General features: G+C 70.1%; 224 protein-coding genes, 5 tRNA genes, 1 other RNA gene and 2 pseudogenes (2 of these 232 only partly in view). 79 read left to right on the top strand and 153 right to left on the bottom strand.

Annotated elements, in window-relative coordinates; translation table 11 throughout:
* Positions 1–390, bottom strand: the 5' portion of a protein-coding gene (dacB, locus tag LWP59_RS36385; RefSeq protein WP_191334883.1) for a D-alanyl-D-alanine carboxypeptidase/D-alanyl-D-alanine endopeptidase. The gene continues 1,776 nt to the left of window position 1, outside the view; the window shows 390 of its 2,166 coding nt (coding positions 1–390); its start codon is at positions 388–390; its stop codon lies beyond the left edge, outside the window.
* A gap of 154 nt (positions 391–544) precedes the next feature.
* Here dacB and LWP59_RS36390 point away from each other — a divergent pair, with 154 nt between their 5' ends.
* Entirely contained in the window at positions 545–1,060 is a 516-nt protein-coding gene (locus LWP59_RS36390; RefSeq protein WP_144644223.1) for an inorganic diphosphatase, read from the top strand.
* Positions 1,061–1,119: 59 nt separating this feature from the next.
* On the opposite strand, the gene LWP59_RS36395 is transcribed toward LWP59_RS36390, so the two are convergent.
* From LWP59_RS36395 to LWP59_RS36410, 4 genes are all read right to left on the bottom strand, one after another.
* Positions 1,120–2,388: a serine hydroxymethyltransferase gene (locus tag LWP59_RS36395; protein ID WP_144644225.1), complete on the bottom strand. Its 1,269-nt coding sequence runs from the start codon at positions 2,386–2,388 to the stop codon at positions 1,120–1,122.
* Positions 2,389–2,495: 107 nt separating this feature from the next.
* Positions 2,496–3,017: a gamma carbonic anhydrase family protein gene (locus LWP59_RS36400; protein ID WP_144644227.1), complete on the bottom strand. Its 522-nt coding sequence runs from the start codon at positions 3,015–3,017 to the stop codon at positions 2,496–2,498.
* Between the two features lie 9 nt (positions 3,018–3,026).
* A complete protein-coding gene (locus LWP59_RS36405) occupies positions 3,027–3,608 on the bottom strand; it encodes a TetR/AcrR family transcriptional regulator (RefSeq protein ID WP_144644269.1) in 582 nt (193 codons plus the stop codon).
* Positions 3,609–3,802: 194 nt separating this feature from the next.
* Positions 3,803–3,876: transfer RNA gene (locus tag LWP59_RS36410), tRNA-Thr, on the bottom strand.
* A gap of 116 nt (positions 3,877–3,992) precedes the next feature.
* On the opposite strand from LWP59_RS36410, the gene LWP59_RS36415 reads away from it, so the two are divergent.
* Positions 3,993–5,633, top strand: coding sequence for a hypothetical protein (locus LWP59_RS36415; protein WP_186383563.1), 1,641 nt, complete (start codon positions 3,993–3,995; stop codon positions 5,631–5,633).
* Positions 5,634–5,765: 132 nt separating this feature from the next.
* On the opposite strand, the gene LWP59_RS36420 is transcribed toward LWP59_RS36415, so the two are convergent.
* The 5 genes from LWP59_RS36420 to topA all read right to left on the bottom strand — a co-directional run bounded on the left by LWP59_RS36420 (position 5,766) and on the right by topA (position 13,522).
* Positions 5,766–6,956 carry a DNA polymerase III subunit delta' gene (locus LWP59_RS36420; RefSeq protein WP_186383566.1) on the bottom strand — a complete coding sequence of 397 codons (1,191 nt, stop codon included), beginning with the start codon at positions 6,954–6,956 and terminating at the stop codon, positions 5,766–5,768.
* Positions 6,957–7,005: 49 nt separating this feature from the next.
* Positions 7,006–9,075, bottom strand: coding sequence for a bifunctional MFS transporter/dTMP kinase (locus tag LWP59_RS36425; RefSeq protein ID WP_186383564.1), 2,070 nt, complete (start codon positions 9,073–9,075; stop codon positions 7,006–7,008).
* A 183-nt stretch (positions 9,076–9,258) separates the two neighbouring features.
* Entirely contained in the window at positions 9,259–9,780 is a 522-nt protein-coding gene (locus LWP59_RS36430) for a hypothetical protein (protein ID WP_144644233.1), read from the bottom strand.
* Positions 9,781–9,909: 129 nt separating this feature from the next.
* Positions 9,910–10,695 (bottom strand): ESX secretion-associated protein EspG, encoded by a 786-nt coding sequence (locus LWP59_RS36435; RefSeq protein ID WP_144644235.1) that lies wholly within the window; start codon positions 10,693–10,695, stop codon positions 9,910–9,912.
* Between the two features lie 55 nt (positions 10,696–10,750).
* Complete coding sequence (gene topA / locus LWP59_RS36440) at positions 10,751–13,522, bottom strand: type I DNA topoisomerase (protein ID WP_144644237.1); 2,772 nt, start codon at positions 13,520–13,522, stop codon at positions 10,751–10,753.
* A 229-nt stretch (positions 13,523–13,751) separates the two neighbouring features.
* On the opposite strand from topA, the gene LWP59_RS36445 reads away from it, so the two are divergent.
* Positions 13,752–14,582, top strand: coding sequence for a trypsin-like serine peptidase (locus tag LWP59_RS36445; RefSeq protein WP_144644239.1), 831 nt, complete (start codon positions 13,752–13,754; stop codon positions 14,580–14,582).
* Here LWP59_RS36445 and LWP59_RS36450 read toward each other — a convergent pair.
* Positions 14,560–15,150, bottom strand: coding sequence for a hypothetical protein (locus tag LWP59_RS36450; RefSeq protein ID WP_144644241.1), 591 nt, complete (start codon positions 15,148–15,150; stop codon positions 14,560–14,562). The genes LWP59_RS36445 and LWP59_RS36450 overlap by 23 nt on opposite strands.
* 108 nt (positions 15,151–15,258) lie before the next feature.
* On the opposite strand from LWP59_RS36450, the gene LWP59_RS36455 reads away from it, so the two are divergent.
* Positions 15,259–15,642, top strand: a complete 384-nt coding sequence (locus LWP59_RS36455; protein WP_229858406.1) for a TipAS antibiotic-recognition domain-containing protein — start codon at positions 15,259–15,261, stop codon at positions 15,640–15,642.
* Here the strand turns inward: LWP59_RS36455 and LWP59_RS36460 are convergent.
* Together LWP59_RS36460 and LWP59_RS36465 are read right to left on the bottom strand one after the other, a co-directional pair.
* On the bottom strand, positions 15,632–16,228 hold the full coding sequence (locus tag LWP59_RS36460) for a hypothetical protein (RefSeq protein WP_144644245.1): 597 nt from the start codon (positions 16,226–16,228) through the stop codon (positions 15,632–15,634). The two genes, LWP59_RS36455 and LWP59_RS36460, sit on opposite strands and share 11 nt — an antisense overlap.
* 135 nt (positions 16,229–16,363) lie before the next feature.
* On the bottom strand, positions 16,364–18,655 hold the full coding sequence (locus tag LWP59_RS36465) for a sodium-translocating pyrophosphatase (protein ID WP_144644247.1): 2,292 nt from the start codon (positions 18,653–18,655) through the stop codon (positions 16,364–16,366).
* Positions 18,656–18,895: 240 nt separating this feature from the next.
* Here LWP59_RS36465 and LWP59_RS36470 point away from each other — a divergent pair, with 240 nt between their 5' ends.
* The gene (locus tag LWP59_RS36470; RefSeq protein ID WP_186383565.1) at positions 18,896–21,712 is read left to right on the top strand and encodes a DEAD/DEAH box helicase; all 2,817 of its coding nucleotides are present in this window, start codon (positions 18,896–18,898) and stop codon (positions 21,710–21,712) included.
* On the opposite strand, the gene LWP59_RS36475 is transcribed toward LWP59_RS36470, so the two are convergent.
* From LWP59_RS36475 to ssd, 8 genes are all read right to left on the bottom strand, one after another.
* Positions 21,679–22,305, bottom strand: a complete 627-nt coding sequence (locus tag LWP59_RS36475) for a bifunctional DNA primase/polymerase (protein WP_144644250.1) — start codon at positions 22,303–22,305, stop codon at positions 21,679–21,681. The genes LWP59_RS36470 and LWP59_RS36475 overlap by 34 nt on opposite strands.
* A 348-nt stretch (positions 22,306–22,653) precedes the next feature.
* On the bottom strand, positions 22,654–22,995 hold the full coding sequence (locus tag LWP59_RS36480) for an Rv3654c family TadE-like protein (protein WP_144644253.1): 342 nt from the start codon (positions 22,993–22,995) through the stop codon (positions 22,654–22,656).
* On the bottom strand, positions 22,982–23,347 hold the full coding sequence (locus tag LWP59_RS36485) for a TadE family type IV pilus minor pilin (RefSeq protein ID WP_144644256.1): 366 nt from the start codon (positions 23,345–23,347) through the stop codon (positions 22,982–22,984). Before LWP59_RS36485 ends, LWP59_RS36480 begins: the two co-directional genes overlap by 14 nt.
* Positions 23,347–23,574: a DUF4244 domain-containing protein gene (locus LWP59_RS36490; protein WP_144644259.1), complete on the bottom strand. Its 228-nt coding sequence runs from the start codon at positions 23,572–23,574 to the stop codon at positions 23,347–23,349. Before LWP59_RS36490 ends, LWP59_RS36485 begins: the two co-directional genes overlap by 1 nt.
* Before the next feature lie 33 nt (positions 23,575–23,607).
* Positions 23,608–24,192: a type II secretion system F family protein gene (locus LWP59_RS36495; RefSeq protein WP_144644260.1), complete on the bottom strand. Its 585-nt coding sequence runs from the start codon at positions 24,190–24,192 to the stop codon at positions 23,608–23,610.
* Complete coding sequence (locus LWP59_RS36500) at positions 24,189–24,956, bottom strand: type II secretion system F family protein (protein WP_144644263.1); 768 nt, start codon at positions 24,954–24,956, stop codon at positions 24,189–24,191. The genes LWP59_RS36495 and LWP59_RS36500 overlap by 4 nt, the downstream gene beginning before the upstream one ends.
* Positions 24,953–26,143 (bottom strand): TadA family conjugal transfer-associated ATPase, encoded by a 1,191-nt coding sequence (locus tag LWP59_RS36505; protein ID WP_144644266.1) that lies wholly within the window; start codon positions 26,141–26,143, stop codon positions 24,953–24,955. The genes LWP59_RS36500 and LWP59_RS36505 overlap by 4 nt, the downstream gene beginning before the upstream one ends.
* A gap of 979 nt (positions 26,144–27,122) precedes the next feature.
* The gene (ssd, locus tag LWP59_RS36510; RefSeq protein WP_191334884.1) at positions 27,123–28,199 is read right to left on the bottom strand and encodes a septum site-determining protein Ssd; all 1,077 of its coding nucleotides are present in this window, start codon (positions 28,197–28,199) and stop codon (positions 27,123–27,125) included.
* A gap of 425 nt (positions 28,200–28,624) precedes the next feature.
* Between ssd and LWP59_RS36515 the strand changes: the two genes are divergently transcribed.
* The 6 genes from LWP59_RS36515 (at position 28,625) to LWP59_RS36540 (ending at position 36,979) form a co-directional block, all read left to right on the top strand.
* Positions 28,625–29,455, top strand: coding sequence for an HAD family hydrolase (locus LWP59_RS36515; protein WP_144645893.1), 831 nt, complete (start codon positions 28,625–28,627; stop codon positions 29,453–29,455).
* Positions 29,456–29,980: 525 nt separating this feature from the next.
* The gene (locus LWP59_RS36520; RefSeq protein ID WP_229858407.1) at positions 29,981–31,789 is read left to right on the top strand and encodes a glycoside hydrolase family 3 protein; all 1,809 of its coding nucleotides are present in this window, start codon (positions 29,981–29,983) and stop codon (positions 31,787–31,789) included.
* Positions 31,786–33,027 carry an exo-beta-N-acetylmuramidase NamZ family protein gene (locus LWP59_RS36525; protein WP_144645891.1) on the top strand — a complete coding sequence of 414 codons (1,242 nt, stop codon included), beginning with the start codon at positions 31,786–31,788 and terminating at the stop codon, positions 33,025–33,027. Before LWP59_RS36520 ends, LWP59_RS36525 begins: the two co-directional genes overlap by 4 nt.
* Before the next feature lie 7 nt (positions 33,028–33,034).
* Entirely contained in the window at positions 33,035–34,783 is a 1,749-nt protein-coding gene (locus tag LWP59_RS36530) for a serine hydrolase domain-containing protein (protein WP_144645889.1), read from the top strand.
* A 253-nt stretch (positions 34,784–35,036) separates the two neighbouring features.
* Positions 35,037–36,029: a MurR/RpiR family transcriptional regulator gene (locus LWP59_RS36535; RefSeq protein WP_229858412.1), complete on the top strand. Its 993-nt coding sequence runs from the start codon at positions 35,037–35,039 to the stop codon at positions 36,027–36,029.
* A gap of 20 nt (positions 36,030–36,049) precedes the next feature.
* Entirely contained in the window at positions 36,050–36,979 is a 930-nt protein-coding gene (locus tag LWP59_RS36540; protein WP_144645898.1) for an N-acetylmuramic acid 6-phosphate etherase, read from the top strand.
* A 30-nt stretch (positions 36,980–37,009) separates the two neighbouring features.
* Here LWP59_RS36540 and LWP59_RS36545 read toward each other — a convergent pair whose 3' ends face one another.
* Together LWP59_RS36545 and LWP59_RS36550 are read right to left on the bottom strand one after the other, a co-directional pair.
* Positions 37,010–37,735 carry a Fic family protein gene (locus tag LWP59_RS36545; RefSeq protein WP_144645885.1) on the bottom strand — a complete coding sequence of 242 codons (726 nt, stop codon included), beginning with the start codon at positions 37,733–37,735 and terminating at the stop codon, positions 37,010–37,012.
* On the bottom strand, positions 37,732–38,226 hold the full coding sequence (locus LWP59_RS36550; protein WP_144645883.1) for a phosphoribosyltransferase: 495 nt from the start codon (positions 38,224–38,226) through the stop codon (positions 37,732–37,734). Before LWP59_RS36550 ends, LWP59_RS36545 begins: the two co-directional genes overlap by 4 nt.
* 248 nt (positions 38,227–38,474) lie before the next feature.
* On the opposite strand from LWP59_RS36550, the gene acs reads away from it, so the two are divergent.
* Entirely contained in the window at positions 38,475–40,445 is a 1,971-nt protein-coding gene (gene acs, locus LWP59_RS36555) for an acetate--CoA ligase (protein WP_233921958.1), read from the top strand.
* A gap of 63 nt (positions 40,446–40,508) precedes the next feature.
* Here acs and LWP59_RS36560 read toward each other — a convergent pair whose 3' ends face one another.
* Positions 40,509–41,282 (bottom strand): choice-of-anchor P family protein, encoded by a 774-nt coding sequence (locus LWP59_RS36560; RefSeq protein WP_144645741.1) that lies wholly within the window; start codon positions 41,280–41,282, stop codon positions 40,509–40,511.
* Positions 41,283–41,329: 47 nt separating this feature from the next.
* Positions 41,330–42,127 (bottom strand): L,D-transpeptidase, encoded by a 798-nt coding sequence (locus LWP59_RS36565; RefSeq protein ID WP_144645743.1) that lies wholly within the window; start codon positions 42,125–42,127, stop codon positions 41,330–41,332.
* Between the two features lie 434 nt (positions 42,128–42,561).
* Between LWP59_RS36565 and LWP59_RS36570 the strand changes: the two genes are divergently transcribed.
* Complete coding sequence (locus LWP59_RS36570; RefSeq protein WP_144645745.1) at positions 42,562–42,999, top strand: DUF6319 family protein; 438 nt, start codon at positions 42,562–42,564, stop codon at positions 42,997–42,999.
* Between the two features lie 410 nt (positions 43,000–43,409).
* Complete coding sequence (locus LWP59_RS36575; protein WP_144645747.1) at positions 43,410–44,138, top strand: VIT1/CCC1 transporter family protein; 729 nt, start codon at positions 43,410–43,412, stop codon at positions 44,136–44,138.
* A gap of 54 nt (positions 44,139–44,192) precedes the next feature.
* On the opposite strand, the gene LWP59_RS36580 is transcribed toward LWP59_RS36575, so the two are convergent.
* Positions 44,193–45,650: a peptide MFS transporter gene (locus LWP59_RS36580; protein ID WP_144645748.1), complete on the bottom strand. Its 1,458-nt coding sequence runs from the start codon at positions 45,648–45,650 to the stop codon at positions 44,193–44,195.
* Between the two features lie 127 nt (positions 45,651–45,777).
* Between LWP59_RS36580 and nhaA the strand changes: the two genes are divergently transcribed.
* Genes nhaA through LWP59_RS36595 form a run of 3 tightly spaced genes read left to right on the top strand, consistent with a single transcriptional unit; the run spans position 45,778 to position 48,469 of the window.
* Positions 45,778–46,989, top strand: coding sequence for a Na+/H+ antiporter NhaA (gene nhaA / locus LWP59_RS36585; protein ID WP_373299703.1), 1,212 nt, complete (start codon positions 45,778–45,780; stop codon positions 46,987–46,989).
* A gap of 38 nt (positions 46,990–47,027) precedes the next feature.
* Positions 47,028–47,513 (top strand): phage holin family protein, encoded by a 486-nt coding sequence (locus tag LWP59_RS36590; protein ID WP_144645752.1) that lies wholly within the window; start codon positions 47,028–47,030, stop codon positions 47,511–47,513.
* Between the two features lie 14 nt (positions 47,514–47,527).
* Entirely contained in the window at positions 47,528–48,469 is a 942-nt protein-coding gene (locus LWP59_RS36595) for an alpha/beta fold hydrolase (RefSeq protein ID WP_144645754.1), read from the top strand.
* A 6-nt stretch (positions 48,470–48,475) separates the two neighbouring features.
* Here the strand turns inward: LWP59_RS36595 and LWP59_RS36600 are convergent, their stop codons facing one another.
* From LWP59_RS36600 to nth, 4 genes are read right to left on the bottom strand one after another with little or no spacing between them, the layout of a single operon-like run.
* Positions 48,476–49,672, bottom strand: coding sequence for a MarP family serine protease (locus LWP59_RS36600; RefSeq protein ID WP_144645756.1), 1,197 nt, complete (start codon positions 49,670–49,672; stop codon positions 48,476–48,478).
* On the bottom strand, positions 49,669–50,352 hold the full coding sequence (locus tag LWP59_RS36605) for an NUDIX hydrolase (RefSeq protein WP_144645758.1): 684 nt from the start codon (positions 50,350–50,352) through the stop codon (positions 49,669–49,671). Before LWP59_RS36605 ends, LWP59_RS36600 begins: the two co-directional genes overlap by 4 nt.
* Positions 50,349–50,939 carry a TlpA family protein disulfide reductase gene (locus LWP59_RS36610; protein WP_144645760.1) on the bottom strand — a complete coding sequence of 197 codons (591 nt, stop codon included), beginning with the start codon at positions 50,937–50,939 and terminating at the stop codon, positions 50,349–50,351. The genes LWP59_RS36605 and LWP59_RS36610 overlap by 4 nt, the downstream gene beginning before the upstream one ends.
* Positions 50,936–51,619 carry an endonuclease III gene (nth, locus tag LWP59_RS36615; protein WP_144645764.1) on the bottom strand — a complete coding sequence of 228 codons (684 nt, stop codon included), beginning with the start codon at positions 51,617–51,619 and terminating at the stop codon, positions 50,936–50,938. The genes LWP59_RS36610 and nth overlap by 4 nt, the downstream gene beginning before the upstream one ends.
* A gap of 183 nt (positions 51,620–51,802) precedes the next feature.
* Between nth and LWP59_RS36620 the strand changes: the two genes are divergently transcribed.
* From LWP59_RS36620 to LWP59_RS36630, 3 genes are all read left to right on the top strand, one after another.
* On the top strand, positions 51,803–52,054 hold the full coding sequence (locus tag LWP59_RS36620) for a hypothetical protein (protein WP_144645762.1): 252 nt from the start codon (positions 51,803–51,805) through the stop codon (positions 52,052–52,054).
* A 211-nt stretch (positions 52,055–52,265) separates the two neighbouring features.
* Positions 52,266–52,940, top strand: coding sequence for a Crp/Fnr family transcriptional regulator (locus tag LWP59_RS36625; RefSeq protein WP_091508361.1), 675 nt, complete (start codon positions 52,266–52,268; stop codon positions 52,938–52,940).
* Positions 52,941–53,454: 514 nt separating this feature from the next.
* The gene (locus LWP59_RS36630) at positions 53,455–54,681 is read left to right on the top strand and encodes an MFS transporter (protein ID WP_144645679.1); all 1,227 of its coding nucleotides are present in this window, start codon (positions 53,455–53,457) and stop codon (positions 54,679–54,681) included.
* On the opposite strand, the gene LWP59_RS36635 is transcribed toward LWP59_RS36630, so the two are convergent.
* From LWP59_RS36635 to LWP59_RS36660, 6 genes are read right to left on the bottom strand one after another with little or no spacing between them, the layout of a single operon-like run.
* Positions 54,678–55,436: an MBL fold metallo-hydrolase gene (locus LWP59_RS36635; RefSeq protein WP_144645677.1), complete on the bottom strand. Its 759-nt coding sequence runs from the start codon at positions 55,434–55,436 to the stop codon at positions 54,678–54,680. The two genes, LWP59_RS36630 and LWP59_RS36635, sit on opposite strands and share 4 nt — an antisense overlap.
* The gene (locus LWP59_RS36640) at positions 55,433–56,236 is read right to left on the bottom strand and encodes an NUDIX hydrolase (RefSeq protein ID WP_373299702.1); all 804 of its coding nucleotides are present in this window, start codon (positions 56,234–56,236) and stop codon (positions 55,433–55,435) included. The genes LWP59_RS36635 and LWP59_RS36640 overlap by 4 nt, the downstream gene beginning before the upstream one ends.
* A 21-nt stretch (positions 56,237–56,257) precedes the next feature.
* Positions 56,258–57,394: a hypothetical protein gene (locus LWP59_RS36645; protein WP_144645675.1), complete on the bottom strand. Its 1,137-nt coding sequence runs from the start codon at positions 57,392–57,394 to the stop codon at positions 56,258–56,260.
* A 36-nt stretch (positions 57,395–57,430) separates the two neighbouring features.
* On the bottom strand, positions 57,431–58,051 hold the full coding sequence (locus LWP59_RS36650; RefSeq protein WP_144645673.1) for a hypothetical protein: 621 nt from the start codon (positions 58,049–58,051) through the stop codon (positions 57,431–57,433).
* Position 58,052: 1 nt separating this feature from the next.
* On the bottom strand, positions 58,053–58,505 hold the full coding sequence (locus LWP59_RS36655) for a RidA family protein (protein WP_144645671.1): 453 nt from the start codon (positions 58,503–58,505) through the stop codon (positions 58,053–58,055).
* Positions 58,502–58,657, bottom strand: a complete 156-nt coding sequence (locus LWP59_RS36660; RefSeq protein ID WP_144645669.1) for a DUF4177 domain-containing protein — start codon at positions 58,655–58,657, stop codon at positions 58,502–58,504. Before LWP59_RS36660 ends, LWP59_RS36655 begins: the two co-directional genes overlap by 4 nt.
* A 162-nt stretch (positions 58,658–58,819) precedes the next feature.
* Here LWP59_RS36660 and LWP59_RS36665 point away from each other — a divergent pair, with 162 nt between their 5' ends.
* Positions 58,820–59,824 (top strand): ArsA family ATPase, encoded by a 1,005-nt coding sequence (locus LWP59_RS36665; protein ID WP_144645667.1) that lies wholly within the window; start codon positions 58,820–58,822, stop codon positions 59,822–59,824.
* On the top strand, positions 59,824–60,939 hold the full coding sequence (locus tag LWP59_RS36670) for an ArsA family ATPase (RefSeq protein WP_144645665.1): 1,116 nt from the start codon (positions 59,824–59,826) through the stop codon (positions 60,937–60,939). Before LWP59_RS36665 ends, LWP59_RS36670 begins: the two co-directional genes overlap by 1 nt.
* Positions 60,940–60,976: 37 nt before the next feature.
* Here LWP59_RS36670 and LWP59_RS36675 read toward each other — a convergent pair whose 3' ends face one another.
* Entirely contained in the window at positions 60,977–61,264 is a 288-nt protein-coding gene (locus tag LWP59_RS36675; protein WP_144645663.1) for a WhiB family transcriptional regulator, read from the bottom strand.
* A 215-nt stretch (positions 61,265–61,479) separates the two neighbouring features.
* On the opposite strand from LWP59_RS36675, the gene LWP59_RS36680 reads away from it, so the two are divergent.
* From LWP59_RS36680 to LWP59_RS36690, 3 genes are all read left to right on the top strand, one after another.
* Positions 61,480–63,642, top strand: a complete 2,163-nt coding sequence (locus tag LWP59_RS36680; RefSeq protein ID WP_144645661.1) for a transglycosylase domain-containing protein — start codon at positions 61,480–61,482, stop codon at positions 63,640–63,642.
* A gap of 43 nt (positions 63,643–63,685) precedes the next feature.
* Positions 63,686–64,633, top strand: coding sequence for a metallophosphoesterase (locus tag LWP59_RS36685; RefSeq protein WP_144645659.1), 948 nt, complete (start codon positions 63,686–63,688; stop codon positions 64,631–64,633).
* A gap of 31 nt (positions 64,634–64,664) precedes the next feature.
* Positions 64,665–64,738, top strand: a tRNA-Pro gene (locus LWP59_RS36690).
* A 307-nt stretch (positions 64,739–65,045) separates the two neighbouring features.
* Here LWP59_RS36690 and LWP59_RS36695 read toward each other — a convergent pair.
* Positions 65,046–65,792 carry a class I SAM-dependent methyltransferase gene (locus LWP59_RS36695; protein ID WP_144645657.1) on the bottom strand — a complete coding sequence of 249 codons (747 nt, stop codon included), beginning with the start codon at positions 65,790–65,792 and terminating at the stop codon, positions 65,046–65,048.
* A gap of 38 nt (positions 65,793–65,830) precedes the next feature.
* Between LWP59_RS36695 and LWP59_RS36700 the strand changes: the two genes are divergently transcribed.
* The 3 genes from LWP59_RS36700 (at position 65,831) to LWP59_RS36710 (ending at position 69,684) form a co-directional block, all read left to right on the top strand.
* A complete protein-coding gene (locus LWP59_RS36700) occupies positions 65,831–67,666 on the top strand; it encodes a prolyl oligopeptidase family serine peptidase (RefSeq protein WP_191334841.1) in 1,836 nt (611 codons plus the stop codon).
* A gap of 98 nt (positions 67,667–67,764) precedes the next feature.
* Complete coding sequence (locus LWP59_RS36705) at positions 67,765–68,382, top strand: response regulator transcription factor (RefSeq protein ID WP_373299704.1); 618 nt, start codon at positions 67,765–67,767, stop codon at positions 68,380–68,382.
* Complete coding sequence (locus tag LWP59_RS36710; protein ID WP_144645196.1) at positions 68,383–69,684, top strand: sensor histidine kinase; 1,302 nt, start codon at positions 68,383–68,385, stop codon at positions 69,682–69,684.
* Here LWP59_RS36710 and LWP59_RS36715 read toward each other — a convergent pair.
* The 5 genes from LWP59_RS36715 to LWP59_RS36735 form a co-directional block, all read right to left on the bottom strand.
* Positions 69,659–70,105: a hypothetical protein gene (locus tag LWP59_RS36715; protein WP_144645194.1), complete on the bottom strand. Its 447-nt coding sequence runs from the start codon at positions 70,103–70,105 to the stop codon at positions 69,659–69,661. The genes LWP59_RS36710 and LWP59_RS36715 overlap by 26 nt on opposite strands.
* 40 nt (positions 70,106–70,145) lie before the next feature.
* Complete coding sequence (locus LWP59_RS36720) at positions 70,146–71,537, bottom strand: glutamate decarboxylase (RefSeq protein WP_144645192.1); 1,392 nt, start codon at positions 71,535–71,537, stop codon at positions 70,146–70,148.
* Between the two features lie 120 nt (positions 71,538–71,657).
* The gene (gene dps, locus LWP59_RS36725; RefSeq protein ID WP_144645190.1) at positions 71,658–72,134 is read right to left on the bottom strand and encodes a DNA starvation/stationary phase protection protein Dps; all 477 of its coding nucleotides are present in this window, start codon (positions 72,132–72,134) and stop codon (positions 71,658–71,660) included.
* 22 nt (positions 72,135–72,156) lie between these two features.
* Positions 72,157–72,582 (bottom strand): organic hydroperoxide resistance protein, encoded by a 426-nt coding sequence (locus LWP59_RS36730; protein ID WP_144645188.1) that lies wholly within the window; start codon positions 72,580–72,582, stop codon positions 72,157–72,159.
* A gap of 132 nt (positions 72,583–72,714) precedes the next feature.
* Positions 72,715–73,263, bottom strand: coding sequence for an NADPH-dependent FMN reductase (locus tag LWP59_RS36735; RefSeq protein WP_144645208.1), 549 nt, complete (start codon positions 73,261–73,263; stop codon positions 72,715–72,717).
* A 127-nt stretch (positions 73,264–73,390) separates the two neighbouring features.
* Here LWP59_RS36735 and LWP59_RS36740 point away from each other — a divergent pair, with 127 nt between their 5' ends.
* The gene (locus LWP59_RS36740; RefSeq protein WP_144645186.1) at positions 73,391–74,443 is read left to right on the top strand and encodes an alpha/beta hydrolase; all 1,053 of its coding nucleotides are present in this window, start codon (positions 73,391–73,393) and stop codon (positions 74,441–74,443) included.
* A 56-nt stretch (positions 74,444–74,499) separates the two neighbouring features.
* Here the strand turns inward: LWP59_RS36740 and LWP59_RS36745 are convergent, their stop codons facing one another.
* Positions 74,500–75,027 carry a hypothetical protein gene (locus LWP59_RS36745; RefSeq protein ID WP_144645184.1) on the bottom strand — a complete coding sequence of 176 codons (528 nt, stop codon included), beginning with the start codon at positions 75,025–75,027 and terminating at the stop codon, positions 74,500–74,502.
* A 340-nt stretch (positions 75,028–75,367) separates the two neighbouring features.
* Positions 75,368–75,499 (bottom strand): annotated as a pseudogene (locus LWP59_RS41320) (catalase-related domain-containing protein); the annotation flags it as partial.
* 87 nt (positions 75,500–75,586) lie between these two features.
* Here LWP59_RS41320 and LWP59_RS36755 point away from each other — a divergent pair.
* Positions 75,587–76,771, top strand: a complete 1,185-nt coding sequence (locus tag LWP59_RS36755; protein ID WP_229857886.1) for an MFS transporter — start codon at positions 75,587–75,589, stop codon at positions 76,769–76,771.
* Positions 76,772–76,828: 57 nt separating this feature from the next.
* Here the strand turns inward: LWP59_RS36755 and LWP59_RS36760 are convergent, their stop codons facing one another.
* The 5 genes from LWP59_RS36760 to LWP59_RS36780 form a co-directional block, all read right to left on the bottom strand.
* Positions 76,829–77,182: a hypothetical protein gene (locus LWP59_RS36760; RefSeq protein WP_144645182.1), complete on the bottom strand. Its 354-nt coding sequence runs from the start codon at positions 77,180–77,182 to the stop codon at positions 76,829–76,831.
* A gap of 9 nt (positions 77,183–77,191) precedes the next feature.
* The gene (locus LWP59_RS36765) at positions 77,192–78,058 is read right to left on the bottom strand and encodes an SAM-dependent methyltransferase (RefSeq protein ID WP_144645180.1); all 867 of its coding nucleotides are present in this window, start codon (positions 78,056–78,058) and stop codon (positions 77,192–77,194) included.
* 78 nt (positions 78,059–78,136) lie between these two features.
* On the bottom strand, positions 78,137–80,479 hold the full coding sequence (locus LWP59_RS36770; protein ID WP_229857889.1) for an SdrD B-like domain-containing protein: 2,343 nt from the start codon (positions 80,477–80,479) through the stop codon (positions 78,137–78,139).
* A gap of 117 nt (positions 80,480–80,596) precedes the next feature.
* Entirely contained in the window at positions 80,597–81,634 is a 1,038-nt protein-coding gene (locus LWP59_RS36775) for an aspartate-semialdehyde dehydrogenase (RefSeq protein ID WP_144645178.1), read from the bottom strand.
* On the bottom strand, positions 81,634–82,896 hold the full coding sequence (locus LWP59_RS36780; protein WP_144645177.1) for an aspartate kinase: 1,263 nt from the start codon (positions 82,894–82,896) through the stop codon (positions 81,634–81,636). Before LWP59_RS36780 ends, LWP59_RS36775 begins: the two co-directional genes overlap by 1 nt.
* Before the next feature lie 320 nt (positions 82,897–83,216).
* Here LWP59_RS36780 and LWP59_RS36785 point away from each other — a divergent pair, with 320 nt between their 5' ends.
* Genes LWP59_RS36785 through LWP59_RS36800 form a run of 4 tightly spaced genes read left to right on the top strand, consistent with a single transcriptional unit; the run spans position 83,217 to position 84,748 of the window.
* Complete coding sequence (locus tag LWP59_RS36785) at positions 83,217–83,417, top strand: hypothetical protein (RefSeq protein WP_144645175.1); 201 nt, start codon at positions 83,217–83,219, stop codon at positions 83,415–83,417.
* A 5-nt stretch (positions 83,418–83,422) separates the two neighbouring features.
* Positions 83,423–83,776: a PASTA domain-containing protein gene (locus LWP59_RS36790; protein ID WP_229857890.1), complete on the top strand. Its 354-nt coding sequence runs from the start codon at positions 83,423–83,425 to the stop codon at positions 83,774–83,776.
* A gap of 22 nt (positions 83,777–83,798) precedes the next feature.
* Positions 83,799–84,389 (top strand): nitroreductase family protein, encoded by a 591-nt coding sequence (locus LWP59_RS36795; protein ID WP_144645171.1) that lies wholly within the window; start codon positions 83,799–83,801, stop codon positions 84,387–84,389.
* A 17-nt stretch (positions 84,390–84,406) separates the two neighbouring features.
* Positions 84,407–84,748 (top strand): zinc-binding dehydrogenase, encoded by a 342-nt coding sequence (locus LWP59_RS36800; RefSeq protein WP_186383605.1) that lies wholly within the window; start codon positions 84,407–84,409, stop codon positions 84,746–84,748.
* On the opposite strand, the gene LWP59_RS36805 is transcribed toward LWP59_RS36800, so the two are convergent.
* Positions 84,745–85,131 (bottom strand): hypothetical protein, encoded by a 387-nt coding sequence (locus LWP59_RS36805; RefSeq protein ID WP_144645169.1) that lies wholly within the window; start codon positions 85,129–85,131, stop codon positions 84,745–84,747. The two genes, LWP59_RS36800 and LWP59_RS36805, sit on opposite strands and share 4 nt — an antisense overlap.
* Positions 85,132–85,354: 223 nt before the next feature.
* On the opposite strand from LWP59_RS36805, the gene leuA reads away from it, so the two are divergent.
* A complete protein-coding gene (leuA, locus tag LWP59_RS36810; RefSeq protein WP_191334842.1) occupies positions 85,355–87,133 on the top strand; it encodes a 2-isopropylmalate synthase in 1,779 nt (592 codons plus the stop codon).
* Here leuA and LWP59_RS36815 read toward each other — a convergent pair.
* Complete coding sequence (locus tag LWP59_RS36815; protein WP_144637884.1) at positions 87,114–88,052, bottom strand: LysR family transcriptional regulator; 939 nt, start codon at positions 88,050–88,052, stop codon at positions 87,114–87,116. The two genes, leuA and LWP59_RS36815, sit on opposite strands and share 20 nt — an antisense overlap.
* Positions 88,053–88,129: 77 nt before the next feature.
* On the opposite strand from LWP59_RS36815, the gene LWP59_RS36820 reads away from it, so the two are divergent.
* Positions 88,130–89,044, top strand: a complete 915-nt coding sequence (locus tag LWP59_RS36820; protein ID WP_144637882.1) for an EamA family transporter — start codon at positions 88,130–88,132, stop codon at positions 89,042–89,044.
* Here the strand turns inward: LWP59_RS36820 and LWP59_RS36825 are convergent.
* The 9 genes from LWP59_RS36825 to LWP59_RS36865 form a co-directional block, all read right to left on the bottom strand.
* The gene (locus LWP59_RS36825; RefSeq protein ID WP_144637880.1) at positions 88,993–89,646 is read right to left on the bottom strand and encodes a DedA family protein; all 654 of its coding nucleotides are present in this window, start codon (positions 89,644–89,646) and stop codon (positions 88,993–88,995) included. The two genes, LWP59_RS36820 and LWP59_RS36825, sit on opposite strands and share 52 nt — an antisense overlap.
* A gap of 49 nt (positions 89,647–89,695) precedes the next feature.
* The gene (locus LWP59_RS36830; RefSeq protein ID WP_144637878.1) at positions 89,696–90,796 is read right to left on the bottom strand and encodes an ABC transporter ATP-binding protein; all 1,101 of its coding nucleotides are present in this window, start codon (positions 90,794–90,796) and stop codon (positions 89,696–89,698) included.
* Positions 90,793–91,788 carry an ABC transporter ATP-binding protein gene (locus LWP59_RS36835; protein ID WP_144637876.1) on the bottom strand — a complete coding sequence of 332 codons (996 nt, stop codon included), beginning with the start codon at positions 91,786–91,788 and terminating at the stop codon, positions 90,793–90,795. Before LWP59_RS36835 ends, LWP59_RS36830 begins: the two co-directional genes overlap by 4 nt.
* A 2-nt stretch (positions 91,789–91,790) precedes the next feature.
* Positions 91,791–92,720: an ABC transporter permease gene (locus tag LWP59_RS36840; RefSeq protein WP_144637874.1), complete on the bottom strand. Its 930-nt coding sequence runs from the start codon at positions 92,718–92,720 to the stop codon at positions 91,791–91,793.
* Positions 92,717–93,721, bottom strand: a complete 1,005-nt coding sequence (locus LWP59_RS36845) for an ABC transporter permease (protein ID WP_144637872.1) — start codon at positions 93,719–93,721, stop codon at positions 92,717–92,719. The genes LWP59_RS36840 and LWP59_RS36845 overlap by 4 nt, the downstream gene beginning before the upstream one ends.
* Before the next feature lie 89 nt (positions 93,722–93,810).
* Positions 93,811–95,475 carry an ABC transporter substrate-binding protein gene (locus LWP59_RS36850; RefSeq protein WP_186383215.1) on the bottom strand — a complete coding sequence of 555 codons (1,665 nt, stop codon included), beginning with the start codon at positions 95,473–95,475 and terminating at the stop codon, positions 93,811–93,813.
* A gap of 108 nt (positions 95,476–95,583) precedes the next feature.
* Positions 95,584–96,189, bottom strand: a complete 606-nt coding sequence (locus LWP59_RS36855) for a uridine kinase family protein (RefSeq protein ID WP_229857892.1) — start codon at positions 96,187–96,189, stop codon at positions 95,584–95,586.
* Positions 96,161–96,757 carry a recombination mediator RecR gene (recR, locus tag LWP59_RS36860; RefSeq protein WP_144637870.1) on the bottom strand — a complete coding sequence of 199 codons (597 nt, stop codon included), beginning with the start codon at positions 96,755–96,757 and terminating at the stop codon, positions 96,161–96,163. The genes LWP59_RS36855 and recR overlap by 29 nt, the downstream gene beginning before the upstream one ends.
* Before the next feature lie 12 nt (positions 96,758–96,769).
* On the bottom strand, positions 96,770–97,138 hold the full coding sequence (locus tag LWP59_RS36865; protein ID WP_144637868.1) for a YbaB/EbfC family nucleoid-associated protein: 369 nt from the start codon (positions 97,136–97,138) through the stop codon (positions 96,770–96,772).
* 244 nt (positions 97,139–97,382) lie between these two features.
* Here LWP59_RS36865 and LWP59_RS36870 point away from each other — a divergent pair, with 244 nt between their 5' ends.
* Positions 97,383–98,096, top strand: coding sequence for an N-acetylmuramoyl-L-alanine amidase (locus LWP59_RS36870; RefSeq protein ID WP_308431754.1), 714 nt, complete (start codon positions 97,383–97,385; stop codon positions 98,094–98,096).
* A 2-nt stretch (positions 98,097–98,098) separates the two neighbouring features.
* Here the strand turns inward: LWP59_RS36870 and LWP59_RS36875 are convergent, their stop codons facing one another.
* From LWP59_RS36875 to LWP59_RS36900, 6 genes are all read right to left on the bottom strand, one after another.
* Entirely contained in the window at positions 98,099–100,129 is a 2,031-nt protein-coding gene (locus LWP59_RS36875) for a DNA polymerase III subunit gamma and tau (protein WP_144637864.1), read from the bottom strand.
* Positions 100,130–100,387: 258 nt separating this feature from the next.
* Positions 100,388–100,486: signal recognition particle sRNA small type (gene ffs / locus LWP59_RS36880), an RNA gene on the bottom strand.
* Between the two features lie 10 nt (positions 100,487–100,496).
* Complete coding sequence (locus LWP59_RS36885; protein WP_144637862.1) at positions 100,497–102,371, bottom strand: ArnT family glycosyltransferase; 1,875 nt, start codon at positions 102,369–102,371, stop codon at positions 100,497–100,499.
* A gap of 13 nt (positions 102,372–102,384) precedes the next feature.
* Positions 102,385–103,620 carry a bifunctional glycosyltransferase family 2/GtrA family protein gene (locus LWP59_RS36890; protein WP_144637860.1) on the bottom strand — a complete coding sequence of 412 codons (1,236 nt, stop codon included), beginning with the start codon at positions 103,618–103,620 and terminating at the stop codon, positions 102,385–102,387.
* Positions 103,621–103,723: 103 nt separating this feature from the next.
* Positions 103,724–105,244: a HAMP domain-containing sensor histidine kinase gene (locus tag LWP59_RS36895; protein ID WP_144637858.1), complete on the bottom strand. Its 1,521-nt coding sequence runs from the start codon at positions 105,242–105,244 to the stop codon at positions 103,724–103,726.
* Positions 105,222–105,965: a response regulator transcription factor gene (locus tag LWP59_RS36900; RefSeq protein ID WP_144637856.1), complete on the bottom strand. Its 744-nt coding sequence runs from the start codon at positions 105,963–105,965 to the stop codon at positions 105,222–105,224. The genes LWP59_RS36895 and LWP59_RS36900 overlap by 23 nt, the downstream gene beginning before the upstream one ends.
* Positions 105,966–106,145: 180 nt before the next feature.
* Here LWP59_RS36900 and LWP59_RS36905 point away from each other — a divergent pair, with 180 nt between their 5' ends.
* Positions 106,146–106,766: a hypothetical protein gene (locus LWP59_RS36905; RefSeq protein ID WP_144637855.1), complete on the top strand. Its 621-nt coding sequence runs from the start codon at positions 106,146–106,148 to the stop codon at positions 106,764–106,766.
* 126 nt (positions 106,767–106,892) lie between these two features.
* Here LWP59_RS36905 and LWP59_RS36910 read toward each other — a convergent pair whose 3' ends face one another.
* The gene (locus LWP59_RS36910) at positions 106,893–107,144 is read right to left on the bottom strand and encodes a DUF397 domain-containing protein (RefSeq protein ID WP_144637852.1); all 252 of its coding nucleotides are present in this window, start codon (positions 107,142–107,144) and stop codon (positions 106,893–106,895) included.
* Between the two features lie 223 nt (positions 107,145–107,367).
* Between LWP59_RS36910 and LWP59_RS36915 the strand changes: the two genes are divergently transcribed.
* Positions 107,368–107,799 (top strand): hypothetical protein, encoded by a 432-nt coding sequence (locus tag LWP59_RS36915; RefSeq protein ID WP_229857895.1) that lies wholly within the window; start codon positions 107,368–107,370, stop codon positions 107,797–107,799.
* Positions 107,796–107,972, top strand: coding sequence for a hypothetical protein (locus LWP59_RS36920; protein WP_186383213.1), 177 nt, complete (start codon positions 107,796–107,798; stop codon positions 107,970–107,972). The genes LWP59_RS36915 and LWP59_RS36920 overlap by 4 nt, the downstream gene beginning before the upstream one ends.
* Positions 107,973–107,976: 4 nt before the next feature.
* Here the strand turns inward: LWP59_RS36920 and LWP59_RS36925 are convergent, their stop codons facing one another.
* Positions 107,977–108,840, bottom strand: coding sequence for a helix-turn-helix domain-containing protein (locus LWP59_RS36925; protein ID WP_144637850.1), 864 nt, complete (start codon positions 108,838–108,840; stop codon positions 107,977–107,979).
* Positions 108,841–109,047: 207 nt separating this feature from the next.
* Here LWP59_RS36925 and gndA point away from each other — a divergent pair, with 207 nt between their 5' ends.
* A complete protein-coding gene (gene gndA / locus LWP59_RS36930; RefSeq protein WP_144637848.1) occupies positions 109,048–110,487 on the top strand; it encodes an NADP-dependent phosphogluconate dehydrogenase in 1,440 nt (479 codons plus the stop codon).
* 34 nt (positions 110,488–110,521) lie between these two features.
* Here the strand turns inward: gndA and LWP59_RS36935 are convergent, their stop codons facing one another.
* From LWP59_RS36935 to LWP59_RS36955, 5 genes are all read right to left on the bottom strand, one after another.
* Positions 110,522–111,241 (bottom strand): Clp protease N-terminal domain-containing protein, encoded by a 720-nt coding sequence (locus tag LWP59_RS36935; RefSeq protein WP_144637846.1) that lies wholly within the window; start codon positions 111,239–111,241, stop codon positions 110,522–110,524.
* Between the two features lie 51 nt (positions 111,242–111,292).
* Entirely contained in the window at positions 111,293–112,471 is a 1,179-nt protein-coding gene (pobA, locus tag LWP59_RS36940; RefSeq protein ID WP_144637844.1) for a 4-hydroxybenzoate 3-monooxygenase, read from the bottom strand.
* Between the two features lie 77 nt (positions 112,472–112,548).
* Complete coding sequence (locus LWP59_RS36945) at positions 112,549–113,328, bottom strand: IclR family transcriptional regulator (protein WP_144637842.1); 780 nt, start codon at positions 113,326–113,328, stop codon at positions 112,549–112,551.
* Between the two features lie 60 nt (positions 113,329–113,388).
* Positions 113,389–114,510, bottom strand: coding sequence for a 5-methyltetrahydropteroyltriglutamate--homocysteine S-methyltransferase (locus tag LWP59_RS36950; protein ID WP_144637841.1), 1,122 nt, complete (start codon positions 114,508–114,510; stop codon positions 113,389–113,391).
* Between the two features lie 187 nt (positions 114,511–114,697).
* Complete coding sequence (locus LWP59_RS36955) at positions 114,698–115,855, bottom strand: beta-ketoacyl synthase N-terminal-like domain-containing protein (RefSeq protein ID WP_144637839.1); 1,158 nt, start codon at positions 115,853–115,855, stop codon at positions 114,698–114,700.
* 192 nt (positions 115,856–116,047) lie between these two features.
* On the opposite strand from LWP59_RS36955, the gene LWP59_RS36960 reads away from it, so the two are divergent.
* Positions 116,048–118,780: a sensor domain-containing protein gene (locus tag LWP59_RS36960; RefSeq protein ID WP_144637837.1), complete on the top strand. Its 2,733-nt coding sequence runs from the start codon at positions 116,048–116,050 to the stop codon at positions 118,778–118,780.
* A gap of 103 nt (positions 118,781–118,883) precedes the next feature.
* Here LWP59_RS36960 and LWP59_RS36965 read toward each other — a convergent pair whose 3' ends face one another.
* On the bottom strand, positions 118,884–119,498 hold the full coding sequence (locus LWP59_RS36965) for a TetR/AcrR family transcriptional regulator (protein ID WP_144637835.1): 615 nt from the start codon (positions 119,496–119,498) through the stop codon (positions 118,884–118,886).
* A gap of 117 nt (positions 119,499–119,615) precedes the next feature.
* Positions 119,616–120,632, bottom strand: a complete 1,017-nt coding sequence (locus LWP59_RS36970; protein WP_144637833.1) for a GlxA family transcriptional regulator — start codon at positions 120,630–120,632, stop codon at positions 119,616–119,618.
* A gap of 43 nt (positions 120,633–120,675) precedes the next feature.
* Here LWP59_RS36970 and LWP59_RS36975 point away from each other — a divergent pair, with 43 nt between their 5' ends.
* From LWP59_RS36975 to LWP59_RS36985, 3 genes are all read left to right on the top strand, one after another.
* Complete coding sequence (locus LWP59_RS36975; RefSeq protein ID WP_144637831.1) at positions 120,676–121,455, top strand: NAD(P)H-dependent oxidoreductase; 780 nt, start codon at positions 120,676–120,678, stop codon at positions 121,453–121,455.
* A gap of 240 nt (positions 121,456–121,695) precedes the next feature.
* Entirely contained in the window at positions 121,696–122,271 is a 576-nt protein-coding gene (locus tag LWP59_RS36980) for a hypothetical protein (RefSeq protein WP_144637829.1), read from the top strand.
* Between the two features lies 1 nt (position 122,272).
* Positions 122,273–122,689 (top strand): hypothetical protein, encoded by a 417-nt coding sequence (locus LWP59_RS36985; protein WP_144637827.1) that lies wholly within the window; start codon positions 122,273–122,275, stop codon positions 122,687–122,689.
* 99 nt (positions 122,690–122,788) lie between these two features.
* On the opposite strand, the gene LWP59_RS41325 is transcribed toward LWP59_RS36985, so the two are convergent.
* From LWP59_RS41325 to LWP59_RS37025, 7 genes are all read right to left on the bottom strand, one after another.
* Positions 122,789–123,490, bottom strand: coding sequence for a Clp protease N-terminal domain-containing protein (locus LWP59_RS41325; RefSeq protein WP_144637825.1), 702 nt, complete (start codon positions 123,488–123,490; stop codon positions 122,789–122,791).
* On the bottom strand, positions 123,487–123,708 hold the full coding sequence (locus LWP59_RS37000) for a helix-turn-helix domain-containing protein (protein WP_144637823.1): 222 nt from the start codon (positions 123,706–123,708) through the stop codon (positions 123,487–123,489). Before LWP59_RS37000 ends, LWP59_RS41325 begins: the two co-directional genes overlap by 4 nt.
* A 210-nt stretch (positions 123,709–123,918) precedes the next feature.
* Positions 123,919–124,119, bottom strand: coding sequence for a hypothetical protein (locus LWP59_RS37005; protein WP_144637821.1), 201 nt, complete (start codon positions 124,117–124,119; stop codon positions 123,919–123,921).
* A 600-nt stretch (positions 124,120–124,719) separates the two neighbouring features.
* On the bottom strand, positions 124,720–124,983 hold the full coding sequence (locus LWP59_RS37010) for a nucleoside/nucleotide kinase family protein (protein ID WP_222425523.1): 264 nt from the start codon (positions 124,981–124,983) through the stop codon (positions 124,720–124,722).
* 74 nt (positions 124,984–125,057) lie between these two features.
* Positions 125,058–126,410, bottom strand: a complete 1,353-nt coding sequence (locus LWP59_RS37015) for an FtsK/SpoIIIE domain-containing protein (protein WP_144637819.1) — start codon at positions 126,408–126,410, stop codon at positions 125,058–125,060.
* A gap of 521 nt (positions 126,411–126,931) precedes the next feature.
* Entirely contained in the window at positions 126,932–127,222 is a 291-nt protein-coding gene (locus LWP59_RS37020; RefSeq protein WP_144637817.1) for a winged helix-turn-helix domain-containing protein, read from the bottom strand.
* Between the two features lie 11 nt (positions 127,223–127,233).
* Entirely contained in the window at positions 127,234–127,695 is a 462-nt protein-coding gene (locus LWP59_RS37025; RefSeq protein WP_144637815.1) for a hypothetical protein, read from the bottom strand.
* Between the two features lie 149 nt (positions 127,696–127,844).
* Here LWP59_RS37025 and LWP59_RS37030 point away from each other — a divergent pair, with 149 nt between their 5' ends.
* The 4 genes from LWP59_RS37030 (at position 127,845) to LWP59_RS37045 (ending at position 131,439) form a co-directional block, all read left to right on the top strand.
* On the top strand, positions 127,845–128,672 hold the full coding sequence (locus LWP59_RS37030) for a sigma-70 RNA polymerase sigma factor region 4 domain-containing protein (protein ID WP_144637813.1): 828 nt from the start codon (positions 127,845–127,847) through the stop codon (positions 128,670–128,672).
* 4 nt (positions 128,673–128,676) lie between these two features.
* Positions 128,677–129,471 carry a hypothetical protein gene (locus LWP59_RS37035; protein ID WP_229857898.1) on the top strand — a complete coding sequence of 265 codons (795 nt, stop codon included), beginning with the start codon at positions 128,677–128,679 and terminating at the stop codon, positions 129,469–129,471.
* A 184-nt stretch (positions 129,472–129,655) separates the two neighbouring features.
* Complete coding sequence (locus LWP59_RS37040) at positions 129,656–130,720, top strand: TIR domain-containing protein (protein WP_186383212.1); 1,065 nt, start codon at positions 129,656–129,658, stop codon at positions 130,718–130,720.
* A 227-nt stretch (positions 130,721–130,947) separates the two neighbouring features.
* Complete coding sequence (locus LWP59_RS37045) at positions 130,948–131,439, top strand: hypothetical protein (RefSeq protein ID WP_144637809.1); 492 nt, start codon at positions 130,948–130,950, stop codon at positions 131,437–131,439.
* A gap of 376 nt (positions 131,440–131,815) precedes the next feature.
* Here LWP59_RS37045 and LWP59_RS37050 read toward each other — a convergent pair.
* The 4 genes from LWP59_RS37050 to LWP59_RS37065 all read right to left on the bottom strand — a co-directional run bounded on the left by LWP59_RS37050 (position 131,816) and on the right by LWP59_RS37065 (position 132,612).
* Positions 131,816–131,889 (bottom strand) — tRNA-Phe (locus tag LWP59_RS37050).
* Positions 131,890–131,919: 30 nt separating this feature from the next.
* Positions 131,920–131,993, bottom strand: a tRNA-Asp gene (locus LWP59_RS37055).
* Between the two features lie 13 nt (positions 131,994–132,006).
* A tRNA-Glu gene (locus LWP59_RS37060) sits at positions 132,007–132,079 on the bottom strand.
* A gap of 281 nt (positions 132,080–132,360) precedes the next feature.
* The gene (locus LWP59_RS37065; protein WP_144637807.1) at positions 132,361–132,612 is read right to left on the bottom strand and encodes a hypothetical protein; all 252 of its coding nucleotides are present in this window, start codon (positions 132,610–132,612) and stop codon (positions 132,361–132,363) included.
* A 637-nt stretch (positions 132,613–133,249) separates the two neighbouring features.
* On the opposite strand from LWP59_RS37065, the gene LWP59_RS37070 reads away from it, so the two are divergent.
* Complete coding sequence (locus tag LWP59_RS37070) at positions 133,250–133,663, top strand: hypothetical protein (protein ID WP_144637805.1); 414 nt, start codon at positions 133,250–133,252, stop codon at positions 133,661–133,663.
* A 184-nt stretch (positions 133,664–133,847) separates the two neighbouring features.
* Here the strand turns inward: LWP59_RS37070 and LWP59_RS37075 are convergent, their stop codons facing one another.
* Positions 133,848–134,051, bottom strand: a complete 204-nt coding sequence (locus tag LWP59_RS37075; RefSeq protein WP_027941311.1) for a cold-shock protein — start codon at positions 134,049–134,051, stop codon at positions 133,848–133,850.
* A gap of 343 nt (positions 134,052–134,394) precedes the next feature.
* Here LWP59_RS37075 and LWP59_RS37080 point away from each other — a divergent pair, with 343 nt between their 5' ends.
* Entirely contained in the window at positions 134,395–135,657 is a 1,263-nt protein-coding gene (locus tag LWP59_RS37080; RefSeq protein WP_144637889.1) for a L,D-transpeptidase, read from the top strand.
* Between the two features lie 3 nt (positions 135,658–135,660).
* Here the strand turns inward: LWP59_RS37080 and LWP59_RS37085 are convergent, their stop codons facing one another.
* A complete protein-coding gene (locus LWP59_RS37085) occupies positions 135,661–135,828 on the bottom strand; it encodes a hypothetical protein (RefSeq protein WP_186383211.1) in 168 nt (55 codons plus the stop codon).
* Positions 135,829–136,173: 345 nt separating this feature from the next.
* Entirely contained in the window at positions 136,174–137,463 is a 1,290-nt protein-coding gene (locus LWP59_RS37090) for an MFS transporter (protein WP_229857903.1), read from the bottom strand.
* Between the two features lie 233 nt (positions 137,464–137,696).
* Here LWP59_RS37090 and LWP59_RS37095 point away from each other — a divergent pair, with 233 nt between their 5' ends.
* Positions 137,697–138,269, top strand: coding sequence for a PaaI family thioesterase (locus LWP59_RS37095; RefSeq protein ID WP_144637803.1), 573 nt, complete (start codon positions 137,697–137,699; stop codon positions 138,267–138,269).
* Between the two features lie 33 nt (positions 138,270–138,302).
* On the opposite strand, the gene LWP59_RS37100 is transcribed toward LWP59_RS37095, so the two are convergent.
* The 10 genes from LWP59_RS37100 to LWP59_RS37145 all read right to left on the bottom strand — a co-directional run bounded on the left by LWP59_RS37100 (position 138,303) and on the right by LWP59_RS37145 (position 150,498).
* Positions 138,303–140,687, bottom strand: a complete 2,385-nt coding sequence (locus LWP59_RS37100) for a serine/threonine-protein kinase (RefSeq protein WP_144637801.1) — start codon at positions 140,685–140,687, stop codon at positions 138,303–138,305.
* Positions 140,688–140,694: 7 nt separating this feature from the next.
* Positions 140,695–141,651: a glutamate ABC transporter substrate-binding protein gene (locus tag LWP59_RS37105; RefSeq protein ID WP_144637799.1), complete on the bottom strand. Its 957-nt coding sequence runs from the start codon at positions 141,649–141,651 to the stop codon at positions 140,695–140,697.
* Complete coding sequence (locus LWP59_RS37110; protein WP_144637797.1) at positions 141,648–143,045, bottom strand: hypothetical protein; 1,398 nt, start codon at positions 143,043–143,045, stop codon at positions 141,648–141,650. Before LWP59_RS37110 ends, LWP59_RS37105 begins: the two co-directional genes overlap by 4 nt.
* A 207-nt stretch (positions 143,046–143,252) precedes the next feature.
* Positions 143,253–144,332 (bottom strand): acetoin dehydrogenase dihydrolipoyllysine-residue acetyltransferase subunit, encoded by a 1,080-nt coding sequence (locus LWP59_RS37115; protein WP_144637795.1) that lies wholly within the window; start codon positions 144,330–144,332, stop codon positions 143,253–143,255.
* On the bottom strand, positions 144,332–145,345 hold the full coding sequence (locus LWP59_RS37120) for an alpha-ketoacid dehydrogenase subunit beta (protein WP_144637793.1): 1,014 nt from the start codon (positions 145,343–145,345) through the stop codon (positions 144,332–144,334). Before LWP59_RS37120 ends, LWP59_RS37115 begins: the two co-directional genes overlap by 1 nt.
* A gap of 10 nt (positions 145,346–145,355) precedes the next feature.
* Entirely contained in the window at positions 145,356–146,351 is a 996-nt protein-coding gene (locus LWP59_RS37125) for a thiamine pyrophosphate-dependent dehydrogenase E1 component subunit alpha (RefSeq protein ID WP_144637791.1), read from the bottom strand.
* Positions 146,311–147,360, bottom strand: a complete 1,050-nt coding sequence (locus tag LWP59_RS40540; protein ID WP_144637789.1) for an ATP-NAD kinase family protein — start codon at positions 147,358–147,360, stop codon at positions 146,311–146,313. The genes LWP59_RS37125 and LWP59_RS40540 overlap by 41 nt, the downstream gene beginning before the upstream one ends.
* Positions 147,361–147,459: 99 nt before the next feature.
* A complete protein-coding gene (locus tag LWP59_RS37135) occupies positions 147,460–147,663 on the bottom strand; it encodes a cold-shock protein (protein ID WP_144637787.1) in 204 nt (67 codons plus the stop codon).
* Positions 147,664–147,826: 163 nt separating this feature from the next.
* Entirely contained in the window at positions 147,827–148,717 is an 891-nt protein-coding gene (locus LWP59_RS37140) for an acyl-CoA desaturase (protein ID WP_229857906.1), read from the bottom strand.
* A gap of 164 nt (positions 148,718–148,881) precedes the next feature.
* On the bottom strand, positions 148,882–150,498 hold the full coding sequence (locus tag LWP59_RS37145) for a thiamine pyrophosphate-binding protein (RefSeq protein WP_144637783.1): 1,617 nt from the start codon (positions 150,496–150,498) through the stop codon (positions 148,882–148,884).
* Between the two features lie 130 nt (positions 150,499–150,628).
* On the opposite strand from LWP59_RS37145, the gene LWP59_RS37150 reads away from it, so the two are divergent.
* Both LWP59_RS37150 and LWP59_RS37155 read left to right on the top strand, forming a co-directional pair.
* Entirely contained in the window at positions 150,629–151,900 is a 1,272-nt protein-coding gene (locus LWP59_RS37150) for a hydroxyacid-oxoacid transhydrogenase (protein ID WP_229857908.1), read from the top strand.
* On the top strand, positions 151,894–152,325 hold the full coding sequence (locus tag LWP59_RS37155) for an acyl-CoA thioesterase (RefSeq protein ID WP_144637781.1): 432 nt from the start codon (positions 151,894–151,896) through the stop codon (positions 152,323–152,325). The genes LWP59_RS37150 and LWP59_RS37155 overlap by 7 nt, the downstream gene beginning before the upstream one ends.
* Here LWP59_RS37155 and LWP59_RS37160 read toward each other — a convergent pair.
* From LWP59_RS37160 to lanKC, 4 genes are all read right to left on the bottom strand, one after another.
* A complete protein-coding gene (locus tag LWP59_RS37160; protein WP_144637779.1) occupies positions 152,291–153,979 on the bottom strand; it encodes an ABC transporter ATP-binding protein in 1,689 nt (562 codons plus the stop codon). The two genes, LWP59_RS37155 and LWP59_RS37160, sit on opposite strands and share 35 nt — an antisense overlap.
* Complete coding sequence (locus LWP59_RS37165) at positions 153,976–155,589, bottom strand: ABC transporter transmembrane domain-containing protein (RefSeq protein WP_144637777.1); 1,614 nt, start codon at positions 155,587–155,589, stop codon at positions 153,976–153,978. Before LWP59_RS37165 ends, LWP59_RS37160 begins: the two co-directional genes overlap by 4 nt.
* Before the next feature lie 102 nt (positions 155,590–155,691).
* Positions 155,692–155,847, bottom strand: a complete 156-nt coding sequence (locus LWP59_RS37170; protein ID WP_144637775.1) for a SapB/AmfS family lanthipeptide — start codon at positions 155,845–155,847, stop codon at positions 155,692–155,694.
* A gap of 18 nt (positions 155,848–155,865) precedes the next feature.
* Positions 155,866–158,406, bottom strand: a complete 2,541-nt coding sequence (gene lanKC, locus LWP59_RS37175) for a class III lanthionine synthetase LanKC (RefSeq protein WP_144637773.1) — start codon at positions 158,404–158,406, stop codon at positions 155,866–155,868.
* A 242-nt stretch (positions 158,407–158,648) separates the two neighbouring features.
* Between lanKC and LWP59_RS37180 the strand changes: the two genes are divergently transcribed.
* From LWP59_RS37180 to LWP59_RS37210, 7 genes are all read left to right on the top strand, one after another.
* On the top strand, positions 158,649–159,014 hold the full coding sequence (locus tag LWP59_RS37180; protein ID WP_144637771.1) for a hypothetical protein: 366 nt from the start codon (positions 158,649–158,651) through the stop codon (positions 159,012–159,014).
* Positions 159,007–159,414, top strand: coding sequence for a hypothetical protein (locus LWP59_RS37185; RefSeq protein WP_144637769.1), 408 nt, complete (start codon positions 159,007–159,009; stop codon positions 159,412–159,414). The genes LWP59_RS37180 and LWP59_RS37185 overlap by 8 nt, the downstream gene beginning before the upstream one ends.
* A gap of 92 nt (positions 159,415–159,506) precedes the next feature.
* The gene (locus LWP59_RS37190; protein ID WP_144637767.1) at positions 159,507–160,121 is read left to right on the top strand and encodes a hypothetical protein; all 615 of its coding nucleotides are present in this window, start codon (positions 159,507–159,509) and stop codon (positions 160,119–160,121) included.
* Positions 160,122–160,537: 416 nt separating this feature from the next.
* Entirely contained in the window at positions 160,538–160,975 is a 438-nt protein-coding gene (locus LWP59_RS37195; RefSeq protein ID WP_101436252.1) for a PadR family transcriptional regulator, read from the top strand.
* Between the two features lie 303 nt (positions 160,976–161,278).
* Entirely contained in the window at positions 161,279–162,526 is a 1,248-nt protein-coding gene (locus LWP59_RS37200; RefSeq protein ID WP_143271382.1) for a hypothetical protein, read from the top strand.
* A 37-nt stretch (positions 162,527–162,563) separates the two neighbouring features.
* On the top strand, positions 162,564–162,794 hold the full coding sequence (locus tag LWP59_RS37205; RefSeq protein ID WP_101440864.1) for a CHC2 zinc finger domain-containing protein: 231 nt from the start codon (positions 162,564–162,566) through the stop codon (positions 162,792–162,794).
* Between the two features lie 286 nt (positions 162,795–163,080).
* Positions 163,081–163,920 (top strand): hypothetical protein, encoded by an 840-nt coding sequence (locus tag LWP59_RS37210; RefSeq protein ID WP_233921959.1) that lies wholly within the window; start codon positions 163,081–163,083, stop codon positions 163,918–163,920.
* Here LWP59_RS37210 and LWP59_RS37215 read toward each other — a convergent pair.
* The 6 genes from LWP59_RS37215 to LWP59_RS40545 form a co-directional block, all read right to left on the bottom strand.
* Positions 163,906–164,709, bottom strand: coding sequence for a cupin domain-containing protein (locus tag LWP59_RS37215; protein WP_229857911.1), 804 nt, complete (start codon positions 164,707–164,709; stop codon positions 163,906–163,908). The genes LWP59_RS37210 and LWP59_RS37215 overlap by 15 nt on opposite strands.
* Positions 164,678–165,082, bottom strand: coding sequence for a hypothetical protein (locus LWP59_RS37220; protein ID WP_229857913.1), 405 nt, complete (start codon positions 165,080–165,082; stop codon positions 164,678–164,680). Before LWP59_RS37220 ends, LWP59_RS37215 begins: the two co-directional genes overlap by 32 nt.
* Positions 165,083–165,098: 16 nt before the next feature.
* Positions 165,099–165,248 carry a hypothetical protein gene (locus tag LWP59_RS37225; protein WP_167441923.1) on the bottom strand — a complete coding sequence of 50 codons (150 nt, stop codon included), beginning with the start codon at positions 165,246–165,248 and terminating at the stop codon, positions 165,099–165,101.
* Between the two features lie 188 nt (positions 165,249–165,436).
* Positions 165,437–166,177, bottom strand: a complete 741-nt coding sequence (locus tag LWP59_RS37230) for a class I SAM-dependent methyltransferase (RefSeq protein WP_101436254.1) — start codon at positions 166,175–166,177, stop codon at positions 165,437–165,439.
* Positions 166,174–167,736 (bottom strand): asparagine synthase-related protein, encoded by a 1,563-nt coding sequence (locus LWP59_RS37235; RefSeq protein ID WP_101436255.1) that lies wholly within the window; start codon positions 167,734–167,736, stop codon positions 166,174–166,176. Before LWP59_RS37235 ends, LWP59_RS37230 begins: the two co-directional genes overlap by 4 nt.
* Positions 167,737–167,812: 76 nt before the next feature.
* Positions 167,813–167,938, bottom strand: coding sequence for a hypothetical protein (locus tag LWP59_RS40545; RefSeq protein ID WP_267903761.1), 126 nt, complete (start codon positions 167,936–167,938; stop codon positions 167,813–167,815).
* Between the two features lie 210 nt (positions 167,939–168,148).
* Between LWP59_RS40545 and LWP59_RS37240 the strand changes: the two genes are divergently transcribed.
* Complete coding sequence (locus tag LWP59_RS37240) at positions 168,149–169,627, top strand: helix-turn-helix domain-containing protein (RefSeq protein WP_101436256.1); 1,479 nt, start codon at positions 168,149–168,151, stop codon at positions 169,625–169,627.
* A gap of 133 nt (positions 169,628–169,760) precedes the next feature.
* On the opposite strand, the gene LWP59_RS37245 is transcribed toward LWP59_RS37240, so the two are convergent.
* From LWP59_RS37245 to LWP59_RS37265, 5 genes are all read right to left on the bottom strand, one after another.
* Positions 169,761–171,239, bottom strand: a complete 1,479-nt coding sequence (locus LWP59_RS37245) for a tyrosine-type recombinase/integrase (RefSeq protein WP_101436257.1) — start codon at positions 171,237–171,239, stop codon at positions 169,761–169,763.
* A gap of 84 nt (positions 171,240–171,323) precedes the next feature.
* On the bottom strand, positions 171,324–171,599 hold the full coding sequence (locus LWP59_RS37250) for a helix-turn-helix domain-containing protein (protein WP_101436258.1): 276 nt from the start codon (positions 171,597–171,599) through the stop codon (positions 171,324–171,326).
* Positions 171,600–171,775: 176 nt separating this feature from the next.
* Positions 171,776–172,600 (bottom strand): adenine nucleotide alpha hydrolase family protein, encoded by an 825-nt coding sequence (locus LWP59_RS37255; RefSeq protein WP_229857915.1) that lies wholly within the window; start codon positions 172,598–172,600, stop codon positions 171,776–171,778.
* Positions 172,601–172,773: 173 nt separating this feature from the next.
* Positions 172,774–173,310, bottom strand: a complete 537-nt coding sequence (locus LWP59_RS37260; RefSeq protein WP_158242473.1) for a recombinase family protein — start codon at positions 173,308–173,310, stop codon at positions 172,774–172,776.
* Positions 173,311–173,566: 256 nt separating this feature from the next.
* Positions 173,567–174,061: a hypothetical protein gene (locus LWP59_RS37265; RefSeq protein ID WP_143271384.1), complete on the bottom strand. Its 495-nt coding sequence runs from the start codon at positions 174,059–174,061 to the stop codon at positions 173,567–173,569.
* A gap of 500 nt (positions 174,062–174,561) precedes the next feature.
* Between LWP59_RS37265 and LWP59_RS37270 the strand changes: the two genes are divergently transcribed.
* Positions 174,562–175,767: an IS110 family RNA-guided transposase gene (locus tag LWP59_RS37270; RefSeq protein ID WP_037361642.1), complete on the top strand. Its 1,206-nt coding sequence runs from the start codon at positions 174,562–174,564 to the stop codon at positions 175,765–175,767.
* Positions 175,768–175,896: 129 nt separating this feature from the next.
* Positions 175,897–176,094 carry a hypothetical protein gene (locus tag LWP59_RS37275; RefSeq protein WP_167441924.1) on the top strand — a complete coding sequence of 66 codons (198 nt, stop codon included), beginning with the start codon at positions 175,897–175,899 and terminating at the stop codon, positions 176,092–176,094.
* A 159-nt stretch (positions 176,095–176,253) separates the two neighbouring features.
* Here LWP59_RS37275 and LWP59_RS37280 read toward each other — a convergent pair.
* The 3 genes and pseudogenes from LWP59_RS37280 to LWP59_RS37290 form a co-directional block, all read right to left on the bottom strand.
* Positions 176,254–176,733 (bottom strand): annotated as a pseudogene (locus tag LWP59_RS37280) (DNA cytosine methyltransferase); the annotation flags it as partial.
* A 141-nt stretch (positions 176,734–176,874) separates the two neighbouring features.
* On the bottom strand, positions 176,875–178,014 hold the full coding sequence (locus LWP59_RS37285; protein ID WP_183127682.1) for a TRM11 family SAM-dependent methyltransferase: 1,140 nt from the start codon (positions 178,012–178,014) through the stop codon (positions 176,875–176,877).
* A gap of 68 nt (positions 178,015–178,082) precedes the next feature.
* On the bottom strand, positions 178,083–178,895 hold the full coding sequence (locus LWP59_RS37290; RefSeq protein ID WP_229857917.1) for a hypothetical protein: 813 nt from the start codon (positions 178,893–178,895) through the stop codon (positions 178,083–178,085).
* Between LWP59_RS37290 and LWP59_RS37295 the strand changes: the two genes are divergently transcribed.
* The 6 genes from LWP59_RS37295 (at position 178,888) to LWP59_RS37320 (ending at position 186,994) form a co-directional block, all read left to right on the top strand.
* Positions 178,888–179,076, top strand: a complete 189-nt coding sequence (locus LWP59_RS37295) for a hypothetical protein (RefSeq protein ID WP_101436261.1) — start codon at positions 178,888–178,890, stop codon at positions 179,074–179,076. The genes LWP59_RS37290 and LWP59_RS37295 overlap by 8 nt on opposite strands.
* Positions 179,077–179,719: 643 nt before the next feature.
* Positions 179,720–180,802: a hypothetical protein gene (locus LWP59_RS37300; RefSeq protein WP_101436262.1), complete on the top strand. Its 1,083-nt coding sequence runs from the start codon at positions 179,720–179,722 to the stop codon at positions 180,800–180,802.
* Positions 180,803–181,020: 218 nt separating this feature from the next.
* Positions 181,021–181,341 carry an Mbov_0395 family pilin-like conjugal transfer protein gene (locus LWP59_RS37305; protein WP_101440869.1) on the top strand — a complete coding sequence of 107 codons (321 nt, stop codon included), beginning with the start codon at positions 181,021–181,023 and terminating at the stop codon, positions 181,339–181,341.
* Between the two features lie 531 nt (positions 181,342–181,872).
* Entirely contained in the window at positions 181,873–183,789 is a 1,917-nt protein-coding gene (locus tag LWP59_RS37310) for a hypothetical protein (protein ID WP_144637765.1), read from the top strand.
* 12 nt (positions 183,790–183,801) lie between these two features.
* Positions 183,802–185,121 carry a PrgI family protein gene (locus tag LWP59_RS37315; RefSeq protein WP_183127684.1) on the top strand — a complete coding sequence of 440 codons (1,320 nt, stop codon included), beginning with the start codon at positions 183,802–183,804 and terminating at the stop codon, positions 185,119–185,121.
* A 7-nt stretch (positions 185,122–185,128) separates the two neighbouring features.
* Positions 185,129–186,994: a VirB4 family type IV secretion system protein gene (locus tag LWP59_RS37320; RefSeq protein ID WP_144644217.1), complete on the top strand. Its 1,866-nt coding sequence runs from the start codon at positions 185,129–185,131 to the stop codon at positions 186,992–186,994.
* 28 nt (positions 186,995–187,022) lie between these two features.
* Here the strand turns inward: LWP59_RS37320 and LWP59_RS37325 are convergent, their stop codons facing one another.
* Genes LWP59_RS37325 through LWP59_RS37335 form a run of 3 tightly spaced genes read right to left on the bottom strand, consistent with a single transcriptional unit; the run spans position 187,023 to position 190,061 of the window.
* Positions 187,023–188,798, bottom strand: coding sequence for a hypothetical protein (locus tag LWP59_RS37325; RefSeq protein ID WP_101434544.1), 1,776 nt, complete (start codon positions 188,796–188,798; stop codon positions 187,023–187,025).
* Positions 188,795–189,106 carry a helix-turn-helix domain-containing protein gene (locus tag LWP59_RS37330; RefSeq protein WP_101434545.1) on the bottom strand — a complete coding sequence of 104 codons (312 nt, stop codon included), beginning with the start codon at positions 189,104–189,106 and terminating at the stop codon, positions 188,795–188,797. The genes LWP59_RS37325 and LWP59_RS37330 overlap by 4 nt, the downstream gene beginning before the upstream one ends.
* A 4-nt stretch (positions 189,107–189,110) precedes the next feature.
* A complete protein-coding gene (locus LWP59_RS37335; RefSeq protein WP_233921960.1) occupies positions 189,111–190,061 on the bottom strand; it encodes a tyrosine-type recombinase/integrase in 951 nt (316 codons plus the stop codon).
* A 242-nt stretch (positions 190,062–190,303) separates the two neighbouring features.
* On the opposite strand from LWP59_RS37335, the gene LWP59_RS37340 reads away from it, so the two are divergent.
* From LWP59_RS37340 to LWP59_RS37355, 4 genes are all read left to right on the top strand, one after another.
* Positions 190,304–190,555, top strand: a complete 252-nt coding sequence (locus tag LWP59_RS37340; RefSeq protein WP_101436263.1) for a hypothetical protein — start codon at positions 190,304–190,306, stop codon at positions 190,553–190,555.
* Positions 190,556–190,619: 64 nt separating this feature from the next.
* Entirely contained in the window at positions 190,620–193,217 is a 2,598-nt protein-coding gene (locus tag LWP59_RS37345; RefSeq protein WP_101436264.1) for a type IV secretory system conjugative DNA transfer family protein, read from the top strand.
* A gap of 133 nt (positions 193,218–193,350) precedes the next feature.
* Complete coding sequence (locus LWP59_RS37350; RefSeq protein WP_101440870.1) at positions 193,351–194,451, top strand: replication-relaxation family protein; 1,101 nt, start codon at positions 193,351–193,353, stop codon at positions 194,449–194,451.
* An 84-nt stretch (positions 194,452–194,535) separates the two neighbouring features.
* Positions 194,536–195,516 carry a C40 family peptidase gene (locus LWP59_RS37355; protein ID WP_101436265.1) on the top strand — a complete coding sequence of 327 codons (981 nt, stop codon included), beginning with the start codon at positions 194,536–194,538 and terminating at the stop codon, positions 195,514–195,516.
* Positions 195,517–195,593: 77 nt separating this feature from the next.
* Here the strand turns inward: LWP59_RS37355 and LWP59_RS37360 are convergent, their stop codons facing one another.
* From LWP59_RS37360 to LWP59_RS37370, 3 genes are all read right to left on the bottom strand, one after another.
* A complete protein-coding gene (locus LWP59_RS37360) occupies positions 195,594–196,448 on the bottom strand; it encodes a hypothetical protein (protein ID WP_101436266.1) in 855 nt (284 codons plus the stop codon).
* A 27-nt stretch (positions 196,449–196,475) separates the two neighbouring features.
* On the bottom strand, positions 196,476–197,591 hold the full coding sequence (locus LWP59_RS37365; RefSeq protein ID WP_233921961.1) for a hypothetical protein: 1,116 nt from the start codon (positions 197,589–197,591) through the stop codon (positions 196,476–196,478).
* 122 nt (positions 197,592–197,713) lie between these two features.
* Positions 197,714–198,298 carry a hypothetical protein gene (locus LWP59_RS37370; RefSeq protein ID WP_101436268.1) on the bottom strand — a complete coding sequence of 195 codons (585 nt, stop codon included), beginning with the start codon at positions 198,296–198,298 and terminating at the stop codon, positions 197,714–197,716.
* 231 nt (positions 198,299–198,529) lie between these two features.
* On the opposite strand from LWP59_RS37370, the gene LWP59_RS37375 reads away from it, so the two are divergent.
* Positions 198,530–199,552 (top strand): hypothetical protein, encoded by a 1,023-nt coding sequence (locus LWP59_RS37375; RefSeq protein WP_229857918.1) that lies wholly within the window; start codon positions 198,530–198,532, stop codon positions 199,550–199,552.
* 291 nt (positions 199,553–199,843) lie between these two features.
* Here the strand turns inward: LWP59_RS37375 and LWP59_RS37380 are convergent, their stop codons facing one another.
* From LWP59_RS37380 to LWP59_RS37485, 22 genes are all read right to left on the bottom strand, one after another.
* Positions 199,844–201,106: a DUF2075 domain-containing protein gene (locus LWP59_RS37380; protein WP_101436270.1), complete on the bottom strand. Its 1,263-nt coding sequence runs from the start codon at positions 201,104–201,106 to the stop codon at positions 199,844–199,846.
* Between the two features lie 51 nt (positions 201,107–201,157).
* Positions 201,158–201,853 carry a hypothetical protein gene (locus LWP59_RS37385; protein WP_101436271.1) on the bottom strand — a complete coding sequence of 232 codons (696 nt, stop codon included), beginning with the start codon at positions 201,851–201,853 and terminating at the stop codon, positions 201,158–201,160.
* The gene (locus LWP59_RS37390) at positions 201,850–202,686 is read right to left on the bottom strand and encodes a hypothetical protein (protein WP_101436272.1); all 837 of its coding nucleotides are present in this window, start codon (positions 202,684–202,686) and stop codon (positions 201,850–201,852) included. Before LWP59_RS37390 ends, LWP59_RS37385 begins: the two co-directional genes overlap by 4 nt.
* A complete protein-coding gene (locus LWP59_RS37395; protein ID WP_101436273.1) occupies positions 202,683–203,024 on the bottom strand; it encodes a hypothetical protein in 342 nt (113 codons plus the stop codon). The genes LWP59_RS37390 and LWP59_RS37395 overlap by 4 nt, the downstream gene beginning before the upstream one ends.
* A complete protein-coding gene (locus LWP59_RS37400) occupies positions 203,021–203,380 on the bottom strand; it encodes a hypothetical protein (RefSeq protein ID WP_101436274.1) in 360 nt (119 codons plus the stop codon). Before LWP59_RS37400 ends, LWP59_RS37395 begins: the two co-directional genes overlap by 4 nt.
* A 37-nt stretch (positions 203,381–203,417) precedes the next feature.
* Positions 203,418–204,233 (bottom strand): hypothetical protein, encoded by an 816-nt coding sequence (locus tag LWP59_RS37405; protein WP_101436275.1) that lies wholly within the window; start codon positions 204,231–204,233, stop codon positions 203,418–203,420.
* Complete coding sequence (locus tag LWP59_RS37410; RefSeq protein ID WP_101436276.1) at positions 204,230–204,718, bottom strand: hypothetical protein; 489 nt, start codon at positions 204,716–204,718, stop codon at positions 204,230–204,232. The genes LWP59_RS37405 and LWP59_RS37410 overlap by 4 nt, the downstream gene beginning before the upstream one ends.
* A gap of 160 nt (positions 204,719–204,878) precedes the next feature.
* Positions 204,879–205,466 carry a hypothetical protein gene (locus tag LWP59_RS37415; protein ID WP_186383562.1) on the bottom strand — a complete coding sequence of 196 codons (588 nt, stop codon included), beginning with the start codon at positions 205,464–205,466 and terminating at the stop codon, positions 204,879–204,881.
* A gap of 39 nt (positions 205,467–205,505) precedes the next feature.
* On the bottom strand, positions 205,506–205,973 hold the full coding sequence (locus LWP59_RS37420; RefSeq protein ID WP_101436277.1) for a hypothetical protein: 468 nt from the start codon (positions 205,971–205,973) through the stop codon (positions 205,506–205,508).
* Positions 205,970–206,686 carry a hypothetical protein gene (locus tag LWP59_RS37425; RefSeq protein ID WP_101436278.1) on the bottom strand — a complete coding sequence of 239 codons (717 nt, stop codon included), beginning with the start codon at positions 206,684–206,686 and terminating at the stop codon, positions 205,970–205,972. Before LWP59_RS37425 ends, LWP59_RS37420 begins: the two co-directional genes overlap by 4 nt.
* Positions 206,687–206,697: 11 nt before the next feature.
* Positions 206,698–206,934, bottom strand: a complete 237-nt coding sequence (locus tag LWP59_RS37430; protein WP_144644219.1) for a hypothetical protein — start codon at positions 206,932–206,934, stop codon at positions 206,698–206,700.
* A gap of 51 nt (positions 206,935–206,985) precedes the next feature.
* The gene (locus LWP59_RS37435; protein WP_101436280.1) at positions 206,986–207,498 is read right to left on the bottom strand and encodes a hypothetical protein; all 513 of its coding nucleotides are present in this window, start codon (positions 207,496–207,498) and stop codon (positions 206,986–206,988) included.
* 42 nt (positions 207,499–207,540) lie between these two features.
* A complete protein-coding gene (locus LWP59_RS37440) occupies positions 207,541–208,344 on the bottom strand; it encodes a hypothetical protein (RefSeq protein WP_101436281.1) in 804 nt (267 codons plus the stop codon).
* Between the two features lie 46 nt (positions 208,345–208,390).
* Positions 208,391–208,630: a hypothetical protein gene (locus LWP59_RS37445; protein ID WP_101436282.1), complete on the bottom strand. Its 240-nt coding sequence runs from the start codon at positions 208,628–208,630 to the stop codon at positions 208,391–208,393.
* Between the two features lie 56 nt (positions 208,631–208,686).
* Complete coding sequence (locus LWP59_RS37450) at positions 208,687–209,004, bottom strand: hypothetical protein (RefSeq protein ID WP_101436283.1); 318 nt, start codon at positions 209,002–209,004, stop codon at positions 208,687–208,689.
* A gap of 81 nt (positions 209,005–209,085) precedes the next feature.
* Entirely contained in the window at positions 209,086–210,852 is a 1,767-nt protein-coding gene (locus LWP59_RS37455; RefSeq protein WP_101436284.1) for a VWA domain-containing protein, read from the bottom strand.
* A 47-nt stretch (positions 210,853–210,899) separates the two neighbouring features.
* Complete coding sequence (locus tag LWP59_RS37460) at positions 210,900–212,063, bottom strand: AAA family ATPase (protein ID WP_101436285.1); 1,164 nt, start codon at positions 212,061–212,063, stop codon at positions 210,900–210,902.
* A gap of 294 nt (positions 212,064–212,357) precedes the next feature.
* Positions 212,358–212,681 carry a hypothetical protein gene (locus LWP59_RS37465; protein WP_167441926.1) on the bottom strand — a complete coding sequence of 108 codons (324 nt, stop codon included), beginning with the start codon at positions 212,679–212,681 and terminating at the stop codon, positions 212,358–212,360.
* 43 nt (positions 212,682–212,724) lie between these two features.
* The gene (locus LWP59_RS37470) at positions 212,725–212,889 is read right to left on the bottom strand and encodes a hypothetical protein (RefSeq protein WP_167441927.1); all 165 of its coding nucleotides are present in this window, start codon (positions 212,887–212,889) and stop codon (positions 212,725–212,727) included.
* Positions 212,890–213,828: 939 nt separating this feature from the next.
* Positions 213,829–216,813, bottom strand: a complete 2,985-nt coding sequence (locus LWP59_RS37475) for a BTAD domain-containing putative transcriptional regulator (RefSeq protein ID WP_229857919.1) — start codon at positions 216,811–216,813, stop codon at positions 213,829–213,831.
* Between the two features lie 35 nt (positions 216,814–216,848).
* Positions 216,849–217,283 (bottom strand): hypothetical protein, encoded by a 435-nt coding sequence (locus LWP59_RS37480; protein ID WP_101436288.1) that lies wholly within the window; start codon positions 217,281–217,283, stop codon positions 216,849–216,851.
* Between the two features lie 33 nt (positions 217,284–217,316).
* Complete coding sequence (locus LWP59_RS37485; RefSeq protein WP_101436289.1) at positions 217,317–217,706, bottom strand: hypothetical protein; 390 nt, start codon at positions 217,704–217,706, stop codon at positions 217,317–217,319.
* 75 nt (positions 217,707–217,781) lie between these two features.
* Between LWP59_RS37485 and LWP59_RS37490 the strand changes: the two genes are divergently transcribed.
* Positions 217,782–218,312 (top strand): hypothetical protein, encoded by a 531-nt coding sequence (locus tag LWP59_RS37490; RefSeq protein ID WP_143271387.1) that lies wholly within the window; start codon positions 217,782–217,784, stop codon positions 218,310–218,312.
* A gap of 8 nt (positions 218,313–218,320) precedes the next feature.
* On the opposite strand, the gene LWP59_RS37495 is transcribed toward LWP59_RS37490, so the two are convergent.
* Genes LWP59_RS37495 through LWP59_RS37510 form a run of 4 tightly spaced genes read right to left on the bottom strand, consistent with a single transcriptional unit; the run spans position 218,321 to position 220,455 of the window.
* On the bottom strand, positions 218,321–218,791 hold the full coding sequence (locus LWP59_RS37495) for a TadE/TadG family type IV pilus assembly protein (protein WP_101436291.1): 471 nt from the start codon (positions 218,789–218,791) through the stop codon (positions 218,321–218,323).
* Positions 218,788–219,768, bottom strand: a complete 981-nt coding sequence (locus LWP59_RS37500) for a hypothetical protein (RefSeq protein WP_183126913.1) — start codon at positions 219,766–219,768, stop codon at positions 218,788–218,790. The genes LWP59_RS37495 and LWP59_RS37500 overlap by 4 nt, the downstream gene beginning before the upstream one ends.
* Before the next feature lie 49 nt (positions 219,769–219,817).
* Positions 219,818–220,258, bottom strand: a complete 441-nt coding sequence (locus LWP59_RS37505; protein ID WP_101436292.1) for a TadE/TadG family type IV pilus assembly protein — start codon at positions 220,256–220,258, stop codon at positions 219,818–219,820.
* Between the two features lie 2 nt (positions 220,259–220,260).
* Positions 220,261–220,455, bottom strand: a complete 195-nt coding sequence (locus tag LWP59_RS37510) for a hypothetical protein (protein WP_101436293.1) — start codon at positions 220,453–220,455, stop codon at positions 220,261–220,263.
* A gap of 87 nt (positions 220,456–220,542) precedes the next feature.
* Between LWP59_RS37510 and LWP59_RS37515 the strand changes: the two genes are divergently transcribed.
* The 3 genes from LWP59_RS37515 to LWP59_RS37525 all read left to right on the top strand — a co-directional run bounded on the left by LWP59_RS37515 (position 220,543) and on the right by LWP59_RS37525 (position 223,770).
* On the top strand, positions 220,543–221,772 hold the full coding sequence (locus LWP59_RS37515) for a tyrosine-type recombinase/integrase (protein WP_229857921.1): 1,230 nt from the start codon (positions 220,543–220,545) through the stop codon (positions 221,770–221,772).
* 4 nt (positions 221,773–221,776) lie between these two features.
* Entirely contained in the window at positions 221,777–222,100 is a 324-nt protein-coding gene (locus tag LWP59_RS37520; protein ID WP_144641523.1) for a helix-turn-helix domain-containing protein, read from the top strand.
* A 365-nt stretch (positions 222,101–222,465) separates the two neighbouring features.
* Positions 222,466–223,770: a site-specific integrase gene (locus LWP59_RS37525; protein WP_112277133.1), complete on the top strand. Its 1,305-nt coding sequence runs from the start codon at positions 222,466–222,468 to the stop codon at positions 223,768–223,770.
* Between the two features lie 103 nt (positions 223,771–223,873).
* Here LWP59_RS37525 and LWP59_RS37530 read toward each other — a convergent pair whose 3' ends face one another.
* The 3 genes in view from LWP59_RS37530 to LWP59_RS37540 are tightly spaced (each overlapping or abutting the next) and all read right to left on the bottom strand, a layout consistent with a single transcriptional unit that may run on beyond the window.
* Positions 223,874–224,767: a type II secretion system F family protein gene (locus LWP59_RS37530; RefSeq protein WP_101436294.1), complete on the bottom strand. Its 894-nt coding sequence runs from the start codon at positions 224,765–224,767 to the stop codon at positions 223,874–223,876.
* Entirely contained in the window at positions 224,764–225,696 is a 933-nt protein-coding gene (locus tag LWP59_RS37535; protein WP_101440872.1) for a type II secretion system F family protein, read from the bottom strand. Before LWP59_RS37535 ends, LWP59_RS37530 begins: the two co-directional genes overlap by 4 nt.
* Positions 225,693–225,911: the final stretch of a CpaF family protein gene (locus LWP59_RS37540; protein WP_101436295.1), read on the bottom strand. It continues 1,161 nt past the right edge of the window; 219 of the gene's 1,380 nt are visible here — the last part of the coding sequence; its start codon lies beyond the right edge, outside the window — the gene reads right to left on this strand; it ends in the stop codon at positions 225,693–225,695. Before LWP59_RS37540 ends, LWP59_RS37535 begins: the two co-directional genes overlap by 4 nt.

Here is a 225,911-nt window from a genome sequence, read left to right on the forward strand (position 1 = left end):
GCGCTGCTGCGCACGCGGCGGCAGCTGGATCGCGGGCAGGAAGGCGGTGCGTTCCTGGTCACTCTCCGGCTGCTCCTGCTTCGGCGGCGCAGCCTTCGGAGCTTCGGGCTTCGACTCCTCGGCTCTCGGCGCTTCGGGGTTCGGAGCTTCGGCCTTCGGCTCCTGAGGCTCCGCCGACTCCTGGGGCTCCGCCTGCTCCTTCGGCCGCTCGACCCACAGGGTCGGCTGCTCGGGCAGGGAGACCTCGGGCAACGGCAGGTGCGCGGTCGCACCGCTGTCCTGTTCCGCGTCGGCGGCCGGCTCGTCGGTCGCGCCGTCGGCGCCCTCGGCGGTCTCCGGCGTGTCGGAATCGTCCGACGGCCAAGCCGGCTCATCTTCGTGCGTCGGCACGCACCCTCCTCATCGCGTCGGCGCACCAGTGACCAAACTAATGCGACATGCAGTGCACTCCCCAACGGCGCGTGGTCCACACTAGTGAAGACAAGTTAGCGAAATCGTGAGCCGCCAGGGGCGGCCCGAAAAGACGAGTTCAGCGAGGATCGCCGTGGAGTTCGACGCCACCATCGAAATCCCCAAAGGGGAGCGCAACAAGTACGAAGTGGACCACAAGACGGGGCGCATCCGGCTGGACCGGACCCTGTTCACGGCCACCCAGTACCCGGCCGACTACGGGTTCATCGACGAAACCCTCGGTCAGGACGGCGACCCGCTCGACGTGCTGGTGCTGGTGCAGGAGCCGACCTTCCCCGGCTGCCTGATCCGCTGCCGCGCGATCGGCATGTTCCGGATGACCGACGAGAAGGGCCCGGACGACAAGGTCCTCGCGGTCCCGTCGGACGACCCGCGCCTCGAGCACCTGCGCGACATCCACCACCTCAACGAGTTCCACAAGCTCGAGATCGAGCACTTCTTCCAGGTCTACAAGGACCTGGAGCCTGCCAAGAGCGTCGAGGGGTCGAACTGGGTGGGCCGCACCGAGGCCGAGGCCGAGATCAAGCGCTCCTACGAGCGCGAAGCCGACCGGCTGGCCAAGGAGGCCGCCGACAACGGCACGCACTGACCCGGGCCCGAAAACGGCCGGCTCCCCAGCGCGGGGAGCCGGCCGGCCGTTTTCGCGTCTCAGGCGCGGTAGCCGGGGATCGGGTACGCGCCCAGCAGGTCACGCACCTCGCCCGCGATCTTGCCCAGCGCTGCCTCGTCCTCCGCGGCGGCGGCCGCGACCGTGCGGTCGATCCACTCGGCGATCTGCGGCTGGTGCTCCGGGGTCAGGCCGCGGGTGGTGATCGCGGCGGTGCCCAGCCGGATGCCGGACGGGTCGAACGGCTTGCGCGGGTCGAACGGCACCGTGTTGTAGTTCAGCTCGATGCCGGCGCGGTCCAGGGCCTGCGCCGCGGGCTTGCCGCCGATCTGCTTGTTGGTCAGGTCGACCAGCAGCAGGTGGTTGTCGGTGCCGCCGGACACCAGGTCGAACCCGCGCTCGATCAGGGCGTCGGCCAGCGCCTTCGCGTTGGCGACGATCGCGTGGGCGTAGTCGCGGAACTCGGGCTTCGCCGCCTCGCCGAGCGCGACGGCGATCGCCGCGGTGGTGTGGTTGTGCGGGCCGCCCTGCAGGCCGGGGAACACCGCCTTGTCGACGGCCTTCGCGTGGTCGGCGTCGGACATGATCATCGCGCCGCGCGGGCCACGCAGCGTCTTGTGCGTGGTGGTGGTGATGACCTGCGCGTGCCCGACCGGCGACGGGTGCGCGCCACCGGCGATCAGGCCCGCGATGTGCGCGATGTCGGCGACCAGCACCGCGTCGACCTCGCGGGCGATCTCGGCGAAGGCCGGGAAGTCGATGGTGCGCGGGATCGCGGTGCCGCCGGCGAAGATCAGCTTCGGCCGGTGCTCGCGGGCCAGGTCACGCACCTGGTCCAGGTCGACCCGGCCGGTCTCCTTGCGCACGCCGTAGCGGACCGCGTTGAACCACTTGCCGGTCGCGGAGACGCTCCAGCCGTGCGTGAGGTGACCGCCGTCGGGCAGCGCCATGCCCAGCACGGTGTCGCCCGGCTTCGCGAAGGCGAGGTACACGGCGAGGTTCGCCGGGGAGCCGGAGTAGGGCTGCACGTTCGCGTGGTCGACGGCGAACAGCGACTTCGCCCGCTCGATGGCCAGCTGCTCGACCTGGTCGATGTACTGCTGGCCCTCGTAGTAGCGCTTGCCCGCGTAGCCCTCGGAGTACTTGTTCGTCAGCACGGTGCCGGTGGCTTCCAGCACGGCCTGCGAGACGTAGTTCTCCGACGCGATGAGGCGGATCTTCTCGGCCTGGCGCCGCGCCTCGTCCTCGACGAGCCCGGCGATCTCGGGGTCGGTGGCAGAAAGGGTCGGAATCGGTGGCTGGTGCGTCATGTTCCTACTCCTGACACTGGCCACACCCAGGCGCGCGGTGCCGGCCTCGTCGGTCGCTTCCCGGTGGTGCTCCACCTCTACGGCGCCAGTCGCTGTACCCGCCCAGCCTAGTCGACAGGGGCGGCGCCGTCGGCGTGCCGCCGGGCGAGCTGCTGGTAGACGGCCGCGTTGTGCTCGACCCAGGCGCGGGCGGAGTCGGTCAGCGGCACGAACTTCTTCGCCGGGCTGCCCATCGCGATGTGCTCGGCGGGCACCTCGGTGTTCGGGGTCACGGTCGCGCCGGCCGCGACGAGCGCCCGCTCCCCGATGACGGCCTTGTCCAGCACGGTCGACCCGTTGCCGATCAGCGCCTGTTCGCCGACGGTGCAGTCGTGCACCAGGCACAGGTGCCCCACGGTGGCGTTGCGGCCCACCTCACAAACGCCTTCGTTGACGTGCAGCACCGAGTTGTCCTGGATGTTCGCGCCCTCGCGGATGATGATCTTGCCGAAGTCCGCGCGGACGACCGCGCCGTACCAGATCGAGACGTCCTTTTCGATGACGACGTCACCGATGAGGGTCGCTGTGGGGGCGACCCAGGCGTCGGGGTGCACGGTCGGGCTGACGCCCTCGAAGGAGAACAGAGGCATGGCCGCACCTTATGCCAGGCACAGCAGCTCGATCTCCTCGCGCAGGGTCGCGAACGGGCGGCGCCGGACGCTCTGCTGCACGATGGCGCCGAGCAGGTACGACTGCAGGGCCCGCGCGCGGGCGCGCGGGTCGTCGATCCGCAGGTCGCCGAGCAGGTCGGTCAGCAGTTCGATCACCGAGCGGAGCATGACCTCGGCGGCCTGGACGTGCTCGGTGCGGCCGACCGCCACCCAGTACTCGAACCAGACGAAGGCGGCGTTGGGGTTGTCGGCGAACGTCTCGAGGTAGGCCTCGAGCACCGCCCACAACCGCTCCGCCGGATCGTCGTACTTGGCGGCCACCTTGTCGAGCTCGCCGAGGAAGTCGGTGACGAGCGCGGCCATCGCCCGGTCGATGAGCAGGTCGATGTCCGAGAAGTAGTAGTGGATGGCACTCTTGGTGAGCGGCCCGGCGTCGGCGATCGCGCGGGCGGTGCAGCCGGCGAGCCCGTCGCGGGCGAGCACCCGGCGCGCGGCGTCGACGATCTGCTCCTGCTTGGCGAGCTGGTTGGGCGAGAGCCGGTCGCGCCGGCCCGGCGGCATGACGGTCATCGTCCCCTCCAGTGGTCCGGACACGCAGCCTACCTTTCAGGACGCGTGTCCCGACCGGCGGTGGACCACTGTGGACAGTGCGGTTCCGTCGTGCCTGTTCCGGAGGTCGCACTGGTCACGCCTGCGGGAATGGTGCGCCGCCGAAACGCAACCAGGCCCGCCCCGGAAGCCGGGACGGGCCTGGTCATCGCCTGAGCCGCCTAGGGGAATCGAACCCCTGACCTGCTCATTACGAGTGAGCCGCTCTGGCCGACTGAGCTAAGGCGGCGATGCACGTACAAGTGTAGCGGCATGGCGCACGTCACTTCCGGCCCCCGCCCTCGTTAGTCTCTCCGACGCCGGTCGCAGCTGCCCGGCCCCGCCCCTTTTGTGGAGGACTCCCGCATGCGCCGACGCCTGCCTCGCACGCTGGCTCTGCCGGTGACCGCAGCCTTGCTCGTGCTCTCGGCCACACCGGCGATGGCGGACAGCACCATCCCGACCACGCCGATCCCCCAGCCCGCGAACCCGTCACAGCCGCCGATCTCGGCGCCGCAGGGCCCACAGCCGCTGGGCCACGCGGTCGGCGACGCGGCCGCGGCCCTCGGGGTGCTGCGGCTGCTCCCCGACACGGTGGACACCAGCACGATCCTGCCGGGCTACAGCCAGTCGCTGCCCAAGCAGTCGGTGCTGGAAGCCGGCATGGGCCTGTCCAGCGCACAGGCGAACTCGGAGTCCTACCTCAGCTACGAGCGGGCGATCGCGCAGTCGTCCCCGCTCGGGCTGGCCGTGGCGGGCAACGCGCCGCAGGCACCCGGCAGCCTCGTGCAGACCGCGCTGCCGGACAACGAGAAGGGCCTCAGCGGCGGGTTCAACGCGCCGCGGAACCCGCTGCTCAACGTCGGCGTGCTGAACGGCAATGTGCACGCCCGCTGGAGCGACACGCTCGGGCCGTGCGTCGGCACGATCGCGGACGCGAGCACCTCGATCGCGAGCCTGTCGCTGCTGAACGTCCTGCCGTCGATGCCCAACCTGCCGCTCAGCGGGCTGAGCAACCTGCCGGCGCTGGCCCAGGGCTTCGACGCGACGAAGGGGCTGCAGTCCCTTGGCGGGCTGCTGTCCGGGGGCGGGCAGACCGCGGCCGACGGCACGGGCTCGCTGCTGAGCCTGCCGAACACCCTGTCGTCGCGGTCGGTGATGCAGCTGGTGGACCTGCCGAACTCGAAGAACAAGGCCGTGCAGTCGGTGTCGACGCTGCAGGCGGCGGACGTCGAGATCCTCAAGGGCACGCCGCTCGCGCTGACGCTGAAGGTGGTCAGCCAGCCGACGCTGAAGGTCACCTCGACGGGTGACAAGGCGACTTCGAAGGTCGAGTACACCGCGCCGGTGATCACCATTCAGCGCGGTGACCAGGTGCTGTACACCCTCGACGCCACGCACCCCACCAAGGACATCCCGATCGGGTTGCCGCTGTCGGGCCTGTCCGACCAGGTCGGCCCCGTCGAGGACCTGCCCGTGGTCGGCGGCCTGGTGGCCACGACGAGCAAGGGTCTGCAGCAGGTCGCGGACAACGGGAACACGGTGCTGGACCTGGGTGTCCTGCGGCTGAGCATCGGCGAGCTGAACCAGAACGCGCAGCAGCTGAGCACGCCGTTCGCGGGCTACCAGCTGGGCGCGTCCGCCCGGATGCTCGACCTGCAGGTGCTGCCGACGAACGCGCTGAAGTCCCTGCTGCCGACCGGCTCGGCGGCGTCGCTGCCGTCGTCGCTGGCGCAGCTTTCGCTGGGTGAGCAGATCGGGCGCGCGTACACCCCGACGGGTGGCGTCGTCTGCGGCAGCACCAACCCGGTGGCGCCTGCCAAACCGGCGCCGGGCGTGCCCGCGAAGCTGGCCTACACGGCGGGCGCGTACTCGGCGGTGCCGCTGTTCTGGACCGGCACGGCGATGCTGCTGCTGGGCGTGGTCCTGGTGGCCGCGATCCCGAACCGCCGCCGCAAGGCCGCGATGGTCAAGCCGTCGCCCTCGCCGCGACCGCGCTCGGACTGACTCCTCGCCGTGCCACGGCTCGCAAGGGCCGTGGCACGGCGGTCAGCCGCGCCACCGCGGTCAACCACGGCACTGCGGTTCGGCCGCAGCACGACGGCCGGCCACGGCATGCAGTCAGCCACGGCACGACGGTCAGCCGTGACGCAGGGCCGTGACCATCGCTTCCACGGCGATGCGTGGTTTGACGTTCCACAGGATCGCCTCACGGCAGGCCAGGACCGCTTCGAGCCGCCCGAGCGTCGACTCGGGCGTCCAGCTCCGCGCGGCCTCGACGGCGTCGGCGGCGTGGTCCGGGTGAGCCAGCACCGCCTTCGCGCCGCTGGCCGTGACCAGCACGTCCCGGTAGAACGCCGCCAGGTCGACCAGCGCCAGGTCCAGCGTGTCGCGCTGGGTGCGGGTCGCCCGGGACTTCTGGCGCTTCTCGAGCGCCCGCACCGCCGCCTCGGCCGCACGCTTCGCGCCCCCGACGCCCTTGCCCGTCGCGTCGCCGCCCATGGCGTTGCGCAGCTCGGTCTTCTCCGACTCGTCGCGCGCCTTGCTCTCCTCGCTCGCGTCACCCTCGGCGGCGGCGATCAGCTCGTCGGCACAGGCGAACACGTCCGCCGGGCGACGCAGGCCGAGCGGGATGCGCAGCACGGTCTCCCGGCGCTTGCGCGACTGCTCGTCGGTCGCCAGGCGGCGCGCCCGGCCGACGTGCCCGCCGCACACCGAGGCCGACCACTGCGCCAGCTCCGGTTCCACCCCGTCCCGCTCCACCAGCACCTGCGCGATCGCCTCGGGCGGCGGGGTGCGGAGGTTGACCAGCCGGCAGCGCGACCGGATGGTCACCGAGACGTCCTCGGGATGGTCCGACGGTGCGCACAACAGGAACACCGTCCGGTCCGGCGGCTCCTCGACGGCCTTGAGCAGGGCGTTCGACGCGCCCTCGGTCAGCCGGTCGGCGTCCTCGATGATGACGACCTGCCACCGGCCGGAGGTCGGCCGGCGCGCGGCCATCTGCACGAGCGCCCGCATCTCGCCGACCGAGATCGACAGTCCTTCCGGCACGATCAGCCGCACGTCGGCGTGTGTGCCGTGCAGTGCGGTGCGGCAGCCCGTGCACTCGCCACAGCCCATGCCGAGGGTGCATTCGAGCGCCGCCGCGAAGGTCCGCGCCGCGACCGACCGGCCGGAGCCCGGCGGGCCGGTGAGCAGCCAGGCGTGCGTCATGGCTCCCGCGGGCACCGGCTCGCCGTCGACGATCTTCGTCGCGGCGTTCGCGGCTGCGGAGAGCACCTCGACCGCGGGCTCCTGCCCGACTAGCTGGGACCAGACCGAACCCACTGAGCCTCCACTGCCACTAGCCGCCTCGACCGCGAACCAGTGTTCCGCATCAGGCGTCGACGATTTCCAACGGTGCGAGCCCCGAGCGGCGCCCCACGAGGACGGCCCGGACCGCGGTCTGCACGCGTTCGGCGACCTCGTCCTCGGTGCCGTCGCCGTCGACGACGACATAGTGGTCCGGGTCCGCGGCGGCCATCTCGCTGAGCAGGCTCTGCACGCGCCACTGGTCCTTGATCGAGATCGGCCCCGACGGGGCTTCGCCCGGGTTGGCGTCCAGCAGCACCGTCACGTCCGGGCGAAGCCTGCCGGTCGCCCAGTCCGCGAGTCCCTCCAGCTCCTTGGCGTCCAGGCCCGCGATCGCCGACAGGTGCGCCAGCGGCGAGTCGACGAAGCGCTCCATCACCACGATCGACCCGTCGTCCAGCGCCGGCTGTACATCGCGCTCCACGATGTCCGCCCGTACCGCGGCCGCGGCCAGCGCCTGCGCCCGCGCGCCGGACAACGACGCCCCGCTGACCAGCTGCGCCAGACGCTTGTCGTCCAGTGCCGGGTCGGCCGCGAGCACGACCGGGCGCGGCCCGGCCGAACGCAGCCAGCTCGCCAGCTTGGCCGCCTGGTTCGCGGTGTCCGCCACCGTCGTGCCCTCCAGCGCGATGAGCAGGCCGTTCACCCGGCGCGGGCGGCGGCGGATCACGTTGCGCAGATCGGACATGATCGTCTCGGCGCGGCGCGAGTCCATCTGCCGGTAGGAGATCACGCCGACGATCGCGGCCAGGATCCCGCCGCCGAGCATCACGGGGCGGGTGCCGTCGATGATGATCGGGCTGCCCCACACCTGCACCGTGCGCGGCTTTGTCAGACCGATCAGCAGCGGCACGATCGCGGTCGAACCGAACACGATGATCTTCATCATCGACTGGTAGATCGCGTTGATCCGGCCGCGGATGGCGTCGTCCACCTGCGAGCCGATGATCGTGACACCGGTCAGGAACGCCGCACCGGCGCAGGCGCCGACGATCGCGACCGCGACCAGCGACACCGCGAGGTGCGGCGACAGGGCGACCAGGATCAGCGCCAGCCCGGCCAGCACGATCGAGATCCCGAACAAGCGGTCGTGCGGCAGCCGCCGCGCCAGCTTCGGCGCGCCGCCCATCCCGGTGGCCAGCCCGACGAACACCGCGACCAGCAGCAGGCCCCAGGCGGCATCCCCGGCGAGCAGGCTCGACGAGTACGGCTTGGCCGAGCCGACCACCGCACCACCGGCCGCGAACGCGCCGGCCGCGCCGATCAGCAGGCCGCGCACCAGCGGCGTGCTGCGGACGAACCGCGCGCCGTCCCGGACCAGGGTCATCAGCCCGCCCGTGGACTCGCCGGACGGCTTGGGCGCCGCCGCGACCGGGGCGTGCACGTTCCGCTTCGACAGCTCGGGGATCCGCGTGATGATCATGGTCGCGCTGGTCAGGTACAGCAGTCCGATCAGCACGATGACGATCTTGGCGAAGCCGAGGTCGCCGAACACCGTCGGCGACAGGTGCAGCGTCGGCCCGATTCCGGTGATGACCGTGTAGATACCGCCCGCGGACAGCACGGCCAGGCCGTAGGTCATCACCATGCCGAGCTGGTTCGCCGTCTCGACCTGGTCCGGCCTGCGCAGCAGGTTCGGCACGGCCGCGTCCTTCGACGGGATCCACATCATCGCGCTGGCGCTGGCCAGGAAGTTGGCGATGTAGAGCCACCAGCCGGTGCCGACGAACGCGATCGACATGACGAACCCGCAACGCAGCAGGTCGGCCACGAACATGATCTTGCGCCGGTCGAACCGGTCGGCGAGCAGGCCGCCCAGCGGTGCGAAGATCAACCCCGGCAACAGTGCGGACAGCAGCACGCCCGTGAACGCGAAGTTCTGGGCGGTGTAGTTCTGTGTCAGCTTCGTCGCCAGGCTCGTGACCCCGAGGATGGTTAGCCAGTCGGCCACGCTGCACAGGTACGTGACACCCCAGAGCCTGCGGAACGGCCGGATCGCCAGCACTCTGCGAGCACGGTAGATCGTGGACCCGTCGCGACCGGCCGGCGCCTCCGCGTCGGCCTTTGTCTGCACGCCCTCGCTGATCCGACCCACCCCACTCGGTTCCCGTGGTGCCGGTGAATCCCCTGGGCTGTGCCACCGTGTCACCGGACCGGTGTCGTCAGGGTAGCTCCGTCGGGTGGGGCGCGACCGCTTCGGGCCGACTGTAGGCACGTGGGGCACCTGATCGTTTCGAAGCGCCTCGAGCCCGTAGCGGAGGGTGATCGACGGGCGCCGTCAGCTGAACAGGCCGGTGATGCCGCTGATCAGGCTCGAGAGGAACTCGATCGCGACGACGGCGAACACGATCATGAGCAGGACCGCCACGATCATGGCCGTCGAACCGCTGGAGGGCCGGACCCGCCGGACGTTGCCCGACTGGGGCAGGCCGAGCCGCGGCATGCGCAGCTGCGGCCGCTTGACCGAGCGCAGGCTCGGCCGGGTGCGCTGCCGCGGGAGCGGGAGCATCCCGAGCGGCGGTGCGGGCGCGATCGGCTGCGCCGGCGCACCGGGCGGCGTCGTCTGGAAGTGCACGTCGCCGAACTCGGCACCAGGGCGCTGCCCCTCGGCCGTCGCCGCGTCGACCAGATCGCGCACCACCGCCGGGTCGGGCCGCACCGGGGACGCGACCCTGGTCAGCTTGAAGTCTTCGTGCTCGTCCTCGTCGTTCAGCGAGCCGGACAACGCGTCGCCGAACGTCACCGGCGGCAGCGCGCTCTGCGTACCGTCGCCGAACTCGGCGTCGTCCTTGGCAGGCATGACCTCTCCCTGTCCTCGGTTGGCCTACGCACCTGTGTCCCTCGCAAGCTTCCCGTCCAGGGTAATGGTCACTCCGCCGAAGGCACTGGCCCATCCGGGTAACGGCGAGATCACGCAGCGCGAGGAGGGTCAGCCACATGCCGGCTCCAGGTGGGCCTGCACGGACTGCCGGATCCAGTGCCCGACGTGCTGCCCGGTCGCCGGCGAGTGGAACAACACCCAGTTGCCGTCCTCGTCGATCGCGGTGATCACCAGGTAGCGCCCGAGGTCGGTGTCGAACAGCACGACCGCGCCACGCGGGTGCTCGGCGATGATCTTGTCGCTGATCGTGAGGTCGAACATCATGGTGGCGAGCCTCGGCCGCGCGGCAAGCTCCCGGAGCTGCGCGACCTGCCCCGCGTGCTCCGGCGCCACCCGGCCGAGCGGGTCCGCGGCAATCCGGAGAAGCTCGCCCGGGCCGGGCCTCGCCTCGGGCAACCGCTCGACCACCCGGTCCGCCAGCCGCCGCGCGCCGCCCGAACCGAGCTGCACCCGGCCACCGACGTACTCCACCACCGAACCCGTTTCGTGGTCGGCGAAGAAGTGCAGCCGCAGCGGTTCGAGGCTGTCCGCGAGCACGCCCGTCACCGCGCCGCGGACCTGGCCGCGGCGCAGCGACCGGAACAGCGCCACCGCCTTGGGCGTCAGCACACCATCGCGGGACAGGCCCAGTGACCCGAGCGCGGCGTGCCACCGCGTCTGCCGCTCGGCCTCCTCCACGATGCCCGCCGCGGGCGGGCCCATCGGCAGTTCCGGATTGCCGTCCGGGTCGTAGTAGGTCAGCACGGACAGGCGACGGGGCACGGCCCACGCCAGGGGGCGGACGATCTCGTCGACCAGCTCGAAGACCGTCGGAGTCGGAGTCTCATCGCTCATGGCGAGGAGTATGCCGCCGACCACCGACAGTTTTCGTCGAACGCCTGTTCGGCCGCTACTTCTTCGCGGTTGCCTTCTTGCGGGCCGGAGCCTTGCGCTTGGGCGCCGGCCCCTTCGCCCGCTTCTCGGCCAGCAGCTCGGCCGCCCGCTCCGCGGTCAGCTCCTCGATGCTGTCGCCCTTGCGCAGGGTCGCGTTGAACTCCCCGTCGGTCACGTACGGGCCGAACCGGCCGTCCTTGACCACCATCGGCTTGCCCGACACCGGGTCGTCGCCCAGCTCCTTGAGCGGCGGCTTCGCCGCGCCCTGCCGGCCACGCCGCTTCGGCTCCGAATAGATCTTCAGCGCCTCTTCCAGCGTGATCGTGAACAGCTGGTCCTCGGTCTCGAGCGACCGCGAGTCCGTGCCCTTCTTCAGGTACGGGCCGTAGCGGCCGTTCTGCGCGGTGATCTCGTCGCCGGACTCGGGGTCCTTGCCGACCACCCGCGGCAGTGACAGCAGCTTCAGCGCGTCCTCGAGCGTGACGGTCTCGACCGACATCGACTTGAACAGCGAACCGGTCCGCGGCTTCGGCTTCTTCGCCTTGCTGCTCTTCTTGGCTTCGGCAGGCTCCTCGGGCTCCGGCAGCACCTCGGTGACATAGGGCCCGAACCGGCCCTCCTTCGCCACGATCTCGTGCCCGCTCACCGGGTCGGTGCCCAGGGGACGGCCCTCCTGCGGCGTCGCGAACAGCTTCTCCGCGATCTCGGCGGTCAGCTCGTCGGGCGGCAGGTCCTCGGGCAGGTTCGCCCGCTGGGACTTGTCAGCGGTGTCTTCACCGGCTCGCGCGGTGTTTCGTTCCAAGTACGGCCCATAGCGGCCGACCCGCACGTAGACCGTGCGGCCTTCCTCGTCCTGGAACAGCGGGATCGAGTTGATCTCGCGGGCGTCGATGTCCTCGACACCCGTGCCGACCAGCTTCTTCAGCCCGCCCAGCCGGCCGATCGAGCCGTCCACGCCCATGTCGCCACCGAAGTAGAACTTCGACAGCCAGCGGGTGCGCTGCTCGTCACCGGAGGCGATGCGGTCGAGCTCGTCCTCCATCGCCGCGGTGAAGTGGTAGTCCACCAGCCGCTCGAAATGCCGCTCCAGCAAGCCGATCACCGCGAACGCCACCCACGACGGGACCAGCGCGGAACCCTTCTTCCACACGTAGCCGCGGTCCTGGATGGTGTTGATGATCGACGCGTACGTCGACGGGCGGCCGATGCCCAGCTCCTCCAGCTTGCTGACCAGGCTGGGCTCGCTGTAGCGCGGCGGCGGCGAGGTGGTGTGGCCGTCCGGGGTCAGCTCCGCGGCCGTCAGCGCCTGGTCCTTGGTCAGCTGCGGCAGGCGGCTCTGCTTGTCGTCGGCCTCGCCGCCGCTCTCGGTGTCGACCGCCTCGACGTAGGCCTTGAGGAAGCCGGGGAACGTGATCGTGCGCCCGGAAGCGGAGAACACGCACTCCTCGCCGGTGCTCGCCGTACCGGCGATCCGGACCGACATCGTGGTGCCCTTGGCGTCGTTCATCTGGGAGGCGATGGTGCGCTGCCAGATCATCTCGTAGAGCCGGAACTCGTCGGCCTGCAGTTCGCCCGCGACCTGGCCCGGGGTGCGGAACACCTCACCGGCAGGGCGGATCGCCTCGTGCGCCTCCTGCGAGTTCTTCACCTTGCGGGTGTACTGCCGCGGGCTCGGCGAGACGTACTCCGAGCCGTACAGGTCCGTCGCCTGGTTGCGGGCGGCGTTGATCGCCGTCTCCGACAGCTGGGTCGAGTCCGTACGCATATAGGTGATGTAGCCGTTCTCGTACAGCCGCTGCGCGATGCGCATCGTCCGCTCGGAGGAGAACCGCAGCTTGCGGCCGGCCTCCTGCTGCAGCGTCGAGGTCATGAACGGCGCGTAGGGACGCCGCGTGTACGGCTTCTCCTCGACGCTGGTGACCTTGAAGTCCCGGCCCCGCAGCGCCTCCGCCAGCCGCGTCGCGTCGGCCTCGCCGAGCACGCGGACGTCCTTCGCGGATGCCTTGAGCTGTCCGTCCGGACCGAAGTCCCTGCCGGTGGCCAGGCGGGCCCCCTCGACGGAGAGCATCCGCGCCGGGAAACTGCGCGGGGTCGCGTCGGCGCCCGCGTCCATCGTCGCGGCGATGTCCCAGTACGAGGCCGAGGTGAAGCGCATCCGCTCCCGCTCGCGCTCCACGATGATCCGGGTCGCCACGGACTGCACGCGGCCCGCCGACAGCTTCGGCATGACCTTCTTCCACAGCACCGGCGAGACCTCGTAGCCGTAGAGCCGGTCGAGGATGCGACGGGTCTCCTGCGCGTCGACGAGGTCGGCGTCGAGGTCACGGGTGTCGGCCGCGGCGGCACGGATGGCCTGCTCGGTGACCTCGTGGAACACCATGCGGCGCACCGGCACCTTGGGCTTGAGGGTCTCCAGCAGGTGCCAGGCGATCGCCTCGCCCTCGCGGTCGGGGTCGGTGGCGAGGTAGAGCTCGTCGGCGTCCTTGAGCAGGCTCTTGAGCTCGGTGACCTTGCTCTTCTTGTCCGGGCTGACGACGTAGAGCGGTTCGAAGTCGTGGTCGACGTTCACCCCGAGCCGCGCCCACGCCTCGCCCTTGTACTTGGCAGGCACGTCCGCCGCGCCGCGAGGCAGGTCGCGGATGTGCCCGACCGAGGACTCGACCACGTAGCCGCTGCCGAGATAGGGAGCGATCTTGCGAGCCTTGGTGGGCGACTCGACGATCACGAGCCGTCGACGGCCGGCGCCGTTCGTCGCCTCGGCGTCGTTCTTCTTCGTCCGTGTTGCCACGCTGTCCGCTCTCCGCTCATTCCCGTCGCCGTCCCGCGACGCTGTTCAACCAGCCAGTGTGCACGCTGCGGGCCGGTTGTGTCCGCCCAGGTGGCGCAACACGCCGTCCTTCGTGTGTCATGCGCATCGGCGCCGACCCGGACAGCGTTTCCTTTCCACACCTAGCACGTGACGGGCGCCACGCGCTTTGCGGGGTCTCTTGGTGACTGTTCGACTACGCTCCGGCGTCATGGTCCGCCGTTGCCTTTTCGTCCTGTCCGTGCTGGTCCTCGCCCTCGGCGCGGTGCCGGCCTCGGCCGCTCCCGCCGCCGGATACACCGGGATCGTCAAGCTGAGCAACTGCTCGGGTGCTCTCGTCCGAATGCCCGGCGCCCGCGACACCGACCCCGCGCTGGTGCTCACGAACGGGCACTGCGACGAAGCGGGCATGCCGGGCCCCGGCGAGGTGGTGCTCGACCGCCCGGCCCGCCGCTCGATGTCGTTGCTCGCCGCCGACGGCCACGAGCTCGGCACCCTGAACTCGACCAAGATCGTGTACGCCACGATGACCGACACCGACGTCGCGCTGTACCAGCTCGACTCGAGCTACCGGCAGATCTCGTCGCGGTTGGGTGGAAACCCACTCACCGTCGCCGCGTCCCCCGCGGACGTCGGCACCCCGGTCAGCGTGATCTCCGGCTACTTCCGGCGAACCTGGACCTGCTCCATCGAGCGGGTGCTGTACTCGCTGCGGGAGGCGGACTGGACCTGGAAGAACTCGATCCGCTACACCCCCGAGTGCGCCACGATCCACGGCACATCCGGTTCCCCGGTCGTCGACGCCGGCACCGGCGAGGTCGTCGGGGTCAACAACACGGGCAACGACGACGGTTATTCCTGCACCCTCGACAACCCCTGCGAAGTGGACGAGCAGGGCGTCGTCACCGTGCTGAAGGGCCGCTCGTACGGGCAGCAGACGTACCTGCTCGCGGCATGCGTGCGGTCGAGCGAGATCCAGCTGGACCGGCTGGGGTGCGAACTGCCCAAACCCGCCGCGCTCACGCTGCCGTCAGCGGCCTGACCTGCGGCCACACCGATATGGCGGCGGGGGGTGGCGCGCCGATCAGCTCCTCCAGGGTGGCGAGCCTGCGCCGGCCGGTCACCCGCACCGCGGGACCGCCGGCGCGTGGCCCGACGAACCGCGCGGGCAGGCCGAGCTGGCGGCAGGCGTCCGCCAGCAGCGTGTGCGTCCCGGGCGCCTGCTCGTCGACGGCGAGCAGGTAGTGGTTGCCGTTCGGCTGACCGGGCGCGAGCGCCCACAGCCGCAGCGCCCCACCGGTCAGCCGGAAGCCTGTTGGTAATTCCTTCACATCTCCCGTCCCCCAGGCGCGGGCGAGGTGGATCAGGTCGACACGGAAGGCCGTGCGCACGAGCAGCCCGGTCTCGTCCCGCAGCACGTCCGCATGCACCCCGCGCCGGGCGAACTCCGCGGTCAGCGCCTGCGCGCGCCAGGCCTCGCCGACCTCGACGGACAGCCGGGCGGCCGTCCGGCCGAAGGCCACGACCTGCCCCGGGCCGCACAGGACCCCGGCCAGGTCGGCGAGTTCCGGCCCACTCGCCTCCGCGGAGAAGAACGAGATCTGATCCACAGCGTGCAGGGTAGAACACCAGTTCGATTATGCGCGAGCCCCATGCGGAAAAAGCTTGAAGTTGACGCGACGTCAACCTCTACGGTCCGTTTCAAGGCGGGAGGCGAGATGGCGGAGGGGGCACTGTCGATCGCACAGGTCGCGCGGCTCGCGAAGGTGACTTCGCGGACCTGCGGCACTACGACGGCATCGGCCTGCTGCCACCGGCCTACACCGACGACAGCGGGAGGCGCTTCTACCGGCGCGAGCACCTCGGAGCTGGCGAAGGCACGGGTGCCGGTGGACGACGAGCGGGTGCTGGACGCGGTCGCCGGGCACTACGAGTGGATCAAGAACCACTGGACGCCCAACGCGGAGTCCCACGCCGGGCTTGGGCGCGTGTACGCCGAGGACGAGCGGTTCCGCGAGCAGTACGAGGCCGTGCATCCGGGCTTCGCCGACTATCTGCGGGACGCGCTCGCCGCCTTCGCCGCGGCCCGGCTCAGCGAGTAGTGCGAACGGTCAGCTGCTGGCAGACCGGGGCGTGCGCCACGGCGGTCCGCAGGTCGGGGACGGCGTCGAAGCCGGCCAGCAGGTCGAGCTTCGACACCTCGGCCAGCGGGGCGCTGGCCTCGCCGAGCGTCTGCTGGTCGATCGTGGGGTCGTTGCTCGCCGCGTCGAGGCGTTGTTTCGCCGCGGCGGCGCGGGTGCGCACGCCGGTCAGCTCCGTGACGGTGCCGGCCCGCACCGAGTCGCCCTCGGGCACGGGCGAGGCCGGCAGGGCGCGCAGGCCCCGCACTGCGTTGTCCAGCCCGCCGATCATGGACCCCAGCAGGTCGCTGGAGGTCTGCACGGCACGACGCGGGGTGCTCGGGTCGACCGTCGGCATCGTGGCGAGACCGTCGACGAGCGAGCCGACCGCGATGCAGTAGTCGTTCGCCCAGCGCGTGGTCGCGTCCTGACGCTGGACCTCGACCTGGGAGAGCCCAGGGCCACCGGGCTGGATCGCGTCCTGCTGCACGGGCGGACGGCCGCATCCGGCCAGCCCGACGCACAGACCCGTGAGTATCGCCAGGAAACCCAATTTCCCGGGTCGCACGCGAACACCTCCCGACTACGCGATCGGCTTCCGACGGTACCGACCTGGTTGCACCCTGCAAATCCTGCCCCCACCCCACCGGGACGACAACGGGCCCGCCACACTCACGCGCGGCGGGCCCGTTGCGGTTCGAACTCAGGCGGTTTTCGCAGGTTCCTGCGTCTCCGCCGGGGTGTCGGAGATGACCGTGCTGCGCCGCTTCGAGATCACGACGGCCACCACGATGATCACCAACGCGACCAGGCTGATCGCGAGCCGCACGCCGAACGAGGCGTCCGGGCCCACCGAGAACTGCACGATGGCGGGCGCGATCAGCACCGAGACCAGGTTCATCACCTTGATCAGCGGGTTGATCGCCGGTCCTGCGGTGTCCTTGAAGGGGTCACCGACCGTGTCGCCGATCACAGTGGCCGCGTGGGCCTCGGAGCCCTTGCCACCGTGGTTGCCGTCCTCGACGAGCTTCTTCGCGTTGTCCCAGGCGCCACCGGAGTTGGCGAGGAAGATCGCCATCAGGGTGCCGGTCGCGATCGCGCCGGCCAGGTACCCGGCCAGCGCACCGGTGCCGAGGCCGAAGCCCACGGCGATCGGGGCGAACACCGCGAGCAGACCCGGCGTCGCCAGCTCCCGCAGCGAGTCGCGGGTCACGATGTCGACCACCCGGCCGTACTCGGGACGGGTCGTGCCCTCCATGATCCCGGCGATCTCGCGGAACTGGCGGCGCACCTCGTACACCACAGCGCCCGCCGCGCGGGACACCGCGTTGACGGCCAGACCGGAGAACATGAACACCACGGCCGCGCCGATCATGACGCCGACGAGGGTGTTCGGGCTGACGATCGTGTCGATGAACGACTTCACGCCGTCGGCGGTCGTGCCGATGGTGCTCAGCGCCTTGGTGATCGAGTCCTGGTACGACCCGAACAGCGCCGTGGCGGCGAGCACCGCGGTCGCGATCGCGATGCCCTTGGTGATCGCCTTGGTGGTGTTGCCGACCGCGTCGAGCTCGGTCAGCGTCTGCGCGGCGGCCTCGTCGACGTCGCCGGACATCTCCGCGATGCCCTGCGCGTTGTCCGAGACCGGGCCGAAGGTGTCCATCGCGACGATGACGCCGACGGTGGTGAGCAGGCCGGTGCCGGCCAGCGCGACGGCGAACAGCGCGATCGCGCCACCGAGCAGGTAGGCGCCGAACACGGCGGCGCCGATCACGAGCGCGGTGTACACCGCCGACTCGAAGCCCACCGAGATGCCCGACAGGATGACCGTCGCCGCACCGGTTTCCGAGGTCTTGCCGACGTTCTTCACCGGACCGTGCTCGGTGCCGGTGTAGTAGCCCGTGAGCTTCAGGATGAGGCCGGCCAGCACGATGCCGATGATGACCGCGACCGTGGCGATGACCGCCGGGTTGCCGTCGTTGGCGTACTGCTCGCCGAAGGCGGCGAACGAGCCGGGCAGGAACACGAACGCGGCGATCGCGCACAGCACCGCGGAGATGACCGCGGAGATGTAGAACGAGCGGTTGATCGTGACCAGGCCGCTCTCGTTCGACCGGGCCCTGGTGATGTAGACACCGATCACCGCGGTGATCACGCCGATGGCCGGCACGATCAGCGGGAAGATCAGGCCGGACGCGCCGAAGGCGGAGCTGCCCAGGATCAGCGCGGCGACCAGGGTCACCGCGTAGGACTCGAACAGGTCCGCGGCCATGCCGGCGCAGTCACCCACGTTGTCGCCGACGTTGTCGGCGATGGTGGCCGCGTTGCGCGGGTCGTCCTCGGGGATGTTCTGCTCGACCTTGCCGACCAGGTCGGCGCCCACGTCGGCGGCCTTGGTGAAGATACCGCCTCCGACACGCATGAACATCGCGATCAGCGCGGCACCGAAGCCGAAGCCTTCGAGCACCTTCGGCGCCTGCCCGGCGTAGGCGAGCACGACGACCGCGGCACCGAACAGGCCGAGGCCGACGGTGCCCATGCCGACCGCGCCGCCGGTGCGGAACGCGATGCGCATGGCCTTCTCGCGCCCGCCGGACTCCCGGGAGGCCGCCGCGACGCGCAGGTTCGCCCGCGTCGCGAGCCACATGCCCAGGTAGCCGATGGTGAACGAGAACACCGCACCGATGAGGAAGAAGACCGAGCGGCCGATGCGCTCGCTCCAGTCGTCCGCCGGTAGCGCGAAGAGCAGCAGGAACACCACCACGCCGAAGATCGACAGGGTGTTGCGCTGCCGCTTGAGGTAAGCGGCCGCCCCTTCCTGCACTGCCTTGGCGATGTCCTGCATCTTGGCGGTGCCCTGGCCGGCGGCCAGCACCTCCTTGAGCAGGAAGTAGCCGATGACGAGTGCGATCAGGGCGACCACGGCGACCACGGCGGCAATGCCGTAGTCACCTCCGGAGAGCTCAAGGCCCTCCGCGAGGAATTGCCGGGACATCCGTCCTCCTGGAAAACGTCGCCTTCAACCAAAGACGGCTTCACTGTGGACCAGCGATGCCGGCGTTGGCATGGGATGTGCACCACAAGTGGTGTCGGTTTGCCGGAGTGTATTGGTAGCGGTTCTGCCGCGGTCAGGGCGTCCCGCTACGATTACGCTCAGTGTATGTGAGTCTGCTCACGGTGTTCGCCGGATAGCCGCTTTCGGGAGGCTGTCGTACATGTGTGCGATCCTGGATCGGTGGCAGAGATCGAGCGGGCTCGGCGGCTGCTGCGCCGGGTCACGGCCGGCATCCCGGAGTCCGCGAACCCGGTGACACACGTGGCCGAGCAGCCCGCGCGGCCCGCCCGCTGCGCGGAATGGCCTTCCTGGGCGGACGACGGCGTGGTCTCGGCACTGCGCAAGTCCGGTGTGGAAGAGCCCTGGACACACCAGATCGAGGCGGCCTCGCTCGCGCACTCGGGGCGCAACGTCGTCGTCTCGACGGGCACGGCGTCCGGCAAGTCCTTGGCCTACCAGCTGCCGGTGCTGTCGGACCTGGTCGAGGACGGGCGGGCGTGCGCGCTGTACCTGTCGCCGACCAAGGCGCTCGGCGCCGATCAGCTGCGTTCGGTGTCCTCTTTGGACATCGACGGGGTGCGTGCGGCCTCGTACGACGGGGATACGCCGATGGCGGAGCGAGACTGGGTGCGCGCGCACGCCCGGTGGGTCTTCACGAATCCCGACATGCTGCACCGCGGGATCCTGGCCTCGCACGCGCGCTGGTCGCGGCTGTTCCGGAAGCTCGCGTACGTGGTCGTCGACGAATGTCACGGCTACCGCGGGGTTTTCGGCTCGCACGTGGCTCTGTTGTTGCGGCGCCTGCAGCGGGTCGCGCAGTACTACGGGTCTTCGCCGGTGTTCGTGCTGGCGTCGGCGACGACGGCTTCGCCCGCCGAGTTCGCGTCGCGGCTCATCGGCCAGGACTGCGCGGCGGTGGTCGACGACACGTCCCCACGCGGTGCGCGGACGGTCGCGTTGTGGGAACCGCCGCTGCTGGAGGACTTCTCGGGAGAGAACGGCGCGCCGGTGCGCCGCTCGGCGGGCGCGGAGGCGGGCCGGATCCTGGCGGAACTGGTCATCGAGGGCGCGCGCACGCTGGCTTTCGTGCGCTCGCGGCGGGGGGCGGAGCTGACCGCGCTGGGCGCCCGCCGCCTTCTGTCCGAAGTGGACACCGAGCTGGCCGGCAAGGTCGCGGCGTACCGGGCGGGGTTCCTGCCCGAGGAGCGCAGGAAGCTGGAGCGCGCGCTGCTGTCCGGTGAGCTACTGGGTGTGGCGACGACGAACGCGCTGGAGCTCGGGGTGGACATCGCCGGGCTGGATTCCGTTGTGCTGGCGGGATATCCGGGCACGCTGGCGTCGTTCTGGCAGCAGGCAGGCCGCGCGGGCCGGTCGGGTGACGACGCGCTGGTGGTGTTCGTGGCGCGGGACGATCCGCTGGACACGTATCTGGTGCACCACCCCGCGGCGATCCTCGACCGGCCGGTGGAGACCGCGGTGCTGGACCCGGCCAACCCGTACGTACTGGCGCCGCAGCTGGCGTGCGCCGCGGCGGAGCTGCCGCTGACGACGAAGGAGCTGGACACCTTCGGCGGCGAGGCGGCGCGCGAGGTGCTGGACATGCTGGTCGCGGACAAGCTCCTGCGGCGGCGGCCGAGTGGCTGGTACTGGACGTCGAAGGACCGTCCGCAGTACGAGGTCGACATCCGCGGGTCGGGCGGGGACCAGATCGCGGTGGTCGAAGCGGACACGTCGAGGTTGCTGGGGACGGTCGACCCGGGCTCGGCGTGCACGACGGTCCACCCGGGGGCGGTGTACCTGCACCAGGGGTCGTCGTACGTGGTGGACGAGCTGGATCTGGAGGCCGGGGTCGCGCTGGTGCATGCGGAGGATCCGGACTGGACGACGTCGGCCCGCGAGGTCGCGGACATCAGCGTGCTGGCCGTGCACGAGCGGCTCGACTACGGCGGGGTGACGGTGTGCCTCGGCGACGTGGCGGTGACGTCGCAGGTGGTGGGCTACCTGCGTCGTCGCCCCTCGGGGCAGATTCTCGACCAGGTGCCGCTTGACCTGCCGGAGCAGAAACTCGAGACGCGTGCCGTCTGGTACACCATCGCGGACGAGCTGCTGGTGGATGCGTCGGTGGGTGCGGCCGCCGCGGCGGGGCCTCGTCGTGGCGCCCCGGTGGCGACCAACGGGCACGCGGCTGTGAGCGCGCACGCCGCGCCCGGCGGGCACGGTGGAGCGCCCGGTGGGAACGGTGGGGCCGAAGGCGTCGAGGCGGGCGAGAGCCCTGCGGGAACGGGAGCCGGCGCGAGTGGGGCGGGGCCGGCCGAGGAGCGGGTGGGGAGCGGAAGTGTCGGCCGGGACCAGGACCGGGTGCAGGCCGGAGGTGTCGGCCTGGGCGAGCCGGGCTCGACCGCCGAGGACCGGGTGGGGAGCGGAAGTGTCGGCCCGGACGAAGACCGGATGCAGACCGGAAGTGTCGGCCCAGGCGAGCCGGGCTCGACCGCCGAGAACGTGGTGGGGACCGGGGAGTTCTCGGGGACCGAGGAGAGAGGTGGCAGGACGCCGGGGGGCGCTGGGCTGGAGCCCGCGCGCATCCCCGGCGCCCTGCATGCCGCCGAGCACGCGGCGATCGGCCTGCTACCGCTGTTCGCTACGTGCGACCGCTGGGACATCGGCGGGGTGTCGACCGCTTTGCACGCTGACACCGGGGAGGCGACGGTGTTCGTGCATGATGGCCATCCCGGAGGCGCGGGATTTGCCGATCGCGGTTTTGCCGCTCTGGTCCCTTGGCTGGCCGCTACGCGGGAGGCCATTGTCTCCTGCGAGTGCCCGGCGGGTTGCCCGTCCTGTGTGCAGTCACCGAAGTGCGGGAACGGTAACGATCCACTGGACAAGGCAGGGGCGGTGGCCGTACTGGATACCGTGCTCGGGGCGGTGCGTCATCACGGCGGCCGGCACGACCACGTCGTTGTTCCTCAGGCCGCGACGGACGCCACGACCAGCTGCTGAGCCCGTTCCAAGCTGTCGGCCTGGTCGAGCGCACGGGCGAGGACCGCGTGCACCGCATCGGCTTCCGGCAACCGCCAGCCCCACACATCGGGCTTGACCCGCCAGTGCACCACGCCGTGCTGGAACGGGGTGGGCGGCAGCGGAACCCAGCTGCCCACCCCGTGCCAGCGGACCTCACCGCTGGTCGCCAGCCGCTCGGGCAGGGTGTCGGCCACGGTGGTGAGGAACAGCCAGCGGCCGTCCGGCGTCGCGACGATCGGCGCGGGGTGCCCGGTGGCACGAAGCAGGCGCGCGGCGCGCTTGCCCAGTTCGACGTCGACCTCGACGGCGTCGACGACCTTGCCGGTGGCGACCAGCAGGCTGTAGGGGTGGCCGTTCCACCACTCCGCGACCTCGTTGGGGTGTGCCCCGAGCCGGTCGGCCCAGTCGTGGTGCACCGGGACCGGGCCCGACCAGGCCTCGTCACCGGAGTCCGCCGCCGGAGAGGTACCGGGCAGCACCGGCCAACCGTGCCAGGCGAGTCCGATCGCCTCCGCACGCAGCTCGATGCGGAACGCGCCCCGCCAGCTATCCGACCAATCCGTGTCCAACATCTGTAAACAACTCCTCGTTCGCTCCACCGCCCGCGGTGGCTTCTGATCTCAATAAACGGCAACTTGCAGAGTGCCGGTAGTGGGCGGTCGACAACCGGGCGTTACGGAACGACGAGCGAGCGTTGCAACACCGCCCGCGCTGAACACCGTTTGTCGATCACCGTGCGGTGGACAGCGCACCGGACGCCCATCGCCCGATCGTGATCAACGGCACAGTTTCCTCTTTGCTCACAACAGATTCGGGTCGTAAAAACCTCAATCACTGCCCGATCGGACCTACCGCTCGCCGCGCGAGGACGACCGCCCATCCGCTGTAGGCGGTATGTAGTTCGGCGCGCGAACTGCCGTTCATCGTGCGACCGGTCCGGCTCGGGCGTGCGCCGAAGCGACGCCGAGACCGCCCGGCGCATCGGCCTGCACTTCGACGAGCGCGTCCCAGTCCTCGAAACGGCAGCTGACCAGCCGTACCGACATCTCGTCCACCACCGCCCGTGCCCGCGCACACGCGCTCTCGATGCCCTCGTCGGCCCGGCCGGCGGCGGCGAGCGCCGCGAGGTCGGCCGCGTCGGCGGCCCTGTGCCGGGTCACGATGACCGAGCCGAGCGCGAACACCAGTGCCGCGACGACCAGCAGAGCGGCGAGGGCACCCGCGGTCCACACCGTGGCCGAGCCCCGATCATCCCGGAGCATCGGAGACTCCCGGCTCGAGCAGCGCGTAAGCGTGTCCGTGCAGGTGGACCCCGGGCAGCAGGCTGCCGACCGGTTCAGCGGTCACGTCCGTCGTGACCTCGTCACCCGTCACGGCGACCTGCAGTCGAGCACCGGGCACGATCTGGGCCACGGCCTGCTCGGCGAGCGGCCGGTCGCCGCGAGCGATCAGCCGGGCCGCTTCCCGCGCCGCGTCCGCGCATCGGAGCTGCCCGGTCATCGCGACGACCCCGGCGAGGACCAGGCCGAACACGAGGGTCAACGCGCTGAGGGCGATCGCCGCCTCGACCGTGACGGCACCACTGTCGGCCTCGGCCCTCGCCGGCGGGGACATCAGACCGGCACCGACAGGGCGTGCTGGATCATCGAGGTCAGCCAGGAGATGACCGAGTCGCCGGTGACGATGCTGTAGAGCGCCGCGGCGAGCGCGGCTGCCGCCACGGTGCCGACCGCGTACTCGGCGGTGGTCATCCCGTCGTCGGCGACGACCACCGGTCGCAACCAGCGGTGCCACCACCGGACCTTGCGGCGGGCGTGACGGCCGGTTGTCTGCCAGAACATGGGCTTTCCTTTCGAAGGTTCCTTTGTGGACGTTCAGAAGACGGTCAGCCGCCCCGCCAGCCCGATCACGACCGGCACCACTCCCAGGCACAGGAAGGCGGGCAGGAAGCAGAGGGCGAGCGGTCCGGCGATGAGCACTCCGGCGCGTTGGGCCTTGGCCTCGGCTTTGTCCGCCATCGACGTCCGCAGCTGCACGGCCAGCTCCTCGGCAACCGCTGCCAGCGCGCTTCCCGAGCGCGCCGTGCGCTGGGCCGCTCTGGCGAGCTCGGCGGTGCCAGGACCGGCCCGCGCCGGCGCCCAGGCCTCCGCCGGGCCCGCCCCCAGGGAGAGCAGTCCGGCCGTCGCCCGCAGCGCATCGGCCTCAGGTCCGACCAGGCCGTCGGTGACCGCGGAGATCGCGGCCGGCACCGGTAGCCCGGCACGAAGACAGGCGGCGAACAGGTCCCAGGTGGCGGCGAGGCTGAACTCCTCGGACTTCGCTCTCGGCCGGAGCCGGACGGGCAACCTGAACGGCGGCCTTGCTGGGAGGAAGAGGTGGTCGAGCCGGGCACGTGCCGCAGCCTGACCGGGCAGAACCAGCAGGGCCAGGCCGGCGAGCGCCGTGCTCGCGCCGGTCATCGGAGGACTCCCAGTCTGGTGAGACGAGCGGTCCACGCGACCCCGGCGAGGATCAGCCCGGCGCCGAGCACGAACAGGATGTGACCTGCCGGGGTGTCGATCAGGACGCGGAGGGGCCGGGCTCCGACGGCTTCGCCGAGCAGGACACCGATCCCGGGGAGGAACGCCAGCACCGCGGCGCTCGCTCGAGGACCGGCCATGCTCGCGTCGGCTCCGGTGATGAAGCGGGTGGTAGCCACCACATCGCGGCGAACGGCGTCAAGCAGGTCGGCGAGTGGAAGGCCGTGCCGGCGGCTGAGAGCCCAGGCCCTCGCCACCTGCCCTTGTGGTCCGGCGCCATGGGGAAGCTCGACGCCGAATCGGGCCGAGGTCGCCAGCGCTCGCATCGCTGCGGCGGCTTCCGGCGGCGCATCGGTGGCCGCGGCCTCGGCGGCGGTCGCGGGTGGCGCACCGCTGCGCAGCTCGGCCACTGTCGTCCGGAGTGCTTCCGTCAGAGCTGTGGCGGCGGTCAGCTCGGCCTTCATGCGCTTCCTCGACTGACGCTGACGCCATACGGCGAACGTCAGGACGGCCACGGACATGGCTCCCGTCGGCCCCAGCAGGGCGATCGCCGGTAGCGCGGCCAACGGCAGTAGCCATCGAGGATTGAGTCGTGGTCTTTGCCGAGGTTCGCCGGGGATGAGTGCGCAGACGCGGCCGGCGGCGGTTTTGGCTGTGGGCCAGACGAGCAGGGCGGCTGCCGCACAGAGCAGGACGAGTGTCATCGCCGGACCACCCCCTGCGCCGTTGGTAGGTGTACCCCTCGCGCCTCGAGTAGTGCTGTGAGCAGGGGACGCCGTTTGGTCCAGGCGCCGTTGGACCAGACCGGGACAACGCGGACGTCGCCGGTTTCCGTGCGGGTCAGGGTCGCCGCCTCGGCCAGCTGACGTGCGCCTCCTGTGCCGCGGCGCATGTGCAGTACGACCTGAACCGCTGCGGCCAGTTGGCTGTGGAGTGCGGCGCGGGAGAGGCCACCGAGGGCGGCCAAGGCTTCGAGCCGGGCCGGGACCTCCGCCGGGGAGTTCGCGTGGAGGGTGCAGGCGCCTCCGTCGTGGCCGGTGTTCAACGCGTTCAGCAACTGGCAGACCTCGGCTCCACGCACCTCGCCGACCACGAGGCGGTCCGGGCGCATTCGCAGCGCTTGTCGGACCAGGTCCCGCAACGTGACCTCCCCGGCGCCCTCGACGTTCGGCGGGCGGGCGATGAGGCGGACGAACTGTGGGTGCGCGGGTTGCAGTTCACCGGCGTCCTCGACGCAGACGATGCGTTCGGCGGGGTCGACCGCGCCAAGCATCGCGGCCAGCAGCGTGCTCTTGCCGGCCCCGGTGCCTCCCGTGACGAGGAACGCGAGTCGTGCGGCGACGACGGCTTGGATCAGCCCGGCGCCCTCGGCGTCGAACGTGCCGAGTTCGCCGAGTGCGGTGAGGCCGTGCGCTGCCGGGCGGAGCACACGGAGCGAAATGCACGTGCCGTCGGCGGCGATCGGGGGCAGTACCGCATGCAGTCGCACCCGTCCGTGCGGACCGGCGCCGGGCAGCCAGCCGTCCACATAGGGCTGTGCGTCGTCGAGCCGGCGACCCGCCGCGAGCGCCAGTCGCTGTGCGAGCCGGCGGACCGCCTCGTCGTCGGTGAAGCGGATGTCCGTGCGGCGCAAGCCTTTTGGGCCGTCGACCCAGACGTCGGCAGGACCGGCGACGAGGATGTCAGTGGTGTCGGGCTCCGCCAAGAGCGGCTCGAGTGGGCCCACGCCGGTGAACTCGTGACGCAGGGAGCGCAGCGCTTCGAGGACTTCGAGGTGGTCCACGGGACCGCCCGCCTCGGCTCGCACGGCGTCGGCAAGGGCGGCGGGGTCCGTGGCGGGACCGATGCCCGCCAGGCGGAGGCGGACTCGTTCCAGGAGTTCGGCGTTCATGTGGCGGCCTCGGGAGTCGGGGGGTGGTGGCGTGGGGTGCTTTCGTTCCTGGTGGCGTGGAGGGTTGGCGCGGGTGGATCGGCTGCGAAGTGGTTGGTAGGCAAAGGAAGGGACGGTGGGGTGAGTGCGGTGGGCGCCTCGGCGAGTGACTCGTTGGGTGGCGGGTTGGTGGGGTGGGCGGCGGTGCGGGAGGGGGCGGAGGGCGGTGCATCGGACGGCGACGCGTTCGAGGGTGGGGGGTTGAAGGCTGAGTGGTTGGAGGGTGACGCGGCGGAAAGTGGCGCGCAGGAAGGCGGGCGGTTCGAGGCTGAGTGGTCGGCGGGGGATGCAGCGGAGGGTGGCGCGTCCAAGGGCGACGCGGCGGAAGGTGACGTAGCGGAAGGCGGGCGGTTGGAAGGCAGGCAACTGGAGGGCGATGTAGCGCGGGGTGGCGCAGCGGAAGGCGATTCGGCGGCGGGGGATGCAGCGGGGAGTTGCGCCGTCGTGGATGAGGTGTGCGTGGACCGAGGCGGGCAGGTGGTGGGAGGAGTGGGCGCCACGGGAGGGGTGGGCGGAGGTGCCGCCGGACGAGTGGGCGGAGGCGCTGCGGAACGAGCAGGCAGGAATGCCGCAGGGCGGGTCGGCGGAAGTGCCGCGAGATGAGCAGGTAGAAGCGCCGCGGAACGAGTGGACGGGAATGCCGCGGGAGGAGCAGACAGAAGCGCCGCGGAAAGGGTGGGAGGAAGCGCCGCGGAATGAGTGGACAGGAGCGCCGCGGGATGAATCGGCGGAGGCGCCGCGAGACGGGTGGGCGGAAGCGCCGCGGGAAGGGTGGGCAGAAGCGCCTCGGGACGGGTGGGCAGAAGCGCCGCGGGAGCAGCGGGCAGGAGTGCCATGGGAGGAGCAGACAGAAGCGCCGCGGGAGGGGTGGGTGAGGGACGGAGAGGCGGGGCCGGTGGAGGCACGGGCTTGAGGGGCGCCCGTGTCAACGGAGGGGTGGTCATGCGGCCGCCTCGGTCAGGTGGGTGCTCGCGCGGAGTTCGGCGAGGACCGTTCGGGCGGCGGTGATCAGGGGGCCGCGGGGGCGGGGGGCGAACTCGCCGTTTTCGATGTGTCTGTCCAGGTGGCGCTCCGGGGCCATCGACGTCAGGAGCGGGACCCGGGCCGCTACGGCGGCGTCTTCCGGGGCGAGGTCGCATGGGGCGGGGCCCCGGACAACGAGCTTCGCCCTGTCGGCGCGGTCGAACAGGCCCTTCACGACGCGGCGGACGGAGGCACAGGCCCGTAGCTCGGCGGGCATGACCACCACGATGAGATCCGCGCGCGCCACGATGGGGCGGGTGCGGGCGTCGACGTGCCGGGGCAGGTCGCAGACGACGACCTTGCCCGCACGACGACCGGCGTCCACAACGGACGCAAGGGCATCGGCTGTGGGGCCGTCGCCGTCACGGTCGCATGAGACGAAGGGCAAGCGGCCGCGGGGATGGGCGTGTTCGGGCAACGCGTCGCGCAGGGCTTTCATCGAGATGCGACCGCCATCCAGTTGCAGGCTCGGCCAGCGCGCGCCGTCGGTGGATTCCGCGCCCAGCAACAGGTCCAGCCCACCGCCCAGCGGGTCGCAGTCGACCAGGAGTGCGCCGTCCTCGCCTGCGGCCAACCCCAGCGCCGCGGCGAACACCGAGGCACCGGCACCGCCACGACCACCGATCACCCCGATGACGCAGCCGCCGGGCACGATGGGGCCTTCGGCGATGTCAGCGAGGGCACCGATGAGCGCCGACTCCGCGTCCGGAAGGGACAGCACCTGCCGCACCCCCGCGGCGAAGGCGCGCTCCCAGGTCGACGGCGTCGGCGTGCCCTTCGTGACCATGAGGACGTCCCGGCGGAGCGGCAGTTCGACCGCGCCTTCGATGACCTCCTCGTCGATCAGCACCAGCGGCGCACGCGCCCAGGAACGCCCGGCCGAGACCAGGTCCGGGGCGCGTTCGACCTCGCACCCCACGGCTGCGGCGAGCCGCAGGATCTCGTCCAGCAGCGTCTCGTCGGACATGATCACGAGCGGGCGTTCGTCGGTCATCTCAACCCCCGGAAACGGTTGGCAGGAGGAATTTCGGGCTGCACCAACCGTCGCGTGGGCGCCTCGGGGCGGACAAGAAGGAGTTGCCGGAGCTGTGGACAACTGGGGTGTTGTGGACAACTGCAACTCGCAGCCGCAGACAATTCCGCGGGCAAGGAGGCCGGGAAAGGAGGCGACCCCCGCCAGGGGGAGGGACGGGGGCCGCCAGCGGTTCAGCCCCGGGGGGTCGGGCTGAACCAGGCCGGTGAGAACCGGACGACCTCACTCTAACGCCGTGATCGGCGGTTCCACCCGGCTTCGGCCACCCACAATTCGATAACGTCACCAGCAATCGTTTTCCAAGAGCGGTAACGAATTTTCCCGCGCCGCGGCGCGCGTGTGGTCGCCTGGCGGGCCCGCGGGCCGGAAGCTTCTATCCTGAGCAGGTGGCAGAACCGATCAGCTCACCGGCGAGCGCAGCGCGCGTCGCGGCCTTCTTCGATCTCGACAAGACGATCATCGCGTCGTCCAGTGCGCTCGCGTTCAGCAAACCGCTGCTGCGCCAGGGCCTGATCAGCAGGCGGGCGGCGCTCAAGAGCGCCTACGCCCAGCTCGTCTTCTCCCTCTCCGGCGCCGACGAGGACCGCACCGAGCGGATGCGCGCCGAGATCTCCGCGCTCTGCACGGGCTGGGACGTCGCCCAGGTCCGCGCGATCGTCAACGAGACCCTGCACGACATCGTCGACCCGCTCGTCTACGCCGAGGCGGCCGAGCTGATCGCCTCGCACAAGGCGCAGGGCCACGACGTCGTCGTGCTGTCGGCCGCGGGCGAGGAGGTCGTCACGCCGATCGCGGCGATGCTCGGCGCCACCCGCAGCGTCGCCACGCGGATGGAGGTTGTGGACGGGCGTTATTCCGGGCAAGTGGATTTCTATTGCTACGGCGAGCAGAAGGCCGTCGCCGCCAAGCAGCTGGCCGCCGACCACGGCTACGACCTCGCGAGCTGCTTCGCCTACACCGACTCGAGCACCGACATACCGATGCTCGAGGTCGTCGGAAACCCCTTCGCGGTCAACCCGGACCGGGCGCTGCGCCGGCTCGCCGTCGAGCGGCAGTGGCCGGTTCTGATCTTCAGCAACCCCGTTTCACTGCGCAGCCGCATCCCCGCTCCCTCCCCCACGGCTCTCGCCGTCGGCGTCGGCATCGGCGCGATGGCCGCAGCAGGCGTGACCTGGTACGGACTGGCCCGGCGCAAGCGCGGTGACCAGCAAGCGTAGTCGCTCAACGTGGCCTCATCACCGGATCGAGTCTCTGTACCGGTGCACCCGATAGACCCCTTGAAGTGACGGCGGTCACTGGGCTACAAAGTGAGTGCGGACATCTTGTCGGCCAGGGAACGGGACGAGGATAAGCCCCGATCCACCCCGAGAGATCTCCGTGCGCGGACCTCCAGGCACCCACGCGCAGCGAGCCGCGGGAGGCTTGTCGTCAAGGGACTGCGTACCGGGACGCCGGACGCCGAGTCCAGGTAGGTACGACACGAGTTGCACGCTTGGTCACCTGAGCGGTCCGCGCGGGCGGGCGCCGCCGGTTCTTGCCGGCGGCGCCCGCGCACGTTCGGGGGGTGGTTCCCCGATGCAGTCGTTCCGACGCCGCCGCACCGCACGAACGCCGCGTCGGGGAACCCGCGCGAATCCGACCAATGGTCGTTGACCTGCCTCCTGGCGAGTGAGTAGCTTCCCGATACCGACTGCTTCCGGTGGAAATATTTCCTCCGCGGCCGGTGCTGGAGGGAGGCGTTCGTGATCCGGAGGAACCATGCGCTCGCCGCGTCCGTTGCCGGACTGCTCGTCGTGACCGGACTGAGCGCCGCCGGAGCGGCGAACGCGCAACCGGCGATTCCGGGTGCGAACCGACAGGCCGTCGCCTGGGCAGCCCAGGCCCTGCGCGGCATGAGCCTCGAGGAGAAGGTCGGCCAGCTGTTCGTCGCCGACGTCTGGGGCAAGGCCGCGGACCAGGCCGACCCGGGCAACCGGACCAAGTACGGAGTGGACACGCCGGCCGAGGTCGTCGAGCGCTACCACCCCGGCGGCGTCATCTACTTCAACAACGCGGGCACGGACAACGTCGATGACCCGGCTCAGGTCGCGAAGCTGTCGAACGGCCTGCAGCGGGCCGCGCTCGGCTCGGGCGCGCACCTGCCGCTGATCGTGTCGACCGACCAGGAGGGCGGGCGGGTCACCCGGATCTCCGCGCCCGCGACCGAGTACCCGGCGAGCATGGCCGTCGGCGCCGGGCGCAGCGCCGAGGACGCGCGGCAGCTCGCCACGATCAACGCCGGCGAGCTGCGGGCGATGGGCATCAACCAGGACTTCGCCCCGGACGCCGACGTCAACTCCAACCCGCTCAACCCGATCATCGGCTCGCGCTCGTTCTCCGCCGATCCCGCGTTGACCAGCCGGCTGGTCGCCGCCGAGGTGGACGGCTACCAGAACTCGGGGCCTGCGACGGAGACGGTCTCCTCCGCGGCCAAGCACTTCCCCGGCCACGGTGACGCCGCGACGGACAGCCACACCGGGCTGCCGGTGATCAGCCGGACCGAACAGCAGTGGCGCGCGATCGACCTGCCGCCGTTCCAGGCCGCGATCAAGGCCGGGATCGACGTGATCATGACCGCGCACATCACCGTGCCCAGCCTCGACCCCTCCGGCGAGCCGGCCACCCTGTCGAAGTCGATCATGACCGGCATCCTGCGCCACGAGCTCGGCTACAACGGCGTCGTCGTCACCGACTCGCTGCAGATGGCGGGCGTGCGGCAGCTGCATCCGGACTCGGAGATCCCCGTGCTCGCACTCGAAGCGGGCGTGGACCAGATGCTCATGCCGCCGGACCTCGGGGTCGCGATCGACGGCGTCCTCGACGCGGTGAAGAGCGGCCGCCTGACCGAACAACGCATCGACCAGAGCGTGCTGCGCATCCTCGAGCTGAAGTTCAAGCGGGGCATCCTGGCCCGGCCGCTGGTCAACGAGCAGGCGGTGCGGCGAACGGTCGGGACACCCGCACATCTGGACCTGATCCAGCAGCTGACCGACCGCACGACGACGGTCCTGCGCAACGACGCAGGCCTGCTGCCGCTGAAGAACCCCGGCAAGATCCTGGTGACGGGCTGGGACAACCCGGCCTATCCCGGCTATCCGGCCGAACCAGTGGCCACGCTCGCGAAACAGCTCGGCGGGACGGCGGTGTCCACCGGCGCGAGCCCGACGGCGGCGCAGATCAGCAGTGCGGTGAGCTCGGCGCAGCAGGCAGGCACGGTCGTCGTGCTGACGAACGGGCTGCGGACGTCCACCGCCCAGCAGGATCTGGTGAACGGCCTCCTCGCGACGGGTAAGCCGGTCGTGGCGGTCACCATCCAAGAGCCCTATGACCCGGGGTACGCGGACGTCCCGACGTGGGTCGCGACGTACGACTGGCGGGACGTGACGATGAAATCCCTCGCGAAGGTCCTGCTCGGGCAGATCTCGCCGCAGGGCAAGCTGCCGGTGTCGATCCCCGCGGGCGACGACACGAACAAGATCCGCTACCCCTTCGGCACGGGACTGACCTGGTGAGCGTCAACCGTCGCGGCTTCCTCGCGGCCGGCGCGCTCGCGACCCCGCTGCTCGCCGGCGGCTCCGGAATCGCCCAGGCCACAACGCAAGGCGTCGTCGTCCCCGCAGCCGACCAGCTGGCCGCGCAGGGCTGGCGCAAGCTCGCCGGGCGCAAGGTCGGCGTGCTGTCGAACCCCACCGGGGTGCTCGCGAACCTCGACCACATCGTCGACTCGATGGTCGCCGCGGGCGTGAAACCCGTCGCGGCCTTCGGGCCGGAGCACGGTTTTCGCGGCAGCGCGCAGGCCGGTGGGTCCGAAGGGGACTACACCGATCCCCGGACCGGAATTCCGGTCTACGACGCCTACGGCGCCACCACCGACAGTCTCGCCGGGATGCTCACCAAGGCCGGAGTGGACACGGTCGTCTTCGACATCGCCGACGTCGGAGCACGGTTCTACACCTACATCTGGTCGCTCTACACGGCGATGGCCGCGACGGCGAAGGTCGGTGCGTCCTTCGTCGTGCTCGACCGGCCCAACCCGGTCGGCGGCAGGGCCTTCGGCCCGATGCTCGACCCCGCCTACGCGTCCGGCGTCGGGCTGAAGCCGATCGTCCAGCAGCACGGCATGACCGTCGGCGAGCTCGCCCGGTTCTTCGCCGGGGAGTTCCTCGCGCCCACCCAGCTCGACCTCGACATCGTGCAGGTCCGTGGCTGGCGGCGGGACATGTTCTTCGCGCAGACCGGCCTGAAGTGGACGCCCCCGAGTCCGAACATGCCGACGCCGGACACGGCGCTGGTCTATCCCGGGTTGTGCCTGTTCGAAGGCACGGTGTTCGCCGAAGGCCGCGGCACGACCCGTCCGTTCGAGATCATCGGCGCACCGGGCGCGGACTGGCGCTGGCGGGAAGCGCTTTCAGCGCTCGCACTGGCGGGCGTCGAGTTCCGCGAGACCTACTTCGTGCCGACGTTCAGCAAGTTCGTCAACCAGACCTGCGGGGGCGTCGAGCTCACCGTCACCGACTCGAACTCCTTCGACGCGATCCGCACGGCGGTGGCGATGCTGGTGACCGCCAAGCGCCTGCACCCCGACCTGTTCGCGTGGCGGCCCGATCTCGCGATCGACAAGCTGTCCGGGTCCGACCGGCTGCGCAAGATGGTCGACGCGGGCGCGGGCGTGGACGAAATCGTCGGATCGTGGCAAGCCGAACTGGCGGGTTTCGCCGCCCGCCGCCGCCCGTACTTGCTCTACTGGTGAGGTCGTCATGCGTATCGGCAAACTCGTGGTCGCGCTCCTCGTCGCGGCCCTGACCCTGCCAGGAGCGAGCGCCATCGCCGAGGTGCACCAGCAGCCGTGGGCGGGCCGGTTCGACCGGCCGCAGCACGGCTTCGCGCCCGCGAACACCGTGCTGCGCGAAGGCAGTCCCAGCGACGCCGGCCTCGACGCGGCCCCGATCCGGGCGGCCGAGCAGTTCCTGACGAGCTGGGCGCAGAACGATCCGGCGACCGGGCATCCGCACTTCTCCGGCGCCGTCGGCCTGCTCGCGCACGACGGCGTGATCGTGGACCGGTACGCGACCGGCCAGGCGCTGCGGTACGCCGACGCCGCGGGCACCGAGCTGCCCGCGGACCAGCAGGTGCCGATGCGCGCGGACACGATCTTCGACATGGCCTCGATCACCAAGCTGTTCACCTCGATCGCGGTCATGCAGCTGGTCGAAGCCGGTCAGGTGGACCTGACCGCGCCGGTCGCGCGGTACCTGCCGGAGTTCGCCACGAACGGCAAGCAGGACGTCACCGTCGAGCAGCTGCTGACGCACACGTCCGGTCTCGACGCCGATCCCACGCCGTCGTTGTGGCAGGGCTATGCCGACATCCCGGCACGGCGCAAGGCGGTGCTCGACAGCCCGCTGGTGCACCAGCCGGGCACGGCCTACCTGTACTCGGACATCAACCTGATGACGCTCGGCTTCCTGGTCGAGCAGCTCACGGGTGCCCCGCTGGACCAGGTCGTGCGCGAGCGCATCACGCAGCCGCTGGGCATGACCGACACCGGCTACAACCCGCCGGCGAGCAAGCTCGGGCGGACCGCCGCGACCGAGTACGAGGCGGACCCGCCGCGCGGGCTGGTCCGCGGCCAGGTCCACGACGAGAACGCCTGGGCGCTCGGCGGCGTGTCGGGGCACGCGGGCATCTTCTCGACCGCCGGGGACATGGCCGTGCTCGCCCAGACGATCCTCGACGGGGGCAGCTACCACGGGGCGCGGATCCTGCGGCCGGACACGGTGCAGCAGATGCTGACCGACTACAACCAGGCGTTCCCCGGCAACGACCACGGGCTCGGGTTCGAGCTGGACCAGATGTTCTACATGGGCGCGCTGTCCTCGCCGGTGACAGCGGGGCACACCGGGTTCACCGGGACCACGCTGGTGATCGACCCGGAGTCACGCTCGATCGCGATCCTGCTGACGAACCGGGTCCATCCGAGTCGGAACTGGGGCTCGATCAACCTCGCCAGGGAAACCTGGGCGACCTCGCTGGCCCGCGCGATGGCGGTGCTGCCGGTGCGCGGGCCCGACGCCTGGTTCAGCGGGATCGGCAATCTCAGCACCGCGACGCTGACGACTCCGGCGTTACATCCGACGGGTGCGACGCGCGTCGAATTCGACGCGTTCGTCGACACGGAGGCCACCGATCCGCTCGTTCTGGAGTCCAGCACGGACGGGATTACCTGGCAGCCGGTGCCGTTACAGGCCTCCGGGCCGGGCGCTCCGGCGGGCACGGTGACGGCGTTGAGCGGACACGGCCATCGCTCCTGGTGGCGGGTGGCGGCACAATTACCGGCGGCCGGTCAGGTGATTCTTCGCTGGCGGTACACGACCGACACCTCGTACACCGGGCGGGGCGTGTCGGTGGACGGTGTACGAGTAACCAGCACCAACGGCATCCTGTTGGACGGTGAACGCCTTTCACCCTCACTCTCCGCAGTTGGATGGGCGCGCAAATCACGATGAATGGCATACACGTTTCACGCATCCAGCGGCATAGCATGCGGCCGGGGACTCCCTAGCACCGGTCGAACGCCGAGGGCTACCGACGATCGTTGGCTGTTTCGGGAACCACAGCAAGTTGCCAAGTCGTTAACAAGTAGACGTTAACAACTTTGACCTGGTTGGCGACTTTCTGGGCAACTGAGTCAGCGCAGCTCGGACGTGCAGGGCGGACGAGTTGCGATCATCCCGAAGGATGTGGGTAGCCTTGTCGCAAATGCCTACGGTTAGTAACTTTCCCACGGCAACAGATACCGATTCCGTAACTGCTCCGGCACCGACGGAATCCGTTCCGGCCGTCAGAGAGTCCGATGCCAGCCCACTGGTGCGGATTCGCTCGCTGCTGCCCGGATTGGCGCGGGCGGAACAGCGCGTAGCCAAGGTCGTGCTCGACGACCCGTCGTCCGTCGCCCGGCGCAGCATCACCGAGGTGGCACTCTCCGCGAACACCAGCGAGACGACCGTCACCCGGTTCTGCAAGGCCGTCGGTGTTGGCGGCTACCCGCAGTTACGGATCGCGCTCGCCGCGGACACCGCACGGACCGAGGCGCGGTCCAGCCGCAACCTCGGCGGCGAGATCGGCCTGGACGACGACCTGGCCGCCGTCGTGGGCAAGGTGAGCTTCGCCGACGCCCGCGCGGTCGAGGAAACCGCCGACCAGCTCGACGTCGCGACGCTGGAGCGCGTGATCGCCCTGCTCGCCCAGGCCGGCCGGACCGACGTCTACGGCGTCGGCGCCAGCGCCTTCGTCGCCGCCGACCTGCAGCAGAAGCTGCACCGCATCGGCCGCATCTGCTTCTCCTGGTCCGACACGCACATCATGCTCACCTCGGCCGCCGTGCTCGGCCCCGGCGACGTCGCCATCGGCGTCTCGCACACCGGCGCGACGACGGACACCGTCGAGGCGCTGCGGGTCGCGCGTGAGCACGGCGCCAGCACGGTCGCGCTGACGAACTTCCCGCGCTCCCCGATCACCGAGGTCGCCGACCACGTGATCACCACGGCGGCGCGCGAGACCACCTTCCGGTCGGGCGCGACGGCGAGCCGGATCGCGCAGCTGACGGTCATCGACTGCCTGTTCATCGGCGTGGCCCAGCGCCACATGGAGTCGGCTTCCCAGGCGCTGGACGCCACCCGGGAGGCGGTCGGCACGCACCGGCTCGGGGTGCGGCCGGATGGCAGGAGGCGTCCCCGAGAAACCGGTAAGTGAGCGGAACTGAAATGAGGCGCATGATGGCGGTGCCGAGTCAGGTAGTGCACGTCGATTCCCCGACCGAGCAACGAAACCCCCGGACGACCGACATCGACCGCTTGCCGACCCTCGGCATCCTCGGCGTGATCAACGCGGAGGACCGCCGGGTGCCCGAAGCCGTCGGCGACGTGCTGCCCGAGATCGCCGCCGCGGTGGACTACGCGGTGGAGGCGCTGCGGGACGGGCACCGGGTGCACTACGTCGGCGCAGGCACCTCCGGGCGTCTGGCCGTCCTCGACGCCGCCGAACTCGTGCCGACCTACAACGTGCCCGACGACTGGTTCGTGGCACACCACGCGGGCGGCGCACAGGCGTTGCAGAAGGCCGTCGAGAACGCGGAGGACGACGCCAAGGGCGGCGCGGCTGAGCTTTCGGCCGCGGTCGAGCCGGGCGACTTCGTCCTCGGCCTGACCGCGTCCGGGCGCACTCCGTACGTCCTCGGCGCACTGCTCGCCGCGAGCCGCAAGGGCGCGCACACTGGTCTCATCTCGGGCAATCCGCGCGCGATGCGGCCGGCCGGGGTTGACGTGCTCATCGCCGTCGACACCGGGCCGGAGGTCATCGCCGGGTCCACCCGGATGAAGGCGGGCACCGCGCAGAAGACGATCCTCACGGCGTTCTCGACAGCCACGATGATCAAGCTCGGCCGCACCTACTCCAACCTGATGGTCAGCATGCGCGCCACGAACGCGAAGCTGCGCGGGCGGACGCTGCGCATCCTCAGTGAGGCGACCGGCGCGACCGACCAGGAGTGCGCCGACGCGCTCGCCGAGGCCGACGGTGACCTCAAGGTGGCGCTGGTGCACCTGCTGTGCGGAGTGGACGCACACACCGCGGCGGCCATGCTCGCGGCGAACGGTGGGCACGTGCGGGACGCCGTGAACGCCTGCGCGGCCTGCTCGGCGTAGCAGCACGCGCCGGCTGGCGGGGGTGGGCCGTCAGCCGGCAGCTTCGGCGATGCCGCGCGCTTCCCGCGCGCCCTTCTCCATCGCGTCGCAGCAGAACAGCAGCCAGCTGCGCACGCCTTCCGGTTCGCCCGTGGCGAAAGCCTCGGCGACCTCGCGGTACTGCGCGATCCGGCGCAGGCTGGCGACCTCGGGGACGGTCAGCGACTTCGGGTCCGTTCCCGTGGCGACCATCGTCAGCCGGGCTGCCGCCCGCGCCACGACTCCGTCAGCGGAGCCGAAGGGGCGCAGGGACAGCAACTCGCCGTGCACGACGGCGGCCTGCAACGGGCCCGGGACGGACGTCGCACCGGTGACCAGCTGCGCCAGCAGCTCCAGGCGGGCGCCGGTTCCGTTGCGGGGGCGGCCCAACGCGTCGGCGTCCGCGACCAGGTCGGCCGCGGCCAGGACGTGCATGCGGGCGAGGGCCTGCGCCGGGGCGCGACGCCAGGTCGGCAACAGGGACTCCAGCGATTCCGCGACGCGCAGTGCGCCGGCGAGCACGGGGTCCTTGACCGCGGCGTCGGCCGGGATCTCGGGGTCCGCGCCGTCGATCGCCGCCGAGGCGCGGGCGGCACGGACGGAGGCTTCGGCTGCGGTCGCCGAGCCGCCGCGCAGGTTGGCCGGATGGCGGTGCACCGCGAAGACCGCGTCCTGTGCGGACTTCACCGCGGCGGCGACGCCATCGAGTTCGAGCAGCGGGGCGAGCGGATCAGTCATGCGTCCAGCACCTGTCCCGCTCGCTGGACCACCGGCGGCTGGGCCGACCAGGCGAAGTTGATCCACTTGTCGGTCCGCCGCCACACGTATTCGCACGAGACCTTCGAGTGCGGCTTCTCGTAGACCACCGCGCACCGCACTTCGGCCACGTGCTCGGCGCAGAAGTCCCGCACCAGCTTCAGGGTGGCACCGGTGTCGGCGACGTCGTCCGCGACGAGCACCTTCGCACCCGCGAGGTCCACCGCGTTGGGCACCGGCGGCAGCACCACCGGCAGGTCGAGACGCTGGTCCACGCCCGTGTAGAACTCCACGTTCATCACGTGCAGGTTCTTCACGTCGAGCGCGTAGCCCAGCGCACCGGCGACGAACAGGCCGCCACGCGCGATGGACAGGATCAGGTCGGGCTCGTACCCGCTGTCCGCGATCATCCGCGCCAGCTCCCTGCTGGCCGAACCGAACAACTCCCAGGTGAGCTCTTCCCGCTCAGCCATTCGCCCTCCTCCGGACCACCGAGTACCGCGAGCATATGTGGCGCGGAAGTGGCCTCGTCCAGTACTCCGAAAGCAGCAGTCGGAAGAGGCCACTCGCCTGTCCGGGCGTGCAAGGATGAAAAAGAATCAGTACATAAGGACCAGGTCGCGAGGCCAGTGTGGCTACGCCCTTTCGCGCTGCGTACAAACGTCGCTACCGTGCTTGCGGCGTATGCCACAGATTCAGAAACTTCAGGAGGCCGTGCACCATGACCGAGCAGTCCCCCGGGTTGTCCAATCTGCTCACCGAGAACCGGACATTCCCGCCGAGCGCCGAATTCGCCCGCCAGGCGAACGCGACCGCTGAGTGGTACGAGCGGGCTGACTCCGATCGTGAGGCGTTTTGGGCGGAGCAGGCGGAGCGGTTGTCGTGGGATACGAAGTGGTCGCGGGTGGTGGATTGGTCGGGTGCGCCGTTCGCGAAGTGGTTCGTGGGTGGCAAGTTGAATGTGGCTTATAACTGTGTGGATCGGCATGTGGAGGCCGGGCACGGGGAGCAGGTCGCGATCCATTGGGTGGGTGAGCCCGGGGATACCCGCGATATCACCTATGGCGAGTTGAAGGACGAGGTGTCCCGGGCGGCGAATGCGTTGTTGTCGTTGGGGGTGGGTGCGGGGGATCGGGTGGCGATCCAGTTGCAGATGATCCCGGAGGCGATCATCGCGATGTTGGCGTGTGCCCGGATCGGTGCGTTGCATTCGGTGGTGTTCGGCGGGTTTTCCCCGACGGCGTTGCGTTCGCGGGTGGATGACGCCGAGGCGAAGGTGGTGATCACCTCGGATGGGCAGTACCGGCGGGGGAAGGCCGCCCCGATGAAGGCCAACGTCGATGAGGCCCTGGAGGGGGCGGCGTCGGTGCAGAAGGTGGTGGTGGTGCGCCGCACCGGCCAGGAGGTGCCGATGGCCGAGGGCCGGGATGTGTGGTGGCACGAGCTGGTGGGGGCGGCCTCGAGTGAGCACACGCCGGAGGCGTTCGACGCGGAGCACCCGTTGTTCATCCTCTACACCAGTGGTACCACCGGGAAACCGAAGGGGATCCTGCACACCTCGGGTGGTTATCTGACCCAGACGGCCTATACCCATCACGTGGTGTTCGATCACAAGCCGGGTCAGGACGTGTACTGGTGCACCGCGGATATCGGGTGGGTGACGGGGCATTCCTACATCGTGTACGGGCCGTTGGCCAACCGGGTGACGCAGGTGGTGTACGAGGGCACCCCGAACACCCCGCACGAGGGGCGGCACTGGGAGATCATCCAGAACTACAAGGTGTCGATCTACTACACCGCCCCCACCCTGATCCGCACGTTCATGAAGTGGGGCGATGACATCCCCGCCAAGTACGACCTCTCCAGCCTGCGGGTGCTGGGCAGCGTCGGGGAGCCGATCAACCCGGAGGCGTGGATGTGGTACCGCGAACACATCGGCGCGGGCAAGGCCCCGGTCGTGGACACCTGGTGGCAGACCGAGACCGGGGCGATCATGATCTCCCCGCTGCCCGGGGTGACCGCGACCAAACCGGGCTCGGCGCAGACCGCGTTGCCGGGGATCTCCGCGATCGTGGTCGACGACGCCGGGAAGGAGGTGCCCCCGGGCGGGGGCGGCTATCTGGTGCTGGACAAGCCGTGGCCCTCGATGCTGCGCGGGATCTGGGGCGATGAGGAACGGTTCAAGGAAACCTACTGGTCGCGTTTCGCCGAGGCGGGCTACTACTTCGCCGGGGACGGCGCGAAATACGACAACGACGGCGACATCTGGCTGCTCGGGCGGGTGGATGACGTGATGAACGTGTCCGGGCACCGCATCTCCACCACCGAGGTCGAGTCCGCGCTGGTGTCACACCCCACCGTCGCCGAAGCCGCCGTGGTCGGTGCCTCCGACGACACCACCGGCCAGGGCATCGTCGCGTTCGTCATCCTGCGCGGCAACGCCGTCGACGGCGGTGAGGAAGCCGTGCAGGAACTGCGCAACCACGTCGCCAAGGAAATCGGGCCCATCGCCAAACCCCGCCAGATCATGGTCGTGCCCGAACTACCCAAAACCCGCTCCGGCAAAATCATGCGCCGCCTCCTGCGCGACGTCGCCGAAAACCGCCAGATCGGCGACGTCACCACCCTCGCCGACTCCAGCGTCATGGACCTCATCTCGTCCGGGCTGAAGTCGGGCAAGGGCGAGGAATAACGGCCTGACCGACGGAAAAGGCCCACCTTCCAGCCGGAAGGTGGGCCTCTTCGCCGGATGGACTCAGCCGGTCACGTCGAGGTGGGCCTTGACCGGGGTCGGCGTCGGGGCCTTGCCGTTGGGCAGGGGCTTGTCGCCGGCCGGGGCCGAATTGCCGTTGGACGGCGAGGCGCTCGGCTTGCTCGGCTTCGTCGGCTTGCTCGTCGTCGGCTGCGACGTCGGGGTGTCGCCGCCCCCGTTGTCGTCATCGCCGGGCGCGCAGGTGGCCGACGCGAGGTCGATCTTCTGGATGCCGTCGACGTTGATCGACACGGCGGTCACGGTGACGGACCCGTCCTTGTGCGTGACCTGCTTGTTCAGCTCGACCGACAGCACGCCGGGCACCTTGACCGCGGTGTTCGGCGGCACCGCGACGTCCAGCTTGACGTCACCGATCTTCGCCTTGGCCAGCGAGGACGACGCCTTGCCGTTGCCGCACTGCGCCTCGACCGCGGACGCGGTCAGCAGCGGCCTGCCCACGCCGAGGCCCACCTTCAGGTCGGCGATGCTGGCGCGGGCGGAGCCGGCACCGGCCTGGGCGTTGAGCAGGCGCAGGTCGACCAGATTGGCCGGCAGCTGCAGCCTGGCGACGGACTCCTGCGAGTAGCCGTCCGAATCGTCGACCAAGGGGGTCGGCTTGATCGTGAGCAGGCCGGACGCGGAGATCGCGAACGCGGAGTTCACGTCCGAACCGCCGGTGTGCGTCGTCGCGCCCGCGGTGGGAGCGAGAACGGTGCCCGCTACGAGCAGGGCCGACAACGCGCCGATGCCTCCGGCAACGGCCTTCTTCCTGGACAACTTATGGTCACCTTTCTCCAGAATTGATTTTCGGGGTGCCCGGCGGCTCATGTGATGTTCACGATGGTGCCGAGCGGCAATTTCACGAGCTGGTCCAGAGCGTCCTGCGGAACACGAATGCAGCCGTCGCTGTTCGCCTTTCCGACGAAACTGTCGTTCGGCCACGTGTGCAGTCCGACGGTGCCCGGTCCGCCGCCGAAGGTCTCGAGCGAATCGGAGTGATAGCTCAACGGCAGCACAATGGGGCTGTAGGTGTTCTTGGTCTCTTCGATCGAGGCGATGATGTAGGCGCGACCCGCCGGCGTCGGGTGTTCCGGCTTCCCGGTTCCGATCGTCCACGAGCCGGTGGCCTTGCCGTTCTCCAGGATCTGGAGTTTGAAGGTCGCGCGATCGACGGTGATGGCGTAGTCGTTCTGCGCCGTTTCCGCCGCACCATCGGGCACGTGCACCCAGCCCGCGGAGGCGTTCGGCCTCGTCGGCAGGAGCACCTCGGCCCACTCGGCCTGCTCGCCCACCACGGGCACCCAGGTCGGGGAGCCCATCTGGATGCTGGGCAGCTTCGCGATCGGCTTTCCGCCGACGGCGTCGTAGACGACCAGATCGCTGCTCGGGTGCAGCACCTTGCCCGCCGTCGCGCCGGCGCCCGCCTGCGGGTCGGTCGGCGCACCGGTGACGGTGCCGAAGGTGCTCGCCTCGGGCAACTGCGTCAGGTCCTCCTGGCTCACCGCGACCGGCGTGACATCCGAAGAATCATTTCCGGAACACGCGCCGGTCAGCAGTGCCAGCGCCGAAACGGCGGCGACCACAAACGACTTCCGGGCGCGCGAAAGCGCACTTTTCTGCATCTACCAATCCTCAGGACTGCGAACACGAAATCACCGGGCCGTGCCTCCCCGAGGACACGCGACAGCACAGGTGCGGCTGGCACCCAATTGCTATCAGCACTCGTTCCGGTGATCAACTATCGGGGTAACGCGGGCCGAGTCCGGGACCTGCGGAGATGTCGCATTTCCCGAGTTCGGCGAAAAGCAGGGGATACACCCGATCGGGTACACATGTGTAACGCAGGCGATCACGTCCACTCGGTCAGGCGATCCGGCTTGCTCACCCTGTTGGGTGATGGCGGACACCATAGCGACTCTGGGCAAACGGCGCATCCCGGGTAGGTCGTTCGCTGCCGACAAGGCACAATCGGGCAGCACGACCCGGTGTTCCCAAAGTCGAACACGTGTTCTAGGATCTTGGCGTCGTACCCCACGAAGAGGGAGACCGCACCCGCATGAGCTTGGACACCACCACCGCCCCGCAGGAGCAGGCGACCGACGAGGAGGCCGCCGAGACCGGCGCCGCCCCTGTCGCGGAGAAGGCGGCCGATGCCGCCACGGCTCCGGCCGAAGAGGACGCGAAGCCCAAGCGTGGCCGTCCGAAGGGCGCTGCCGCCCGCAAGACCCGCACCGTCGAGCTCACGCTCACCGTCACCGGCTCCGCCGATGGCGACTGGCAGGCGGAGCTGAAGCACGGCAGCACCTGGGTCGCCCGCGGCCTGGCGATCTCGGCTGCGGCAGTCTCCCGCGCGGCCAAGGAGCTGCACGGCGACCTGTCGACCCCGATCGACGAGGTCATCAACGAGGCCCGCGAACAGCAGAAGGCCAAGGTCGCCCAGCTCGAGGCCGAACTGGAGCAGGCGAAGCAGGCGCTCGCCGAGCTCGACGCCTGACCTTCCCCAACGGCAGGACGGCTGGACGGCGCCGGCCCGGGCGATCAAGTCCGGGCGGCCGGAAGGCCGGGGTAGGCCCCGAGGTGGCTGCAAGAAGGCCGCTCAGCCCGAGGGCAGGGCGATCGCGGCCCAGCCGCGCAAGCCCGGGCGGGCGGCTGAAGAACCCGGCCGGGCAACGAGACTCGCCGGGGATGGATGTCCACTCGATCAGGCATCCGTCCCCGGCGTTCTGTTTTTGTCCCCCTCAAGCTGTACCGCGTCGTCGACCAGCAGGACGTGCGCGAAGGGCCGACCGGCCAGACTCGCCGGCGAATTGCCGCGGGAATTGACTTAGGATAGCCGAAACTAACTGAGGCGAGCCTTTTCCGGGCACTCAAACAATAACATTCATCCTGTGTTTCAATAATGGGGTGACGGAAACACAGGACGCCACTTCGGCACACTCCCACGAGCCGCACCACGAGGGCCTCGGCAACAGGCTGAACTGGCTGCGCGCCGGCGTTCTCGGGGCCAACGACGGGATCGTGTCGGTGGCGGGCATCGTCGTCGGTGTCGCGGGCGCGACCACCGACCGCACCGCGGTGCTGATCGCCGGAATTGCCGGGCTGGTCGCGGGCGCCCTTTCCATGGCAGGCGGTGAATACGTCTCGGTCAGCACCCAGCGCGACACCGAACGCGCGATGTTGCGGCTGGAAAAGGAAGAACTGGCGACCATGCCGGAGGCCGAGGAACAGGAACTGGCCGAAATCTACGAGGACAAGGGGCTCTCCCCGGAGCTCGCGGCCCAGGTGGCCCGTGAGCTGACCGAGAAGGACGCGCTGCAGGCCCACGCCGAGGTCGAGCTCGGCATCGACCCCGACGAGCTCACCAGCCCCTGGCAGGCGGCCGGGGCGTCGCTGCTCTCGTTCTCGATCGGCGCACTGCTGCCGCTGCTCGCGATCGCGCTGCCGCCACTGTCGTGGCGGGTTTGGGCGTGCGTCATCGCCGTCGTCGCCGGGCTGTTCCTCACCGGTTACGTCAGCGCCCGTCTCGGCAACGCGCGGGCGCGCCGAGCGGTCCTGCGCAACGTCGGGGTCGGGCTGCTGACGATGCTCGTCACCTACTACGTCGGCGCGTTGTTCGACGTCGCCGCGCACTGACCCGGCGCGCTTGGTCCACGGCACGAGAGCATCCTCGCCGGCCGCGTCAGGAGCTCACCGCACCCCGGACATCAGCTTGCGCACGAACGGGCTGATCAGCGCCAGCAGCACACCGATCACGACGGCGACCGCGCCGAGGATCCCGAAGTACGGCGCCTCGTTGTCGGGGCTGTAGTACTCCGCCAGCGAGCCGGACAGCGCGGTGCCCAGCGAGACCGACAGGAAGAACAGCGCGACCATCTGCGTGCGGAACGCCTCGGGCGCGAGCTTCGTCGACAGCGACAGGCCGACCGGCGAGAGCATCAGCTCCGCGAGCGTGAACACGAGCAGGATGCCGACCAGGCCAAGCAGCGGCGCGCTGTTCGGCCCGCCCCCCGCCATCGGCAGGAACAGCAGGAACGCGACACCCATGATGCCGGTGCCGAGCGCGAACTTGATGGGCGTCGACGGCTGGCGCTGCGCGAGCTTGGTCCACACCAGCGCGAACACCGGCGCGAGCACGATGATGAAGACCGGGTTGATCGACTGCACCCAGGACACGGGCATCTCCCAGCCGAACAGGTTCCGGTCCAGCCGCTTGTCCGAGTAGACCTCGACGACGGTGAACTGCTGCTGGTAGAGCGCCCAGAACGCGGCACTGGCGATGAACATCGGGATGAACGAGAGCACCCGCTTGCGCTCCACCGCCGTGACCTTGCGACTGGCCAGAATGACCGCGAAGTAGATCACCGCCGCGATGGCGACGATCCACACGACGACGTCGGAGAGGTTCGCCGCGGTCACCACGCCGGTCAGCAGCGCGACCACGACGGCGGCGACCACCACGGCGAGCACACCCGCGGCATGCGGCCGGTTCGCGGCCGGCAGCGGGTTCGGCACCTCGCGCGCCGAGGCAGGCAGGTTCCGGCGGCCCAGGGTGTACTGGACCAGGCCGAGAGCCATCCCGACGGCGGCGAGCCCGAACCCGAGGTGGAAGCCGACGGTGCTCTGCGCGAGTCCGGTGAGCAGCGGCCCGACGAACGCGCCGAGGTTGATGCCCATGTAGAACAGGCTGAACCCGCCGTCGCGCCGCTCGTCGTGCTCCCCGTAGAGGGTGCCGACGACCGAGGTCGCGTTGCCCTTGAGCCCGCCGCTGCCGAGCGCGACGCACACGAGGCCGACGCCGACCCCGGTGTAGCCGGGCAGCAGCGCGAGCGCGATGTGCCCGATCATGATCAGCACGGCGCTGTAGAACAGGGTGCGCTCGGCGCCGAGCAGCCGGTCGGCGACCCAGGCGCCGACGATCGTCGACAGGTAGACGAGCCCGCCGTAGGCACCCACGATGCTGGTGGCGGTGGCCTCCGGCATCGCGAGCCCGCCCTGGGCGACGGAGTAGTACAGGTAGATGGGCAGGATGCCCAGCATCCCGTAGTAGGAGAAGCGCTCCCACATCTCGACGCCGAACAGGTTCGCGAGCCCGAGTGGGTGCCCGAAGAACCTGGTGTCCGGTTTGCCCTCGGTGGAGGTGGCCATCGCCGACGCGTCCTTTGTGGTCTAGACATTGTTGGCGATTCACATACTAAAACGCTCGTACTGTTGCCCCGCAGGTGGCAGGTAGAGTGCCAGGAGGTGCGCCGGGAAGTCTGGTCGGCAAGACTCGATCGACCGACCCCGGGAGCCGTTCGTGCCGAAACCTCGCGTCGTCCAGGAATTCGCCCGCTACCTGCGGACCGAGACCACCGGCGGGATCATCCTGCTCGCCACGACGGCGGTCGCCCTGCTGTGGGCCAACTCACCGCTGGGTGACGCCTACCGCGCCCTCCGTGACTTCCACCTCGGCCCGCACTTCCTGCACCTTGACCTGTCGGTCGGCGACTGGGCGAAGGACGGGCTGCTCGCGTTGTTCTTCTTCGTCGCGGGACTGGAGCTCAAGCGCGAGCTCGTCATCGGCGAGCTGTCCCGGTTCAAGCAGGCGGTACTGCCGATCGTCGCCGCGCTCGGCGGGATGGTCGTGCCCGCGTTGCTCGCGCTCGGCGTCGCGTGGGGGACGCCGGGGATCGACCGCGCCTGGGCCATCCCGGTGGCGACGGACATCGCGTTCGCACTCGGTGTGCTGGCGCTGACCGGCTCGAACCTGCCCAGCAGCGCGCGGGTGTTCCTGCTCTCGCTCGCGGTGGTCGACGACCTGGGGGCGATCGTGCTGATCGCCGTGCTGTTCACCACCGGTTTCAACCTCGTGGCGGCGGCCGTCGCCGTGGTCGCGCTCGCCCTCTACGCCTGGCTACAGCATCGGCGCGTGCGCACACCCTGGCTGTACGTCCCGCTCGCCGTCGTCGTGTGGTGCAGCGTGCACACGACCGGCATACACGCGACGATCGCCGGGGTGGCCCTGGGTCTGCTGACCCGGGTCCGCCCCGACCCGGGCGAGGAGGAGGCGCCGGCGCTCCGGCTCGAGCACCGGCTGCAGCCGTGGTCGGCCGCGGTGGCGGTGCCGGTGTTCGCACTGTTCGCCGCCGGCATCGAGATCGACGGCCGGTCGCTGGCCGAGGTCTTCACCACCGCGCTCCCGCTCGCGGTGCTCGCCGGTCTCGTCGTCGGCAAGGCGGTGGGCATTCTCGGCGCGTCCGCGCTGGCCGTCTCGCTGGGGATCGCCGAACGCCCGCAGGGCACCGGCTGGCGCGACCTGGCCGCGTTGTCGCTGCTCGGCGGGGTCGGGTTCACGGTGAGCCTGTTGATCTCCGAGCTCGCGCTGCCCGGCGCGGCCGGCGATCGCGCCAAGGCCGCGGTGCTGGTGGCCTCGGCGATCGCGTCGCTCGGCGCGGCCGTATTGCTGCTCCGGCGCAACAAAGTACACGGCGCGCGGGAGGACTGACCGAGCCTCGCCGGCCGACACATGGCACGATGACCCCCGTGAGCAGCCAGGAGCACGAACACAACGGCCCAGACGGCCTCGGGGCCGTGCCCTACATCCCCTTGTCGAGCGACGACGGCGCCGACGCGACGAACGGTCAGTCCATCGGCAGCCTCGTCAGCCAGGCCACGCAGCACCTCTCGACACTGGTGCGCGCCGAGGTCGAGCTGGCCAAGTCGGAGGTCGCGGGCGAGGTCAAGAAGGGCATCAAGGGCAGCGTCTTCTTCGTCATCGCCGGCGTGGTCGCGCTCTACAGCTCGTTCTTCTTCTTTTTCTTCCTCGGCGAGCTGCTCTCGGAGTGGCTCAAACGCTGGGCCGCGTTCCTCATCGTGTTCGGCCTGATGCTGCTGGTCGCCGGGTTCTTCGGCTTCCTCGGGTTCCGCAAGCTCAAGAAGCTGCGCGCACCCGAACGCACGATCACCAGCGTCAAGGACACCGCCGCGGCGCTCAAGCCCCGGCGGGAGGCCGTCCCCGAGCACGGCTGAGCACTCCCGACCCCGTGCAGCCGCCCGATCCGTCGACCGTCCGGATTGACGGCCCGTGGACGCACCACGACGTGTCCGCCAACGGCATCCGGCTGCACGTCGCCGAGGCCGGCAGCGGGCCGATGGTCCTGCTGCTGCACGGGTTCGCCGAGTTCTGGTGGGCGTGGCGGCACCAGCTGGTGTCCCTCGCCGACGCCGGGTTCCGGGTGGTCGCCGCGGACCTGCGCGGCTACGGCGACTCGGACAAGCCGCCGCGCGGCTACGACGCGTGGACCCTCGCCGGTGACGTCGTCGGCCTGGTCCGCGCGCTCGGCGAACGCCGGGCGCACCTCGTCGGGCACGCGTGGGGCGGCATGCTCGCCTGGACGGCGGCCGCACTGCACCCGCGGCTGGTCACGTCCGTGAGCGTGCTCGGCGGCGCGCATCCCCTGGCCTTCCGGGCGGGCGTGGGCGGCACCGCGCTACGGCGCAAGCAGCGCAGCCAGACCCGCGCGATGGGACACCTGTTCCGCTTCCAGGTGCCGATCGCGCCCGAGCGCAGGCTGGTCGCCAACGACGGGGCGTTCGTGGAACAGCTCGTCCGCGCCTGGTCCGGTCCGCAGTGGACCCACGCGGAGGACTTCGCCGAGACCGTGCGCACCTTCCGGCAGGCGATGCTCATCCCCGGCGTCGCGCACAGCGCGCTGGAGTACTACCGCTGGGCGTTCCGCGCCCAGTTCCGCGGCGAAGGCCGCCGTTTCACGAGCGCCGTCGGCACCCGGGTGAGCGTGCCCGTGCTGCAGATCCACGGCGAAGCCGATCGGTGCGTGCTCATCGAGACCGCGCGCGAGTCCGCGCCGTGGCAGGGCCCGTACTCCCGGTTCGAATCGCTCGCCGACGTGGGGCACTTTCCGCATCTGGAAGACCCGGCGCGGACCGACAAGGCGCTGCTCGGGTTCCTGACCAGCCGCTCGTAGGCGGGCTCAGGCGGCGCAGGAACCGGTGCTGACCCGTGCGCTCAGCGCCGGCGCCTCCTCGATCACCGAGCTGACCTGCTTGGTGGTGAGGGTGAACCCGGTGTCGGCGTCCTCGACCGAGGCACCGAACACGACGCCGACCACCTCGCCCGACGGCGTCACCAGCGGGCCACCGGAGTTGCCGCTGCGGACCTGCGCACGCACCGTGAACACGTCCCGTCGCACGGTGCGCGAGTCGTAGATGTCCGGGCCCTGCAGGGTGATCTCGTTGCGGATGCGGCCCGCCGTCGCGGTGTACGGGCCGTCGAGCGGGTAGCCGAGCACGATCGTGCTGTCACCCGCCCGTCCCGAGGTCGGCGAGATGGTCAGCGGGGTGGCCTGCAGCCGCGGCACGGCCAGCACCGCGATGTCGACCTCGGGGTCGAAGTACACGACGCGCGCGGGCAGCCTGCCCTGCGACGTCTCGACCGCCGTCTCGTCCGTGCCGGCCACCACGTGCGCGTTCGTCATCACGCGCTGCGGCGCGATCACGAACCCACTGCCCTCCAGCGCCCGCGAGCACGACGACGCGGTGCCGCGGATCTTCAGCACGCTGCCACGCAACTGCTGCACGACCGTGCTGCTCTGCAGGCTCGTGTCCGGCGGCGCGGTCTCGTTGATCTGCGTCTTCTGGAACGGATCCACAATGGAGGGGAAGCCGGAGACGTCGAGCAGTTTGCGCAGGTCCGCGGGCAGCCCCTCGGCCGCCGCGGGCATCGCCTTGTCGACCGCGCCGAGCACGGCCGAGTTGTTGATCGCCTTGGCCAGCCCGGGCAGCGCGGCGACGCCGGTGAGCGGCACCGCGATCAGCCAGGCCACGACGAACACCACGACGCCCTGCACGATCGCGCCCAGGGTCTGGTCGATGCCGCTGAGCTTGTCGGTGTTGATCCGGCTCTTGACCGCGTGCTTGATCCGGCGCCCGACCCACACCCCGAGCGTCTCGCCGAGCGCGACCAGGAACACCACGGTCGCGACGGCGAAGGCGACCTTGGCCGCGGGGTTGGCGAACAGGTCGACCACCAGCGGCGCGACGCGGATGCCCAGCACCGCCCCGCCGACCACGCCGACCAGCGCGGGCAGCGCGATCACGGCCCCCTGGCGCGCGCCGGAGATGGCGGCGAGCAGCGCCAGCACGACCACGAGGACGTCGACCCAGTTCATCGTGTCTCCCATTCGTGCTCGCGCAGTGCCGCCTCGAGGTCGCGGACGTCGCCGCGGTCCCAGTCGCGCTCCCATCCGCCCAGGGAGAGCAGCACCGAAAGCAGCCCGGCGGTGAAGCCCCAGACGAACATGCCGTCCACGGCGAACGCCGGTCCCTTGTAGTCGGTGCCTGGACGCCGTACCTGGAAGCGGTTGCCCGGATCGGCCAGGTCGCTCAGCGCCACTCTCGCCACCGCCGCGGTCTCGCCCGCGTCGACGGCGTGCACCGGCGAGGGAGTCTGCCAGTGCGCGAGCACCGGTGTCACGGCGAACCGCGAAACCGGCACGAACAACTCGGGCAACACGGCCACCGGGCGCACTCCGGCCGGGTCGACGCCTGTCTCTTCTTCCGCTTCGCGCAAAGCCGTGCCGACCACGCCGTCGTCACCGTCCTCGGCGCCGCCGCCGGGAAAGGCGACCTGGCCGGCGTGCGAGCCGAGCGTGTCGGCTCGACGCAGCAGCAGCACGTCCGGGCCACTCGGACCTTCGCCCATGAGGATGAGCACGGCCGCGGAGCGGGAGTAGGAGTTCTGCGGCGGGGAGAACCGCGTAAACGCACTCGAGTCGAGCTCGCCGCTGATCTCGACCAGCGGGCGCAGCCAGGCGGGGACGGAGCCCGCGTCGACGAGCGGACCGTTCACGAACCACTCTCCACGGCTGTGCGCACGGCGTCAGGGTTGCCGAAGACAGGTGGGTTCCGGATGAAATGCACCTGTCCGTCCGGCGTGACCAGGTAGGACGCGGGCAGCGCGGACACCTTGAGCGCGGAGCGTGCCGGGCCGGTGCCGCCTTCGCCGTCGAAGACGCTCGGCAGGTGCACGCCGAGCTTCGTCAGCAGGGCGAGGCCGTCGGCCTGCGAGCTGGCGGCCTGCACGAGGAGGACCTGCGCGGCACCCGGTTGCCTGGCGTAGGCGGCCAGCACCGGCAGCTCCGTCTTGCAGGGCTCGCACCAGGTCGCCCAGACGTTGACCAGGGTGGTGTGACCGGCCAGCGCGGTCCCGAGGTCGAGCTGCGCGCCGTCGCCGAGGCACTGCGAGGTGACGCCCTCGAGCTGCGCGACCTCGCCGGTGCCGCGGGGACACGGTGCCAGCGCGGCCGCGGCGCGGGGCGCCGACAGGTCGGGCGCGGCGGTGTTCTGCGTCGGCGCGTCGTCCCGGGGCAGGACCGCGATGATCACGCCGATGATCAGCACACCCACGGCCAGTGCCCATTTCGTCGCGGTGGTCACCGGTGTTCCACCATCGCCAGGATGTGGTCGCGTTCCGGGCCCTTGACCAGCTTCGCCGCCTCGTCGAACTCGGTCGGGCCGGCGCCGAACGACGGGCAGTCCTTCGCCAGCGGGCAGGCGCCACAGGCGGGTTTGCGGGCGTGGCAGACGCGACGGCCGTGGAAGATCACCCGGTGCGAGAGCATCGTCCAGTCCTTGCGCGGGATCAGCTCGCCGATGGCGTGCTCGACCTTGACCGGGTCCTCTTCGGACGTCCAGCCCCAGCGGCGCACGAGCCGCCCGAAGTGGGTGTCGACGGTGATGCCGGGGAGGTCGAAGGCGTTGCCGAGCACGACGTTCGCGGTCTTGCGGCCGACGCCGGGCAGGGTGACCAGCTCGTCGAGCTTGTTCGGCACCTCACCGCCGTAGCGCTCCACCAGCGCGGCGCCCAGGCCGAGGATCGAGTTCGCCTTCGCCCGGAAGAACCCGGTCGGGCGCAGCAGCTCCTCCAGCTCCGCGCGGTCGGCGGCGGCGTAGTCGGCGGCCGTCTTGTACCGGGCGAACACGGCGGGCGTGACCTCGTTCACCCGGACGTCGGTGGTCTGCGCGGAAAGCACCACCGCGACCAGCAGTTCGAGCGGGTTGGTGAAGTCGAGCTCGGCGCGCGCGTCGGGAAACTCCTCGGCGAGGCAACGCAGCATGCGGCGCGCGCGTCTCACCAGAGCAAGCCGGCTTTCCCCTTCACCCTTCCGGGGTGCGTAACGAACAGCGGGTGGCACCCCGATAGCCTACGGAAGGCACCACGGGTCCTTCCCGGTGGCCGATATGCCGTAGCAGAGGCCTGGCGCAGGAACCGAGCCAACACAAGCGAGGATCTGAAGTCGATGACCGTCTGGTTCGTAGTAGCCGTGCCCCTCGTGATGATGTTCTTCGCCCTGGCCATGGAGCGCGTCGAGAGCCGCCTCAAGCACGTCGCCGTGCAGGAGGAAGAGGTCGAGGAGTTCCTCGAGCAGGCCCGGCCGAACGAGGTCAGGGCGCTCTACGGGCACGGGATCGGGCGCGCGCTGGAGCTGTTCCGGCTGCGCAGGCTCGGTGGCAGGGCGGCCAAACTGAGGTCGCGGCGGGCCCGCGGCTGAGCCCCTACTGCCACCACCCTCGGGCAAGGACTTTACTGGCGGGTTAGGCTGCCTCTTCGGACGAGATCGTTACGCCCTTTCGTGGGCGTCTACAGCCTGCCCAGCGGCGAGCCGTGCAGCGATCTCGCCCGAACGGCCTAGACTGCACGCAAGTGATCGGCGACACGTCCCCGCCCGGGGACGGAAGTCGCCACCGACGAGGAGGCACGAGGTGGACGAGACCCTGGCCCGGGCGGGCATCTTCCAGGGGGTGGAACCGGCCGCGGCCGAGGCGCTCGCGCAGACCTTGGAGACCGTTGAGTTCCCCCGGGGTCACGTGATCTTCACCGAGGGCGAGCCGGGCGACAAGCTGTACATCATCCTGTCCGGCAAGGTCAAGATCGGTCGCAAGTCCCCGGACGGCAGGGAGAACCTGCTGTGGATCGCCGGGCCGTCGGACATGTTCGGCGAGCTGTCGATCTTCGACCCGGGGCCGCGCACGTCGAGTGCCACCACGGTGACCGAGGTCCGTGCGGTGACGATGGACAGGCCGTCCCTGCGCAAGTGGATCTCGACCCGGCCGGAGATCGCCGAGCAGCTGCTGCGGGTGATCGCCCGCCGGCTGCGCCGGACGAACAACATGGTCGCGGAGCTGATCTTCACGGACGTGCCGGGCCGGGTGGCGCGGGCGCTGCTGCAGCTGGCGCAGCGGTTCGGCAGCCAGGAGGCGGGCATCCTGCGGGTCACGCACGACCTCACCCAGGAGGAGATCGCGCAGTACGTGGGTGCGAGCCGCGAGACCGTCAACAAGGCGCTCGCCGACTTCGCCCACCGCGGTTGGCTCCGCCTGGAAGGCAAGTCCGTCCTGATCCTCGACCCAGAACGCCTAGCCCGCCGCGCCCGCTAACCCCGACACCAACGCGGCCACCTCCGCCCGCCCCCAACAACGGTGACCCGGCGAACCCCCCGGCACCGCGCCGGGGGGTCCAGGGGGGCGAAGCCCTCCCTGGCGGGGGTCTGGGGGTTCGACCCCCAGGACAAGACACCGGAGTGCTCCGGCGAACGCGTCAGCGCGAGCAGGGGCACTCCTAAACGAAGGGCCGGGCGCCACCCCCGACGTGGCGCACCGGCCCTTCGCTGTGCGCGGGCCATCCCCCGACGGACCGCGCTCCCCGCCCTCCGGAATTTAGGCCCCGACCCGAGCCCGGAGGGAGTTTTTCTGTTGTGTCAACCATGCCACGGCCCCCACCCCGAAATTCAAGGCCGTTCACCCCCAAGGACGCCACCGTGGCCGGTTCGTTGCGCTGGACCCGGAAAAATCCGCGCACCGTTATCCAACCGAGACATCGGCGCCCGAACGGTGAGCGAAGTCGCCCCAAATAATTGGTACCGGCGTACCAGAGTGCGGCATACTGATACCCATGTCCCAATCCGTCTCTCTCGCCGACTACCGCGCCGCCCTCACCACGCCCGGCTCGGGCCGCCCGCTGGCGGCCTCGCTGCTGGCGCGCCTGCCGATCGCGATGATCGGCCTGTCGGCGCTGCTCTACGTGCAGCAGGAGACCGGATCCTTCGCCACCGCGGGTCTCGTCTCGGCGGGCTCGCTGGTCGGCGTGTCGGTCGGCTCGATCATCCAGGGCCGGCTGATCGACCGCCTCGGCCCGACGCGCCCACTGCTCATCGTGGTCGCCTTCTTCGCGGTCGCGATGGCCGCCCTGGCCTTCGCCATCGAGGCGCACGCCGCGACGCCCGTGCTCGTGCTGCTCGGCGGCGGCATCGGCATCACCGAGCCGATGGTCGGCTCCGCTTCGCGTGCGCTGTGGGGGCGGCTCGTCGCCGCGGACTCCGCGAAGAACGCCGCCTTCTCCTACGAGGCGATCAGCATGGAGGTGTTCTTCATCCTCGGCCCCGGGCTGGCCGGACTGCTGGTCGCGGCGCCGTGGCCGGGCACCGGCATGATCGCGGGCGGCGTCTGCATGATCGTCGGCGCGACGCTGTTCGCGCTCAGCCCCGCCGTCCGCGCCTGGGGTCCGGCGCCGACCGCGCACCGGCCGCTGCTCGGCGCGCTCGCCGGGCCCGGCATGCGCACGCTGGCGCTCGCCGCGCTCGGCTTCGGCGTGGTCATCGGCTTCGTCGAGGTCGCCGTGCCCGCGGCGGCGACGGAGGCCGGGCAGCCCGCCCTGAGCGGTGTCCTGCTGTCGGCCTGGTCGGTCAGCTCGGTCGCGTTCGGCATCGCCTACAGCCTGCGCCCCTGGCCGCGCCGGATGTCGCTGCGGCTGCCCGCGCTGCTCGCCGCGTTCGGCCTGCTCGTGGCGCTGCTCGCATGGCCGTCGACCCTGTGGGGCCTGGCGCTGGCCATGCTCCTGGCCGGGGCGGTGATCACCCCGCAGTCCGCGACGCATTCGGCCGCGATCGAGCTCGTCGCCCCCGAGGGCACCGCGGCGGAGGCGTTCGGCTGGGTACTCACGGCTGTCACGCTCGGGCTGGCGTTCGGGCAGTCCGTGAGCGGTTACCTGGTGGAGCACGCCGGCCCGGCGGCGTCGTTCCTCGCGGCCAGCGCTGCCGCACTGGTGATCGCCGTGCTGGTCTGGCTGCTGCGCGCCACCGTGCGCCGGCCCGAGCCTGCCCGCGAAGCCGCCCTGGTCTAGCCGCGCAGGTACTCCAGCTGCGCACGGACGCTGTGCTCGGCGGGAGCCCACAGCGCCTGGTCGACGTCCGCGTAGACGTGTTCGACGATCTGGCGCGGGGTGGCGTTCTCGCCGAGCACCTCCAGTGCCGCGCGCACCTGGTCCAGCCGCTGCTCACGGTGGTCGAGGTACTCCTGAGCGGTCGTCTTCAGCTCGGCGAGCTCCGGCCCGTGCCCGGGCAGCCCGCTCAGTCCCGCGGGCAGTTCGAGCAACCGCCGCAGCGAACGCAGGTACGCCCCGAGATCGGCCAGGACCGTGGTGCCGCGACCGAGGATCGTGTCGCCGGTCAGCACGTGGTCGCCGAACCGGAAGCAGACCGAGTCCTCGGTGTGCCCCGGCGTGTGCAGGACCTCCAGCTCGAGCCCGGCGGCCGAGATCGTTTCACCGTCGACAAAGGACTCAACGCCGCCGCACAGTGCCGGGTCGAACGCACGCACCGGCGCCCCTACCCGCTCGGCCAGCCAGGGTCCGCCCTCGCTGTGGTCGGCGTGGTGGTGGGTGAGCAGGATCAACGCGACCCGCCCGGCCTCGGCGAGCTTCGGCAGGTGGTCCAGGTCGTGATACCCGGGGTCGACGATGACGCACTCGTCGGCGCCGGGCGCCCGCAGCACCCAGCTGTTGGTGCCCTCCAGCGTCATCGAGGACGGGTTGTTCTCCAGCAGCACCGAGGCGACCGGCGACACCTGCCGGAACTCGCCGTACGCGGGATGCGTCATTCGTCCCCCATGATCACGCGGATGTGGTCGCCGTCGCGGATGATCGTCGGGAGGATCGTCTTGATCTTCCGATCCACCGCGAGCACCTCGTCCGTGGAGCTGAACCGGGTGAGCTCGCTCAACGTGTGCCAGGTGGGCGGCATGAGAGTGCTGCGCCCGGCCTCGGCGTCGGCGAGGGCGTCCTGCGGGCGCTGCCAGGCCGATGACTCGGCCTCGGTGGTCTCGCCGTCGGCGTGCTGCCCGGAAGGCAGTACGGCGACGTAGAAGCGGGCGTCGTACCGGCGCTTCTCCTGAACGGGGGTGATCCAGTGGGCCCAGGGCCGCAACAGGTCCGCACGCAGGGTCAGCCCGGCGTCGGCCAGGAAGGCCGCGAGCGAGAGTTCGCGCGACTCGAGCGCCTGCCGCGCTTCGGCGTAGCGGGCCGCGTCGGCGACCACGGCGTCCTCGGTACCGGCCAGGAGCACGCCGGACTCCTCGAACGTCTCCCGCACCGCCGCGCACACCAGCGCGCGGGCGACCGGTTCCGTCCCGCCGAACCACGCCGCCCAGTCCGCCGCCGGCGGACCGGCCCAGCTCACCGAGGCGTCCGCGTCCCGCTTGTCGACCCCGCCGCCGGGGAAGACCGTCATCCCCGCGGCGAAGGCCATCGCGGCCACCCGCCGCTGCAGGAAGACCTCCATGCCCTGCTCGGTGTCGCGGAGCAGGATCACGGTGGCGGCGTCCCGCGGCACGGCGGGGTTCTCCGGCGGCGTGTCGGTGAAAGATATGCCGTCCGGCAGTTCAAAACTAAGTTGAGGCACGCTAAGGAACTTACGCGGCGGTCAGGCCCCGGAAAACCCGTCGACCCAGCGCGGGTTGTCCTCGCCGCCCGAACCGTTGGTCCGGACCTTCGACGCCTCCGACCGCTCCCGCTCGGCCAGCTCGGCATGGAGCTCACGGAGCAGCTGGCGGTCGCGCTCGGACAGCTGCGGGTCGTTGAGGTCCAGCTCCGGGATCTCGACGACCTCACCGGGCCCGATGATCGCGGACGCGATCGCCCTGCCCTTCTCCGGGTCCTCGGCCAGCGCCGCCCGCAGCTGGGCGACCTCGGCCGAGCTGAGGTCCGTGGTGGCCTCCACCCGTGCCTCCGGCGGCTCCTCGCGAGGGCCGAACTTGTGCCCGGGCCCCTTCGGCGGCTCGGGGACGGGTGCCGCGGCCGGGGCCGGTTCGGGTTCCTCGTCCTTCGCGTCGGCGGCGACGTGCCGGCCCGACTTCTCCTGGGCGACGGCCGAGGCCTTCGCCGGAGCCGGCCTGCTCGGCCGGTCGGCCGTCGTGGAACCACTGGCCAGCCACACGGCGACGGCCGAGTCGAAGGCCTGGTCGTGATAGCGGGTGCGGTCGGCGCCGGGACCCGAGACCTCGACGACCGACCGGATGCCCGCGCGGCGCAGTGCCGCGTCGACCCGGTAGGCGGCCGCGGGCGGGTTGCCCTCGGGGCCGATCTCGACCAGCACCACCCGCTGCGGCAGCGGACCGGGCACGCTGCCGGCGGGTGTGTTGCGCCACACCGCGTGCACCGAGCGCAGGTCCGGCAGCACCTGCAGGGTGCGGTCCAGCGCGTCCGCGATCCCGCGTTCGGGCTGGTTGTCCCCGGTGAAGTGGTGCAGCACGCCGTTGTCGGCCTCGGCGTCGTTGACCGTCAGGTGGTCGGCGAGCGTCGCGTCGGAACGGCTCAGCTCGAGCACCAGCCCGAGCTCATGCTGCTCGGACTCGCGCACCGGCAGCCTGCCCGCGATCAACGCGCCCGTGGTCAGCTCGGCGGCCTCGTCCAGCCGCGCTCGCGCGGTCAGCTCACGTGCTTCGGAAAGCGCACTGTCGTCCAGCCGTCCGGCCAGCGCGAGCAGCAGGTTGTGCAGCCGCAACGGAACCGCGAACCCGTCGGTTCCCAGTCCTGCGGCGTCACTGTGGACCTCCACGATTCTCCTCCCAGCAGCCCGCCCGAGGCGAGCGAGCCGTTACGCAGCGGCGAGGCGGTGCCCGGTGTCCACTGCTCCGGTACAGACCAGCTCGGAACTCGCCAGCGCGGCACGGTGGTACGCGGGGAGGTCGAACCGCGGCGGCATGACCTCGACGCTGGGCTCCTCGTCGCCCAGCACCCGCAGGACCCGCTGCAGCTCACCGGTCAGCCTCGGCAGCCCGGCCACGGCGGTGATCAACAACACCCGCTTCGGCTCGCCACCGTCGCCGTGCCGCCAACTCTCCCGCACCTCACCCACGTCCGGCCGGCCCCGCAACGTTGCGTGCACCAACGCGGACACTGAGTCTACGGAGTTCACCCAATCGGGTGCACTCCCCGTGAATGTGTACCTGTTCTCGGGAGTCTCGTCCACCCCAAGGGTGGAACTAACCTGGTGCCAGTCGGCGCCGTGCGGCACCAGCCCGGCGACCAGCAGGCGATACTCCGGTTGGTCCAGGTCGATATTGTGCTTTAGCAAAGTCCTGGGCAGGGTCCGCGCGAGCGTCGTCATCGCGCCCTCGCCCAGCCAGTCGCGGTAGCGCCACAGCAGCTGGTCCGGCATCCGGCCGGCCAGGCGCAGGAGCAGCTCGTGACAAGCGGCTTCGATGTCCGGATCCATGTCAGACCTCCACGATCAGTTCCACCTCGACCGGCGACCCCAGCGGTAGCTCGGCCACCCCCACCGCCGAGCGCGCGTGCGCGCCCGCTTCCCCGAAGATCTCGCCCAGCACCTCGGATGCACCGTTGATCACGGCGGGCTGCCCGGTGAACCCCTCGGTGGAGGCCACGAACCCGACGACCTTGACCACCCGGGTGACCGAGTCGACGCCCACCAGCGCGTGCACGGCGGCGAGCGCGTTCAGCACGCAGGTGCGCGCGTGCCGCTTCGCCTCCTCGGGGCTCACCTCGCCGCCGACCTTGCCGGTCGCGGCCAGCTTGCCCTCGACGAAGGGCAGCTGCCCGGAGGTGAAGACCTGGGAACCGCTGCGGACCGCCGGCACGTACGCGGCGACCGGCGCCGCGACCGAGGGCAGCTCGATGCCCAGCTCGGTGAGCCGGTCCGACCAGGTCACGCCTTCACCCGCTTGAGGTAGGCGACGTGCTGCTCGCCGCTGGGGTTCGGCAGCACGGTCACCAGTTCCCAGCCGTCCTCGCCCCACTGGTCCAGGATCTGCTTGGTCGCGTGGATCAACAGCGGAACCGTGGCATACTCCCACTTGGTCATGCGGACAATGTAGCCGCGACGCGGAGCGTCACCGTTGAGGGTGGCGGTGGGCTGGCAGGGGCGCGTAACGACCCGATCAAGGGGCGACCGGCCCACCCGACGAGTCTCACTTTGCGTCACCGAGGCCCGACACTCCCGTCCTGGGTGAATTACGCTGCGAACGTGAGCACACCCTTGGCCGGCTGGACCGACGAGCTCGCCCGCGCCCGGCTGCACTTCGTGTCCGGCAAGGGCGGCACCGGAAAGACGACGCTCGCGGCCGCGCTGGGGCTCGCACTCGCCCGCAACGGCCGCCGCGTGCTCCTGATCGAAGTGGAGGGCAGGCAGGGCTTCGCCCAGCTCTTCGACACCGAGCCGCTGCCCTACGCCGAGCAGCGCGTCGCGTCCGCGCCCGGCGGCGGGGAGCTGCGCGCGCTGCACATCGACGTCGAGGCCGCGCTGCTCGAGTACTTCGAGATGTTCTACAACCTGGGCTTCGCGGGCCGGACCCTGCGCCGGATGGGGGCGATCGAGTTCGCCACCACGCTGGCGCCGGGCCTGCGTGACGTACTCCTCACCGGGAAGATCAAGGAGTGCGTGGGGCGGACCGAGTCCGACGGCCGGCACACCTACGACGCCGTCGTGGTCGACGCGCCGCCGACCGGCCGGGTGGTCAAGTTCCTCGACGTCACCAAGGCCCTGACCGATCTCGCGCGCACCGGCCCGATCCGCGCACAGGCCGACGGCGTCGTGCGGCTGCTGCACTCGGGGGAGACCGCCGTGCACCTGGTCACGCTGCTGGAGGAGATGCCGGTGCGGGAGACCGTCGATGCCGTTGCCGAGCTCGACGGCGCCGACCTGCGGCCCGGCGCGGTGTTCGTCAACAGGGTGCGCCCGCCGCGGCTGCCCGCACGATCGCTGAGCGCGGCGGCGGACGGCCGGGTCGACGCCTCCCGGGTCCGCACGGGGCTCGCCGCGGCCGGGCTGGAGCTGCCGGACGCCACGCTGGAGGCGCTGGTGGCCGAGACCGTGGAGCACGCGATCGGGATCGCCGCCGAGCAGCGCGCCCGCGAACAGCTCGCGGAGGCCGACCTGCCGACGCTGGAGGTGCCCGACCTCACCCACGGGGTGGACGTCGCGGCCCTCTACGACATCGCCGAGACCCTCCTCGAGCAGGGAGTGCGCTGATGCTCGACGTGGACAAGCTGATCGACGCCCCGGAGACGCGGGTGATCGTCTGCTGCGGCTCGGGCGGGGTCGGCAAGACCACCACCGCCGCGGCGCTCGCGCTGCGCGCGGCCGAACGCGGCCGCCAGACGGTCGTGCTCACCATCGACCCCGCGCGCCGGCTCGCCCAGGCGCTCGGGCTGCGCGAGCTGGGCAACCATCCACGTCAGGTGCAGGTCGAGGGATTCGACCCGAAGGGCGAGCTGTGGGCGATGATGCTCGACATGCGCCGCACCTTCGACGACATGGTGCGCGCGCACGCGGGGCCCGACCGGGCCGAGCAACTGCTCGCGAACCCCTTCTACCAGACCATTTCCACGTCGTTCTCCGGCACGCAGGAGTACATGGCGATGGAGAAGCTCGGCCAGCTCGCGGCCACCGGCGACTGGGACCTGATCGTCGTGGACACCCCGCCGAGCCGCTCCGCGCTCGACTTCCTCGACGCGCCGACGCGGCTGTCCAGCGCGCTGGACGGGCGGATGATCCGGCTGCTGACCGCGCCCGCGAAGGCAGGCGGCTGGGGCCTGCGCAAGGTCGTCTCCGCCGGGTTCACGATGTTCGCCAAGGCCGTGTCGACGATCATCGGCGGGCAGCTGCTCGCCGATGCGTCCGCGTTCATGCAGGCCTTCGACACGATGTTCGGCGGGTTTCGCGAGCGGGCTCGCAAGACCGCGGAACTGCTGCGCTCACAGGGCACCGCGTTCCTCGTCGTCGCGGCGCCCGAGCCCGACGCGCTGCGCGAGGCCAGCTACTTCGTGGACCGGCTTTCGGCCGAGTCCATGCCGTTGTCGGGCATGGTCGCCAACCGCACGCACCCTGTGCTCGCGAAGCTGTCGGCGACCGCCGCCAGCTCGGCCGCCGAACGCGTCGAGTCGAGCGCGCCGCTGGCCACCGCGGTGCTGCGGCTGCACGCCGACCGGGTCGCGCTCGGCGAACGCGAGGAGCGGCTGCTCGCCCGGTTCACCAGGGCCCACCCGGAGGTGCCGATCGTGCGCGTGCCCGCGCTGCCCAGCGACGTGCATGACGTAGCCGGCCTCCGTGACATCGGAGACCGGCTCGCCACACCCAGCGACTAGGACCAGGCCCTCTCCCCGACGGACGCGCTACGCCCGGCTAGCCTGCCCGCACGAAATCCCGCTTCGCCGATTCCAGCAGCTCCGACCACGACGTGACGTCCGGACGGCGGCGCAGCAGGGCCCGCCGCTCGCGTTCGGTCATGCCGCCCCAGATGCCGAAGCTGATCCGGCTGTCCAGCGCCTCGGCGAGGCATTCGGTGCGCACGGGACAGCCCATGCACACGACCTTCGCCCGGTTCTGCTCCGCCCCCCGGACGAACAGCTCGTCCGGATCGGTGTCGCGGCAGAGCGCGTCGGTTCGCCAGCTCCGCTCATTCGAATCCATACCCCCAGCTCCTCACCCTCGGCTCACGTCGGTGGAACACCCCGGCGCTCCCCTGGCGCCATACGTGAGACGTTGACGGACTGTAGGGCCAATCGGTTCCGCTCGCCAAGATCCCGCGGATAATTCGTTACCGGAACACCTCGCATCGGAGCAGCCGACGTGATATCGACCCGCAGGTCGGCGAGGTCACCCCGGAACCCACTATCCTCACATTCGTGCGGAAAACGGATGGTCTGTTCAAGCTGCTCGGCCTGTGCCTGCTCGCGGGAATCCTCGTCGCCGGGGTCCTCTTCCCGATCGCCGGCGCCGCCGGGGTCGCCTCGAACAAGGCCAGCGAAACGGTCGACAGCATGTCCGCCGAGCTGGCGAACGTGCCGCCACCGCTGGTCACCACGATCACCGACTCGGCGGGCAACCCGATCGCCACGCTCTACGACCAGTACCGCATTCCCACCGCGCCGTCGCAGATCAACGACGCCATGAAATGGGCGCTGGTCTCGGTCGAGGACCGCCGGTTCTACGACCACCACGGGGTGGACTGGAAGGGCACGATCCGGGCCGCGCTGAGCAACAGCACCGGTGGCGACACCCAGGGTGCCTCGACCCTGACGCAGCAGTACGTCAAGAACTACCTGATCAACGTCATCTACCGGGGCGACGAGGTCGGGCAGAAGAAGGCGCAGGAGCAGTCGGTCGCGCGCAAGCTCAAGGAAGCGCGGATCGCGATCCAGCTCGAGACCAAGATGGACAAGAGCCAGATCCTCGCCAGCTACCTCAACGTCGTCGAGTTCTCGCGCAAGATCTACGGCGTCGGCGCGGCCGCGCAGACCTACTTCCACACCACCGCGGACAAACTGACCGTGCCGCAGGCCGCGCTGTTGGCCGGCATGGTGAACAACCCGCCGTTCTACGACCCGTGGAGCCACCCCGAGCGCGCGACGGACCGGCGCAACCTGGTGCTCGACCGCATGGTGGAGAACCAGAAGCTCGCTCCCGAGGACGCCGCGAGGTTCAAGACCGAGCCGCTGGGCGTGTCGCCGGACGGCCCGTCCAAGCCGGCCGCGAACTGCACCGGCGCCGGGCCGGAGAACGGGTTCTTCTGCCAGTACGTGCAGGACTACCTGCTGACCAACGGCATGACGAAGGACGACCTGTACACCGGCGGATACACCATCCGCACGACGATGGACCAGAACGCCAACCACCAGGCCAAGATCTCGGCCGAGCAGCAGGTCGACAAGACGCAGAAGAACGTCGCGAACACGTTGTCGCTGGTGCGGCCGGGCAAGAACCGGCACGAGGTGGTCGCGCTCGCGGCGAACCGTGACTACGGCACGGACGCGAGCAAGGGGCAGACGACGTACGCACTGCCATCGGATGTGTCCAATGTGACCGGTGCGGGGTCGAGCTACAAGATCTTCACCACTGCGGCCGCGCTGGAACAGCACAAGACCGGGATCTACGCGACCATCCAAACGCCACAGACGTACGCGTCGAAGGTCTTCATCAGCGGCGAGAAACCGGGCTGTCCACAGGTCGGGCGCGGTACGTGGGCGTACTGCCTGCAGAACTACGGCGAAAGCTCGTACGGGCCGTCGATGACGCTGCAGCAGGCGCTCGCGACCTCGCCGAACACGGGGTTCGTGATCCTGGAGGAGCAGGCCGGGATGGGCGCCGTGCTCGACATGGCGCGGCGGCTGGGCATGCGCAACACGATGAACTCCAACGCGGCCAACGGCGGCGCGATCGACCCGGGCAACTCCAACCCCGCCTTCAAGATGACGCAGCAGCAGTACTTCGGCCCCGGTGGCGTCGCACAGGCCGGGCTCGGCGCGTTCACGCTCGGCGTGAGCCCGACGAACGGCCTGGAGCTGGCGAACGTCGCCGCGACGATCATGAGTGGCGGCGTCTGGTGCCCGCCGACGCCGATCGGCGGGGTGAACGACCGCGACGGCAGGCCGGTGAAGATCAAGGAAGCCCGGTGCGAGCAGGCCGTGCCGGAGGGGCTGGCCAACACCCTCGCGGTCGGGATGAGCAAGGACGCCACGGACGGCACCTCGCGGGCGGCCGCACAGGCGGTCGGCTGGAACCGGCCGATGATCGGCAAGACCGGGACCACGCAGAACAGCGGTTCGGCGGCGTTCGTCGGGGCGGTGCCGCAGATGGCCGGCGTGGCGATGGTCTTCCGCCCGGACAGCCCGATCGGCGGCCTCATCGACGGCGGGCCCGGCAAGGTCACGGCGACCAGGGGCGCCACGGACGGCAACATGTTCGGCGGCAAGACCCCGGCCCGAACCTGGTTCGGCGCGATGACGCAGATCATGAACGGGCAACCGGTCATCGGGCTGCCCCCTTCGGACCCCGCGTACGAGCACTGAGCGGAGCCGTATCCTCGATGGTGTGGGTACCGACGGTGACAGGATGAGCGCGGCACGTCTGGCCGCCGGGACCGTGGCACTCGGTGCGGCGACGCTCGGGTACGCGGTGGGCATCGAGCGGCGGCACTGGACGTTGCGCAAGGCCGAGCTGCCCGTGCTCGCCCCCGGCGCGAAGCCGATCCGGCTGCTGCACATCTCCGACCTGCACATGATGCCCGGCCAAAAGTCCAAGCAGCGCTGGGTCGCGGCACTCGCCGAGCTCGAGCCGGACCTCGTCGTCAACACCGGGGACAACCTCGCCCACCCGCAGGCCGTCCCCTCGGTGCTGCGCGCACTCGGCACGCTGCTCGACCGGCCGGGCATGTTCGTCTTCGGCAGCAACGACTACTACGCGCCGAAGCCCAAGAACCCCGCCCGCTACCTGATGCCGCGCGGCAAGAAGAAGCGCGTCCACGGCAGGCACCTGCCGTGGCGCGACCTGCGCGCGGCCTTCGTCGAACACGGCTGGCAGGACCTCACCCACGCCCGGCGGACCGTCAAGGCGGCCGGGCAGCCGGTGTTCGCCGCCGGGCTCGACGACCCGCACCTGCGCCGCGACCGCTACGGCGAGATCGCCGGCCCCGGCGATCCGGACGCCGTCCTGCGCCTCGGCGTCACCCACTCGCCTGAGCCACGCGTCCTGGACCCCTTCGCCACGGACGGGTACGACCTCGTCCTGGCCGGGCACACCCACGGTGGTCAGCTGCGCATCCCGGGCATCGGCGCACTGGTGACCAACTGCGAACTCGACCGCTCCCGCGCCCGCGGCGTCTCCCGCTGGGGCGCGCACATGTGGCTGCACGTTTCGGCCGGTCTGGGCACTTCGCCGTACGCCCCCGCCCGCTTCGCCTGCCCTCCGGAGGCGAGCCTGCTGACCCTGGTACCCCGCGACGGAGGCGACCGGGCAACGACGGAACAGACCCGCCGGAAAGCCGGTAGCCCCATCCGCTAAACTTCTCCCCGACCCGTTAATTGCAGTACCTCGGGGTGTGGCGCAGCTTGGTAGCGTGCCTCGTTCGGGTCGAGGAGGTCGTGGGTTCGAATCCCGCCACCCCGACGGAAGATCTGGGAGAGCCCTGCTCGCGGAAAACGTGAGCGGGGCTCTTCCTTTGTCACGCTGGGGGTCGGACCCCCAGACCCCCGCCAGGGGAGCGCTCCGCCCCCCTGGACCCCCCTGCGGGCTCGCCTTCGGCATCGCGTTTGGCGCGCGGTGCCGGAAAGTGGGGAGGGTCACCATTGTGAGGGTGAGACGGGTGCATGAGCCTGGGGGCCCAGCCGTGGGTTTCCCTTCTCCCTGCCATCCCTTGAGGCGGCCATCCCGCCGTAAGACACTCGAGGAGAAGGGGGACCCCACCTGGGACCCCTCACTTCACCGCCAGTAGTTCCAGCCAGCATTGGGCGAAGGAGCCGTCGCCGGAGTGGGACCAGGCCCACGCCGAGCGGGCGGCGGAAGCGAGCTGGTCCCGGTCGGCGCTCGACGCGGACAGGGCCGCGTCCAAGCGGGACTCGACATACCGGGCCAGCTCGCGGTACGGCATGTCCGGGCGGAAGCGGGCGTGGGTCTGGACCTCCCGGAATCCCGCCTGCTCCACCAGCCCGGCGATGTGCTTCCCGGCGAAGGGATCCCCACCGGCGCGGCGGCGGAGCAGGTAGTGCCCCCGCAGTGCGGCGACCACGTTGACCGTCTTCGGTTGCAGGCGCGCCCTGCTCCAGTCCGATGTGGACAGAGCGAGCGTGCCACCGGGTCTCAGCACCCGGCTGAGCTCCTGCAACGCCGCCGCCGGACGGCTCAGGTGCTCGAAGAGTGCGTGCGCGAAGACCAGGTCGACACTTTCCGACAGCACGGGCAGCCCGTACACCGACCCCGCTACGAAGTCCACTGTGGACCCCACGGGAAGCTGCCGGGCCTCGGGGTCCACGCCGAGGACCCGCCCCGCGCCCACGACCGGCACGAACCCGCGCGTGATGGTGCCGGGGCCGCAGCCCACGTCCAGCACCCGCATGCCCGGTTTGAGCGTCCGCAGCACGAATCCCGCCCGGTCGCCCGCCGTCCTCGCGGACATCATCGACAGTGCGTCGTCGGCGAACCCGGGCGCGTATCCCTCCAGCACACGCCCACCGTACGGGCAGCACCTGGCAGGATCGAGGGGTGACCACTCAGCACCCGCCCGCCGTCATCCCCGACCGCCTCTTCGACGACGACGAGGCCGAGGCCCGCTGGCGCGCCCGGTTCCGCGCACCCCGCGTGTCGGTGCCGGACTGGGCCGTCGACGCACCGGACAAGAACCTCTACGTCTCCAACGCCAGCGGCGTCTGGGAGGTCTACGCGTGGGACCGCGCGACCGGCGAGCACCGCCAGGTCACCGACCGTCCCAACGGCACCCTCAGCGCCACCACCTCGCCGGACGGCACGTCCATCTGGTGGTTCAACGACACCGACGGCGACGAGTTCGGCTCCTGGGTGCGCGAGCCGTTCAACGGCGGCGAAGCCGAACAAGCGCTGCCGGATGTGCACGACGGCTATCCCGCGGGCCTCGAGATCGGGCACCGGGTGACCGCGGTGGGCGTCTCCACCGACGACGGCAGCGAGCTGTTCCTGCACGCCGAGGGCAAGACGGAGCGCTTCTACGCGAGCAAGGACGACGCGGGCGTCGCCGCGCTGTCGCGCGACGAGCGACTGATCGCCATCTCACACTCCGAGCACGGCGACTCGCGCCACCCCGCGGTCCGGGTGCTCGCCGCCGACGGGTTCGCGACGGTGGCGGAGAAGTGGGACGGCGAGGGCAAGGGCCTGACCCCGCTGGAGTTCTCCCCGGTGGCCGGTGACGCGCGGCTGCTCGTCCTGCACGAGCGCCGGGGCCGTGAGGAGCTGCTGCTCTGGGACGTCGAGCGGGACACCGAGACGGAGCTGTCGCTCGACCTGCCCGGCGAGGTGGCCGCCGGCTGGTACCCGAAGGCCGACGCGCTCCTGGTCGTGCATTTCCACGAGGGTCGCAGCTCCTTGTACCGCTACGACCTCTCGACCGCCGAGTTGTCCTCTTTGGACACCCCGAAGGGCCGGATCGGCGGTGCGAGCGTCCGGCCGGACGGCACCGTCGAGTACTCCTGGTCGAGCGCCGCGCGACCGCCGGTGATCCGCGCACGAGCGGCCGACGGCACCGACTCCGTCCTGCTGACCCCGCCCGGCGACCCCGCCCCCGGTTCGGCGCCCGTGGTGGACGCCTTCGTCGAGGGGCCGGGCGGCCGGGTGCACGCGCTGGTCGCGCGGCCGGTCGACGCACCGGAGGGGCCGGTCCCGACGGTGTTCACGCTGCACGGGGGCCCGCACGCGGCCGACGAGGACCGGTTCTCGGCCTATCGCGCGGTCTGGCTGGACGCCGGGTTCGCCGTCGTCGAGGTCAACTACCGAGGCTCGACCGGCTACGGCTCCGCGTGGCGGGACGCCATCGAGGGGCGGCCCGGCCTGACGGAACTCGAGGACGTCGCCGCGGTGTACGACTGGGCCGTCGAGAGTGGCCTCGCCGACCCCGCCAAATGCGTGGTGTCGGGCGCGTCCTGGGGCGGCTATCTGACCCTGCTCGCGATCGGCACCCAGCCGCAGCGCTGGGCGGCGGCGGTGGCGAGTGTGCCGGTGGCCGACTACGTCGCGGCCTACGAGGACGAGATGGAGCAGCTGCGCTCCTTCGACCGCGCTCTCTTCGGCGGTTCCCCCGATTCCATACCGGCTGTGTACAACGAGTGTTCACCCATCACCTATGTCGAGGCCGTGCGGGCGCCGGTGCTCGTGCTGGCGGGCGACAACGATCCGCGCTGCCCGATCCGCCAGATCGAGAACTACCTCGATCGCCTGGCAGCGCGCGAGATTCCGTACGAGTTCTACCGGTACGACGCCGGCCACGGCTCGCTCGTGATCGCCGAGACGATCAAGCAGACGGCGGCGGAGGTGCACTTCGCGCTGCGCGTGCTCGGGCTGAAGAACAGCTGAAGATTCCGGGTGTGGACAACCCGCACACGCCCATCATGGAACGCGTGGGCGCACCGCGGGTACTGATCGTCGAGGACGCCGAGGCCATCCGGGCCTCGGTGGAGTCGGCGCTGCACGACGCCGGGTACAAGGTTCTCGGCAGGGCGGACGGCCGGAGCTTCGAGCAGGATCTCGCGCGGTTCCGGCCGGATCTCGTCGTGCTCGACGTGATGCTGCCGGGCCGCGACGGGTTCACCCTGCTCCCGGTGCTGCGCCGGTCCTCGACGGCGGGTGTGGTGATGCTGACCGCACGCGATGCCGTGTCCGACCGGTTGCGCGGCCTCTCCGGTGGCGCGGACGACTACGTGGTGAAGCCGTTCGTGCTCGCCGAGCTGGTCGCCCGGGTGCAGGCCGTGCTGCGGCGGCTCGGCCGCGCGCCGTCGACGGTGCAGGTCGGCGACCTCGTGCTCGACCCCGAGTCCGGCGTCGTCGTACGCGGAACCGAGAAGGTCGAGCTGACCTCCACCGAACTCAAGCTGCTCGACTACCTCGCGGCGCAGCGCGGGCGGGTGGTCAGCAAGACGCAGATCCTGGCTGCGGTCTGGGGTTACGAGGACTACGACCCGAACATCGTCGAGGTGCACGTCAGCGCCCTGCGCCGCAAGCTCGAGGCGCACGGCCCACGGCTGCTGCACACCGTGCGCGGGCTCGGCTACGTGCTGCGGGCGGAGGAATAGGTGCGGACGGTCTCGCTGCGACGCCGGGTCACCCTCACCGCGCTGGCGGTGCTCGCCGTGGTGCTGGCCGGCGTCCTGCTCACCCTGCAGCTGCTGTTCTCGGTCGCCACGAACCGGACCGTGAACGCGATCCTGGCCGACCGTGTGCAGCTCGCGCAGCAGCTCGCCGCGCAGAAGGTCGGCGCCGCGGAGCTGATCCAGCGGGTCGACGCGCGGTCGGTGCGCGCACAGCTCGTGCTGCCGGACGGGGAGACCTTCGGCAGCCTGAACCTGCGAGCCGCGAACGAGCCGGGCGTCCGGCGCGTGCGGCTGGACTCGGGGCCGCTCAAGGGCGCGCGGTTGACGCTGGAGGCGGACGCGGGCCTGCTGTCGGGGGCGCGGGCCACGCTGTTCCGACTGTCGGCGCTCGCGGGCGTCGTGGCGCTGCTCGTAACCGCCGTGGCGCTCGTGTTCGGCGTCCGGTTCGCCCTGTCTCCCCTGGACGCCATGACCAGGCTGACGCGTTCGATCGCACGCGGCGGCCGCGGGCGGCGGTTGTCGCCGTCGCAACCCGACACCGAACTCGGACGGACGGCCCAGGCCTTCGACGAGATGCTCGACGCGCTCGAAGGCTCCGAGCAACGGACGAAACGGTTCGTCGCCGACGCCGCCCACGAGCTGCGGACGCCCGTCGCCGGACTTCAGGCCGTCGCGGACGCGATGCTGCAGCAACGTCCCGACGCGCCACCCGAGGAACGGGAACGCCTGCAACTGCTGCTCGGGCGGGAGGCACGGCGGGCGGGCAAGCTCGTCGACGACCTGCTCGACCTGGCCCGCATCGACGCCGGGATCGAGCTGCAGCGGCAGCCGGCCGACGTGCGTGCCATGGCCGCGACGCAGGTCGACCGGGCGCGGCTGCAGCATCCGGATCGCACCGTCGAGCTGACCGGCGACGAGGTCGTCGCTGAGGTGGATCCGGACCGGGTCGCGCAGATCGTCGCGAACCTCGTCGACAACGCCTGCCAGGCGACACCGCCGGGCGGCCGGGTCTCGGTGACCGTGGCGCGGAGCGGCGACGCCGTGGAGATCGTCGTCGCCGACACCGGTCCCGGGGTGTCGCCCGCCGACCAGGAGCGGATCTTCGACCGGCTGGTGCGGCTGGACGACGCCCGGGACCGGCGCGCCGGCGGCTCCGGGCTCGGCCTGCCGATCGCCCGCGGTTTCGCCCGTGCCCACGGCGGGGACCTGAGCTACCTGCCCGGCTCGCCGGGCGCCCGGTTCCGGCTGGTGCTGCCTCTTACTTCGGCGCTCCCGCGTCGGTGATGCGGGTCGCGGTGGCCGTGGCGCCTGCCTTCGTCGCCACGACGAACACCCGGTCGTTCACCGCGACCTGGCCGATCGCCGACGCCTGCTTGGCCTTCCGGACCTTCGTGGTGCCCCCGACGGTGTAGGTGGCGGTGAACCCGTCGTTGCTCCTGACCGTGACGGCGGTCGGGCTCACCGACTGGACCTGACCGCGCTGCAGGTCGACCACCTGGTGTTTCTTGCCGTTCAGCGTGACTTCGCCGTGCCCGACGCGGCCGAGCAGAGCCTTCCCGTGCTTGGCGGCCGACGCGGCCGCCGGTGCCGGCGACGACGGCGGTGCGGGCGTGCTGCTGTCCGCGAGCGCGATACCGCCGCCCGCGCCACCGAGCACCACCACTGCCGCGCCGACACCGGCCAGGATCTTGGTTCTCTTCAGCATGCCTCCAGCGTGCACAGCGGAGCTGAAGGTGCGCTGAAGCTCAGTGGTGGAACGCCGTGCTGGTCGCCGCGTCGTGCGCGGGCCTGTCCTGGCGCTCCAGTTCGGGCAGCGCACGGGTGAGGTCGTCGACCAGCAGGGCCGCCAGGTCGTGGGTGAAACCGTTGCGGCACACCACGCGCAGCACCGCCAGGTCCGTCCGGTTCGCGGGGAACGTGTAGGCCGGCACGAGCCAGCCCCGCTCCCGCAGCCGGCGCGACACGTCGAACACGTCGAACGACGTCACCTCCGGCTTCGTGGTGAACGCGAAGACCGGCAGCTCGTCGCCCCGGGTCAGCAGCCGGAACGGGCCGAGCTCCTCGATCCGCTCGGCCAGCGTCGTCGCCACGTCGCGCGAAGCCTGCTGCACCGCGCGGAAGCCCGCGCGACCGAGCCGGACGAACGTGTAGTACTGGGCGGCGACCTCGGCGCCGGGCCGCGAGAAGTTGAGCGCGAAGGTCGGCATCTCGCCGCCGAGGTAGTTGACGTTGAACACCAGCTCCTGCGGGAGCGCGTCGTGGTCGCGCCACAGCACCCAGCCGACGCCCGGGTAGACCAGTCCGTACTTGTGGCCCGAGGTGTTGATCGACGCGACGCGCGGCAGCCGGAAGTCCCACTCGAGCTCCGGGTCCAGGAACGGCGCGATCATCGCGCCCGACGCGCCGTCCACGTGGACCGGGATGTCCCAGCCCGTGCGTTCCTGCAGCTCGTCGAGCGCGGCCGCGATCTGCGCGACCGGCTCGTAGCTGCCGTCGAACGTGGACCCGAGGATCGCGACGACGCCGATGGTGTTCTCGTCGCAGTGAGCCACCGCCTCCTCCGCGCTCAGGTGGAACCGGTCGCCCTCCATCGGCACGAACCGCGGCTCGACCTCCCAGTACTCGCAGAACTTCTCCCAGCACACCTGGACGTTCACGCCCATCACCAGGTTCGGCCGTCCACCGCGGCCGAGCTTCGACCAGCGCCGCTTGAACGCCATCCCGGCGAGCATGCAGGCCTCCGACGAGCCGGTCGTCGAGCAGCCGATGATGGCGGCCGGGTCCGGCGCGTGCCACAGGTCGGCGAGGATGTTCACGCAGCGCCGCTCCAGCTCGGCGGTCTGCGGGTACTCGTCCTTGTCGATCATGTTCTTGTCGACGCACTCGGCCATCAGCTCGCGTGCCTGCGGCTCCATCCACGTCGTGACGAACGTGGCGAGGTTGAGCCGCGCGTTGCCGTCCAGGAGCAGTTCGTCGCGGACGAGCTGCAGGGCGGTGTCGGCGGGGAGTGCCTCGTCGTCGAGCCGGTGGTGCGGCAGGGTGATCGTCGCCGCCAATGCCGGATTCATCCCGTCCAGCAGCGGATTGCTACCGCCGCGGCGGTTGGGGCGGTTCGTCTTCCCGGAATGCAGGACCATTCTCGGAAGGTAGCCCGTGTGCCGCCGGATAGCCGCCCGCACACGAAATAGCCCCGCCGGTGTCGTCCGGAAACGACCCGGTGGGGCTGTTCGTCCGCCGGGATCCCCCCGGCGACGGGCTCAGGCCTGCTGGGCCTGCCACATCCAGTGCGCCTCTTCCAGCGCGCGGGTGATCTCGATCAGCAGGTCCTGGGTGACCAGGTCACTCTTGTCGGTCTCGTCGATCCGCTTGCGCAGCCGCGCGATCTCCTCGGCGAGGATGTCGACGATCGCGGCGATGGTCGACTCGACGCTCTGCCAGTTGTCGGGGTACTCCGGCAGCCCGGAGCTCTCGACGACCGTCTTCGCCTTGCCGTTGGGCGAGACACCGATCGCGTTCGCGCGCTCGGCGACCTCGTCGACGTAGTTCCTCGCGGTCGTCACCAGCTCGTCGAGCTGCAGGTGCGCGCTGCGGAAGTTCGAGCCCACCACGTTCCAGTGGGCCTGCTTGGCGATCAGCGACAGGTCGACCAGGTCGACCAGCGTGGCCTGCAGGATGTTGCCGGTGACTTCCTTGTCGCTCTCCGGCAGCGGGCTCTTGATCGGAGAGTTGGCCATGACGGGATTCCTTCCTCTCACCTCAGGAGGTCTTGGCGGTTACCTCGACCTCGATGTTGCCTCGGGTCGCGCGCGAGTACGGGCACAGCTGGTGTGCCTGCGCGACCAGCTCGTTGGCCTGCCCCTGTTCCAGGCCGGGCAGGGTGGCCTCCAGCTTGACCGCCAGCCCGAAGACGTCGCCGTCCTTGCCGATCGTGACCTCCGCGGTCACGGTGGAGTCGGGCAGCTTGACCTTCGCCTGGCGGGCGGCCGCCTGCAACGCGCTGTGGAAGCAGGCCGAATAGCCGGCCGCGAACAGCTGCTCGGGGTTGGTGCGCTCGCCACCGGGACCCCCCATCTCCTTCGGCACCGCGAGCTGCTCGTCGATCACGCCGTCGGACGAGGTGACCTCGCCGTTGCGGCCATCACCTCGGGCGGTCGCGACCGCCGTGTACAACGCGTCCACCATGGTCGTCCGTACCTCCAGTTCCTGGGGAGCTTCAGCCTCCCACCAGGAACGACATCCCGCACGGGCCGAGCGTTTCCCGGGCTCGTTCCTTCTCACGGGGAGGAATACCCAGCCCGAGGTCGCGGCAACCGTTCAGCCGCGACGGGTGCGCGCGAACTCCGTCACATGCTGCCCGATCAGGCGAAGCGTGTTGACAGTCTTCTCGTCGGAAGCTCCACCAGCCTCGTCGAACTTGACCTCGGCGGAGTTGACCGCGCCGCCGAGCGGGGTGGGCCAGCCACGCAGGGCGTGCGTGATCGTGCGCAGCTGGTCGAGCGTGGTGACCGCGGCCTGCCAGCCGTAGGCGACCGCGACCAGGCCGATCCCGCGGCCGTCGAGGTACGGGCGGGTGTCCGGGCGCAGGTCCTCGAGGTAGTCGAGGGCGTTCTTGATCAGACCCGAGAGGGCGCCGTGGTAACCCGGCGACACGATGATCAGCCCGTCCGCCCGGCGGACGGCGTCGATCAGGCGTTCGGCCTCCGGGGTGCGCTCGGGGATACCCGCGTCGTAGAACGGCAGCACCAGGTCCGCCCCGGTGATCGCCTGGGTCTGCGCGCCCGCCTCTTGCGCGCCCGCGAGCGCGATGCGCAGCGCGCGTTCGGACTGGGAGCCGGCGCGCAGGGAACCGCCCACGCCGACGATGTTGATCACCGAGGAGGAAGTCACGCTTCGAGGCTAACCCCTCCACTTGGCTGGAGGACCAGGATTTGGGACGGAGGTCCGGGTCACAGCTGGCCAGATCACCTACTCGTCGGTAACCTGACAAACCATGGCGAACCCCCTCCTGCCCCGCGTCGAAGCAGCCGCGGCCCGGCTGATCTACGCGCTTCCCCGGCCGATCCGGCGGCTGATCGCAGGCAAGCCCATCCGGCTCGACGGGCAGGAGCTCGCGCTCGACGCGCAGCTGTTGCTGCGGCTGCAGCAGGTGGGGAAGTCGTCGATGTCCCAGGACACCCCGGAGCTGGCGCGCGCGATGCTCGCCGAGTCCCAGCATCTGGTCAGCGGCAAGCCCATCGAGCCGGTCTCGACCCGTGAGCTGACCATCCCCGACGACAACGACGGCATCCCCGCGACGCTGTACACGCCGGACGGCCTGCCGGAGGACTCCGGGCTGCTGGTCTTCTACCACGGCGGCGGCTGGGTGATCGGCACCCGCGCGAGCCACGACAACACGGCCCGCTTCCTCGCGCGGTACGCCGGTGTCCGGGTGCTCTCGATCGAGTACCGCCTCGCGCCCGAGCACCCGTTCCCCGCGGCGGCGGACGACGCCGTGGCCGCGTTCGACTACGCCTACGCGAAGGCGAAGGACCTCGGCGCCGACCCCGAGCGCATCGCCGTCGGCGGGGACAGCGCGGGCGGCAACCTCGCCGCCGTCGCCGCTCAGGTCACCACCCGGCGAGGTGGTCCGGCCCCGGCGTTCCAGCTGCTGCTCTACCCCGGCGTGGACGCCTCGGTGCGCCGCCGTTCGCGGGAGTTGTTCGGCAGCGGCTTCTTCCTGACCGACACCGACATGACGTGGTTCATCGACCACTACGCGCCGACGGGCGTCGACCGCACCGATCCGCGCCTTTCCCCGTTGCTGGCGAAGGATTTCTCCGGCCTGCCGCCCGCGTACATCGCGACCGCCGGGTTCGATCCGCTGCGCGACGAAGGCGAGGCGTACGGCGAGAAACTGCGGGAGGCCGGGGTGCCGGTCGCGGCGAGCCGCCAGTCGGACCTGATTCACGGCTACGTCAATTTCCTCGGCGTCGGTACCCGTTTCCGGGAAGCGGCCGCGGAAGCCGCGGGCGCCTTGCGGCTCGGCCTCGCCGGGATCAACTGACAGCCGGGGCCCGGCGTGTTTGCCACGCCGGGCCCCGGGCCCCCTATTCGTGCGGTCTAGACACCCGGGACCGGTGCCGCGGGCACCGGCAGCGCGGGCACCGGGAGCGCGGGCACGCCGCCCGGCAGCAGTGACAGCAGCAGGCTGGTCACCGTGACGAGCAGGTTCTTCACGAGGTTGCCCACCATGTCCAGCGGCGCCGGCAGGTCGGGCAGCGACGGCACCGGCGGCAGCTGACGGGCCGTCTGCGCCTGCGCCGGGTCGGCCAGGATGCGGCTGCCCTCCGTGGACAGGCCGTTCGCGTCCGCGGCCTGCTGCTGGGCGTCGGCCTGGATGGAGTACTTCTGGCCCGCGGCGAGGTCGCCGAGGACCGGGCTGAGCTGGTCGAGCGAACGCTGGGTGCCCGGCACGTCGGCGGCGTAGGCGGACTTGGTCAGTTGGTCCCGCAGCTGCAGGACCTGCTGGCCCGCCGCCTCGGTGCTCGAAGTGCCCTTGCCGTCGGCTGACGCGACCCCGGCCCCACTCACCGCGAGCACGCTTCCCGCCACCGCGATCGCGAGGATCCGGGCGAACTTGCCTTTCATTGACTACCTCCTGGCCTCTGTGGACCTAACGGGGTTAATGGGTACCTGCCGTGTCGATCACTCACCAGTCGACCACTCGTCAGGGATGTTTAGTCACCCTTACGTGCCGGATTCGATTCCGGGACCGCACTCCGATCGGGCACTCGCGGGCTTCGCCCGTTGATCATGAAAGCCGGGAACGGGGATCGCGCTGCGTGCTCGCCTCACCCGCATGCACCTCAAACTCACCCGAAGCGCTGTATTCGGCGCTGGAACCCGCTGATCACTCCGGAGTGATCATGAGGCGACCGACCCCTTCGGGGTTCACACCGCACACGTTGGTCGCAGACGCGCTCGATCACGGCTGGGACACGTTGTTGCCCACGTGCCCGATGATGTTCTGCGCGAGCCGCTCACGCTGCTCGTCGCTCAGCACCTTGCGCACGAGCGTGCCGGCCTGGCCGAAGTCGTCGTCCTCCGCGTGCGGCTTGTACAGGCCGGCGGCCTTGAGCCGGTCCTGTCAGGAGCCGGACCAGGCCGAGGAGCCGGCCTCGAAAAGAAGTTGCACGGTCGTGCCACTATGAGGCACGTGCAGTCGTACCGCCGCGTGCTGGCCCTTCCCCGCGTCCCGGCGACGATGCTGCTGATGTTCCTCACCCGGCTGCCGATGACGGCGATGGGCCTCACGCTGACCCTGCACGTCGTCACCGACCTCGGCCGCGGCTACGGCGCGGCCGGTCTCGTCGGCACCGCGGCGACGCTCGGCAGTGCGCTCGGCGCGCCCCTGGTCGGCAGGCTGATCGATCGCCACGGCCTGCGCCCGGTCGTCGCCACCTGCGGCACCGCGTCCACGGCGTACTGGGTCAGCGCGCCGCATCTGTCGTACGTGGCGCTGGTCGCGGTCGCGCTGCCCGCGGGCATGCTGGCGGTCCCGGCGAGCTCGATCTCCCGGCAGGTGCTGACCGCGCTCGTCCCGGTCGCGCTGCGGCGCTCGGCGTACTCGCTGGACACGATCTCGCTCGAATCGTCGTTCATGATCGGCCCGGCCGCCGGGATCGCGGTCGCCACCCAGGTGTCCGCGTCGGTCGCGCTCACCGGCATCGGCGTCTGCTTCGCGCTCACGACCGTCGCGCTGTGCTGGTTCAACCCGCCGATCCGGCGGCTGGACGAGGTGGTGACGGGCAGCAGGCCGCCACTGCGCGACTGGCTCGGCCGGCGCCTGGTCGCGACCCTGTTCGTCGGCGGCGGCGCCCTGTTCTGCCTGGCCGGCACCGAACTCGCGACGCTCGCCGCGCTGCGGGTGACCGGCGAAGTCGGCTGGACGGGCGTGGTGATCGCGGTGATGTGCGTGGCCTCGGCGGCCGGCGGGATCATCCACGGCGCGGTCCGGCGGTCGCTTTCGCAGCCGACGCTGATGCTGCTGCTGACCCTGCTGGTGATCCCGGTGGGCCTGTTCGGGCAGTCGTGGTGGTTGCTGGCGATCGCGCTCGTGCCGATGAACGTGGCGTGCGCGCCCACGCTCGCGGCCACGGCCGAGGAGGTCAGCGCGCTGGCGCCGGCGCGGGTCCGCGGCGAGGCGATGGGCCTGCTGGACTCGGCGACCCGGCTGGGGATGGCCACCGGCAGCCCGGCGGTCGGTTTCGCGATCGACCACTCCTCGCCGGGACTGGGGTTCGTGGCCGCCGGGCTCGGTGGCCTGGTGGTCGCCGCGGTCGGGCTCGGCCTGCGGCTGAGGGTGCGCCTGCCGAAACCGGTGAACGCCTGATCCCTCCGGGTGCCGAGTCCATTGTGGACGACAGCAGACGCCTTCTGGGGAACCCGGCTAGAGGCAGGCAGCACGCAGGGCGCTCAGGTTCGCCGCGTTGCGCTGCGCCCAGTCGTTCACATCACTCAAGCCCTCGACCTTGCGTTGCTCCAGCGCGATGTAGGAATCGGCGATGGTGAACAGGTTCTGCTTGAGATCCTGGTCCGACACCTGGTTCGCCAGCTGACGGAGCCGGTCCGCCTTCTGCTGCGCCTGGGCCGCGAGCTGCGCCGGGTCGAGGTTCGGGTTGAGGTTGGTCAGGCCCAGTGCCTCGGCGCACGCGCTCGCCTGACTCGCCGTCGAATCGACCTGGTCACAGCCCGCCAGCAGCAGTCCGAGCCCGGCGACCGCGAGCACGCGTACGAGTTTCATGCACCCAAGCTACCCAAGCCGCCCGGTCAGGTACCGGCCGTTCGCCCCGAACATCGACGTCACGTTGTCCGTCAGCTGCCTGCCGTAGCGTTCGGCCAGGTCCGCGCCCGAGACATCGCCGACCGCCCAGCCCAGCTCGGCCAGCTGTTCGGCCGGGTCCCCGTGCGGGTCGTCGGGCAGCAGGGCCGCGAAGTCGAAGCCGAACTCCTTCAGCATGTTCTCCACCGCCGGGTCCTCCAGCGCCGCCTTCGGATCGTGGACGTACTCGATCGCCACCGTGCTCTCCAGCGCCGACAGCGAATGGACCGTGTCCAGCAACCGCGTCGCGGCGTCCCGCGCCAGATACGGCAGCAGGCCCTCGACGAGCCACGCGGTGGGCTGCTCCGGGTCGAACCCCTTGTCCAACAAGGCGTTCGCCCAGTCGTCGCGTAGGTCCACGGCCACCGTCCGGCGCTCGCACCGAGGCTGTGCGCCCTGCTCGGCCAGCACCTCGTCCTTGAACTCCAGCACCCGCGGCTGGTCCACCTCGAACAGCGTCGTCTCGTCCGGCCAGTCCAGCCGGAAGGCACGGCTGTCCAGCCCGGCCGCCAGGATGACCACCTGGCGCACGCCTGCCGTCGACGCTTCCGCGAGGTACTCGTCGAAGAACCTCGACCGCAGCCCCAGGAACAGCGACATCCGCTCCCACAGGGCGTCCTCGCGCGGCAGCTCGCCGGCGCGCGTGGGCAGTGGCATCGGCGCCTGCGCGGCCCGGACGAAGGCCGCCGCGTACGGATCTTCGACCAGCGGCTCGGCCCGGCTGCTCTCGACCGCGCGAGCAGCCGCGACGGCGAGCGCCGTGATCCCGACTCCCGACACGATGTCCCAGTCCCGCATGCGGCCCCCTTCAACGCTGAGTGATCAAGGTCTACCAGCGCGTGTACCCGTCAGGCAACCGTTTGCAACATGCCGGGACTACTGGTCGACGGTTTTCCACCAGCGCAGCGTGAATCCCGCGCCGGCCAGCACGATGACGGCCGTGAACGCGACCCAGCCGAACGGGAAGCCCCCGCCCCCGGTGTCGGACTCGCTCGCGGCGGGCGCGACGGCCGGGGTCGCGGTGACCAGGCCGACCTTCACCGACAGGTCCTCCCGCGGCTTCGGCCCCACGGTCATCGGCGGGGTGCACCCGTTGTCCACTCCCGGCACGCGGAACGCCGCGAACCCCGGCGGCAGGTGCGTGAGGTCGAAGCAGACCTGGTACGAGCCGTCCGGCAGGTCGTCGAGCAGGTAGCCGCCGTCCGGGCCGGTGCGGGTGGCGGCGACGACGCGGCCCGTCGCGTCCTTCATCGTGACCTCGATGCCCGCCGCACCCGGCTCATCCGGGTCGGGCTCGCCGTTGCCGTTGCGGTCGAACCAGACAAGGTCGCCGACCCGGTTGCGCGCGGCGACCACTCCGGCGTCCAAAGTGGACTCATCACGGTGCCCGACGCCCACCGTCACCGGCGGTGTGCACGAGCCGGCGAGGTCGACGTCGGAGTCCTTGGTCGCGTCGCCGACGCGCGGTTTGGACCACTGACCACCCGCGTAGGCGGGCGGGAATCCCTTGGGGTCGAAGCAGACCTGGTAGGCGCCGTCGGGGATGCCCTTGAACGAGTACGCGCCGTCGGCGCCGGTGGTGGTCGTGGCCGCGTCGCCGCCCCCCGCCTTGACCAGCCGCACCGGCACCCCGGCGATACCCGTCTCCACGGGGTCCTGCAGGCCGTTGCGGTTGCTGTCGAACCACACCCGGTCGCCAAGCTCGTTGACCGGGGCGGCGAGGCCGGCGCTGAGCGAGGTGTCCTCCCGCTTGCCGAGCCCGATGGTCACGGTGCGGGTGCAGCCGGTCGCGGGGTTGGCGGCGGAGTCGTTGACGTACTTCGCGGGCGTGTAGTCGGCGACCGCGGCCGGCAGGTTGCCGAGGTCGAAGCACACCTGGTACGAGCCGTCGGGCACGTCGTCGAAGACGTAGCCGCCGTCCGGGCCGGTGGTGGTGAGCGCCAGCTGGCTGCCGTCGTCGCCGCGCAGCTTCACCGGCACCCCGCCGATACCGGGCTCGTTCGGGTCCGGCACGCCGTCGGCGTTGAGATCCGACCAGACCCGCGCGGCGATCCGGTTCACCGGCGGCGCCAGCCCGGCGTCGAGGGTGCGGTCCTGCACGTGGTCGGCCTTCAGCTCCGTCGGCGCCGTGCAGCCGGTGGTGGGGTCGGGCGCCGAGTCCTGACCGGGGTTGCCCGCCCTGGGCTTGGTCAGCTTGTAGTCGGCGTACTGCGCGGGCAGTTTTCCCGCGTCGAAGCAGACCTTGTACGTGCCGTCCGGCAGGTGTGAGAACGCGTACTGCCCGTGCGGGCCGGTGGTGGTCGCGACGACGACGGCGCCGTCGGCATCCTGCAGCGACACCGGCACCCCCGCCACGCCGGGCTCGCCCGGGTCCTGCAGGCCGTTGCGGTTGACGTCCGCCCACACCAGGTCGCCGACCTCGTTGAGCCCGCCCACGACCCCGCCGTCCACGGTGTCGTCGACCGAACCGGCCGGGCCCACGGTCACCCGTGCCGTGCCCGAGCCGGGGTCCACGTTGGAGTCGATCTCGGGCGTCACGCTCGCGAGCGGCGTGGTCCAGCGCAGCCCCGCGACCGGCGGCGAGCCCGGCAGGCCCGCGGTGTCCACCCCGGAGTAGTCGAACTTGAGCGTGTAGCAGGTGTTCGGCGTCACGCCGTCGCCCGGGCCGAACAGGTACCGGCCACCGGCGTCGGTGGTCTTCTCCGCCAGGGGCGCGCCGTTCCCGTCGCAGGGCAGCAGTTGTACCCGGACGCCCGGCAGCGGCGGCTCGTCGCCGTCCTGCACGCCGTCTCCGTCGGTGTCGAACCAGACGCGGTCACCCAGCTGGACGTCGCCGGCGCCACCGCCGACCGCCATCGTGAGGTTCGCGGCCTTGCCGCCGGACACGTCGACGAACTCGGTCAGCCCGGCGAAGCCCGGCGCCTGCGCCGCCGGTTCGAGCCCGCTCATCGTCGGCGGGATCGACGCGTCGACCCGGTACCGGCCGCCGGCGAGCGCGGTGGTCACGATGGTGACCGTGCCGTCGGGCCCGGTGGTGCCGCTCGCGCTCGCGCCCGACGGGTCCGTGGCGACGACGAGGATGCCGCCCACCCCGGCGCCGTTCTGGTCCGGGCGCACCACCCGAACCGTCAGCGGCCCGTCGGCACTGTCGGCGGTCGCCAGCGTGGGGAGCGCGCTCACCACGAGCAGCGCCACCACAGCGACGATCACGTGCCTCACGAACAGCTCCCGACATCACCCTGCTGAAACACTGCGCCCACACTAAAAGCGGGGAGAGTCGATCACTGGGAGATGCCGCCTCCCGAAAGAGTGAAAAGCTGTAACGCTACGCGACCGTCAGCCCTGGGCGATGATCTCCGCGATCTGCACGGCGTTGAGCGCGGCGCCCTTGCGCAGGTTGTCGTTCGAGATGAACAGCGCCAGGCCCCGCCCCCCGGGCACGCCGGGGTCCGTCCGGATGCGGCCGACGTAGCTCGGGTCGCGGCCCGCCGCCTGCAGCGGAGTGGGCACGTCGGACAGCTCGACGCCCGGAGCGTTCGCGAGCACCTCGGTGGCCCGCTCGACCGAGATCGGCTCGCTGAACTCGGCGTTCACCGAGATCGAGTGCCCCGAGAACACCGGCACCCGCACGCAGGTGCCGGACACCAGCAGACCGGGGATGTCGAGGATCTTGCGGCTCTCGTTGCGCAGCTTCTGTTCCTCGTCCGTCTCGAACGAGCCGTCGTCCACAACGGACCCGGCCATCGGGAGCACGTTGAACGCAATGGGGGCGACGTACTTGGCCGGCGCCGGGAAGGTGAGCGCGGAACCGTCGTGGGTCAGCTCGGCCGCGCGCGAGGCGACCGCGTTCGTCTGCGCCGCCAGCTCCTCCACGCCGGCCAGCCCGCTGCCCGAGACCGCCTGGTAGGTGCTCGCGATCAGGCGCACCAGGCCCGCTTCGTCGTGCAACGGCTTGAGCACCGGCATCGCGGCCATCGTGGTGCAGTTCGGGTTGGCGACGATGCCCTTGCGCGCGTCCTTGATCGCCTGCGGGTTGACCTCGCTGACGACGAGCGGGACTTCGGGATCCAGCCGCCAGGCGGACGAGTTGTCGATGACCGTCACACCCGCCTCGGCGAACCGCGGCGCCTGCGCCCTGGAGGTCGAGCCGCCCGCGGAGAACAGCGCGATGTCCAAACCGGACGGATCGGCGGTCGCCGCGTCCTCGACCTCGATCTCGGTGTCCCGCCAGGGAAGCTTCGTGCCCGCCGACCGGGACGAGGCGAAGAACCGCAGCTCGCTCAGCGGGAAGTCCCGCTCCGCCAGCAGCTTCCGCATCACGCCACCGACCTGCCCGGTGGCGCCGACCACGCCTACTCGCAAACCGCCTGCCATCACCGGCCACTCCCCGCGTAGACGACGGCTTCTTCGTCGCCGCCGAGTTCGAATGCGTCGTGGATCGCGCGCACGGCCTCGTCCAGCTGCGCGTCGCGGATGAGCACGGAGATCCGGATCTCCGAGGTGTTGATGATCTCGATGTTGACGCCGGCCTTGGCCAGCGCCTCGCAGAACGTCGCCGTGACACCGGGGTGCGAGCGCATGCCCGCGCCGACCAGCGAGACCTTGCCGACCTGGTCGTCGTAGAGCACCGAGTTGAACTCGAGCTCCGGCTTGAGCTTCTCCAGCTCGCCGACCGCCTTGGGGCCGTTGGCCTTGGACAGCGTGAAGGTGATGTCGGTGCGGCCCGCGGTGTTGGACACGTTCTGCAGCACCATGTCGATGTCGATCTCGGCGGTGGCGATGACCCGGAAGATCCGCGCCGCGGCGCCGGCGTGGTCGGGCACGCCGGTCACCGTGATCTTCGCCTCCGACCGGTCGTGCGCCACACCGGTGATCAACGCTTGTTCCACGGGGATCTCCTCAATCGAACCGGTCACCGTCGTACCCGGCTTGTCACTGTAGGAAGAACGGACGCGGATCGGTACTCCATATCGGCGGGCGTACTCGACGGACCGCAGGTGCAGGATCTTCGAACCGCTCGCGGCCAGCTCGAGCATCTCCTCGTACGGCACGGTGTCGAGCTTCTTCGCGTCCGGCACGATCCGCGGGTCGGCGGTGTACACACCGTCCACATCGGAATAGATCTCGCACACGTCGGCGCTCAGCGCGGCGGCGAGCGCCACCGCTGTGGTGTCCGAACCGCCGCGGCCGAGCGTGGTGATGTCCTTGGTGTCCTGCGCGACGCCCTGGAACCCGGCGACCAGCGCGATGTAGCCCTGCTCGAGCGCCTCGGTGACGCGGCTGGGCGTGACGTCGATGATCCGCGCGTTGCCGTGCACCGCGGTGGTCACGACCCCGGCCTGCGAGCCGGTGAACGACCACGCTTCGGCACCGTGCGCGGAGATCGCCATGGCCACCAGTGCGTTCGAGATGCGCTCGCCCGCGGTGAGCAGCATGTCCATCTCGCGCTCCGGGGGCACGGGGTTGACCTGCTGGGCGAGGTCGAGCAGCTCGTCGGTGGTGTCGCCCATCGCCGAGCAGACGACCACCACGTCGTTGCCCGCCTTCTTGGTGGCCACGATCCGCTCGGCCACGCGCTTGATCCGATCAGCGCTCTCCAACGACGAACCGCCGTACTTCTGGACCACGAGCGCCACTTGTCTCGGACCTCCTAGGTGCGCTTTTCGGAAAAGCCTACCGGGATGAGCGTATTCGGCTACCCGCCTGTGTGGCGGCGACCACTTTCGTCACATTCAGTAACCGTATTCGGGGGAAATCTTCCGGTGCACCGAGAGGCGAACGAGTGGATTTTCGCGTTCCGCTGCCGCACCCGACCCGGTCCAGCAGGGAAAACGGCACGGTGTGATTGTTCTCGCGATTCGGCGCCGATCCCGGGTCGTCGAACTTTCGCGGCCGCTCGACCGTTCTCGGCGTGTGGAAGGACGCGATCTGGCGGACAATTTTCCCGGGAGGGTCCATGGACGTCGCGACCCGCCGGGTGTTCCGCCGGGTGGTGTGCCCGGTGTGCGGTGAGCGCCGGACGGAGATGCGCGTCTTCGGCGCCTCTCGTGAGGACGAATGGGGGCGGCCCAAGCGGTGCCGGAAGATCCGGCGCGAGCTGCGCTCGCAGGCGGACGCGTGGCGGCCGGCCCCCACCTGCGACCGATGCGCGAGGTGAGCACCGTGTGGAAGCTCGTTCCGGTGGTACTGCTGGTCTTCGTCGCCGCCTGCGCACCCGGTCCCGGCACGCCACCGGCCACCACTCCCGCGAGCACGGCTTCGTCGACGACGGCTCCCGCCACGACAGCCGAGCTGATCACGGTGCCCGACGTCTCGGGGCTGAACCACCAGGACGCGCAGAACCGGATGCAGGCCGCCGGGTTGTACAACCTGCGCGAGGTCGACGGCACCGGCCAGGGCCGCGCGCTGGTCCTGGACCGCAACTGGGTGCAGGTCGCACAGGATCCGCCCGCCGGGTCCAAGGTGCCGAAGGACACGGTGATCACCCTGACCGCGATCAAGTACACCGACCGCTGATCATGTGGAAGCATTCGCCCCGATGCGGAAACCAGCGGACAGCAGCGCGCCCCTCGCGGATCTGATCACCGAACGGTGGAGCCCCCGCGCGCTCGACGAGACCGGCGAAGTCACCTGGGACCAGCTGCGGGCCCTGCTCGAAGCGGCGCGCTGGGCGCCGTCGTTCGGCAACACCCAGCCCGCGCGCTATCTCGTCGGCAGACGCGGGGACGAGACCTTCCGGCGCATCCTCGGCGCGCTGACCCCGCGCAACCAGTCGTGGGCGCACCGGGCCGGTGCGCTGCTGGTCGCGGTGATGGTCACGCGCAACGAGAAGGGCGAGATCCCGTACGCCGAGTACGGGCTCGGGCTGGCCGGGCAGAACCTGGTGCTGCAGGCGGTCGCCGAAGGGCTGGTCGCCCATCAGATGGCCGGCTTCGACCCGGACACCGTGCGGCGCGAGTTCGCCGTTCCCGAGGAGGCCGTGCCGCGGGTCGCCATCGCCGTCGGCGTGCAGGCGGCACCGGAGGTGTTCGACGACGAACGCGACGCCGAGCGCGAGCGCGCACCCCGCCGTCGCATCGCACTCGGCGAGTTCGCCTACACCGGCGCCTGGGGTCAGGCCGCCTTCTGAGTCGTGCCCTCGATGACGTGGCAGCTGACGTCGGCGCCGAACGCGTCCGCGAAGCTGCGCCGCAGGTAGGGCATGGCGTGGTTCCAGCCTTCGACCGGACTGCCCGGCCCGTAGCACCACCCGCTTGCATGCGCACCCTTCGCTTCCACGAGTACGAAGCACCCCTCGACGTCCTGCGACTCGAAGACACCGAAGGCGCGATCCACAACGACGTGCTCGGCGAATACGCGCAGCTGGCGGCCGAGGGGCGCTTCTCGGTACCGGTGGCGCGCACGTTCCCGCTGGAGGACTGGCAGACGGCTGCGGCGCCGAGTCAGTCGGGACAGGCGCGCGGCAAGCTCGTCCTGCGGATCGGCTAGTTCGAAGCGGCGAAGATGCGGCGGATGAGCTTCGCGACGATGGCAGAGACGATCAGCCAGAACAGCGCCGCGATGCCGTAGTTCACCAGCACGCGCAACTTCGCGTCGTTCGGCTCGAAGAGATCCTTGAAGCCGATCGAGAGGCTGTCCGCCCAGCCGCGGACCCAGGACACGATCCCGTTGGCCGGGTTCGCGGAGCCGACCGTGAAGATCACGTGCAGCACGAGGATGACGGCGAAGACCAGGCCCACCCAGCGGACCACACCCGCGACGAGCCCCACGCCGGAGTCCTTGATGCGGTGCCAGTCCACGTCGGACCCACGCTTCGGCCGCGACTCCTCGTCGGCGACGTCGTTGTCACTTCTCTCGGCGTGCTCGGCCATGCCGGAAGTGTGACACGTCCCGCGAGCGATTGCTACTCACAAGTAACGGCAAGGTCGCGTACCCCATTTCCGTCATCAACTCCTCGCGGCTAAAGTGGAGTTCGTGGCTAGTGCTCTCCTGCTTCGCTGCCGCGACGGGGCCTGATCCGACCGGCCCCCCGTCGCGGGGCTTCGTGACGCCGCCGGTCGCCCGATTCGAAACCCGGCAGGAGAACACCCCGGTATGACCACCCCTGAGTCCACCAGCCTGAGCCGCATCCGCAAGCCCTCCCGGCCCGCCCCGGCCGACCAGCCCGCCTGGAACCCGCAACGCGGCACCGCGATGCCCGTGCACCGGTACAAGCCCTGGTACCAGCTGGTCGAGGACATCGACGTACCCGACCGCACCTGGCCGGACAAGCGCATCGACCGCGCCCCGCTGTGGTGCGCCGTCGACCTGCGCGACGGCAACCAGGCCCTGATCGACCCGATGTCGCCCGCCCGCAAGCGCAAGTTCTTCGATCTGCTCGTGCGCATGGGTTACAAGGAGATCGAGGTCGGCTTCCCGGCCGCGAGCCAGACCGACTTCGACTTCGTCCGCGAGATCGTCGAAGAGAACGCGATTCCCGAGGACGTCCGCATCCAGGTGCTGACGCAGTGCCGCCCCGAGCTGATCGAGCGGACCTTCCGGGCGTTGGAAGGCGCGCCGCAGGCGATCGTGCACATCTACAACTCGACCTCGATCCTGCAGCGGCGCGTGGTGTTCCGCGAGGAGCGCGAGGGCATCAAGAAGATCGCCCTGCAGGCCGCGGAGCTGGTCGGCGAGTACGCCTCGAAGTACTCCGACACCGACTTCCGGTTCCAGTACTCGCCCGAGTCCTACACCGGCACCGAGCTGTCCTACGCCGCCGAGGTGTGCAACGCGGTCACCGACATCTGGCAGCCCACGCCGTCGCGGCCGGTGATCCTGAACCTGCCCTCGACGGTCGAGATGGCCACGCCGAACGTGTACGCCGACTCCATCGAGTGGATGGGCCGCAACCTCGACCGGCGCGACTCGGTGATCCTGTCGCTGCACCCGCACAACGACCGCGGCACCGCGGTGGCCGCCGCCGAGCTGGGCTACCAGGCCGGCGCCGACCGCATCGAGGGCTGCCTGTTCGGCAACGGCGAGCGCACCGGCAACGTCGACCTCGTCGCGCTGGGCATGAACCTGTTCAGCCAGGGCATCGACCCGCAGATCGACTTCTCCGACATCGACCAGGTCAAGCGCACGGTCGAGTACTGCAACCAGCTGCCGGTGCCCGAGCGCAGCCCGTGGGGCGGCGACCTGGTGTTCACCGCGTTCTCCGGCAGCCACCAGGACGCGATCAACAAGGGCCTCGACGCGCTGCGCCGCGCCGCCGAGAAGGAGGGCGTACCGGTCGACGAGTACCCGTGGGAGGTGCCGTACCTGCCGATCGACCCGAAGGACGTCGGCCGCACGTACGAGGCCGTCATCCGGGTCAACTCGCAGTCCGGCAAGGGCGGCGTCGCCTACATCATGAGGACCGAGCACCAGCTCGACCTGCCGCGCCGACTCCAGATCGAGTTCTCGCAGGTCATCCAGCGGCACACGGACACCGAGGGCGGCGAGGTCGCCCCGGCGACCATGTGGAACGCGTTCTCGGCCGAGTACCTGGAGGCCGAGTCCCCGCTGCAGCTGGTCAGCCAGCACGTCACCGCGAACGGCGACTACCACCTGGTCGCGACCGTCCGGGTGGACGGCGAGGAGCAGGAGATCACGGGCAACGGCAACGGCCCGATCGCCGCGTTCTTCGACGCGCTGTCGACCGTCGGGTACGACCTGCGGCTCATGGACTACAGCGAGCACACCCTCTCCCCGGGCGACGACGCGAAGGCTGCCTCGTACATCGAGTGCGCCGTCGGCGACAAGGTCTACTGGGGTGTCGGCATCGACCCGTCGATCGTGACGGCGTCGCTGCGGGCGGTCGTCTCGGCCGTCAACCGCTCCCACCGCTGACCTCGCGCGGATCGGCCTCTCGCACCTGCGCGGTGCGGGAGGCCGATTCCGCGTGCAGGGCTTCGAGCACGGTGGTCACGGCCGGGCGTGCCGCGGCGCCGGTCCGCATGACCGCTTCGATGTGCCGCGCCGCCCGCAGGCCCGCGAGCGGCCGGCTGAGCACCGCCGGCGACATCGTGTAGCGGGGCAGCAGCGCGATCCCGTGCCCGGCGGCGACCAGGGCCTCGATGACCCGGAAATCGTTGACACGGTGCACCGGCCGTGGCCGGACGCCGGTGCGCACGGCCAGCGAGCGGAGCACGTCGTCCACCGGGAAACCGACGTTCACCCCGATCCAGCTTTCCCCGGCCAGCGCGGTGAGCTCCACCCTGTCCTGGCCCGCGAGCCGGTGCCCCGGCGGCAGTGCGACGTCAAGCGGTTCCCGCAGCAGGTGCACGACGCCGAGCCGGTCGGCGGGAAACGGGTCGGCCTGCTCGTCGCGGTGGGTCACCACGATGTCGAAGTCGGCGATCAGCGACGGCACCTCCGGCGGCGTCATGTCGACGTCCCGCACCTCGACGTCGAGCGCCGGAAACTCGGCCAGCCGGTGCAGCAGGCCCGGCAGCAGCATGAGCGCCGCCGACGGGAAGATCGCCAGCCGCACCCGCCCGCGCGGCTCGCTCCGATAGGTGTCGAGCTCGGCCTCGGCCCGGCCCAGTGCGGCGAGCACCTCGTCCGCCCGTGCGACCAACGCGCGGCCGGCGTCGGTGAGCCGCAGCCCCCGGCCCGCTGGTTCGGTCAGCGCCAACCCCACCTCGGCCTGCAATGCGCGCAGCTGCTGCGAAACGGCCGAGGGCGTGCAATGCAGGGCACGTGCGGCGGATGTCACGCTGCCCCGGTCGGCGAACTCGCGCAGTACCCGTAACCTGCCGATATCCACGATTTTGAAGCGTAACTGAAAAGTTCGTGAAATTAATCTCGATGGTCCTACAAAGTTGGCTGGCGGAAGCTGGAGAGGTGTCTCCCCGCGACCGGCTTCTCGCCCTGTTCGTCGCCGTCCTGTGGGGCTGCAACTTCCTCGCGGTCCACTACACGCTCGGCCATTTCCCGCCGCTGTTCGCGGGCGCGCTGCGCTTCCTCGTGATCGCCGTTCCGACGATCCTGTTCGTCCCACGGCCCAAGGTGAAGCTGCGCTGGCTGCTCGGGTTCGGCCTCGGCTTCGGCACCGGGCAGTTCGCGCTCCTGTTCATCGCGATGAACATCGGGATGCCCACCGGACTGGCCTCGCTGGTGCTGCAGGCGTCGGCGCCGTTCACCGTCGTGCTCGGCAGTGTCTTCCTGCGCGAACGGCTTTCGCCGCGGCAGCTGACCGGCATCGTGCTCGCGGTCGCCGGGATGCTCGTGATCGCCTGGCACCAGGCCGAGCACGCCGTGTTGCTGCCCGTCGTGCTGACCCTGCTCGCGGCGCTGAGCTGGGGCATCGGCAACGTGTTCGCCCGGCAGGCCCGGCCGGACAACGGGTTGCACTTCACCCTGTGGATGTCGGTCGTGCCGCCGATCCCGATGTTCGTGCTCTCGCTGATCTTCGAAGGCCCGGGCGCGCAGTGGCACTCGCTCGCCACGCTCGACACCACGAACGGCTGGATCGGCCTCGGCGGCTTCACCTACGTCGTGGTGCTGGGCACGCTCGTCGGCTCGGGCATCTGGACGACGCTGATGCGGCGCAACCCGGCCGGCATCGTCGCGCCGTTCTCCCTGCTGGTGCCGGTGGTCGGCATGTCGGCGTCGTTCGTGCTGCTGCACGAGGTGCCGCAACTGGTCGAGATACTGGCCGGACTGGTGATCGTCGGCGGCGTGCTGCTGGGCTCGCTGCCCCGGCGTCAGCGCTCGACGGCCGCGGTCTCCGAGGGGTTGGCCGCCTCCTCGTCGTGATGGCGACGGCCCATCCGCTTCTTGAGCACCAGGCTGATGATCACGCCGGCCACCACCGCGACGGCGAGCGCGACGTAGGAGAACCGCGAAAGCCACTTCTCCGCGACGACACCGAGCGAGTACACCAGCGCCGTCGTGCCACCCGCCCAGGCGATGCCGCCCAGGGCGTTCGCCGCCAGGAACTTCCAGTAGTGCATGTGCAGCGAACCCGCGAGCGGCCCGCACAGGATGCGCAGCAGCGCCACGAACCGGCCGAAGAACACCGCCCACACCCCGCGGCGGGCGAAGATCCGTTCGGCGTTGCGCACGTGTTCGGGCCCAAAGTGCTTGGGGAACTTCCGGCCGGCCCAGTCGAACAGCCGCCTGCCGCCCTTGCGGCCGATCAGGTAGCCGATGCTGTCGCCGACGATCGCGCCCGCGCTGCCGACGATCCCGACGAGCCACGGGTTCAGCCCGGCGTGGGTCGACGACAGCAGCGCGGCGCTCACCAGCACGATTTCACCGGGAAGAGGGATGCCGAGGCTCTCGAACCCGATCACGGCGGCGACCGCGATGTACACCAGGAGCGGTGGAATCGTCTCCAGCCACTGGTCGATGTGCATCCTTCGGGTCCCCTCCTCGGCCGTCCTCAGGCCCGCCAGGGTACCCGGATCACGGCTCCAGCATCTCCGCAACCGAAGCGGCGTGCGGGACCGACGGCCCTGCGCCCGCGTCGACCTCGACCAGTTCCGCCTGCACCTCGTGCGGGGTGATCCGGCCGGCCTGGATGTCCTCGGCCCAGTGGCAGGCCACCCGGTGACCGGTGCCGATCTCGCGCAGCCGGGGGCGGTCGGTGTCGCACCGGGTCTCCTGCCGCCACGGGCACCGGGTGTGGAAGCGGCAGCCCGACGGCGGCGCGGCGGGCGAGGGCAGGTCCCCGGCGAGCAGGATCTGCTCGCGGGTGTCCTCGACCTCCGGGTCCGGCACCGGGATCGCCGAGAGCAGCGCCTTGGTGTACGGGTGCAGCGGCTCGGCGTAGAGGGTCTCGGAGTCGGTCTCCTCCACCAGCGAGCCCAGGTACATCACGCCGATCCGGTCGGAGATGTGCCGGACGACGGCGAGGTCGTGCGCGATCACCAGGTACGTCAGCCCGAGCCGTTCCTGCAGCTCCTCCAGCAGGTTGATCACCTGCGCCTGCACGGAGACGTCGAGTGCGGACACCGGTTCGTCGGCGACGATCAGGTCCGGCTCCACGGCGAGCGCCCGCGCGATGCCGATGCGCTGGCGCTGCCCGCCCGAGAACTCGTGCGGGTACTTGCGCAGCGAGCTCTCCGCCAGCCCGACCGCGTTGAGCAGCTCCCGCAACCGCTTGCGCGTGCTCTCCCTGCCCTTGTCCAGCCCGTGCGCACGCATGCCCTCGATCAGGATGGACTCGACGGACTGGCGCGGGTCGAGGCTGGAGAGCGGGTCCTGGAAGACCATCTGCATCCGCCGCCGCATCTTCCGCAGCGACTCGCCCTTGAGCTCCGAGAGGTCCGTCCCGTCGAACACGACCCGGCCGCCGGTCGGCTCGACGAGCCGCAGCAGCCCGCGGCCCAGCGTCGTCTTGCCGCAGCCGGACTCGCCGACGAGGCCGTAGGTCTCGCCGCGCCGGATCTCCAGGTCCACCCCGTCGACCGCGTAGACGTGACCCACCGTCCGGTCCAGCACGAGCCCGCGCTTGATCGGGAAGTGCACCTCGATGCCTTCCACCTTCACCAACGGCTCGCTCACCGGTGCACCCCCTGCCGCATCGCACTCACGCCGACGGGGTTGTGGCAGCGCAGCATCCCGCCGTTGTCCGCCACCAGCTCCGGCGTCACCTCGCGGCAGCGGTCCAGCGCGTTCGGGCACCGCGGCGCGAACGCGCACGCGTGCTCCCACGGGATGTTGTCGGCCACAGAACCCTTGATCGGCAACAGTTTCTCGCCCCGCGGCGCGTCCAGCCGCGGAATCGACTCCAGCAGTCCATGCGTATACGGATGCCGCGCCGCCGCGAACAAGGCGTGCCGCTCGGCCCGTTCCACCACCCGGCCGCCGTACATGACGTTGACCTCGTCGCACAGCCCGGCCACCACGCCGAGGTCGTGCGTGATCATGATCAGCGCCGTGCCGGTGTCGCGCACCAGTTCCGAGAGCAGCGCGAGGATCTGCGCCTGGATCGTCACGTCGAGCGCGGTGGTCGGCTCGTCCGCGATGAGCAGCCGCGGCTCGCACGCCAGCGCGATCGCGATCAGCGCGCGCTGGCGCATCCCGCCGGAAAGCTGGTGCGGGTACTCGGAGAGCCGTCGCATCGGGTCCGGGATGCCGACCCGGCCGAGCAGGTCCTTCGCCTCGCCGCGCGCCTGCTTGCGGTTCATCCCGCGGTGGCGTTCCAGCACCTCGGTGATCTGCAGGCCGATCGGGATGACCGGGTTCAGCGAGGACAGCGGGTCCTGGAACACCATGCCGAGGTCGCGGCCACGCTTGTCGCGCAGCTGCCTGTCCGTGCACGTCAGCAGGTCGGTGCCCTCGAAGCGCACCGAGCCGTGCACCTCCGCGCCACGCTTGGGCAGCAGTCCCATGATCGCCAGCGCGGTCACCGACTTGCCGCTGCCCGACTCGCCGACCAGGCCGACAGTTCGGCCCGGTTCGACGTCGAAGCTGACGCCGTCCACCGCGGTGAACGGGCGGACACCCTTGCGTTTGAAGGTGACCGTGAGGTCTCGAATCTCCAGCAGTGCCACTACTACCGCCTGTTCTTCGGGTCGAGCGCCTCGCGCAACGACTCGCCGAGCAGCGTGAAGCCCAGCGCCACGATGATGATCGCGATGGCCGGGTAGAACGCCAGCTCCGGCTTCACGTCCAGCAGCCCCTGCGACTTGCCCAGCATCAGGCCCCACTCCGCGCGGGTCCAGTCGGAGTCGCCGAGGCCGAGGAAGGACAGCGCCGCCGCGTCGATGATCGAGGTCGCGAGCGTCAGGGTGGCCTGCACGATCACCGGCCCGACCGAGTTCGGCAGCATGTGCCGGAACACGATCGTCCGGCGCCGCACGCCCAGCGCTGTGGCGGCGAGTACGTGGTCGCTGGAGCGCTGGGCCAGCATCGCGCCGCGCAGGAGGCGGGCGAAGATCGGCACGCTCACCACCGCGACCGCGATGATCACCGTCCACTGTGTACCGTGCGAGAACAGTGCGGCGATCGAGATGGCCAGCAGCAGCGAGGGAATCGCCAGCAGGATGTCGGTGAACCGCATCAGCAGCGTGTCCACCCAGCCGCCGAGCGCGCCGGCCAGCCCGCCGATGAGCATGCCGACGGCCACGCCGATGAGCGTGGCGGCGACACCGACGATGAGCGTCTGCTGCGAACCCACGAGCAGCCGCGAGAAGAAGTCGTAGCCGTTCTGGTCGCTGCCGAGCAGGAACCCCGGCATCGGCCCGGGGATGGAGTCGGGCCGCAGGTTGTTCTTCAGCGCGTCGTACGGGATGTGCGGGTCCTTGGGCGCCAGGAACGGCGACAGGATCGCCAGCAGCACGAAGAGGATCGTGATCACCGCGCCGACGATCGCGATGGGGCTGCGCGACATCCGCTTGAACGCGTCCGCCGCCAGGCTCGTCCCGCCCGAGGACGCGAGGTCGTCGATGCGGTCCTTCTTGCGCTTCAACAGGTTCGTGGTCATCGCACCCGCACCCTCGGGTCGATGATCGCGTACGAGATGTCCACCAGGAGGTTGACCAGCACGTACACCAGCGCGGCCAGCAACAGCAATCCCTGCAGCCGTGGGTAGTCACGCCGTTCGATGCCCTGCGCCAGCAGGTAGCCCAGGCCGGGGATGTTGAACACCTTCTCCGTCAGGACCGCGCCCGCCAGCAGCAGACCGGTCTGCAGGCCGATCGTGGTGGACACCGGCAGCAGCGCGTTGCGCAGGATGTGCCGGCGCCGGATCACCGGCGTGGTCAGGCCTTTGGACTCGGCGGTGCGCACGAAGTCCTCCTGCTGGACGTCCAGCACGGACGCCCTGGTGATGCGCACGATCACCGCGAACGGGATGCTCGCGAGCGCGATCGCCGGCAGGATCAGGTGCTTGACCGCGTCCCAGAACGCGTCGAACTCGCCGGTCAGCAGCCCGTCGAGGGTGAAGAAGCCGGTGATGTGCGTGGCGTCGATCGTCACGTCCTGGCGCCCGGACGGCGGCAGGATCCCCAGCTTCTGCGCGAAGACGTACTTCAGCAGCACACCGAAGAAGAACACCGGCACCGCGACGCCGATCAGCGTCGTGAGCACCGTGGCGTTGTCGAGCAGCCGCCCGTGGAAGCGCGCCGCGACGTACCCGAGCGGGATGCCGAACGCGATGGCCAGCACGAGCGCGAAGAAGGACAGCTCGATCGTCGCCGGGAACGAGCGGCCGACCTCGGCCAGTACCGAGTCACCGCTGATCAGCGAACTGCCGAAGTTGCCGGTGACGACCCGGCCGAGGAACTTGAAGTACTGGATGAAGATCGGCTGGTCCAGCCCCAGCAGGTGGTTGAGATCGGCCAGTTTCTGCGGCGTCGCCTTGTCCCCGAGCAGTGCGCCGGCCGGTCCGCCGGGCAGCAGGCGCAGCCAGGCGAACACCAGGATCGACAGCACGAGCAGGGTAGGCACGGCTTGCAGCAGCCGGCGAATGATGAATCGCAGCATGTGGTGGGTGCCCTAACGAGGTTCCTACTGCCGGAAAGCGCCCGCGCCCCGGGATCACCGCGGCGGGGCACTTTCCGGCAGAAGCGCCGTCAGCCCTTCGTGACCGTGTAGAAGCGCTCGTCGGTCAACGGGGTCGGGATCAGGTTGTGGATGGTGCTCTTGACCACGATCGCCGGCGGCGAGGAGGTCAGCGGCACCGCGGGCACGTACTGCGAGATCGCCACGCTGGCCTGCTCGTAGGCGGCCTTCTTGGCCTCCGGCGTCACCTGCGCGTCGGCGTTGGACAGCGCGGTGAAGACCGTCGGGTCGTTGAACCCGAACTCCGCCTTCTGCCTGCCGAAGAACGTGCCGACGAAGTTGCCGGCGTCGGCGTAGTCACCGGTCCAGCCCAGCAGGTGGATGTCCTGCTTGCCCGCCTTCTGCACGTCGTCCTTGTACCCACCGTTCCACGGCTCCTGGACGATGTTGACGTTGATGCCGACGGCCTTGAGGTCGTCCGCGATCGCGCCGCCGATGTCCACCGGGTTCGGCATGTAGGGCCGGGTGACCTCGGTGGGCACGTAGAAGTTCAGCGTCAGCCCGGTCGCCCCGGCCTGCTGCAGCAGCGTCTTGGCCTGGCTCGGGTCGTAGCTGTGCTTCTCCACCGCGTCGGTGTAGCCGGGCACGTTGTTCGGCAGGAACTGCGTCTGCGCGTACGCCCCGCTGGGCAGCTTGTTCTTCGCCAGCTGGTCCTTGTTGATCGCGTACTCGATCGCCTTGCGGACCCGGACGTCACCCAGCTTCGGGTTGTTCTTCTGGTTGATGCCCAGGTACAGGATGTTGAACGCGGGGCGGATCAGCACCTGGTTGCCGGCGTCCTTGAGCGAGGCGTAGTCGGCCGGGCTCGGGAAGTCGTAGCCGTCGATGGTGCCGGCGGCCAGCTCCTGCTTGCGGGCGTTCTCGTCCTCGATGATCTTGAAGATCAGCTTCGCGGTCTTGGCCTTGTCACCCCAGTAGTCGTCGTTGCGGACCAGGGTGATCGTCTTGTTCGTCTTGTCGTAGCTCTCGAACTTGTACGGACCGGTGCCGGTGGGGTGGTCGTTCGCGTACTCGGGGTAGGTGAACGAGTCGCCGCTCTGGGTCACGTTGTCGGCGTTGTACTTCTTCAGCGCGTCGGGGCTGGAGATCGACAGCGAGGTCAGGCCGAAGGCGTCCGGGAAGGCGCCCTTCGCCTTGTTCAGGTTGAGGACGGCGGTGTAGTCGTCCTTGGCCTGGCAGGACTTGTAGACGGGGTCGCCGGTGGCGTCACCCTCGTTCTTCGCGAAGCCCTCGAAGACGTCGCCGTAGTAGATCATCTGGCTCTGGGCGGCGGCGCCCTTCATGTTGTACCAGCGGTCGAAGTTGAAGCAGACCGCCGCGGCGTTGAAGGGGGTGCCGTCGTGGAACTTGACGCCCTGGCGCAACGTGAAGGTCCAGGTCTTGCCGTCGGGGCTGGGCGTCCACGCGGTGGCCAGGTCGCCCACGAGCTGGGTGGTGCCGGGCTTGTAGGTCACCAGGGTGTCGAACATCTGGCGCGCGGGACGGAAGCTCTCGCCGTCGTCGTTGAAGATGGGGTCGAAGTTCTTCGGCGCGCCCGCGGCGCCGAACACGAACGTGTCGTTGGCGCCACCGCCCGAACCGCGTTCGGAGGCGCAGGCCGACATGGCCACGGCGAGCGCGCCGACAAGCCCGATCAGGGCGAGTCGGCGCAGACGAGCCACCCGCTGAGGGAGCATGTGAACTCCTAGTAGAAGTTGCAGTTTGTGATCGCCGACCCTAGCCGGAAGTGGGCGAAATGCTTAACCACGGGAGGTTACGATCGCGCTACGTAAAATGTGAAACACTTACACGCTGGGGGTTTGTGGTGGCTCTGCGTAGAAGATGTGCCCGCTTTGTCCCACTTGCTCTACCCCGAACGGGTGAATCAGGCCGTCGACCCTGAACCAGCCGTGCTCGAACGCCTGCCACCTCTGGAGCTGCCCGCGGGAGTTCTCACCGTCCCGCTGAACGGCACGTTCGAGACGTTCCGTGGGGTCTGGGCCACCGATCCAGCACAGCGCCGACAGGCGTGGGCGCACCGACGCCCGGCCCGCCGACACGCCTTCGAGGATCAGCACGCGGGGTGGGGCGAGGGTGACCCGCTCGCCGGGCTCGGGGTGGCCGCTGGTCCAGTCCAGCTTCACGTAGTGCCCCGGCTCGCCCCTGGCGAACGGTTCGAGCACGCCCTCGGCCAGGCGGGGCCACCAGGCGACCGGGTCGTCCCAGGTGGCGAAGAAGTCCGTGCTGATCAGCGCGGCGCCGGGCAGCCTTTCCCGCAGCCGCCTGGCGAACGTGGACTTGCCCGCGCCGGACGGGCCGTCCACCGCGACCAGCCGGACCCGGCCCAGCCGCGGTGGCGCCGCGAGCACCGCCCGGGCGAGGTCAGAGAGCGCGGCGTCCGGAGAGGGCACGGCCCAGGGTCAGCTCGTCGGCGAACTCCAGGTCCCCGCCCATGGGCAGGCCGGAGGCCAGCCGGGTGACGGCCAGACCGGGGAAGTCGCGCAGCATCCGCACCAGGTACGTCGCGGTCGCCTCGCCCTCCGTGTTCGGGTCGGTGGCGATGATCACCTCGGTGACCTCCTCGCCACCGATCCTGGCCAGCAGCTCGCGGATGCGCAGCTGGTCGGGGCCGATGCCGGACAACGGGTCGAGCGCCCCGCCCAGCACGTGGTAGCGGCCCTTGAACTCACGGGTGCGCTCGACCGCGAGCACGTCCTTGGGCTCCTCGACCACGCAGATCTTGGAGGTGTCGCGGCGGGCGTCGCGGCAGATGCGGCACTGCTGCTGTTCGGAGACGTTGCCGCAGATCTCGCAGAACTGGACGCCCTCGCGAACCTTGCCGAGCACGTCCTGCAGCCGCGCGATGTCGGCGGGATCTGTCGCGAGCAGGTGGAACGCGATGCGCTGTGCGCTCTTCGGCCCGATGCCGGGCAGGTGGCCCAGCTCGTCGATCAGGTCCTGGACCACACCTTCGTACAACTGCGGGGCCTTCTAGCCGAGACCGGGCAGGCCGAGGCCGCCGAGGTCGGGCATGCCGCCACCGCCGCCGAGCGCGCCGGCCACCGGGCCGAGCTTCTCCTCGGTGAGCTTCTGCGCGTTCTTGCTGGCGTCCCGCACCGCGGCGACGACCAGGTCGGCGAGCGTCTCGGTGTCCTCGGGGTCGACGACCTTCGGGTCGATGGTGAGGCTCTTGAGCTCCATACCGCCGGTGACGGTCGCGGTGACCAGTCCGCCGCCTGCGCTGCCGGTGACCTCGCTGCGCGCGAGCTCTTCCTGTGCGGCGACGAGCTGCTGCTGCATCTGCTGCGCCTGCTGGAGGATCGCCTGCATGTCGGGCATTCCACCACCGGGTTGGACCATGATTGGGGTTTCCCATCCTCGAGGGACTTGCACGTGCTGCCCAGCCTAGCCGCGCGCGGCCGCCCCGGTGAGGGCGGTGGTGGCCGGATCGCGGAGCGTGACGCGACGGTGGTTGGGCGGAGGCCGGCCATGGGAGTGTGCGACGGTGTGCGCCATGCGGTGGCGTTCGTGCACGGGATTGCTGGCGGGATCGGTGCTGTTGGCCGCGTGTTCCGGCGGCGTGTCACCGGTGGCGGGATCGGCGATGCCCGCGCCCGCTTCCTCCGCTGCGCCGTCCTCGACGGCGGCTGCTCCGTCGCCGACAGCTCCCGCAGCGCTCGTCGTGCTGGACCCGGGGCACAACGGGGGCAACGCGAGCCACTCGAGCGAGATCAACAAGCCGGTCCCGGCCGGCCGTGGCGAGACCAAGCCCTGCAACACGACCGGGACCTCGACGAACGGCGGTTATCCCGAACACGCCTTCAACTGGGATGTCGCCCACCGCGTGGGCGCCATCTTGTCCACGCATCGCATCCAGGTCGTATACAGCAGGGATGACGACACGGGCGTCGGACCGTGTGTGGACGAAAGGGCGGCGCGGGGCAACGAGTCCGGAGCGGCCGCGGTCGTGTCCATCCACGCGGACGGCTCGGACTCGTCCCGCGCACGCGGGTTCCACGTGTCGTACTCGAACCCGCCGCTGAACGCCGCGCAGGGCCGGCCCTCGATCACCCTCGCCGACGACCTGCGCGACGCCCTGCGCACCGGCGGCTTCCCGACGTCGAACTACCTGGGGACCGACGGCATCTACCCGCGCGACGATCTCGCCGGCCTGAACCTGTCGACCCGGCCGGCCGCGCTCGTCGAGTGCGGCAACATGCGCAATTCGGCGGAGGCCGCCACGATGACCTCCCCCGCCGGACGCCAGCGCTACGCGGACGCCATCGCTGCGGCGATCCTCCGGTACCTGAGTCGCTGACCTCAGTCGAGGGGGCGCGCGCCGAGGTGTTCGGCCAGGAGCTTGTGCGCCGCCTCGTCGGGGTCGATCGCCGGGGCGGCGGCCATGGCCACCGAGTCGGCGAGTGCGGACTCCTCGGCGAGCATCGCGGCCTCGTCGTCGTCCGGCTCGGGCGGCAGGGGGATGTCGGGCTCGGTCGTCGCCGGCTGCGGCTTGGGCGGCGACGCGGGCTGAGCGGCAGCAGCAGCAGCCGTCGGCCGCTGGAACGTGCGCTGCTGTTGCTGCGGCGGCTGGGACGGGCTCGGCTGCGGGCGCGGGCCGGAGCCGTTGGGGCGCGCCGACCCACCGCCACCACCGCCGCCGTGCACGCACCGCACCTGCCACGTGCCGCCCAGCACCTCGTGCAGCGCGGCCGCGATGAAGTCGGCGTTGCGTGGCTCGGAAAGCCTGCGCGCCAGGGGTTCCGCGGTGTGCGACAGCACGACCAGCGAACCCTCGACGCTCTGCACCGTCGCGTGCGTGAGCATCGCCTCGGTGCTGCGGCTCGTCTTGCGGATCGCGGCGAGCAGGTCCGGCCAGATCCGGCGGATAGCCGTCGCGTCGACCCCGCCGGGCGAGGCCGGGGCGGGTGCCTGCACCGGTTCGTCTTGTGCCGCAACGGGTTCTGGCGCCGCGACCGGCTCGGGCTCTGGCGCCGGGGCCTCGGGTGCCGGCCGGGCGGGCTCCGCAGTGGGCTCGGGTGCCGGCCGGGCTGGTTCCGCCACAGGACGGGCGGGCTCGGCCGCCGGGCGCGCGGTCTCGGCCGGACGCTGTGAAGGCCGCTGGTACCGATCCGCCGCCGCGGCTGGCGCAGGTGCTCCGGCAGCCGCAGGCACCTCACCGGCCGGAGCGGCGACGGTGGCCCGGCGCTCGAGGCGTTCCAGCCGTTGCAGCACCGCCGCTTCACTGTCCGAAGCGGACGGCAGCAGCATCCGTGCGCACAGCAGCTCGAGCAGCAGCCTCGGCGCCGTGGCGCCGCGCATCTCCAACAGTCCATTGTGGACGATCTCGGCGTACCGGGTCAGCGTGGCGAGCCCGACGCGCTCGGCCTGCGCCGCCATCCGGGACAGCTCGTCCTCGGGCGCGGACACCAGCCCTCGCGCGGCCGCGTCGGGCACGGACCGCACGAGCACCAGGTCCCGCAACCGGTCGAGCAGGTCGGAGGCGAAGCGCCGGGGGTCGTGGCCCGCTTCGGTCAGTCGCTCGACCGTGCTGAACACGGCCGCCGAGTCCTCGACCGCGAGTCCGTCGATCATGTCGTCGATCAGTGCGACGTCGGTGACCCCGAGCAGCGACACCGCGCGCTGGTAGGTCACGCCCTCGGGGCCGGCGCCGGCCAGCAGCTGGTCGAGCACCGACTGGGTGTCGCGCGCGGAGCCACCACCGGCGCGGATCACCAGCGGGTACACCGCGGGGTCGACGTGCATGCCCTCGGCCGCGACGTTGCGTTCCAGCAGGTCGCGCATCGAGCTGGGCGGGATGAGGCGGAACGGGTAGTGGTGCGTGCGCGAGCGGATCGTCGGCAGCACCTTGTCCGGCTCGGTGGTGGCGAAGATGAAGATCAGGTGTTCCGGCGGCTCTTCCACGATCTTGAGCAGGGCGTTGAAGCCCTGCGTGGTGACCATGTGCGCCTCGTCGATGATGAACACCCGGTACCGCGACTCGGCGGGCGCGTAGAACGCCCTGTCGCGTAGCTCGCGTGCGTCGTCGACGCCACCGTGACTGGCCGCGTCGAGCTCAGTGACGTCGATGCTGCCGGAGCCCTCCGGCGCGAGCGCGCGGCAGGAGTCGCATTTGCCGCACGGGTCGGGGGTGGGGCCTTCGACGCAGTTGAGCGAGCGCGCCATGATCCGCGCGCTGGACGTCTTGCCGCAGCCGCGTGGCCCGGAGAACAGGTAGGCGTGGTTGATGCGGCCGGCCGAGAGCGCCGTGCGCAGCGGTTCGGTGACGTGCTCCTGCCCGACGACCTCGGCGAAGGTCGCCGGACGATATTTCCGGTAAAGAGCCAAAGCCACGACGCGAGACTACCGCCCGACAGCCGAGCCCCGAATCGGCCCGCGCAACCACCCGCACCAAGGCGAGGACCCCGCCGCCACCCCACACAGATCGCGACCCGCCCGATTGCTGGTCACCACAGATCGCGCCTCGCGATGCTGGTCCCCACCCGACGCACCCACGCCCGCCAAGGCGAGGAGCTCGCACCGTGGGGGTCTGGGGGCGCGGCCCCCAGAAACAACTCGGAGTGCGGGCCCGCAGGGAGGGGCCGCCAGGCCCCGAACAAGGGGACCCCCGCACCCGTCAGAGCCTGCTTATCCTTGCTGCCTTCCGGCCCTGGGGAGGTTCACAGGATGGACGCCGCGGGGGTCCGTTGCCCAGTGTAGGTCAAGACGCGGACAGGGGTTTCGTCAGGTCGTAGACCGTGCTGCTGCCCACCGTCGTGGAGTGGAAGTTCTGCTCCACCCAGGTCGCGATCGAGCCGCCGCCGCCCCGGCCGCCGAAGCCGCCCATGCCGCCGGAGACGTAGTACGTGATGTCCCCGTCCGCGACGTACTGCTGGAACTGCGCGAGGGTGGGCGCCGGGTCGCTGCCGTCGAACCCGCCGATGGCCATGACCGACTTGTCGGAGTTGAGGGCGAGGCCCGCGGCCGACTGGGAGCCGTTGGTCGCGGCGGCCCATTTCGTGGTGGTGCCCTTGAGCAGCGCGATGACCTGGCTGTCGGACTGGCCACCGCCACCGAAACCACCGCCGCCGAACCCACCACCGCCGAAGCCGGCCGCCTCGGCAGGCCCGGACGCCGGGATGGACCCGGTGTGCGGGACGCTCGCGGTGACCACGGCGTACGCCGTCGTGCCGAGCATGCCGGTGACCAGCGCGCCGACGCCGAGCACGATCCCGGCGTCGCGCAACCGGTCGGCGCCGAACAGCAGGCCGGCGACGACGACGGCCGTCAGCACGAGGATCACGTACCGCAGCCACGACTGCCACGACGGGACGCGGTCGAGCAGGATGAAGTTCCAGACGCCGGTGGCCGCGATCATCAGCGCGAGCGCAACGCGGGCGGGGAAGTTGTGCCGCCCGCGCCACAGCTCGATCCCGCCGATGCCGATCAGGCCGGCGATGCCGGGGGCGAGTGCGACCGTGTAGTACGGGTGGATCGTGCCGCTCATGTAGCTGAAGACCAGCGTGGTGACGACCGTCCAGCCGCCCCACAGCAGCAGCCCGGCGCGGGTCCGGTCGGTGCGCGGGAAGAACCGGGTGAACCACAGCCCGGCGACGAGCGCGATCAGCGCGGCGGGCAGCAGCCAGGAGATCTCCGAGCCGAACGAGGACCCGAACATCCGGGTCAGTCCGGTGTCACCGCCGAACATGCCGCCGCCACCACCGCCACCACCGGTGCGGTTGCCGTCGCCGCCGAAGATCCGGCCGAGGCCGTTGTAGCCGAAGGCGAGTTCCAGCGCGCTGTTGTCGGTGGAACCGCCGATGTACGGCCTGCTCGACGCGGGCCACAGCGCGACCACGGCGACGTACCAGCCCGCGGACACCACGACGGCCAGCCCGGCGGCGAGCACCTGCAGGATCCGTTTGCCCAGCCCTGTCGGCGCGGCGACGAGGTAGACCAGCGCGAACGCCGGCAGCACCAGGAACGCCTGCAGCATCTTGGCGATGAAGCCGAACCCGATCGCGACCCCGGCGAGCACGAGCCACCAGGTGCCCGCCTTCTCCAGCGCACGGACGGTGCACCAGGCGCCGAGGGTCATCAGCAGCACCAGCAGCGCATCCGGGTTGTTGAACTTGAACATCACGGCCGCGACGGGGGTCAGCGCGAGCACCGAACCGGCGAGCAACCCGGCCGCGGGACCGGTGGTGCGCCGCACGGCCAGGTACAGCAGGCCGACGGAACCCACGCCACACAGGGCGTTCGGCGCCAGCATGCTCCAGCTGGAGAAGCCGAAGACGCGGCCGGACAGGGCCATCAGCCACATCGCGGCCGGCGGCTTGTCGACGGTGATGATGTTGCCCGGGTCGAGCGACCCGAAGAAGAGCGCCTCCCAGTTCTTGGTCCCGGCCTGTACCGCCATGGCGTAGAAGTCGTTGGCGTAGCCGGACGCGCTCAGGTTCCACAGGTACAGCGCGGCGGTCGCGAGCAACAGCACGGCCACGCAGGGGCGGACCCATCGTGGCCGGTCCCCGGCGCGAGTGGCTGCGACGGGGCCGGCGCCGGCGATCCGGGGCGGGGCGGCGGACGCAGTCGTCATCGGTGAGATTCTCCTATCGGTTCTTGCGGAAGACCCAGTTGCGGAAGAGCAGGAAGCGCAGCACGGTGGCGGCGAGGTTGGCCAGCACCAGCACGGCGAGTTCGGCGAAGCGGCCCGGCTCGCCGCCGGAGTGCAGCAGCGCCAGGGAGCCGCTGGTGAGCGCCAGCCCGAGGCCGAAGACGATCAGCCCCTCGAACTGGTGCCGCCCGGCGCCACCGGAGCCGCGGACGCCGAAGGTGAAGCGCCGGTTGGCCGCGGTGTTGGCGATCGCGGTGAGCAGCAGCGCGACGAGGTTGGCCACCTGCGCCCCCATCCCGCCCCGCAGCAGCACGAACAGCACGAGGTAGGCCAGGGTGCTGCCGACGCCGATCGCCGCGAACCGCACCAGCTGGGTGGCGAGCTTCGGCGGCACACCGGGGGTGGACACTCCGATCGGCTCCCGTCCGAGTTGGGCGCGGATCTCGCTGATGGGAAGGGATCCCCTCGCGAACGCGCGGATCATGCGGGCGACGCCCCTGAGGTCGGCGGTGGCCGTGGCGAGGATGTTGACCGAGGAGTCGGGGTCGTCGATCCAGTCCACCGGCACCTCGTGCGTGCGCAGGCCGGCCCGCTGGGCCAGCACCAGCAGTTCGGTGTCGAAGAACCAGCCGGTGTCCTCGACCAGCGGCAGCAGTTGCTTGGCGACGTCGGCGCGGATGGCCTTGAACCCGCACTGCGCGTCGGAGAACCTGGCGGCGAGCGTGCCGCGCAGGATCAGGTTGTAGCAGCGGGAGATGATCTCCCGCTTCGGACCGCGCACGACGCGTGCGCCACGAGCCAGCCGCGAGCCGATCGCCAGGTCGGAGTGGCCGGAGATCAGCGGGGCGACCAGCGGCAGCAACGCCGCAAGATCAGTCGACAAGTCGACATCCATGTAGGCCAGCACCTGCGCGTCGGAGGCGGACCAGACCGCGTTCAACGCCCGTCCGCGGCCCTTCTCGTCGAGGTGGACGACCTCGACCGCCGGGATCTCGTCCGCGAGCCGCTGCGCGATGGCGAGGGTGTCGTCGGTGCTGGCGTTGTCCGCCACCGTGATGCGGTACCGGTAGGGCACGGTGTCGCGAAGGTAGGTATGCAACCTGTGGACACATTGTGCGAGATCGGTCTCCTCGTTGTAGACGGGAATGACCACGTCGAGGACCGGGGTCGAGCTGCCTTCTGAGGAGAGGGCCCGCGCCGCTGCGGGGGAAGCGTCTGCGGAGGGCGTCATGGGACCAACGGTGGCCTGGGGCGTTGTGTCAGCCATGTGGCCTGGCTGTGCTTACGCTGTGAGCCCGCCACTGATGGGCGATGAACGACGGCTAGTTCGCCCACTAATTGACGCGGAGGAAATCGGCGGCGGTCCTGGCCGCCGGGAAACGCACCCGGAACTCCGTTCGTCCCGGTTCGCTGCGCACGCTCACCTCGCCCTGGTGAGCGCCCACGACGGCGGCCACGATGGCCAGCCCGAGGCCGGTGCTGCCGGCCGCCCTGGACCGGGAGTTGTCGCCGCGGGCGAAGCGCTCGAACACTTCGGGCAGGATGCTCTGGGGGATTCCCGGCCCGTTGTCGGAAACGGTGAGCGTCACCTTTCCGTCCTCTGTGGACAGCTGCGTGGTGACGGTGGTGTCCGGCGGGGTGTGCGTGCGCGCGTTGTTCAACAGGTTGAGCACCACCTGGTGCAGCTGGTCGGAGTCGCCGACGACGAGCAGCGGCTCCGGCGGCACGTCCAGCAGCCACCGGTGGTCCGGACCGGCGGCATGCGAGTCGGCGACGGCATCCATCACCAGGCGCGTCAGGTCGACCGGTTCGTACACGCGATGCCGCCCGGCGTCCAGGCGCGCGAGCAGCAGCAGGTCCTCGACGAGCGTCGTCATCCGGGCGGACTCGGACTCGACCCGGCCCATCGCGAACGCGATCTCCGGCGGCACCTCGTTCGAGCTCCGGCGCGTCAGCTCCGCGTAGCCGCGGATCGCGGCCAGCGGCGTGCGCAGCTCGTGACTCGCGTCGGCGACGAACTGCCGCACCCGGCTCTCGCTCGCCTGCCGTGCGGCCAGCGCCGCCGCCACGTGCCCGAGCATCCGGTTGAACGCCGCGCCGACCTTGCCGACCTCGGTGCGCGGATCGGTGTCGGTCTCGGGCACCCGCACCGACAGGCCCACCTCGCCCCGGTCCAGCGGCAGCTCGGAGACCTGCGACGCGGTGTGCGCGAGCCGGTCGAGCGGCCGCATCGTCCGCCGCACGGTCGCCGCGCCGATCGCGCCGGCGAGCAGGAGCCCGCCCAGCGCGACGCCCCCGAAGATCAGCCCGAGCTGCCACAGCGTCGCGGTCACGTCGGCCAGCGGCAGCCCGGTGATGAGCACCCCGCCACCGGCGTTGCGCACCGAGACGACCCGGTAGTCGCCGAGGTCGCCGAGGTCCACCGTGTAGAACTGCCCGTTCGACGGCAGCTGGACCAGCTCGTGCAGCTGGACCGCCGGGACCGGATCGCTCGGGAACGGGTTGCCCGGGGTCGGGGTGAGCCCGCCGCGCAGGACGCCCGAGCGCACGCCGCCGCCCGGTTCGATCAGCACGCCCAGCGTGCCGATGCCCTGCCCGGGCACGCGCAGCGAGTCCGGCGGCCGCTGCCCGGCGGGGAGCGACGGCGTGCCCGCGGGCGGCGGGCGGGTGCCGCGGTCGCTGGCCGCGCTGAGCCGGTCGTCGAGCTGGTGGATGAGGAAGCTGCGCAGGGCGACCTCGGTGACCAGGCCGACCACCAGGCATACGACCGCGAGCAACGCGATGAGCTGCGCGATCAGTTTTCCGCGCAGCGACGAGGGGACGAACCGGCGCCTAGGTCGCGGGCTTGAGGACATACCCCGCGCCGCGCATCGTGTGGATCATCGGCTCCCTGCCCGCGTCTATCTTCTTCCGCAGGTACGAAATATAGAGCTCCACGATGTTGGCCTGCCCGCCGAAGTCGTAGCTCCACACCCGGTCCAGGATCTGGGCCTTCGACAGCACGCGCTTGGGATTGCGCATCAGGAAGCGCAGCAGCTCGAACTCGGTCGCGGTGAGCGAGACCGGCTCCCCGCCCCGGTGCACCTCGCGGCTGTCCTCGTCCAGCGTCAGGTCGCCGACGATCAGCGTGGACCCCGCGCTCGCCGAGACGACGCGGGACCGGCGCAGCAGCGCCCGCAGGCGCAGCACGACCTCCTCCAGGCTGAACGGCTTGGTCACGTAGTCGTCGCCGCCCGCGGTCAGGCCGGCGATCCGGTCCTCCACGGCGTCCCGGGCGGTGAGGAACAGGACCGGCAGGTGCGGGGCCTCGGCACGCAGCTTGGTCAGCACCTCGAGACCGCTGAAGTCGGGGAGCATCACGTCCAGCACGACCACGTCCGGGCGGAAGTCCCTGGCGACGCGAACGGCGTCGTTCCCGTTGCCCGCGCTGCGGATCTCCCAGCCCTCCATCCGCAGTGCCATGGACACCAGCTCGGCGAGCGTCTCCTCGTCGTCCACGACGAGCACGCGCACGGGCGAGCCGTCCGCGCGCTGCAGGTCTGCCTTGGCCGGCCCCGCGGCGTTCATGCTGGTCATGGTCCCATCATGAGTCCGTGCGGTGAGCTTTGCCTGTGCGCGCTCTGTGCGTTTCCTGTGAGCGCGTGAGTGCACAGCGTGCGCCCACCTCGTACACAGGCTGTACACAGATTGCGTGCGGAACCTGGTCGCCGTAAGGGGCTGCCCGGACGCGGGCGCCGAACTCCGGGAGAGGACAGGATGACTACCGAGCCGACGACCACCCCGCAGGCTCCTCCGGCCTGGGGTGACCCACAGCCTCCCGCGCCGAAGTGGTCCGGCAGGAAGACCGCCATCGCCGCGGCCGTCGCGATCGTGATCGCCGCCGTCGGCGGGGTCGCGATCTACGCGGGCACCAGCGGCAGCACCGGTCAGCAGGGCTTCGGCGGCCCAGGGGGCGGCCGGATGGGCGGCTTCAACGGCGGCCAGTTCGGCGGCACCGCCGCGCTCTCGCAGCTACGGGACGCGCTGCACGGCGACTTCACCGTCGCGCAGAACGGCGGTTACGTCACCGAGCGCATGCAGACCGGCGACGTCAGCGCGCTCGGCGCGACCTCGATCACGGTGAAGAGCAAGGACGACTACACGCAGACCTACACGGTCGACTCGTCGACGGAGAAGGCGAACAACCTCGCCACCGGCTCGTCCGTGACGGTGCTCGCGAAGGTCTCGGGCAGCACCGCGACCGCGACCAGCATCACCGACGGCAGCCAGGCCCAGCAGGGCGGCCAGGGCGGCTTCCCGCGCGGCGGCGGCCAGGGTGGTTTCCCCGGCGGCTCGATGCAGGGCGGTCCGCGCCAGCAGCAGGGCTCGTCGAACTAGCTCCGGAAAGCCACGAGGCCCGCTCCCGGACGTCCGGGAGCGGGCCTCGTCGGTTTCACCCGGACGAGCCCGGCGACGCTCGGTCCATTGTGGTCAATAACACACGAATGTGGATAATCGCGTTCACTAGGAGAGATCGAACTGGCCCGCCTTGACGCCCGTCAGGAAGGCTTCCCACTCGCCTGCGTCGAACACGAAGACCGGGCTGGCCTGCAGCTTCGTGTCTCGCACGCCGACAAGGCCGGCGCCGTTCATGTTCACCTCGACACAGTTGCCGCCGTTGGGCTCGCTAGCGAAAGACTTCTCCCACTGCCCCTCGTCGAACAGCGCTGCGGCCGTCTGGGGGTCATAAGCCGCAGGGCGCGGGTGTTCCGCCATGGGTCGTACCTCCGTGCATGTCCGGCGCGGCCCGCTGACGTGCGTAAACGGTTCCGGCGCCTGCTTTTTGGACCGCAGTGGGTCCAGTCGAGTCATCCAACGATTGACCACTCGACACCAAGATTATTCCAGGAGTAAGATTATTCCCATCGGTCGGGGGTAAACACTCCGTGACCGCGCCGCTGCCACCAGGCCAGCAGCCGTCCTTTCGGGGAGGTGCACCGTGTTCGGAGCGACAGCGAGCGGGGCCCTCACGGTGGCGCCCCCGGCCCCGTTCATGGTCGTCGGCCGGGTCAACGGGCACGAGGAGGCGGCCGGTGTCGCCACCCCCGAAGACGCGCTCGCCCACATGCTCGACTGGCTCCGCGCGGACGAGAACGCCTCGGCGGTCTGGTACCTGCGCGAGGACTGGCCCTCCCCGGTGACGTTGATCGGCCGCCCCGCGCCCGGCGTCGTCGGCGAGACCCGGCGCTGTGCCCACCTCTTCCGCGTGCGACCGGGCGCCGTGCTCTACGGCTCGATCACCGCGCGCTGCGGAACCGAACTCTTGCTCACCGAGATCGAATGGCTGCGCCTCGGCGCCGGGATGCCGTGCGAGTGCTGTCTCGTGATCGGTGCGCGGCACAGCCGGAGCTGGGAGGGATGGACCCGATGACCGTCAGGATCGGTGACGCGGCCGCGACCGGACGCAGACGTGACCGCGACGAGGACGTCGAGCCGGAGGTGCTGTCCAGCAGGCGGCGCACCGCGGCTTCCGGGTCACCACGGCGCCAGCGGCACGGCTGGTGGTACCACCTCGAGTTCGCCCTGCTGAAGTCCCGCGCCTGAGGCGTCAGGGGCGCTTGCCCATGTCCGCCCGGTAGGTCTCCGCCATGTCCTGGAGGAACTCCCGGGTCTCCTGGCGCTCCAGCGCCGCCCCGCGCAACCTGTCCCAGCCGTCCACGAAGAGCTGGAAGTCCTTCTGGTCGTCGAGGTAGATGCCGCCCGCGGAATGCTCGATGTAGACGAAATCCCTTGTGCGGTCGGGAAAGCGCATGATCGTGAAGTCGTTGGGCACAGCCGCGAGCCGCGCGTCGAACGTCAGCACGTGGACGTACACCCGCTGCCGGCGGTCGAGCTCCAGCAGGTGCTCGATCTGGTCGAGCATCACCGCGGGCGCCTTGCCGCCCGGCGCGCGCCGCAGCGCGGCCTCACTGAGGATGAACCGGTAGTACGGCGGCTGCGGCTGGTCGAAGACCGCCTTGCGGTCGAGCCGGTTGCGCACCAGTGACGTGACGTCGGTGGCGCCGAACTCGGTGAACTGCTTGAGCATGTAGTGCTCGGACTGCAGCGGCCCCGGGATGCGCTCGCCGTGCCAGGTCATGATCTCCACGGCGGCCGGCTCGAGGTCGGTGAAGGTGCGGAACCAGTGCGGCACCACCGACCGGTAGCCCGACCAGTGCCCACGCTGCCCGGCCGCCGCGCGCGCCAGGTTCATCAGCGCCTCGGACTCGTCGCCGTTGACGGCGAACGCGTCCAGCATCGCCCGGACGTCACCGAGTTTGACGCCGACGGCGCCCGATTCGATCTTGTTGACCTTGCCCTGGGTGCAGCCGAGTACGTCGGCGACCTGCTGCTGGGTCATCTTGGCGGCGGTGCGGGCGTGCCGAAGCTCATTGCCGAGCTGCTTGCGCCGCGAGGTAACGGTGCTAGCCATCGCTCACTTCCGCGCCTCGACCTTTCGCTTCCACCCATGATCGTAGGCCGTTGACGGTCCGTGATCACCCACCGGATTGCCATAGTGACAGCCGCCAAGGATGGCAGGAAATTCCCCGGAACGCCAGTTACTCGCACGTTCACCTGGGACAACCACGCCGCGCGCTAGGGTTCGAGTAGGCCAAGACGGAAGGCGGACAAGCGGACAATGAGCAACAAGGCGAGCATCGGCGTCACCGGGCTGGCGGTCATGGGCCGCAACCTCGCCCGGAACCTGGCCCGGCACGGCCACACCGTCGCCCTGCACAACCGGTCCGAGCAGCGCACGCGCGACCTGGTGGAGCAGTTCGGCGACGAGGGCGACTTCATCCCGGCCTACTCCGCGCAGGAGTTCGTCGACGCGCTGGAACGGCCGCGCCAGATCGTGATCATGGTCAAGGCCGGTGCCCCGACGGACGCCGTCATCGAGGAGTTCGCGCCGCTGCTGGAGAAGGGCGACGTGATCGTCGACGCCGGCAACGCGCACTTCGCGGACACGCGCCGTCGCGAAGCGGCGCTGCGGGAGCAGGGGCTGCACTTCGTCGGCACGGGTGTGTCCGGCGGCGAGGAGGGCGCGCTGCACGGGCCCAGCATCATGCCCGGTGGGTCGAAGGAGTCCTACGAGTCGCTCGGCCCCCTGTTCGAGGACATTTCGGCCAAAGTGGACGGTGTGCCGTGCTGCACGCACATCGGTCCCGACGGCGCCGGCCACTTCGTGAAGATGGTGCACAACGGCATCGAGTACGCCGACATGCAGCTGATCGCCGAGTCGTTCGACCTGCTGCGCGGCGGGCTCGGCTATGAGCCGGCCCAGATCGCCGACGTGTTCCGCACCTGGAACACCGGGCGGCTCGACTCGTACCTCATCGAGATCACCGCGCAGGTGCTCGCGCACACCGACGCCGCGACCGGCAGGCCGTTCGTGGACGTCGTGGCCGACCAGGCGGAGCAGAAGGGCACCGGCCGCTGGACGGTGCAGATCGGCCTCGACCTCGGGGTGCCGATCAGCGGTATCGCCGAGGCCGTGTTCGCACGTTCCCTTTCGGGCAGCGCGAACCTGCGGGCGGCGAGCCGCGGGTTGCCCGGCCCGTCCCGGACCCCGCTGACGGGCGCGGCGGCCGAGAGCTTCGCCGACGACGTCGAGCGTGCGCTCTACGCCTCGAAGATCGTCGCGTACGCGCAGGGCTTCAACCAGATCCAGGCCGGTGGCGCCGAGTACGGCTGGGACATCGACCTGGGCGCGGTGGCGAAGATCTGGCGCGGCGGCTGCATCATCCGCGCCAAGTTCCTCGACGACGTGACCGCGGCGTACACCGCGGAGCCGGGCCTGCCGACCCTGCTCACCTCCGGCGACTTCCGCAAGGCCGTCGAAGAGGCGCAGGACTCCTGGCGTTCGGTGGTCGCGACCGCGGTGCGGCTGGGCATCCCGACGCCGGGCTTCTCGACGGCGCTGGCGTACTACGACGGCCTGCGCGCGGAGCGGCTCCCGGCCGCGCTCGTGCAGGGGCAGCGCGACTTCTTCGGCGCGCACACCTACCGTCGCGTCGACCGGGAGGGCTCGTTCCACACCGAGTGGGCCACCGAGGAGCGCGCCGAGCACGAGGCGTGACCCGTCGTGGTGGGCGCTCCTCCGGGGACGCCCGTCACTTGTTGTCGGGGAACATCTGGCGGAACATCGCGCGGATTTCCTCGTCCACGGCGTCCTTCCGGACGCCGAGGTCGGTCAGGATCTCGTAGGCCGGGCCGTCGCCCTGTTCGAGCAGGGCCAGCAGGATGTGCTCGGTACCGACGTAGTTGTGCCCGAGGCGCAGTGCCTCGCGCACGGTCAGCTCGACCACCTTGCGGCTGCGGCCGTTGAACGGGATCCGCTCGGGCACGCGGTCGACGCCCGGCGGCAGCGCGGCGCTGATCCGCTCCCCGAGCTGCTCGGGCGTGCCGCCGAGCTTGTCGATCGCCTTGGCCGCGAGCCCGTCGCGCTCGCCGATCACGCCGAGCAGGATGTGCAGCGGGTCGATCTCGTCGTTGGCCACGCCGCGGGCGGACCGCTCGGCGCGGACCAGCACGTTGCGTGCGCGCTCGGTGAAGCGGCTGAAGTTCGCCTCGGCGCTCGCGGCCGTGAACTCCTTGGGCACGAAGCGTTTCTGCGCCGCCTGCTTGGACACGCCCATGCTGGTGCCGATCTCGGCCCAGGAGGCGCCGGAGCGGCGGGCCTGGTCGACGAAATGACCGATGAGGTGGTCGGACACCTCGCCGACCTGGTCGGCGAGGAGCATCGCGCCGGACAGTTGCTGGAGCGCGTCGGCCCCCGGATTCTGGCTCTTGACGGACTCGATCAGGTCGTCGAGTCGGACTGGATTCGTCATGCGTCAACTGTAGGTTGACGGCCGTTCTGCCGTCAACCTTGGGTTGACGATCTACTCGAACGGCAGGCCGACGTAGTTCTCCGCGAGACTGGTCGCCGCTGCGGTGGAGGCCGCGGTGTAGCGCAGCTGCGACAGCTGCAGGCGGCGCTGGAAGTCGTCGGCCGCGGGATCCACGTGCAGCATCGACGTCATGTACCAGGAGAAGTGCTCGGCCCGCCAAACCCGCTTCAGACAGGTGTCCGAATAGGACTGAGCGAGCTCACTTCGCTTGTGCTGCAAGAGCTCCACGAGTGCCCGCGACAGCACCCGGACGTCCGCGATCGCCAGGTTCATCCCCTTCGCCCCGGTGGGCGGGACGATGTGCGCCGCGTCGCCGGCCAGGAAGAGCCTGCCGTACTGCATGGGCTCGGCGACGAAGCTGCGCATGGGTGTGATGCCCTTGTCCAGGATCGGGCCTTCGCGCAGGGCGAACTCCCCCGAGGTCGCCAGCCGCGCCGAGAGCTCGGACCAGATGCGGTCGTCGGACCACTCGTCGATCTTCTCGTCGAACGGAACCTGCAGGTACAGCCGGGTGATCTCCGGCGAGCGCATGCTGTGCAGGGCGAAGCCGCGCTCGTGGTGGGTGTAGATCAGCTCCTCGTGCGAGGGCGGCGTCCGCGCCAGCACGCCGAGCCAGGCGAACGGGTACTCGCGGTTGAAGAACTTCACCCGCTCGGCCGGGACGGTCGGCCTGCTCACGCCGTGGAAGCCGTCACAGCCGGCGATCACGTCGCAGTCGAGCTGCCGCGCGACCCCGTCCACGTCGCGGTAGGTCACGTGCGGGTTCTCGGTGTCCAGCTCGTGCAGCTCCACATCGGACACTTCGAACTCGACCGGATAGCCCTTCGCCTCGTGCGCGGCGATCAGGTCCTTCACGATCTCCTGCTGGCCGTACACGGTGATCGTCCTGCCGGTCAGCTCGGACAGCGCGATGCGGTGGTCCTCGCCGTCGAACCGCAGCGAAAAACCGTGGTGCGGCAGGCCTTCCGCGTCCATCCGGGTGCCGACGCCGATGTCCCGCAGCAGCTCGACCGTCGGATGCTCGCACACCCCGGCCCGCACGCGCTTCTCCACGTAGTCCCGGCTGCGCGACTCGAGCACGACGGCGTCGACACCTTCGGCGTGCAGCAGGTAGGACAGCAGCAACCCGGCCGGCCCCGCGCCGATGATCCCGACCTGTGTGCGCGCCACCTGAACCTCCCAAACCTCTTCGTCCGGCCCTCAGCATGCGGTGCGGACAGGCGGAAACGCACGCATCCTTCCATTGGCTAGAAGATCGGCTGCCGCACCGCCCTCGGCGCGCCGAGGTTGCGCGAGATGCCTCGCGCGGCCGCCCGGACCGCCGGCACCAGCGTCCGCGGATCGGCTCCCTGCACCGGCACCACGATCGAGATCGCCGCCACGACACTGTCCTCCGGCCCGTACACCGGGGCCGCGACCGAGAGCGAAACCAGCTCCACCTGCCGGTCGCTGATCACGAACCCGTCGCGCCGGACGTCGGCCAGCACGCGCCGCAGCTGTTCCGGCGAGGAGATCGTCTTCGGCGTGTACGTCTTCAGCGGCCCGGCGAGCACCTGCTCCTGCACGTCGGCGGGCGCGTTCGCGAGCAGCACCAGCCCGACGCCGGTGGCGTGCGCGGCGAGGCGGCCGCCCACCCGCGAGACGATGCTCACCGCGTTGCGCCCGGAGATCCGCTCGACGTAGACCACTTCGGGCGCGTCGAGCACGGCGAGCTGCACGTTTTCGTGCGTCGCCTCGTAAAGGTCCTCGAGGAACGGCATCGCCGCCTCCCGCAGGCCCATCCCGCGAGGCGACAGCGACGCGACCTCCCACAGCCACAGGCCGACGCGGTACTGCCCGTCCTCCTGTCGTTCCAGCGCCCCGCGCCGGGCCAGCTCCCCGACTATCCGGTGCGCGGTGGACAGCGGGAGGCCGGCCCGGCGGCTCAGCTCCGACAGGCTCATCGCGGGCCGGTCCGGGGTGAACGCGCCGAAGACGTCCAGCACCCGGTCGACGACGGAGGGCGCCTGCGCCGAGGTGTGCCGCATCAGTCCAGGATAGGCCCGCCCGGCCGGCCGATCAGCGCCCCTGATCGAGGCGCCGCTCTCCTATTGCCAGACGAGTGCGGCGGTCTCCACGATCCGTTCCAGCTTCGCCTTCTGCTGGTCCTGGGTGAGGTCGTTGCCCTCCTCGGTGGAGGAGAACCCGCACTGCGGCGAGAGGCACAGCTGGTCGATGTCGACGTACTTCGACGCCGCCTCGATGCGCCGGCGCAGCGAGTCGACGCTCTCCAGCTCGCCGCGCTTCGTGGTGACCAGACCCAGCACGACGTACTTGCCCTTCGGCACGAACCGCAGCGGCTCGAACCCGCCGGAGCGCTCGTCGTCGAACTCCAGGAAGTAGCCGTCCACGTTGAGCTCGTTGAACAGCGCGTCCGCGACGAAGTCGTAGCCGCCCTGCGCGACCCACGACGAGCGGAAGTTGCCGCGGCACAGGTGCGTGGTCACGGTCAGCCCGGCGGGCTTGTCGGCGAGGGCGGCGTTCATCGTCTGGATGTTGCGCACGTGCTGCTTGTCCGGGTCGCCGCCCATCCGCGCGACCATCGCCCGCTGCTCGGGGTCGTTGAGGTAGGCGAGACTCGTGTCGTCCAGCTGCAGGTAGGTGCAGCCGAGCGAGGCCATCCCGGCGATCTGCTTGGCGTAGGCCGCGGCGAGGTCGGCGAAGAACTCCTCGAGGTCGGGGTACACCGACTCGCTGACCGCGGCCCGGCCGCCGCGGTAGTAGACCATGCTGGGCGAGGGGATCGTCTGCTTCGGCGTGATCCGCGCGTCCACAATGGACTTCAGGTACTCGAAGTGCTGCCCGAAGATGATGCCGTCGAGGCCGACCTTGTCCTGCACCCGCAGCCCGGCCGGGTTGAACTCGATGTCCCCGCCCGCGTTGTGGAACTGGACGTGCAGCTTCTCGTCGCTCTTGGCGACGCCCCGCAGCTGGTAGATGAAGTCCATGTGCCAGGACGCCCGGCGGAACTCGCCGTCGGTGGCGGACTGGAGCCCGGCGGCGAGCTGCAGCTCGACGACGCCGCGGATGGCCTCGTCCTCGACGGCCCGCAGCTCGTCGGCGTTGATCGTCCCGTTGGCGAAGTTCTCCCTGGCCTCGTGCAGCTCGGCGGGACGCAGGAGGCTGCCGACGTGGTCGGCGCGGAACGGCGGTGTCGTGCGCGGAGTCATGCGTCGATCTTCGGGGTTGGCTCGCCGCGAAAGCAACCCGTCTTCCACCGGGTGGCAACCCCCTTGCGGATCACCCGATGAGCTCGTTCGCGGTGATCCGGACGCGCCCGCGAACCCCGTCCTGCCCGGCGCCTCGGCGCCGTGAAGGACCCCTCCACGGCTGCGCGGGGTCCTTCACGGCCCGGCGTCACGCCGGCGGGCCAAGGACGACCACCGAGTTGTGGCCGCCCATGCCGAGCGAGGACTTGACCGTCAGCCCGTCTTCGACCGGGGTCCGGCCGTTGACCAGCTGCGGATGCCCCGGTGCCACCTTGGGCGGCACCGGGAGCACGCCCCGGTCGTAGCCCAGCGCGGCCGCCGCGACCTCGACCGCCGACGCCGCGCCCTGGCAGTGCCCGACCAGCGGTTTCATCGAGTAGATGCCCGTCCGCGGGGCGAAGAGCTCCTCGAGGATGGTCGTCTCCGCCCGGTCGCACTGCCGGGTGCCAGGACCGTGCGCGTTGAGGTAGCGCACGGCCGTGGCCGGCACGCCCGCGTTCGCGAGCGCGTCCTGGAAGCAGCCACGCACCTGGTCGAGGCACATGTCGATCGACGTGACGTGGTGCGCGTCGTGCGACATCGCCCCGCCGAGCGTCCGCGCGTACGGACGGTCGGTGTCGCGGGAGAGCACGAACGACACCGACGCCTCACCCATGCTGAAGCCGCGGCTGCCCTCCTGGAACGGGCGGCACGCGTCGAGCGGTTCGGCGTCGGTGATCGCGACCCCGAGCCGCACGAAGTGCAGCACGTTCTCCGGCACCAGGGACAGGTCCGTCGCGACGAACACCACGTCGTCGACGATCCCGGCGTCCAGCCACGCCTTGGCCGTGAGCAGCCCGGCGTTGCCCGAGGCGCACATCGCCGACACGTTCATCGCGGGGCCGTGGAAGCCGAACTCCTGCATGAACGTGGACATCGGCGTCGACGGCATCAGCGCCAGGTAGTCCCGCGGCTTGAGGTTCTGCTGCTCGAGGTAGAACTCCCGCCACAGGTCGACCTCGCCGAGCACGACGGCGTGCAGCAGGCCCACCTTGCGGCCCGGCCGCCAGCCGCGGTCCCCGGCGTCGGCGATCGCCTCCCGCGCCGCCGCACGCATGGCGCGGGCGAAGCGACTGCGCCCGTCCAGCGGGTTCCCGCCGTCCGGCACCTTCGCGACCCACGCCGTCTCGTCCCGGTTCGCCCCGTAGCCACCCTCCAGGGTGGCCGCCGGCTTGCCTGAGTTCAGCCCTTCCCAGAGCACCTCGCGGCCCCAGCCGTAGCCCGTGACCGCTCCGATTCCGCAGATATCGATTTCTCGCGAGCCCATCACACTCGCCCCTCCTTGTCATTACCTTTACGATCCGTTCGGAACAGAACGAACCCATAGGGGCAACGACCAGGGGCTTCGTGTCACTTGCCGTGGCAAGCTGGTACTTGTGGGAAGGGTGCTTTCGCTCTAGGGCCGTACCCCGAACGGAGTAACCACAGCTATCCGGCAAATCGGCGGATCGGACGGACCATGGACGCAAACGCCAACAGCGCGGGAGGTCCTGCCGGGGTGTCACTGGAACACGAACAGGTCATCGACCTGGCACTGTCCGCCGGACGCGGAGTCGTCTGGTCGCTGGACTTCGCCAACGACAGGCTGTCGTGGCGGCCGGGTCTCGACGAGCTGCTCGGGGTGCCGGGCGCCGACGAAGCGGAGATCCGGGCGCGGCTGGCCGAGCTGATCAAACCGCTCGTCGTGACCATCCGCGCCACCGACGTGTGGGAGGACCTCGACCTGGAGCAGTCCTACGAGACGCCCGAGGGCGAGATCCGCTGGCTCCGGTTCACCGCGCGGCGCAGTGAAGGCCACCTGCTCGGCATCGCGCACAACGTCACCGACCGGCACGAGGACCGCCGGGAGCTCGCCGACCTCGCCGACCGCTACCGGCTACTGGTCGAGCTGAGCCCGGACATGATCGCCGTGCACCAGGACGGCGCCATCGTCTACGCCAACCCCGCCGCGGTGCGCTTCGCGGGCGGGGACTCGCCGGCGGCGCTGCTCGGCAGGCCGATCACCGACTTCGTGGACTCCCGGTCCCAGTCAGACATGTTCGAGCGGCTCAACCGGCTGACCGTGCCGGGGGCCACTTCGGACCCGGCTGAGGCGAAGTTCGTCCGCGCCGACGGCACGCGCTGCGCGATGGAGGTCGTCTCGGTCCGCACCACCTGGGCGGGCCGGCCGGCCTTCCAGGTGATCATGCGCGACGTCAGCGCGCAGAAGGCCGCCGAGACCGCGCTGCGGTACCAGGCCGCGCTCGTCCAGCACGTCAGCGACGCGATCATCGCCACCGACGCGAAGGGCCGGGTGACCAGCTGGAACCCGGCCGCCGAGACGATCTACGGGCTGCCCGCGGCGGGGGCGTTCGGCCGCCGGGTGAGCGAGCTGGTCGGCGCGCCGCTGGACCCGGCCGCCGTGCTGCGCAACGGTGGTGTGAGCCAGGAGACGCACCGGGCGGCGGACGGGTCGGCGCTGAGCGTCCGGGTGTCGGCGGCCGAAATGGACGGTGGTTTCGTCCTCGTGTGCGCGGACGAGACGGCGCGCCGCCGGGCCGAACGGCAGTACAGCACCGTCGTGGCCTCGCTCGACGAAGGCGTGCTGGTGATCGGCGCCAGCGGGCTCGTCATCTCGGCCAACCCCGCCGCGGAACGCATCCTCGGCATCCCCGAGGTGGCGATGCTCGGCTCGTCGCCGCACGAGTGGCCGGTCTACGCCGAGTCCGGCCAGCGCATGTCCCCGAGCGAGTACCCGTCGGCGCAGGTGCGCCGCACCGGGATCGCCCAGCAGGGCCGGGTGATGCGGGTGCTGCGCCGCGACGGGCGCAACGTGTGGCTTTCCGCGTCCTGCCGGGCGATGAACCCCGAGGACAGCGACCTCAGCGCGTACGTGCTGTCATTCACCGACATCACCGAGCGCCGCGCGATCGGCGAGCGCCTGGAGCACGACGCGACGCACGACCCGTTGACCGGCCTGGCCAACCGCACCCTCGTACTGGCCGAGCTGGCCGCGCGGCTGCACGGTCCGCATCGGACCTCGACCGCGGTGCTGTTCATCGACCTCGACAAGTTCAAGGTCATCAACGACTCCCTCGGCCACACGGTCGGCGACCGGGTGCTCAGGATCGCCGGCGAACGGCTGCGCCGGGCGGTGCGCCGCGACGACGTCGTCGGCAGGCTCGGCGGTGACGAGTTCGTCGTGATCGCCTCCGAGATGCACGGCGAGCCCGAGGTCCGGGCGCTGACCGAGCACCTGCGCGACTCGCTGACCCGGCCCATCTCGGTGGACGGCCGGAAGTTGCATGTGGACGCGAGCATCGGCATCGTGCTCGCCGCGGCCGGCGACCCGCGTGCCGCGGACGAGCTGCTGCGCGACGCGGACGTGGCGATGTACCAGGCGAAGACACTCGGGCGCAGCCGGTACGAGTTCTTCGACGTGGAGCTGCGCCGGCGGATGCAGCGACGGCTGCGGCTCGAACAGGATCTGCGGGACGCGGTGCGGCTCGGCAAGCTGTGGGCGGCGTACCAGCCGGTGGTCGACCTGCGCACGAACCGGATGGTCGCGGTGGAAGGCCTGCTGCGGTGGACGCATCCGGTGCACGGGGCCGTGCCCCCGATGGAGTTCATCCCGCTGGCCGAGGAGAGCGACCTCATCAACCAGCTGGGCGCGCACGTCCTGCGGGTGACCACCCAGGAGCTGGCGGCGCGCCGCGCGAGCGGCCTCGACGTCGACCTCAAGATCAACCTGTCCACCCGCCAGCTCGACGACCCGGCGCTCATCCCGGACGTCGAGCGCGCACTGCACACCACCGGGCTGCCCGCCAAGGCGCTGTGCCTGGAGATCACCGAAAGCGCCCTGATGCGCGACTCGGCGCTGGCCAGCGAGGCGCTGAGTGCGCTGCGCGAGATCGGGGTCCGGCTCGCGATCGACGACTTCGGCACCGGCTACTCCTCGCTCGCGCAGCTGCAACGGCTCACTTTGGACACTCTCAAGATCGACCGTTCGTTCGTGATGCGGCTGGGCGACTCGGCCGACGCGGAGGCGATCGTGACGAGCATCATCGCGATGGCACACGCCGTGCAGCTGACCGTGGTGGCCGAAGGCGTGGAGAACGAGATGCAGCTGAACCTGCTGCGGGAGCTGGGCTGCGACCAGGCCCAGGGGTACTACCTCGGCAAACCGATGCCCGCCCGCGAGCTCTGGGACTGACTCCGCGCGACGACCGGAACGCCCCCTGCGCGTTCCGGTCGCCTGACGCGGAACCACCGAGAAATATACAGGCAGGCAGGTATGTTCCGTCCACTGCGGAGGGTCAGGATCGTCCGATCGCGTCAGCGACCGAGGCCTCGATCTCACGCCGGGTGATCGTCCACATGACTTTTGTGGTGCGCGCACTGGACACGAAGCTCATCAGCAGGACACCGCGGATACCGGCGAGCGCGGTGAGGATGACCGCGGTGCCACGCGGTCTGGCAAGGAAGTCGGGCACGGCCTCGTTGAGGATTTCCCCGATGCCGCCGTTGAGCTGCCTGTTGAGCCGGTAGACGTGCTTGCGCAACTCGGCGTCGGTCCGGCTGCCCAGCCACAGTTCGGTCACGGCCGTGAACATCTTGCTGTCGTGCATGGCCCACAACCGGTCGACCACCGCCAGCACGGTCTCGGCCTCCGTCGGCCGGTGCGGCGGATCGGCCCGCAACTGCTCGACGATCCGGCCGATGGCGTACTCGAGGCCGGCGACCACCAGCTCCGCCTTGGTGGCGAAGTAGTGCGCCTGGGCCCCGCGTGTAACACCGGCGCGGGCGGCGATCTGCGCCGCAGTGACATTGGCGTAGCCGAACTCGACAAGGCACTCGACGGTCGCCTCCAGCAGCGCCGTCCGGGTGGCCATCCGCCGCTCCGCCTGGGTGCGCCGCTTAACGCCAGCCATCCGGACACTTTATCGGTACGGCGCAACTCGGGATTTCCCGTGTGTCGCAATGATCATCATCGGTGCCCGATCGATCCGGCCAGCGATGAGAAAGCGCTTTCGCAGACCGTCCACTCGCTACCGTGCGGACAGGCCGGCGTCCAGCACCTGCTCGCCCCGGAACGTCGCGCGGTAGGTGCTCGGCGAGACGCCGAGCGCGGCCTGCAGGTGCTGGCGCAGCGACGCGGCCGTGCCGAACCCGGCGTCGGCCGCGATCCGGTCCATGGACAGGTCGGTCTCTTCGAGCAACTGGCGCGCCCGCTCGACGCGCTGCTGGGTGAGCCACTGCAACGGCGAGATGCCCACCTCCTCCCGGAAGCGGCGGGTGAAGGTGCGCACGCTCATCGAGTCCTGTGCCGCCAGGTCCCGCAGCGTCAGCTGACGGTCGAGATGACGCAGCGCCCACGCCCGCGCGTTGCCCGTCGAGGAGGCACGAGGCTCGGGGACGGGGCGGGAGATGAACTGCGCCTGCCCGCCGTCGCGGTGCGGCGCGACGACGGTGCCGCGCGCGACCTCGTTCGCGACGGCGGCGCCGTGGTCGCGCCGGATGATGTGCAGGCACAAGTCGATGCCCGCGGCGACGCCGGCCGAGGTGAGCACGTCCCCGGAGTCGGTGTAGAGCACGTTCTCCTCGACCTCGACGGCCGGGTACAGCTCGCGCAGCCCGGCCGCCGAGCGCCAGTGTGTGGTCGCACGCCGGCCGTCGAGCAGACCGGCGGCCGCGAGCACGAAGGCGCCGGTGCAGATCGAGCCGATGCGCGTGCCGGGCCGGATGCGCGCGAAAGCCTCGGCCATCGGGCCGCGGAGGGCCCCGCCGGACTGCGGGCCGTAGTCGTCCTCGGAGGAGAGCACGAGCACCGTGTCGGCGCCGGCCAGCGCCTCCGGGCCGTGCTCGACGGTGATGGTGAAGTCGGCGTCGGTGCGCACCGGCCCGGGGGTGAGTGCGCAGGTCACGACCTCGTAGAGCGGCCCCCCGGCGACCGAGCGAGCCTCGCCGAACAGCCGGTGCACGATGCCCAGCTCGATCGGCAGCACGCCGGCCCGGACGAGTGCGACGATACGGTGCATGGCCCGATTCTTGCACAAGATGGCCATCAGGCCACTCGTTGCGGGCTCAACCAACTCGGATGATCGAGGAATGAAGATCTTGTGGATCTACGCCCACCCGGAACCGCGGTCGCTCACCGGCTCGCTGCGTGACGAAGGCCTTCGGACGCTGACCGAGCTCGGCCACGAGTACCGGCAGTCGGATCTGTACGCGATGCGCTGGAACCCGGTCGTCGACCGCGCGGACTACGCACAGGACGCCGGCGAGCGACTGCTGGTCGCGGCCGAGTCCGCCGTGGCCTACGAGTCGGGACGCCTCAGCCCGGACATCCGGGCCGAGCAGGAGAAGATCGAGTGGGCCGACGCGCTCGTCGTGCAGTTCCCGCTCTGGTGGTACGGCCCGCCCGCGATCCTCAAGGGCTGGATCGACCGGGTGTTCGTGAAGGGCTTCGGCTACGGGCTCACCGGTGAGGACGGGCGGGTGCTGCGATACGGCGAAGGGAAGCTGGGGGGCAAGCGCGCGCTCGCGGCGGTGACCGTCGGCGGCCGGTCGTCGACCTTCGGGCCGCGCGGCGTGAACGGCCCGTTCGAGCAGGTGCTGTTCCCGCTGTTGCACGGCACGTTCTTCTACACCGGCATGTCACCTCTGCTGCCATTTGTCGTGCACAGCGCCGACCGGGCAGGAGCGCCCGAATTCGAGGCGGCGGCCAAGGAGTTGCGCGCGCGGCTGGAGACGCTGGCGACGACGGAGCCGATCCCGTTCCGCACCCAGAACGGCGGGGACTACGACGTGGACCTGGTGCTGAAGCCGCACCTGGCAGCGGGCCGCACCGGCCTCGACGTGCACCTTTCGGCAAAACGGTCGGACTGAATGGCGTAGGGAAAAGAAGGCCGTCCGGACGACAATTGTTCTTCGGGTGGAAATTTTCTTCCGTATTCGCGACCGGCAGCGTCCGATCAGTGACACGCAGTTCTTCTTTGGCTCAGCGGCAACGAAAAATTGGTTCTGCATCGATCAATTCCGGGACCGAGGTTTCCGTTTCACGGGTTGAGCCGATCCGAAAAAGGTCCGGGGGGACCAGATTTCGCAGCACATCAGAGGAGAATTGCGATGTCCCCATCGATGATCATCGTCATCGTGGTCGCTGTCGTCGTGGTGATCGCGCTGGTCGCACTGCTCGTGCAGCTGCAGCGGCGCCGACACCTTCGCGAGAAGTTCGGGCCCGAGTACGACCGCGCGATGGAGGAAGGCTCGAGCCGCCGCGAGGCCGAGCGTGAGCTGACGAACCGTGAGCGGCGGCACCAGAAGCTGGACATCCGCCCGCTGTCCGACGAGGCGCGCGAGCAGTACCGGGAGCGCTGGGCCGTGATCCAGCAGCGGTTCGTGGACCAGCCCGGCGAGGCGATCACGGAGGCCGACCGGATGCTCACGCAGGTGATGGCCGACCGCGGCTACCCGACCGACGGCGGTCACGAGCAGCAGGCGAGCGACCTGTCCGTCGAGCACGCGCCCACGCTGGAACACTACCGGACGGCGCGGGAAACCTTGCAGGGACACGAAAAGCGTACGGCTGACACCGAGGAGCTACGGCGCACTCTGGTGCACTACCGCACCGTTTTCGCCGACCTGCTGGACACCCGTGAGCCGGCGACCGCCCGGAACCGCTCGGACGAAGGGAACCGCTGACGTGACCACGAACGAACGCCTCAGCACCGAAGACCTGGTGGCCCCCAGGGCGAACGACGAACGTCAGGTGCCCGACGACTCCCGGGTTCCGGACGACGAGGGCACGCCGGACGATCGGGGCACAGCGCGCAGTTCTTCCCCGGGCGAGCGGGTGGAGTTGTTCAGCCAGGACGAGATCGAGCATTTCCGTGGCCGCTGGCAGTCCCTGCAGACCGCCTTCGTCGACGACCCCCAGGACACCGTCCAGGGCGCGGACCAGCTGGTGGCCGAGGTGATGCAGGCTTTGGCCTCGACGTTCGCCGAGCACAAGCGGGACCTGGAAACCCAGTGGCAGCAAGGCGAACAGGTCGCGACCGAGGACCTGCGCCTGGCGCTGCAGCGCTACCGCACGTTCTTCAACGAGCTGCTGCGCGACTGATCCGAGTCCGATGTGGACCCCCGGCGGTGGGCTGGGGGTCCACTGCTGTGCCGATGCGTTGAGGGTGGCATTACCTTGCCGTCCTGGGCAGAGCCGGGGTCAACTCGCCTGCCGGTAGCGATCAAGAATCGCGGCGCGCAATGCGGGCCCTGATGCGCCGAGCGCCAGCAGAATCGGGTTGTTCGTCCCGATCAGGGCGAGCGCGATATGTTCGACACCGATGTACTGGTCGTGCATGGCCTGCGCTTCGCGGACGCTGTTCTCCAGACTCTTCTTGGCAGGCGTGGTAAACGGCAGGTGCCCACGAGGAACGGCACCCGCGGCCTGGTAGCGGCCGGTCGCCGTCGAGGTGGGGGCGAATGCGGCCGGGGCAGGCCGACGGCGCCGACGCCAGCGGCGGAGCAGACCCGGTGGGATGGCGCGACGAGGGTTCAGCCGGGACGGGCGGGGCCGACCGTGCATGGCATTGGCGGCTTGGTTGAGGGCTTCCGCACCGAAGGATGCCTCGATCCGGGCGCGCACGGCGTCGAGATCGATCCCGATGGCCGACAGCGCGTCCCGGTCGAGGTCACCGAACAGTTCGGCCCCGCCACCCAGCCCGACCCGGCGCACGATTTCCTCTTCGACACGTTCGGGCGTGACCCCGTGCTCGCGCAGGACGGCGCTCGCGGGCCGGCCTGTCGAGGCGACCGCGAGCAGGAGATGTTCGCAGCCGATATAACGATGCCCGAGACGGCGGGCGTGCTCCTGGGCGTGGACGACAACAGTGCGGGCGTCCGGCGTGAAGCGCTCGAACATCATCGCCCCCCGACTCGTCGGCCGTACTTGCGGTGCACGGTCTGTTTGGTGACGCCGAGCCGCTCGGCGATGTCCTGCCAGGACCACCCCAGCTTCCGCGCGCTTTCGACCTGGAGGATCTCCAGCCGTTCGGTGAGCGCCCGCAGCGAAGCCACCGCGCGCAGCCCCACGTCGGGGTCGTTGCTTGTGGCACCCTCTGCGATTTTCAGTGTTGTCTCCATGGGTGTCAGCATATGCTGACGGCTGGTTCTGTCAACATATGCTGACAAGAACGATCGGGCTTGAACCCGGCCTGTGTCAGAGCGGTTCTCATGAGGCGGCATCGCCGAGCCCCGCTCGGCCAGCTTGCTCACCGGCCAGTTCCTTGTCTCCTGGCTGCCTTCGCCGCTGAAGTGGCCGAACGTCGGGGGCCGGCGTTCTGTCGTCCCGTCTCATCCTTCGAGGGCGCCGGCCCAGCGCCAGTCGCCCTCGGGACCCAGGTACTCGACGCGTTGCACGTCGTCGTCGAGTTCCTCCTCGTCGTGCGCCCACCCCAGGGCGGCGGCGTGGTCGGGAAACTCACGCTCGCCCATAACGTCGCCCATCCCGTCGAGGAACCGATATCGCGCCATGCCCCACGGTAGCTTCGGCACCTACCGATTATTCAACGAGCGGGAGCGCATCGAGGCTCTCCTGTGATGTGGTTGCCCTGGCCATCAGCGTTGGTCACGCTCAAAGGTGACTGAGACGGGCCGACACACCAAACCGCCCCCGCCGGACGCGGCGAAGGCGGTTTGTGCTGCTGGAAGGAGTGGCCGGGGCGGATTCGAACCGGTGACCTTCCGGTTTTCAGGCACAGACGTTTCCTCAGTTCACACGGGGTGCGTGACCAGCCCGTGCACGCCGCAAGCCTCAATCGGCCCCGCCCGTTACGTCCGCAGCGTCCACGACAAGGTCGGTCCGACTCCGGGTCTCGTCGTCGTCGAAGAAGCGATCCTCTTCGTCCTGCCAACGCAACCACAAATCACGGTGATCCTCGCCGTCCCGAGCGAGCCCGCGCCACAGACATTGAGACCGAGGAGCTTGGCCCCATATCCGGTATGCCAAATGGTCGCTGACTGCTCGGCGAGTGGTCGTGACCCCTTCGAGGATCACCAACGGCGCCCACCGCACCAACTTCCGCTCCTGCCTCAACGAGGACCCGAACTCGTCCCGTTCCCAGTCACGCACGCGGAAGCAGGCATCTCGCCCACTCAAGAGCGGACCGAGGACCTCCTCCTCGAACCGAGGCCACCATCCCGAGAGTCTCCCCAAGACACGAAGTCGTCGGCTTCGATCACCGGAGCATCAGCCAACGCCGCGAGAGCCCGAGCGAACGTGCTCTTGCCTGAACCCGACGGCCCGTCGACCCCGACGAGACGGATGCCGGCAACCGCAGTCCGCCGACGAATCTCCCTCAGTACCTCTTCCACGAACCCCACCGAACCCAGTCTGCTCAGCGCCTCGATCAGGCGCATGAACGCCAGGATGCGCGGTACGTCGACCGTGCCCCCGCGTGCCCCAAGGAACGGGAATCGGCGGTCAACCAAGGTCAACACCAGCCAGGACCACGCCAGACCCGGACGCGAAAAAACCGCCCCGACGTGCATCGGAGCGGCTTCTTGGGCCGTGGCCAGGGCCGGGGTCGAACCGGCGACCTTCCGCTTTTCAGGCGCAGACGTTTCTGCAGGTCACGGGGGTTGCGCTTAACGGTCGTACAACCCCGCTCGGTGATGAGGTCGCGGGTCTTACGGTCGGTGTAGCGGGTCAGGGCGCCGATCTCGTCGAACTCAACCAGTTCCAGCGGGTTCTCCCTGGTTACCGGCACGGTGCGGACGTGGCCGGCGAACTCCTCCTTCCGGGCGTTCATGGACGCGATCAGCTCGTCGAGCAGGTCGACAGTCTCCTCAGGTGTCACGGCGTAGCGATGGAAGATGCCGCGTCCGTAGGCCAGCTCCATCCCCTTCGGGTCGATGCCCGAGACGCGGACGAGCCGGTCTCGGACAGCCGACGCGATTGAAACCAGCGGGGACCACATCACCGAGTTCTTGCCCGCGCCCGACGCGCCAGCGGTCAGGGTGTGGCTGCCCGACCCGAACAACGGAACCTGCCGGTCCTGCCCGTACTCGGTGCGCCCGGCCCACACTCGGCGAAGGTCGATCTCGGCTGCTTCCAGTTCGCGGCAGGGCACCGGGGCCGCGAGCAGGTCTCGCCGTTGGAAGTCGACGGACACGACGTTGGGCGCCACCTCCCGCACCTGGCAGCGAGCGACCTTGCGCGCGGATGCCAACGCACGAGCGGCTTCGTCGAAGTCCTCGGGCTTCTGGCCAGGCACGAGCTGCACCCGCACCTCGTCCCATGACGGGCCGGACTTGACCCGCTTGACCTTCGGTATCCGCACGCCGGGCTGCTGACGATCCCGGCTGATCTTCTTGCGACCCACGAGGTTCACGGTGACGTCGACCGGGACCGACTCGTCCTTGACGCTCAGCCCGCAAGCGTGCAGCCAGCCCGGCAGCTTGGGCATATACACCGCCCAGCGGAACCACCACGACCGAAGCACCTGCCCGGCCCACTGGTCGAATGACACCAGGTCCACCAGTCGCCACAACCCGAGTGCCGCCGCCACGGCCGCGATGCTGACGACCAGCGAGAGCCAGCCCCACCAGTGCAACCACGCGGCGACTGCGACGACGGTCAACGCCGTCCGGGGGTGGGTGACGATCTCTTTCACCATCCAGCCGATGCCCTTGAGCAGCCACCACAGCGCCAGGAACACGACCGCCGCAGCGGCCAGCGTCTCCGCGATCGCAGCGAGGGCGCGGCCCAGCTTGTGCAGCACCCACACAACGACCGCCAAACCCGCCGTGCCCAACAGCAGCACGCCGAACGTGTGCGCGCCCATCAGCGACCACCCCCGATCGGGAGCGGCAGCCTGCCCGCACACGCGGCGCACTCGGTGTCGCCGGGCGCCAGACGAGCGAATTTCTTACATGCGTTACACCGCGTCTGTACGCGGTCCCTTGACACGCGTTGGTTCGCGTTGCCTATCGTTGCCACTTGTCTACTCCGCAAGGTGTGGACAGCGCAGGAGCGGGAAAGGTTGGTAGCCGGATTCCGCTTCTGCGCCTTGATTTCTGGGGCAGTCTCCGTGTCCGGGCGCGCGGCATCGCCACACGACCGAGCGTGCGTCTACAGTGGAATTACGACTTTCTCGTCAGAGACCTTCGAAGGGCCGTCGGGCGCACGCTCGGCACACGTGCACCTTGTCGCGGACCAGCCGATGCGGTCGACCGCACAGCCAGCAACGTCGCCGCACGAGCCAACGCCGTTGCTGAGAACGGCTTCCCGAGACCATTTCGATCACCTCCCCTCCTGGTGGGGGACGGCGGCAGGCGTCGCGTCGTGCCTGCCGCCGGGCCATCCCTATCGCCTGCGGTTACGGCCGCTCAGATCTGCGACAAATGTGCCCTTGGCGCGGATCGTGAACACCAGTCCCCGTTCCCGTAGCACCCGAGTCGCGTGCCTCGCTGTGCCCAGCGAGACCCCGTACTCCAACGCCAGGTCCTGCTCACCGGGGAGCCGGTCATGCCGCCGCAACTCCCCAGCCAAGATCCGAGCCGCAATCAGATCGGCCACCTGCAGATAGACGTAGCCCGGCTCGAACTCCTGCCTGCCATCCCGAGGCGGTGGCGCTTCGCCGTCACACGAGGTCATCAAAGTTCTCCTCACGCGGCCTTGGCCGACTGCTCACCGGGGTTGCCAGCAGCCTTCGCCGACCGGCCGCCCTGGTTGCCCGCCGCCTTGAACCCGGTCGCCCGGAAGACGTAGGACTGGTACTTGAACTCCCCGTTGCCCGCCACGCGAGGCTCAGCGGTCAGGCCGTCCAGCTCGATCGGCCGCATGCCCGGCAGCGCCTCCGTGGTCGTCGGGACCGGCTGCACGTCCGCCAGGAACGTGATCTCGAACGACGCCCGCTTGGCATTGGGCTCCGACGGGTCGGTCACGGCCGCCTTCCACTGCCGCTTCCCCGTGACCTCGTCGACTCGCTGCCGAGCAGGACGCCCGGCCGCCCGGTCCTCCCGCGACTGATACTCGATGTTGGGCGCAACGTCGCCCACCATCACCAAACCCTGCGGAAACGCCTCCTCGAACTCGACCGGAAACCGGTGTCCCCTGCTGATCGCCATCTGTGCTTCTCCTCCAGTCAGTGCCCTATGCGGGCTGTTTAGGCCCCTAAACACCTGCGGTACACCGCTACCTGGTTCGTCTAGGGGGTCTAAACACCAATGTAACTGAGCCTGTCGCGGTCCGTCAAGGGGGTCTAAACTCGCGTGTCATGATGAGGGCCGAGGACTTCGAGAGCGTCCGGCGCGACCCCGACCCGATCCGGCGAGGTCAGCGCGCAACGGAACTGCTCACGATGTACCAGCAGCGGGCGACCGAACTGGCCCGCCTGCGCAAGGCCGCGATCGAAGAAGCCCACCGCGAGCGGGGGATGAGCTATACCGAGATCGCTGCCGCACTCGGCATCACCAAGGGCCGGATCACGCAGATCCGCAGCACCGCACCACCCGCCGAGCGTGCGTTCTTCGGTGTCGGGCCGGTCAGCATCGGCGTGCCCTACCGGTACCAGACCACCGACCGCGAACGCCCATTGATCGCAGCCGAGGACGCCGAGACCGCCAACCAGCTCGAATCCCTGCTCAACGCCATGTCCCTCGCGACCTCGCGGTTCCAGATCGAGCCCGACCGATCCGATCCGCCGGCCGGAGATGTCGTGGTGGTTTGCGGCCCGAAGTCCGCGCCGATCGGAGCTGATCTGCTCGCGGCGGACCCGGTGCTCGCGATGGTCGAAGACGAGGGCCGCTGGTGGATCGAGAACCGCACCGACCACAGCCGTATCGGCTCACCGACCGACGACGCTTCACCATCGTCTGCCGACGCCGCCTACGTGGCCAGGCACGTCGTCGACGGCCGCGTGATCGTCCACATCGCGGGTATCCACGGGATCGGACCACTCGGCGCGACGCACTACCTCACCGCACATCTCGCCGAGCTGTTCCAGCAGACCGGACGGCAGCCAGCGTCACTCGTCGTACGCGCGACCTACGACGGGCTGACCATCACCGACAGCGAACTTGCCGCAGGCCCCTACCTCTGGTGAACCCATGCGCGTGACGACAGCCCAGCTCCCGCCGATGCAGGAGAGCGCCGACAGGATCTTCGTCACCCCTCACGCCGTGATCATGCTCGACGGCGCATCCGCGTTCGTCCCGGTCCCCGTGCCCGCGTCTGACTACGCCGACCACCTCGGCCGCCTCATCGCCGCCGATCTCACGACCGACCCAGCCGCAGACCTGACCGACGTCCTGGCCGAGGCCATCCGCTCGACAGCTACGCACTTCGACCTCAGGGCGGGGGAGTCGCCCTCGTCAACGGTCACCATCGCCCGCGAGCGAGACGAGCACCTTGACCTGCTCCTACTTGGGGACAACTACGTCATCCTCCCGGGTGGCGAGGTCCTGACGGATGACCGCATGGACCGCCTCGACCTCGAACCACGGCGCCGCTACCGCGAACGCCTAGCGGCAGGCCACGGCTTCGACGACGAACACCGGCGGTTGCTTCGTGAGCTGCAGACTCAGCAAGCGCGGTACCGCAACCGCGCGGGCGGGTACTGGATCGCCGAGACTGACCCGGCCGCAGCACGCCACGCGATCAAGTCTCTAAAACCGGTCAGCCGTAGCAGGTGGGCGATTCTCTCTACGGATGGTGCCTACGACTCCCTGAAGCATCTCGCAGTGATCGACTGGGACAAGTACTCGGCGGCTGACGCGCGCCAACTGCATGGCCTGGTGGACCGTTGCCAGCAATGGGAGCGCGAGACGGACCCCGAAGGCCAAGTGCATCCACGTGCTAAGCGCCATGACGACAAGACTCTGGCAGCGATCAAATTTGATTGATCGGCGAAGAGCGCAAGACACGCCTCTTGACGAAGTTCTTAGACGGCGCCAGCTGACCCCTAGGCCACTCGCTGGATTTACTTACCGTAGCTCGTCCAAGAATCGTTTTCAGCGAAACTTCGGCGCGAAGGCCTCTCATAGATATAGGATCTGCTCCAAACTTGATCTACGGTTGGGTGGAGCATTGACGGACTATGAGTATGACGTGGCAGTCTCTTTCGCTGGCGAAGACCGGGAGTTCGTTCAGAACGTAGTGGAAGGCTTGAAACTCAATGGCGTCAAGGTCTTCTACGACCAAGATGAGGTGGCCACACTCTGGGGAGAGAACCTCGTCGACTTCCTCGAGATGATATATAGCCAAAAGGCGCGCTACGCTTTGCTATTCACTTCTCGTCATTACGTGGACAAGAAGTGGCCGAACTATGAGCGACAGATCACACAGAGTCGGTCCCTATATCAAGAATCGCCGTATATCCTGCCAATCCGCATCGATGATACTCCGGTCCCCGGCTTGCCGCCTACCATCTCCTACTTGGATGCGAAGAGCGTCGGCATCGACGGGATCGTTAGGGCTGTCCTCGAAAAAGTCGGATCGCCACAATCCGATTCGAAGCCAAAATTTGACGGTAGGGTTCCCCGTGATTCACGGTCCATGAATATTCTGCTTACGGAACGCCCAGGCGGATGGGAATACCTGTTATACGGTGCAGTGTTGCGCGAGCGGATGGACAGCCTTGAAGGAAAATATCGTGACCACTTGCTAGAATATGCGCCTCGAAGTGGCGTACACCTTGAAGCCGATGCTGCATTTCAGAAATTGAAGAACAACTTCACGACGCTCACCGGTATTACCGATACATTTAACAGAGTTCTGTCTCCTGGAGCTCAGGAGCAGGCTTTCGGAAAGCCTGGCGAGCCGGGTGACCCCGACAGGATTATACACTTGGCGGAGCGGTTTTGTAGTGTATACGAAGAATTCCTGGACTTCGCCGCAAATCTGCGATCCATCGACATCGAAAATGACTACTTGCGCCACGCGGCGGACATTCAGGCACGTTGGGTGAATCAACCGATAGAGGTCATGAGAAAGTTTGTCGACGATTATGTCCGAATCGCGGATACCATCACGGACCGACTAGCGAGTGGCGAAAAGGGCATAGAGCTAACATTGCAAATCACCCTCGATCTAGACAGTTCTCTCACTAACGAACTGACTGAGACCCTCCGAAGGTATGTGCGTTCACGATAGCCACTCGAATCTGCCAGCTCGCCAACTTAAAGGAGCCAAGGTTCCGTCGGAAGTGGTCGGGGCCGCACTGCCGAACTTGGCTCTATGGAATCAAGGCGGCGCGCAAGCGCGCCGCTCGGGCCGCCCGGCCTGCCGCTCCGCTTCGGCCGGCGGCCCTCTGAGCTATCCAGGTCGCACCCCCTCTTCAACCAGGGCGAGGCCAGGCGCACAACGTGCATCATGAGCGAGTGCACGAACAGACCGAGCGGTTCCGCGAGATCACGACCTTCGGCGTCATCCCCTCACCCTCAGGCGCCGGTACGCTCGTCCTCCAGGGCGAAGGGTATCCAGACTGCTTGCTCGTGATGGAGGTCTTCTCCGAGACCGACCGCAGCAACGAGATCGCGATCGTCACCGTGAAGGGCTGCCAACAGGCCATCTTCGGATACCCGAACGACGAAGCCTACGCACGAGACCCACGAGGCAGGGCCGGCGACGAGCCCTCATACGGCTTCTTCGAAGTGCTCTCGTCAACCTGGGCCCAGCGACTCGCCGAGTACAACCGTCACGCCTTCCCCAGCACCAGCGTGGAACCATGGCGCGCCCTGCGCCACTTCTTCATCGGCTGCCACGACGACTCAGGCGAGTTCCTCGGCGAAAGCCTGCACATCGAACTGCCCGGAACCGACTTCCAAACAACAGCCCAGCACGCCTTCGAGCGATTCTTCCAGCCAAACTAACGCCGCCAACACGACCTTGGGGGGCCTCCGGCGGCCGGGGCTCTGCCCCGAACCCCGACACCGCTTCAGAGATCAGCGGAAAGAGACAGCCCGGCGACCTCCTAGCGACGCGCCCCAGGGCAGCCAGACCGGGCGGCACCGGCCAAGGGCGCTCCGCGGCCTCCGGCAAACCCTTGACCGGCACCACCCGGCCCGGCAGGGATGAACCCGCGCCGCGAGGAGATCACCTCCACATGGGGGGCCGCCGGTCGTGCAACCCACGTGCAACTAGCGACGGCAATCGGCAGTAAACCAAGGTCAACACCAGCCAGGACCACGCCAGACCCCGGACGTGAAAAAACCGCCCCGACGTGCATCGGAGCGGTTTCTTGGGCCGTGGCCAGGGCCGGGGTCGAACCGGCGACCTTCCGCTTTTCAGGCGGACGCTCGTACCAACTGAGCTACCTGGCCGGAAACGCCGGCTAGCTGCCAGACGTATTGCGACCCTGACGGGACTCGAACCCGCGACCTTCGCCGTGACAGGGCGACGCGCTAACCAACTGCGCCACAGGGCCTTGCTGTACTGCGTACTCCCAACGGGATTCGAACCCGCGTTGCCGCCTTGAAAGGGCGGAGTCCTAGGCCGCTGGACGATGGGAGCTCGATCGATTTCGGCGAACCGACCGACCGCGCTCTCAGGGTCCCCCCGGGAGCGATTACAAGCATAGGGCACGCCCCAACCCCCCTCCAACCCGGTATCCCTAAACCTCGTACAGGGGCGCCGAACTGGGAAAACGTTGTCGGGACAAGGCTTTGGGGCCGTAGCCGGGCCACCGAACCTTCATGGTGGCGGCGATCACTCCGGACAGGACGACGACCCCCGCCCACGCCGAACACCAGATACGAAAAGTCCGGGGCGCGCGCCCCGGACCCGCCGTCCGACTACCGCTGCGCCGGGATCTGACCGTCTTCGTCCGGGATCAGGCCCAGCATGTCCAGCAACTGGGCACAGTCCTCGGCGTCCGTCGCGCCGGCGGCGACGGCCAGCCGCGCCCGGCGGACTTGGTCGTCCGACACCCTCGGCGCGTCGGCCTGTCCCGCTCGCTGCGAAGGCACCCCACCCAGGCTGCCGTTGCCCGCGTCGCCACCTTCGTACCGAAGGAGGAACTGTCGCACTTCCACAGACCCGCTCATAGCTCCTCCAAAAGCTTCGTACTAGCAACTTGGCGCGAGGCTAGCCATAGAAATAACGGCACCGCAGCCCCCCGCAGAGTGAACCTGCCCTACCGGAACGCCCACACAGAGCCACAAAGCCAGGTGAACAGGCAGCAACCGCCAGATGACGGCCCGTCCGACTTTTTCTTGTCCACCACTCGCGAACGCGCCCGTTTCCGTGTAACAATCGACGTGCTGACACACCCCCGGTCAGCGCCTGTGGAGATCCCCTCCGGCCCCCGCGTTCCTCCCCCTGGCGCGGGGGCCTCTCCATTCCTGTTCGCCGCTTTGCGGCTTCCCGGGGTCCTTGTGTCTCCCGGGGGCCGAGCCCCCGGGCCCCACGGGGCGAGCTCCTCATCCCGGGAGGGTGGTGGAGTTGGATGACACCGGCAGATCCGCGCGGGTCTGCGGCGGTCAAAATTTGGCGGGGCGGTACGGTGGCGCGTTTGATCTTCACCGGAAAACCCCGCTGGAACTGGGGAGATGACGGTCCGTTCCGCACGGGTTGCGCTATGTGGGTGTTCCGTAACCGGAACGGCCTAAGGTAATCGCCGTTTTCACTGTGGTTTGGGTCACATCGAGCTGCCTGGCGTGACTAAACCGTTATCGTGGCCGGGTGCCTCTTCCATCGTTAGGACGCCGCGGCAATACCCGGACCGACCTCAAGCCGGTGAATCCCGGTCGCCACCGGAACTCGCCCGCCAAGGAGGCCGAAGTCGCGGTCGAAGACCATGAGCTCACCAGCTATCTCGCCGCACTCGCCCCCGAGACCGGTCCCGAAAGCACCGGCACTGGCAAGCGGTTCGGCGAAGCGCAGGTGTACCAGCTCCGGATGAACCTGGTCGCCAGCTCCCAGCTGCGCGACCTCGCCGAGGAGCGCGGCACCTCACCGCAGGCGCTGGCTCGTGAATGGATCCTCGAACGCCTGTCCTGGGAAGCCCAGGCCGCGTCCTCCCAGCGGCGTCAGTTCGCCGACCACACCGGAACCGCCCACACCGATCAGCACTTCTTCGACAAGAACTGGGCCTGACCGCTCACCACGACAACCCCCGCCCCCACACACCCGGCTCAACCCCCGATGATCGCCGGGCGTGACCGACCCGAACAAGGCGCCTCGGCCGACCCGGCCGGGGCGCCCGTTTTCTGTCCTGGCAACGAACAAGCCCCCGACGGGAGACCCGCCGGGGGCTTGCGACGTTCATGCAGGAAGCGTCTCAGATGACGCGAACCTTCTGGGCCTGCGGACCCTTCTGGCCCTGCCCGACCTCGAACTCAACACGCTGGTTCTCTTCGAGGGTGCGGAAGCCGCGCCCATCGATCTCCGAGTAGTGCACGAAGACATCGCCCTCGCCGCCGTCCTGGGCAATGAAGCCGAAGCCCTTCTCGGCGTTGAACCACTTCACAGTGCCTTGCGCCACCGCTTTACTCCTCGTTACATCCGCATCGAGCACCGCCGTGACGGCGCCCGGGCCGCCCCGGGCGGTTCCAACGAGACGAGCAAAGAGCGCATGTCCGGCTCATGGCTCGCGTCAGAAGTTCCGCGAGTGTGAAGCCACGAACACGCAAAACGACGGCCTAGGGGGAAGCGTACCGGGATCTGGCGAAATCGAAAGCCCCTCAGCGGCCGTTCTTCGATGTCACCGGAACGTCGTACCGCGGCGCCCCTTCCGCGTTCGGGGAACCCGATAGGCTGATCATCTGCCTGAACGTCCATAAGACGTGACCTGTGTCACTCACATGGGTGTCAACTTTGACAACCCGATGGGCGTCTTTGGTGCAAACGGGGAGAAGGGGCATCCACCGGTGAAACCACTCAGGACCGCACGTCGTCTGCCTGCCGCGCTGGTCGCGTTGGGCCTGGCAGTCACCCTCGGCCTCAGTGCCTGCTCGAGCGATCCGGCGCCTGCGCCGGACTCGGGTACACAGGCCCCGGCGGGCGGCAGCGGTGCAGCCGCGGAGGCTCTGTCGGCGAAGCTCACCACCCAGCCGGCTGCCGGCGCGAAGGACGTCGCGCCCGGTGATCCGGTCGGCGTGAAGGTCGCCGACGGCACGCTGCAGACGATCACCTTGACGAACCCCGACGGCAAGGCGGTCGCCGGGGAGCTCGCGGCCGACAAGCACAGCTGGTCGGCCACCGAGCCGCTCGGCTTCGGCAAGAGCTACACCTGGTCCGGCACCGCGACGGGCGCCGACGGCAAGCCGGTGCAGCTGTCCGGCCAGTTCACCACCGCGACCGCGAAGCGCCAGGTCTCCGGCAGCCTGAACGTCGGCGACAACCAGACCTACGGCATCGCGATGCCGATCGCGCTCACCTTCAGCGGCAAGGTCGCCGACAAGGTCGCCGCCGAGAAAGCGCTTACTGTCCAGACCAACCCGAAGACCGAGGGCTCCTGGGCGTGGCTGCCGGACGTCGACGGCCACTCCGTCGCGCACTGGCGTCCCAAGGAGTACTACCAGCCGGGCACGAAGGTCGTCGTGACCGCGAAGATCTACGGCGTCAAGATCGGCGACGGCGTCTACGGCAAGCAGGACGTCTCGGCGAGCTTCACCATCGGCCGCTCGCAGATCGTGAAGGGCGACACCCGCACCCATCGCATGCAGGTCATCCGGGACGGGCAGCAGATCGCCGACTACCCGGTGAGCTACGGGCTCGACTCCGACCCGGGCCGCGTCACGCACAGCGGCACCCACGTCGTGATGACGAAGTACCCGACCTACTCGATGAGCAACCCGCGTTACGGCTACACCGACGTGAACGTGCCGTGGGCGGTGCGGATCTCGAACAACGGCGAGTTCATCCACGGGCTCGCGGCGTCCGTGTGGGCCCAGGGCAAGAAGAACATCTCGCACGGCTGCCTGAACCTGTCGCCGGCGCGGGCCAAGGAGTACTACGACAGCGTGCTGATGGGCGACCCGGTGGAGATCACCGGCAGCAGCCAGCAGCTGAGCGCCAAGGACGGCGACTACTCGGACTGGACCTACTCCTGGTCGGACTGGACCAAGCTGTCGGCGCTGAGCGCCTGACGGTCAGAGCACGTGGCCGTCGAGGTTCTCCTCGGCGGCCGGGGCGTACTCGACCCGCGCGGTGATCGCCTGCTCGTCGAGGAACGCGGGTACCGGGGTCAGCTGCTGCGTCATGTCGTCGAGCAGCCGCGCGGCATCCGCCATCCCGGGGGTCTCGTTGCGGTCGGTCATCGCCGCCCTCTCCTCGCTTGCCGGTGCCCCTATCTTGCCGTGGCGCAGATCACGACTCAACGCCAGGTTCCCCTGAAATACCCGGTAGTCCGTGAACGATGAACAGCAGGGACCGTAAACCGGTCCGCCCAATCCCCGTTCCGGCCGCGCCGGACGAGATCCCGGAGGAGGAAGTCCATGGTGTTCACAGTGCTGCTCGTGGAAGGTGGCCTGGCGTTCGGTATTGCGGCAGCGCTGGCGGCGTGGTCGCGACGCCACTTCGCTCCTCGCGCAGGCGACATCACGGCCGAGTGAGCAAAAAGGGCCGCGCCCCTCACGGGAAGCGCGGCCCTTTTCCATATCCTGTCAGGAGGTTGCCGTCCGCAGCCCGTCGGAAGGCGCGGCCTGCACCTCGATCGTGGCGATCGGCACCCGGGCGGTCTCCGGGATCCGGAGGATCGGCACCAGCGCGATCGCGGCGGCGATCATCAGGTAGAACGCCGGCCAGTCCTCGTTGCCCGTCCCGTGGATCAGCGCCGTGACGATGACGCCGCACGTGCCGCCGAAGATCGACGTGGACACGTTGTAACCGATTGCGAACGAACCGTAGCGAACGCGGGTGGGGAACATCGCCGGGAAGGTCGACCCGATCACCGCGAGCATCAGCACCAGCAGCAGGGCCACCACGCCGAAGCCGACGATGAGCAGCGCGAGGTTGCCGCTCTGCATCAGCTTGATCGACGGGTAGCTCAGCACGATGTACCCGATCGCCGCCGTCAGCAGCAACGGCTTCCGGCCGATCCGGTCCGACAGCGCGCCCAACGGCGCGATCAGCGCCATCTGCACGATCTCGACGCAGATGATGATCAGCGTCGACGTGTTGTCGTTGATCTTCAGCGTGTCCGTGAAGTACGTCGGCATCGTGGTCAGCAGCATGTAGTCCGCGATGTTGAGCAGCAGCACGATCCCGATCAGGTTCAGGATCATCCGCCAGTTCTCGGTCAGCGTCTCCTTCAGCGGCGCCTTCTCCGACTTCTCGCCCGCCTTCTCCAGCCGCTGGAACTCGGGCGTGTCCTCGAGCTTCGTCCGCAGGTACAGCCCGACGAGGCCGAGCGGCAGCGCGACGAAGAACGGGATGCGCCAGGCCCAGCTGCCGACCTGCTCCGCGGTGAACGACAGGGTCACCGCGAGCACCACCACGTTGCCCAGCACGTAGCCGGTCAGGGTGCCGAACTCCAGGAAGCTGCCCCAGAAGCCCCGGCGCTTCGTGGGCGCGTACTCGGCGATGAACGTCGCGGCACCGCCGTACTCGCCCCCTGTCGAGAAGCCCTGGATCAGCCTGAGCAACAGGATCAGGATCGGCGCGCCGATGCCGATCGCGTAGCCGCCCGCGTAGGTGGGCAGGCAGCCGACCAGGAAGGTGCAGCCGGACATCATCAGGATGGTGATGGCCAGGACCTTCTGCCGGCCGATCTTGTCGCCGAGGGGACCGAAGAAGGCACCGCCGAACGGGCGCACCACGAAGCCGATCGCGACCAGTGCGAGCGACTTGAGGACCGCGTTGCCCTCACCCGGGAAGAACACTGTGCCGATGCTCGTCGCAATGGCACCGGAGGTGAACACACCGTAGTCGTACCATTCGGTGGCGTTACCCATGGCGGACGCGATAACCGCCCGCTTCACCGTTCTCGGGTCGATTTCCGATTCCTGAGCCGCCGCTTCTGCCATACGCCCCGACCTCCTCATCCACAGTTCCGTACCAGCGGTCAAGGATGCGACCTTAGTGGCTTCCTCGCCATGGATAGTGATTTTCCCGCGTCTCGTGGCTCTTGTCTCTTCGGGGAAGGGGCGAACGCGAATTTCCCGGCTTGACGAGTTAGCTTGGTCGGATGAGCGAGGCACCCCGATCCCGCAGGTCGACCCCCTGGCCCCCGGTCGACACCGAGTCCCCGGCCCCGCATCCCGACGCACCCCGGCCGGGTACGAAGCTGGCGGTGCACTACGACCAGTGCTTCGGCTGTGGAGACGTCGAAGGCGGGCTGCACATGCGGTCGACGATGGGTGAGCACGCGCTGGTGCACAGCCAGTTCGCGGTCACCGAAGCGCACCAGGGCGCGCCCGGGCTGGCGCACGGCGGGCTGCTGGCCTGCGCGTTCGACGAGGCGCTCGGCTCGGCCGTCGGCAACCTGCTGCGCCGGCCGGCGGTGACCGGCAAGCTCGAAACGGACTTCCTGCGGCCGGTGCCGGTCGGCTCGACCCTGTTCATCACGGCCAAGGTGGACGGTGTGGCCGGCCGCAAGCTCTACGCCAGCGCGGAAGGCCGGCTCGGCGCCGAGGACGGCTCCGTCGCGGTCCGCGCCCGGGCCCTGTTCGTCGAGGTGGGCTTCGAGCACTTCACCACGCACGGTGACCCGGACGCGCTGACGAAGTTCCGGCAGACCCCGGACCAGATCAACCCCTAGGACCCGCCCACAACGGACCCGCTCCGCACACCCCTAGGTCAGGGTTCGCGGCCGGATCGCGTTCGCCCGGTCGACCAGGTCGACGCGGTCCGCCGCGGTGTTCGCCAGCCGGGCGAGCGCGCGGTAGCAGCGTTCCAGTCCGAACCGGACGTCCCGTTCGGACAACGCCCAGCCCAGCACCTTCGTCGGCGTCCGGTGCCCCGGCGGGGCGGCCTTCACCCACTGGAACGCGGCTTCGAGCACCTCCGCGGACAGCTTCGTGCGGCTCTCCGCGTCGAGCGTGAGCCGCTCCAGCCGGGTGCCCGCGTCGGCGAGGTCGCCTTCGGACACCGAGCCGTTGCCGGTCACCCGAGTCTTGATCTTGATCGCGGCGACCTGGGCGGCGACGTAGTGCGTGGACGACGACGGCACCGACTCGAGCACCTCGATCGCGCTCGCGCGGGCGCCCTGTGCGAGATACACCCGCGCCAGGCCGAAGGCCGCGCTCACGTAGCTGCGGTCGGTCCGCCACACCAGCTCGTACAGCCGGGAAGCGGCGAAGTGGTCGCCGACGCCTTCGGCGCTCACCGCGAGGGCGAGCTTCGGCGCGATCTCGCCGGGCAGGTCGTCGTACACCGCCTCGAACGCCACCTGCGCGACCCGCTGGCGCCCGCCGGCGAGCTCGATCAGCCCGCGGTGCCAGTCGATCCGCCAGTCGTGCGGGTAGCCGGCGCGGATCGCCAGGTACTGCGCGGCCTGCAGCTGCCGGTTCGCCTCCGCCAGCTCGCCGAGCTCGATGCGGGCACGCACGATCCGCAGCCGCACCTCGATCGACTCGCGCGGCGCGCCGGTCAGCGCGTCGATCGCGCCCTGCGGGTCCAGCGCCGTGGTCGTGGCCAGCACACCGGCCGCCGGGTCGCTGGTGTCGACCTGCGGGATCGGCAGGCCGCCCACGACGTCCACGCCCTTCGGCAGGGCGACCGGCTGTCCCGGCTCCGGCACCACGATGTCCACGCCGAACGTGTTGGTCTCCGGACCGAACACAGTGGACACACCGGGGCGGGCCTTTCCGGTGCCCATCGCCATGATCTCGCGCAGCACCCCGGCGAGCTGGTCGGCCATGTCCTCGGCGGTGATGAACCGGCGGTCCGGGTCGCGGTGCGTGGCGCGCTTGAGGAACCGGTGGTAGGAACCGAAGAGCTTGAACAGCGGGACTTCGTCCGGGGTGGGCAGCGAGTCCTTGTACTTCGTGGTGTAGCCGTTGAACTCGAAGCTCAGCACGGCCAGCGTGCGCCCGACGGTGTACAGGTCGGACGCGACGGAGGCGCCGTGCGTGGCCAGCTCCGGCGCGCTGTAGCCGGTGGTGAAGAACAGCGGGCTCGAGTAGTCGTCGAGGCGGCGCACCGCGCCCAGGTCGATCAGCTTGAGCTGCTCGTGGGTCTGGATCACGTTGTCCGGCTTGAGGTCGCAGTACAGCAGGTTCTGGCTGTGCAGGTACCCCAGCGCGGGCAGGATCTCCAGGCCGTAGGCGATGACCTGGCCGATCGGCAACGGCTCGGGCCTGCCGGCCTTGCGGTAGTGCGCCAGCGCCAGCTGCCGCAGCGACTGCCCGCCCACGTACTCCATCACGATGTAGCCGACCGAGTGGCCGGTGCGCGCGTCCGGGTGCTGGACGAAGTTGTAGATCTTGACGATGTTCGGGTGCTCGACCTCGGCAAGGAACCGGGTCTCGTTCACGGCCGCGGCCATCGCCGTCGCGTCGCCGGTGTCGATCAGTCCTTTGAGGACGACCCAGCGGTCGTTGACGTTGTGGTCCTGGGCGAGGTAGATCCAGCCGAGGCCGCCGTAGGCGAGCGCACCGAGCACCTCGTACTGGCCGCCGAGCAGGTCACCGGCCCGGAGCTTGGGGAGGAACGAGTACGGGGTCCCGCACTTCTCGCACACGCCCTCGGGCCCGGCGTCGCCGCGGCCGACCTTGGCCGAGCAGTTGCCGCAGTAACGCTTCTCCTCCGACACCACCGGGTTGGTGAGCACGGCGGACGCCGGGTCGCGGTAGGGCACCGGGGGCACCTCGACCAGGCCCAGCCCGAGCCGTCCGCGTCGGGACGTGCGGCGGCCGGTGCGCCGCGAGGTGCCAGGGAACGCGCCGGAGCCGGTGCCGGGACCCGAGCCGGGGCCGCTGCCCGAGCCGGTGTGCCTGCCGCTGGAGCTCTCCGGCAGCACGCTCTCGGTGCCCGGGTCCGGCAGCTGCACGCCCGAACCGCTGGGGTGCTCGATCGGCTGCGGCGGCATGATGCTCGTCGTCGGCGGCGCCGGTGCCGCGAGCACGCTCGTCAGCTGCTGCTGCTGTGGCTGCGGCGGCGCGACCGGGCGGATGTACTGCGTCGACTCCGCGGGCGACTCGTCCAGACGACCGGAGATGGGCTCGTTGTCGGGCATTGCTTCCTCACTGGTACGAGACGGGCGGCGGACCGGCGGGCCCGAGCACGGGCGCGATCCACGTGTTGTAGTTCTGCTGCCAGACACCGTCGCCCCGGACGCTTTCGAGCACCGAGTTGACGAACCGGACCATGTCCTCCTGGCCCTTCGGGATGCCCACGCCGTAGTGCTCCTCGGTGAACCTGTCCCCGACGACCTCGAGGTTCGGGTCCTGCTTCGCCATCCCGGCGAGGATCACGTCGTCGGTGGAGATCGCGTCGACCTGCCCCTGCTGCAGCATCACCAGGCAGTCGGACCAGTTGTTCACCGAGACCGGGATCGGCCGCGACGGCGCGTTCTGGATCGCGGCCAGCGAGGTGGACGTCTTGGTGGCGCACACCTTCTTCGCGCCGAGGTCGGCCATCCCCGTGATGCCGGAGTTGCGGGCCGCGAGCACCCGCTGCCCGGCGAGGTAGTACGTCGCGGAGAAGTCGACGTCCTTGAGCCGGGCACAGGTGATGCTGTAGGTGCGCACCACGATGTCCACCGCGTGCGTGCGCAGCACGTTCTCCCGCTGGGACGACGGGATCGTCGTCCACTGCACGTGGCCCTCCCACGAGCCGAAGATCGCCGTGGCGATCTGCTTGACCATCTCGATGTCGAAGCCTTCGAGATTGCCGTTGGCGGGGTTGAGGAAGCCGAAGAGGTAAGTGGTCTGGTCGACCCCGGCGATCAGCCTGCCGCGCTGGCGGATCGCGGCCATCGTGGACCCGGACGGGATGCCCGGGCTGGGCGCGAGGCTGCGCGTGTCGCAGTCGTCCGCACCCGAGCCGGCGCTGACCTTGTCCGCGCCGCCGACGTTCGCCGGCTGCGGCGCCTGCACCGTGCCCACCGGGGCGGGGTCGACCGGGGTGCCCGCGCTGCCGCAGCCCGTGACGAGCAGCGCCACCGCCGCGAGGACGGCGGCGATCTTGTTCCGTCTCACCGGTACTCCCTCAGGCGGTCCCGGATCCCGATGGTCACGCCGGCGGCGGCGACCACGGACAGCACCGCGACGCCGGGCGCGAGCAGGGTCAGCGCCCCGTCGGCGCCGCTGGTGTCGTCCAGGAAGCTCTGCCGTCCGACGTCGATCGCGGTCACCAGCTCCTGGTCCAGCTTGCCGAACGACGCGGCCGCGCCGTTCGGGGCCGTCGTGTCGACGGCCTCGCGCACCGCGTCGGCGTAGTTGCCGCTGTCGTCCTTCGCACGGATGTCCTTGTGCGTCTGCAGCCAGGTGTTGGCGTTCGCCAGCGCCGCGTCGATCTGCTTGCCCGCGTCGCCGGTCATCAGGCCCTGCGCCTGCTTGAGCAGCCCGGTGAACAACGGGCCGAGCTGCTGGTAGTCCTGCTCGTAGGAACCACCGTCGCCGCGGGCGACGAGCGTCATCATCTCGTCGGCGCGGGCCTGCACCGCGGCGCTGCGCGCGCGGACCAGCACGTCGACCGGATGGCTGCCGTCGTCGCGGCCGGCTCCGACGAGCACGCTCTGCACGATCAGCGCGACCGCGCCCCACAGCAGCAGGACCACCATCGCGCCGGTGCCGACGACGAGGCCGATGTTGAGCAGCCGGTTGGTCCGCCGGGTCAGGTACACCTGGGTCGCGATGAGCGCGGCGAGCACGGCGACCAGCAGGACCGTGCTGAACCACGGGAAGCCGCTGACGTCCTCCTGCTCGGCGGTCAGCCTGCCGGTGTCGATGTTGTAGAGGTCCGCGGCGGCGGGCAGGATCGTCGTGCGCATCAGGTTCGACGCCTCGCGCAGGTAGGACGCGCCGACCGGGAAGCCCTGGAGGTTGTTCGCCCTGGCCCGCTCGATGATGCCGGTGTAGACCGGCAGGTTGCGGCTGAGGATGTCGACCTTGGTGGCGGCGTCGGCGTAGCCCTCGGAGTCCGAAGCGGCCTTCGCGAGCGCCGCGCCCGCGCGGGCGATGTCGAGGTCGTAGCGGGCTCGCAGCTCGGGCGGCTCGGCGCCGATCACCAGGAACGCGTTGGCCGACGTGGCGTCCGCGTCGGACAGTGAGCGGTACACCTCCTGCGACGCGGCGGTCAGCGGCTCGCGGTGGTCGATCAGCTCGTTGATCGTGTCGTTCTTGCCCTGGACGGCGAAGGTGCCGACCAGCCCGAAGATCAGGCACAGCAGCACGAGCCCGACGCCGATCACGGTCAGCCGTCCCGGACTCCGGCGGACCGACTTGGTCAGGGCGCGCCAGCCGGTGACCGGCAGGTCCAGCAACCCGGCGAAGCCACTGCGCCCCTGTGCACCGGACGCGGGTGGATCGGGCACGGGAGGTTCCGCCACGGGTCCGCTCGGCGCCCCCGGCCGCACCGCGGTACTCGTCATGAATCTCCACCCCTCACCCGGTGTTCCACCCGCATGAAGGTATCCGAGTCACCACGGCGGTCGCCATCGAGTCCGGCCGATCGGAAATTCTCACCCGGCGTTATTGACACGTGTCTTTCCTGTTGCCTTACCGGGCCGCTATCTCCTTTCCGCCCCGATGCCGAGAACCACTCGGATGGGCGCACACGCGCGTGCTCAGCGTGACATTCAGGGCACCACTTCCACGACCACCGACGGCGACTCCAGGTGCACCATGTGGCCCGCGCCCTCGACGTACCGGACGCCCGGCAGCGACGCGGCATTCGTCGCGGGCAGCACCGCGTCCAGCCTGCCCCACAGCACCGTCACCGGAACGTCCACTTCGGACAACAGCGGGCGGACGTCCAATGGTCGCAGCAGGGTGTCGAGCAGCGTGCGAAGCGCCTTGTCGACGCCGTCGATCCGCTTGTACCTCATCAGGTCGTCCGCGAGGCGGCGGGTCGCCTGCGCGGGATCGGCGAACAGCGCGGCGAGATGCGGTTTCAGCTCCCGCCTCGACGTTGCCGTGGCGAAGCCGCGCAGGTAGTCGGCGTTGATGTCGTCACCGAACCCGGCAGGCGCCACGAGCGTCAGCGAAGCGACTCTCGACGGCTCACGCGCCGCCGCGGCGACCACCACCGCTCCCCCGAGCGAGTGCCCGACGAGATGCGCACGCGAGATCTCCATGGCCGCCAGGAATCCCAGCACCGCGTCGGCGAGCGTGTCCAGCGACCCGTCGCCCACGTCCTTGCTCGACTCGCCGTGCCCGGGCAGGTCCAGGGCGTGCACCGTCCGGCGCTCGGACAGCGGCTCCTGCACGAACAGCCAGGAGTTCTTGTCACCGCCGTAGCCGTGCACCAGGACGACGTGCTCGTCGCCCTCGCCGAGCGTGGCGTACGCGAGTGTCCGCCCGCCGACCTCGACCGTGCCGGTGACCGGGCCGGGGACCTCCGCGACCGCACCCGAGTCCAGCTCCGCACGGGCCTGCCGGGCAGCCGCCTCGATCTCCTCCTCCGGCACCTCGGCCGGCGCGATCAGCGCGATGGTGCCGCCCACCGGCACGTCCTCGTTGACCTGCGCGATCACCCGGCGCAACACGCCCTCGTCGGACGCCTCCAGCGATCCGGTGATCTTGTCGGTGTCGATGTCCGCGAGCTCGTCACCGTCGGCGATCTCGTCGCCCTCCGCGGCAACCCACTCGGTGACCTTGCCGCTGGCCATCGACAGGCCCCACTTCGGCATCACGACCTTCGCGATCCGCTCGTCCATCAGCGCTGCCACTCCACGACAGCCTTGGCGGCGTTGACGACCCGTTGCGCGTCCGGGATGTAGAGGTCCTCGAGCGCGTCGGAGAACGGCACCGGCGTGTGCGGGGCGGTGACCATCTCGATCGGCGCGCGCAACGCGCCGAAGGCCTGCTTCGCGACCAGCGCGGAGATGTCGGTCGCGAGGTTGCAGCGCGGCGTCGCCTCGTCGACGACGACCAGCCTGCCGGTGTTCTCGACGCTCTCCAGGATCGTCTCCGTGTCGAGCGGGCTGGTCGTGCGCGGGTCGATGAGCTCGACCTCGATCCCGGAGCTCGCGAGCTCCGCGGCGGCGGCCTCCGCGACGGCGACCATCCGGCCGATCGCCACGATCGTCACGTCGTCGCCGTCGCGGACGACATTGGCTTCGCCGAACGGGATCGCGTAGCTGTCCTCGGGGACTTCGCCAGTGCTGTCGTAGAGCACCTTGTGCTCGCAGAAGATCACCGGGTCGTTGTCGCGGATCGACTGGATCAACAGGCCCTTCGCCTCGTACGGGCTGGACGGCACGACGACCTTCAACCCCGGGATGTGGGTGAAGATCGAGTAGAGCGCCTGCGAATGCTGGGCCGCCGCGCGCAGCCCGGCGCCGTACATCGTGCGGATCACCACGGGTGTCTCGGCGTTGCCGCCGAACATGTAGCGGAACTTGGCCGCCTGGTTGAAGATCTGGTCGAAGCAGACGCCCATGAAGTCGATGAACATCAGCTCGGCGACCGGCCGCAGCCCGCGGGTCGCGGCACCGATCGCGGCACCGATGAACGCCGACTCGGTGATCGGCGTGTCCAGCACCCGCCCAGGGAACCGGTGGTAGAGCCCCTTCGTGACACCGAGTACGCCGCCCCAGGCGTCCTCTTCGCCGGGGCTGCCGGCGCCGCCCGCGTTGTCCTCGCCCATGACCACGACCGTGGCGTCACGCTCCATCTCCTGGGTGAGCGCCTCGTTGATCGCGTCGCGGTAGCTGATCGTGCGTGCCATTTCGCGCTCCTCAGTACGACACGTAGACGTCGGTTTCCAGGTCTTCGCGGCCGGGTTTCGGCGCGGCCTTCGCCTCGGCGGCCGCGGCGTCGACCAGATCGGCCACCTGGGCGTCAATCGAGTCCAATGTGGACGTCAAGAGCTGCCCGGTCCCGGTGACCCTGGCGCGGAAGCGCTTGAGGCAGTCGAGCTTGTCGCGGGCGTTGGCGACCTCGTCGGCACGGTAGGTCTGCTGGTCGCCCTCGAAATGCCCGAAGTACCGGGTGAACTTGACCTCGATCAGGGTCGGGCCGCCGCCCTCGCGGGCACGCCTGATGGCCTCGCCTGCCGCCTCGTACACGGCGAAGAAGTCGAACCCGTCCACGATCACGCCCGGCATCCCGAAGCCCGCAGCGCGGTCGGCGATGTTGTCCGCCGACACCGACCACGTGCTGGCCGTGGCCTCGGCGTAGCCGTTGTTCTCCGCCACGAAGATCGCGGGCAGGTTCCACACCGACGCCAGGTTGAGCGCTTCGCAGGTGGTGCCCTGGTTGCTCGCTCCGTCGCCGAAGAACGCCACGCCCACCCCGCCGGTGTGCAGCTGCTTCGCCGCCAGCGCGGTACCGCAGATCAACGGCGGACCGCCGCCCACGATGCCGTTGGCCCCGAGCATCCCCTTCGACAGGTCGGCGATGTGCATCGAACCGCCCTTGCCGTGGCAGGAGCCGGTGCGGCGGCCGTAGATCTCGGCCATCATCGCCTTCGGGTCCACGCCCTTCGCGATGCAGTGCCCGTGCCCGCGATGGGTGCTCGCGATCGAGTCGCGGTCCTCCAGGTGCAGGCAGACCCCGGTCGCGGACGCCTCCTCACCCGCGTAGAGGTGCACGAACCCGGGGATCTCGCCGGTCGCGAACTCCTCGTGCACGCGTTCCTCGAACGCGCGGATCGTCCGCATCGTGCGGTAGGCCTCGACCAGGCGGTCGGCGTCAAGGCCGGGCTGAGCGGGTGTGCGCAAGGTGTCCGTCATCGTTGACGTTCCTTTCTTCGGTGAGCAGGCCGAGGCTGGCGGCTTCGGTCAGGGCGGCGGTGACGTCTACGCAGTGCGGCCCGTCCGCCCGCAGCCGGATCGAGGCGGGCCGGCCGTCGAGGAGTTCGAGCTCGCGTTCGCCGTCGACGGCCACCACCCCGCACGGTTCGAGCTCGACGGTCTCGCCCACGGGAAGCACGCGGCAGTCGCGGACGCCGACGGGCACGACGAGGCCGGGCGCGATGGGCGCCCGCACGACCCAGCGGGCCTGCCCCGGCGGCGCGAACCGCAACGCGACACCCTGCGGTTCCTCGCGGGGGCTCGGGCACAGCTGCCCGGCGACGCTGGACAGGCCGATGGCGTCGGGTTCGGCGAAGGTGCAGTAGAGCTCGGTGAGTTGCGCGGGCTCCCACAACGCGCGGGAGCCGACGTAGGGCGAGCTGGACCCGCAGACGTCGACGAGGGCGAGTTCGGTCCGCTCGCCCGCGGTGACCTCGAGGACCGAGGCGCGCCGGGTCGCCCGGACCGCGCCCGTGGCGACCAGGCCGGCGGCGAGCCCGGCGACGGTGGCCTCGCGGAGCTGGGGAAACGTGTTGTTCGTACCGGTCGACAGGGGCAGCAGCGGCACCTCGCCGCACGCGGCGGCGGCCACCCGAGCCGTGCCGTCACCACCGAGGCAGATGATCACCTTCGCACCGGCGGCACGCATGCGGCCGACGGCGTTGGTGGTGTCCTGGGCGGAGTCGGTGAGCGGGTCGGCGTCGCAGAACTCGACAGCGGGCCAGGGGTCGCGCCGGGTGCGCAGAGCCCGCAGGACGGCGGCGGAGATCCCGCCGAGGTCGGTGGACAGCAGCACACGAGTGACGCCGACGGAGGCGAGCGCGGTGAGCAGCCGCTGCACCATGTTGGCCTTCTCGGCCGTGGGGAACACCGAGGCCTTCGCGACCAGCCGCCGGATGTCGCGGCCGGACGCGGGATTCGCCACGATCCCCGCTGTGTGCTCCGTCACAGCTACCCATGGGACACCCGGAGTGGCCCCGGACGGAAGAGGTGCACACAAAGAAGCCCCCGCCTCGTGGTGAGGCGGGGGCTCGCTTCGAAGCCTGAGTCAGATGAGGCTGACCGAGGTGGCCTGCGGGCCCTTCTGGCCCTGACCGATCTCGAACTCGACCCGTGCGTTCTCGTCGAGGCTACGGAAGCCGTTGCCCTGGATTTCCGAGTAGTGCACGAAGACGTCGCCGCCACCGTTGTCGGGGGTGATGAAGCCGAACCCCTTCTCGGAGTTGAACCACTTCACAGTGCCCTGAACCATAAAAACAATCTCCATATACAGCAAAGCAAATCAAAGCACCGTTTCGATGCTCCGGGTCGAACGCGAGGCGGTTTGATGTCCCGAGTGGGAAACCACTACGCCCGCGAAGTCTTGCGAGCGTGGGTTAGCACGAACACAAAAGCTTGAGACCACCAACAGTTAATCACAGATCGGGCTGGAGCGCCAGCCTGTTCAGCCGCTGGGGTGTCGGCCAGCGGACCTGGGTGGCCCAGCCGAGCTTCTCGAAGATCCAGATCAGCCGCGCGGTGATGTCCAGCTGACCTCGCTGGACGCCGTGCCGCGCACAGGTCGGGTCGGCGTGGTGCAGGTTGTGCCAGGACTCACCGAACGAGAAGATCGCGAGCGGCCAGAAGTTGGCCGCCTTGTCCCGGCTCGCGAACGGCCGCTCGCCGATCATGTGGCAGATCGAGTTGACCGACCACGTGGTGTGGTGCAGCAGGGCGACCCGGACGAGGCCGGCCCAGAAGAAGGCGGTCACGCCACCCCACACGGACCAGGTGATCAGGCCGCCCGCCAGCGCCGGGAGCAGGAAGGTCGCGGCCACCCACACGGGGAACAGGCTGTCGACCCGGCGGATGTCGCGGTCGGCGAGCAGGTCCGGCGCGAAGCGCTCGGCGTTGGTCACCTCGCGCTCGAACAGCCAGCCCATGTGCGCGTGCCAGAAGCCCTTGGCCAGCGCTTTCGCGCCCGTGCCGAACAGCCACGGCGAGTGCGGGTCGCCCACCCGGTCGGAGAACGCGTGGTGCCGCCGGTGGTCGGCGACCCAGGTGGTGGCCGGTCCCTGCGCGGAGAGGTTCCCGGCGATGGCCAGCGCGATCCGCAGCGGGCGGCGAGCCTTGAACGAGCCGTGCGTGAAGTGCCGGTGGTATCCGGCCGTCACCCCCAGCCCGGACACGACGAAGAACAACGCGCCGAGCCCGATGTCGAGCCAGCTCAACCCCCAGCCCCAGGCGAACGGAACCGCCGCGGCGAGCGCGACCAACGGCAGCAGGACGAACACCTTGACCAGTACGTGTTCGGGAAGCGAACGCATACCGGAGATAATCGGTTTCGGTTTACGGACGGGGGTTTCTGTGACCATGCAGGGTTACCAATTCCTGAATTCGTGAAATAGCAAGGAAATCCTGACCCTACGCGAGGCCGGGGCAAAAGGCGAGGTTTCGGCGGACCAGCCACACACCGATCCCACACGGCTTACTAGCTGGAACGATCGCCCCGGAACAGCGCGGACAGCCGCACGTCGGGGTCGATGACATCGGGGTCCGTCCGGACGTCGATCACGCTCGGCCGCTGGTGCCGCAGCGCCCGCCCGACCGTCGGTTCCAGCTGTTCGGGCGACTCGACGGTGTAGCCGACCGCCCCGAACGCCCGCGCCCAGGACGCGAAGTCCAGGGTGCCCATCGCCACCCCCGACAGCCGCCCGTGCGTGCGCGCCTGGTGCATCGCGACCTCGCCGTTCAGGCCGTTCTGGCTGGCGATGACGATCACCGGCGCGCGGCAGCGGACGGCGGTCTCGAGCTCCTGGCCGGTGGTCATCAGACTGCCGTCGCCCACCATCGCGACGACGGTGCGCTTCGGCGCGGCGAGCTTCGCGGCGACCGCCGCCGGCACCGCGTAACCAACCGCGCGGTCGGCGGGCCCGAGCTGCGTGTAGGGCTCCGTGAAACACCAGTAGCGGTGCACGAAGCTCGCGAAGTTGCTCGAATCGCTGGTCACGATGGTGTCCTCGGGCGCGACCTTGCGCACCGCGCGCACCACGTCCGCCGGATGCACCAGCACGCTCTCACTCGTGTCGGGCGGCGTCATGTACGTGTGGGTGGACGCGTTGGCCGCCGAGCTGCGCCGCGCGCGCGGCTGCGCGATCATGCTCAGCTCCCGCAGGAACGGCGCGATCTCGGTCTCGATCCGGAAGGTCAGGCCGCGGCGGCGGGTCGGGATCAGCCCGGTGCCGATCACGACGAGCGTCTGGCCCGGCGACGGGTAGCGGTAGTTCTGCGTGGTGACCTCGTCGAGCCGCGCGCCGATCGCGAGCACCAGGTCGGCGCGGTCCAGCGCGTCGAGCTGCCGGGCGGGGATGCCGACACCGAGGTGACCGGCGTAGCGGGCGTGGTTCTCGGGGAAGGCGTCCTGGCGGCGGAAGGCGTTGTACACCGACAGGCCCAGCTGCTCGGCCACCGCGACCAGCTCCTGGCGGGCCGGGCGCGCGCCGGCGCCCGCGATGACCACCGGGTAGCGGGCGTCGGCCAGCAGGCCGGCCACCTCGTCGGCGGACCGCAGCAGCGCGCCGGTCCGGTCGGGCCGTGGTTCGGGCTGGGGCACGGGCCCGTCGCAGGGCGCGACCCAGAAGTCGTCGGGGACGGTGAGCACCGCCGGACCGCGGCGGCCGCGCTGGACCTCGCCGAGCGCCTCGGCCAGCAGGGCGGGCACTTCGGATGCGAGCTCGGCGCGCGCGGTCCACTTCGCGAAGGGACGGAACAGTCCGAACAGGTCCGGCCCGTCGGCCTCGTCGCCGGTCAGGTTCACCGACGGCCGGTCGGCCAGCAACACGATCAGCGGGGTCTCGTCCTGGTATGCGGTCTGCACGCCGACGAGCAGGTTCAGCACGCCCGGCCCGCGCATGCCGAGCAGCAGCGCCGGCACGTCCCGCAGCTTGCTCTCGGCCTCGGCCATGAAGGCGGCGCCGGTTTCCTGCCGGGCGGTGACGAGCGTCAGCGGGCCTTCGAGCTGGCAGACGTCGAGCAGCTCGAGGAACGAGTCGCCGGCCACGGTGTACGCGCGCTGTACCCCCGCGTCGCTCAATACCCGGACCGCCATCCGCGCCACGGTCCACCCTTGCTGATACGTGATGGATCAAGGTAAGCAGTCGCCGACTACTCCGGTCAAGTGAAACCCAGGTATCGACAGTGGACGCGATCACCTGTCAGTAGCACCTACGCTTAGCACCGTGGCCAACGAGACAGTGTTCACGTACGGGGCGCCCGCACTGAAGTACGGAGCCGGTGCCTGCGAAGAGATCGGATACGACCTGACCCAGGCCGGCGCGCGTCGAGTCCTGGTGCTCACCGACCCGGCGGTGGCCGCGACCGGCTGGCCGCAGCGGATCGCCGAGGGCCTGGTCGGCTACGGCCTGCACGCGGAGATCTTCGACGGCGTGCACGTCGAGCCGACCGACGTGAGCATGGCCAAGGCGGTCGACCACGCCCGCGGGACCGGGCCGTGGGACGCGTTCGTCGCCGTCGGCGGCGGGTCCACGATCGACACCGCCAAGGCCGTGAACCTGCTGACCAGCAACGAAGGCGAGTTGATGGACTACATCAACCCGCCGGTCGGCGGCGGTCGCGCCCCCGGTGCCCCGCTCAAGCCCCTCGTCGCGGTGCCGACGACCACCGGTACCGGGTCCGAGAGCACCACGGTGTGCGTGCTCGACGTGCTCTCGCTCCGGGTCAAGACCGGGATCAGCCACCTGCGGCTGCGCCCGACGCTCGCGGTCGTCGACCCGCGGCTGACCGTCAGCCAGCCCGCCGGGGTGACCGCGGCCAGTGGTATGGACATCCTCTGTCACGCGGCGGAGAGCTACACCGCCAAGGCCTACACCGACTTCGAGCGCAAGAAGCCCGAGGAGCGGGTGCCGTACTGCGGCGCCAACCCGATCGCCGACATGTTCGCCGAGCGCGCGCTCCTGCTGCTGCGCGACTCGCTGCCTGCCGCCGTCGAGAACGGCGAGGACCTGCACGCGCGGGAGAACCTGGCGCTCGCCGCGACCTTCGCGGGCCTCGGCTTCGGCAACGCGGGCGTGCACATCCCGCACGCCAACGCCTACCCCATCGCCGGGCAGGTCCGCGACTTCGTGCCCGACGGCTACCCGCCGGCGGAAGCCCTCGTGCCGCACGGCATGGCCGTGTCGCTGACCGCGCCCGAGGCGTTCCGGTTCACCTTCGAGGCCGCGCCCGAGCGGCACCTGCGGGTCGCGCAGCTGCTGGGCCCCGATGTCGAGCGCCCGAACGACGACGCCGACCACCTGCCGACCGTGCTGCGGCGGCTGATGGAGCGGATCGGCATCCCCAACGGCATCGGCGCGGTGGGCTACTCCGAGTCCGATGTGGACAGTCTGGTCGAGGGCACGGTGAAGCAGCAGCGGCTGCTGGCCACCGCGCCGCGCACGCCCACCGAGGACGACCTGTCCGGCATCCTGCGCCGCTCGGTGTCCCTGTGGTGAACGGCTATCCACACGTCCAGCAGATCCCGACGCGCTGGAAGGACAACGACGTCTACGGGCACGTCAACAACGTCGTGCACTACTCGCTGATGGACACGGTGATCAACACCTGGCTGATCGAGCGCGGCGGTCTCGACCCGGGGACCAGCCCGGTCATCGGCCTGTGCGTCGAGTCCCACTGCAACTACCACGCCTCCGTCGCGTTTCCCGACGTGCTGTCGGTCGGGCTGCGGGTGGCGCACCTGGGCAAGTCGAGCGTCCGGTACGAGATCGGCATCTCCCGCCAGGAGGAGCTCGTCGCCGAAGGGCACTTCGTGCACGTTTTCGTCGACCGGGAGACCCGCCGCCCGCTGCCCGTCGAGGGCAAGCTGCGCGACTGCCTGGAGGCGCTCAGGCCGCCACCGGATCGGTCCACGCCCGCATGAGCGCGGCGTAGCGCGGCGAAGCGGCGAGCAGGTCTTCGTGGCGGCCGAGCAGCGTGGCCCGGCCGTCCATGACCAGCACCCGGTCCGCACGCAGGGCGGACGAAAGCCGGTGCGCGATCACCACGAGCACGCCGCCGCGCGCCGCGAACGCGCGTTCGGCCCGCACCTCGGCAGTGGGGTCGAGGCTCGAGGCCGCCTCGTCCAGGATCACCACGCGGGCAGGGCTCGCGTGCACCCGCGCGAGCGCGAGCAGCTGCCGTTCACCGGTCGAGACGTCGCCGACCTCGCCGTCGAGCCCGCCGAGACGGGCCACCACCTCGCCCGCACCGACGGCGTGCACGGACTCGACCAGTTGCCCGTCACTCGCGCCCGGCGCGAACAACGCGAGGTTCTCCCGCACGGTTCCGGTGAACAGGTACGCCTCCTGCGGCACGAGCGCGACCAGCCGGTGCAGGGCCGCGGGGCGCAGCTCCGCGACCGGAGCACCGCCGAGCAGCACCTCGCCCGCCTGCGGCCGCACCATCCCGGTCAGCAACCCCGCCAGCGTCGACTTGCCGATCCCGCTCGGCCCGACGACCGCGAGGTGGTCGCCGGCGGTCAGCCGGAGGTCCAGTCCACGCACGATCGGCTCGGCGTGCTCGCCCCAGCCGAACGTCAGTCCGCGGGCCTCGACCGTCTCGTCCGCGGGCTCTCGGACGCCCGTCCGCGGCGGGGGCAGCGTCGTGGTCTCCGCGACCCGTCGCAGCGCCACGAGCAGGCGCAACATCACACTGCTCGACGTCGCGCCGAGGCCGTGCACCGCGGGTTGCAGGCTGGTGGCGAGGTAGACCAGCGAGCCGAGCGCGGCGCCCGCACTCAACCGCCCGGCCGCGACGAGGCCCGGCGCCGCCGCGAGCGCCAGCAGCAGCGGCAGGAAGCCGCCGAGCGCGATCACGGCCGTGCGGGCGGCGGCCATCCGCGCCATCCGCATCGCGGCCCTGGCCTGCGCCGCGACGACGTCGTGCAAGGTCAGCGCGACGCCGGGCTCGGCGCCGCAGGCGACGACGTCGCGCATCCCCGCGAGCACGGTCCCGGCCTGCGAGGCCGTCGCCTCGTCGGCGAGCGTCACCTCGCGCTGCCGTCGGGCGAGGCCGGGCAGGAGGGCGGCGAACAACAGCAGCGAGGCGACCACGGGTACGGCGACCAGCCACGCCAGCGAACCCGCCACCGTCAACAGCCCGAGCAGCGCGGCGCCCGTGGTCACCACCATGGCGCGCGCCTGCACCAGCAGCCCCGCGGTCGCGTCCCTGATCACCTCGACGTGCTGGGTGATCCGGGCGACCGCACCGGCGTCGAACCCGTTGCGCCGCGGCGACGGGTTGTGCAGCACCCCGCGGACGACGGCGGTGACGAGCGCGTCCCGCACCGGCTCGACGAGCGTGCCCAGCTGCCGCCACACCAGCCGCGAACCGGCCGCCCCGAACAGCGCGACCGCGCCGAACACCAGCAGCCACCAAGTGCCGCGCCCCGGCCGTCCCGCCGCGAACCCGTCGTCCATCGCGAGCTGCACGAGCCGCCCGGAGCTGAACGCGGGCAGTCCTTCCGCGACCGAGCAGGCGAGCAGCACGAGACCGCCGCGCCATTGCGCGCCGAGCGTCCGCCAGTACAGCTTCACCCGGCCTCCTCGGTGAACACGGCCCGGTAGTCGGGGTCCTGCCACAGCACGTCGTGCCGCGCGGCCGCGCGAACCCGGCCGTTTTCCAGCCACAGCACGACATCCGCGCGAGCGGCGGCAGCCGGACGGCGGGTGACGACGATCCGCGTGCTGCCGTGTGCGGCGATCGCACTGTCCACAAGCGACTCCGTCACGGTGTCCAGGCTCGCCGTCGCGTCGTCGAGCACCAGCACGCGCGGCCGCCGCACGAGCGCGCGGGCGAGGCCCAGCCGCTGGGCCTCGCCACCGGAGAGCGGCGCTTCCGCCAGCGGCGTGTCGTAGCCCTCGGGCAGCCGGACGATCAGGTCGTGCACCTGCGCCTCGCGGCACGCCTCGCGCACCGCGCCACGACCGGCCCAGCTGCCGAAGACGACCGCGTCGGTGACGGTGTCGCCGATCAGCGCGGGCCGGTCGAACGCGTATCCGACCAGCGCGCGCAGGTCCTCGGGGCGGATCGAGCCGGTCGGGCAGCCGTCGAGCCGCACGCCGTCCGGCTCCAGGCCGCCGAGCTTCGCGACGAGCCGTGACTTGCCCGACCCGGACCGGCCGACGACGGCGACGAAAGCGCCGCCGGGGATCTCGAACCCGTCGAACTCGATCCTGCCCGTGCCCCGGGCGACGGTGACCGAACCCGGTCGCGGCGCGGGTTCGGACAGCACCTCGTCGATCCGGCGCGCACACGAGCGTGCGCGGGAAAGCGTGGTGAGCAGAGGGATCTGCCGCACGAGGCTCATCCCCAGCGCGACGTAGCCGAGCGCGGCGAGCACGTCGCCGATCGTCAGCCGGCCGGCGAGGACACCGAACCCGGCGGCGAGCAGCACCGCCAGTTCGACCGCGGGCAACAGCAAGGACGCCCGCCAGACCATGCGCGCCTGCGTCCGCCACATCCCGGACCCCGCGCCCCCGAGCCGGGGCAGCGGCCGGAGCACGCGCTCGGCTTCGCGGTCGGCGGTTCCGGAGGCGGCGATGGTGCGCAGGCCGCGGACCGCGTCCAGCAGCCGGGCCGACAGCTCGCCGGAAACCTGTTGGTAGGTGAGGACGTCGTCGGCGGTGTGGCGCAGATGCGAGCGCGCGGTCAGCAGGGCGAGCGGCACGCTGGCGAGGAAGACGAGCGCGAGGCGCCAGTCCAGCACGGCGAGCAGCACGATCGCGCCGGTGCTGATGACGACCGAGGAACCCAGCTGCACGAGGATCGAGACGATGGCGCCGGCGCTGTAGCAGTCCCCGGTCAGCCTGCTCAGCGCGTCCCCCTCCGCGAACGGCGAGCGCAGCCCGAGCGCGAGCAGCCGGTCGGCCAGGCGCCGCCGCAACCAGGCCGTCGAGGTGCTGGTCGCGCTGATGGTGAGCACGCCGCCCAGCACTTCGGCGAGGATCTCGGTGGCGCCGAGGGAGAGGACCCAGACCACCTTCAGGGGGTCGGTGCGCCCGGCGATGGCGGCGTCGACTCCCACCGCGAGCGCGTTCGGCAGCAGCAGGCTCGCCGCCGCGGCGAGAGCCGTGACCAGCACGATCAGCAGCGCCCGCCCCCAGACGAGCCTGCTCACCTCGGCCAGCAGCCGGTCGCCTCTCACCCGTCTACCTCCTTGCCCAACCGGGCCCGAGCCTGAAAGGTACGAGGGAGGTGGGAGCGGCGCACTTGGCCTGCGCCGCTCCCACCGTTTTCATGCGTGGTGTCAGATGGTGCTGCAGCCCAGCAGGCTCAGGGTGCTGTTCGCGCAGCCGGCGAGCAGGCTGAGGTTGCTGATCGGGTGGCCGCCGCCACCGCCGTTGCCGCCGCCCTCGAGGGCTTCGGGGGCTTCCATTGCCTGCAGGTCGAGAACGAGATCCATGGTGTTGCCCTTCTCTTGTCACTTTCCCCGGTCCGGTCGGACCGAAGTTCTGGGGCCGCCGAGGAACGGCAGCACGGGGCGGTCGTCGAAGACGGCGGCGAGCGCGAGCAGGATGCCGGCGCCACCGGTTTCGACGTCCAGGGACAGCCGCAGCAGCTGGTTGCCGGGGAAGGCGATCCCGCCGCGGAACGGCATGGCGTACCAGGCGAACCGGGACAGATGCAGCGCGATCGCCCGCTCGGCGGTGTCGTCGTGGCCGCGGTGGCGGCCCATCGCGAGCGCCGCGAGCAACCCCGCCCGGCCGTAGCACAGGCCGGGATGGATGACGAACTCACCACGACAGGACTCGCGCAGCCCCGGCAGCTTCGCGACGCTTTCGGCCGCAGGCCGGTACGCGGCCAGGTGTTCCGCGACGATCGCGACCCCGGCGCTGCCGACCGCGAGGTAGGGCAGTGTGCGGGCTTCACCGTCGCGAACCTGCAACGAGCCGTCGTCGGTGGGCACGCACTCTTCGAGCTCACGGGTGAGGGCGCGGTCGGCGAGGTCGAGCCACACCGCGTCGCCGGTGTGCTCGTAGAGCCGCACGAACAGCAGCGCGGGCCCCGACCAGCCGCTGACCAGCCCGGCCTTGGCGAACTTCCCCGGCGGTTCGGGCGTCCGCTCCGCCAGCCGCGCGCCGATCCGGACGGCCTGCGCGAGGAAGTCCCGGTCGCCGCGGCTGTCGGCGAAGTGCAGCAGGTTCAGGCCGATGCCGGCCAGCCCGGACTTCAGGCTGTGGTCGTTGGTCTGCGCGACCAGTCCTGCCGATTCGTCGAGCAGGCGGCCGGCCTCGTCGGAGTGGCCGAAGTTCTCGAGGACGTGAGCGATGCCGTGGGCGCCGTCGAAGAAGCCGGGGCGGGTGGGCGGTTCGCGGCGGACCGAGTCGAGCAGCCACTGCTCGTGCTCGGGATACCGGCCCGCGCCCGCGATGTCGAGCGCGTGCAGCACTCCTGCCGCGCCGACGCCGAAGCAGGCGCCGCCGACCTGGAATTGCTCGATGTCGCCGGGGAAGAGGCGGTCGGTGCGTTCGGGGGTCGCACCGGCGAGGATCGCGGTGGCGATGGACTTGCGTACGAGTGCCCAGTCGGGTTCGGGCTGGTCGAGTTCGGTGGCGGCGGGTGGGATGCCAGGGCGCAGCAGCCCCGCGGCGTGGTCCTCGGGCAGGCCGAATCTTCGCCGCACGAAGCCGAGCAGCCCGGGCAGTTTGCCCGGCGCGAGTTCGAGCAACGCGTTGAGCGGCAGGAACATCCACAGTCCGAGCGCGGCGAGGGCGTACTCGTCGATCGCGACGCCGGTGTAACCCGGCGGGGCCTTGAACCCGGGCGCGCCGAGCGCGGGGCGGGTGTCGCCGTCTGCGGGGAAGGCGAGCTCGAAGTCGACCAGCGAGACCTGGTCGTCCTCGTCCACCAGGACGTTCATCGGATGCAGGTCGCCGAAGACCAGGCCGCGCTCGTGCACCGCGTCGAGCAGCCGTTCGAGCCGTCCGAGGACCGCCCGGGCGCGCTCGGCGTACGCGGGCAGGTCGCGGTCGTCGGCGTCGCGCCGTGTCAGCGGATAGTGGTGGGCGAGCCACGAGCCGAGGGACAAGCCGGGCGCGCGGTCCATCGCCATGAAATGGTGCTCCCAGACGGTGAACAGCCGGTGCACGGCGGGGATGCCCGGGATGCCGGCGAGCCTGCGCAGGACGTCGTGCTCGCGGTGCAGGCGGGCGACGGCGTCGACGTGGTCGCGGTCCAGGCCGGCGTGCGGGCGGGCCTCCTTGAGCACCACCTCGCGGCCGTCGGCCTTGTCCTGCGCGAGGTAGACACCGCCACCGTTGGAGAAGTGCAGCGACGAGGTCACCCGGTACGGGAAGTCGGCGGGGTTGCCCTGGCGGCGCGCGGCGAGGTGCGGCTCGAGGCAGTCGGGAAGGGTGACCCAGTCCGGCAGCTTGAACGTCGGGGTGCGCTCGTCGGGCACACGTGTCCCGTCGGGCTTGCACACGGCGAGCACCCTTCGGCCGTCGGCCTCGACCCACTGCTCGGTGAACCCGCCGTAACGGACATGGAGTGGACCTTCACCGTAGCGGAGGTCGCTCAGGATATACGGCCCTGGCTCACCGGAAAGAACTTCGGACAGTCCATGAAGTGCACGTTTCAGTTCATTGTTGTCGCGCGGATAAATAGTGGCCAGCTTGCCGCTGCCCTCGCGCGGCGCGTACTTCGAATTATTGGCGAGAACCATCTGCGGAGTACGCAGGTGCTTGAACGAAATCGAGTGCGCGAAGCAGTAGCGGGAGACCTCCAGCAGCACCCGGCCAGCGTTCGCCGGCGTGCCGGACACGTGAATTTTCCACCCTTGCAAGGGAAGATCTCCAACAGCTCGGCGAAGGTAGCGCCAGACCCCCCGCTCGGCGCAGACCCAGCCATGCGCAGGAACAGGCACCGCGGTGGAGAATTCTTCACCGTTTTCCCCGCCGCCGCGCTGCTCGTCGAAAAACAGCGGATCGACGAAGCAGAAAGCCTCATATCGAAGATCCATCTGAAACTCCTCGGGCGATGTCGCTAATTTTGCACCCGCCGCCCCCCGTACTGCCAATACGCCGTTTCGGCGTTATTCGGGACCAAAGTCCCGTGTTACCAATAGGTAAGGGGGACAACCTGTGACGACTTCGTCACCCAAATGGCCGCGTAACTTTTCCCTCTGCAACACTTTTGCCGGTTTGGTTCACCCACGAGTAGGCACGCAATCCGCCGTCCGGGCCTCCCGGCTAAGCTCGGCTCGTGATCTCGGGTTTCGCGGTGGCGGTGGCGGTGGCCTCGCTGTTCGTCGCGGCGTGGAGCTTCCTGCTCGCCGCCCGGAACCGGGAACCACAGCGCGCGTTGCTGGCCGGGCTGGCCGTCGTCGAGGTGCTGGTGGTGGCGCAGCTGGTGATCGGGATCGTGCTGCTGATCGGCGGCGGGCATCCGGGGAACCTGGTGACGTTCCTGGCGTACCTGATCGGCGCGCTGGTGATCATCCCGGCGGGCGCCGCGTGGGCACTGGCCGAGCGCAGCCGGTCGAGCACGGTGATCCTGGGCGTCGCGTGCATCGCGATCTCGGTCATGGTGCTGCGGCTGCACGAGATCTGGGGAGGCGCGAGTGCCTGAACCGAGGCGGACGGCGACCGGGCCCGGTCGGATCCTGGTGGCGGTGTACGCGATTTTCGCGTTGGCCGCGACATCGCGGGCCGCGGTGCAGATTTCGACGAAGTTCGCCGAGGCGCCGCTGGCATACGTGCTGTCCGCGGTGGCGGCGGTGATCTACATCGTCGCGACGGTGGCGCTGGCGCGCTCGGGCTCGACGCCGTGGCGGGTGGCGCTGGTGTGCCTGTCGGTCGAGCTGCTCGGGGTGCTCACGATCGGCACGCTGAGCGTCTTCGATCGCAAGGCGTTCCCGGATGCGACCGTGTGGTCGGGCTACGGCGAGGGGTACCTGTTCATCCCGCTGGTGCTGCCGGTGATCGGCCTGCTGTGGCTCCGCCGGACGGCGCGCGTCTCGCAGGCGTGAGCTGAGCTGTTCTTCGACCAGCGGAAGCTGCTCAACCAGCCCATCTGGACCAAGACGTTCAAGTTCACGATCTACGCCTAACGCTGGCGTGGATGATCGACCTGCTGCCGCGGGCGCGGCGGTGGGGCCGGTGGATGAGCACCGTCTTCGCGGTGGACATCACGCTCATCGTGGTGCAGACCGTCGTGCGGGGCCGGCGGATGCACTTCAACCTGGCCGGCGAGACCGAGCGGACGCTGCGCAACCTGATGGCCACCGGCGCCTACGTCGCGTTCCTCGCCCCCGCCGTCGTCGCCGCGGTACTGTCGTTCCAGCGGCTGCGCGACAAAGTCCCAGGCGAGCGCGGTCCGCGCCGGGCTGGGGCTCGCACTCGTCGGGATGGCCGTCGCGACGCTGATGTTCACGCCGCCGCGGGAGCAGCGCGCCGTCCCCCATTCCCCGATCACGGGTGCGCACACGGTCGGCGCCCCGGACGGTGGTCCCGGCCTGCCGCTGCCCGGCTGGAGCACCCAGGCGTCCGGGCCGGCGCGGTCGGTTACCTGGCGTTGATCCTGGTGCTCACCTGGCAGGCCCTGCGCGGCCAGTCGGTGGTCCACCCGGACGGGTGGAGCTTGCTGGCCTTCGCCGGCATCGCGGTCTTCATCCTCGGCGGGGTTACCGTGGCTGTGCGCCGCGTCGCTCAGCAGCCGTCCCCGGTCCCGGCGTAGGGGTCGGGGGCGTGAGGGTGATGCCCGAAACGTCACCGACCCACCATGACGGCCGACGGACGACCCCCCGCTAGACTGCGGGTACGGGCCGTTAGCTCAATTGGTAGAGCTGCGGACTTTTAATCCCCGGGTTTGCCGTGTCAACGAGTGTCGCATAGTGCCGCCCAGGGCTAATCCGTGCAGGTCAGGCGGCATTTTTCGCGTGCGCTGATGTCGGGCAGTGTCGCGGCGTATCGGGTGCTCTGTGAGCAACGGAGCCCAATCGGAGACCGACATCGGCCTGGGGGTACCCATCGCAGGCCACCGCAGGTGCGCGGTGTGCCGCGCCCCGGGTCCACCGCTATCCGCCTTTTGGGAATCAGTTTTGCCTCGAATTTTCGGTATATATCTCCGGGCTGGCGATTCTATGATCAACTGTGTCGACTATTAACTACTCGATTGTTTCAGCGCGGGTGCTTTCGGCGATCACGCATTCGCCCGGGTTTGAGTCGTTCGGCGCTGAGATCGCTCGGCTGACCGGGCTGCGGGCTCCGTCGATCTACAAGTTGCTCGCGCGGTTGGCGGAGCGGGGGTTCGTGCGGGAGGCGCGTGTCGAGCCCGCACGGCACGGGACACCACGGCGCTGGTTCGCCTTGACTGATGCCGGTCGGGCGTTGGCCGAGCAGTGGGGCGTGATGCGGCGGGAGACGGTGGTCGCTGAGCGCTTGCGTGCGGTGGCCGTCGTGTTGGACCTGGGTGCGGGCGATCCGTTGTTCAGGGTGGCGGACTTGTTGGACGTGCCCGGAGTGCCGGGCGCCGAGTTCGACGTGGATGCGCTGGTCGAGGCTGTGTTGGGCTCCGACGACGGGCCTTGAGGAGCCCGCGTGGGCCGTCCGCCGATCGGCTGGGGTGGCTGCCCGTCCGGCGCGGTCTTTCGACGTGCCCGTTGGCACGCCAGCAGGGCACGGATGATCCTGTGGCTGTACCACCACTGCCGCCGTTGCGTCAGGCTCGGGCGATCGGTGGACCGCCCGGTTCGTTCGCCATGCCGCTTGCTGGGTCAATACGGTGACTCGTCTCTATGCCGAACTACCGTCGAGGGTGATGCGGGCACGGATCGAGGGCGAACGGCCATCGGTGCTGTCGTCCGTGATGGCCGGGTGCGAGGTGAGCGGGCGGTGTCAGGTCTAAAGGAATCGGGGCAGCGCGATCGGCGTCCGGTGCTGGAGTTCGTCACGGAGGATCCGTGGGAGCAGCAGCTGGCCCGGGACTACTGGCTCCTGGATGCCGACGGGAAGTTCGTCTACAAAGTCGGCGATCTGGAGCGACGGGCCTACGACGAGCGCCCGGCGCTAGCCCGAGAACGGATCCCGGGCTTGGCCTACTATCTGCGCAAGCGAGTCCGGGCGCATGTTCCGGCAGTGTCGTGTCCCGGCTGCGGTGCCCGTGTCCATGTCGACAACCGGCCCGACTATCAGAAGGTGCTCAAGCTGCTGGAGGCCAGCGAGGTCCAGGCGTGCGCACCGTGCCGCGCGTCCGCGGTCGACGCGGCGGACCGAGCGGTCGCCGTGACACGGTGGCGCGAGGACCACGGCTGGTACGACGAGCAGCCGCCGGTGAAGGTGGCGGCCTTGTCGCTGCGGGAGGCGGTGAGCCTGCTGGCGGTATTCCGGGTGCCCTTCGACAGCGCGTTCACCTCGACTACGCCACTGGAACGGTGGCGGCGAAGGCTGGTGCCGCGTTACGCGGGAACGGACCTCGACGGCCGCGCACGACTGCGGGAGCTGGTCAAAGCGGGGGCGTTGTTCCCGCATCCGGACTGCCCGTCCTCGGGATATCGCGCCGTACACAGCCGGACCCAGGAGGTGTCGCTGGACTTCGAGACCGCGCGGTTGACCGCGCCTGGACCAGGGCCGACCAGCCTGCGCAACGAGGCCCTCGCCGCTGACCTCGTGGCAGCGTTGACCGGCCCATGGCCCGAACGATGGCACCGGCAGCGCGCGGTCGAGTGCCGCAAACTGCTGCACGCCGAGAACACCGGCTACCTGATCCGAACGCTGCACGACCACGGACTGCCCGCACCTCGCCACGACCTCGAACGGGACGTAATGGGACGCCTCGCCGACACGCTGACGCTGGCAGAGGCGGTGTACCTGATCGAGATCGCGACCGGGCGTGCGCACGAGCAACTCCGCCAGGGACACCTGGCCAACGTCCGCGAGGCCACCAACCAGGTCCTGCAGCGCCTACGCTGGTACCTCCGGCAGATCACCACGGGCGAGGCCGAACCGAAGGCACTGACGGCTCTGCCAGCACCCTGCTCGGTCGTCGCGACGACGTTCTTCCATACCGCGCTGGGACGGGACTCCGCCCTGCACGAGCGCGCTGAGCCCCTCACGCTGCCACCCGCAACCGAGTCCACGTGACGACACAGTGTCGGTCAGCACCGCTACGGTGGCCGCGATGACCACCGCCACAGCCACCCCGGACCCGGCACACGGCAGCGACATCCTGACCGTGGTCGCCCGCCACGTCGTGCTGCGTGAGCACGGTCCCGGTCGGTGGTACGGCCGCTGTCCGTTCTGTACGTCGACGACCTTCCAGGTCCGCTCGACCCACGGCACCTACCACTGCTTCGGGTGCGGCGAAGGCGGCACGGCGCCCACCTTCGCCGCCCGCATCCAGTGCCCCTGACGCAGACACACGAACGCGTCGACGGCGGATTTCGGTCATCCGGCCGGATTCCTCTGCCTTAGCGCTGGCCCGGAAAGGGTGTACCCAGGTACGGATTCGGTTATCGCCGGACAGGCATTGCCCCTTTTCGGCCCGTTGCTGTCCAGTCGGCCAGCAATGATCGAGGGCCGGGATGGGGGCTCAGCACGGAGCTACGCCCGTGATCGTGAGCTTGCCACGCCCGTCGTACGAACCTCGTTCACGGTGACGACGGCCGGTAGCCTGACTCTGTGCCGGAGAATGAGTCGTGACTGCTGCCTCGCCCACGCCCACGGTGTTCGACGTCCGCGAGCAGCAACATGACGACGTGCTCGGCCAAGTCGAGCGCGCTCTGGATGTGCGCCTCGACCGGGCCTCCGTCGTGTATGGCATCCACGGAGCCACCGAGGGATTCCGCACGAGCGCCGACACCTGGGTCCGCATCGAGCGCCGTCAGCGATGGCGGATCAACAGCGCGGTCTGGGTTGGCCTGGAAGCCGCCGCGACGATCCGGGGTGTGAAGAAGCCCGCCTGGTATCAGAGCACCACGTGGTCCGACCCTGCTCGCGACATCGTGTGGCGCGCGGACGAGCTGGAACGAATCACAGCCCCGCCGGTCGGCGACCTCGCCACGGCGGCCGGCCTGCCGAAAGCATGGTGGGCGAGCTTGCACGAGTCCCTCACCGCGTTGGCCGCGCACCCGACCGAACGGGTCGGGATGAGTCAAGCACACCTGACGAAGCGGATCAGCGAGGTCTTCGACGACGTTGATACCCAGGTGGACGAGTGGGCGACCGCGCACACCGACGTGCACTGGGCGAACTTGTCCACCGACGCCCACCTCATCGACTGGGAGGACTGGGGCCTCGCGCCGCGCGGGCACGACGCCGCGTGCTTGTGGCAGTCCGCATTGCCCGACCCTGCGGTAGCCGCACGGGTGCAACGAGAGTTCGCCGACGACCTGGAAACCCGGTCAGGCAAGCTCGCACAGCTGCTCCAATGCGCAAACGCGATCCGCGTCGCGCGTCGGCGGGGAACGCCGACACCGCTGTCCGTACCGGCGACGGCGGCGGCCGACGTGCTGCTCGCCGAGCTACGTACTGGCTGAGCACCATCCGGCATAGCCAGCCGCCAGATCGCCAGTCAGTTCCGCGCACACCCCTGCGTCGAGCAGCGCCTTGGCGAGTACCGCCGCGTCAACGCCGGTGGCCGCGGTGACCTGCTCGATGTTGGTCGGGTTGCCCGACAGCAGCGCGCGCAGCGCCGGTTCCGCACGCCCTGCGAACGTCAGCTCCGTGCCCACGGCGATCACTTGTACGGTCGATCCGTCCGGGATGATGTGCGGCGGGAAGTCGGTGAGGCACACCACGTCGGTGACCGGGCCGAACACGCCAGAGGTCACCACGCGTCGTCGCGGTGGACGTTCCTGTTCCCGAGCGGTCAGGTAGGCGGCCTGCGGGAATCGCGCGGCCAGCTCGGTCACCCGCCGTGGGAGTTGCTCGTCGGGAGCGTTCCAGCGCTCGAGGTCGTGGCGGAATTCCACGTCCTGACGGGCCTGGTCAGCGAGCCAGCTCATCCAGTCCACGCCGGTTCGCTTCACGAACCCGAACGTGGCGTGCAGGCTGAATCCCGAGCCCTGGTTGACGCGCGTGGCCTGGTGCCAGAAGCCGCGGGGAATGTGCATGACGTCGCCGGCCTTCAGGGTGCCGGACCAGACGATCTTCTCACTCGGCTCGTCGTTGTGCTCGGCGTCGCGGTACATCGGCGCCGGCCGCGACAATCCGCGCACTTCCCACGCCTTTTCGCCGCCGAGCTGCACGATGATCACGTCGTGGTCGTCCCAGTGCAGGTTGAATCCCGCCGCGTCATTCGTCGTCAGGTAGGTGTTGACTTGCACCAGCTCGCGCCCACCACTGGAGTGCCAGGCAGGCGATCTCCATGGTGGCGTCGAAGGCATCCAACGTGTCGAGCACGATCGTGCACCCGGAGTCGATCAGCTGGCCGAGCCGGTCCATTCGTGCCATCGGCATGCTCTGCCCCCGCCGGGAAACGACGTTGCCGAGGTAGGCATCCGGGTGGAGCTCGTCGCCGCCCTTGAAACAGCGGAACTGCGGCGCCGACAGCGACCGCCGCATGATCACATCCAGCAGCTTGGCCGGCGTCATGATCCGAGCGCACAGTTCGGGGGCGGTCATACTGCCGACCGCGAAACCCTGGCCGAGGGGCTGCGGGCCGCTCCAGCCGAGCGCCTTCTCGATCTCCTTGACCAAGTGGTGATCCACGCGGCTATTCCGGGATGTTCAGACCGTCGCCGCCCGCATCGCCGTGCCCGTCACCGCCACCCGAGGTGGAGGGATCGCCGTGTGTGAGGTCCATTCGGTCGCGAACCACCGGCACCCTTCGCACACTGATCACCAGGTCATCGTGCTCATCCATGAAAAGGGCTCCCCTTCGTTCGTGGCCGTTCCCTCTCCACGCTGGCCTGATGCCCGTGCCGCTGCCTAGCGCCATTCGGGTTTACCCACGATCACACTCAGTTCCCGCCGGTGGGCGCGGCGAGTGCCCGGCGTGAACGACGAACTCGGCGCGGCTGAGTTTCCGTCATTGACGCCGGTCCCTCGTGGTTATGGCGCTGCGGGGTTGTACCTGGCGACGAAGTGCGCGGTGGAACCGGTGAGCGGGCCGGTGTGGTTCCGCGGATCGGTGAATAACGCCGCGGGGCGGAACCCGGTGAGGGTGGCGTGGAGCTCCAGTTCGCGGGGGAATAGGACTCGGCGCCGGATGAGGTCGATTTCGGGGGTGCCGTCGTCGAGCTGCCAGGTGCGGCGCAGGGTGGCGATCTGGGTGCGGGCGTCCCAGCTGTGCTCGGTGATCACCTCGGCCTGGATGCCTGCCGCCTCCACGCGGCCGCGGGTCGGTGTGGCGATGAGGGTGGGGGCGATCTGGGTGACGAGGATCAGCAGGGTGCCGCGGTGGGCGTGGGCGGCGAACGTGGCGAAGGCGGCGCGGATGTCATCGTTGTGGTGCAGATATGCCAGGGAGTTGCCGAGGCAGAGGATCGTGTCGAAGGTGCGGTCCAGTCGGATCGTGCGCAGGTCGCCGACGCGCAGGTCCAACTCGGGGTGTTGATGTCGTGCGTGGTCGATCAGCGCGGGCTGGAGGTCCACGCCGACGCAGTCGTGGCTGTCGGCGAGTGCCGCCAGGTCGCGGGCGGTGCCGCAGCCGAGGTCGAGAACGCTCCCGGCAGGGACGGCCCCGTAGTCATCGATGAGGCGCTGACAGGTCGCGGCGGCGGTGCTGTCGCGGGTCAGGGCGTCGTAGAGGTCGGGGCGCCGGTAGGCGATGTTGTGCTCGGCCAGGCTCATGCGACGGGGGCGGGTTCCGGGGCCAGCAGGGAGCGCAGGCCGACTTCGAGGACGAGGGTGTCGCACAGCACGGACGGCACGGTAGCGCTCTGATGCGCGTCGCGCACGGTGCGCTTCAGGGCGTCGGGGTCGATGAAGCCGTGGTCGGCGAGCAGCATGCCTTCGGCGAGCAGACGTTCGGCGAGTGGTAGTCCGTGGTGGCGCAGGCCGTGTTGCATGAGGTCCCGGAAGTGCTCCGTGCGCTGGGGGTGGGTGACGAACGACGGCAGGTCGGCGCGGGTGAGGAAGTCGCGGTAGAGCTTCTTGCCGCGGCGGACCTCGAGCGGGAGCTGTTCGGCGAAGCGCACCAGACGGGGATGGGTGAACGGCGTGACCGGCCAGATTCCCGCGCGCAGGTAGGCGGGGTGGTGGATCGCGAACCCCATCAGGGTCGGTGTCGGCAGCACGGCGGAGGGCGCCAGGTTGTCGTCGATCGCGGCGACGGCGTCTCGGGTTCGGGGCCCCAGCCAGGACACTTCGGCGAAGCTCTGGGGTGGGAGTGGGGGCAGTTCGTCGATGCGGGGTGCCATGATCTCGTCGCCGCCGTTGCCGGTCAGCATGATCGTGACGCCACGGTGGGCAGCGCGGTCGGCGAGGGCTTCGAACGCTTCGCGGTAAAACTCGCCGCGGGGATCGTGGGCGGCGCCGCTGGCACGGATGCCGCCGGCGCAGAACGGGGCATGCTCGTGCGCTCGCAGAATGTCGTCGGTCGCGCCGACGCGGTCGGCGATCGCGACGCGACGACGGTGCTGCTCGGCACCGAGGGCTCCCTCGACAAGGAGCCCGAAGGTCCGCAGTGCGGGTCCTGCGGGCTCGTGTGCGGCGATCGCGACGGTGGCGGAGTCCAGGCCGCCGGACAGTTCCAGCCCCATCGCGGCACCACTGGCGCGCCACGGGTGCAGTGCCTCCGTGAGCAGGTAGGCGAGCCCATCGCGAGGGTCGGCACCGGGGCGCAGGTCCCGCGCGTGCGTAACGTGTTCGGCCGGGGTCGGGTAGGTGAGCTGGAAGCCCGCCGTGGTGAAGGTCGCGATCGCACGTTCGGTCAGCATGGTCACGTCGGTGAACAAGGTGTCGCTGCTGTAGCGGTGCCGCCTGGTCAAGGCGCGTGCCACGGCACGATCCTGTAGCTGGGTCGGCTGGAGGAGTCCGCGCAGCGCGGGCAGGTTCCAGCTCCCGTGCAGTACCTCGCCGTCGGAGGCCAGATACAGCGGTACGGTGCCGCCGATGCCGGCGGTGAGGGTGACCCGTCCCGGCTGCAGCTGCAGTACCAGTGCGTCGCCACGGGAAGTGCCATTCGCGCCGTCGCCGCCCTCCACGGGATGCGCCGGTCCTGCCAGGGTCACCGGGCTGGCGAGGTCACGCACCAGGATCGTGGTCGCTCGCGCGTCGTGGTCGATCTCGTGACGCAGTGCCGGGTGGGAGATCGGCTGGACCCAGCTCTCGCCGCAGCGCCATCGATCGCTATCCCAGTGCCACGCCGGTCGGGTCAGGTCGCTCAGCGCCAGGCGGAACGAAAGCATGTCGGGTTCAGGTCCTTTCCACCGTGCGGCTCAGGCGGCGCGAGCCGCCCGAGCCGCGGCGGATGTGGGCGTCCGGTCAGCTGGCGCAGTGGTCGCCCTTGTCGTTGCCGTCGGCGTCGCCAGGCATCTTCGGTGCGTAGAGGCTCTCCGACGAGGGCACACCGAGCACTAGGTCTCCGGTGAACATCGCGTCCAGGTCCATCTCGACTCCTTCGTGTGCTGAACCCGCGGCAAGCTGGGTAGGCCCGCCGTGGTGAACGCGCCGATCGACGCGCTTACCCCATTTCACCAGCACGTTTGCCGTCGTTCGACCCCGGATGGCGGGCGGGCGGTACCCGAATCGTGGACGTTGTGGGGACAGGCAGCGGACTTCGGCATCTGCCCAGCGTCCCGGCTCGCTTACTGTGTGCATATGGCTGGCTCCTCGAACCCGTTCCGCTCGCCGAACGAGACCTTGGTCGCCCTGCGGATCGAGCGGGCCCTGTCGCAGCAGGAGCTGGCCGAGGAACTCAACCGGCTGGCGACCACGAAGCACAACCGGCACCTGACGCTGACCAAGAAGTCGGTGTACCGGTGGGAGTCCGGGGAGACGGAATCCCCGAAGCGGCTCTATCAGCGACTGCTCGCCGAGTACTTCGGCGTCTCCATCCCCGAACTCGGTTTCCATCGACCCCAGATCCAGGCCAGCCGGCCGCCCGACACCGCCGGGGCTGCCGTCGCGTCCGCGGCGCCGGACGAGAGCCCGGACGTGGTCGGGGACCGGCAGCGGTGGCTCGCGGTCCGCACCGCGCTCGGCAGCACCCGGCGAGCGCTCGCGCTCGTCGCCGAGGGCCTCTACCCGGGCTACCGCGTCCCCGGGCTGGTACACACCGGCGTCATCACCCGGCCGGACTGGATCCCGGCGACGCCCGTACCTCTGGGTGCGGTGACGTTGACGCTGGACTCCGACGCCGCCCTCCCCGCGCTTACCGGTGGCGAACCCGAGACTTCCGCCGTACGCCCGCTGGCCACCCCTGCGCACCGTTTTCGCCGCTACCATGATGCGATCCGCGAACTCGCCGCGCCGCGCCTGTTCGAGAACAGGTTGTGCTTCCGGCTGACCGGGCTGGACTGGTCGGCGCGCACGATCCGGATGACCTTCGGGCACATGGGCTTTTTCGACTCGATGGACACCAACGAGGCGCTCGCACACGAAACCGCCCTGCACCACCTGACCCGGGATCGACACGGCGAGGTGATCACCACCAAACCGTCGTGGCGGAACCTGGCCTTCCGCAAGCTGATCGCGGACCCGTTCGACCTGTCCCGCCGCCCGCTCATGGGCGCCGTCGGCACCCTCACGATCCGCGGCGGCGAATCCCCCAGCATGGTGCTCCACCAGCGAGACGGCGGCCGAGTCGCCGGCGGCGGTGGCATGACCCACCTCATGCCCGCCGGGATCTTCCAGCCCTCCAGCGTCCTGCCCGCCGCTGTCGCCGAAGACTTCTCCTTGTGGCGCAACATCGAACGGGAACTCGCCGAGGAACTGCTCGGACACGACGAGTACGACGGCAGCGGGCACCCCATCGCCTACAGCGACCTCGAACCCTTCGCCGCGCTCGATGACGCCTACCGTCTGGGCGCCATCCAGGTCTGGTGCCTCGGCCTCACGCTCGACGCGCTGACCCTCTGCGGAGACATCCTGACGGTCGCGGTCATCGAGCCAGATCTCTACGACACGATGTTCGCCAGTGCCGTCAGCTCGAACTCCGAGGGCACGGTCTCGGCCCGCGCTCTCCCGTTCGAAGAGAACACGCTGCGCGAACTTCGGGAACAGGGACATCTCTCACCGGGTGCCGCCGCAGCGCTGCATCTGGCGTGGGCCCACCGCGCGACGCTCTTTCCCCGATAAGCCAACGGCACAAGGATTCGCGGAGGGCGCGGCGACGCGCTTCACAGCAAAGCACGGAGAAAACCGGGACACGACCATCCATTGTGGATGGTCGTGTCCCGGTTTTTCTTGTTTCGGGGTGTCCCGTGGTAGGTCAGGCGGCGGTGGGCCGATTGCGCCGCTGGTTGCGCGGGACGATGGACGCGGCGGCTTCGGCGGTCTCACGGGCCAGTTCGGGCAGAACGTGGGCGTAGGTGTCGGCGGTGACCGCGATGGTGGAGTGGCCGAGTAGTTCCTGCACGACTTTGAGGTCCGCCCCAGCCGCGAGCATGAGTGTGGCGGCCCCGTGGCGAAGGTCGTGCAGGCGCACGGGCGGAAGTTCGGCGGCGTCGGCGATGGCGTGGAAAGCGTCGGTGAGCTTGGCCGGGTGCAGCGGGCTGCCGTCGCGTTCGGTGCACACCAGCTCGTGCTCCAACCATGCGGTTCCGGCCGCCGCGCGCAATTCGTTCTGGTGTTTCTTCTGCCGCCGCAGCACCAGGGTGGTGGCTTCGTCGAGGGCGATGATGCGGCCGGAGGCTTCGCTCTTAGGCTCGCCGAACTCGGCCTTCCAGCCCAGCTGCACGATCGCGGTGGAGATGGTGATCGACCGGTTGGACAGCTCGATGTTCCACCACGGCAGCCCACAGGCTTCACCGCGCCGCAGGCCCCGGTAGGCGATGAGGTGGAACAGCGCGTAGTAGGGGTGCCCCTCTGCTTGGTCGAGGAACTTTCCGATCTGCTCGGGTGTCCACACCATGACCCGCGACGGTTTCTGTCCGGTGCGCTGCCACCGCTCGACCCGGTCCGGTGTCCACAACAGAGCCTTCGGGCGGCGCCCGGAAGGCAGCTCGACGTAGGCGGCCGGGTTGAAGGTGATTTTCTGGGCGCGGATGGCGGCGTTGAGCGCGGCGCGCAGGGTGGCGCGGTAGCGCTGCATGGTGGCCGCGCCCATGACCCGCAGACCGTGCGCGGTCTTGCGGACCTCGGGGTCGTCGCTGTCCTTGGCTGCGGTGATGGTGTCGTTGCGTTCGGCCATCGCGTCGAACATCCGGGAGATGTGGTCGACGGTGAGCGCGTCGAGCCGGTAGTGGCCCAGGTGCGGGATCAGCCAGTTGGTGATGTGGAACTGGTAGGCGATCCGGGTTCCTTCCCTGATCTTCTTGCGAGTGGTGATCCAACTGGTCAGCCATTCGCCGACGGTGGGCATGGCTCCGAGGCTGGCGTTGCCCGCATCGAGCTGCTGGGCGACCTCGTCCGGTGTGGGGAACGGTTCGCCGGTGCGCAGCCGGTTGTCGATGAGGTCGCCGATCGTGGCGAGTGCGGTGTCGCCGCGTCCTTCACCGAGTTCGACGAGATCGGCGATTTTTCCCAGTTGTTCTTGTGCGTCAGTCTGGGAGGCGAAGCCGTGCCGCCTGCGGGTGCGGCGGCTCCCGTCGTGGGTTTTGGGAAGCTCGGCTTGAAACGACCAGGTTCCGTGGTTGGAACTCCACATGCCGTTGGCGCGCTTGAGTTTCGGGCATTGGGAGCCGAGTTGTTTCTTGGTGCCGGGCTTCGTGCAGGTGCAACGTTTGTAGGTGGTGCCTTTGAAAGTCATCGCGGATTTTTCCTTTCCCGCAATCCGTGGGTGTCGCGTTCGGACAGGGGCCATGGACGCTCCGGTGCGCGCAGAGGGGAAGCGTCAGGCATGAGGCTCTTTGTCCAGCCCGAGTAGCTCGATCACACGCGCGACGGGGATGCGGTAGCTGCGGCCGACGCGGACCGCCGGCACCGGGAAGGTTCCGGCGCGGGCGAGTTTGTAGGCCGTGGTGCGGCCGATGCCGAGCATGCGGGCGGCGGTCATCAGGTCGGTGGTCACGCCGAGGTCCCCGAGTCGTTCGCGCGACCACGCCGGTGACGACGCGGCCGTGGTTGTCGAGTCAGGTGTGGCGGGGCGGAGACGGTCGAGATCGTGCACAGCAACCTCCTCGCGGCGAGGCGATGGTGGGTTCGGCGGTAGAGCAGGGGTTCTCGTGCGCGGGCACTGACCAACACGGAACGGGCACCCGACGGCGTTAAGCGTGGAACGCCGGAACGGCGCCCAGCGACGCTGTCAGGCCCGGCACGACAAGCCCGGGACGCAGCTGTCGGCCCTTACGGCACCGGCACCGTGGCGGCAGGACCGCTGCGGCACGAGAACGGAGAGCAGCCGTCGGGATCGTCTTCCTCGATGCCGGGTCGGCCGCGGGTGGCGTCGAGGTCGACTTCGTCCAACGGCAGCAGGGAGCGGTGGATGAAGAACTGGCCGCGCAACGGTTTTCCCTCAGCGTTGGCGCGAGGACTGCCGTTGCGGATCGCCTTGTCGAACTCGATCAGATCCGTCCACGCCTGCGGATCGGTGTCGCGGATGAACCGCAGCCGGGAGTTGCCCGAGTACGGGCAACCGATGCACGAACTTTTCACCACGTCGCCCAGGCCGCGCTCGCGCAAGTAGGCCAGGCAGTCCGAACGCGACATCCCGAGGTCCAGCAGAGGGAAGATGTTGCGGGTGTAGTTGACATCGGAGTCCTTGGCACGGTGGAATTCGTCAGTGGAGATACCGATGGCCTGGTCGACGAACACCCCGCGCGGCACGCGCAGCGGATGCGGGTAGCCGAGGATCTCTCGGACCGCTTTCTTCAGGGGCCGAATTTTATAGTCACCAGTACATTGCCGCCGCGCCATTCCCCTTGAGCCATCAGGGTTTTTGACGAACAACGGCATCGTCACGAAGCGTGCGTTGGGGTTCAGGGCGTCGTGGCGAATGTTGCCATTGGACACCGTCAGCACCGGTATCCCGGCCCGCGCACCGATCCGGCGTGCGATGTCCAGCTGGGCGTAGACCTGCTTGGGTTCCCAGCCTGTGTCGGCGAACAAGGCGGCGTCGAAACGCGGGATCCGGCCCTCGCACGCGAGCAGAAACACCGACAGGCTCTGCACCCCGGCACCAAGGCTCAGGAATCGGCCGCGCGGCCGACCGGGATAGCGCTCGCGACGCGGCGTGCCCGATCGGTGGGCCGCCGGTGTCGTGGACGGACGGCGGCGCGCTGACGACCGTGTCGGCGGGCGCGACGTGGCGGCGCGCGCTGCGGACGGTGGACGCGATGCCATCATCACCACACCTCCTTCCCGTCACCGTGGGCGGCGAATCCGTGGACCGGCGTGAGAAGCCGGTGCGGGATGCGCCGCACGCTGGTCGCGGGATCTTGCGCGGCCCAGAACAGCGCGGGGGTGACCAGGGCGCGATGCGCGGGCTGGTCGGACAGCACCCATTGCTCGACGGGACGGAACGCACCGTTCTCGTCGCGGGTGCCAGTCGCCTGGTAGCCCGTGTATTTGATGTTGGTCAAGATCGAGGCGACTGCTGCGGGCGGCCAGGAGAGGTGCGTCCCGGGCGGCGGGTAGCGGCCGTGATCGGCGTCGAGCCGCGCGGTGATGTCCTCGACGGACAGGCCGGTGACCGCGCGCCAGTAGAAGACGTCCTGCACCACCGGGGCACGGCACGGGTCCGGTGTCAGGCGGGTGCGGGGAGTACCGCGTCGGCTCTGCGCTCCGGTCACGGTCATCGTGGTGTAGCCATATGGCGGGTGGTGAACATTCCAGCCCGCGCGGATCAGGACCGCGATCGCCTCGGCCGACCGTCGCGTCACCGGATGCTGCGCAGGCTGAACACCGGAAGGCGTGTGGCTGGCGAGTGCTCGGTTCGGTGGCCGCCGGTATCGCAGCGCGACGCGGAGGCGGTGGCGGGCGGTACGGACCCAGCGGCGCAGACGGGTCGCGGGGCGGCGTGTCCTGCGGTGTATGGGCATGGCGAAGAGCCCCTTCAAAAGTCGGGCTGCGGAAGCGGGTGGAGCGTGGCGCTCCGGGGCGGGCTCGGCGGTGTCCTCACCCCGGAGCGCCACAGGTTCAGCGGCGCGAGGAGGTACCGCTGCGTCGACCACGCGCGGCAGTCGAGGCCCGGACGGCACCGGATGGGCGCGTCGAGCCGCCGCGCGCTGCGGCAGGGCGGCTCGCGCGGGTCTTGGTGTCCCGGGTCGCGCTGGCCGACGGGTGGCAGGGCGGACGGTGCAGGTGGGTCAGGTCGTCCAGCAGGAGGCGTAGTGCGTGCGCGGCTTGCTGGGGCATGACTCCGTTGCCCAGCGCCCGGAGTTGTGCGGTGCGGGGAAGGTCGAGATGTTCGGCGGTGACCCAGCCCGGGGGCAGGCCCATGAGCCATTCGACGAACGGCGGCGCGAGCACGGGACGTGCGTGCCGTCCGGGTTGCGTCGGGTACGGCGCGGGTCGGCCGGTGATGAGTTCCCAGCGGTGCACGGCGGCGGCGTACTCACCCCAGTCCACCGGCCCGGGTTCACCGCGGGCGGCGCGGCGGGCGCGCGGGGCGCGGGCGGTTGCCACGGTCACTCACCTCCTTCCGTACCCGGGTCTTCGGCTTGGGCGTGGTGACGGCGATGACGACCGAGGGCAGCATCAGATCGCCCTTCGAGCCGCGCTGCGCGGGGCAGCCTTTCGTGCCGTCGGTCGCCCGCGGGGTCGGCAGAAGTCGTAGAGTGTCCAAGAGCGACGGGCCTCCTTGTCGTGACGCGGCGGAGATTCCGTTGGAAGAACCGTCGTGCGCGGTCGGTGTCGGCAGCAGGGCCCCACGCACCCGGGGAAAGACAGCTACGAATCCCCCGTTACCTTTTTCGTAGCTCCTGATCAAGGAGTTCGTGGTCGCCAGGCCCGGCATGACTGAGTCCCCCAGTCGCGTTCATGATCCGGGGGGTGGTGTCACCGGGTTTGGTGGCATCGAGGGACCGCTGATAGGGACACGGCCGCCCGCTGGGTAGGTCTCGTCGTAACGTGGCTGCCGGCCTTTGATGCTCGACTGGTGACCATGCACGACAAGACGGAAGATACCTTCGATGACCAGCGAATACGCCGTGTTCCTCGGCTTGGACGTCGGCAAGGGCGAGCATCACGCGGTCGGTCTGGATCCGGCCGGGAAACGGCTGCACGACGCTCCGCTGCCCAACAGTGAGCCGAAGTTGCGGGCGATGTTCGACAAACTCACTGTTCACGGCCCAGTCCTGGTCGTGGTGGACCAGCCCGCCACGATCGGCGCACTGCCCGTGGCGGTGGCCCGCGCCTGCGGGCACGAGGTGGCCTACCTGCCAGGGCTGGCGATGCGCCGCATCGCCGACCTCTACCCGGGCAACGCCAAAACCGACGCCCGCGACGCCTATGTCATCGCCGACGCCGCCCGCACCCTGCCCCACACCCTGCGCCGGCTCAACGTCGACGACGAAGCCCTGGCCGAGCTGGACGTGCTCGTCGGATTCGACGACGACCTCGCCGCCGAAGCGACCCGGGTCAGCAACCGCATCCGCGGCCTGCTCACCGGCATCCACCCCGCCCTCGAACGCGTCCTCGGCCCCAAAATCAGTCACTCTGCCGTGCTGGAAATCCTGTCCCGCTGCGGCGGCCCTATCGGGATCCGCAAGGCCGGTTGCCGCAAACTCGCGGCGATCGCCACCACCCACGCCCCACGCATGGGCACAAAACTGGTCGAGGACATCCTCGCCGCACTGGACGAGCAGACCGTCACCGTCGCGGGCACCGCCGCCGCGGACAAGATCCTGCCCAGACTCGCCGACAGCCTGAAAACCGTGCTGCAGCAACGGAAAACCGTCGCCGCCGAAGTCGAGGAGATACTCGATGCACACCCTCTTGCCCAGGTCCTGACATCGATGCCCGGCATCGGCGTCAGGACCGCCGCCCGCATCCTCCTCGAAATCGGCGACGCCTCCGGTTTCAAAACCTCCGGACACCTCGCCGCCTACGCCGGCATCGCCCCGGTCACCCACCGCTCCGGAACCTCGATCAAGGGCGAACACCCCGCCAGAACAGGCAACCGCAGACTCAAACGCGCCTTCTTCCTCGCCGCTTTCGCAGCCCTGTCCGACCCCACCAGCCGGACCTACTACGACCGGAAGAGAGCCGAGGGCAAGAAACACAACGCCGCGCTGATCTGCCTCGCCCGCCGCCGCTGCGACGTCCTGTTCGCCATGCTCCGCAGCCGCACCAACTACCGGCACCCCGAACCGACCAGTACCCCCGCTGCCGCTTGACAACAACATAGGGACACCCCCCCCCGAATTTGTGTTGCTGCGCAACACATTTCCTTCGCCGGTGGCGATGGCGTGCTGAGTGCGCGTGCGCGGTCGGGAAGGGACGGCCCGCCGTCGTGCGTTGTGTGGGTGCAGTTCTTCGCGTCCGAGGCCGTCGGAGTCGGCAGCCGCACCGAATCGGTCAGCGTCACGCACCCCGCCGGGATCGGACGGCCCGGATTCGTCACAGTCTGGATCGCCGCCGACCGCGAGTCCGCCGCCGTCGGCGTCGGCAACAACTGGCCCGGCTTCACTACCGAGTCGACCGCGTCGTTGAGGTTCACCTGATGCCCGCCCGCCCGGCGCCGCGCCGGATCGGCCGGACCGCGTGGCTCGCCGTCGCGGGCCTGCGGCGTCGGCATCATCCGCATCCCGTCCCGGCTGGGGGACGGCACACAGGAACACGCGCTCGCGCCGATGGGCGGCTCCGATGTCGGCGGCTCGTACGCAACGCCAGACCGCGTCATACCCCGCTTCGGCCAGCCCGCCGAGTACACGGTCGAGGCCGCCGTTTTTCCATCGGAGGGCGGCGACGTTCTCCACGACGACGAGGCGTGGTCCCAGTACGCGAATGGCGTCCAGGATGCTGCTCCACAGTCCACTGCGAGCGCCTTTCTCGATACCCGCGCGCCGACCGGCGGCGGAAATGTCCTGACACGGAAACCCCGCCGTGAGCACCTCGACCGGTGCGACGGAGGCGAAGTCGACCGCACGTAGATCGCCGAGGTTCACCACGTCTGGCAGCCGCGCGGCGAGGATCGCGGCGGCGTGCGGATCGACCTCGGAGTACCAGGCGATCCGGCCGCCGAGCACGGACGCGACGCCGAGGTCGAGTCCGGCTAGCCCGGTGCACAGCGACCCGATGACCGGGCCTTCGGTCGCGACGAACCGCAGCGGATCGACAGCCTTGGTGTGGCGCTCAGGCATGGTGTGCCTCCCGCGCCTGGACTCGCCGATCCGAGGCAGCGTTCGGCGGTGGGCAGCGGTGGCGGGCGACGGCGCGCCGGGCGGCGGCGGGACGCCGATAGCGGGCGTCCCAGCCGCAATCCCGGCAGTGCACGAGCGTGCTCACGCCTGCCACCGCCCGCTACCCTCGACCCCTCCTCGCGAAGCGACCTGACCGTCGTCCGGCGACGCCGGAAGCGAGGTGCTGCGGGGCACGAGGGGCTTGGCAAGCACGACGACGTCCTCGTGCGAAATCAAATGCAACGGCAGGCCCTGCTCGCGCTGTTTACGGATGAAGTCGCGCTGGAAGAAGCTGCCGCGGGCGACCAGCTCGCGGTCGGCGACCCGGGCCAGCAAGGCGACGCAGCGTTCGACCGGGACCAGGCCGGCGGCCTGGCCGCAGGCGATGATCTGCGAGGGCAGGTCGATCAGTTCCGAGTGCTCGCGCCACGGCCGCACGGTGATCGCGACGTGCCCGCCCGGGCGCAGCACGGCCGCGCAGCCGGTCAGGATGCGGGTGAACCCCGCCAGCAGCCGGTGGTGGCCGACGTTGGCCAGGTTCCCGCGATCCAGCGCCGAGCCGTAGCGGTGGTGGTACTTGTGCACCTTGCCGTCCGGTGAGTCCGTGCCGGCGGTGACGACCTGCCCGTGCGTCGACGGACCGTACGGCGGGGAAGTGACCACCAGCGCGACCTGCCCCCGGTAGCGCTCGGGCAACAGGAACGGAAGCTGGCGGGCGTCGCCGTGCACGATCTCGCCGTCGTGGTCGTGCCCGCGTTCCCGGGCCAGCTCGAGGTTGGCGCGGGCGACGCTGACCCAGTGCGGTTCGTACTCCACGCCGACCGCGCGGCGCCCGGCGTCGATCGCCTCCACGAGGGTGGTGCCCGATCCGGCCATCGGGTCGAACACCACCTCGCCGGGGCGGGTGTACTGCCGGATGGCGTGCGCCGCCACGGCCGGGAGCATCTTCGCCGGGTGCGCGGTGGAGTCGGTCACGTAGCGGCCCTTGCGCTGCGCGGCCGGGGAGGTCTGCGCTGTCGCCCACACCGACAGCGGCAACTCGCCCGCGTCGGTCACCCCGGTCACGGCGGCCGGGTCGGTCGGGTCGGTCGGGTCGCTCCCGGCCGGGGCGCTCGTCTGCCTCGTAGTGGTGTGCCCGGCCGTGTCCAGGGCCTCGATGAGCGCGCGCGAAATCGGCACGGTCGGGTCGTCACCGCCGTGGGAGGTGGAGCCGGTCGATGCCGAAGGGTGCTGGTGGGACATGAGCGTGGTGCCTTTCGCGGGTGTGGGGACGACCGACAGGGGCTCGGGCGAACGCGACGAGGACGGGGTCATTGGCCGCCTCCGGCGGCGGGCCCGTACCCGTGCGCGGCACTCGCCGGACCGGTCTCGGGTGGCGGCGCGGCAGAGTCGGCCGGTTGCGCAAACGCAAGGACGTCGCCGTGCACGCGCAGGTGCGGCGCGGGCAGCCCGCGCACCGTCGCGCGGTGCCGGGCGCGGTCGTACTCGGCGGCCACCGCCGCGCTCGGCGCGGCGTGCAGACGGCCCTCGCGGACCGGGGTGTGCAGGGCGACGATGTGCTGCAGGTAGAGCAGATCGGCGTGCTGCGCGGCGGCCACGATCGCGCCGGTCGGGTCGACCAAACGCCCCCGCGTCCAGTCACTGTGCGTATACACCGCGAAGATGCCGCCATGCCGTAGCCGGTCCGCCGCCAACAGCGCGAGCCGGTCCAGCGACACCGTCTCGGCGGCGTGTGCGGGCAACGACACGAGCACCAGATCCGCACGCCCGCCGACGTCCGATTCCGGCGCACCCGACCCCGCGAGGGCACCGGTGCGCGCCGGGATCGACGGCGATCCTGCGAGGGCCGCGGATGGGTCGGCGGAGTCGGTGACCAGGTCGGCCCAGAACGGGCGCGACGACGTGACGGAGACATCCGTGCGCGGGTCGAGAGTGAGCGTGTCGGCGGTGCGACCGAGTGCGCGCACCGCCTCGCGCGCCGCGTCCATCGACGCGGCACCGGTCGTCGTGGCGCCGTCTGTTCCGGGGGTCGTGACCGTGGTCGACGCCGTGCCGATGTCGACCAGAACGACCCGCGCGCCGGGGTCGGTGAACGCCCCCGTGATGGTCTCGACGATGGGCACCGGCCATGCCGCGTGGGCGTCGACCGGTTCGGCTCCGCACGTCCACACCGTGGCGGGAGTCGGCGCCGCCGACGAGGTCGTCGCGCGCCGGCGCGCCGGTGCTGATGCGCCCTCGGGACGCGAGGTCGCGCGGGTCGGCCGGGCACCCGCCGCGGTGGTGCGAGAGCGGGCTCCGGGGTAGGGAGCGCGGTCGCCACCACGCCGGGTGCGCGGCGGACGAGTCGAGTCTCCACGACGACCAGGACGGCCATCCGGAGACTGCGAACGCTGGGCCATGAGAGGTCCTCCTCGGACGAGAACAGCCGGGCGGTGACCGGCTTGGTTCGTGCTGTCGTGGGGCAATACCGGGAAAACCCCGAATTTGCGACACGCTCTCGCCGAGAAATTTGAAAATGTTCGCTTCACCCTTCTCCGGCCAAGCCCCAAGACGAACCAGGAGCAAGGAATTAAGATGGGACTTCTTGATGACAACCCTGTCAGCGGCTTCCGGTGAAACGGCGACGATCCAACTTTTTGTTCCGGTCGCCACGCGGAGCGCCTCAACGACCCTCGACCGCCCTCCGCCTTTGAGTCGCTACTCATGGCTACCGGTGCCACGGGGCGTTTCATCCCAGTTCAGGGGACTGATTACAGGCGCCTCAAAGATCGACAACGCCGCCGGGCCCCCCTTTTGCGGCGGTGATTGAAATTTCACATACCTATAGTTTGAGGCGCTTTTGAGGCGCTTTTGGCACGGTTTTGAGGCGCTTTTGAGGCGGTTTTGAGGCGCCCTCGATGGCTTGCTGACGGCTCACCAATCGGTCGCATTTACCAGGGGAGCTGTCATGGATTTTCCCTCGCGTGAAAACGAGGTCGCCGAACGCGTGTACTACGTGCGCGCCAATCCCGATTTCGTCAAAGACTCCGATGTATTCGCGATGGCGCGCTCGAGCTTCGCGTGGCTGGTGACCGGACCGGAGCCGGTCAGCGTCGACGGCCGCGAGATCCCGGGATTGCCGCCGCGTCTGGTGCCGCTGGACGAGCTCGGCACCATGCTGCTGGCCGAGGATTGCACGCAGGCCACGCGCGACGCCGCGTGGGCGTATCTGATCACCCGTGCCCGCACCGAGGGCGGCACGTGGACGGTGGCGTGTGTCGGGCTGGCGCTGCCGGTGCTGCTGCGGGTCGCGGCGATCGTGACCCGCCGATTCACCGGCGACACCCACGACCTCAACGCCGCCGTGCTGACCGGGTTCCTCGCCGAACTGCGCGAGGTCGATCTGATCCGGCCGGCGATCCTGGCGCGGCTGTACTACGCGGCCTACCGGGAGGGGCGGCTGGCGCTGCACGACGCCGTTGGCGGCCCAATCCCGGCCGGGGATCTGGTGTTCGATTCCGCCCCGCCGCCGCGCCCGGAAGGTCACCAGGATCTGGTGCTGGCCACAGCGGTGCGGGCCGGCGCGATCACCGCCGACGAGGCGGGCCTGATCTCCGAGACCCGCGTCGGTGAAACGTCGCTGGCCGAGGCCGCGCACGCGCGGGGCATGACCTACAAGGCGACCGCGAAGATCCGCGAACGCGCCGAGCCTCGCCTCGCCGCCTACCTGATTGAGCAGTCCGCGGACGCCGCCGCGACATCGCCGGCCGAACAGTCGGACTCGCCTGCCCCGCCTCGCGTGCGCCGCGGCCCGGCCCGCACGCGCCGGACCGAGCAGACCACCGGCACCCGCCGCACGAGGTTACGCAACGTGACCAGGGGCGGAGCGGTGCCGGAGAAAAAAGTTCGCCGAACCGTGTCGCAAAACGGCCCGAAATCCCGCATTGCCTCGCGCGGGACCCGCCTGCCCGCAGACCGCCGTTCCCGCGCCCGCCGCACCAGCTCCGGTCCGGCCGCGCACACCAGCCGGGAGGTCCGCTCATGCGACTGACGCCCCTTCGCCGCCATCATCTCCGCCCACCCGCACGCCGTACCGCGTCCAGCCGTCCCGGTTCCCCGGCCACCACGCCGCGACCGCGTACGACACAGCAGCGGGCCACGACCACAGCCGCGCACCACGCCGGGAGTCGCTGCGCGGGTTCCGCCGACACCACGGCCGCGCCCACCCCGGCGCGGCCACGACGCGGTGCGCACCGCCGCCGCGTCGTCCTGCTCATCGGGTGGCTGGTCGCCGCCGGTGTGCTGCTGACGTCCTCGGTCGCGCGAGCGGAGACCGTCCAGATCGTCGCGCTCGCCCAGACCGTCGACCAGGTCCTCAACAACATCCGCAACTGGATCATGGGGATCCTCGCACTGGTCACCGTCGTGTTCCTCACCATCGGCGGCCTGCGCTACCTCATGGCCTCCGGTGACCCCGGTGAAGTCGAGAAGGCCAAGGGCGCCTTCAAAGCCGCCGGCATCGGCTTCGGGCTCGCCGCGCTCGCCCCGCTCGTGGTCGAGATCCTCAAGGGCATCGTGGGCGGGGTGTGAGCCATGGCCGCACATCGCCACACACCCACAGCCCGGCGACGCGACCCAGCTCGGCGCCCCACGACGACGCCGATCGTCCGTCCTTCCCGCGCCACCGATCCGGGCCGTCGCAGTGACAGCGCGAGCACCGGGCCCGGCCGCGACGAGCGGCTCATGGTCGGTCCACCCACGGCCCCGGCGAGGCGCCGTCGCGGGCGCGACGGCTGGGGACGCTGGATGCCCAGGCGGCGCTGGGCCCGCGCACTCGCGGTACTGGTGCCGCCGCTGGCGGCCATAGCCGGAATCGCACTCACCGCCTCGGCTGCACCCGGGCCCACATCTCAGCCAGCGGCAGCGGCCGCACCGCTGGCGCCCGCGCAACCGCCGGTGTTGCCGCTGCCTCCGGTACCGCAGCCCAGTTGCGGCCCGGGCTCGGCCGACCCCGCGTGCATGCTGCCCAGTAACACTCAGCCGCCGAAGCCGTCGGGTCTGCCGAGCACCCCGCTCGTGCCGCCGTCGCAGCCGCCGGTGTCGTGTTTCCCGGGTGCCTTGATGCCCGAGTGCGGACCGCTCGGTGGCACCCCTCCGCCGACCACGTCGGTGCCCGCACCGTGCGAAGGGCCGAACTGCATTCCGCAGCCGACTCCGATCGATCCACGCGGCCCCGGGCACACTCCGGGGCCGGGCTCGGGCAACGGAGACCGGCCCGACGAGTGCGGCCTCACCGACCCGATCGCTTGTGTCACCGAAGGCATCGACAGCTTCTTTCGCGGTGTCGTCACCGACGCGCTCAACCCGCTGCTGGAGTTGCTGGGCAAGACCCTGCTGACCACGCCCGAGCCGAGCGCGCTGCCCAGCGTCGGGCAGCTGTGGACCGAGTCGTGGCAGATCCTGCTCGCCGTCTACGTGATCATCGTCCTGGTCGCCGGGATGGTCGTCATGGGCTACGAGACCCTGCAGACCCGCTACACCATCAAGGAGATCGCGCCCCGCGTTGTCATCGGGTTCCTCGCCGGAACGCTGTCGCTGTTCATCGCGACGAAGGCAATCCAGATCGCCAACGCCCTCGCGCAAGCGGTGATGGGCTCCGGCGTCAGCCCGGAGGCCGCGGGCAAGGCGCTGACGGACATGGTCCTCGGCGCGCTCAACGGCGGCGGCCTGTGGCTGATCTTCATCGGCTTCGCCCTCGCGGTGATGATCATCATCCTGCTCATCACGTTCATCGTGCGGGTGATGCTGACGATCCTGCTGATCGCGGCGGCGCCGATTGCGCTGATGTGGCACGCCCTGCCCCACACGGAGGGCATCGCGCAGGCGTGGTGGAAAGCGTTCGGCGGGGTGCTGGCCATCCAGGTCGGCCAGTCGCTGGCGATGGTCGTGGCGTTGCGGACCTTCTTCGCCCCCGGCGGGTTCACGGTGTTCGGCCCGAACCTCAACGGGCTGATCAACCTCTTGCTGTGCCTCGCGCTGATGTGGGTGCTGATCAAGATCCCGTTCTGGTGCCTGCGTCCGATGAGCAGCGGGCGGCGCTCGATGCTCGGCTCGCTGGTGCGCGGCGCGATCGCCTACAAAACGATGGGCCTGCTCGGCGGCGCCAGCTCCCTGTTCGGCGGCAAAGGCGGCAAAGGCGGCGGCCCCCGCGGGAGGGGCGGCGGCGGTGCCCCGGCGGACCCGCCGTCCACGCGCTCGGGCCAGTTCATGCTGCCGATGCGGGTCCGCCGCACACGGCCCGCGCCACGTCGGTCACCGCACCTCGGCGAGCTGCCAGGCACCGGAAGCGGCGCGGACCGCAGGCCCGGTCCCGGGCAGATGTCGCTGTTCACCACGAGCGGCTCCGGGGACGAGCGTGAGGTGGCGGCGAACCCACGGGCGCTACCGCCGGACTCGCTGCCGGGCGCGCTGCCGCGTGATCAGCTCGGGTTGCCGATCACCACGCGGCGGGATCCGGATCGGGTCGGGCGCCGGTCGCTGGCCGACGATCTCGCCGAGCGGCGCGGCGGTATGCCGCCGGTGTCGCAGCCGGGGTTGCTCACCTCGGACGGGCGGATCAACCGCAACGCGCGCCCGCCCGCGCACCTGCCCCGCGCGTTGGTGGCGCCGAACGCCGGGATGCTGCCCATCCACCTGCGTCCCGCGCCACCGCGCACGCCTCGGCGGACGGTGGCCGACGACCTCGCCAACCCCACACCGCCGCCGCGGCAGACCGGGCCCGGACTGATCACCCCGTCCGGCCAGATCAATCGCGCGGCCCGCGCCCCACGCCGCCCTACGCGGGATGCCTACACCGGAAACCGGCCGCTGGCCTCGGGCCAGTACCCGCTGCCGCTCGGCGTGCGCCGCGAACCCAAGCCCAAGCCGCCACCGGCCAGTGGCCCGGGCACCTCGGCACCGCCACCGAAGCGCCGAGCCGGAACGCAACTGCCCCTGCCCCTGGACCTGCCCGGTCGCCGGGGCCCGAAGAAGAAGTGAGGTCGCATCGCCATGACTTCTCCAGTGCGTGTGCCCGCCGACGTCGACCGCCCGGACCGGGTACTCGGGCCGCTGACCGCCCGGCAACTCGCGATCCTCGGCGTCGCCGGGCTGCTGCTCTACGGGCTCTACAGCATGACCCGGTCTCTGGTGCCGCTGCCGGTGTTCCTGATTTTCGCGGTGCCGGTGGGGCTCGCGGTCACCGTGCTGGCCCTCGGGCAGCGTGACGGGCTTCCGTTGGACAAGCTCGCGCTCGCCGCCCTCCGGCAGCACCTGTCCCCTCGGCACCGGGTCGCCGCCCCCGAAGGCGTGCGCGCGGCCCCGCCGTGGCTGACCGCCCAGAAATCCGAGGCGCGAACACGAGGCCGAGGGCGGCACCCGGCCTCGGCCGAGCCGGTGTCTCCGGCGCCGCTGGAACTCCCGGCCAGCGGTGTCGCCGACACCGGCGCGCAGGCCGGGATCGTCGACCTCGGCACCGACGGGCTCGCGGTCATCGCCGTGTGCAGCACTGTGAACTTTTCCTTGCGTACGCCCGGGGAGCAGGAGGCGCTCGTCGCGTCGTTCGCCCGCTACCTGCACTCCCTGACGGCGCCGGTGCAGATCCTGGTGCGGGCCGAACGGCTTGATCTCGCACCGCAGATCGCCGAGTTGCGTGCCCGTGCCGGCGGGCTTCCGCACCCCGCGCTGGAAGCCGCGGCGCGGGACCACGCGGACTACCTCGCCGAGCTCACCGCGCAGGCGGATCTGCTGCGCCGCCAGGTGCTGCTCGTGCTGCGCGAACCTCTGCGCACCGGTCCCACGCCCGCTGCCGCGTCGAGCATGTTGCCGTGGCGGCGGCGCCGCAGCGACGAGCAGTCGGTGGACGACGGGGTGCGGCAGGCGGCCGAGCAGCGGCTGGTGCGCCGCCTCGGCGAGGCCACGGAGCTGCTCTCCCCCGCCGGGATCGTCGCCACCCCGCTCGATGCCGCCGCCGCGACCGGGGTGCTGGCGGCGGCGTGCAACCCCGACACCTTCCTGCCGCCGTCAGCGGGGCTTGCTGGGGCCGACGAGGTCGTCACCGCCACCACCACCTTCACCGACCTCTACGGCCCCGACGAACCCGCCGACGACACCGACCTCGCGGCGCCGTCTCGCCCGGTCCGCACGACGCGCACACCCACGGCGCCGTCATCCCGGCGCCGCGCTCCAGCGACGAGCCCACCCCGCGGCCCGTCGACTCGCGGCCCCGAACCCTCCCGCCCGGCGACCTCCCGATCCAGCCGGTCGCAAGCGGGGCCCTGGCTGCCCGAGGACGAGGACTGGGACTACGACGACGAACTCGAAAGCAGGTAGACCACTCATGGCACGCACCAGAAACCACACGCCCGGACACCGTTCCGGGTCGGCGGGGGCGTTCACTCCCGACTCGTTGTCGGTGGCCGCCCGACACCTGGAAATCGGCAACGAGTTCGTCGCCTCGTTCGGCGTCACCGGCTATCCGCAGGAGGTCTATCCCGGGTGGCTCGCCCCGCTGTTGACCTACCCGGCGCGGTTGGACGTCTCGGTGCACGTCCAGCCGGTGGATCCGGCTACCGCCGCCAGCGGGCTGCGCAAGCAGCGCGCGAAGCTGGAGTCGTCCCGGCGGCACAACGCCCGCCATGACCGGCTCGACGACCCCGAGGTGGACGCCGCCGCCGAGGACGCCGCCGACCTCTCGCGGCGCATCGCGCGCGGCGACGGGCGCCTGTTCCGCTTCGGGCTCTATCTGACCGTGCACGCCCCGGACGAGAAGGCGCTCGCCGAAGAGGTCTCGGCGCTGCGGTCGTTGTGCGCGTCGTTGTTGCTGGACGCGAAACCCGCGACGTATCGGGCGTTGCAGGGCTGGGTGTCCACGTTGCCGCTCGGGCTGGACCCGCTGGGATTGAAGCGGACATTCGACACCGCCGCCGTGTCGGCCGCGTATCCGTTCACCTCGCCGGATCTGCCGCCGACCGACCCGACCACCTCGGCCCCGTCCGGGGTGCTCTACGGCTACAACGTCGGCAGCTCCGGGCTGGTGCATTGGGATCGGTTCGCCTGCGACAACTACAACTCCGTCGTCCTCGGTAGGTCGGGCGCGGGCAAGAGCTATTTCGTCAAGCTCGAGACGCTGCGCAGCCTCTACCGCAACCTCGGCGACGACGAGGACGGGTGGGCCTCCGACGGGGTGCAGGCGTTCGTCGTCGACCCCGAGGACGAGTACGCCCGCCTGGCCTCCCAGGTCGGCGGCACCTACGTGCACCTCGGCGCGGGCGGAGTCAGGTTGAACCCGTTCGACCTGCCCGTGCACACCGACGCACGCGGGCGGCGCACCGCCCCGCAGGACGCGCTCAAGCGGCGCAGCCTGTTCCTGCACGCCGTGCTCGCCGTCCTGTTCGGTGCCGAGGTCACCGCCGCCGAGCGCGCGGTGCTCGACACCGCGATCACCGCCACCTACCACCACGCGGGCATCACCGACGACGCCCGGACCTGGACACGCCCGGCGCCGCTGCTGCGCGACCTGCGCGACGTGCTCGCCTCCTCCGGTGACGGTGGTAATGCGGTAGCGGCCGATCTGGCGGCGAGGCTGCACCCGTTCGTCGACGGCGCGTTCAGCGACCTCTTCGACGGACCCACCACCGCCACCCCGGACGGGCACCTCGTGGTCTTCTCCCTGCGGGACCTGCCCGACGAGCTGCGCCCGATCGGCACCTTGCTCGTGCTCGACGCCGTCTGGCGCCGCGTCTCCAACCCCGCATACCGCCGGCCCCGACTCGTGGTGGTCGACGAGGCGTGGCTGCTGATGCAGCAACCCGAAGGCGCCCGCTTCTTGTTCCGGATGGCCAAAGCCGCCCGCAAACACTGGTGCGGGCTCACGGTGGCGACCCAGGACACCGCCGACGTGCTCGGCAGCGACCTGGGCAAGGCCATCGTGAGCAACGCGGCCACCCAGGTGTTGTTGCGCCAGGCGCCCCAAGCCATCGACGAGATCGCCGAGACCTTCGACCTTTCCGCCGGAGAGCGGCAGTTCTTGTTGTCCGCCGACCGCGGGCAGGGCTTGTTGTCCTCGGGGACGCAGCGAGTGGCGTTCCAGTCGCTGGCCTCGCCCACGGAGAACTTCCTGGTCACCACTTCCCCAGAGTTCCTCGCAACTTTACCCGAATCTGAGCGGAACTCTGGGTATTTGGTGCTTGACGATGATAGCTGAATCCCGGAGTTGGGGAACTATGGAATCGTCATTCCTTTGTGGATTGTTCGTATTCGGCGATGCCGGGGTGGTCGACGCTGCTGGTGTAGCGGTAGGCGCCGGCGATGGACAGGCCGAACAGTTCGCAGAGCTGGCGGACGTCGCCGCCGGTGGCGTGGGCTTCGTCGAGGATGCGGTCCTGGCGGATGGCTTGCGCGATCATGCCGAGCCGTTTGCGGATCCACCACGGGGTCGCGGGCGTGGTGGTGTTGGCGTTGCGGTAGTGGATGAACAGGTGCGGATTGGCGGTGTCGGGCCAGGTCCGTTGTCGGTAGTCCAGGTAGGCCGACACTCGTGCCCGGACCGGCTCGGCGAGCGGCACGATGCGGTCGGGCAGGTAGAGGCGACCGTCGCGCACGTCGGCGAGCTGCAGCTGGAGCAGTTGCCAGATGCGGATGGCGTGGAAGGCCAGCAGCGCGGCCAACGCCGCGCGGGTCGGGTCGTCGGAGTTGAGCGCGCCGCGCAGCTCGGTGAGATCGATCGGTGCGGGCACGTGTTTGTCCGGGGTGGGCACGCTGATGCGCGTGGTGGGGTTGATGAAGGTGAGCTTGCGGGCCTTGAGGATCCGGAAGATCGACCGAAGCCCTTGCAGGGTGCTGCTGCGCGGACTGCCGCTGGGCGGCAGGGCGGCGAGCACGTCGTCGCGGCCGATCTCCCGCAGCGAGGGGTGGGTGCGTGCCCAGGCGCGGATGATCGGCAGCGCGTAGCCCAGCTGCGAACGCACCGTGTTGTCGGAACGGGGACGAAATCGCGGTGGGGTGGTGCTGCCGTTGCGGGCGATGTCGAACCAGACCTCGAGTTCGTGACGGATGTCCTCGGGCAGTCCGGTGATCTGCAGCTGGAACCAGCGCTCGGTGGGCGGGACGCGGTCGTCGGCGAGCATGCCGGCGACGGTCAGCACGTCGAGCACCGGGCGCACGGGGTGCCGGATGCGCGAGAGGGGCAGGACGTCGCTGGCGCGGATCGCGGCACCGGGGGTGTCTTGCATGCCCAGCAGCATCCGGATCGCCCGCTGGGCGCGTTCGGTGACGGTCCTGCTCCAGCCGTGCGCGGCGGCGTGCTCGCGCACGAACTGGTGCCAGGCGGCCTCGCGGGCCGGGTCGGGCGGCGGTGGGAATCCCTTGCGCAGTCCGGCTTTCAGGTCCCGCGGCAGTTCGAGCAGCACCAGCTGTTCGTAGGGCACCGGGTGCAGCAACGACAGGTTCGGTGGGATGGTTTTCTTGACGTAGGGCCGTTGGCCCTGTCCTTCGCGGTGCCACATGCCGGCGAAGAACAGCTGCTGCCCGAACACGTTGGCCTCGGCCAGACTGATGCTGCTGGGCCGCTGGTCGCGGTCCTGGGCGAGCAGGCTGCGCGTCTTGCAGCACAACCGGCACGACCCGCCCTCGTTGAGCGCCACCTCGTTCCCGCAGGTGTCGCACACACCCTTGTGTCGGTATTTCTCGCGCCAGCTACGGCAGCCCACGCACAGCCAACCGTAGGTGCGGGTCACGCCCCAGGCGTGGCAGTCGAGACACGAGTCGACCACGACCGTTTGTCGCGCGAGCGTGCCGGGCGACTGCCACAGCGGCGACTTCTCGCCGGGCGCGTGGCTGTGGCAGCGGGCGCACAGCCCGGACGTGTAATAGTCGTTTGTGGACCCGCATTTGCGGCACGGTGGCGGGGCGATCGGGCCGCCGGGCCAGCACTGGAAGCAGTACGGGACCTCCCGCATCGCCGGGGGACGCACCCCGCACACCCGGCAGCGGCGGGGACGCCCGGTCACGCCGGCGGCACCGATCGATGTCGCCCCAGCCGCGGGGTGATCGGCGCGACCGTGCCCGTGTCGGCCTTGCGGGGCCGACGAGCGGCGACCTTCTCCGGCTCGGGGATCAGCAGATCAGTCGGTGCGCACTCCAGCACCGCGCAGATCACGTCGAGATCATCGAGCCGGATCGTGGTGGGATTGCCGATCCACAGGTTCGACATCTTGCCCGCGCTGATATCCAATCCCGCCTCGGCGAGCCTGCGGCGCATCTCCGTGGACTTCCAGATCCCTGCCTCGGCGGCTTTCATTCGCAGGTTCCAGCGCATCGCGCTACCCTTCCTCGGTGCCCAGCCGGGCGGCCACGCGCTGGTTGGCCTTGGCCCAGGCATGTTCGACGTGCTCGGACTCCACGTGGATGTACGCGGTCGTGGTCGAGAGCCACGAGTGGCCCAAAACCTCTTGTATAGCTTTAAGATCCATGCCTCGCGCATACAGCGACGATGCACAGTAGTGCCGCAATGTATGCGGTGTCAGCCTTCCTGCCCAGTCCGGCAGCCATCGTCCGGTCGCCTCCGCCAACCCGTCCCGCAACGTCTGGTCACCAACCCGGCCACAGAATCCGGTGTGCGGGTCCTGGCGCTCACTCGGCAGCAGCGGCGCGTCGGGATGCTCCCAGTCCTCGCCGAACTGGTGACGCACTTCCACCAGCCACCAGTCCAGCAACTCGGCCACCGAGTTGATCGCCGGAACGAGCCTCGTCTTCGGGCCGCGTCCCCGGCTTCCTTTGCCGAATCGGACATGCAGCTTGCCGTACTCGCCCAGATCCCGGCGCCAGTCGCGCATGTCGAGCATGTAGGTCTCCTGGATCCGCAACCCCGCCCGGCGCCACAACGACGCCGCCAGATAGTCCCGAGCCGCAGTGCGGAACTTCCGGGCGTGCTCCAGCGAGTCCCGCCACTCGGTGAACAACAGCTCGGTTTCCTTGTCCGAGGGCGGTATTCGAGGTGTCCCGTAGTCGGCCTTGGCCGGCCGGTTGTGCTCGTCGATCGGTTGCGCCACCACACACCCGGCGAGCGCGTGAATGTCGCCCTGATAACGGCCGATCAGGAAATCGAAGAAGTGCCCGATCGCCCACGCCTTGTGCTGCACCGTCAACCGGGACCTGCCCAGATCCTTGCGCTGGCGAACCAGAAACCGGTCCGCGTCAGCAGGCTCGGCTGTCCACACCGGACGACCGAGGAATTGGATGAACTCGAAGATCGCTGCTCGGTCGTTGTTCACCGTGCTGTCGCAGACTCCCGCCCCCATCGAGGCAAGCAGGTACTGATCGACGAGCTCCTGCTCGAAGTCCTCCAGGTCCTGGGTCGTGCTCAGCTTCCGCGGCCCGCGCAGCGACCGCACCACCGCCAGCCCCACCGCGCCTCCCGACCGTGTCCCCGAGTTGAACGGAAACGACAATGCCTCATCAACATCGGCAGCCTGTCGGAAATCCTGACGTCATGTCAGAGAGTCCACACCATCGAGTGAGAGCGCGCTGGCCAGCGCCCCAGCGTCGACAAAGAACAGCCAGCACCGACGAACACCGGGAAGTTCCGGTAACCGACCCCGCCGAACTCGCCCGGTTCGCCGAACACGATCCGGACGCCACCGACAGCGGTCTCGCCGACGCCTACGTCGACCTCGGGCCCGCCGACTCCCTCGCCATGGACGACGCCCCGGACCCCGACGACACCGGGTTCGACGACGCGGCGCAGGTCGACCTCGACCCCGCGTGACCCGGCCCCGAGCCGATCTCGATTTTCCTTGTCTCGCACGAGTTCCCGGAAGGGAGTACCCGCTATGGCTACGCGCGCTGCGGCATCGCCGGTGACGGCGAACTGGGTAGGTGACTACCTGCGCGACCCGGGCGGCACCACCGGCGATCTGCTCGCCGCCCTGCGCGATTGGGCGCTGGTGTGGGGACCGGTCGCCGTCCCGGCCCTGGCCGTGGCCCTGGCGGGCTGGATCGCCGCCCGGCGCTGGTGGCGCGCTCGCCGTCACACCGCCCTGCAGGTCGATGCTCGCCGGATCACCGTGCTCGCCCCGCCCACCGTGGATCCCGCCGGCGGGGCCGCGGTGTGGTCCAACCTCGTCGGGCTCTTGCGCCCGGCCTGGCGGCGGCTGTGGGCCGGCCAACCGCACCTCGCGATGGAGTACGTGTTCGGCGAGCACGGCGTCACCGTGCAGTTCTGGGTCCCCGGCGTCATCCCGCCGTCCCTGGTCGAGCGGGCGGTCGAGGCCGCCTGGCCCGGGTCGCACACCCGCACCAGCGCCGCCACCTCCCCGTTCCCCGCCCTGGAGACCGGGCGGCGGCGGATCACCGTCGGCGGGCAACTGCGCCTCGCCCGCTCCGAAGCACTGCCCATCCGTACGGCGTTTGACGCCGATCCGATCCGCGGGCTCCTGGGCGCCCCGGTCGGGCTCGGCCGCGACGAGCACGCCTGCGTGCAGATCCTCGCCCGCCCGGTCACCGGCCGCCGCGTCGCCCAGGCCCGCCGCGCCGCCCGCCGAGTGCACCAGGGCTCGTCGGGTCGCCTCGGCGGCCGGATCCTCGACGCGATCACGCCGGGCGCGAAGGCCACCCGCGGCGGCCGGACCTCGGACTCGCGGCGCATCAGCCAGGACCCGCAGCTGTCGCTGGAATATTCCGCCCAGAACAAGGCCATCGTGGGCAAACAGCGCGGCTCCCAGTACGAGACCGTGATCCGCTACGCCGTCGCCGCCGACCTGCCTGCCGAGGCCACCGACGAGCTGGCGCGCCAGGCCCGCGACACCGCGCGCGGGCGGGCGCACGCGCTGGCCGCCGCGTTCGCCGCCTACACCGAGCACAACCACTACACCCGCACCCGCCTGCGCCACCCCGCGCACGCGCTCGCCGAACGGCGCCTCGACCGCGGTGACCTGCTGTCGGTGCCGGAGCTGGCGGCGCTCGCGCACCTGCCCACCGACGCCGAGATCCCCGGTGTCGAACGGGCGGGCGCCAAGGCCGTCGCCCCGCCGCCCGGGGTCGCCACACCGGGGCCGGAGGTCAAACCGCTGGGGCAGTCCGATACCGGGCACGCCCGTCCGGTCGGGCTGCGGGTCGCCGACGCACGCCACCACCTCCACGTGCTCGGCGCCACCGGCAGCGGGAAGTCGACCTTGCTGGGCAACATGATCCTCGACGACGCGGACAACCATCGCGGTGTCGTCCTGATCGACCCGAAGGGCGACTTGGTCACCGACGTCCTCAACCGCCTGCCGCGCTCGGCAGCGGAGCGAGTGGTGCTCTTCGACGCCGACTCCCTGCACCGCCCACCCATCCTCAACCCGTTGGAGGGCGGGGAAACCGACCGCGAAGTCGACAACCTCGTGTCGGTGTTCCGCCGGGTGTATTCCGCGTTCTGGGGGCCGCGCACCGACGACCTGATGCGCGCCGCCTGCCTCACCCTGCGCGCCCAGGAAGGCGTGCCCACCCTGGCCGATCTACCGAAACTCCTGGCCAGTGAAGCGTTCCGGTCCCGCATCACCGCCGGGCTCACCGATCCGGTGCTGACCGGATTCTGGGAGTGGTACGACGACCTCACCGACAGCTCCCGCAGCCAAGTGATCTCGCCGCTGATGAACAAGCTGCGGGCGTTTCTGTTGCGGCCCTTCGTGAAAGAGGCCATCGCCGGAGGACGCTCCACTGTGGACATGGCCGAGGTGCTCGACGAGGGCGGGATCTGCCTGGTGCGTATCCCGAAAGGCTCGCTCGGTGAGGAGACCACGCGGCTGGTCGGGTCGCTGGTGGTGGCCCGCACGTGGCAGGCGACCACCGCCCGTGCCCGCGTTCCGCAGCGCCTGCGCCCGGACGCGAGCCTCGTGGTCGATGAATGCCACAACTTTCTGAATCTTCCCTATCCGCTGGAAGACATGCTCGCCGAAGCGCGCGGATTTCGTGTCTCGATGACCTTGGCCCACCAGCACCTCGGGCAGCTCTCCCGCGAATTGAAGGAAGGCATCTCCACCAACGCCCGTAGCAAAGTCTTCTTCTCCGCCAGCCCCGAAGACGCCCGCGAACTCGCCCGGCACACCGCGCCCCGGCTGTCCGATCACGACCTGTCCCACCTCGGCGTCTACCACACGGCGACGCGGCTAGTGGTGCGCGGCGAGGAGACCGAGCCCTTCACCATGACCACCACGCCTTTGCCCGACCCCATTCCCGGGCGGGCACGCGAAATCCGTGCCGTACTCCGCGCCCAGCGCCGAGCGCACGGCACCGCGACCAGCGACGGCGCCACGACCACCCGCGCCAGTACTCCCGCCACCGCGACCAAGACGCGGTCCGGGCCGACCGGGCGGCGGGTTCCGCCGACCGGTCGGCGGGTTCCGCCGACCCGGCCGCCCAAGACCGACCCGCGCCGCACCCGCCCCTAACTCCCGCACGCGGCGACTTCGCCGCACCCACAAAAGAAATAGCCACCGCCATCGGCCACGCCCGGGGCTCAGTTCGGGCTGCCCACAGCACTTGTCCACACCCTGTTCACAACTCCGCGAAGGAGCGCTCGTGATCACCACCACCACCCGTCGTCAGCACACCTTGCGCGGCCACCTACCAGGCCGCCACACCGCCCGCGCCGCCAGCTCGGTCGAACACCAGGCCATGCTCGCCTCGCGCCTGACCACCCGGGACAAATGGCTCCTCGCCCTGCTGCACGAGCACCGAGTCCTGACCACCAGCCAAATCCAGGACGCCGCCTTCCCGTCGGGCCGCTCGGCGCGCCAGCGGCTGCGCGATCTCTACCTCTGGCGCGCTGTGTCGCGTTTCCAGCCGTTTCAGCAACTCGGCTCCGCCCCCATGCACTACGTCCTCGGCCCGGCCGGGGCCGCTGTGCTCGCCGCCGAACACGGCCTGGAAGTCAAAGAACTCGGCTACCGGCACGACCGCGCCATGGGTATCGCCCATAACCAGCGGCTCGCGCACACCGTCGGCGTGAACGACTTCTTCACTTCACTGATCGCCCGCACCCGCCACACCCCGGCGGCCCGCGCGGAGGCAGTAGTGGCGTGGTGGTCGGAATCCCGCTGTGCGAGGCATTTCGGCGACCTCGTCATCCCCGATGGCTACGGCCGCTGGCGCACCCGCGTCGGCACCGCCGCCCGGGAGGTGGAGTGGTTCCTCGAGTTCGACACCGGAACCGAGTCCCTGACCAAGGTCGGCCGGAAGCTGGCCGGATACGCGCGGCTGGCCGAGTCCACGGGCATCGCCACGCCGGTGCTGGTGTGGCTGCCCACCACCCGCCGCGAAGCCGGGGCCCGCACCGCCCTCGCGCGTGTGCACGCCGACCTCGACGACCCCCGCGCAGTGCCGGTGGCCACCGCGGCGGCCGACCTGCTCGATCCCACCGCGCCGCATCCGAGCCCGGCTGAGGCGGTGTGGCTGCCGCTGACCTCGGCGCGTGTCGACCGCGCCGGCCCGCGGTACAGCCTCGCCGACCTCGCCGACGCCTGGCCCGGCCTGGCGCCGCCGGCCGGGCTCGCCACCGAGGACGGCGACGGCGAGGTCGGCGAGGTCGGCGATGTCGCCGCGGCCTCGCCGTATCGGCTGCCGCCGCCGAGTTCGGTTCCGCCGCCGGCCACGCCGAACCGTGTCGCTCGCGGCGAGCACTGACACAAGGCGCCCTGCCTCAACCCCGCGGCAATTCGGTCCCCGGCCGGTCTCTTAGCGCACCACGGAAAGGAGAGCGATCCAACTATGGGAAGCAAAATCGCGGTCTGCGTCGCCGCCTTGGTCCTCGCCATTCCACTGCTCATCGGCGCCGGGATCGCCGGGATCATCAGCACGCTCTTCGGCAGCAGCGGGTCGTCGGGTTCGCTGACCTGCACGCCCGACGGTGCGCCTACCGGCACGGTGCCGGGCTTGACCGCCGAGCAGATGGGCAACGCGGCCACCATCGTCGCGGTCGGCAAGCAGATGGGTGTGCCCGAGCCGGGCTGGGTCGTCGCTATCGCCGCCGCGATGCAGGAATCCAAGCTGCAGAACCTGCCCTACGGCGACAGGGATTCCCTCGGACTCTTCCAGCAGCGGCCCTCGATGGGCTGGGGCACCCCGCAACAGGTCACCACACCAACCTACGCGGCAACGAAATTCTTCGAACACCTCACGGCCACACCGAACTGGCAGAAGATGAGTGTCAACGACGCCGCGCAGACGGTCCAGGGTTCGGGGTTTCCGAATGCCTATGCTCAGCACGAAGAGAAGGCGCGCGCGATTGTCGCCGCCGTGTCCGGCGTGCGCTGTCAACCGGCACCCGCGACGACCGGAACCGGTGATTGCAACAATATCCAGGCCGCGACCGCCGCCGCGATGACCGCGATCAATTACGCGTGCGGACAGAGGGGGCTGCCATATGTGTGGGGCGGTAACGGCCCGCAGAATGGGGACAACGGATTCGACTGCTCGGGGCTGACCAAGGCCGCCTACGAGGCGGCCGGGATTTCGCTTCCGCGTACAGCTGACGCCCAGTACAGTGCCGGGAATCGCGTGCCCGACGGGCAACCCCTCCTACCGGGCGACCTCGTCTACTACGGCCCGACCTCGAACATCCGACACGTGGGACTCTATATAGGAAACGGAAAAATGCTGAACGCCCCCGACTTTGGCCAATCCGTACAAATCGACAACTACCGCTACCCCGGAGACGATTACGCGGGCGCCACCCGACCCGCGCACTAATCAATCGAATATTTACGCAATATTGCGCGAGTAAACAACAACCATACAGTGACCGCGCCCGGTACGCCGTGTGCGGATCACGGTTGATAGACCGGGAGAATGGCTGCGGGTGACGTTGCCTCCGATGACGACAAGGCTGGCCGCCAATCGCGTGCGCTGGATTGGTCGGCGAACAGGCCGACGACGCGTGGGTCGCCGTCCCGGTCACACCCGCTCGGATCGAGGCGTACCACCCAACCTCGCACCCGATCAGCACCAGGAGTCTCCTCGGATGCGGTTGCGAGGGCCGCGTCCGGGGCGGGTGTGATGAGTTCGCACACGTGGGTTCCGTGCACGTTGGTCAGGTCCAGGGTGCGGGTGATGTCGTGCCAGAACAGGGCGCCGTCCAGCGCGCTGTCGAACGGCCCGTAGCAGACCGGGCCGTTCGAGGTGTCGAGCAGGACGATGGACGGAACCGGGGTGTCCGTGGTTGTGGCGGGTGCGCTGCTGGTGCCGAGAGTGCTGGCACGGACTGGCAGAAGGCAGCACTCGACCGAGCGGCCCTCGCGCGGCGTTGACGCGTCGGTCAGCCATTGGTGCGCCTGATCGCGGTCGAACGGTCCCACTGCGAAGGCGGCGCGTGGTTCGGTCGGCACCACGACCAACGCGATGACGCACTCGTCGTGCGCGGTGGCCTCCGGGGTTTCGTTCGTCAGGACCGCCATGACCTCGTCGGGCAGCGGGAACACCTCGCCCCGGGTCGTGTTGTGTGTCAGCACCGGTTCCGCGTCGGGCGGGAACAGGGCCACGGTTCGGGTCGCGGTGACGTCCGGATCGTTGATACCGCGCCAATCCGCGCATAATCGCGCGTCCGCGCGGGTGCCGAAGACACCGTGCGCGACGACACCGTCCAGCAGGGAAACGGCCAAGGCGACAAACGAGTCCCGTGTCATATCGGGTGGTTCCTTTCCTGTCGATTGTTATCGGCGCAACACGTTCACCCGGTCACCGCCGAGCAGCGGCGCGTCCTCCGGGCCCGCGAGATGAGGTTCAATCCAAATAGGACGGTGGTCGTTACGGCTGGCGTACCACTGATTGCGCCAATGCCCTCGCACGACCCAGCGGTGCCGGTACTCGCGAGTCGATGTGGTGGTGTCGCTGTGGTCGGACGGTTCGGTGCGAGCGCGACGCAGGTCGATGTAGCGGACGGTCGGGTCGACATCGGGAGTGTCACGGGCCATGCGACGACGCGCTCCGCGCGGCGCGGTGATGTCCTCGGACCGGACGATGGTCTGCCCCATCAACAGCCACGTGGCCAGGATCGTGCGGTCCAATGTCAGACTGGCTTCCGCGAGCTGTCGCGCCTCGTCGCCCAATGTCGCCGCAGTGACCTCACCGGGCCAGCCATCCATGTCGGTGTATTCCATCGGGGTCAGCCCTTGCCAGTCGTAGCCATGCGGCGGGGTGAACGACGGTGGAACCGGGGCGCGACGCAGGTTGGGCAGCAAACCGGACGCGAAGAAGTCGAACCCTTCCTCGGGCGTCGGCGGGGCGTCGGGATGCGGCTCCGGTCGCGTCGCCGCACGTTCACCGCACCGGATCGCCTCGTCGCGTGGCAGCGTCGCCAGGAACCGTCCAAGACGGGCGACGTCATTGGCGGCGGGGCGTTGCCATCGGTGGACCCACAGGCCGCCGCGTCCCGGCCCCCAGGACACGATGCTGACGCCGTCGTGGTGATCGGCCGGGTTGGCCACGGGCGGCTCGGCGTAAACCATCATGCCGACCGGGGCGGGCAGGTCCTCGGGGTGCAACCGGTAGTCGGTCAGCGTGGTGGCGGCGGTGCGGGCGAGTTCGGTCATGTCGCTGGAGACGTAGAACAGTTCGGCGACCGGGAACTGGGCGGCCAGTGTGCCCGCGATGGTGGCGGCCACGTCGTCGGAGCGGCCGAACACCCGCGATTCGGTGGCCTTGTCCGGTTGCGGGCCGAGGAAGAACTGCAACCAGTTCGCCGCCCCGTCGGGCCCGGGATCTCGTGTCCACGCCGTCATGCGCGCGCGGATCTCGGGTACGTCTCGTGCTGTCACGGAAATAGGCATGGCGAAGCCCCTTTCGGAATAGGAAAGAACGCCAGAAAAGGCAGAGGATTAGCGCGTCCCCGTGCGGCTGATGTCGGCGTGACGGATAGGGCCGGAGCAGCTGTCCGGTGAATTCAGAGGTGTTACCGAGGTGCGGTGATCGCGTCCAGGGCGCGTTCGATGTGGCTAGGCATCCTCGTGGGGGCGCCAGGATGGTCAGAAAGGTAGGCCAGCATTTCCGGGGCCGGATGTGGCGGGGCGTCGCCCGCGAGAACGGTCAGGGCGGGGCCGTGGCGATGGTGCAAGTCGGCTGCCAGCGGCGCGGCGATAGGCAACCACACGTCACGGATCTCGTAGCGGCCCTCGGAGTCCGGGTGGATGGTCCGGGGCTCAGAGTCCAGGGACAGCCCCCAGGGATCGTCGTAGATCTCCAGGGTGTCGCCGTGCCACTCGAAACGGACCTGGGCGTTGCCGTAGAACGATTCCAGGTAGACACCGATCCATTGGGCGACCGATCGGCGGCAGCGCAGCCCGATGTCACCGAGGGAGCCCTGCCCCTCCAAATCCGGAAACTTTTCCAGGCTTTCGATTTCTAGCGATGGTGTTTCGCCATCGGCGATGATGCCGGGGAAGGCAGGTTTGTAGGGCAACGCGACCAGTACCTCACCGCGTACGAACGGGGGCGGGCCGAGGCCGGTGGAGCCGCGGTGCGTGGAGCGTGGGTCCATAGCGGACACGTCCTTCTCGAAATCCGATGGTGCGGGTTCGTGCTATGACGGGTCCATGGACGCTCCGTGCACGCCCAAATGTCAAGCCACATATACGTTTTCACCGACCTAGCCGTATCGCGACGTCCGGCACAGAGGTGTGTCCACACGAGACACATGTCTTGTTTGACGAATCGCTTGACATGGAGGCGGTGACGAAGCGTTCCATAGTCGTGTAGCCCGAACAACCGGATGCGCACCGGCGGGCCAACGCCCCGGCCGGGGCATGACCATCCCATTCCGCACCAAAAACACAGGGAGTTCGTCATGTCCCGTAAGAACCGCAAAACCCGCACCGCAAACGCCGCAACCACCGCCGCTACCGACGACCGCCACCTGCACGCCGTGGCCGACGACCTCGGCCAGCAGAACGCACCGACCACAGAGGACAAAGTGCGGGCAGCGCTGACCGACAATCCTGGCTCCACGACCGCCAAACTGGCGATGGCGGGCGGAGTCGGCCGTTCGACCGCCGCGAAGATCCTGGCCCGCTGGGACCGCGACGGCACCGCGATCCGCACCGCAGGCGACGGTCCGCGCAACCCCGACACCTGGACACTCGCACCGTCAACCAGCGACACCGCCGCACCCGACATCGACGAGGCACAGACGGACACGACGGCGCCGCCCAGCACCGACCAGCCGACCGACGACACCGACATCGACGGCACGGTCGAGGACCCGGGCGCGACCGAGGCCGCCACCGACGCTGACGGCTCCACTGCCGAGGACACCACTGCGGCGGTGCCGGGGCCAGAGGCCGGATCGGATGCCGACGACACCAACGTCGCCGCCGACACCACGCCTGCCCCGCCCACCGACGGCGACGGCACTATCCCTCCGCCTGACACGGCACAGGTGGATCCGGTGGATGGCGCGGCCGAGCCCGAGCCGTCTTCGGCAGCAGCTCCGGTGGTCTCCGAATCCGCCGACACGGCCGCCACGGACAAGGACCGACTGCCCAAGGGCGGGCTGCGGGCCTTGGTGGAGGAGTACCTGACCGAGCACCCGGGCGAGACCTTTGGGCCTGCCAAGATCGGCAAGGAACTCGGCCGCTCAGGTGGCGCGGTCAACAACGCCTTGGAGAAGCTCGTCACCGACGGGTACGCGATCAAAACCTGCGAGGCACCGAAACGGTTCGCCATCAACCCGGACAAGACCGACGTCCCGGAGACGACCGACGGCTCCGGGGAACCCGCCGCCCCGGACGCCTGACAGCCGCCGCCTACCCGCGCGGGGCCGTCGCCATTCACTTCCGATGGCACGGCCCTGCGCGCGGGCGGGTTCGTGCGAACACCGGTCCCGCATCGTCGACGGGCGTTTGGACCATCACCGCCGTCCCGGACGACGACGGCACCACCTCCTCCGCCACCACCCCGACCGCCTGAACCTGTTCCCCACGTCACCGTGCCCCGGCCGCCCACTGATTGGCCGGGGCACGGTGACGTTCCGTCGCTGCCCTGTCGGCGACGAGAAGCCACGCCGGAAGCCCCCGACGCGGGCGGCCTATTGGGTTATGTGTTCGATGATGTCGCGCAGGAGGGCGCGGGTTTCGGGGTCGGTGGAGTACAGGATGGTGCCCGCGCGGGCTCGGGTGAGCAGCACGCGGTAGGTGCGGCGCGCCCACAGGTCGAAGTCGGCCGCTGAGGCGCGGGTGAGGGCGTCGTCCCGGGTGGCGGCGGTGTCGGTGACCCAGCGGCCGTCCCGCCAGAGCAGGTCGGGGCCGAGGATGACGCCGCCGTAGTCGTACTCGAAGCCTTGCGCGGTGTAGATGCAGCCGACCTGGCCGGCACCGGCAGGTTCGATCGCCCAGAGCGGCGAGGGCGGCAGCCCGTTGACCGCGCGGTTGCCTTTCACGCTCCACGGGCGGTGCCAGTCGCCGATCACGATGTCCTCGACCAGCGGATTTCCTGGCCTCGCTTCGCTCCATGGCCAGCAGTACCCGGCCGTCATCCGGGTGCTCGCACCGAGCTCGGCCTTCGCGCGCAGCAGCTGCTCCAGCTCGTGGGGGCTCTCGGCCACCCGCAGCTCGAACCCCGCCCCCGGTCCGGTCGCCGCATTCCACGGGGCAGGAGGGAGCGGTGCGTCGTCGAGGCCGAGCAGGCGACGGACCCAGCCCTCGTAGCATGGGCTCCGGTGGCGGTGCTGGCTCGCCAGCTGGGCAGTGTGCACGGCGGCACCGGAGGCTCGTACGGCCGTCTCGATGTGGGCGTGGGTGCCGATCTGCCCGGGACGGACTGCCTGGTCCTCGTCGAGCAGGAACACCACGACCCGGGCGGCGTCGAGCAGCTCCGCGGCTTGGGTGCGGTCGCTGCGGCGCGAGGCCGGGGTGTAGCGGGTGTTCGAGGTCGCGCGCAGCTGGTGCGCGTCGTCGCACACCAGCAGATCCAGGCCGCCCAGCTCGGTGTCGGCGGCGGCGGTGCCGAAGTACTGGAACAGCTGCTGGGTCTGGCGTGAGCCGTGTCCGGCGGTCTTGCGCAGCGCGGTGGTGAACGCCTGCGAGCCGGTGGCGTGGCGAGCCCGGTAGCCGGCGCGCAGGGCCTCGCCGAGCAGGGTCAGCGCGAGGGCGCTCTTGCCCGAGCCCGCGGCGCCGGTGACCACGACGGCCGCCTGACCGTCATCATCGGCGGCGAGGAGCCGGTGAACGTGGCCGAGGACGGCCTGCTGATCCTCGGACAAGGTGAACGCATCGGAGTGTGTGAGCGAGCGGGCCGCGACGTCGAACAGCGAGGGCGCCGCTGAGCGCGAGGGTGATCCGGCGGTCGGCATGAGTACGTTCCCTCCTCGCTGTGAGACCACGGGGGTCAGGGCACCAGGGTCTCAGGACTCGACGGTGATGGTGCCTGGCGCTTCGCCCCGGGCGAGCAACGTTGGGGCGGAGTGGTCGGCGACTACGTGCAGGATCAGGATGAAGCGGTGCTCGTGGCCACGGTGCCAGTTGTGGTGGTCGGCCAGCCGCCGGAGGTCGTCGAGCACCCGCTGGTCGTCGATGTCGGGTTCCCACCGTTCGGCGGGCTCGCTCAGGCCGTAGAGGTTCAGCTGGATTCCCCGCGACGCGGGCCGGGCGACGGTGGCGCACCGCACGGCCCGCCACGCCGGGTCCGAGTGGGCGCGCAGCAGCGTGGTGACCTCGGCGGTCAGCCAGATCGCCAGCTGCGGTAGCTCGAGCGCGGCGGTGTCGTCGTATCGTTCGCCGAACACCGTGCCCGTGGGGTGCTCCCGCACGGCCTGCCCCAGCACGGTGCCCGCGACGCGGCCCAGGACGCGCGCCGTGGTGGCCAGGGTGCAGCCGGAGGTGGCGTCGTACCAGTCGTGGGCGGGCACCTCGGCCAGCACGGCCCAGCTGCTGTGATTGGCGGTGAGGCGTTCGGTGACCGCGCGGGAACGGGTCGCCGAGTGCAAGTTGCGTACTACGCGGACGCGCAGCATGTCGGGGCCGTGGTGGTAAATGCGTTCGAGCAGGTGGTATTCGCCGTTGGTGGCGACCCGCTCGTTAACCAAGCGGGGCGCGGTCACGCTGGACTCCCCGACCGGGCTCGGCGCCCGTCCTCCGGCGCCGTCTCGGGTGGGTGCACGCCCCCCTCGGATTTCACCGAGACTGCCTGGAAGGTCCACTCGTCCCCGTCGATCCGATAGTTTCCGTCCGCGTCGGGGTCGATGCGCCAGGGCAGGTAACCGTCGAGGGACCGCAGGTGCTGGTGAACGTGGACGAGGGTGTCGCCGTCGAAGTACACCAGCGGGTGGTCGTCGGGGACCTTGTGGTGGTTCGTCGTACACCACGCCGCCACGGCCTCGGCGATGTCCGGCCGGAACACCGGGACCCACGGCGCTGCTGGCTTGGTGTCGATCCGGGCAGGAAACCCACTCACGGGCAGGTTGTCGGGATCGCAGGTGACCACGGTTTCACCGGGGCGCGGGAAGTGCCGCTCGGCGTCGCGCAGTACTTCGAGCTGGCGGTAGAACCGGGCGCGGGTGCGGGTCGGGGCGGACAGGAACCAGCGGCCCAGCTCGCCCAACGGGTAGCGGCCATCCTCGCCCAGGGCGATCTCGTGGCGCTGGTGGTCGGCGTCCCCGGTGAAAACCACGAGGAGGTCGTCCTCGAAGCGGGCCAGCGGGTACCAGTCCGGGTCGACCGGGTAGACCACGTTGAGCCATTCGCACACCGCCTCGGCGACCTCGCGGCGTAACCGGGGCCGCACCCACAGGCCATGGTGGCGGCGGGGTTCGACGACGGCGGGGAAGCTGACCTGGTGCGGCTCGGCGTGGGCGGCGGGCACGAGTTCGATCCAATGCTCGCCGGCGGCGAGGTCGGTGCCCGCGGACGGGTCCTGGGTGGTGGGCGTGTTCATCGGGAATCTCCTTCGGTGGTGGTGGCGTGGTTGCCGGGGCGGGTCCAGCGGTGCGCGACCGGATCCCAGGTGGCCGTGGTCAGGAGGCGGTTGAGGTCGGGCAGGCCGGGGCCGAGCATCCAGCCGAACTCCAGGCACTCGGCTTCCCCAGGCCAGCGTCCGGTCCAGATGTCCTGGGGGCAGCGGCACGACGTGGCGTGGCCGAGGCGCTGCAGCCCGGTGGCGAGGCAGCGGGCCACATCGCAGCCCTCGATGTGGGCCTGGCCGATCCCGACGTGGCAGTCCGGGCAGGCCGATTCCAGCGGCGTGGCGTCGGTGTCGGTGGGGCGGGTGGTCATGCCGACCTCCTGGTCGTGTCGTGACGGTCTCCGAGGAACTCGGTCCACTCCTGGGTTTCGTAGCTGACGTAGGTGTTGTGCAGTCGTACGTCGCCTGCGAGGAGTTGGCGGTGCGCGAGCACCAGTCCGGCTCCGGCGGTGATGCTCTCGGCGAGACGCAGGTGCATACGTGCCCAGTCGAAGCAGCGTCGGTACTCGTCCTGGTCGACGGCGCGGCTGCTCAGCGTCGGGTAGATCTCGCGGGCGCGGGCGAACAGGGCCTCGGCGGCGGCGCAGTGCTCGGCGGCGCTACGTGGCTCTGCCGTCCCCGTCTCGTCTGCGGCGGGCGGCGTGGCGGGTGCGGTGTTCGGCGGCATGGTGTCCTCTCTGGTGGTTGTGGGCTGGAGTTTGGGGTCAGTAGGCGGTGAGCACCGCGCGGGCGCGGGCGTCGGCCAGAACCGGGTGCGTGGTGTGGCGGTTGTCGTCGGCGATGTGTGCGCGCACATCGAAACGGGGCGGGCCGCCGGAGGGGTCGGTCCAGCCGTAGAGGGCGGGCAGCATCGCGAGCGCGTGCGCGGTGGCCTCGGCGGCGGGATCGCCGTCGCGGTAGCCGAACACTTCGAACTCCAGCTCCACCGCCGACTCATCGGCGGCGATCGCGTAGCGCAGGTGCGGTGACAGCTGGGCCCGCAGCTCGTCGAGGGCGTCGGGAGCACCAGGTCCCGGCGGCCCGGTGAGGTCGGCCAAGATCCGCAGCCCGAGCTGGTACAGGTCGTGGCGGTGCGTGTCGCCGAGCAGCGGGCCGTAGCGGCGGGCGGTGGTGTCGGCGGCGTCGATCCCGGTGTAGCCACACGTGTCGCGCCCGTGCGGGAACACCAGCGGATTTTCCTCCGGTCCGGGTGGGATGTACTCGCCCGCGCGCATCGACCAGCGGTCTCCCCGAATCGCGGTCCACACCACGCCTGTGTCGAAGGCGTGGACGTAGTCGGTGCCGTGGCTGGTGGGCCAGGGCCACGGCCACTCGCGCCCTGGATGGGTGACCTCGCCTGCCTTGTCGATTTCGGCGGCGTGCAGGAAGAAGTCGACGAGGGTGGTGAACCCGCCCTCCGACCGGGCCTGCTCGATCTCGTCGAGGCCGTTGCAGGCACAGCTGTTGAGGTGGGCCGACCCGAGCCATTCGGCGTCCGGGCCGCGCCCGAGGTAGAAGTCGTGTGTCGTCGATGTGCTCATCGGGCGTCACCGCCGAGGGTGGGCATGTCGGCGGGTTTCTCGCGCATCAGCGGCATCGGTACCGACGGCGGGGCGGCGGGATCACGCAGCCACGTGTCGATGTCGGGCGGGCCGAGCGGATCGTCGCCTTCGGGGAATCGCGGGTCGTGCGGATCGATGCGGTGCCAGCGGACCCCGCCGCCCACGGTGACGAACACCGCCACGTCTTCGGGATCGAAGGTGATGATCCAGCTGCTGTTGTGGCTGCTGAACCACAACCAGGGCCAGCCGAGTTCAGGCTGGTAGCCCTGGCCGAGGCGTTCGTCCTCCCACACGACGAGGGCATCGGCGACCGCCGCGCGGAAGGTGTCCTCGTCCGTCGCGGTCAAGGCCAGCAGCACGGGCGGGACGGCGAGAAAGTTGTCGGGGTAGCACTCCCCGCGCAGGGAGCCGATCCACTCGGCGTGCTCGCCACGCCCGAAGTAGAAGTCGGTGTAGCTCGACATGAGCTGTCACTCCTTTACCGTGATGGCACGTAGGGCTTCCGGCTGGTTGGTGCCGGGACGCAGGCGTAGGGATCGGGCGGCGAATACGGCGGGGGTTCGTTGTGGTCAGCCGTGTCCTGATCGCGCTCGGCAGCGCGGCCGAGGATGTAGGCCAGCACGATCACCGGGGTCCATGGTCCCGGCAACATGACGGCGAGCACGGTCCACAGGAGCCGTTTCTTCCTGTCCTGCATGGGTTTCTCCTCGAATGCGGCGGGACGGAGCCCTGTCCGGGCGACTTGGTCAAGGGCGTCTCCACAGGTGCCCGGGATCGGTCACGGGGCACGCCGGGAGTGCGTTGTGGCGGGAGCCGGACCGCTGGCGGCCCGCTGGGGTCGCGCAGCCATCTCGCGAAGTCCGGCGGGCCGCACCGCAGCGGCGGGCGCGGGTTGTCGGGGTCGAGTTGGTGCCACCGGTCGCCGCCGCCCGCCGTCATGCGCACGCCATGGTCGTAGGTGATGATCCAGTCGTTGCAGTGGCTGGTTTCCCAGTCCCACGGCCACCCGTTGCGGGGGTCGTGCGCGGCGCCGAGTCCCTCGACCGCCCACATCAGCAGCAGGTCCTTCACCGCCGAGACGTAGGTCGAGGGGAGCCTCGCGGTCAGCGCGGCACGGCCGTAGGGATGTTTGAGGAGGTTGTCGGGGTGGCAGGCGAACTGCAGGGAGCCGATCCACTGTGCGCCGAGGTAGAAGTCGGTGCGGGTGGTCATCTTGTGCCCCTTTCCTTGTGGGGTCTGTGGGTTGGGCGGTCAGGTGCCCTCGGAGTTCGGGCAGTGAGGCTGGTGTCCGACGTCGGATCCGAAACCCAGCGGCACAGGCACGGGGTGACCGCTGGTGCGCGCGTCGAGGAGGCGGCCGAGGGAGGCGAGATCGGTGACCTCGGCCCGCGGCACCTCGCCGGCGCACTCCGGGCACGGCGCGAGGGCCCGCAGGTCGTCGACCGTGCCGCCGAAGGAGGTGAACCGGTACTCGGTGCCGTGATCGGTGATGGTCACGCGATACCAGCGCCACCCGCCGTGTTCCCGGTCCGGGTCGTCGGTGACCGTCACCGCCGCGCACGGGACCCCGAACACGTCGGTCACATCCCGGACCAGCCGACGGCGGGTGATGGCGCGCTGGACGTCGCACGGGCGAGTGTCGAAGCCGGGATCCTGACGGCGGGCCCGGTCGAACGCATCAGCGGCGCGTCCGGAGAGAGTCTCGGCGGCGGTGTTCATCGGGGGCGCTCCTTCACACGGGTGTCGTCGGCGGTGGGCGGTGCGGTGGTGTGGTCGACCCGTGCACCGAGGGCGCGGGCGAGGGCGGGTGCGCGGGCGATCGCCTCCTCGACCGGCAGGGTCAGCTCGATGCGCATGACGTCGCTGAACTCCATGTACGTGACCGACACGGGCGCGATCCTGCGCGGCTCCTCGCGGCGGAATGTGGAGGTGAGTTCGTGGAACAGCTGGGACGCGAGCTCGTCGCGGGCGGCGTGCCCGCGTGCGCGCGCTTGGTCGCGCTCGCGTTTGTCGGTTTCGGCGCGCGCGAGTGCCTGGTGGTAGCGCGGGATGAGGTGCTCGTGGATGTAGGTGGCGACCTCGGCGGGCGCGGTGCCGACGGCGAAGCCGGGATGGGCGTCCTCGTCGTGTTCGCGTGGCCACACGAACACGTCCCAGAGCCGTCGCGGCACGTCGCCTGGTACCAGGTGATACCCCCACGCGCGCCGATCCCACGGGTGCAAACCGATGCGGATCCCGGTGCTCAGGCACAGAAGATCCGCGACCTCGCCGGGATTGCGGCCACGCCCGACGGTCCACTTGCCCGGTAGCGCGGCGGCGATGTGGATCGCGTCGAGGGCGACCCGGTCGTACTTCGTGACGCGCGGCGGCGCCGCATTGGGTTCGGTGTCGTGGGCGGTGTCGGGTGCCGTTGTGGTCGTTTTCGTTGCCATGATGGGGCTTCCTAGTCGCTCGTAGGGTTGGTTGAGGGTTGGCGGCGCTCGTGGGCGGCGACGCCGTCGTTCCAGGCGAGCTGGCAGGCCAGGGCGTGGCCGTGGGTGGCGGTCGCGGCGTCGGCGGCGTCGAACCATCCGTCGGCGTAACCGGAGCTCCAGTGCGGGGAGGCGGGTTCCGGCGCGTAGTCGAGGCCCGCGCGGTAGTCGTCCCAGCCACACCTGCGGCCACGGTGGTAATCGGGCATGGCGGTCACGGGATGTCCCCTTTCGTCGTCCCGTGTGGACGGTCGGACCCGCTAGGCGTCCGTCGCGTGCGGGCAGTGCGGGTGGTGGCCGGGGTCGCCGTGGAATTCCACGGGCGCGTCGTCGGTGCCGTGGTGTTCGGACTCGGGGTCGAGGTGCGCGCCGAGGTCGGCGAGGCCGGCGACTCGCGCGACCGGGACCCGGGGTGCCTCGCAGTGCGGGCACGGGCCGAGCAGCAGCCAGCCCCATAACGGGTCGAACCCGGTCAGGTCCTGGATGAAGTACCAGCTGCTGCCCTCGTTGGTGACCTCGATGAGGTCGCCCGGAGTGATATGGGTTCCGATGCCGTGGTGGCGGTCGGGGTCATCGCGCACGATCACCGTGTCGATGCCGACGTCGAGGGCGGCGGCGATGTGGGCGGCGGTGATCGCGCGGCGGTCCCATTGCAGCCGGAAGGTGTGGCGGTCGGCGAATTCGCGCGGGGCGGTGTCGCGGTGGCGGCGGGCGGTGGTGATCGCGCGGGCGGTCAACGACGCGGGCGCGTCGGTGGGTGTCGTCGTGGTCATGGTGAACGGTTCCTCCTCCGGTGCGGGTTCGGGTGCGCGTGCTCACGCGGTGGCGAGGTCCGCGCGCAGCCGCGCGAGCGGGCGTCCGTCGCGGGCGCGGCGCCACAGGTGCCAGCCGTTGACGGTGGTGGGGGTGGCGAGGCTGGTCGCCAGCGCGGAAACGGTGGAGATGCGAAGCTCCTCCGGTCCGGTGTGGTGCACCAGCTCCCCGTGCGGGCCGATGGTTGCGGTGTGGTCGTTCCACACCAGCTCGTCGCCGATGGCGAGCTCGCCCGCGCGGATTAGGTCGGCGAGCGCGTCGGGTGCGTCCGGGTCTACCTGTGCTGCATCGGCGAGTCCGGGCGGGCGAGGGCCCCGCGGAGGCGAGTTCTTTCCGAAGATCGACGAGGCGAACACCCACACGGCCAGCTCCTGTTCCGCGCGGTCGGCGAGGGCCCGCATCCACGTGGTCACCGTGGTGGCGACGTGGTGCGGCCACCGTGTGTCCAGCGCGGCGAACGTGGCGACCGTGTGCCATTCGCCTGGGGCGGCGGCGAGTACCTCGACGTCCACCCGTGCGGGGTCGTTGTCGGCGGGCGGAGTCAGTCGCACCACGACGTCGCCTCGGTGCACGTGGGCGGGCGGCGGTGCGGGCAGCCACACTCCGGCGAACATTTCGGCGGTGTCGGTGTGCGCGGGATCGGTCGGGTAGTCGTGGTCAGGAAGGCCGAGCCGCACGCTCGTGACCACGAGCGCCCACGCACCGGCGGGGTTGCGTAGTGGCACCGTTCCCGGTGATGCGGGCACGAAGGTCACCGCGTCGGGTGGCACGGTCGGGTCGGTTGGCGTGGTGTGCGTGGCGGTCATGGTCGGCGCTTCTTTCCGTTGCGGCGGTGGGGTTTGGGCATTCCTGCTAGTCGAGCCATGGCGTGGCCGTGGTGTTGCGGAACCGTGCGGGTGGGATGCCGTTGGTGACGTGTCCGGAAGCGCAGCGCACCTTGTAGTGCACCCCGCTGGGCACAAGTTCGTCCGTCTCGACGGTGTCTTCGGGGGTTGGACACCGAAACAGGTCGCAAGCCCAGGTGATGTTTTTGAAGAATTCTTGGTATTTCCTGGCGTCCTCGGGAGCGTCATCGCGAAAGAAGAACTGCATGGGATTGGCCTTCCGGGTCGGTGATGCTTGGTCGCTCTTTGGTGGTGGGCCGTGTTTTAGTCGCGACCAGCGAGGCCCGGCATGTTCGCGAGTTCGTTCCATAAGTTGATTCCGTTGCACCGGTGCGCGGACAGTCCGAGCGCGTAGAACGCGGTTACCGTGTCCGGCATCGGGTAGCGCCGCACGGTTCCGATGGGGTCCTGGCATCGCACGGTTACGGTGCCGTCGCGGTGGCGGACGATCGTGCCGTTGTCGATGGGCGCGTAGTCGGTGCCGTCGCCGTTGTCTCGCCAGTGCAGCAGCGCGATCGTGTCGCCGTGCTGATTGACGATGGGCTCTGCGGAAGCGGGCGGCGTGGTGTGCGTGGTTGTCATGGTTCGGCGCTTCTTTCCGTTGTGGTCGTCGGTTTTGTTCGCCCGGGGGCGGGGGTGCCCGCCCCCGGGCGGTGGGATGGTTCAGCGGGTGGCGCGCAGGGCGGCGGTGGCTGCCTGCCCGATGGCGCGGGCGGTGGTGGTGGGGTCGGTCAGGGTGTGCACGGTGGCGCCGTTCATCGGTTCGTTGCCGAAGTCGTTGGGTTCCAGCCACAGCACGGCGCAACCGCTGGCGCGCAACCGGTCGAGCATCTTCTGCCCCGGGATCTTCGTGTCGTCTTCGAAGCATCCGTCGGAAATGATCACCAGCAGGCGGGCGGCGTCGGGGCGGGACAGGTTAAGCGCGCCGTCGAGTGCGCCGATCGCGGTGTCGATGTGGTGCTCGCCGTCGTTGGTGTCGAATTCGGTCACCCGTGCCGGGGTGACACCGGGGTGGGTGATCGGGCGCACGTGGTAGCCGAAGATCACGGTGGCGGTGGTGGCGGGTACGGCGGTGTGGCGGGCGGCGTCGGCGAGGATCCATGCCGCCGAGGCGACCGGTGCGGCGAAGGCGTCCATGGACCCGGACACGTCGCACGCGATGCCGATCCGTAGTGGCGGGGCGGGCACGGTCGCGCGGGTGGTGCGGGTGAACGGTTCGGCGGTGGGGATCGCGCCCGCCGCGCGTTGCGCGTCGGCGGTCATCGCTCCCCGCATCCGCAACCGCCCCGGGGGCACTACCGAACGGGTTTTCGTGACCGTGCGGTCACGGACTCCGGCGGTCGTGAGGGAGCGGGCTAGTTGGCGCGCGGCGGTGCGTTCGGACGGGCGCGGCGCCCGGGTGCCCCGGGTGGTGGTGCCGTAGGGGGGCGGCTTTCCGGGGCCACCGTTGAAGACGGCGCGCGCGTTGCGTTGCGCGTTCTGCTGTGCCTCGTCCTCGTCGGCGGCGGCGTTGAGTTTCTGGGTCACGGGGTCGGTGGGTGCGGGGTCGGCGGCTACGGCGCGGCTGACCGCCGCCGCCGCGCTGGCGACCGCTTTCGCCAGTGGTGACGGGGTGCCGTTGCCGTTCTGCCCGTCGTCGCCGTCGTCGCCGTCGTCGTCCCCGGGTTCGGGGGGCGGTTCGTTCGGGTCGGTTCCCAGCGCCTCGCACCAGCGGCGCCCGAGGTCGATCATCGCGTCGGCGTCGTCGTCGGCGGTGCGGTGTGCCTCGCGCCAGATCTCGCGCAGAGTGTCGAGGGTGTCGGCGTCGAGGAGTTGTTTGACGACGCGGGCGACCGGGGTGGTTTCGCGGCGGTTGAGGATTCCCCCGTCCACCCGTGCCAGCAGCAGCGCGGCGGACCGGGCGGCGTCGTGGGTGGTCATTTTCGGGGCGGTGGCGGGGTTGTTCGCTTGCGTGTCGGCGAGAATGAGGTTGGTGGCGCTGGCGCGCAGCCAGTACCGGTCACCCGGGCGGCGTCGGATGTGTGCCGCTTCGATGCGGGACTCTTCCAGCAGGGTCGCCGCCGCTGCTGCCCCGGGCGGTGCGTCGTCGGGTGCACGCCAGACCGAGTGTTTGGCATGCGCGCATTCGTGGGTGAGCAGTCCCCACGCGGTGCGGTAGCGCTTGCGGTCCCCGACCCGGTGCGGGGCGACGGTGGCGGGGTCGACCCCGCTGTCCACGTGGGACCCGTCGACCTCGATGGTGTACAGGTCGGGGAAAAAGCACGCGGGGGCACCGTGCCCCGCCCCGGGCGCGACGGTCACCACGAGGTCGTCACGGTCGGCGATTGCGGGGACCTCGTCGCCGAATGCGGCGGACAGGGTCAGCCACCCGGGGGTGGTGGGGAAAATGGCGGTGGGTGTGGCGGCGGGTGCTGCTACATGGGTGCTCATGGGGTGTGTCCTTTCCGGACAGTCGCGCGGATGCGGTGGGGGTCGCGTTAGAACTGTGACCCGAGGGACAGCGGGGCGACGTTGGCGCCGAACACGTTGCGCACCACGTCGGCGACCACGTCCCGGTCCTCCTCCGGTGCGATGCCGACCAGGTTTCCAGCGGCGGCGGTGGTGCCGAGTACGTCGGCGATCCGGTTGAACGCGATCAGCTCACGCAACTGCGGCGCCCACCCGATCTCTCCCTTTTCCTGCCGTGCGGACAAATTCCGCGCCACGCGCACCGCTTTCTCGTCGATCTTGAGCTGGGTGGCGAGGTCGTAGTCGGTGGACACGTGAATCTGTGCGGAAAACCGCGACGAGAGCGCGTCGGTCAGCACGGCGCCGTGAACCCCGGGGTTGTGTCCGGCCACGACGTAGAACCCGTCCTCGGCGTCGACTACCTCGTTTTTGTGGGTTTTGATGATGATTTGGCGGCGTCCGTCCATCGCGGGGTACACCACCGCGAGCACGGTCGGCGGTATGAGCGTGGCGTCGTCAATGAACAACGCGCGCCCTTCGCGCATCGCGGTCACCAGCGGGCCGTAGGCGAATTCGTAACGGCCGTCCGGGGTTTGGGTGTAGGACCCCACGAAATCATCGGTCACGGTGTCGCTATCGCCCTGAATGGTCACGAGGTCGTCGAACGCTGCCTCCACCACCGAGGTTTTCCCGGTACCGGGCGGGCCGTACATGAGCGCGGACACGTTCGCCTCGCGCAACCGCCGTAGCGCGGTCACGTCGGACAGCCCGGACAGCTTGCGCGGGTGGTACATCTGCCCGTTCGGGCGGCGTACGGGACCGGTCACCAGGGCGGGCGTGGCGGGGGGCGTGGCGGGTTTCGACGGCGCGGGGGTGGCGGTGGTCCCGCGCGGTGTGACGGTAGCGGCTTTGGCGGCGTCGGCGGTTTTGTCGGTCGCGCGGTAGGTGACCGGGTTGGTGCCGATCTTTTCGGCTTCCCCTCGTGATTCCAGTGTCGCCAGTGCGTTCCCGACCGCGCCGGAGGACTTCCCGCCGAGTTTGGTCGCGATGGCGCCGGGGGTGAGTGCGGTGGTGGGGTCGTGGGCGAGTTGTTCGGCCACCATGCGGCGGAGTTCGCCGTTGCGCAGTCGGTTGGCCGCGCCCGGGGCGGCGGGCGTGCTGCCCGTGGCCGGAGTCGTGGCTGGCGTGGTCATGGTGTCGGGTCCTTTCGCGTGGTTCGGTCGGGCGGGGTGGGACCGGTGCGGGCACGGTGATCCCGTTACCGGGTGGTGTCGTCCCATTCGCAGTGGCGGCGGGCGAATTCAAGGTCGGCGGCGGAACCGCACGGGCACGGCAGGCACGCCCACCGTTCCCATTGCTGGCGAGTGATTTCCAGCGGGCGGGAACAGCTACCGCATTCCACGGTTCCGGTTTCGTGGTGGTCGTTCCCGTTGGCGCGTGCCGTGTCCGTGCGTGCCATGGCGGTTTTCCCTGCCGTCGCGTGATTTTCAGTTGCTGGCGAGCCCGTTGATCAGTGCGTCGACCGCGTTGTATTCGCTGGCGGCGTGGTAGTGCGTGCCGTCGGCGGTCACGACTCGCCAGTGGTCGCCGCGCACGGTGTCGGCGGGGTAGTAGGTTCCGGCGAGTGTTCCGTCGGGGCGGGTGACCACGCCGTACAACATTTGTTGCGCGTCGGCGGGGTCGATCACCACACCCGTGACCGTGCACCCGTTTTCCACGAAACGGCGCACCACGATTTCCGGCAGTGGCCCGGGGTCGGCGGTGGGGTCGATTACGTACACGGTGCGCGGGTCGTTGGCGTTGTGGTTCACGGTGTGCCCTTTCGGTTGGTTGGGTTGTGCGTGGTTTGCGGGGTCAGTGGGTGGCCGCGAATTCGGCTTCGGCGGCGTCGGCGTCGCGCTGGTGGGTTTCGGCGGCGTGGTCGGCGGCGTCGGGGGTTGCGTGTTCTTGCTGCCACCCGCAGTAGCAAAACGCGGTGGCGGTGCCGTCGGCGTTGGTGGCGGTGTCGGCGTAGCACATAGCGGTCCCCGTTCGTGAATTGCTGATTTTCCGGCTTCCCGGGGAATGGTTCGCACCCGGGGCGGTGGTTTGTTGTGGTTTCCGGTTTTCCCGGTGACACAACAAACGTAACTCGACCCCGGACGCCACGCAATAGTTTTTCCGGGTCAATTTCGGGGAATTTTGGCTATCTTTCGACGCGAGCGGCGCGCATTTCCCGTAAATGTTTGTGCAGGTCAGGTCACTTCCGGTCGGTTCAGAATGGGCGCGCCGGCCACAGATAAGGCCGCGGACAAAAGCAGTTCTTTTAAAGAAATGAAAAAGAGAAGTGAGAAGTGGATAAGGTGAGTGAAGTGCAGTGGTGAGCACAGGCGGAACGACGACGAAGGTGCGTGACACCGCCGCCGGGCCTGATGTGCTTACCTGCTTGGTGTCAAGCGAGTCTGGGACACCGGTGGATCCCCTTGCAGGGGGTGTGAGCTGCGAGAACGCTTGACACGGGGGGATCCACCTTAGTCGGATACCGGAGGACGAGGCTGATAGGCCGGGTCGGCGGCCCCACGGTTGGCAATCACCGTCCGCGTCGCCTCGGTCTGCGAGTGTGGCACCGGCTAGCCGGGCGAGGACGTGGCGCTCGGCGCCAGGGGTGCTGGAATCGCACTGCACATCCTGGCCACGCATGGGGCGCCGGACCGTATTCGCGGTACGCGGCAGCCGCGCACAACACTCGACGAGTAACAGTGTCGGCATTGTCGTGGAATACAGAGTCGCGTCCACGGGATTCTTTTTCTTCGGCCTCGACGATGGTGCTACTATGGTCGACGCTAGCATCGGCGCGAACGGGATCGCGGCGCGAAATCGAGGTATTTCGCTGTTCCGCGCAATTGCCTCGATCGCACGAGAATCGTGCCTCGATTTCCGTTTCGGCGAGGTGTTATCGAGAACCGTCGGTGCGCTCATTCATGGCGCCGTGGATCGCGAGAAGTCGCCGACCGGTATGCCGGTGTCGCGGGCGCGTAGCCGCTGGGCGAGGTCGACGGTGTCTGCGGTGGGCTTGGCGTCGACTTCGCCCAGCCGGGTCCGCAGGAGGGTCAGGGTGCGGGAGATCGCGTCGTGCCGGCCGAGGGCGTGCTGCAGGCGCATGATGTCGCGGTAGAGCAACTCGTTGTGCGGATCGAATGCCCGCGCGGTCTCCAGCAGGTCCAGGGTGTAGTCGGGGTCGTCGGCGACCCGGGCGCGGGCGAGCGCGGCCACGGCGTCGAGGGCGTCGCGGCGGGTCGCTTCCCGGGCGGCGACGAGCCACTCCGCCTCCAGGCCCTCGGCCAGCGGTCCGCCATAGTGCGTCACGATCGCCTCGTAGGCGTCGGTCCGCCGCTCGGACGTGGTGGCGGTGCGGCGTGCGGTAACCGCCTCGGCGAAGCCCCAGTAGTCCACCTCCACCACCGCGGGGTCGAGCCGGTACTGGCCGTGCTCGGCCACCACCAGCTCGCCGACGGCGCGGCCGGTGGCGCTGTCAAGGGCGCGGCGAATCCGGGAGAGCACGGTGCGCAGCACGCTGGCGGGATTGCGGGGCGGCTCGTCGGGCCACAGGGCGTCGACGATCCCGTCCCGGGACACCCCTCCGGGATGGACCGCGAGATACACCAGCAGTTCGACCGGGCGGCTGCTCAATTCGCCGGACAGGTCGCGGGTGTCCTCGGATCGGGCGGGATCGGGCCGCCAGTGCAGAGCTGGGGCGCCGAACACCGTCAACACCAGCGGTGCGGGCTTCCCCAGGCCCGTATCTGCCGTCCGTGGCGGCAGCGGGCGCGGTTCGCTGTCGGGTTCGCCGCTGGCCTCGGCGGGAGCCGGTTCCGGTATGGGTGGACCCGAAGTGATTTCCAGACGATCAGGGCCGTCTCCGGTGTGCTCCAGAGGGGAAGGAGCACCCTCCTCTGGTGGCGTCGGCGCTTGGCGCGGCGCAGGGGCGTGGCCTTGAGGTTCGGCGGCGTCGCTGACGCCACTGGTGTCGTCGCGGGGCTGCGCGGTGCGCAAGAAGGCCAGCAGGTCGCGGGTGGCGGTCTCGGGCAGGGTGAAGGCGCAGGTGCCGCGCAGGGGTTCGCCGAGGCCGGGGTCGGTCGCGGAGATGATCCCGCCGGCGGTGACGTAGGCGGTCACCCCGGGACGCCATTGGCCGAGCAGCAGCGCGGTGAGGCCGTGCTGACCGTTGTTGTCGAGCAGCTGCTGCAACCGCGCCTGCTGGTCCGGCTCGCGGGGCGGCGTCGCGATCAGGACGGCGGGCCGGGACGGTTGCGGGGCGTCGAGGGCGGTCAGTGCGGTGTCCAGGTCGGCCACGACGGTGACCGTGTCCGGCAGGCCCGTGACGGGCCCCGGCACGCCGAGCAGCCGGGCCAGATCGGCAGCGGGCACGAACACCCTCGGCACCGATCCGCCGTCGGGCGTGGCGGTAAGGAGAGTGAGCAGCAGGGCGCGGGCCGCGGCGTAGCCGCCAGGCCCAACCAGGCCGAGGCCATGCACGCGAGCCTGGTCGAACGCGACCTGCGTCCCTTTGCCCGCGTCGGCGTTGACGGTCTCGCCGCCAGCACCGGGCGCGGTCGGGTCGAGAGCGATATCCACGACTGACGGCGGCTCCGCCGGTCCGCCGTCGGTGCCGGGGGTCGTGGCGGCGCCGATCACTCGCCGGACGCGCGGCGTGAGCACCCGCACCTGGCCCTCGGTCCCGGTTTCCGCGCGCCTCGATCGCGATGCCGCGCCGGAGCGGACGGGTTCAGACTGGTCCTCGTGCGTGGCCGGGTCGTCGGCCGCGGTGTCGCCCGGCTCGTCGGTCTCGGCCTCCAGTTCGATGTCTTCGTCGTGATGCTGGGCGCGTAGATGGGCCAGGCGCAGCTGGTACACCACGGGCGCGACGGGCAGGTCGTCGTCACGCTGGCCGCTGCCGGGCCGGTAGCGCGCGTGGCGTCGCCGTCGCGCGAGCACAAGCAGGGCACTGACCGCCGCCGCCAGGCCCAGGCTGACGAACACCTCGCCACTGCCCCAGGTCACCGCGCCCCCAGCGGGTTCGTCGGCCGCCGTATCGGCGGCGGGATCCGCAGTGGCCGGGGCGGGCTCCGAGAAAGGTGGCGTGAAGGGAGGTGGCGTGGTCGTGCTCGGCGCCGGCGGTGCTGGTTCGGCGGCAGGAGCTGGGCTCGTGGGCGTCGGTTCCGGGGGTGCCGGTGGTGAAGCAGGCGGGGTAGGCGGTGGGCTGGTCGCGGGGAGGCGGAGGGTGTCGCCGGGGTGAATCAGGTGCGGGTTGGTCAGCACGCGTCCGCCGGGCTGGGGGCTGCCCTCGTTGAGCGCCCAGATCTCCGGCCACCGGTCCCCGTCGCCCAGACAGCGTTGCGCGATCCGCCACAGCGAGTCGTGCACTCCACCCTCCGGTGGCCGGACCCGCTCGGTTCCGGGCTCGGCCGCGGGCTGGGTTCGGGACTGCGGGGTGCCGGTGTGCTCGCTGGCGACCGCCGTCGTCCAGGCGGGCGCGGTCGCGACTACCGGGGCGTGGCCGACGGGCCGCCCGGCCTCGGCGGGGGCAGCGGGTGCGGCGGTGGCGGTGCGGCCCAGGACGGCGACCAGCAGGGCGCCGACGAGCACGGCCGCGACGCGCCGCACCGGACCCGTCTGCCGTCGCAGTTCCGGCCACCGGGCACCCCGGGCGACCTCGACCGCACAGGCCACGACGTCGAGGACGAACACGAGCCAGATCAGCCAGGCCAGGCAGGCGAGCACGTCGAGCAGAAAACGTGTCGACATCGGCGCCATCAACACCGACCCGATCTCGTCCAGGTTCGGCAAATGGTCGGGCAAGGGCCATCCCACGCCGCAGATCAGCGCTACGGGAAGACCAGCCACGAGCGCGGCCAGCAGGATGACCGCGAGCAGGCCGCGCGCCACACGGCCCAGCAGCCGCACGACGCGCGCAATCCTCGCCCGGGGCAACGGCACCATCAGCTGCTCGCCGCGCCGACCGCTACCCCGTCGGCCACGGACTCAGGTGCAGGTGCCGCCGATGCCGGTGCCACGGGACGTGTGGCACGCGTCGCGGTGGCGGCCTGAGTGCCCTTGCCGGGAGCGTCGTTCTTCTTCGCGCTCGGGCGCTTGCGCTTGCCGCCGCGGGCGGGCTTGGCGGCCTGGTCGCGCCAGCGGGTGAGGTCGTCGACTGGGACGTCGGTGACCTGGGCCAGCTCGGGCACGTCGATTACCTCGCCCGCCGCGGTCAGGACCTCGCCGAGCTCGCGTTCGAGGTCGGCGAGCTGCCCGGCGAGCTCGGCGTGCCGGCGGGCCAGCTCGCCCACGGTGGTGGCCACCTGGGCGCGGCGCGCGCTGCGTTCGGAGTCTCGTTCCTGAAGTCGGCGGGCGATCTCTTCTTCCGAGGTGACCATGCCGTTTCTCCTTCCGTGATGGCGCAGCCGTGGTCAGGGCTCGATGCCGCTGACACCGCGCTGCGGGTGGGCGGCACCCCGCCCGTGGGTATGGATGTCGTCGATCCCGACCAGCGACAGCAGCTGGGGTCGATACGTGGCGGTGACCTCGACCGTCACCGTGTCCCCGGCCACCTGCACCGTGCCGGTGGCACCGACGCTGGCCAGGTACCGCTGCGCCAGGTCCCGGGCCCGCGCCGAATCGAGCCGAACCACGCCGCTGGCGCGGTATGCGGCGAGGTCGAGCGCTTGAGCGCCGGCGCGGGCGGCGGACTCGGCCTGCCCGCCGGAGCGGACCTTGCTCGCCAGGGCGAGGCCGCCGTCCAGGCTCAGGCCGGTCAGGGCGAGCAGCCCGAGCAGCAGCGCGAGCACGAAGGCGGTCACCCGGCCTTCCTCAGCACGCCACCACCGGGGAACGCCGGTGCGCGACGGGCCGACGGGGTGAGCAGAATGGGCCGCGTGACCGCGCCCGAGACGCAGGAATCGCCCTGTGCGAGTGAGGACTGCCTGACCGCCTGGCACGAGGCCGGACACGCGGTCGTCTACCTGTTGCAGGGCCGGTCGCTGCGCTACGTCACGCTGCGGCCCCGCACCGCCGGACGGGCCGGGTTCACCGCGGTCCGGCCTCGTCGGGTCGATCTGTCCGCGCTGGCGGTCGTCGCCCACGCTGGACCGCTCGCCCAGGCACGCTATGTCCTCGACACCACCGGCGCGGCCGAACGACTCCGCGAGGACGACGTGACCGACGACGACGTCCGCCTCGACGCCTACCTGCACGGCGGGCACGACGACCTCGCCGTGATCGCCGAAGCCCGCCGCGCCTACGGACTCGCCGCTCGGCGACCTGACTTGTGGGCGGGCATCGCGGGGGACCTGATCGACCGGCACTGGACCGAGATCGGCCGCGTCGCCACGGGGTTGCTCGAGCATCGGACGTTGACCGGTGCCCAGCTCCGCGCCTGCGTCCCGGGGCACTGGCTCGCGCGCTGAGCCGACCATCAAGCACCCCCCGGCTGGCGCCAGGACCGGTAGGTGTCGACGACCTCGCTGGCGGTCGATTCCAGGGTTTTCCCGCCGGGCACGCCGAGCAGCAGCGCCTGACCGAAGTCGACGGTGCACCGCACCCGCACGGTCACCGCCCCAGCGGGCACAAGCGAGCCGGACATCGTGGTGGTGACGCCCCGGCAGACCAGCCCGGCCTGCGCGAGCGCGGCGCTGGCGGTGTCGCGGGCCGCGGTGGTGGCGGCCGTGGGGCTGCGTTGCAGGGTGGCCGCGCGAGCGGCCTGGTGTGCGGCGTCGTCGAGCCGCAACCGGGCGTCAACGCCGCGATGCACCACCACGGCCAGGAACACCAGCAGCATCACCAGCAGCGGTGTCACCAGCACGGCCTCGGCCGTCACCGAGCCGCGCTCAGCGGCCCACCACCGCCGCCACCGGACCGTCGTTGCCTTCGGCGCGCGCCCGGTCACGACAGCCCCTCTCCTGACTGGACTCGCCGCGCCGGTGCCGTCCCGGATCCTGCGCCGCGGCTGAGCCCGCGGGGCAGGATGCGGAGCAGTCGCGACCACGACGAGGGCGGCCGTTTCCACGGGAACGCTCCCGTGCCGGTGATGTCGCGGGCGGCGGTGATGTAGGCGAACACGTTCTGCGGCAACGCTTCCGCGGCCTCGGACAGCCGCCGGACTTCGGCGTCGCCGGGCAAAGCGGCGAGGATGTGGTCGGTGCGGACCGCGAGTTCGCCGTGCCGCAGTTTCGCCTCCCAGGCGCGGGTCAGCACGAGGCAGCCGTGCACGTGCCGGACGATCTCGTCCAGGGCGTCGTCGATCACCGTGACCGCCTCGCGTGCCGCGGCAGCCAGCTCGCCGACCGCGGAATCGGGATCGTCGGCGAGTTCGTGAGCCAGGTCGCGGGCGGCGCGCGTGCGGTCCAGGCAGCACAACGCCTGCCACGCCACCCGATGCACCTCACGCGGCACACCCGGGTCGATCCACGCCCGGGCCGGGCCGCAGTGCAGTTCGCCCACCCCTGCGATCAGGGTCCGCACCGCGTAGCTGGCGGTGCCGAGGTCGGTGAAATCGCGGCTGCGGAAGAAAAACTCGCCCCGCACGCGATCTAGCCGACACGGGCTGCCCCGGCCGTGGCGGTGGTCGGCGAGCACGCGGGCAGCGCTGTACCAGCCGGCGAACAGGCTCACGCCCAATGCGAGACCTCCGGCACCCAGTGCGAAGACCGCTGCGAACCCGCTGCCGGACGCCGCCGCAAGCGCCGCCAGGGCGGCCCCGGCCAGTCCGGTGAGGACAATCCGCGGACGCAGTCCCGCACGGACACGCTCACCACGCCACCGCGCCTGCGGGATATCAGGGTTGAGCAGCACCGAATCCGGCCCGTCGGGGAACGTCGCCGCGCGCACCGGCATCACCGCGTCAGGCGGTTTATGGTGTTTCATAAGGCTTTCCTTTCGGCCGGTCGCCGAGATCGCTGCTGCGACAAGGGAACTAGGGCGCGGTGTCGGGCATGAAACGCTCGATCTCGCCGGAGGCTTCGGCGTGCACGTGCAGGTGCACACCGGGCAAGACCGTGGCGGCCTCGCCACGGATACTCACCGACACTGAGGCCGCACCGCGGGACACCGCGAGCTGGGGCTCGCGCAGGGGTCCGGCGGCGAGGTCGTCGAGCAGGCGCTGCCCGGCCGCCTGCCCGGAGCTGGTGGTGCCGTCCTGGGTCCGGGCGGCGGCCAGGGCCTGGGAGGCGGCGGCCTGAGCGACGTGGGTGGCGTGCGACCACACCGCGAACTGGATGATCGCCAGCAACGCCAGCAGCAACAGCGGGGTCGCGATAACCAGTTCGACGGTGACCTCGCCCCGGTCGCCGCGCAGCGCGCGCCGGATACGCTCGGCCAGCGCGCGGGCGCGAGTACGGGCGGCTCTGGTGAGCATCCTCAGCCGCCGAGGTTGATCGAGTTCGCCTTTTGCGTCAATTTCGCCACGATGATCGCGATGATGGCGATCGCGGCGATGGCCATCAGGGCGGTAACGATGACGGTGGTGGTGATCTCCCCGCGCTCTGGGTCAGCGCGCAACAGAGTGATACGCGTGCGCGTCAGCTCCCAGAGGGTACGGATGTAGTGCAACATGGTGGCGCCTTCTTTCCCTTGTGGTGCAATGCCTTTCTCGGTGGCGAGGAGGGATGCTGGGTGGGTGTCTGAACTGCTTCGAGTTCGTTGATCGCGTACGCCTCCTGGTGGCGCAATGGTCCTGGTAGGTCCCGGTTCACTCGTTGGCGTGAAGATTCCGACGAGGTGTCGAAATTCCTGACGGGATGCCGATGTTCTCGACGTCTCTTGGCGTCGGCTGAACCGAGGTATCCGGTGGTTGTGACGGTGGTGCGGTCGTTGGGCAGCGCTCGGCGCCCGCGGACTGCGCAGGAGTTGGAGGACTTCGAGCAGGAGCTGATCGACCAGTTCGCGCTGGCTCTCGCCGGCTCGGGCGTCAGCGATGACGTGGTGGCCTCGGACAGGTCGGTGGTGTTCCAGTTCCTCAAGTTCGTCGGCCGTCCCGTGTGGACCGTGGAGACCGCGGACGCCGACCGGTTCCTGGTTGCGCAGAGGAAGCGCGGTCTGGCCAGGTCCACCGTGTACCAGAAGGCCGTGCGGCTGGCCGTCTTCTTCGACTTTCTGATCGCTCGCTACCAGGGCGACATCCATGCCTTGACCGGCTATGTGGTCACCCAACCGATCGATGAGTTCAACCGGCCCGCGAGTACCGACCGTGGCATGCTGCGGATCCCGCCCGCCGAGGACGAGGTGGACGCCCTGTTCGCGGCATGGCGCGATAGCCTGCCGGAGACCCGGAAGTTCCTGCCTGCGGCCCGGGACTACTTCGCGGCATCGCTGTGGCGCCGGATCGGCTTGCGAATCAGCGAGTCCGCGATGCTGGACATCCGCGACTGGCGCCCGGATCTGGGCGAGCATGGCAAGCTGCACGTGCGCTTCGGCAAGGGCAGCAAAGGGCACGGCCCGAAGACCCGGCTGGTGTCCGCGATCAACTCCGTCGACGCGCTGGTGGAGTGGTGGCTGACCGATGTGCGGCACCAGTTCGGTGACGACTGGGCGGACCCGGATGCGCCGTTGCTCCCGAGTGAGCGTCGCGACCGCAGCACCGGGCGATGTCTGCGGGCGGGCCCGAACGCCCTGCGTGCGGGGTTCAGCGACGCCGTTGCGCTGTGGCTGCCGTCCTGGGCGGGTCGGCTGACGCCGCATGTCCTGCGGCATTTCTGCGCGTCGTCGTTGTATGCCCGCGGAATGGACCTCAAGGCGATTCAGGAACTGCTCGGGCACGAATGGCTGTCCACCACGACCCGCTACATCCATGTTCATGACGAGCACGTCGAACGAGCGTGGGCGGCGGCCAATGACCGTGTCGCGGCTCGGCTCCACGGTGAGGAGGAATGATCCGATGCGCTGGAACCTGCGCATGAAAGCCGCCGAAGCTGGTATCTGGAAGTCCACGGAGATGCGCCGGCGGCTCGCCGAGGCCGGCCTGGAGATCAGTGCTGGGAAGATGTCAGCCCTGTGGACGGGGACACCCACCACCATCCGGCTGGACGACCTCGACGTCATCTGCTCGGTGCTGGAATGCCAGCCCACCGATCTGCTCATCCACGAGCCGGAAAAGGTGGCCGCCCGCAGGCCGAAGAAGGCCGCCGCAACAACCGGAGCTGGCGGGGTGCCGGTGATCACGCCGCGACTTGGTCGACACCGCAGCGTGCCGCCGGCATGAGCCGCGTCCGTCTGTGCGAGCACTGTGGCGTCAACCCGATCGCGTACTACGGGCGTCGCTCCTGCTACGTGTGCGTGCCACGGGTCTGGAAAAGACCGGTGCGGTGTAAGCGATGCGGGTCGGAGAAGGACTACTTCACCGCAGGCCTGTGCCGGCACTGCCACCGTCAGGCACCGTTGGTCACCCACTGCCGGGACTGCCTGGCCTGGGGCATCACCCGCTGGCACGGCGGTGTGTGCCAGGCCTGCCGTGGGTGGAACCAACGCTTCCCTACCCCGGCGCCCTGCCCCTCGTGCCGGCGCACCCTGCCGCTGAACGAGCGCGGCTACTGCCGGCTGTGCTGTCGGCAGGCTCACCTCGTCCGCATGCCCCACCAGGCGATCGACGTTGTCGAAGCCAACCGACATGGTCAGCAACTGTTCATCGCCGACCTGTTTCGCCAGAAACGCCCGACCCCGCCGCCCACCCCGGTGGCAGGACCGCCGGGCCACTTCCCGGTCGCGCATCGGCAGCTCGCACTGTTCGACCTCGACCGCGACTACACCGCCGTGCGGCCCACCGAGCTCGCCCTGCCCCTGCCCGAACTGGCCATCGCGATCGAGGATGTCCTCACCGACCATGCCCGCCGGCACGGCTGGGGCACAGGGCTGCAAAGCATGACCCGCAACGCGATCCGGATGCTGCTCGCGACGCAGGACACGCCCGGCGCGCCGATCGCCGCCAGCGTCGCGGCGGCCGTCACCACCGGCCGCTCGCTGGACAACCTCAAATCCGTGCTGGAGATCCTCGCCGCCGCCGGCATGCTCGACGACGATCGCCGGCCCACCCTCGACATTTACGCCGAACGGCAGTTCGCCGATCTGCCCGAGCCCATGGCCGACGAGGTCCGCGAATGGTTCCGGGCTATGCGCGATGGCAGCACCACGCCACCACGATCGCGGCCACGCAACCCCGCCACCATCCGATCCCGAATCACCCACGCCGCTCCCGCCGTCCGCACCTGGGCCACCAGCAACGGCTACTCCTCGCTGCGGGAAGTCGACCGAGACGACGTCATCGCGGTCATGCCCGCCGAGGCCTACCGCTATCGGCAAACCTTGACCGCGCTGCGCGCGCTGTTCCGATTCCTCAAGGCCCGCAGGCTGGTTTTCACCAACCCGACCCTCCGGCTGCGCGGCCCCCAGGCCGGCAACCATCCGTTGCCGATCGACCTGACACCGGTGCGCGACGCGATGCTCAGCACCAAACCCGTGCGCGCCGCACTCGCCACGCTCATCGCGTTCCACGCCCTGCGCCCCAAGGACGTGTGCGCGCTGCTGCTGACTGACCTGCGCGATGGGCGGCTGTATCTCGATGGGCGGACCATCCTCCTCGCCGACCCCGTTCGCGCCAGCCTCTCCGCCTGGCTTGCAGAACGTGCCCGACGCTGGCCGCACACGATCAACCCGTACCTGTTCATCAACCTGCACACCGCGGTCCGCACCTGCCGGGTCGACCCAACCTGGATCAGCACCACGATCGGGTTCTCCGCACAAGCCATCCGCGAAGACCGTATCCTCCACGAAGCAATCACCACCGGAGACGTCCGACGCCTGTCCGACCTTTTCGGACTCACCATCGGCGGCGCCGAGCGATACACCCACACCCACCAGCCCGCCACAACCGACTGACGCTTGGGTTCGTGAACCCAAGGCCTCAACTACACTCAACACCCGGAGCCTCCGTTCGGTTCGTCGCGGAAATCGCTTCAGAAATCGCGAACCCATAAACTTCCTAGAGTCCATTGAGGACTTGGACTACCGCGGGGTAGGCGATGAATCCCAAGAAGCCGAGGAACAGCAACGTGACCGGCAGGGCCATGCGTTCGGTGGCGGCCTGTGCGTCGGACTCGGCGTCGGTGACCTGGTGGGTCCGCAGGGCCTGGGCTTTCGCGGCCAGCGAGGCGCGCACGCGGGCGCCTTCGGTCCCGGCCAGGGAGATCGAGGCGGCGAGTTCGGACAGTTCGGTGATGTCGAGTTCCTCGCCGAGCTGGCGCAGGGTGTTCCACGGGGTGGTGCGGGTCAGCTGGGCGGCGTGCAGGGCGCGGCGGATCTTGTCGAACGCCGGCCCGGCTCCGACGGCCGCGGCGTCGCCGAGAGCGGCCTCGACCCCGGCGCCTCCAGCGAGGGTGATCCAGACGAGGTCCAGGAACGCGGACAGCGCGTCGCGGAATTCTCGCCGCAGCCGGGTGGCCTTGGCGCGGACGTCGAGATCCGGGGTCAGGAAGCCGAGGGCGGCGAGCACGAGCCCGGCCAGCAGCGGCACCTCGACCCCCAGTGACAGCCCGCCCAGGGCCAGCAGTGCTTGCAGCAGCCAGGGCGCCAGCAGCCCGGCCACGGCGAGCAGCGCTTTCGACGCCAGGTGGGTATCGGTGCCGCGGCCGGTGACCCGCAGATCGGCCTCGATCTTCGTGCCGGGCAGCCCGAGCATGCGCAGGCCCGGGACGAAGACCCGGCCCCAGCTGCGCACCCAGGCGGCGTCCGCCGCGAGGACGATCGGTGTGGCCGGTGGTCGCGCGCTGACCTGGGCGAGCCGGTCGCTCAGTGCCGGGGCCGGTGGCAGGGCCCAGGTCAGCAGCAGCCACAGACCGGCACCAGCCCCGGCGCCGAACAGCAGAGCGGGGATCATGAGCGCTCACCTCCGCTGACCGTCGCCTCGTCGCCGTCAGGCGCTCCGGTCACGTCCGGGGCGTCGAGCGCCAGCACCCGGGTTTGCCCGCCGCTGGCGGCGATCCGGGCGAGCCAGGCGAACCCGGCGGCGAACAGGGCACCGATGAGCAGCAGCACGATCTGGCCGGTGGCGGTGTTGTAGGCGTCGAGGTAGGCGCGGTTGAACACCACGACCCCGGCGGCGAAGGCGAGTGTGGTGGCGACGATGACCCGCACCGAGGTCCGCGTCCGGGCCCGGCCGGTCTCCACGCGCATCCGCATCGCGGCCTGTCCGCGGGCGGTGGTGGCCAGCGAGCCGAGCAGGTCGCCGAGCTGGCGGGCCTGGTGCTCGGCGGCGAGGACCAGGGCGGCGAGAACGAGGTCCGCGGTCGGGTCGTCCAGCTCGCGCGCCAACGCTCGCAGCGCCGGCGCCAGGCGCTGGCCGCTTTCCAGCCTCGCGGCCAGCGTGGCGACCTCGCTGCGGATGGCCGCGGGCGCGAGCGGGGCGGTGGCGAGGATGGCTTGCTCGAGTCCCGCCGCGGCGGACAGGACGTCGCGCAGCATCTCCGTCCACGACGCGATCGCCTCGATCCGCGCGACCCGCCGCCGGTGGGCGCGATCCGGGCCGACCAACCGGGGCAGGAACCACACCGCGGCGGCGGCCAGCACCGCGCCGACGATCCATCCGGTGACGGCTCCGGTCAGCACGCCCGTACCGACGGCCACGGTCAGGCGCAGCAGCGCACGCCGGTCGCCTGCCTGGCCGCGCGCTGCGCGAACCAGCCCGGCGCGCCGCGAGGGCGGCGACGCGGCCGCGGGCCGGCGCCCGGCGGCCACGATCAGCAGCACGCCGACGGCGGCCCCCAAGCCGAGCACGGCGGCGAGAAGGGTGGTGGTGTCGAGGCTCATGGCGTCCACCACCCCTCCGGGCGGCTCAGCAGGTCCGGGTCGAACCCGGCAGCGACCAGGTCGTCGAGGGTGTCCGCGCGCAGCGCCCCCGCCACGGGCACCGCGCGGCCGTCGGGGCCGGGCCGGTAGACCTCGTTGGAGATCACCGATCCGTCTTCGGCGCCGACAACCTCGCGGATCGAGGCGATCACCCGGGTTGTCCGGTCGGTCGCGCG

It is taken from the genome of Amycolatopsis acidiphila, from assembly GCF_021391495.1.
Classification (GTDB): Bacteria; Actinomycetota; Actinomycetes; order Mycobacteriales; family Pseudonocardiaceae; genus Amycolatopsis_E; species Amycolatopsis_E acidiphila.

Bases quoted from the DNA above. Each gene is read 5' to 3' on its own strand.
- LWP59_RS36720 (WP_144645192.1), bottom strand. From the start codon at position 71,537: ATGGTCCTGCATTCCGGGAAGACGAACCGCCCCAACCGCCGCGGCGGT.
- LWP59_RS36760 (WP_144645182.1), bottom strand. From the start codon at position 77,182: ATGAAACTCGTACGCGTGCTCGCGGTCGCCGGGCTCGGACTGCTGCTG.
- LWP59_RS37400 (WP_101436274.1), bottom strand. From the start codon at position 203,380: ATGCCGCCGAACACCGCACCCGCCACGCCGCCCGCCGCAGACGAGACG.
- LWP59_RS36765 (WP_144645180.1), bottom strand. From the start codon at position 78,058: ATGCGGGACTGGGACATCGTGTCGGGAGTCGGGATCACGGCGCTCGCC.
- LWP59_RS36895 (WP_144637858.1), bottom strand. From the start codon at position 105,244: ATGTCCTCAAGCCCGCGACCTAGGCGCCGGTTCGTCCCCTCGTCGCTG.
- LWP59_RS36975 (WP_144637831.1), top strand. From the start codon at position 120,676: ATGAAGATCTTGTGGATCTACGCCCACCCGGAACCGCGGTCGCTCACC.
- LWP59_RS37235 (WP_101436255.1), bottom strand. From the start codon at position 167,736: ATGCTTTCGTTCCGCCTGGCGCTGAGCGACCTGACCCGACCGGCGTGG.
- LWP59_RS36445 (WP_144644239.1), top strand. From the start codon at position 13,752: ATGGTCCGCCGTTGCCTTTTCGTCCTGTCCGTGCTGGTCCTCGCCCTC.
- LWP59_RS36850 (WP_186383215.1), bottom strand. From the start codon at position 95,475: ATGCTCCCTCAGCGGGTGGCTCGTCTGCGCCGACTCGCCCTGATCGGG.
- LWP59_RS36730 (WP_144645188.1), bottom strand. From the start codon at position 72,582: ATGGTGGACGCGTTGTACACGGCGGTCGCGACCGCCCGAGGTGATGGC.
- LWP59_RS36715 (WP_144645194.1), bottom strand. From the start codon at position 70,105: ATGCTGAAGAGAACCAAGATCCTGGCCGGTGTCGGCGCGGCAGTGGTG.
- LWP59_RS36415 (WP_186383563.1), top strand. From the start codon at position 3,993: ATGCGCCGACGCCTGCCTCGCACGCTGGCTCTGCCGGTGACCGCAGCC.
- LWP59_RS37285 (WP_183127682.1), bottom strand. From the start codon at position 178,014: ATGTCCCACCAGCACCCTTCGGCATCGACCGGCTCCACCTCCCACGGC.
- LWP59_RS37330 (WP_101434545.1), bottom strand. From the start codon at position 189,106: ATGCGCTGGAACCTGCGAATGAAAGCCGCCGAGGCAGGGATCTGGAAG.
- LWP59_RS36825 (WP_144637880.1), bottom strand. From the start codon at position 89,646: ATGCACATCGACCAGTGGCTGGAGACGATTCCACCGCTCCTGGTGTAC.
- LWP59_RS36545 (WP_144645885.1), bottom strand. From the start codon at position 37,735: ATGACTGATCCGCTCGCCCCGCTGCTCGAACTCGATGGCGTCGCCGCC.
- LWP59_RS37300 (WP_101436262.1), top strand. From the start codon at position 179,720: ATGGATTTTCCCTCGCGTGAAAACGAGGTCGCCGAACGCGTGTACTAC.
- LWP59_RS37245 (WP_101436257.1), bottom strand. From the start codon at position 171,239: ATGACTTTCAAAGGCACCACCTACAAACGTTGCACCTGCACGAAGCCC.
- LWP59_RS36965 (WP_144637835.1), bottom strand. From the start codon at position 119,498: ATGGCTGGCGTTAAGCGGCGCACCCAGGCGGAGCGGCGGATGGCCACC.
- LWP59_RS37470 (WP_167441927.1), bottom strand. From the start codon at position 212,889: ATGTGCTACGCCGACACCGCCACCAACGCCGACGGCACCGCCACCGCG.
- LWP59_RS37120 (WP_144637793.1), bottom strand. From the start codon at position 145,345: ATGGCACGCACGATCAGCTACCGCGACGCGATCAACGAGGCGCTCACC.
- LWP59_RS36685 (WP_144645659.1), top strand. From the start codon at position 63,686: ATGAGCGCGGCACGTCTGGCCGCCGGGACCGTGGCACTCGGTGCGGCG.
- LWP59_RS36840 (WP_144637874.1), bottom strand. From the start codon at position 92,720: ATGACCACGAACCTGTTGAAGCGCAAGAAGGACCGCATCGACGACCTC.
- LWP59_RS36955 (WP_144637839.1), bottom strand. From the start codon at position 115,855: ATGGGCTCGCGAGAAATCGATATCTGCGGAATCGGAGCGGTCACGGGC.
- LWP59_RS36845 (WP_144637872.1), bottom strand. From the start codon at position 93,721: ATGCTGCGATTCATCATTCGCCGGCTGCTGCAAGCCGTGCCTACCCTG.
- LWP59_RS37310 (WP_144637765.1), top strand. From the start codon at position 181,873: ATGCCCGAGTGCGGACCGCTCGGTGGCACCCCTCCGCCGACCACGTCG.
- LWP59_RS37100 (WP_144637801.1), bottom strand. From the start codon at position 140,687: ATGCCCGACAACGAGCCCATCTCCGGTCGTCTGGACGAGTCGCCCGCG.
- LWP59_RS37315 (WP_183127684.1), top strand. From the start codon at position 183,802: ATGACTTCTCCAGTGCGTGTGCCCGCCGACGTCGACCGCCCGGACCGG.
- LWP59_RS37205 (WP_101440864.1), top strand. From the start codon at position 162,564: ATGACCACCGCCACAGCCACCCCGGACCCGGCACACGGCAGCGACATC.
- LWP59_RS37520 (WP_144641523.1), top strand. From the start codon at position 221,777: ATGCGCTGGAACCTGCGCATGAAAGCCGCCGAAGCTGGTATCTGGAAG.
- LWP59_RS37510 (WP_101436293.1), bottom strand. From the start codon at position 220,455: ATGTTGCACTACATCCGTACCCTCTGGGAGCTGACGCGCACGCGTATC.
- LWP59_RS37530 (WP_101436294.1), bottom strand. From the start codon at position 224,767: ATGATCCCCGCTCTGCTGTTCGGCGCCGGGGCTGGTGCCGGTCTGTGG.
- LWP59_RS36670 (WP_144645665.1), top strand. From the start codon at position 59,824: ATGCTCGACGTGGACAAGCTGATCGACGCCCCGGAGACGCGGGTGATC.
- LWP59_RS37390 (WP_101436272.1), bottom strand. From the start codon at position 202,686: ATGAACACGCCCACCACCCAGGACCCGTCCGCGGGCACCGACCTCGCC.
- LWP59_RS37095 (WP_144637803.1), top strand. From the start codon at position 137,697: ATGAGCGAGGCACCCCGATCCCGCAGGTCGACCCCCTGGCCCCCGGTC.
- LWP59_RS37030 (WP_144637813.1), top strand. From the start codon at position 127,845: ATGATGAGGGCCGAGGACTTCGAGAGCGTCCGGCGCGACCCCGACCCG.
- LWP59_RS36905 (WP_144637855.1), top strand. From the start codon at position 106,146: ATGACTACCGAGCCGACGACCACCCCGCAGGCTCCTCCGGCCTGGGGT.
- LWP59_RS36535 (WP_229858412.1), top strand. From the start codon at position 35,037: ATGCCTACGGTTAGTAACTTTCCCACGGCAACAGATACCGATTCCGTA.
- LWP59_RS37480 (WP_101436288.1), bottom strand. From the start codon at position 217,283: ATGGTCACCTCGGAAGAAGAGATCGCCCGCCGACTTCAGGAACGAGAC.
- LWP59_RS37230 (WP_101436254.1), bottom strand. From the start codon at position 166,177: ATGAGCCTGGCCGAGCACAACATCGCCTACCGGCGCCCCGACCTCTAC.
- LWP59_RS36675 (WP_144645663.1), bottom strand. From the start codon at position 61,264: ATGGATTCGAATGAGCGGAGCTGGCGAACCGACGCGCTCTGCCGCGAC.
- LWP59_RS36745 (WP_144645184.1), bottom strand. From the start codon at position 75,027: ATGAAAGGCAAGTTCGCCCGGATCCTCGCGATCGCGGTGGCGGGAAGC.
- LWP59_RS37035 (WP_229857898.1), top strand. From the start codon at position 128,677: ATGCGCGTGACGACAGCCCAGCTCCCGCCGATGCAGGAGAGCGCCGAC.
- LWP59_RS37420 (WP_101436277.1), bottom strand. From the start codon at position 205,973: ATGAACACCGCCGCCGAGACTCTCTCCGGACGCGCCGCTGATGCGTTC.
- LWP59_RS36865 (WP_144637868.1), bottom strand. From the start codon at position 97,138: ATGGTCCAACCCGGTGGTGGAATGCCCGACATGCAGGCGATCCTCCAG.
- LWP59_RS36775 (WP_144645178.1), bottom strand. From the start codon at position 81,634: ATGGCAGGCGGTTTGCGAGTAGGCGTGGTCGGCGCCACCGGGCAGGTC.
- LWP59_RS36660 (WP_144645669.1), bottom strand. From the start codon at position 58,657: ATGACCAAGTGGGAGTATGCCACGGTTCCGCTGTTGATCCACGCGACC.
- LWP59_RS37020 (WP_144637817.1), bottom strand. From the start codon at position 127,222: ATGACCTCGTGTGACGGCGAAGCGCCACCGCCTCGGGATGGCAGGCAG.
- LWP59_RS36455 (WP_229858406.1), top strand. From the start codon at position 15,259: ATGGCGGAGGGGGCACTGTCGATCGCACAGGTCGCGCGGCTCGCGAAG.
- LWP59_RS36635 (WP_144645677.1), bottom strand. From the start codon at position 55,436: ATGACGCATCCCGCGTACGGCGAGTTCCGGCAGGTGTCGCCGGTCGCC.
- gndA (WP_144637848.1), top strand. From the start codon at position 109,048: ATGAGCAACAAGGCGAGCATCGGCGTCACCGGGCTGGCGGTCATGGGC.
- LWP59_RS36500 (WP_144644263.1), bottom strand. From the start codon at position 24,956: ATGACACTCGTCCTGCTCTGTGCGGCAGCCGCCCTGCTCGTCTGGCCC.
- LWP59_RS36405 (WP_144644269.1), bottom strand. From the start codon at position 3,608: ATGACCGTCATGCCGCCGGGCCGGCGCGACCGGCTCTCGCCCAACCAG.
- LWP59_RS36490 (WP_144644259.1), bottom strand. From the start codon at position 23,574: ATGTTCTGGCAGACAACCGGCCGTCACGCCCGCCGCAAGGTCCGGTGG.
- LWP59_RS36550 (WP_144645883.1), bottom strand. From the start codon at position 38,226: ATGGCTGAGCGGGAAGAGCTCACCTGGGAGTTGTTCGGTTCGGCCAGC.
- LWP59_RS36505 (WP_144644266.1), bottom strand. From the start codon at position 26,143: ATGAACGCCGAACTCCTGGAACGAGTCCGCCTCCGCCTGGCGGGCATC.
- LWP59_RS37395 (WP_101436273.1), bottom strand. From the start codon at position 203,024: ATGACCACCCGCCCCACCGACACCGACGCCACGCCGCTGGAATCGGCC.
- acs (WP_233921958.1), top strand. From the start codon at position 38,475: ATGACCGAGCAGTCCCCCGGGTTGTCCAATCTGCTCACCGAGAACCGG.
- LWP59_RS37110 (WP_144637797.1), bottom strand. From the start codon at position 143,045: ATGACGAGTACCGCGGTGCGGCCGGGGGCGCCGAGCGGACCCGTGGCG.
- LWP59_RS37380 (WP_101436270.1), bottom strand. From the start codon at position 201,106: ATGCCGACCGCCGGATCACCCTCGCGCTCAGCGGCGCCCTCGCTGTTC.
- LWP59_RS36785 (WP_144645175.1), top strand. From the start codon at position 83,217: ATGGACGTCGCGACCCGCCGGGTGTTCCGCCGGGTGGTGTGCCCGGTG.
- LWP59_RS37455 (WP_101436284.1), bottom strand. From the start codon at position 210,852: ATGAGCACCCATGTAGCAGCACCCGCCGCCACACCCACCGCCATTTTC.
- LWP59_RS36755 (WP_229857886.1), top strand. From the start codon at position 75,587: ATGAGGCACGTGCAGTCGTACCGCCGCGTGCTGGCCCTTCCCCGCGTC.
- LWP59_RS36890 (WP_144637860.1), bottom strand. From the start codon at position 103,620: ATGACGCCCTCCGCAGACGCTTCCCCCGCAGCGGCGCGGGCCCTCTCC.
- LWP59_RS40545 (WP_267903761.1), bottom strand. From the start codon at position 167,938: ATGGACCTGGACGCGATGTTCACCGGAGACCTAGTGCTCGGTGTGCCC.
- LWP59_RS36900 (WP_144637856.1), bottom strand. From the start codon at position 105,965: ATGACCAGCATGAACGCCGCGGGGCCGGCCAAGGCAGACCTGCAGCGC.
- LWP59_RS37375 (WP_229857918.1), top strand. From the start codon at position 198,530: ATGCGCACCGGCGGGCCAACGCCCCGGCCGGGGCATGACCATCCCATT.
- LWP59_RS37430 (WP_144644219.1), bottom strand. From the start codon at position 206,934: ATGCCCGATTACCACCGTGGCCGCAGGTGTGGCTGGGACGACTACCGC.
- LWP59_RS36495 (WP_144644260.1), bottom strand. From the start codon at position 24,192: ATGACCGGCGCGAGCACGGCGCTCGCCGGCCTGGCCCTGCTGGTTCTG.
- LWP59_RS37125 (WP_144637791.1), bottom strand. From the start codon at position 146,351: ATGACGGACACCTTGCGCACACCCGCTCAGCCCGGCCTTGACGCCGAC.
- LWP59_RS37320 (WP_144644217.1), top strand. From the start codon at position 185,129: ATGGCACGCACCAGAAACCACACGCCCGGACACCGTTCCGGGTCGGCG.
- LWP59_RS36885 (WP_144637862.1), bottom strand. From the start codon at position 102,371: ATGACGACTGCGTCCGCCGCCCCGCCCCGGATCGCCGGCGCCGGCCCC.
- leuA (WP_191334842.1), top strand. From the start codon at position 85,355: ATGACCACCCCTGAGTCCACCAGCCTGAGCCGCATCCGCAAGCCCTCC.
- LWP59_RS36400 (WP_144644227.1), bottom strand. From the start codon at position 3,017: ATGCCTCTGTTCTCCTTCGAGGGCGTCAGCCCGACCGTGCACCCCGAC.
- LWP59_RS36805 (WP_144645169.1), bottom strand. From the start codon at position 85,131: ATGGCCGAGCACGCCGAGAGAAGTGACAACGACGTCGCCGACGAGGAG.
- LWP59_RS36980 (WP_144637829.1), top strand. From the start codon at position 121,696: ATGTCCCCATCGATGATCATCGTCATCGTGGTCGCTGTCGTCGTGGTG.
- LWP59_RS37295 (WP_101436261.1), top strand. From the start codon at position 178,888: ATGGGCACCGGCCATGCCGCGTGGGCGTCGACCGGTTCGGCTCCGCAC.
- LWP59_RS37190 (WP_144637767.1), top strand. From the start codon at position 159,507: ATGATCGACCTGCTGCCGCGGGCGCGGCGGTGGGGCCGGTGGATGAGC.
- LWP59_RS37440 (WP_101436281.1), bottom strand. From the start codon at position 208,344: ATGACCGCCACGCACACCACGCCAACCGACCCGACCGTGCCACCCGAC.
- LWP59_RS37370 (WP_101436268.1), bottom strand. From the start codon at position 198,298: ATGGACCCACGCTCCACGCACCGCGGCTCCACCGGCCTCGGCCCGCCC.
- LWP59_RS37525 (WP_112277133.1), top strand. From the start codon at position 222,466: ATGCCCCACCAGGCGATCGACGTTGTCGAAGCCAACCGACATGGTCAG.
- LWP59_RS37415 (WP_186383562.1), bottom strand. From the start codon at position 205,466: ATGACCACCCGCACCGACTTCTACCTCGGCGCACAGTGGATCGGCTCC.
- LWP59_RS36950 (WP_144637841.1), bottom strand. From the start codon at position 114,510: ATGACTCCGCGCACGACACCGCCGTTCCGCGCCGACCACGTCGGCAGC.
- LWP59_RS36945 (WP_144637842.1), bottom strand. From the start codon at position 113,328: ATGCGGCACACCTCGGCGCAGGCGCCCTCCGTCGTCGACCGGGTGCTG.
- LWP59_RS37500 (WP_183126913.1), bottom strand. From the start codon at position 219,768: ATGAAACACCATAAACCGCCTGACGCGGTGATGCCGGTGCGCGCGGCG.
- LWP59_RS37015 (WP_144637819.1), bottom strand. From the start codon at position 126,410: ATGGGCGCGCACACGTTCGGCGTGCTGCTGTTGGGCACGGCGGGTTTG.
- LWP59_RS36530 (WP_144645889.1), top strand. From the start codon at position 33,035: ATGCGTATCGGCAAACTCGTGGTCGCGCTCCTCGTCGCGGCCCTGACC.
- LWP59_RS36475 (WP_144644250.1), bottom strand. From the start codon at position 22,305: ATGTTGGACACGGATTGGTCGGATAGCTGGCGGGGCGCGTTCCGCATC.
- LWP59_RS37025 (WP_144637815.1), bottom strand. From the start codon at position 127,695: ATGGCGATCAGCAGGGGACACCGGTTTCCGGTCGAGTTCGAGGAGGCG.
- LWP59_RS36570 (WP_144645745.1), top strand. From the start codon at position 42,562: ATGAGCTTGGACACCACCACCGCCCCGCAGGAGCAGGCGACCGACGAG.
- LWP59_RS36935 (WP_144637846.1), bottom strand. From the start codon at position 111,241: ATGACGAATCCAGTCCGACTCGACGACCTGATCGAGTCCGTCAAGAGC.
- LWP59_RS37085 (WP_186383211.1), bottom strand. From the start codon at position 135,828: ATGACCGACCGCAACGAGACCCCCGGGATGGCGGATGCCGCGCGGCTG.
- LWP59_RS37425 (WP_101436278.1), bottom strand. From the start codon at position 206,686: ATGGCAACGAAAACGACCACAACGGCACCCGACACCGCCCACGACACC.
- LWP59_RS36480 (WP_144644253.1), bottom strand. From the start codon at position 22,995: ATGCTCCGGGATGATCGGGGCTCGGCCACGGTGTGGACCGCGGGTGCC.
- LWP59_RS36795 (WP_144645171.1), top strand. From the start codon at position 83,799: ATGCGGAAACCAGCGGACAGCAGCGCGCCCCTCGCGGATCTGATCACC.
- LWP59_RS37065 (WP_144637807.1), bottom strand. From the start codon at position 132,612: ATGAGCGGGTCTGTGGAAGTGCGACAGTTCCTCCTTCGGTACGAAGGT.
- LWP59_RS36925 (WP_144637850.1), bottom strand. From the start codon at position 108,840: ATGGCTAGCACCGTTACCTCGCGGCGCAAGCAGCTCGGCAATGAGCTT.
- LWP59_RS36580 (WP_144645748.1), bottom strand. From the start codon at position 45,650: ATGGCCACCTCCACCGAGGGCAAACCGGACACCAGGTTCTTCGGGCAC.
- LWP59_RS37450 (WP_101436283.1), bottom strand. From the start codon at position 209,004: ATGACAACCACGCACACCACGCCGCCCGCTTCCGCAGAGCCCATCGTC.
- LWP59_RS36435 (WP_144644235.1), bottom strand. From the start codon at position 10,695: ATGAGCGATGAGACTCCGACTCCGACGGTCTTCGAGCTGGTCGACGAG.
- LWP59_RS37240 (WP_101436256.1), top strand. From the start codon at position 168,149: ATGGCTGGCTCCTCGAACCCGTTCCGCTCGCCGAACGAGACCTTGGTC.
- LWP59_RS36910 (WP_144637852.1), bottom strand. From the start codon at position 107,144: ATGGCGGAACACCCGCGCCCTGCGGCTTATGACCCCCAGACGGCCGCA.
- nth (WP_144645764.1), bottom strand. From the start codon at position 51,619: ATGCTGCGTTGCCTCGCCGAGGAGTTTCCCGACGCGCGCGCCGAGCTC.
- LWP59_RS37090 (WP_229857903.1), bottom strand. From the start codon at position 137,463: ATGGGTAACGCCACCGAATGGTACGACTACGGTGTGTTCACCTCCGGT.
- LWP59_RS37365 (WP_233921961.1), bottom strand. From the start codon at position 197,591: ATGCCTATTTCCGTGACAGCACGAGACGTACCCGAGATCCGCGCGCGC.
- LWP59_RS36920 (WP_186383213.1), top strand. From the start codon at position 107,796: ATGACCGTCAGGATCGGTGACGCGGCCGCGACCGGACGCAGACGTGAC.
- LWP59_RS37000 (WP_144637823.1), bottom strand. From the start codon at position 123,708: ATGGAGACAACACTGAAAATCGCAGAGGGTGCCACAAGCAACGACCCC.
- LWP59_RS36960 (WP_144637837.1), top strand. From the start codon at position 116,048: ATGGACGCAAACGCCAACAGCGCGGGAGGTCCTGCCGGGGTGTCACTG.
- LWP59_RS36430 (WP_144644233.1), bottom strand. From the start codon at position 9,780: ATGCCTGCCAAGGACGACGCCGAGTTCGGCGACGGTACGCAGAGCGCG.
- LWP59_RS37460 (WP_101436285.1), bottom strand. From the start codon at position 212,063: ATGACCACGCCAGCCACGACTCCGGCCACGGGCAGCACGCCCGCCGCC.
- LWP59_RS37010 (WP_222425523.1), bottom strand. From the start codon at position 124,983: ATGCGCCTGATCGAGGCGCTGAGCAGACTGGGTTCGGTGGGGTTCGTG.
- LWP59_RS36565 (WP_144645743.1), bottom strand. From the start codon at position 42,127: ATGCAGAAAAGTGCGCTTTCGCGCGCCCGGAAGTCGTTTGTGGTCGCC.
- LWP59_RS36620 (WP_144645762.1), top strand. From the start codon at position 51,803: ATGACCGTCTGGTTCGTAGTAGCCGTGCCCCTCGTGATGATGTTCTTC.
- LWP59_RS37410 (WP_101436276.1), bottom strand. From the start codon at position 204,718: ATGTCGAGCTACACCGACTTCTACTTCGGGCGTGGCGAGCACGCCGAG.
- LWP59_RS37435 (WP_101436280.1), bottom strand. From the start codon at position 207,498: ATGACCACGACGACACCCACCGACGCGCCCGCGTCGTTGACCGCCCGC.
- LWP59_RS37360 (WP_101436266.1), bottom strand. From the start codon at position 196,448: ATGACACGGGACTCGTTTGTCGCCTTGGCCGTTTCCCTGCTGGACGGT.
- LWP59_RS37505 (WP_101436292.1), bottom strand. From the start codon at position 220,258: ATGCTCACCAGAGCCGCCCGTACTCGCGCCCGCGCGCTGGCCGAGCGT.
- LWP59_RS36465 (WP_144644247.1), bottom strand. From the start codon at position 18,655: ATGTCCCGGCAATTCCTCGCGGAGGGCCTTGAGCTCTCCGGAGGTGAC.
- LWP59_RS37135 (WP_144637787.1), bottom strand. From the start codon at position 147,663: ATGGTTCAGGGCACTGTGAAGTGGTTCAACTCCGAGAAGGGGTTCGGC.
- LWP59_RS37145 (WP_144637783.1), bottom strand. From the start codon at position 150,498: ATGGCGGTCCGGGTATTGAGCGACGCGGGGGTACAGCGCGCGTACACC.
- LWP59_RS36870 (WP_308431754.1), top strand. From the start codon at position 97,383: ATGCCCGCGCCCGCTTCCTCCGCTGCGCCGTCCTCGACGGCGGCTGCT.
- LWP59_RS36485 (WP_144644256.1), bottom strand. From the start codon at position 23,347: ATGTCCCCGCCGGCGAGGGCCGAGGCCGACAGTGGTGCCGTCACGGTC.
- LWP59_RS37080 (WP_144637889.1), top strand. From the start codon at position 134,395: ATGGGCGTCTTTGGTGCAAACGGGGAGAAGGGGCATCCACCGGTGAAA.
- LWP59_RS37170 (WP_144637775.1), bottom strand. From the start codon at position 155,847: ATGGATCTCGTTCTCGACCTGCAGGCAATGGAAGCCCCCGAAGCCCTC.
- LWP59_RS36630 (WP_144645679.1), top strand. From the start codon at position 53,455: ATGTCCCAATCCGTCTCTCTCGCCGACTACCGCGCCGCCCTCACCACG.
- LWP59_RS37270 (WP_037361642.1), top strand. From the start codon at position 174,562: ATGACCAGCGAATACGCCGTGTTCCTCGGCTTGGACGTCGGCAAGGGC.
- LWP59_RS36650 (WP_144645673.1), bottom strand. From the start codon at position 58,051: ATGGATCCGGACATCGAAGCCGCTTGTCACGAGCTGCTCCTGCGCCTG.
- LWP59_RS36970 (WP_144637833.1), bottom strand. From the start codon at position 120,632: ATGGCCATCTTGTGCAAGAATCGGGCCATGCACCGTATCGTCGCACTC.
- dps (WP_144645190.1), bottom strand. From the start codon at position 72,134: ATGGCCAACTCTCCGATCAAGAGCCCGCTGCCGGAGAGCGACAAGGAA.
- LWP59_RS37345 (WP_101436264.1), top strand. From the start codon at position 190,620: ATGGCTACGCGCGCTGCGGCATCGCCGGTGACGGCGAACTGGGTAGGT.
- LWP59_RS37405 (WP_101436275.1), bottom strand. From the start codon at position 204,233: ATGAGCACATCGACGACACACGACTTCTACCTCGGGCGCGGCCCGGAC.
- LWP59_RS37355 (WP_101436265.1), top strand. From the start codon at position 194,536: ATGGGAAGCAAAATCGCGGTCTGCGTCGCCGCCTTGGTCCTCGCCATT.
- LWP59_RS36395 (WP_144644225.1), bottom strand. From the start codon at position 2,388: ATGACGCACCAGCCACCGATTCCGACCCTTTCTGCCACCGACCCCGAG.
- LWP59_RS37535 (WP_101440872.1), bottom strand. From the start codon at position 225,696: ATGAGCCTCGACACCACCACCCTTCTCGCCGCCGTGCTCGGCTTGGGG.
- LWP59_RS41325 (WP_144637825.1), bottom strand. From the start codon at position 123,490: ATGATGTTCGAGCGCTTCACGCCGGACGCCCGCACTGTTGTCGTCCAC.
- LWP59_RS36740 (WP_144645186.1), top strand. From the start codon at position 73,391: ATGGCGAACCCCCTCCTGCCCCGCGTCGAAGCAGCCGCGGCCCGGCTG.
- LWP59_RS37445 (WP_101436282.1), bottom strand. From the start codon at position 208,630: ATGCAGTTCTTCTTTCGCGATGACGCTCCCGAGGACGCCAGGAAATAC.
- ssd (WP_191334884.1), bottom strand. From the start codon at position 28,199: ATGACCGACGAACGCCCGCTCGTGATCATGTCCGACGAGACGCTGCTG.
- LWP59_RS37140 (WP_229857906.1), bottom strand. From the start codon at position 148,717: ATGCGTTCGCTTCCCGAACACGTACTGGTCAAGGTGTTCGTCCTGCTG.
- LWP59_RS37225 (WP_167441923.1), bottom strand. From the start codon at position 165,248: ATGGATGAGCACGATGACCTGGTGATCAGTGTGCGAAGGGTGCCGGTG.
- LWP59_RS37115 (WP_144637795.1), bottom strand. From the start codon at position 144,332: ATGGACGAGCGGATCGCGAAGGTCGTGATGCCGAAGTGGGGCCTGTCG.
- lanKC (WP_144637773.1), bottom strand. From the start codon at position 158,406: ATGGATCTTCGATATGAGGCTTTCTGCTTCGTCGATCCGCTGTTTTTC.
- LWP59_RS36600 (WP_144645756.1), bottom strand. From the start codon at position 49,672: ATGAACTGGGTCGACGTCCTCGTGGTCGTGCTGGCGCTGCTCGCCGCC.
- LWP59_RS36540 (WP_144645898.1), top strand. From the start codon at position 36,050: ATGATGGCGGTGCCGAGTCAGGTAGTGCACGTCGATTCCCCGACCGAG.